The organism is Blautia liquoris, from assembly GCF_015159595.1.
Taxonomy (GTDB): domain Bacteria; phylum Bacillota; class Clostridia; order Lachnospirales; family Lachnospiraceae; genus Novisyntrophococcus; species Novisyntrophococcus liquoris.
Genome location: NZ_CP063304.1, coordinates 1,268,776 through 1,499,461 on the forward strand (window position 1 = coordinate 1,268,776; position 230,686 = coordinate 1,499,461).

Genomic DNA, 230,686 nt, shown 5'->3' on the forward strand with positions numbered 1-230,686 from the left:
ATTCTCAGCCATGGATGCTCATCTAAAAGAGGGTTTAAGACTTCAGATGGCGGAGGTGATCCGGGACTATCAGGGGGTGACGGTTCTTGTCACACACGACAGGGATGAAGCCTATCAGCTCTGCGACAACATTCTTCTTTTGAAGGACGGAACTGCTTTGGAAAAGGGGGAGACACAAGAACTGTTTGAACGCCCGAAAACCGTGCAGGCTGCGAGGCTTACAGGCTGCAAGAATCTCTCGCACTTTAAGAAGATTTCTGATTTCTGTCTCTGGGCATATGACTGGAATCTGAAACTTTTTACCTGTGAGAAAATTACAGACGATATGACCTATGTTGGAATCAGGGCTCATGATTTTATTCCTCTGTCAAAGTCCGAGGCGGATGAGTGGGAGAAAAGAGAGGATGCAAATCTTTTTTCTCCGGGAAAATCGAAAATATCGGAAATGCCCTTTGAGTGGTATGTGACATTTCAGAATCACCTGTGGTGGAAAACGAATAAGAGTCTGCACAATAATGACAGCGAAGATCTTCTGCCGCCATATCTGAGAGTGGATCCCACATCAATTCTACTTTTGAAAGGAGAGCTGTAATATGGATGAACTAACACCCATTCGAACCGGAGCGATTGTCATTGCTGATGGACACGGGAACTCGCCTGGCGCCAGGGCAGCACTCCTGCCGTTCGGTGAAACGACCATGATAAGACAGATTCTCAACGTATTGGAACACGCGATGGTAAAACCCATCATTTTGATTACCGGTGAAGATTTTGAACTGCTGGAAAAGCAGATTTCAAAATTTCCCGTTATTCGACTTTATAATCCTAATTATCAGAAAGATAAGATGCTTGACAGTGTACTTATAGGAATGAAGTATGCGGAGGGACTTTGCGATCGTGTCTTGATTCTGCCTGCAAAATATCCGATGCTTTTGTCGGACACAATCGAGAGGATGATCTCCTGCGGACATGATAATGTAGTTCCGGTCTTTGGCGGGAGAAGGGGTCACCCCGTGATGCTGTCCTCTAAACTTTTCACGATGCTTTATATGTATAAGGGAAATGAAGGGCTTCGCGGTGCACTCCGAGAGCCTCAGATCTCCGGTCAGATCTATGAACTTCCTGTGGAGGATGACGGGATTATATTTCCTGTAGAGAGCAAAGAAGACCGCGATGAGATTCCTGATCCGGCAAAACCGCTTCGAGTTTATCCAGAGGTACAATTGTCGTTGAAAAAAGAGTCTGTCTTTTGGAATTATGAGACGAGTGTCTTTCTGGAACTGATCGAGCATAATGGGTCTATGCGAACGGCGTGTATACAGATGCATATGTCTTACAGCAAAGGCTGGAATATTATAAAAGAAGCAGAGCGACAGCTGGGATATGAACTTCTTAACACAAGAAGCGGAGGTGCAGATGGAGGTGCATCCAAATTGACGGAAAAAGGAAAACATCTTTTGGAACGCTATCGAAGGATTCAAGAAAAACTGCAATTTATGGCAAAGCAACTGTTTGAAGAAAAGAGCTAGTCAGGGAGAAGATATATGTTTATAGAAGTGATAAAAAATATAGATAAAAATATAAGGACTGTGATTATTACAGTTATAGAGGGAAAAAACCAGGGCTATCGCTGTATTGTATCAGCCGGGGAATGTGTTTATGAAAACACTGGGATAGACGGTGAAGTCAAAAATCAGATCATAGAAGAGGCGGGTGCAATCAAAAAAACTGCTTTGAAAGAGTATAAAGAGAATAAGGTGTATTTTGAATTGCTCGGAGAGCGGCCGAGACTTGTGATCTGCGGTGGCGGACATGTAGGGATTGCTATCGTAAACCTCGCAAAACTTCTTGGGATCACAGTCACTGTGATTGAGGATCGGCCAATGTTTGCGAATAACGCCAGAGCCGCAAAAGCAGATTTTGTAATCTGTGATGCTTTTGAACATGCTCTGGAGCAGGTTGAAGGGGGATATGACACTTACTTCGTTATTGCCACGAGAGGGCATCGTTACGATAAGATCTGCCTGGAATCTGTTTTGAAGAAGAATTATGCATATGTTGGCATGATGGGAAGCCGCTCTAGAGTTCGCCTGTTAAAGGAGGTACTGATCAATGAGGGCGTTTCAGAGGAAAAGCTTGAGGAACTTCATGCACCGATCGGTCTGTCGATTAACAGTGAAACACCGGAGGAGATCGCCGTTTCTATTCTCGGCGAGATTATACAGGTTAAGAATACTAAGCGAAACTCAGAGGGGTTCACAGATGAAATTCTCGAAGGTCTCGAGCAGCCTGGAAAAAAGATTCTGGCAACCATCATAACGAGAAAGGGTTCCGCGCCGCGCCAGGTTGGAACGAAGATGCTCATCATGCCAGATGGAACAACAGTCGGAACAATAGGCGGAGGCTGTGTGGAATCGGATATGATGCAGCAGGCACTTCGCATGCTGCGTTCGGACGAATCAAAATCAAAACTGGTCCGTGCGAATATGACGAATCAGGATGCCGAAGATGAAGGTATGGTCTGTGGAGGAATTGAAGACATTTTTCTGGAAATTCTGAAATAAAGAGATATTCATAGATGAATTGTAGTTAATTTGGAGCTGTTTTGTATTGCCATCAGGCGTATTTTGAATTATACTGTATAAAAAGGGGAGCAAAGCTCCTAAAACGATTATGGAGGTTGTTACTATGAGTTTTTTGCTTGATGGTTTACGTGCACTTACCTGGCAGCAGGTTGTCATGTATCTGGTGGGAATCGTGCTGATCTGGCTTGCTATTAAGAAGGATTACGAACCATCTCTGCTTCTGCCTATGGGGTTTGGAGCAATTCTGGTGAATCTGCCCTTGTCTGGAGTGCTTGATCAGACACTACAAGGTGGCATTTCTACCAGCGGTATTATCCAGTGGCTGTTCAAGATCGGAATCGATGCATCGGAAGCTATGCCGATTTTGTTGTTTATCGGTATCGGAGCGATGATCGATTTTGGACCATTGTTGTCGAATCCCTTGATGTTCCTTTTTGGAGCCGGTGCTCAGTTCGGTATTTTTGCTGCAATACTTCTGGCATCCTTGTTTGGGTTCAGTTTAAACGATGCTGCTTCGATTGGAATTATAGGAGCGGCGGATGGACCTACGTCAATTCTGGTATCTCAGATTCTGCATTCAAAGTATATTGGAGCGATTGCGGTGGCGGCCTATTCTTACATGGCCCTGGTTCCCATCGTTCAGCCGTTTGCGATCAAACTTGTCACCACGAAAAAAGAGCGGAGAATTCATATGGATTACAATCCCAGCTCCGTCTCTAAAAAGATGAGAATTGTATTCCCGATTGCAGTTACAATTATTGTTGGGTTTGTCGCGCCTCAGTCAGTGGCATTAGTTGGATTTTTAATGTTCGGCAATCTGATCCGTGAATGTGGCGTCCTCGGTACAATGTCTGACACAGCCCAAAACAATCTTTCGAACTTGATTACATTGCTTCTGGGAATCACAATTTCCTTCAGCATGAGAGCGGATCAGTTTGTGACCGTTGACACACTTATTATCATGCTCATCGGTCTGTTTGCCTTTGTCATGGATACGATCGGTGGTGTTCTGCTTGCAAAATTTATGAATCTTTTTCTCAAGAAGAAAATCAACCCTATGGTCGGCGGCGCAGGAATATCAGCATTTCCGATGTCATCACGCGTCATCCAGAAGATGGCCATGGAAGAAGATCCAACCAATATCATCTTGATGCATGCTGCAGGTGCCAATGTGTCCGGCCAGATCGCATCGGTTATAGCGGGCGGCATGGTGATTAACCTGGTAACACAGTTTCTGAAGTAGGAGGGCAGATGATGAACAATATTTTGATATCTCTTGAAATCATGGTGAAGGGCATGGCGGGTATATTCGTCACAATTCTGATCATCATGTTATTTGTATGGCTGATGGGTAAATTCGGAAACAAAGAATAAGCTGACTTTTTTACACTTATAATGTTCGCATATTTTATTCATACATTGACACTGCACTGCTGGTATTTTCCAGTATCTGCGGTGTCTTTTCATCTTCATATATCCCTTGCTTGAAATTGAAATTCGTATGGTTTATAATGAGGAAACAGGATTGAAAGTTTGAAAGATCGAAGGAACAAGAATACCGACAATCTGCAAGCATTATAATTAAGGATAGAAACAGGAGATATTAAGAATGGTTAAAACAAGATTTGCACCCAGTCCCACAGGAAGAATGCATGTGGGGAACTTGAGAACAGCATTGTATGCGTATTTGATTGCCAAACATGCGTGCGGCAGTTTTATGCTTCGTATCGAGGACACGGATCAGGAGCGTTTTATGGAAGGGGCTTTGGATATCATATATGAGACTTTGAGGGAGACGGGACTTGAGCATGACGAAGGACCTGATAAAGATGGGGGTGTCGGCCCTTATGTGCAAAGTGAGAGAAATGCTCAAGGTATCTACATGAAATATGCAAAACAGCTGATTGAGCAGGGAGATGCATATTACTGTTTCTGCGATAAAGAGCGGCTGGAATCTTTATCTGTCAATGTCAATGGAAAAGAAATCCATATGTATGATAAACACTGCATGCATCTGACCAAAGAAGAGACTAGGGAAAACCTGGATGCCGGAAAGCCTTATGTAATTCGTATTAATATGCCAACAGAGGGGACGACCACTTTTCATGATGAAATCTATGGTGATATCACTGTGGACAATGCAGAGTTGGATGATATGATTCTGATAAAATCTGACGGTTTTCCGACTTACAATTTTGCCAACGTAGTGGATGATCATCTGATGGGAATTACTCATGTGGTCCGGGGAAATGAATATTTATCATCAGCACCAAAATATAACCGCTTGTATGAGGCCTTTGGATGGGAAGTTCCGAAATATGTTCACTGTCCGCTGATTACGAATGAACAGCATGAGAAACTCTCGAAGAGAAGTGGACATTCCTCTTATGAAGATCTAATTGATCAGGGATTCTTAAGCGAGGCGGTCGTTAATTTCGTGGCACTCCTTGGATGGAGTCCTGAGGGAGAGCGGGAGATTTTTTCTCTGGACGAGCTTGTCAAGATTTTTGACTACCACAGAATCAACAAATCACCGGCAGTGTTTGATATGACAAAACTGAAGTGGATGAACGGCGAATATATCAGGAAGATGGATGATGAAGTATTTTATAAGAAAGCTCTTCCTTACTTGAAGAGTGTTCTAAAAAGAGATTATGACTTCCGCAAGATTGCATCCATGGTAAAGACAAGGATTGAAGTACTCCCTGAGATACCGGAGATGGTGGACTTTTTTGAAAAAGTGCCGGAATATGATGTGTCCATGTATGAGCACAAGAAGATGAAGACAAATCAGAAGACCTCTCTTGTCGTGCTAAAAGAAGTCTTGCCACTTATACAAGACCAGGAGAATTTTAGCAATGACGCATTATTTGATATACTCAGGGCATATGCCAAGGAACAAGGCTACAAGACGGGATATGTGATGTGGCCAATTCGGACAGCCCTTTCCGGAAAACAGATGACGCCGGCAGGCGCTACTGAGATCCTTGAGATTCTTGGAAAAGATGAATCTGCTGCCAGAATCACAGCTGCTATTGAAAAGCTGGAAAGTTTTTTATGAAATTCAACGATGCACAAAAAGAGGCAGTTGCCCATATGGATGGACCTATGATGGTTCTGGCAGGTCCGGGCTCCGGGAAAACAACCGTGATCACCGGCAGAACCGGCAATCTGATCAAACAGGGGATTTCTGCTTCTTCTATTCTGGTTGTCACCTTTACGAAGGCGGCAGCCAGAGAGATGAGGGAGCGCTATCTTCGTCTTATGAATCTGCATACATCGCAAGTGACTTTCGGCACATTCCATGGTGTCTTCTATGGCATTCTTCGCCATACATATAAACTTTCAGGTCAAAATATATTAAGTGAAGATCAAAAGATGAAGCTGCTTCGGGAGCTTGTAGATGCTTTTTGCCAGGAAACTGAGGATGAAAATGACCTTCTGGAGAATGTATCCAGAGAAATCAGCATTGTGAAAGATGGAAGAATGGATATCTCGTATTACTATTCCAAATGCCTTCCAGAAGAAGCGTTCCGAAAGATTTTTACAGAGTACAAGTCTTGGATGAACAACAGCAGAAAACTTGATTTTGATGATATCATGGTGTGGACCTATGAGCTTTTTCATAAACGGCCTGATATATTAAAACTGTGGCAGAATAAATTTCAATATATTTTAATCGACGAATTTCAGGATATCAATCCAATCCAATATGATATTATCCGCATGTTGGCCGCTCCTTTGAATAATTTATTCATCGTGGGAGATGATGACCAGTCTATCTACCGTTTCCGTGGTGCAAAACCCGAGATTATGCTTAACTTTCCAAAAGATTACCCGGACGCTCGTCAGGTAAATCTGGATATGAACTATCGAAGTACTGGTGAGATCGTGAAAAAATCCCAAATTCTGATCCGGGAAAATGATAAGAGGTTTTCCAAAAGGCTTCAAACATGCAGGGAAGAGGGCGAATCCATAGATATACATATTTTTGAAGATGATCAGTCGGAAGTTGCGTATATGATTGATGATATACGTGAATACTTAAAATCAGGAAAAGAATATCAGGATATCGCTGTTCTCTTTCGAACAAATACTGCCAGCAGAAAGAGTGTGGAGCAGTTGATGGCTTATAATATGCCTTTTCATATAAGAGATGGTTTGCCTAATCTTTATGAACACTGGATTGCGAAAGATATTATCGCTTATCTGAATATTGCCGGCGGAAGCAGGAAGAGAAGTGATTTTCTGAGAATTGCTAACAAACCGAATCGTTATCTTGCCAGAAAAGTATTCTTTGATCCGGAAGTATCTTTCGAATCTCTATATCAGGAATATGAAGAGCGGCAGTGGATGTGGGAACGGATTGAAAAGCTGGAACATGACCTGAAGGTTTTAAAGCCTATGACGCCTTTTGGTGCAATGAACTATATCAGATATGGTATTGGATACGAGGAGTATCTGAAAGAATATGCACAATACCGCAGGATACGGGTTGATGAATTGCATGAGGTGTTAGATGAACTGCAGGATACGACGAGAGGATTCGACCATGTAAAAGACTGGTATCAACATATCAATCTATATACAGAACAATTAAAACGACAAAATCAGGACAAGAAAAATCAGCCTGAGGGGATTACGATTTCCACACTCCACAGTATCAAAGGGCTTGAGTATGACAATGTCTATATTTTAGATGTCAATGAGGGGATGATTCCTTATAAGAAAGCAATACTGCCGGAAGATTTGGAGGAAGAACGCCGCATGTTCTATGTTGGAATGACGAGAGCAAAGAATAAACTCCACCTTTTTGCTGTTCAAAAACGTCGTGAAAAGAAAGAAGAGATGTCCAGATTTCTTCTTGAGATAGCACCTAATCTTTCCTAAAATTGTATGGTTTTATATTGAAAAATATTTAACAATATAGTACAATGAAACCGTAAATAATTGATTGGTTATGTCATGGAGGAGGATGGCCGATGATAAAAATACTATTTTACGATACAAAGAGTTACGACAGAGAGTCTTTCGATCATGTTTTGAGTCAGTATTCTGATATTCAGATTAAATATTTCGATGCAGATCTCGATCCGATTACTGCAGCTCTGGCATCGGGATATGACGCGGTTTGTGCGTTTGTCAGCTCCGATGTGGGTAAAAAAACCATACAGGTACTGCATAAGGCGGGGGTAAAGCTGGTTTTGATGCGTTGTGCAGGATTTAACAATGTAGATCTAAATGCGGCAGAAGAATATAATATTAAGGTGCTGCGTGTACCGGGCTATTCACCTGAGGCAGTTGCGGAGCATGCGATGGCTCTGGCACTTGGTGTGAACCGCAGACTTCACAAAGCCTATGTTAAAGTAAGAGAAAATGACTTCAGCCTGCAAGGACTGATGGGGGTGAATTTTCACGGTAAGACAGCTGGAATCGTGGGAACCGGAAGAATCGGAGCAGCAATGGCTAAAATCTGTCATGGATTTGGCATGAAAGTTATTGCTTATGATGTCTATGAAAATCAGGAACTGAAATCGTTTGTAACTTATACATCCCTCAACGATTTACTTAAGAAAAGTGATTTGATTTCACTCCACTGCCCACTTACGGATAAGACACGTCATATGATAAACCGCAGTGCGATTGCCAAGATGAAAGATGGAGTTATTCTGGTCAACACTTCCAGGGGAGCACTGGTTAAAACAGATGAACTGATCGAGGGAATTCGGGCGAGGAAGTTCTTTGGCGTCGGTCTTGATGTCTATGAAGAAGAGGCAACAAACGTCTTTGAAGATCGTTCCAATGACATATTGCAGCATTCCACAACCGCAAGGCTGCTGTCCTTCCCCAATGTTATGATTACTTCCCATCAGGGGTTCTTTACAAAAGAAGCACTGACGGCCATAGCGAAAACGACTCTGGATAATGCCAGAGCCTTTGAACGAGGATCCGAATCAGGAAATGAAGTTACAGCTTGAGATAAATGAACTTCAAATTTATAAAGATGCGTATCAGGAAAACTTAACTTTCGGATACGCATCTTTTCTATATTCAGAGATTTCTTGCATGCATGCTATTTACCACAGCTTCATTATGGTGTATGATGATACCAGTATCGAAGCAAGAAAGGAGAGTTTATGACCTGTAAAGAGTGTCAGCAGATGATTCCTGACTTTCTGAACAATTATCTGAAACCGAAAGAGTTAAAGCGTTTTATCTTTCACGTCCGTGCATGTTCGCAGTGTTATGAGGAGCTGGAAACTTATGTGATCGTAAGTCTGGCCACACAGGTATTTGACGAAAATGCGGATGTATCTTATGATATTAAGGATCTCCTGGAAAAGGATTTGAACGAAAAAGAAAATCAACTTCGCAGGAGAAAACATAGAATCATCTTCCTTGTGGTATTTATCCTGACATTTTTAATTCTGGATGTAATACTGACGATCCATTGGTTTAACGCATAAAGAAAGGTATCGATTTAATGAGCGAAAAAATTGTATTAATAGATGGACATAGTATTTTGAACCGGGCATTCTATGGCGTGCCGAATCTGTCAAACTCAGAGGGCATTCATACGAATGCGGTATATGGCTTTTTAAACATTTTGTTTAAGATACTTGAGGAGGAGCATCCGCAGTATCTGACTGTGGCATTTGATCTCAATGTTCCTACGTTCCGCCACAATCGCTATGCCGAATATAAAGGGACGAGAAAACCTATGCCGGGTGAGCTTGCAGAGCAGGTACCCCTGATGAAGGAAGTTCTGAAAGCGATGGGAGTGACAATTGTGACAAAAGAGGGGTATGAGGCTGATGATATCTTAGGAACCCTTGCAGCGAAGTGTGAGACAGGCGGGATGGAAGTCACAATTGTGTCAGGAGACCGGGACTTGCTTCAGCTGGCCACAGATCACACGATGATACGAATCCCTAAGACTAGATTTGGTCAGACTACCATAGAAGATTATCATGCGGGTGATGTGGTTGCCAAATATCAGCTGCTGCCATATCAGATTATTGAACTGAAGGCACTGATGGGTGACGCCTCTGATAATATTCCTGGAATTCCGGGAGTAGGTGAAAAAACGGCGACAAAGATCCTACTGGAATATCAGAATATTGAAAATGCTCATGAACATGTGGAGGATATCAGACCGAATAAGGCAAAAAACTCCCTGAAAGAACATTATGATATGGCTAAGCTTTCAAAAGAGCTCGCAACGATCTGTACGGATTGTCCGATTGATTTTGATATCGAAAGTGCCCGAATGACAAATTTTTATACACCTGAGGCATACGAGATTTTTCGCAGGCTTGATTTTAAAAATCTGCTGACGCGGTTTGATGAAGAAACTGCGGTTTCAGAGAAGCCGCTTGAGACAGAAATCATTCGAAATAAAGACAAACTGGGGAAAATTATTCAGAGTGCCTGTGATCACGGTACGGTCGGCATTTCACTGATTATTCAGGAAAAGCTTTGGGGTATTGGTATCTCTTTTGGAAGAGAAGAGGTATATTACGCTCCGGTGGGAGATCTTTTAGAAGAGGAGTACTTAAAAGAGAAGCTGGATCTTCTTTTCTCAAAATGCGATATAGTTTCAGTGCTGGATCTCAAAGAGGCTCTTAAATTTACAAGAGCAGCAAAACAGAAAAATGTATTCGATGCACAGATTGCGGCTTATCTTATTAATCCCCTGAAAGCAAAGTATACGTATGATGATATTGCAAAGGAATTCGCAGGTGAGATGCTTGCGACCGTAGAAGATTTATTCGGCAAGAGTAAACTGCCGAAACTTGGAACGGTGTCGATGGATATTCTTGCTGCTTACGCAGGAAATATGGCCTACAGCGTATACTGTTCCAGGGATCCACTTGAAAAAATGCTGAAAGATCTCAATATGTATGAATTATATACCAGAATTGAGATACCGTTGGCATTTACTTTATATGATATGGAACAGGCGGGCATGCGTGTCGATGCACAATCATTAAAAGAGTATGGGGATAAGCTGAAACTTCGCATTGATGAATTAGAACAGTCGATCTATCAGCAGGCTGGTGAGAAGTTCAATATCAATTCGCCCAAACAATTGGGGGTAGTTCTTTTTGAAAAATTACAACTTCCCGGGGGAAGAAAGACGAAGACCGGATATTCTACGGCTGCTGATATACTGGAAAAGATGGCCCCAAGTGCCCCGATTGTAAACGACATACTGGAATACAGACAGATGACGAAACTGAAATCTACGTATGCGGATGGACTGGCAGGTTATATTGGAGCGGATGATAGAATTCATTCTACATTTAACCAGACAATAACAGCAACCGGCCGTATCAGCAGCACAGAACCCAATCTGCAGAACATACCAATCCGCATGGAGTTGGGTAAGATGATCCGGAAGGTCTTCATACCAAAAGACGGATGTTTGTTTATTGATGCGGACTATTCCCAAATTGAGCTCCGTGTTCTTGCATCCCTCTCAGCGGATGAGAACCTGATTGAAGCTTACCGCGAAGAGAAAGATATTCACAGAATGACGGCTTCAAAGGTTTTTCATGTTCCCTTTGGTGAGGTAACCCCATTGCAGAGAAGAAACGCAAAAGCGGTTAATTTTGGAATTGTGTATGGTATCAGTTCCTTTGGGCTGAGTCAGGATTTGAATATCTCCCGAAAGGAAGCTTCACAGTACATTGAGGATTATTTTAAAAACTATCCCAAGATAAAAGAATTTCTGGATGAGAAGGTAAAAACGGCGAAAGAAGACGGATATGTTACGACCAAGTTCGGACGAAGAAGACCTATTCCAGAGTTAAAATCAAGTAATTTTATGCAGCGGTCTTTTGGCGAACGCGTTGCGATGAACGCTCCGATTCAGGGGACGGCGGCTGATATTATAAAAATTGCAATGATCCGTGTGAATGAACGATTAAAAAACGAGGGATACAAGTCCAAACTACTGCTTCAGGTTCACGATGAACTTCTTATTGAGGCACCGGAAACTGAAGTGAAAGACGTTTCGGCACTTTTGAAAGAGGAGATGACAGGTGCAGCTGATCTTGCAGTGGCGCTTGAGGTTGATATGCATACGGGAAAAGACTGGTATGATGCACATTAGGAGGATGCAAAGAAGATGAAAGTTATAGGCATCACCGGAGGTGTAGGATCCGGAAAAAGCGAAGTTTTAAATTATATTGGCAGACATTATGAAGCTGCTGTTGTCCAGGCAGATGAGGCGGCGCATCTTCTGATGCAGCCGGGTGGAGCATGCTATCCGGCAGTGATGAAACTGCTGGGGCCTGGATTTACGGATCAGTCAGGAGATCTGGACAGGGAAAGAATTGCATCCGTCATTTTCCATGATGATGTCATTCGAACACAGATCAATCAGATAGTGCATCCCGCGGTCAAACAATATGTTCTCGAGTCGATAGAGAGAGAAAGACAGGCCGGGACACCTCTTTTTTTAATCGAGGCTGCACTTTTGATTGAGGATCATTACGACGAAATCTGCGATGAATTGTGGTATATCTATGCGGATGAACCGGTTCGAAGAAAACGGCTGGTTCAGGACAGACTTTATGCGAGTCAGAAGATTGATGAGATCATGAAAAGTCAGCTTTCGGAGGTAGAATTTTCCAGCCACTGCGATTTTGAAATCAACAACAGTGGTGATCTGGCGGACACCATAAAACAGATAGATTCGAGGTTACATACATATGAAACTTTGTAGTATAGCAAGTGGGAGCAGCGGAAACTGTATCTTTGCCGGAAGTGATTCGACAAGTGTCTTAATTGATGCCGGGATCAGCGGAAAACGCGTTGAAAATGGACTTAATACGATTGGGTTTACGGGAAGAGATCTGGATGGAATTTTGATCACACATGAGCATTCAGACCATATCAAAGGTCTGGGTGTGCTTGCAAGAAAACTTCATCTTCCGATTTACGCGACAGTAGGAACAATTGATGCTATTCTTGGATGCAGCAGCCTGGGGAAATTTCCTGACAGTATCTTCAGGGAAGTGAGGGCGGATGAAGCTTTCAAAATTGGAGATCTTAATATCGATCCCTTTACAATTTCTCATGATGCAGTGGAACCGGTTGGATACAGAATCAGTCACAACAACAGTTCTGTCGGCATCGCAACGGACCTTGGAAAATACGATGAATATATTATCCGTCATCTGCAGGGACTGGATGCACTGCTGCTGGAGGCAAATCATGATGTCAATATGCTTCAGGTCGGAAGTTATCCTTATTATCTGAAACAGCGAATTCTGAGTGATAAAGGTCATCTTTCTAACTGCAGTGCAGGACAATTGTTATGTAAGTTACTTCATGACGGGATGAAGGAGATCATGCTTGGGCACCTGAGCAGGGAGAACAACTATGAGGCGCTGGCATTTGAGACGGTCTGCTCAGAAGTGACGATGGGAGACAATCCATACAAATCAAAAGATTTTCATATTCAGGTGGCAAAAAGAGAAGAAGTATCAAAACCAGTTACTGTCTGAGAATCGTATGTATAATTTTATTCGGGAGAACAATAAGATGAAAAGAACAATAATTAGTGTTGTGGGAAAAGATACAGTAGGTATCATAGCAAAGGTGTGTTCCTATCTGGCATCTGTTAACGTAAATATTGAAGATATCACACAGACAATTATACAAGGTTTCTTTAATATGATGATGATTGTCGATACTTCCTCGTCTTCGAAAGATTTTCAGACGATATCCTCAGAGTTAAAAGAGATCGGAGATAATATTGGTGTCACGATTCTGTGCCAACATGAGGAGATCTTCGATATGATGCACAGAATATAGGGGGTTTTTCTATGATTAATATGCTTGAAGTCAATGAGACGAATCACATGATCTCAGAAGAAAATCTGGATGTGAGAACGATCACAATGGGTATCAGCCTTTTGGATTGCATCGATTCTGATCTTACGAAAGTAAACGAAAAGATTTATCATAAAATTATCACATATGCCAGAAAGCTGGTAAGTACTGGAGACGAGATTACCGCACAGTATGGGATTCCTGTTGTGAACAAACGAATATCTGTGACTCCGATCGCCCTTGTCGGGGCAGCCGCGTGCAAAAGGCCTGAGGACTTTGTCACGATTGCAAAAACCCTCGACTGTGCTGCGCACGAGGTCGGTGTCAATTTTATAGGAGGATATTCGGCACTGGTATCGAAAGGAATGACCCCGGCAGAAGAAAACCTTATCCGCTCTATTCCTGAGGCCATGGCAAAGACTGAAAATGTCTGTGCGTCTGTCAATGTAGGATCTACAAAGACAGGCATCAATATGGATGCAGTACGGCTGATGGGTAAAATAATTAAAGAAACAGCCTACGCCACAAAAGATGAAAACTGCATGGGATGTGCCAAATTGGTTGTGTTTTGCAACGCTCCGGACGATAATCCTTTTATGGCCGGTGCCTTTCACGGGGTAACAGAGGCCGATGCTGTGATCAATGTCGGTGTCTCCGGTCCCGGAGTGGTAAAGCATGCGCTGGAAAAGGTAAGAGGTGAAGACTTTGAAGTGCTCTGTGAGACGATTAAGAAGACTGCTTTTAAAGTGACACGTGTCGGACAACTTGTCGCAGGGGAAGCATCCAGACGTCTTGGAGTTCCATTTGGAATTGTGGATCTCTCTCTGGCCCCGACACCGGCAATAGGCGATTCTGTGGCAGAAATTCTTGAGGAGATCGGGCTGGAGGCTGTCGGAGCTCCCGGTACAACAGCGGCACTTGCACTTTTGAATGATCAGGTGAAAAAGGGTGGTGTTATGGCATCCTCTTACGTGGGAGGGTTAAGCGGTGCATTCATCCCGGTCAGTGAGGATCAGGGAATGATTGATGCGGTAAATGCAGGTGCCCTTACGATAGAAAAACTGGAGGCGATGACCTGCGTCTGTTCCGTGGGATTGGATATGATTGCGCTTCCGGGGGATACATCGGCTGCAACACTTTCCGGAATCACAGCAGATGAGATGGCTATCGGAATGATCAATCAGAAAACCACAGCTGTTCGTCTGATCCCTGTGATCGGAAAGGGTATTGGAGATATGGTTGAGTTTGGCGGCCTTTTGGGATATGCTCCTATTATGCCGGTGAATCGTTTTTCATGTGAAAAGTTTATCAGCAGAAAAGGCAGGATACCCGCTCCGGTTCACAGCTTTAAGAATTGATGATGACCAGAGGAATACTTCTCTCATCACAGGTGGCTTGACAGGATTTTATGGCAGCGACAGAATGATAGAGATTACTTGCAAACAAATCTTCGTAATAGGTTTCAAGCGGGGAATCGGCAAGTTTTCCTACAAGAGGACGTCTCGAGGATTTTTTTATTGCTGTGAGCAGAGGGACTGCATCGCGCCGAAACCCTAGCATTCTCAAAAAAGACGGCGTATGCTCTCTTTGATCGATGTTGAGGATGGCGTGCAGCAAAGAGCGGTTAATCCGTGTCCGGGTGATATCTCTAGTTTTTAAAAGGGCGGAAAATTGCGAAAAGCTCTGAAAATCCGAAAGAGATCCCACGGCCCTGTTTGCGAGACTTTTCGGAAAATCAAGATATGAGGTCAGCTGATCTGCCGTGTGCTGCAGCAAAGAGTATTTTAAAAGCAGGGAATAGTCATCTTCAGTCATGAAACTATTGTTTTTCAGGCAGTCCATGAGATCTGTCAGTGTGTTATGAGGGACCAGATCTTTTAGGTGTTTCGATTTTTTTTCCAGAAGCAGCCTGCGGATAGCAGTTGCAGAGGCATACTTAGAGTCTGTTTCAATGGAATGGTAATTATTTGATGTTCGATGGACTGTACAAGGGATGATGGAGCTGTTCAGCTCCTTTAATGCTCGGATATATTCAATGCCAAGTATATTATTTGGCGCACAGAGAAACTCTGTGGATAAGTCTGACTCTCTGTTTGGATAAGTAAAAGCGTAAGCTCTCTGTAGGGCTTTTTGATGGGCTGCGGGATAGGAACAACCTTTTTTCTGCTCTTCTTTTAGTATCGTCTTGTAACAGTTTGGCTCTTTGTTTACAATATCGGCGATCTCAAGAAAAGGACTAATGCTTCCGTGCTCACTTCCGAAACAGAGATAATCGACAACTCCAAGGTCATTCAGTATAGATACTGCTCCTTTTGCAAAATCTCTGGCACTGGATGTAGCATAGCGGACAGGAAGTTCAAGGACGAGATCGGCACCGCAATTCAGAGCCATTTTTGCCCTCAGATGTTTTTCTATGATAGCAGGAGTACCTCTTTGTACATAATCTCCGCTCATGACGATGACGAGGTAGTCCGCACCCGTCATCTTGCGGGCCTGTTCCATCTGATATGCATGTCCATTGTGAAAAGGGTTATATTCTGCTATGATTCCTGTAACTGTCAACTGGTACCTCCTGAGTAAGTGTATGCAAAAAAGAACAAAGTTACTTAACTGATATTATAACAGAAATACCGTAAACACAAGGCTTTTTCGACATTTTCATATTTTTATAAAAAAGGCGAAAAGACCTTGAGGTCTATAGCTTTAAGTAATATAATAGAAACAATGGATAAAAAAACCCCTTCGGGGCGGAAAGGATACATGAAACATGGAATTTATTGATACAATTAAAGAAAAAGCAAGAGAGGACAAGAAGACCATTGTGCTGCCTGAGACAGAAGACAGAAGAACTCTGGAAGCGGCAGATCAGATCTTAAAGGAGGATCTTGCCAATATTATTCTTATCGGATCTAAAGACGAGATTGAGAAGGGGAGCACAGGACTTGATCTGTCCAAGGCTGAATTTGTCGATCCTGAAACTTATGAAAAGACACAGTCTTATATTGACAAGGTTGTAGAACTTCGTTCAAAGAAGGGAATGACCCCGGAAAAAGCAAAAGAGACAATTTTAAATGACTACACCTATTACGGCGTAATGATGGTTAAGATGGGTGATGCAGACGGACTGGTGTCTGGAGCTTGTCATTCAACTGCGAACACATTGCGTCCCTGTCTTCAGATTCTGAAGACTAAACCAGGCACAAAGCTGGTTTCTGCTTTTTTCCTGATGGATGTGCCTGATTGTGAGTACGGAGAAGATGGTCTGTTTGTATTCTCGGACTGTGGCCTGAATCAGAACCCGAACTCGGAAGAGTTGGCAGCTATTGCGGGTGCATCTGCCGATTCTTTCAGACTGCTGACCGGAAAGGACCCAAAAGTTGCCATGCTTTCTTATTCGACAATGGGAAGTGCAAAACATGCGGATGTGGATAAAGTTGCCGAGGCGACTAAGCGTGCGAAAGAATCTTATCCAGATCTCACACTTGATGGGGAACTTCAGCTTGATGCGGCTATTGTTCCCGAAGTTGGGAAGTCAAAAGCACCGAAAAGTAAGGTCGCAGGAAATGCGAATGTCTTGATATTCCCGAATCTCGATGCAGGAAATATTGGTTACAAGTTGGTTCAAAGACTTGGAAATGCAGAAGCTTATGGTCCTCTGACACAGGGAATAGCTGCACCGGTTAACGATCTTTCACGTGGGTGTTCTGCACAGGATATCGTGGGTGTTGTTGCGATCACAGCTGTACAGGCTCAGAATCAGTAAAAAGCGGAGGATTGATTACAAATGAATGTATTAGTAGTAAACTGTGGAAGTTCATCTTTGAAATTCCAGCTGATTAATAATGATAAACAGGATGTTCTCGCAAAAGGAATTTGCGAGCGTATTGGTATTGACGGACGTCTGGTATATGAACCGAAAAATGGAGAAAAAGAAGTGACAGATGCTCCCATGCCGACTCATGTAGAAGCTATTTCCATGGTGCTCGATGCACTCGTCAATAACAAAACTGGTGTTATTGAGTCTTTAAAAGAAGTGGATGCGGTCGGACATCGTGTCCTTCATGGAGGAATGAAGATTACTCAGCCTGTTATCATCAATGATGAGGTGATCAAAGTTATCGAAGAATGTGCGGATCTGGGACCACTCCATAATCCGGCAAACCTTATGGGAATTAGTGCATGCATGAAGCTGATGCCTGGTGTGCCGGAAGTGGCCGTTTTCGATACGGCTTTCCATCAGACAATGCCTCCAAAGGCTTATATGTATGGGATACCAAAGGAGTATTATGAGAAGTATGCGATTCGAAAATATGGTTTCCACGGAACCTCCCATAAATATGTTTCCCAAAGAACAGCTGAGTTTCTCGGGAAGGATGTCAAAGATCTGAAGACCATCGTATGCCATCTGGGCAATGGCGCTTCGCTTTCAGCGGTAAACGGCGGTGTCTGCGTAGATACATCTATGGGGCTGACCCCTCTGGAAGGTCTGATCATGGGTACAAGATCCGGTGATATTGATCCCACCGTGGTAGAATATCTCTGTAACAAAGAGCATCTGACTCCTTCGGAAACACTTACGATACTAAATAAAAAATCCGGTATGCTTGGTATGACCGGAATCTCCAGTGATTATCGTGATGTGTCTGAAGCTGCGGAAATGGGAAATAAGGAGGCGATTAACTGCCTTGAAGCATATTATTACAGGGTTATCAAGTACATTGGTTCCTATATTGCAGCTATGGGAGGCGTAGATGTTATCACGTTTACAGCAGGACTTGGCGAACATGGTATACCGCTTCGCCGGGAGATCTGCAAAGCCTTTGAGTTTATGGGACTTATGTTCGATGATGAGGCGAATGAACATGCCAATGCGAAAGAGACAGTTATTACAAAACCGGAATCCAGAATTACAGTTTGTGTGATTCCTACAAATGAAGAAATTCAGATCTGCAAAGAGACAGTTAAACTGGTAGAGCAGCAGAAAAATGCTTGACAAGCTATCTGTGAATAGGTATAATCTATAAAGTATGATTAGGAGAGAGTTATGCTGGTTGAATTATCTAAGGTGATCTTCCATGAGGGATACACCATGCAACAGGATACAAAACTGGATTTAACAGAGATTACTGTTCAGGGAGAACAGTTTCCCGTTCTGGCAGCTGATCCGGTGGAGCTTACGGTAACGAATTCCGGAGACAGTGTTTTATTGATTCAGCTTCAGGGGAAAGTATCTGCAGTGCTTCCATGTGCGAGATGCCTGGAAGATGTGAAATATGATTTCCCTCTTTCTATAGAACGTAGTGTTGATATGAAACTTTCTGCCGAAGAGATGGAAGAGTCGGAGGAAGAGTATAACTTTATTGAAAAGGGTCATCTGAATGTTGACCAACTGGTGGCGAATGAACTCTTAATCAACTGGCCGATTCGTGTTCTATGTAAAAAGGACTGCAAGGGAATCTGCAGCCGCTGCGGCGCCAACTTAAATCTTGGCGATTGTGGTTGTGACAGAGAAGAGTTAGACCCGCGAATGGCTGCATTAAAAGATATATTCAGCAAGTTTAAGGAGGTGTAATTATGTCCATCTGTCCAAAGAATAAATCATCAAAAGCAAGAAGAGACAAGAGAAGAGCAAACTGGAAAATGTCTGCTCCGAACCTTGTAAAATGCAGTAAATGTGGAGAGCTTATGATGCCTCACAGAGTATGCAAAGCTTGTGGAACATATAATAAAAAAGAAATCATCTCTGTGGACTAGTGAGAAGTTTGAGGGCTTTCCGGAAGCGGGAAGTCCTTTTTACTATACAACGTGATACACAGATTGTTATGCACTTCTAAACATTGCAAGGAGACAAGACGATGAAAGAAGATTATATTACATTTACCATTGGAAAGAAGAAAAATATTGCTCTTATTGCTCACGATAATGAAAAGGTCAAGCTTATTGACTGGTGCCAGAAGAATAAGGAACTGCTAAAGCAGCATAACCTGTGCGGGACCGGTACAACAGCCAGGATGATCACGGATCAGACAGGGCTTACGGTCAGAGCATATAACAGTGGACCTCTTGGCGGTGATCAGCAGGTTGGAGCTAAAATCGTTGAAGGAAGGATTGATTTTGTTGTGTTTTTTTCAGATCCGCTTACGGCACAACCACATGATCCCGATGTAAAAGCATTGATGCGTATCGCGCAGGTTTACGATATTCCGATGGCTGTAAACAAGGCGACTGCTGATTTTATGATACAGTCTAAGTTCATGAAAACAACGTATGACCATGAGGTGATTAACTTTAAAAAGAATGTATCAGATCGAGCCAAAAGTTTATAAAAGTAAGGGGCGTTTGAATGATGAAAAAAAGATACAAAAGTACACTGACGGCACTATGCCTGGCTGTAGTATTCACTTTGTCGGGCTGTTCATCGAAATTAACGGATAAGGTGACTGGGGATACAGACAAGATAATAGAAGAGTCTGACAGTACAGAAAAAAAAGATATAAAGCAAGTAGATGATTCTCTGGAGAAACCGAATTTTACTACGAATCTTGAAGGACAGGTTCAATACGTCATTGGCACACAGGCCGAACCATTAACGGTGGAGGCTTCGGTAAGTGACGGAGGTACCGTGTCATATCAGTGGTATTCTAATAATGTGAATTCGAACGGCGGCGGAGAACAGATTCAAGGACAAACTCAGAACACTTATGTTCCGGACACTTCCGAGGAAGGAATAAAGTATTATTTTGCTGTGGCTGCCAACACTAAGAATGATACCATTTCAAGGGCAACAAGCACTACTGTTGAGGTGCAGGTTCTCCCGGAAGGCAATTGGGTTGAGGACGGAGGACTTAAGAAATATCAGCTTCATGATGGATCATTTGTCACGAATGCATGGAAAGATATCGAGGGGAAACACTATTTCTTCGATGAAAATGGAAACATGAAGGTCGGATGGTATGAGGATCCTGAAGGATCCTGGTTCTACATGAATCCCGATGGGAATCTGGCTAAAGATACTGAGGTTGATGGATTTAAGATCGGGTCGGACGGAAAATCAGAAGATAAAAAGCAGGCAGAGGAACAGGATCCTGCACAATAATAGAAGAAAAGCAGGTACGATTATGGGTGAAAAAGTAAAGGTTGCAGTTGACGCTATGGGCGGGGACTATGCACCGGCAGAACCGGTAAAAGGGGCTGTGGATGCTGTTAATCAAAATGAGGATATCTATATTTTCCTGATTGGCCCACACAAAACAGTTAAACAGGAACTGGACAAGTTTAGCTATCCAAAGGACAGAATTGAAATTGTAGATGCAACAGAAGTCATCGAGACGGGAGAGGCACCTGTAAAGGCAATCCGTTTAAAAAAGGATTCCTCTCTTGTCAAGTCCATGAATATGGTGAGACATCAGGAGGCAGATGCTCTGGTATCAGCGGGAAGCAGCGGTGCGATTCTTGTGGGGGGTCAAGTGATTATCGGCAGAATTAAAGGCGTAAAACGTCCGCCCCTGGCGCCGCTGATTCCAACTGAGAACGGTGTTTCTCTGCTCATCGACTGTGGAGCGAATGTCGATGCACGACCGGAACATCTGTGTCAGTTTGCATCCATGGGTTCTATCTATATGGAAAATGTTATTGGTGTGAAGAATCCGAAGGTTGCAATTGTCAATATCGGAGCAGAAGAAGAAAAAGGAAATGCACTCGTGAAAGAGACTTTTCCGATGTTAAAAGCCAACCGAAATATTAACTTTATTGGAAGCATAGAAGCAAGAGATATCCCAAAAGGAACAGCTGATGTGATTGTGTGTGAAGCATTTGTCGGAAATGTGATCTTGAAACTTTATGAGGGAGTCGGTTCAACCTTGATCAAAAAGGTAAAAGAAGGGATGATGACGACTCTTCGGGGTAAGGCAGGCGGACTTCTCGTAAAGCCTGCACTGAAGGAGACACTTAAGACTTTTGATGCCAGCAGATATGGCGGGGCACCGCTTCTCGGCCTGAAGGGTCTGGTAGTCAAGACTCATGGAAGCTCGAAAGCAATGGAATTTAAGAATTCAATCTTACAATGCATCCAGTTTAAGAATGAACATATCAACGAGAAAATTGAGGAGCACATTACCGATGGTGCTGCTGGTGGAAAGGATTAGTAATGGAATTTGAAAAGTTAGTTAAAATCATAGCGGATGTCCTGAATGTGGATACGGAGGAGATTACTATGAGTACCACATTCGTCAACGATCTGGGAGCAGATTCACTGGATATCTTCCAGATTATTATGGGGATAGAGGAAGAATTCGATATTGAGATATCCAATGACGACGCAGAAAAGATTGTAACTGTCGGCGATGCCGCCTCACAGATAAAAAAAGCAATTAGCTGAAAGCAATGGGCAGGCTGTTTCAAGAGCATCATGTTGGAACAGCCTGTTACGTGGTGTCAGGGTCTGACAGCATGATATTATCACAGGAGGTTGTATGAATAAAACAGACCGTTTAAAAGAATTAGAAAAAAGAATTGAATATCGTTTTTTGGACTTTAGTCTTCTCGAAATGGCGATGAGACATAGTTCCTATACAAATGAACATAAGATGAGCAGATTAGAATGCAATGAGAGACTGGAGTTTTTGGGAGATGCTGTTTTAGAGGTTGTGTCTTCAGAATTTTTGTATAATATGTATCCGGATAAGCCAGAAGGTGAGTTGACAAAGATGCGGGCCAGTCTGGTCTGTGAACCGACATTAGCATACGATGCCAGAGAGATTGACCTCGGAAGTTTTCTCCTTTTGGGAAAAGGTGAGGAGGCCACAGGGGGAAGAAACAGAGATTCCGTGACATCAGATGCTTTTGAATCTATTATCGGAGCTATCTTTTTGGATGGTGGTTTTGCTAATGCAAAAGAGTTCATTCTGGCTCATGTTTTGGATGATGTTGAACACAAACAGCTCTTTTATGATAGCAAAACTATCCTTCAGGAAATTATTCAAGGTGAAAAAGAAGGTGATGTCACCTACGTGATTACAGGGGAAAAAGGACCAGATCATAACAAAAGCTTTGATGCGGCAGTTCTGATAGAAACAGAAAAAATTGGCGAGGGATCCGGAAAAACAAAGAAAGCGGCAGAACAACAGGCGGCTTATGATGCAATCTGTAAAATTAAAAAAAGTAGGTGACTTATGTATTTAAAATCGATTGAAATGCAGGGCTTTAAGTCTTTTGCCAATAAAATTGTACTTGAATTTCATGAAGGAATTACGGGCATTGTAGGGCCTAATGGAAGTGGAAAGAGTAATGTTGGTGATGCGGTCAGATGGGTTCTCGGTGAGCAAAGTGCAAAACAACTGAGAGGCGGGAATATGCAGGACGTTATTTTCTCGGGAACGGAAGCAAGAAGACCTCTGGGATATGCTTCTGTTGCTATCACCCTTGATAACTCCGATCATAAACTAAATATCGATTTTGAAGAAGTCACGGTAACCCGGCGTCTGTATAGGTCGGGAGAGAGTGAATATTTGTTGAATGGCTCAACCTGCCGCTTGAAGGACATTTATGAATTGTTTTATGACACCGGTATTGGCAAAGAGGGGTATTCTATCATCGGACAGGGGCAGATTGATAAGATACTCTCAGGAAAACCGGAAGAAAGAAGAGAACTGTTCGATGAAGCGGCAGGTATCGTTAAATTCAAAAAGAGAAAGGCCACCACGCTTAAAAAGCTGGAAGAAGAACAACAGAATCTCGTGCGTGTAACCGATATCCTGTCAGAGCTGTCCAGACAGCTTGAACCACTTGAGAAGCAGTCGGAATCGGCTAGAATTTATCTGAAAAAGAAGGAAGAACTTAAACAGCAGGAAGTGAATCTGTTTCTGATTGAGATGAAAAATATAGAAACGCAGATTCTTGAAATTACATCAAAATATGAGGCTGCTTCCAGCCAGTTAGATAAGTCAAAACATAATTTTGAGAAAACAAAGCAGGAATACGAAAAGTTAGAACATGAGCTAGAGGATCTTGATGAAAGGATTTCTTCTGCCAGAGATCAGTCCAGTCAGGATGCATTGACGAAACAGCATCTGGAAAATCAGATTGAACTTTTAAAAGAGCAGATACATAACTCCCAGGTAAATGTTGAACATGATAAAGAAAGAATGGAGACTATTCTTGAGGAGATAAAAAAGAGAAATCAATCGAAAGAAGAACATCAAAAGGATCAGGGACAGTTGAATGCTTCGTTAGAAAATGTGCATCAGAGAAAGGAAACAGAGGAAGGAATCTTAAGGAGTCTTCGCACAAGGATGGAGGAGTGCCGGTGTGAGATAGAAAATGAAAAGGCTGAGATCATCGGCATTTTGAATCAAAGAGGGTCCATCAAAGGAAAAATTCAAAGATTTGATGCCATGCTGGAACAGACTTCTATCCGAAAGGCACAGTTGAATCAGAGACTTTTTCGCCTGAAGAGTGATGAAGGCCAGCAGGTTTCGACCTTAGATGCCCTGAATTCGGATTATGAAAATCTCGAAGTACAAGTAAAACAGAAGAAAAAAGAATATGAGGAGATTGAACATAAGATTTCTGCCATTCAAAAAGAACTGACAGAACAAAACCGACAGTTGGAGATCGGACAGATGACTTTTCACAGAGAAGCGTCTCGGCTGGAATCGCTGCGAAACATCACCGAGAGATACGACGGATATGGAAACAGCATAAAAAAAATCATGGAATTGAAGGAAAAAAATCCTGGAATCCATGGTGTTGTGGCGGATCTGTTCCGAACACGGAAAAAATATGAGACAGCACTTGAGACAGCACTTGGAGGAAGCATTCAAAATATTGTTACAGATAATGAAAATACTGCAAAATATCTGATTGAATATCTAAAAAGGGGACGTTTCGGACGTGCTACATTCCTGCCGCTTACCAGTATGAATAAAAACCAGAGATTTCAGGGGGAATCTGCACTGCATGAGTCTGGAGTCATAGGAGTTGCCAAAGACTTGGTAGAATATGATCCTGTCTATGAAGGCTTGTGCAGTCATTTGCTCGGGCGGACCCTGATTGTGGATCATATTGATCATGCGATTGCTCTAGGGAGAAAGTATCATCATTCTTTTCGAATGGTAACTCTGGAAGGAGAACTACTTAGTCCGGGGGGATCTATGTCTGGTGGTGCATTTCGAAATAACAGCAATCTCCTCGGAAGAAGGCGTGAGATTGAGGAACTTGATTCCAGCGTGAAAGCGCTTAAGGAGGAGCTGGATAGTAGCCTAAAATCTGTCAGTGACAATAAAAATGAGAGAAATCGCCTGAGAGATTTGCGGACAGAAAAAAACGAAGAATTGCAGCACCTGTATCTTAGGCAAAATACTATTAAGATGAGTATTAGTCAGGCCAGAGAAAAAACACTTGATATTCGAAATGGATTTGACGGCATTTCAAAAGAATCCATGGAGATTGAATCCCAGATAGAGGAAATTGGAAGAAATAAGCGTGCAATTGAGGAAGAACTGGATGCATCGAAACATAGAGAGAGTGAGCTGAATGCCTCGATTTTGACACTTCAGGATAAACTTGATGCCGATTCCAAGATAGAAAGGGACAAGAGTCATTCTCTTGAATCGATCAGACTCGAATATGCGAATCTGAAGCAAAAAGATGAATTCCTTTCGGAGAATCTAAAACGACTGGATGAAGAGATACGACGTTTTCTGGATGAAGAATCTCAGGTAAAGAAAACGATTGAAGAAGAATCAAATGATGCCCTCAGAAAAGAGACCGATATACAAAAAATTCGAGAGACAATCGAATTCGCGGTACAGACGGATGTAGAGAACCGTGAAAAGATTCAGAAATTCCTGAAGAAAAAAGAAACTCTGAATGCCACACATAAAACCTTTTTTAAACAAAGGGAGGAATTATCCTCGGATATCAGCAGGATGGATAAAGAGTGTTATCGTTTGAATACACAAAAGGAGAAACTGGAAGAGGCCAAAGATGGTCGGATCAATTATATGTGGGAGGAATATGAGATTACTCCCGTCCATGCCGAGAAATTGCGTTCAGACAAGGATCAGGAACCGGTAAAGATTAAGAAATTAGTTTCTGAGATAAAGGAAGCGATCAAAAAACTGGGATCTGTCAATGTGAATGCAATTGAAGATTTTAAAGAAGTGAAACAAAGACACGAATTTCTTGAAAATCAACATACGGATCTCGTAAAGGCTGCGGAAACACTTAGGGGAATTGTCGAAGAACTGGATACAGGAATGCGTAAACAATTCAGTGAAAAGTTTCAGGAGATCAGGGTTGAATTCGATAAGGCGTTCAAAGAATTGTTTGGCGGCGGGAAGGGAATTCTTGAACTGACTGAAGAGGAAGATGTCTTGGAATCAGGAATACGGATTATCAGTCAGCCACCCGGGAAAAAACTTCAGAATATGATGCAGCTATCCGGCGGTGAAAAGGCTTTGACGGCCATCGCCCTTTTATTTGCAATTCAGAATCTGAAACCATCCCCCTTCTGCCTTCTTGACGAGATTGAGGCTGCGCTTGATGATTCGAATGTCACGAGGTTTGCAAAGTATCTTCACAAGTTGACAAAAAACACACAATTTATTATTATAACACACAGGAGAGGAACCATGAATGCAGCGGATCGACTTTATGGGATTACGATGCAGGAGAAGGGCGTATCAACCCTGGTTTCTGTCAATCTGATTGAAAATGAATTGGATGAGTAATAGCGGGAGGAGTAACATATGCCTGAAGAAAGAGTAGGCTTTTTTAAACGACTGGTTAATGGACTATCAAAGACCAGGGACAGTATTGTATCTGGAATAGATTCTATATTCCTTGGATTTTCCAGTATTGATGACGATTTCTATGACGAAATAGAGGAAATTCTGGTCATGGGAGATATTGGAATTAACACTACAACGGCAATTATTGATAACCTAAAAAAAGAGGTGCATGAGCAGCACATTAAAGAACCATCAAAGTGTAAACAACTTTTGATTGACAGCATCAAAAAACAGATGGCAGTGGGAGACACTGCCTATGAATTCGAAAACAGAAAATCTGTTGTTCTCGTGATCGGTGTGAATGGTGTTGGAAAAACCACATCTGTGGGGAAATTGGCTGGAAAATTAAAAGATCAGGGCAAGAAGGTGGTTCTCGCTGCTGCGGATACTTACCGGGCAGCAGCGGGTGAGCAGCTCAGTCAGTGGGCAAAACGGGCCGAGGTTGAGATGATCGGCGGACAAAGTGGTGCGGATCCTGCCTCGGTTGTATATGATGCGGTTGCAGCTGCGAAGGCGAGAAATGCAGATATTCTGCTCTGTGATACAGCAGGCCGCCTGCACAATAAAAAAAATTTGATGGAAGAGTTAAACAAGATTTACCGTATTATTGGAAAAGAATATCCGGAGGCATATCTGGAGACTCTTGTCGTTCTGGATGGCACAACCGGGCAGAATGCGTTGGTACAGGCACGCCAGTTTAATGAAGTTGCAAACATAAACGGTATCATCCTGACAAAACTAGACGGAACGGCAAAAGGTGGAATCGCTGTGGCAATTGAATCCGAGCTTGATATTCCCGTGAAATATATCGGGGTCGGTGAGGAAATCGAAGATCTGCAGAAATTCGATTCCGATGAGTTTGTAAATGCATTATTTGACGTACCAACAGAAAATTAACAGGAGTGTCAAGAGAAAACACTTGACAAGGTTTGATATCTGATGTATTATGCTAAAGGTGATGTTTCATGAATAAGTTGATTGAACAGGCATTGTTATATGATTTTTACGGTGAGTTGCTGACGAAACATCAGCGTCAGGTCTATGAGGAAGTAGTTCTGAATGATTATTCCATCAGCGAAGTCGCCCAGGCATCTGGTATCAGCCGGCAGGGCGTATCTGACATGGTTCGGCGGTGCAATAAGATTCTAGAGGGATATGAAGACAAATTACATCTGGTTGAAAAATTTGTTCATATTAAGGAACATGTGAATCAAATCCGAGAACTGACACATAGTGGTGCGCAGACCGAAGTGATGCGCCAAATTGAAGAGATATCTACTGATATTCTGGAGGAATTGTAATAGATGGCATTTGAAAGCTTAACGGATAAACTGCAGAATGTATTCAGAAACCTTAGAGGAAAAGGCAGACTGACTGAGTCCGATGTAAAGACAGCCATGAAGGAAGTCAAGATGGCACTGCTTGAGGCCGACGTAAACTTTAAAGTGGTGAAGCAATTTATTAAAGCGGTACAGGAGCGTGCAATTGGTGCCGATGTCATGAATGGATTGAATCCCGGACAGATGGTCATCAAGATTGTAAATGATGAATTAATTAAACTCATGGGAAGTGAGACAACAGAAATTGCACTCCGCCCGGGAAATGAAGTTACTGTCATTATGATGGTGGGTCTTCAAGGTGCCGGAAAGACGACAACCACGGCCAAGATTGCCGGAAAGCTGAAAGAAAAAGGCAGAAAGCCGCTGCTTGCCGCCTGTGATGTATACAGGCCCGCGGCGATCACACAGCTTCAGCTTAATGGCGAGAAACAAGGTGTGGAGGTTTTCTCCATGGGGGATAAACAAAAACCTGTGGACATCGCAAAGGCCGCAATAGAGCATGCAAAGAAGAATAACTTTAATGTTGTAATTTTAGATACAGCCGGACGTCTTCATATCGATGAAGATATGATGCAGGAGTTGACAGATATCAAGGATGCAATTCAGGTTGATCAGACAATATTGGTAGTGGATGCCATGACTGGTCAGGATGCTGTAAACGTATCTGAGTCGTTTCATGAAAAAGTTGGAATCGACGGGGTTGTATTGACGAAACTGGATGGCGATACTAGAGGTGGTGCCGCATTATCCATTAAGGCGATCAGCGGGAAACCCATTCTTTATGTTGGTATGGGTGAAAAACTCTCGGATCTGGAGCAATTCTATCCGGATCGAATGGCTTCCCGTATTCTTGGTATGGGTGATGTTATGAGCCTGATTGAAAAGGCTGAAAGCAGCATAGACCAGGAAAAAGCCAAAGAAATGGAGCAGAAATTTAAGAAAGCTCAGTTCGGTTTTGATGATTATCTGGAAAGTATGAATCAGATGAAAAAGATGGGCGGGATAGGTAATGTTTTAAGCATGTTTCCGGGTATGAGCGGTAAGATGCAGGATATTGAAGGAGCTATCGATGAGAAAGATCTTGCGAGAAAAGAAGCGATTATCTATTCAATGACACCAAAGGAAAGAACCAATCCTGATTTGATTAACCCATCGAGAAAAGCCAGAATTGCGAAAGGTGCAGGCCTTCCGATTATAGAGGTAAATCGTTTTATCAAACAGTTTGATCAGGCCAGAAAGATGATGAAACAAGTGCCTGGCATGATGGGAAAGAAAAGCAGAAAACACGGAGGTTTCAAACTGCCGTTTTAAAGGTTGTTTGTTCTCAATATATATTTTTCACAGGGAGGTGAATAAGATGGCAGTAAAGATTCGTTTGAAAAGAATGGGACAGAAAAAGGCTCCTTTCTATAGAATTGTTGTAGCGGATTCCAGATCTCCGAGAGACGGTAGATTTATCGAAGAAATCGGAACATATGATCCAAGTGCAGATCCCAGCGTATACAACGTGAATGAAGAAGCAGCTAAGAAATGGCTTGCGAATGGCGCACAGCCTACCGAGGTGGTTGGAAAGCTCTTTAAAATTGCTGGTATTGAGAAATAAAATACGGTTCGGAGGTAACTTTGTAATGAAAGAATTAGTAGAAGTAATTGCAAAATCTCTGGTTGAGAATCCGGACGAAGTGGTCGTTACCGAGACCGAAAGCGGGGATTCCGTATTGGTAGAATTGAAGGTAGCATCTTCTGATATGGGTAAAGTAATCGGAAGGCAGGGTCGGATCGCGAAAGCAATCCGTTCAGTAGTGAAGGCTGCTTCTTCCAAAAGCGATAAGAAAGTCGTAGTAGAAATAGTAGAGTAATTGGGTATGATTATGATATAGTCAATACCCCCAAAAGAACAGGTAGTTGATCTTTTCTTTTGGGGGTATTGTGTTATCCGGAGGTAAATAAAATAAATGGAAGATTTTTTAAGAGTCGGGATTATCACCTCTACACACGGGGTAAAGGGTGAGGCAAAAGTATTTCCGACAACTGATGACAAGGGGCGTTTTAAAAGCCTTAAAGAAGTATTCCTTCTTAATGACGGGGAGAAATTGCCGCTTAAAATCAATGGTGTAAAGTTTTTTAAACAGTTTGTCATACTGAAGTTCCAGGGAATTGATACCTTAAATGACGTTGAAAAATATAAGGGCGGTGAGCTTTACGTTTTACGGGAGGAGGCCGTCCCGCTGGGACAAGATGAATATTATATCGGAGATCTGATCGGGACTCGGGTATTTACAGACGATGGGAAATTATTTGGCATCTTAAAGGACGTAATGCAGACAGGTGCCAATGATGTATATATAGTAAGAGTAAACAGCGAAGAGAACCAGGAAGTGCTGATTCCGGCCATCCATGACTGTATTTTAGATGTGGATGTAGCTCACAACAAGATGGTGGTCCGTCTGATGGAGGGACTCACATGAATTATCATGTTCTGACTCTATTTCCGGAAATGATAGAACAGGCAGCACATACGAGTATATTAGGACGTGCGCTTAAAAATGGCTGTATCTCGCTGGAGACATGGAACATCAGAGATTATTCAACAAATAAGCATATGAGAGTTGACGATTATCCCTATGGAGGAGGTGCGGGAATGGTGATAGAGGCAGAGCCTGTTTATCGTGCCTATTCAGCTGTTAAGGATAAGATTGGACGGAAACCAAGGACAATCTATCTGACGCCCCAGGCCAAAGTGTTAAATCAGACAATGGTGGAAGAATTGGCACTGGAGAAAGATCTGGTTATGATCTGCGGACATTATGAGGGAATTGATGAGCGTGTGTTGGATGAGAGTGTGACGGATTATGTTTCAATTGGCGATTATGTGCTGACTGGCGGAGAACTTGGTGCTATGGTTCTTATCGATGCAGTTTCCAGATTTGTTCCGGGAGTGTTGTCTAATGAGGAATCTGCCCAATTTGAGTCTCTCCAGGATAACCTTCTAGAGTATCCGCACTACACCAGACCTGAAGTCTGGCATGAAAAAGAGGTACCTGCAATTCTTCTGTCAGGAGATCATAACAGAATTGAACAGTGGAGATATGAACGATCAATTGAAAGGACGAAAGAGAGGCGCCCCGATCTTTTGCAGCAAAGTCTACAGGTTCATTGTGCATGTTATGGAAACGAGATGATTCAGGAAATGGCTGACAGACTATGCCAGACATTGTCCAGATATGGTCAAGTCCTCAATTTCAACAGGAAGAAACTGAGAAAGCAGAAGTACTATTTTGACTCTCATGATTTGGTTGTGCTTTTAGCGGGTAAAGAGTATGAAGATGATGCGGGTATTCCGGAGGCATTCACAAATCTATATGGGAAAGATACCCCCTGTTTTCTTTTTGTCCCTGAAACCTCGATTCATGATGTCGGGACTGACCAGGCAAAAAGAACAGACAAGCTTCAAAGACTACTTGAAAGAAGGGGCTTTCTTATGAAAAGAATTTATCCTCTTTTTTCGATAGAAAATCATTGCAAAGAGACAGTACTGAAAATCAGAAAAATACTCGAATAAGACAAAGTTCTTGCATTTACCAAATACTTATAGTATAATGTTCGTTGTTGATTGTACAAGATGGTCCGCTGTCACGCTGATCGGTGATAAGAACATCCAAAGATATGATAAGGAGAGTTAGCATGAACGATATTATTAAGCAGATCGAAGCTGAGCAGCTGAAAAAAGAAGTGCCGGAATTTGGTGTCGGTGATACAGTAAGAGTACACGGCAGAATCAAAGAGGGTAATCGTGAGAGAATCCAGATATTTGAAGGCGTTGTTATGAAGAAACAAGGTGGCGGAAACAGAGCAACATTCACGGTTCGCAAGAAATCCAGTGGAATTGGTGTCGAAAAGACTTGGCCCTTACATTCTCCTAATGTAGAGAAGGTAGAAGTTGTAAGACATGGTAAAGTAAGACGTGCAAAACTGAACTACTTGAGAGGCCGTATCGGTAAAGCTGCTAAGGTAAAAGAGCTTGTAAAATAATTAGATCACAGGGACTTATACATTGGTATATGGTCCCTGTTTTCGAATGAGGATTAGTGTATGAGATTCAGTCCAGGCTATGTGAAAGACTATTTCGCGAAAACTAAATATAAGACTATTTTTATATGGATTGTGGAGATTGTTCTGGTTATCGTGCTGGCAGCCGGAGTGTCTTACTTTTTTGGTAAAAGTGTTGTTGTACAGGAAGGTTCCATGGAGCCGACATTGAAAGCAGGGGATCGTGTTTTGATAAATTCAGCGGTTTACAAATTGTCCTCCCCAAAACGTGGTGACGTCATCGTACACCGTACATCAAGGAACGATAAATCGAGCCTTCATATCAAGAGAATTATCGGATTACCAGGTGAGACGGTACAAATTAAAAACGGAAAGATACTTGTTGACGGCAAACGATATAAAGAGGCCAGAGAATATCCAAAGATAAAAAATCCAGGCATGGCGGAGAGCTCTGTCAAGCTTAAAAGTGGAGAATATTTTGTGCTGGGAGACAACAGAAACAACAGTGAAGACAGTCGATATACTGATGTGGGAAATATAAAGAAGAAGAACATCATAGGAAGACTCTGGTTTGTTATTTCCCCGAAGAACCGAATCGGTATCTTAAAAAATTGATTCGATTGTCAAAAGCCCACCCCGAATGTTGAGAACCGGGATGGGTTTTTGACAATCGAATAGATCAGGAGGAATATAGATGAATTATCAATGGTATCCGGGACATATGACGAAAGCGAAACGTCAGATGATGGAAGATATAAAATTAATCGATTTGGTGATAGAACTGGTGGATGCAAGAGTGCCTTACGCTTCACGCAATCCGGAAATAAATGATCTTGCGAGAAATAAAGCGAGAATAATTTTACTCAACAAAGTGGATTTGGCGGATGAAAGCAAAACCGTTAAGTGGCAGAAATATTTTGAAGAAGAAGGATTTACTGTAGTGAAGGTAAATTCAAAAAGCGGTGCCGGTCTGAAATTAATTCAGGGAGCAATTCAAGAATCATGCAAGGCGAAGATTGAACGGGATAAACGAAGGGGAATCAAAAATCGTCCTGTAAGGGCGATGGTAGTTGGAATTCCAAATGTCGGTAAGTCTACATTTATTAATTCCTATGCAGGAAAAGCAGCCACAAAGACCGGCAATAAACCCGGCGTTACAAAAGGTAAACAGTGGATACGCCTGAATAGGTCTTTGGAACTTCTGGACACACCGGGCATTTTATGGCCAAAGTTCGAGGATCAGAAGGTGGGACTGCATCTTGCTATGATTGGATCTATAAAAGATGATATTTTAAATACAGAGGAACTAGCACTTGAAGTACTCATGTTCTTTCAATCTGAATATCCTGGTAACCTGAAAAAACGTTATGGGATCGAGGAATCAAAAAAATGGGTGGATATGTTAAGCCAAATCGCCCGTGTGCGCCAGTGCCTGAAAAAGGGTGAGGAGCTTGATTATGTAAAGGCAGCGGATATTGTTCTTGATGACTTCAGAAATGGAAATCTGGGAAGGCTTACCCTGGAAGAACCATGAGGAGGAGACAAATGAAGAAGACAATTGCCGAAATCAGTCTGGAATTTGATCTGACAGAGGAGTCCCGTATGGATGATCTCTGCCATACATATAAAGATGATGCTCGTGTGGGTGTGCAAAATCTGATAAAAAAAGCGATTAAAAAGCAGAATGAATTGAGAACTGAGCGGGAACGAATAAAAAAACTAGAGATCTATGAGCGTAAGTATGAACATCTGGGATATGTCTGTGGCATTGATGAGGTAGGAAGAGGACCGCTTGCGGGACCGGTAGTTGCCGGAGCCGTTATTCTTCCGAAAGACTGTCAGATCTTGTACCTAAATGATTCCAAACAGTTATCAGCTTCCAGAAGAGAAGAATTGTATGATGTTATCATGAAGGAAGCAGTGGCTGTTGGAATTGGATATCGAAGTCCTGCCCGAATTGATGAGATTAATATCCTTCAGGCGACATACGAAGCGATGAAAGAAGCAGTCAGCAAACTAAAACCGCAGCCACAGGTACTGCTCAACGATGCTGTAACGATTCCAGATGTGTTAATACAGCAAGTTCCTCTGATCAAAGGGGACTGCAGGAGTGTTTCCATTGCGGCGGCAAGCATTGTGGCAAAAGTGACTAGAGACAGACTCATGGTTGAATATGACAAGATTATACCGGGGTATCACCTGGCATCGAATAAAGGCTACGGATCGGCAGAGCATATTGAGGCACTGAAAAAATTCGGGCCCAGTCCGATCCACAGAAGATCTTTTATTAAACATTTCTGCTGATGGAGGCGGCTTGCGTGAATAATACACAAAAAGGTAGAGCACAGGAGGAGCGAGCCTGCAATTATCTGAGAGGGAAGGGATATGAAATTCTGAACCGAAACTTTTACAGTCGTTTTGGCGAGATTGATATCATTGCAAGGCAGCAGGAAACGATTGTATTTATAGAAGTAAAATATCGTGAGAATACAAGTGCTATCATCCCGGAGGAGGCAGTTGACTATAAGAAACGGAAAAGAATCATCAAAACAGCAGATTATTACCGCTTGAAGAATCGAATATGGGATGATATCCCTTGCCGATTTGATGTTATATCCATGGCACAAGAGAAAATCATTCACCATGCAAATGCTTTCGGATATGACGGTAAAAATCTGGACTGAAAGATATGAGGCAAAAAAGATGATAATTAACTGGAAAGATGAAAAGGAACCTAAAATGGAAGTGATGCGGAAAAATGGTGTAACATGGCTTGAATTCTCGACTCTGTCAAATGTGGATTTTGTTACACATGCTTTCTCCACTCGCCTTGGAGGGGTGAGCAGCGGTATCTTCTCATCTATGAACCTTGGTTTTACCAGAGGAGATGATGAAAAGAATGTCAGAGAAAACTTTCAAAGACTGTCGGATGCCATTGGTATAGCAGTTGATAGCATTGTGACTTCAGATCAGACTCATACGACGAACATCAGACGAGTGACTCGAGACGATTGCGGCAATGGGGTGACAAGACCTAGGGGATTTCATGATATTGATGGTTTGATTACAGATGAACCAGGTGTAACTCTGGCAACATTTTATGCGGACTGTGTTCCTCTTTACTTTGTGGATCCGGTGCATAAGGCGATTGGCCTGTCACATTCCGGATGGAGAGGAACCGTACATAAGATGGGGAAGGTGACAGTGGAAGCCATGGGTGAGGCCTTTGGAACGGACCCGCAAGATCTTGTGACGGCCATCGGCCCTTCCATCTGTCAGGACTGTTACGAAGTCAGTGAGGATGTTATTAATGAATTTTCGACTGCCTTTGATGTGTCTTTATATGAAAAATTATACTACAAGAAAAATAATGGAAAGTATCAGCTGAATTTATGGGAGGCAAACCGTCAGATTCTGCTTGAAGCGGGAGTAGGGGAGCATCACATACAGACATCAAATCTATGTACCTGCTGCAACTCAAAATTCTTGTTTTCACACAGGGCCTCACAGGGAAAAAGAGGAAATTTGGGAGCATTTTTGATGATAAAAAATTGAAAAGATAAAAGTAAAGAAGATTGCATGACTGTTTCAAGCCTTGCAATCTTTCTTACTTTTGTTTGGGAACTCAGTTCCTATTTGCACTTATTCAGCAAATTTGTGATCTTAGTTGTGGTGTCGCGAACTTTTTCTACCGAGACATCGTGGTTTAATATGTCGATGATACTGGCGATGTATTTTCCCATCGAAGCCGGTTCGTACCAGGGACGGCCGAGCAGATTCGGTGAGCGGTAAGTCAGATCTGTTGTGATGATTTTTTCGAAATAACCCTTTGCATAGAAATCGTCAAACTTTTCCAACCCATCTGTAAAAAGTCCAAAAGTGGTACAAACAAATACACGTGCAGCACCTCTGTCTTTGACTTGCCTGGCTACATCAAGCATACTTTCTCCTGAGGATATCATATCATCAATGATGATTACATCTTTTCCTTTTACGGAATCTCCGAGAAACTCATGGGCTACAATCGGATTCTTACCATTTACAACGGTAGAGTAATCTCTGCGTTTATAGAACATACCCATGTCAACACCAAGTATGTTTGCAAAGTATACGGCTCTTGGCATAGCTCCCTCGTCAGGGCTGATGACCATTAGATGATCGTTGTCCAGATGCAGATCCGGCACAGATTTGATCAGCGCCTTTAAAAACTGATATGTTGGCATGAAGTTATCGAATCCCGACAGTGGAATTGAATTCATAACACGCGGATCATGTGCGTCAAATGTGATAATATTTTTTACTCCCATGCCGGTCAGTTCCCGAAGTGCCAATGCACAGTCCAGCGATTCACGACTGGTGCGTTTGTGCTGTCTGCTTTCATACATAAAAGGCATAATTACGTTGATTCGATGCGCCTTTCCATTTGCTGCTGCGATGATTCTCTTCAGATCCTGAAAATGATCATCGGGCGACATATGATTGGTATGTCCGAAAGCCTGATAAGTGATACTCCAGTTGCAGACATCAACTAAAAGGAATAAATCCACACCACGCACAGACTCCGTCAGTTTTCCCTTTGCCTCACCTGTTCCAAAACGAGGGCAGTCACAGCCTATTAGGAAGGAATCTTCGAAATAGCCGGATAGATTTCTGCGGTCGTTATGGTGAAGGACAAGGTCCTTACGAAATTGTACAAGGTATTGATCAATGGTTCGGGCCATCTCTTCACAACCTTTTAAAGCCGCCAGCTTCAGCGGGGCGACAGGAATCGAGTTCTCCAGTGGGACTAAGTTTGCCATAGCATCCTCCAATAATGCGAATCTTTTGTGAACGATTTTGATTCATACGAATAACCATTCCTATAAATTTATATCACTAAATTACACCTTTCGTCAAGGTGAAACTGAATTTGCAAAACAGCACACTTGCTTTTTGAGCCTAAAATTGGTATGATACTAGGGTTAAAAGGTTATGCTTTTCATGCTTGCATGAAAAGCAATAACCTTGGAACCCGAACAAACATGAGAATGTAGCCCGATAGGGTGGAATTCGAATGTTTGCAGGATTGCGGGAGCACGAAGTGCGCAGCAATCCGTGGTATCATATAAGGTGCGTGAGGACATTAGGTTATGCTTTTCATGCTTGCATGAAAAGCAATAACCTTGGAACCCGAACAAACATGAGAATGTAGCCCGATAGGGTGGAATTCGAATGTTTGCAGGATTGCGGGAGCACGAAGTGCGCAGCAATCCGTGGTATCATATAAGGTGCGTGAGGACACTAGGTTATGCTTTTCATGCTTGCATGAAAAGCAATAACCTTGGAACCCGAACAAACATGAGATAAGTAGAAGGCAGGTTGCTAAGAATTATAAAAATGAAGAATAAAGGACATATTATAAAGAGTATCGAACCCGGCAGTATCGCCGAGGAAATGGGACTCGACTGCGGGGATGAAGTGCTTTCAATCAATGGAAAAATCATTGAGGATGTCTTTGATTATCATTATCTTATGGATGATGATTATATTGAATTGGGCATCAAAAAAGCAGACGGTGAAGAATGGGTTCTTGAGATTGACAAAGAACATGATGAAGATCTGGGGATTACGTTTGAGAATGGTCTGATGGATAGCTACCGGTCCTGCAGCAATCAATGTATGTTTTGCTTTATTGATCAGATGCCTCGTGGAATGCGAGACACATTGTACTTTAAAGATGATGATTCCAGATTGTCATTTTTACAGGGGAATTATGTCACTTTGACAAATATGAGTGATCACGATATAGACAGAATTATTCAGTATCATCTCGCACCAATTAACATATCATTTCACACGACAAATCCGATCCTCAGGTGCAAGATGCTTCACAACCGATTCGCCGGGGACATCTTCATGAAAGTCAAAAGACTTTATGATGCCGGGATTGAGATGAATGGACAGATTGTGCTTTGCAAAGGTGTTAATGACAAGGAGGAACTTGAGAAGAGTATTCAAGACTTAAGTGGTTTCCTGCCTCATCTTCGGAGCATATCTGTAGTTCCGGTAGGACTCACTCGTTACAGAGATGGTCTTTATCCTCTGGAAGCATTTACAAGGGATGATGCAGAGCAAGTTTTAAATACAATCCATAAATGGCAGGAGAAACTATATCCCAAATATGGAATCCATTTCGTGTATGCCTCGGATGAATGGTATATTCTGGCCGGGAGGGAACTACCCAGTGAGGAGACCTATGATGGATATCTGCAGTATGAGAATGGAGTTGGTATGCTTCGCCTTTTAGAGACAGAGATCGAGGAGGAAATGAGTCAAAGGGTCGCTGATGCAAGAACCAGAGACATTTCTATCGCCACAGGAGCTTTGGCGGCGCCATTTATCAAAGAATACACGGAGAACATCAGAAAAATATATCCCGGTATCCATGTGAAGGTTTTTTCTGTGGCCAATATTTTTTTTGGGGAGAGTATTACAGTGTCGGGACTGCTTACAGGGCAAGATATTAAAAATCAGCTAAAGGGTCAAAGTTTGGGTGAAAAGCTTTTAATTCCCTGCAATATGCTGAGACAGGGAGAAAATGTTTTCCTCGATGATATGACTGTTGAGGAGCTGGAAGAAGCTCTTGGCGTGCCGATTCTCGTGGTAGACGAACCAGGTAAGGATTTTGTGAGAGCCGTTGCTGATAAAGATGCGGTCATAACACATAGAAGGAGAATAATGTATGAGCAAACCGATTGTAGCGATAGTGGGTCGGCCAAATGTAGGTAAATCCACGCTTTTTAATGCCCTGGCGGGTGAGAAGATTTCCATTGTCAAAGACACTCCGGGGGTGACGCGTGACCGGATCTATGCAGACGTCAGTTGGCTGGATTATAATTTTACATTGATTGATACGGGAGGAATTGAACCGGACAGCAGTGATATGATATTAAAGAGTATGCGCGAGCAGGCCCAGATTGCCATTGATACTGCTGATGTCATAATCTTTCTTACCGATGTCAGACAGGGTCTTTTGGATGCGGACGCTAAAGTATGTGATATGCTTCGGCGCAGCGGCAAGCCAGTTCTTCTGGTTGTAAATAAGGTGGATAATTTTGATAAGTTTCTGATGGACACTTATGAATTCTATAATCTGGGCATTGGTGATCCCATACCGGTATCAGCTGCATCAAAACTGGGTCTGGGTGATATGCTGGATGAGGTAGTGAAACATTTTAATGATACTGCTTTGGGGGAAGAAGAGGACGAAATTCCCGGCATTGCCATTATTGGAAAGCCTAATGTGGGGAAGTCTTCCATTATCAATAAACTTCTCGGGGAGAATCGTGTGATTGTATCTGACATAGCCGGAACAACGAGGGATGCAATTGATACAGTAATCAGACACAATGGCAATGATTACAACTTCATTGATACAGCAGGTCTACGAAGAAAAAACAAGGTAAAGGAAGAACTGGAACGATATAGCATCATCCGAACAGTATCGGCAGTAGAACGTGCGGATATCGCAGTTCTCGTTATAGATGCAAAGGAAGGGGTATCGGAACAGGATGCCAAAATTGTTGGAATCGCACATGACCGGGGAAAGGGAATCATTGTCGCAGTGAATAAATGGGACGATGTGGAGAAAAATAATAAGACAGTTTCCGAATATACCAATAAGGTGAGACAAATTCTCTCTTTTATTCCTTATGCGGAGATCTTATTTATTTCGGCAAAGACAGGGCAAAGACTGGCAAAACTCTTTGATATTATTGATATGGTACTTGAAAACCAGACTATGAGGGTGCAGACTGGTGTCTTGAATGAGATTATGACTGAAGCAGTGGCGCTGCAGCAGCCGCCTTCGGACCGTGGAAGACGTCTGAAATTATATTATATGACGCAGGTTTCGGTAAAGCCGCCGACATTTGTTATCTTTGTAAATGATAAAGAACTGATGCATTTTTCTTATACCAGATATCTGGAGAATCGTATCAGAGATGCTTTCGGATTCAAGGGCACGGCTTTACGATTTATTATCAGGGAACGGAAGGAAAAATAAGATGGAACGAATTATTTGCTTAATCATAGGATATTGCTGTGGTTTATTTCAGACTTCTTATTATTATGGAAAGATGCATGGTATTGATATAAGACAACATGGGAGTGGCAATGCAGGTACAACGAACGCTCTTCGCACGCTGGGCAAAAGAGCTGGTATTATCACTTTAGTAGGGGACTGCCTAAAATGTATGCTTGCAGTATGGATTGTTCGTCTGATCTATGGAAGAACCTATCCTGATATGATTCGGCTACTGGGCTTGTATGCGTCAGCAGGAACGATACTCGGACACAATTTTCCTTTTTACCTGAAGTTTAAAGGAGGTAAGGGAATTGCTGCTACTGCCGGTATGATAATTTCTTTTGACTGGAGAATTACTCTTATAGAAATCGTAGTATTTTTCGGTACCTTTTTTATCACACATTATGTTTCGCTGGGATCACTTCTGGTATATGTATTCTTTATTATACTGGTAGTCATCATGGGACAGACGGGAACTCTTATGATTCCACGCCAGTACATAATGGAAACTTATGTGTTGGTGATTTTACTGGCACTATTGGCTTTCTGGCAGCACAGGAAAAATATCGTAAAGCTTCATAATGGCACAGAGAATAAAACATATCTAAAAAAAGAAAAGACGGGTGATGACTCTAATATAGAAGAGTCAGATTCCTGAGAAAGCAGGGTGAAAGAATGGCAAAAATTAGTGTTTTAGGGGCAGGAAGCTGGGGAACCGCTCTTGCGTGGCTTCTGCATAATAATGGCCATGATGTGATGATCTGGTCTGTCATGAAGGATGAGGTGGAAGCCCTTGACAGAGATCATGAAAACAAGAAAAAACTTCCCGGAGTGATTCTTCCACAAGATATGATACTCACAAGCGATCTGGAAGCTGCCTGCAGCGGGCAGGATCTCCTGGTAACTGCGGTGGCTTCTCCGTATATTCGATCAACGGCACATTCAATGAAGCCTTATGTAAAGAAAGGTCAGTTGATTGTAAACGTGGCCAAGGGGATCGAAGAACATTCATTGAAGACGCTGAGTGATATTATTGAAGAGGAGATACCTCAGGCAGTGGTGACGGTACTTTCCGGACCAAGTCACGCGGAAGAAGTGGGAAAAGGAATTCCGACCACAATTGTCGCAGGTGCAAAGAAAGAAGAAGTAGCTGAATACATTCAGGAACTGTTCATGAGCCCTGTCTTTCGTGTCTATACCAGCCCGGATGTGCTGGGGATTGAGATTGGAGCGGCGCTTAAGAATGTCATCGCTTTAGCAGCTGGAATTGCCGATGGTCTCGGATATGGTGATAACACAAAAGCAGCACTGATAACCAGAGGAATTGCCGAGATTTCAAGACTTGCAGAAGCGATGGGTGCCAGAAGCGAGACACTATTTGGATTGTCTGGTATTGGTGATCTTGTAGTCACATGTTCCAGCAGACATAGCCGAAACAGAAAAGCTGGTTATCTGATTGGTCAGGGAAGAACGATGAAACAGGCAATGGATGAAGTCTCAATGATTGTCGAGGGAGTTTACTCCGCAAAGGCGGGACTTGAATTATCCGAGAAGTATAAGATCGATATGCCAATTACATTGGCAGTAAATGAAGTACTCTTCAACAATAAACCTGCAGCAGAGGCAGTGAATGATCTGATGCTGCGGGATAAAAAAATGGAAATTGAAGCCGATCTCTGGGAGAAATAATCATTTCCTTAGATCCTATGAATGATAAAATTCCCCCACTGGCAGTGAGGTAGATGCTGCTTATGGGGGAGTCTTTTATTCTACATCCGTTCCGATCATATCACTTGGAATGCTGGCGGTTCTCAGATGTTCATCCAGTGCATCTATGGCTGTCATCTCACTTTCTGTCAGTTCAAAATCATAAATATCAATATTATCTCGGATACGATCTTCGTGAACTGATTTTGGCAAAATGCCAATGTCTTGTTGAATCAGCCAATGCAAGCCTACCTGAACAGCGCTTTTGTTGTATTTAGCACCAATCTGTTTTAGAAGCTTGTTGTCTGAATAGGCACCTCTTGCCAGTGGGGCGTATGCCTGGACCACAATTCCCCTGCTTTGACAGTATTTTACTAATTCTTTTCTGCTCCAGAGAGGATGATATTCAATCTGATTGACAGCGGGTATAACCCCTGTGCTTTCGAACAGATGTTCGAGATGATGGATTCCAAAGTTACTGACACCGATGGATTTTATGTCACCGGACTGCCGAAGTTTCTCAAGTGCTTTCCAGGTTTCAGTATAACAGCCGGGAACCGGCCAGTGAATCATATAGAGATCGAAATAGTTGATTTTCATCCTGTCAAGTGAGCGACGAAAAGCACCTTCTATATCGCCCATCCTCTGGGCCGTATTCCAAACCTTTGATGTTATAAATAAATCTTGCCTGGGCAGACCGCAGTTATTAATTGCCCTGCCTATGATTTCTTCATTCTTATATACTGAGGCCGTGTCAATTAAACGGTAACCTGCCTCTACAGCAGCAGTAACCGCCCGCATCGCATCGTCATCCTTTTGAATTTTGTAGACCCCAAGACCAGTTTTCGGCATGGTATGATTATCATTTAATATAAAGTCTGATGCTTCCGATGACATCGTATACACCTCCTGAATGTTTTCTGCTTTTTAATATGGTATAATACATGCAGATTACTCCATATTTTTATATCCTAACACAGAAATGTAAACAAACAATGAAATAATTTGTTAAAAAAGTAATACATAATTGTTAAGAGCTTGTAGTATATGAAGATATCCTGTTTGGAGATCTTAAAGGTATGCTTTTACATGCAAACATGAAACACATAATCCTTTGTCTCTGGCAATAACATGATGTTGGAGTCAAAAGTAATTTGACCCCCTATGATACACGGATTACTTCGCACTTTGTGCTCACGTATCTTCGCTCCGCTCCGGTCGGTGCTAAACGAACATATGAATAGTGTACAAAAATAGTACATGTTAAAAAATAGACAAATAATTATATTGGATACATTGTATAAAATTTAACATTGTACCCTGAAAAGAACATGAAAAGTCACGGATACTTTTCGATCCCCTATTGATTTCACGCAATGGAAGGGTTATAATATTAACAATATAACTTGAAAAATTCTGCCGGGCGGCAGCCTGGAGATAGAAAGGGAGCCTTTTATGCATATATTAAATGATGAGAATGGGAATCCGATTGCTCACGGAGGACAAGACAAGGAACACCCATCTCGTACAAAAAAAGAGGAGAACATTGCTTTGCTTCAGTTTATGCTTTCACATAATGAGCATCATGCCGAGGAACTTGAAGAGATGGCTCATCAGCTGAAAGAGCAGGGAATGGGTGATGCTGCTAAGAAGATTTCAGAGGCGGTAGAGAATTTCAATGAAGGAAATAAACGACTGAGCCTTGCACTGACACTGGTGAAAAGATAAAGGAGGTCTGTATAGTATGTGCCTTGCTACAGTATATAAGGATAATGATGATACAACAGCAATCTGTAAAAACGTGTCCAGAATCGATGTCGATGGAGATTTTGTGCGAATTAGGGATATTCTGGGTGACGAGATGAGACTTCAGGGAAAGATTCTCATGGTCGACTTGGCAAACAGTATTGTAAAACTGCAATGCGATTAAAACAGGTAAATACTTATGATAATAAGTTTTACATAGTAACTATCAATAAATGGAAGCGGAGGTAAAGTAACTATGAAGCTTACGGATATTATGAAGAAGAGGACGATGTTCTCTTTTGAAGTATTTCCGCCGAAGACAGATGAGGCCATGGTTAAGCTTGGCAAGACCCTGGAACACCTCTATGAATTCAAACCTGACTATATTTCGTGTACCTATGGGGCAGGTGGAAGCAATGTGGGAAGAAACCTGGAAGTCTGTAAGAAAATTAAAGAGGCTGATAATGATACAATTCCTGTCACTCACTTTACATGTGTGGGAAACACAAAAGAAGGTGTGAAAGAGCAGCTCCAGAATTATCTGGACAATGGTATTAATCATATGCTGGCTCTTCGAGGGGATCTCCCTTATGGATGGACGGGAACGAATGGAGATTTTGCATATGCGACAGATTTACTCGCATATGTGAGAAAAGAATTTGGCGATCAATTCGAGATTGCGGTATCGGGATCTCCGGAAGGACATATCACATGCGGAACACTTGAGGCCGATATTGCACATTTAAAACAGAAACAAGATGAAGGAGCTGACTATATCATGACACAGCTCACTTATGATATGGAACAATTTAAGTACTGGTTTGATACGATTCGAAAGGCGGGAATTACACTTCCGGTCGATGTAGGTGTGATGCCTGTAGTGAATAAAGATTCTGTTATCAATATGTGTCTATCCCGCAACGGATCAGCAATACCGAGAAAACTTGCGGAGATCATCTCACATCACTGGTTTGATAAAGATCCAGATGGAAATCCACTTCCGGAAGTAAAAGAGGCCTTTCGGGAAGAAGGAATTAATTACACTGTAAACCAGCTTCATGAATATATGGCGATCGGTGTCGATGGAATCCATCTGTATGCAATGAACACATGGAAGAACAGTACTGAAATTTTGAACCGTGCGGGGATTCGCACATTGGTAAATTAAAGTAACAGATTATGTTTATTCTGGTAAAGATTTGACAATAAATGGATGTGAAGGCTGAGAAAAACATACTAAGCTTTCTTAATAATGGCGGAAATTAAGGAGTATCATATGAGTGAATTCAAAATGACGACAGTTGAAGAACTTGAGGCTGCAACCGATCGCCTGCTGGAGACAGGTGCAAAAGTTGGTGCAGATGCATGGCAGTTTCGAGTTAAAAATCAGACACCGCACTGTAAGTTTGGCGAGACAGGTGTCTGCTGCAAAATCTGTACAATGGGGCCGTGTCGTGTTACAAAAAAATCGCCCAGAGGCGTCTGCGGGTGTGATGTGCACGGAATCGTGGCAAGAAATTTTCTGAGGTTTACGGCAGCCGGATCGGCAACACATTCTGATCATGGACGTGAAATCTGCAACACACTGTATCAGACGGCAGAGGATGGAAACTACAAAGTTAAGGATCCGGAGAAACTGCTTCGGATTGCAAAAGAGTGGGAAATTGACACCGAGGGCAGAGATATCTATGATGTGGCTCACGATGTTGCGTATACAGCGCTTACCGAGTATGGGAAACCTTTTGGTACCCAGAGATTTTTAAAAAGAGCTCCAAAACATACACAGGAACTTTGGGAGAAGAATGAACTTGCACCACACGCAATTGATCGTGAGGTTTCCAGATCCTTACATATGACCCATATGGGCTGCTCTTCGAAACCGGCGCCTCTTATTAAGCAGTCGATTCGAAGTGGACTTGCCGATGGATGGGGCGGTTCTATGATGGGAACCGAATTCTCGGATGTCATGTTCGGAACACCAAAGCCAATAGATACAGAGGCAAACTTAGGTGTTATGTCAGAGGAAAATGTCAACATCGTAGTACACGGTCACGATCCCTCACTTTCTGAGATGATCTGTGAATATGCGGATGATCCCAAAATGATTGCTTATGCAAAAGAAAAGGGAGCAAAAGGGATCACTGTTTCTGGGATATGTTGTACCTCCAATGAAGTGGCGATGCGGCGGGGAGTGCCGATGGCAGGCAATTTCCTTCAGCAGGAAAATATCGTACTGACAGGTGCCTGTGAGGCGATCGTTGTGGATGTTCAGTGTATATTCCCGGCACTGGGGCCATTGAGTAAATGCTTCCATACGAAGTTTGTGACAACCTCACCAGTTGCACAGATGCCGGATTCAGATTTCATCCGTTTTGATGCGAAAACAGCGGCTGAAAATGCAAAAGAGATCATCAAGATGGCCATTGATAATTTTGAGAATCGAAAACCAGAACTTGTTCATATCCCTAAACTGAAACAGAAAGCTACCGTGGGATATTCAACCGAGGCAATCGTCAAAGTACTTGACGGCGTAGCCAACACACAGGTAGACGAGATGGGAACAACCAAACCGTTGATTGAATGTATCACATCCGGTGTGATTCGCGGTGCAGTGGCTATGGTTGGATGTAATAATCCAAAAATACGCCCGGATTATGCACATGTCGAACTGATGAAAAAGCTGATTGCAAACGATATAATTATTATTTCATCTGGTTGTTCTGCTCAGGCGGCTGCAAAAGTCGGACTGATGGATAAAAGAGCTAAAGATCTCTGCGGTGCCGGACTTAAAAGGGTCTGTGAACTTGCAGATATCCCCCCGGTACTGCATATGGGTTCCTGTGTGGACATCAGTCGTATGGTGATTCTTGCATCGTCACTGGCTAAAGATTCAGGTCTTAATATTTCACAGCTTCCTGTTGTCGGCTGTGCACCAGAATGGATGTCCGAAAAAGCGGTCTCTATCGGAAACTATGTAGTAGGAACCGGAATAGACACTTTCCTTGGAATTGACCCCTGTGTCAGTGGGTCGGATGAGGTAGTAGATCTTTTGACTGGCGGAACGAAAGACTGGGTGGAAGCATCATTTACAGTGGAAAAAGATATAGACAAATTGGGTGACAAGATGATTGAACGTATTGAAGAAAAAAGGAATGCTCTTGGCATCTGACGAAGTTCACGAAAGGTGACATGAAATGAAGATTGCGGTGACAGGTAAAGGCGGAGTGGGTAAGACCACATTCGCCGCTATATTGGCCAGGTTATATGCAGATGAGGGTAAGGAGGTATTGGCAGCAGATGTAGATCCTGATGCGAATCTCGGATTGGCACTTGGCTTTTCTGATGAGGTGCTTGAATCTATCGTCCCAATCAGCAAGATGAGAAAACTGGTGGAAGAGCGGACAGGTGCCAATTCGGAAAATCGTTTCTATAAGCTGAACCCGCAGGTGAGCGATATTCCGGATACGTATGCAAAAACTGCGAATGGTGTAAAGCTGCTTGTTCTCGGAACGGTTGAAACAGCGGGAAGTGGCTGTGTGTGCCCGGAACATGTGATGTTAAAACGAATTATCAATAATTTGATTTTACATCGTGATGATGTGGTTATTATGGATATGGAGGCCGGTCTTGAACATCTTGGCCGGGGGACAACTGAGAATATGGATCAGTTTATCGTTGTGATTGAACCAGGTGCCAGAAGTGTTCAGACGTATAAAAATGTAAAACGTCTGGCGCATGAACTGGGGGTAGAACAGGTTCATGTAGTTGCCAATAAAGTGCGTGATGGCAGGGACGAGGCATTTGTCCGGGAAAAAATACCGATTGAGGATCTGCTGGGCGTGATCCATTATAATCCGGAAATCATGGATGCGGACCGGCAGGGATGTTCACCATATGAATTCAGTAAAACGGTAGTGGATGAGATTCGGGTAATGAAGGACAAGATAGATCAGGTATCTTAAGATTCCTGAATCCGTCACAGAAAAGGAGGAAAAATTTTGACTTTATTTGATAGAGTTTTTAGCGGAAATGATGCTGTATATGCTTTGACGGAGAATGCAATAGATGATGCCATAAAGAAATATGGAGAAGACAAAGCGGTAAAGTTTCCAGATACTGCCTATTCTCTTCCCTGTTATTATGCAGTGACAGGAACAAAAGTGGCAGATCTGAAAGGATTGAAAGAAGCTCACGGTGTCGTTAAAACATTGATGACGAGGGAACCGCGATTGAATGATGCTTTTATGTCAGGAGTTGCCACAGCACTCTGTGCGGAATTTATTGAGGTTCTGAAATATATTGACGGGGCAGTTCCTTACGAAGAGCCGCTGTATGGTCATCTTCCGGATGCTGTCATCCGAGAACTTGGTGTGCCGCTTGTTACGGGTGACATTCCCGGTGTTGCTGTTATTATAGGGGGAGCACCAACCACGGAAGAAGGCGTTGCACTGGTCAAGAGTTATCAGGCACAGGGCATTCTTGTTACTCTTGTAGGTGAAATTATCGATCAGTGTGCAGAAGCCGGATATAAGACAGGAGCTAATGTACGCGTGATACCGCTTGGAAAAGATATCACCTCCGTGATTCATGTTGTCTCTGTTGCCATTCGAGCGGCTCTTATTTTCGGAAATATTAAACCGGGGGATGCGAATGCTCTGATGGAATATACGATGAAACGTGTTCCGGCATTCGTAAATGCCTTTGCACCTCTGGATGATGTTATCGTTGCATGCGGAGCTGGTGCGATTGCACTTGGATTCCCTGTTGTCACAAATGAGACAGAGAATATCTTCAAAGTTCCGAAGAGCTTGATTGTTCAGCCGGACGTGAGCAAATTTAATGCCACTTCTCTGGAGGCACGTGATATAAAGATTAAGATCACTAATATTGATATTCCGGTCGCATTTGCTTCCGCATTCGAAGGCGAGATTATCAGAAGAAAAGATATGCAGGTGGAATTTGACGGATCACGCGTAGACTGCTGTGAGCTTGTCAAAGCCAAAGATATGAATGAAGTGGAAGATCACAAGATTGAATTGATTGGGCCGGATCTCGATGAATTCGAAGTTGGAAGCAAACATAGTATTGCATATATCGTAGAAGTTGCCGGTAAGAATATGCAGCCGGATTTCGAACCGGTTTTTGAGCGCAAATTCCACAGTTACATTAACTGTATGGAGGGAGTAATGCATACCGGGCAGCGTGATATGATTCGTCTTCGCATCAGCAAAGATGCCTTTGATGCGGGACTTCGTGCAAAGCATATCGGAGAAGTACTGTATGCGCAGGTTAAAAACGAATTCGAGGCTGTTGTTGATAAATGTCAGGTGAAGATTTATACAAATGAAGCAGACTGCACACGAATTCGTCATGAAGTTGCCATCCCTGCATTTGATCATCGAGATGAGAGGCTTTCGACGATGACAGATGAGTCAGTACCTGTTTATTACAGCTGTATTCTCTGCCAGGCATTTTCACCATCTCATGTGTGCGTGGTGACTCCAGAAAGGCTGGGACTTTGCGGAGCTGTTTCCTGGCTTGATGCAAAAGCGACACATGAACTGGATCCGAATGGTCCCTGTCAGGTGATAACAAAGGAAAAAATGATCGATGAGAGAATTGGAGAGTATGAGGATGTAGATGAATCTGTCAAACGCCTTTCTCAGGGAGCATTGGAAGAAGTATCATTGTATTCAATTATGGAAAAACCGATGACATCCTGTGGATGTTTTGAATGTATCTGTGGCATTGAGCCATTCTCTAATGGTGTATGTATCACTAACCGTGAGTATGCCGGACAGACACCGCTTGGAATGACATTCCCAGAACTGGCATCTATGACAGGGGGCGGTGTCCAGACACCGGGATTTATGGGACATGGAAAACACTTTATTGCATCCAAAAAATTCATGAAAGCAGAAGGCGGAATTGAGAGAATCGTCTGGATGCCGAAAGACTTGAAGGATCAGGTTGCAGATCGTGTAAATGAGACTGCGAAAGAACTTTACGGGATAGATAACTTCTGTGACAGGATTGCAGATGAAACCATTACCACCGATCCGGAGGAATTGGTGGCATGGCTGACCGAAAAGAATCATCCGGCACTCAGCATGGAACCAATGATCTAGATACAATTACTGTTTAGTCTCTGTCCCGGCGGGGCAGAGCGAAGCGAAATCTCGCCGGCGAGCTAAACGTTTCAAAGAAAAACAGAATTAATTTTAAGGAGGCTTATTAACATGCCGTTTCAATGCAAACCACAAAAGTTTAATGCATCTATCAACAAAGTTGATATTGGATGTGATGAACATGCAATATCATTAGGAGGAGAGAATACGTTCCCTTTTTACAGTTTTGACGGTTCCGTAGGTGATGGCCCCAAGGTAGGGGTAGAGATTACAGATATGGAGATGGATAACGAACCACAGGGGGTCAAGGACTATTATGAAGGATGTCAGACTCTGGCGGAGATCGCTAAAAAAGCTGAGGAAATGCAAGGAGCAGATTTCGTCTGCCTGCGTCTGGAAGGCGGAGATCCAAACGGTGCAGATAAACCGGTCGAGGATCTGGTTGCCGTGGCAAAAGAGGTTTCAGATGCCATTACGGCTCCTCTTGTAATTGAAGGATGTAAAAATGTAGAAAAAGATGGTCAGCTGCTTCCGAAAGTGGCGGAAGCACTGCAGGGCAAAAATGTACTGTTTTTGTCGGCAAGAGAAGAGGATTATAAAACAATCGGCGCCGCTGTAGGTCTGGCTTATAACCAAAAAGTCGGAGCAGAGTCGGCAGTCGATATTAATCTCGCAAAACAACTGAATGTTGTGCTTACACAGTTAAATGTAAAACCTGAAAGTATCGTGATGAATGTCGGAACAGCGGCATCCGGATATGGATATGATTATGTGATATCTACCATGGATCGTATTCGGGCGGCAGCTCTTTCGCAGGACGATAAGATGCTTCAGATGCCAATTATTACTCCTATCGCTTCAGAAACCTGGGTTGTAAAAGAATCCATAGCTTCGGAAGAAGAGGTTCCGGAATGGGGTTCAAAGGATGCACGTGGAGTCTCCATGGAAGTGCAGACGGCTGCAGCTTCTCTGGTATCCGGTTCCGATGCCGTAATCTTAAAGCATCCGAAATCTGTTGCAGCAATTTCGAAAATGATAAAAGAATTAGTTTAATTCGAAAACAGGAGGATAAAAATGGCATTAACAGGTATTCAAATATTTAAGATGACACCAAAGAAAAACTGTAAGGAGTGCGGGTGCCCTACATGTATGGCTTTTTCCATGAAAGTCGCTCAGGGGGCTATGGACATATCGGCATGTCCGTATATGTCTGAGGATGCTCTTTCGCAGCTGTCAGAAGCGACAGCTCCACCTATGAAGACAATAAAAGTCGGAACCGGTGACAGCGAATATTCACTTGGCGGTGAGACTGTGCTATATAGGCATGAAAAGACATTTGTCAGCAAAACAAGATATGCAGCATCTCTGGATACACAGATGGATGATGTGACAGCCGATGAGAGAATTAAATCAATTGCAAAAGTTGACTACGTACGTATCGGTGAACGTATGCACACAGAGATGGTTAATGTAAACTATCTTGATGGTGATGCATCAGAAAAGTACATGGAATTGGTAAAAAAAGCTGCGGAGACAGGAAGATGTCTGATTCTTTCCTGCAAGGATGTAAAGACGGCAGAGGCAGCTCTTGAAATCTGTAAAGAAGCAAAACCAATATTAAATGGTGCAGATGTTTCTAACTACAAGGAAATGAATGATGTGGCACAGGCGGCCGGCGTTGTTCTGGGAGTCTCCGGATCAAATATTAGTGAATTATATGATACGACGGCAGCCCTTGAAAAACTGGGAAATAAGAATCTGGTTCTTGATGTGACAGCTGATACAGTAAAAGAGACTTTCTCTAATGCCGTACAAGTACGTCGTTCAGCAATCAAAGATACAAACCGCACCTTTGGTTATCCCTCAATTGTAAATGCTGCAAAACTTGCAAGAGGAGATAAAGCGTTTGAACAGACTCTTGCCTCTGTATTCACCATGAAATACGGTTCAATTGTGATTGTAGATGAGATGGACTATGCTTTGGCTCTACCACTTTACGGATTGAGACAGAATCTGTTCACTGATCCTCAAAAGCCGATGAAAGTAGATCCGGGTATCTATCAGATCAATGGCGGTGATGAGAATTCAATCTGTCTGACAACTGTTGATTTTGCACTTACTTATTTTCTGGTTTCCGGAGAACTGGAACGTTCCGGAGTACCGGTAAATCTTGTAATCTCCGATGCGGGCGGACTTTCCGTGTTAACTTCCTGGGCTGCAGGAAAGTTCTCAGCGACTTCAATCTCCAAATATATCCTTGAAAATGTAGAGGATAAGGTGAAATCCAGAAAGCTTGTGATTCCAGGCAAAGTTGCGGTGTTAAAAGGTGATCTGGAATCAAAACTTCCGGGATGGGAAGTGATTGTGGCACCTCTTGAAGCAGTACAGCTTGTAAAATTCCTGAAAGATATGCAGGCGAACAGTCAGTTATAAGGATTAATTATTGAATATTAAGGAGAAAAGACATGGCAAAATTTATTACGATTGGTGAAAGAATTCATTGTATTTCCCCGGCAATCCGTGATGCTTTTAATACACGTAATCCGGAAGCTATTCTAAAGCGGGCAAAGGAACAGTTAGATGCGGGTGCAACATATCTTGATGTCAATATCGGCCCGGCTGAAAGCGATGGACCGGACCTTATGAAATGGGCAGTTCAGTTAATCCAGCAAAACTTCGATAATGTTCCGCTGGCATTGGACACATCAAATAAAGCAGCTATAGAAGCTGGCATATCCGTATATAATCGTTCAAAGGGGAAACCAATTGTCAACTCTGCTGACGCAGGAGATCGTATCAGCTACATTGATCTTGCAGCGGCGAATGATGCGATTGTTATCGCCCTTTGTTCCAACGGTCCTATTGCAGCGGACAATGATGAACGTATGGTACACTGCCAGACGATGCTTGAGCACGGCATGGAACTTGGCATGGAAGAAACGGACCTTTGGTTTGATCCTCTGTTTGTCGTGGTAAAGGGAATGCAGGACAAACAGATGGAAGTTTTGGAAGCTATTAAGATGTTCTCCGATATGGGACTGAACTCAACAGGTGGTCTGTCCAATAACTCAAATGGTATGCCAAAAAATATACGTCCAATCATGGATTCTGCTATGGTTGCCATGGCGATGATGCAGGGGCTGACATCGGCAATTGTCAATCCTTGTGATCAGAGACTGATGGAGACAGTAAAATCCTGTGACGTATTAAAAGGGAATACGCTGTACGCGGACTCCTATCTGGATCTGTAAGTTTAAAAGGAGACACAAGAGAGGTCGAACACTGATAAATAAGTGGAGATATATCGCATGTGTCTCCCTTTTTACAGGTATGTTCGTGAAAATATAAACGATCATGTCAAAAAATAGACATATGCCTGTAACAGTGTAAAAGCATTGTAAGTGACAATACAATATGATATAGTTGACGCAAAGACCGAAAGGAAAAGGGGGCATAAAGATACATGTATGAAGTTACTTTTCAGTTTGATAATGGGGAGAGCGTGACTAGTTTTGCCACTTCTGGTGAAAATCTCCTGGAAGTGGCGAGAAAGGCGAATGTTCCGATCGACGCCCCGTGTTCTGGAAACGGATCCTGTGGGAAATGCCGTGTTCGCCTTCTTGCAGGCGGCTTAAACTCCACAAAGACCAGGCACATTACCGATGCAGAGTATGAAGAGGGAATACGACTCGCCTGCCGAAGTACGATCTGCGATGAAGTGACGATTGGGGTTCCCGATATTGCGTCGGCATATAAAAGCAGGATGAAAGTAGCGGATCTTAGTTCAAAAGATGAGATCAAAATTTTCGAGGAGGCAAAACATAAGGTGATTGATGCGGACATACCTCTTTCGAATACGATGAGGGTTGTGGAAGTTCTTATGAATTCCCCGACGCTTGATGACACCATGCCAGATAACGAACGATTTGAGAGGGCATTAAAACACGAGGTGAATTCAAACATTGCTCGAATTCCTTACTCGGTTTTAAAGAAAATGCCAGATGTATTGCGTTCAAACGATTTTAAGGTGAAGGCCGTAATACGCCAGACAGAGAAAGATGTCTTTGTCTATGACATCTATGGTATTGATGAGAAAGTTATTATCGGAGGTTTGGTGGTTGATATCGGCACCACAACAGTCTCAGCCCTCATCATTAATATGGAAAACGGGCAGGTGCTTGCAAAAGGATCGACAGGAAATGGACAGATTCGTTATGGAGCGGACGTGATCAACCGAATTATTGAGTCTCAGAAACCAGGAGGACAGGAAAAACTCCAAAGAGCAATTGTAGATGAGACATTAAATCCTTTGATTGCAAAGATGTGCAGTGAAACGGGATTTGATCCGGACCATATCTATCGGATGGCGGTCGCTTCTAATACGACCATGAATCATCTTCTGATGGGGATCAATGCGGATCCCTTAAGAAAAGAACCTTATATACCAACTTTTTTTAAGACGAATTCGTTGTATGCTTCGGATATTTCCATTCATATACACCCGGATGCACATATCATCGTATCACCAAACATCGGCAGTTACGTAGGAGGAGACATTACAGCGGGAACATTTGTCAGCATGATCTGGAATCAGCCGACATTTTCTCTTTTCATAGATTTAGGTACCAACGGGGAACTTGTATTTGGGAACTCAGATTTTTTGATGAGCTGTGCTTGTTCTGCGGGGCCTGCCTTTGAGGGAGGTGATATCAGCTGCGGCATGAGGGCAACAGATGGTGCGATAGAATCCTGTAGGATTGATTCAGACACTATGACGCCGCAGTTTAAAGTTATCGGCGAAAAAGATACGAAACCAGTCGGTATCTGCGGGTCAGGTATTATTGATCTGATCTTTGAGCTATTCAGCTGTAAGATCATTTCACCGAAGGGTAAATTTGTTCGCGAGGGAGAACGCATCAGACATGACCATTATGGCATGGGAAGCTATGTTCTGGTTTTTCGGGAAGATGCCGGAGGAGAAAAGGATATTGAAATCACGGAGGTTGATATTGATAACTTTATCCGTGCGAAGGGAGCAATTTTCTCGGCTATTCGAACGATGCTGGCAACATTGGGTTTTGATGTTTCAATGATCGATGACGTTTATGTGGCAGGCGGAATCGGGAGTGGAATCAATATGAAAAAAGCAGTGGGCATTGGTATGTTTCCTGATATCTCTATTGAGCGGTTTCACTATATCGGAAATTCATCTCTGACAGGGGCGTACACGATGCTTCTTTCCACACAGGCTGAGAAAAAGACCTACGAGGTAGCCCGTAATATGACGTATTTGGAATTATCTACAGTATCCGGATATATGGATGAGTTTGTCGCAGCATGTTTCCTGCCGCATACAGATTCCAGACTTTTTCCTTCACTTGAGATCGCTGATCAGAAAGGGGAGGTATAAGATGGATCCGGGATATAGAAAAGACAGCAAAGAAATGCTTCCATATGAATATTATCTGAAGTTGTATCAGGAGACGGATCCTTATGATATCTTAAAAAGAACGGATATTGTATATGATACAATGACAGCATCCTTTCGATTGCATATGATGGGAGTCACGTATCAGATAACCTATCCTGACTTTAATGTCCGGCATATAGACGGCGAGAAGATAGGATGGTATCCGCTCGAGGGAAAAGCGAATGCAAGGATTCTGGTACTTCGTTACCTAAACGAGGGCGTTCGTGCACCTGCATCCGGAAAATTCCTGACCTATCGGGAAATACCCTGGGGTGAGGTATATTATAAACAATTTAATGGCAGATGTATCAGCCGGCTGGCATTCGGATTCGGAAACAAACTTGAAAAGTTTGAGGAGATTATGAACAAAATCGGTGCAGTAAAGCTAAAAGCAGGAGATGTTTCATACGAATTCGAATTTATAGATGATTTGAAGCTTCGTATGATTCTATGGGAGGGGGATGAAGAATTCCCGCCTTCTGCTCAGATACTTTTTTCTGATAATTTTCCAATTGCTTTTCATCAGGGAGAAGATATGGCTGTTGTCGGTGATGTTGCAATTGACATGTTAAAAGCATTGGACAAATAAGAAACACTTATAATAGTTAACTTGTAGAGTAGGCATTGCGCGTAAAGTGTCTTATGGATGGGAAGTTGCCTGAGAACGAAGGAGCAAGATAAGCTCCACGATGTAATGCCGCATCCGCTACTACATGTAAGGAGATATAGTTCCCTTAATGTAGTAACATATGATACCGCTATGTATGGAGCAATCTGCGGTATTAACTTTGGGACCCGAAAAATTGAAAGGGGATTATATCATGAATGAAAACCATTTAATAAAATGGAATTTAAGGACTGTTGTATTTTTAGGAGTTCTCGTTGCGATGCAGTTGGTGCTTACCAGAGTTTTCGTAATAGAACTTGGATTTGTCAGAATATCTCTTGGAAGTATCTGCACGATTCTGTCTGGTCTTTGGTTTGGACCGGCAGCAGGTGCTTTAGTCGGGTTTTCTGCCGATGTAATGGGATGTCTTATGAAAGGGTATGTATTAAATCCGCTCATCACAATTGCTGCAATGCTCTGGGGAGTGATTCCGGCTCTGTTTCGACCATTATTTTCAAGGGGCAGTAAAATAAAAAAACATGTCTGGCTCAGTGTGGGAATTGCGTTGAGCGCGGTTTTCTGCACATTGGGTTTTGGAACTGCCGGATTAGTACTGATGAATGGATATAATTTTTATGCGATTATGCCTGCTCGTCTGATACAGTTTTGTGTCATGACAGTTATCTATTGTCTGATTACGAATCTTCTTTATTTCAGTTCACTCACTTCTGTGGTAAAAGGTGTGAGTAGCCGCAAGCTTTGAGCGATACGAGGAACAAAAAAAGGAATATTTTGAGTCAATTATGTGAAGAAAGCAAGTTTCGACAGTATGAAAATGGAGGAAAAATATTATGGGATTTAAGACGGATATTGAAATTGCACAAGAATCTGAGATGCAGTCAATCAAAGAAATTGCCAAAAAAGCAGGTATCGATGAAGAATATCTGGAACAATATGGGAACTATAAGGCGAAGATAGACTATAAACTGCTGAAAGAATCAGATGCGGAAAACGGAAAACTAGTGTTGGTTACAGCCATTAATCCAACCCCTGCCGGAGAGGGGAAGACGACGACTACCATTGGTCTTGCTGATGCGCTGCAAAGACTTGATAAAAACACAATGGTTGCACTGAGAGAACCATCTCTGGGACCGGTCTTCGGAGTCAAAGGAGGTGCCGCAGGAGGCGGTTATGCACAGGTTGTTCCGATGGAGGATATTAATCTGCACTTTACCGGTGATTTTCACGCAATCGGTGCGGCGAATAACCTGCTGGCAGCCATGATTGACAATCACGTCTTCCATGGAAATGAGCTGAATATTGATACGAAGAATATCACATGGAAGAGATGTGTGGACATGAATGACCGTCAGCTTAGAAACATTGTCGACGGGCTGGGCGGAAAATCAAATGGAGAACCAAGAGAGGATGGCTATGATATCACAGTTGCATCCGAGATAATGGCTGCACTTTGTCTTGCCGAAGATCTCACTGACCTGAAAGAACGTCTTTCCAGACTGGTGATCGGATATACATACGGAAAAAGAACAGAACAAAAACAGGTGACAGCAGGGGATCTACATGCTGAAGGTGCCATGTGTGCTCTTTTAAAGGATGCCTTGAAACCCAACCTTGTTCAGACACTGGAGCATGTGCCTGCGATCGTACATGGAGGACCTTTTGCCAATATCGCACATGGCTGCAACTCCGTGATCGCGACAAGAATGGCATTAAAATTAGGTGATTACTGCATTACGGAAGCCGGATTCGGTGCAGATCTGGGTGCCGAAAAATTCCTGGACATCAAATGTCGTCAAACCGGGCTGAAACCGAATGCAGTTGTTCTTGTGGCAACGGTTCGTGCTTTGAAATATAATGGCGGAGTATCAAAAGATGATCTGGGAATTGAAAATCTGGAAGCATTGAAAAAAGGTCTCCCGAATCTGATGAAACATGTAAACAACATCAAAAATGTATACCATCTGCCTTGTGTTGTGGCTATCAACGCATTTCCGACCGATACCAGAGCTGAATTATCACTGATCGAAGAAGAATGTAAGAAGGTTGGTGCGAATGCTGTATTGTCAGAAGTCTGGGCAAAAGGAGGCGAGGGTGGTATTCGTTTGGCAGAAGAAGTGATCAAACTTTGTGAAGAAGATAACAGTGGATTCACATATTCCTATGATCTGGATGGCAGCATTGAGGATAGACTGAATCAGATTGTACAGAATATATATGGTGGAAAACGTGCAGTACTTACGGCGGCTGCACAAAAACAGGCTGAACAGCTTGAGAGACTAGGATATGGAAAATATCCGGTATGCGTGGCAAAGACACAATATTCATTGACCGATGATGAGACAAAGCTTGGTGCGCCAAAGGATTTTGATGTCACCGTTCGTGAATTGAAGATTTCAGCAGGGGCTGGTTTTATTGTGGCACTGACTGGTAAGATTATGACGATGCCGGGACTTCCAAAACGCCCCGCTGCAGAGAAGATTGACGTAGATGAGAATGGAAAAATAGTAGGACTGTTTTAATTCTAGTGAAAAGATGCGGAGGATGATGAAAAATGGTTTTTTCTGAGGTTTCCTGCAGAGAATTTGTAGATGTTCTGGGGTCGAAAGCCCCAGTTCCGGGCGGCGGCGGTGCATCCGCCCTCGTCGGAGCCGTGGGCTGTGCCCTCGGCAATATGGTTGGAAGTTTGACTGTGGGAAAGAAGAAATATAAAGATGTAGAAGCGGATATGTATGGACTGATAGAACGGGCGGAGAATCTTCAAAGGGATCTGCTCGGACTGATACAGCGTGATGCAGAGGTTTTTGAACCTTTGTCTAAAGTTTATGCTATGAAGCATGACACAAAAGAACAGAAGCAAGAAAAAGCTGAAGCGATGGAGAAGGCACTTCGGGAGGCCTGCACAGTTCCTGTAAAGATTATGGAAAAGACCTGTGAGACGATAGAACTGTTGGGCCAATTTGCCTCAAAGGGATCCGTTATGGCGATCAGTGATGCCGGTGCGGGAGCTGCATGTTGCCAAGGGGCACTGAAAGCGGCCAGTTTGAACGTTTATATCAATACGAAGTCTATGCAAGACAGATCCTATGCAGAGCAGCTAAATAAGAATTGTGATCAGATGATAGAAAAATATACGAAAATTGCCGGAGATATCTTTGATGATGTCTTATTGCGGCTGAAATAAGAGGATGAGGAGAGCAAAATGGCAAAAAGACTGCTTGGAAAAGAGGTAAATCAGGCCTTAAATAAGCGCATAACAGAAAATGTAAACTTACTTCAGAATCAGGGAATTACACCAAAACTTGCAATCATCCGCGTAGGTGAGAATCCAGGGGATATCTCATATGAAAAGGGAGCCACCAAGCGTTGTCAAACACTTGGTGTGGCTTGTGAAAAAATTTTATTGTCGTCTGATTCCACACAAGAGGAACTTTTGAAGGTTATCGATCGTTTAAACAAGGATGATGAGATTCATGGCGTGTTACTGCTTCGTCCTCTTCCAAAGCATCTAAATCAGGAACAGATTGAAAATGCCCTTGTTCCTGAAAAAGATGTAGATTGTATGACGGACTCCTCGATGACCGGTGTATTTACAGGAAAATCTATTGGATTTCCACCCTGTACAGCACAGGCATGTATGGAAATTCTGGATCATTATAAGATAGACTGTACTGGCAAGAGGGCAGTGATCGTGGGGAGAAGTCTGGTAGTCGGCAAACCAACTGCCATGATGTTGCTGTCAAAAAATGCGACGGTTACAATCTGTCATACAAAGACAAAAGATATGGCATCCGTGATTCGTGAGGCAGACATCGTGATTGTTGCAGCCGGTCGTCCGGGGGTAGTAGATGCCGAATGTCTGCGCCCGGGGCAGATTGTCATTGACGTCGGAATTAATGTTGATCAAGACGGAAAACTCTGCGGAGATGTGGATTTCTCTCAAGCAGAGACAATCGTGGATGCGATTACTCCGGTGCCGGGCGGTGTTGGAAGTGTTACCACTTCTGTATCAGTGAGTCATGTTGTAGAGGCGGCTGTGAAAAAAGCAGGATTACAGTAGTCCGAGATAATATATAATCTTTTTACCTTTATAATCTAGTCATATTTCTATTCTTTCTATCATATAGTGTAGCAGTATCAGGCTATAGAAATATATGGGAAAGGACAGGAACAAAAGTGTATGGATACATTTGCTGTTTACAAAGATATACAAGCCCGTACTAACGGACAGTTTCTGGTGGGGGTTGTCGGACCGGTAAGAACAGGTAAATCTACATTTATCCGCAGATTTCTGGAGGTATTGGCACTTCCAAACCTGAAAGAACAGGATCAGAATGAAATTAGGGATCAACTTCCTCAAAGTGGTTCCGGGAAACTGATTACGACTGTTGAGCCAAAGTTTATCCCGAAAGATTCCATGGAAATTGATCTGGGTTCGGATACCAAGGTAAACTTAAGGCTAATTGACTGTGTTGGGTTTATGGTTCCCGATGCACTTGGAAATATGGAAAATGAAAAAGAACGGATGGTAAAAACTCCATGGTTTGAGGATGCAGTTCCCTTTGCCCAGGCAGCGGAGATTGGAACAAAGAAGGTGATTTCAGACCATTCTACGATCGGACTTTTGGTTACTACGGATGGTTCATTCGGTGAGATACCGAGAGAAAACTATGTCGGTGCAGAGGAAAAGACGGTACAGGAACTGAAGAAACAGGGGAAGCCTTTTGTTATAATTCTAAATACCGTGCGGCCGTACAGTGAAGATGCACAGAATCTGGCGAATGAAATTAGCCAAAAATACCAGGCAGACTGTATTCCGGTCAACTGCGACCAGCTTCGAAGGGATGACATTGTCAAGATTCTGGAACATATTCTCTATGAATTTCCTGTACGTCAGGTAGAGTTTTACATACCTAAATGGGTGGAACTATTATCCCTTACAAGTCCTTTAAAGAAGCAGCTAGTTGAAAAAATTAAAGAAATGTCGTCAAAGATACGATACGTGAGGGATGTAAAGAGCCAGGCTGTAACGCTGGATTGTGACTACGTAAAGGAAACAAACCTGATGAATCTGGATCTTTCTACGGGCATCGTTAAAATCCGCATTGATATGAAAGAGAAGTATTACTACGAGATGATGAGCCAGATGACAGGGGTAGACATCGAAGGAGAATATGATTTGATGCATACACTACAGGAATTGTCTCTGATGAAGCAGGAATATGTCAAAGTTAAAAACGCACTTGAATCCGTGCGCGGGTGCGGTTATGGTGTTGTGATACCGGAAAAAGGGGAAATCACCATGGATGACCCAGTATTGATTAAACAAGGAAATAAGTTTGGTGTAAAGATGAAGTCGACCAGTCCTTCTATTCATATGATTAAAGCTAATATTGAGACTGAGATTGCTCCTATTGTAGGTACGGAGGATCAGGCTAACGATCTGATTGCCTATATCAAAGAAAGCTCAAAAAAAGAAGACGGAATCTGGAATACGAATATATTTGGAAAGTCTGTGGAACAATTAGTAGAAGACGGCATAAAAACAAAGGTTGCACAGATTACCGAAGAAAGCCAAGTGAAACTTCAGGACTCTATGCAAAAGATCGTAAATGACAGCAAGGGTGGGATGGTATGTATTATTATTTAATTTCCCCTTGAAATAAAATGTTGACGGCGTTATAATTAACATTAACAAAAGAAGTATTTTGAAAGAAAAAATCGAGTATTGTCGTAATTTCCTGGAATGTTCGATGCTCCTATTATTTTGAACCTACAATTACTTTAAACGGGATGCTTATTATTGTTCTGTGGATGTCAGGCCACCCTGGAAACAGATGTCAGTGGAAGACAAAAGCATTAACTGCGGCGGCCCACCTAGCTGTAGCTAGGAGTCAAAAAATAGGAAACGGCATTTCGGGGTTACCAATGAAAAAAAGGAGCCACTGTATCGTTACAGCAGCTCCTTTTAGTTGTATGCTTGATTGTGTGGGCATGAAGCAAGCAATACATGGTATCATGAAGGCGCTGAAGAATCAAAAGATATAAAAGGAGAACTATATGTTAAAAGAAAGTTTTGGAATATTACCGGATGGAAGTAAAGCGTGTCTTTATACATTGAAGAATAAAAGTGGTGCAAGTATCAGCGTATCTGATTTTGGATCACTTTTAGTCAAGGTTTATATGCCAGACCAAAAGGGGATGTTAAGAGACATCGTACTGGGATATGATAATGTCAATGACTATAGAACAGGCAGCGGCTGCTTTGGTGCTGTGGTTGGAAGATGTGGAAATCGTACAGCTCATGCAAGATTTCAGCTGAATGGAATTACCTATCGTCTGACGCCAAATGAAAATAATAATAATTTGCACAGCGGTCCGAATACCTATGACAAAAGAATGTGGACAGTATCAAATGTTACGGATCAGGAAATAACACTTTTTTTAGTTAGCCCAGACAAAGACCAGGGATTTCCCGGATGTCTGAAAATTTATGTTACATATTCACTTACAGACGACAATTGCGTCATAATACATTATCAGGGGACTTGTGACCAGGATACAGTTTTGAATATGACCAATCACAGCTATTTCAACCTGAACGGCGCAGATAGCCAAACGACCGTGGAAGATCATTTGCTTAAGATCTATGCGGATATGTATACACCTGTGGCCGATTCTGCGTCCATTCCCACTGGAGAGATTACTGCAGTTCGAGGGACCCCCTTTGATTTCACAGAAGAAAAGAGAATTGGACAAGATCTCCATGTGGATTTCGATCAGTTAAGATACACCGGTGGTTATGATCATAACTTTGTTTTGAGAAAGGGAGAGGGCATTCGCGAGATGGCTGTGGCAGTCAGCAAAGAAAGTGGTATTCGTATGCGCGCTTATACAGACTGCCCTGCAGTACAATTCTATACTGGAAACTCGATCGGAAATAAGAAAGGAAAAAGAGGTGCAATCTATAAAGATCTTGGTGGATTTTGTCTGGAGTCACAGTATTGTCCGAATGCTGTTAACACACCGAATTTTCTATCTCCGGTTCTAAGGGCAAATGACAGTTATGACTCCGTGACCACATATAAGTTTGAAGTGATTTAACAACCTTTTGACCTTTGTATCATATAATATAGGTATGAGAATGAAATGGGAAAATATCTTATTACTATTATTATGCGTTGGCGGTCTGATCTACTCAGGTCAAATTCATGAGAACAATGAACCGGCTTTTGAAAAACCGATCAAGACGGTGTCTCCTTCCAGGAAGCCAGACAAGACAAAAGAAGCTGTTTCAGGAGAAAAAGAAAGAAAAACTGTGTCTGAGGAGGGCGGTATAAGTGATCCGTCGTTGAAACAGCCTGCGGAAAAAACAATCCGTGTATTGATTAAAACACAGGATTTTGAAGGGGATTACCATTCCGGCTTAACACTTGTCTGCAACAGCAATACGAAGACAGAGGACGGCAGCAGGACATTTACGGCTGGTGATACCATCTCGTTGGATATGGGAAGTGACCTCTTTGATCAGGAAGGAGCTCTTAAGCTGTTTCCTGAGGATGAAAAAGCAGGATTTACGGTGACCTCTGTAAAAAGAGAACAGGGAACACCAACCTATGAAGGTAAATTTGAAATATACAGATCAAAAGAAGGTATGCTTCTGATCAATGTATTAAATCTTGAAACTTATCTGAAGTATGTGGTTCCAAGTGAGATGCCTTCAACCTATGAGGCAGAGGCATTGAAGGCACAGTCTGTCTGTGCCCGTACATATGCATATAAACATATGCGGGATACTTCTTTGGCCAATAAGCATGCAGACGTGGATGACAGCGTGTCATACCAGGTCTATAATAATGTTTCGCGCCAGGCTGTCACAGATCAGGCAGTCGATGAAACAGCAGATCAGGTAATGATGTGTGACGGAGAACCAATCACAGCTTATTTTTTTTCCACCTCTTCGGGGTCGACGAGTACGAATGAAGTCTGGTCGGAAACACCCGAGAAATATCTTCAGTGTGTAAACAGCGGCGGACTGGAAAGCTCAGAACCCTGGTTTCGGTGGAATGTTACCCTTCCCCTTGATTATCTGAATCATCAGATTGAAAAATTCAATATCGGTACACTCCAGGCAATCATCATTTTAAAAAAGAGCTCCGGGGGTGCAGTAGATGAATTAAAGCTGGTGGGAAGTAATGGAGAAAAGATATTAGACAGTGAATATACCATTCGGCAAGTATTGTCTACGAAGGGAATACCTGTAAACAGACAGGATGGAACTATGACTACAAAGATGAGCCTGATGCCGAGTGCTTATTTTACATGCACACCGGTTTATGAACAGGATCAGGTGACGGGATACTATTTTGAAGGCGGGGGATATGGGCATGGAGTGGGGATGAGCCAGAATGGAGCAAATCATCTTGCCGCTTCGGGGAAGAAATGGCAGGAGATATTAAATTATTTCTACAAGGAAATTGACCTGTGCCCAATTGTATGATATGCTTGCCAAGATATCACTTGATGAAAGGCTAAGGAAACAGTAATGCAGAATTTTATGAAGGAAGCCCGGGAGTTTACGAAGAGACTCAGCCATGATAATGTAGGAGCGTTTGCAGCGCAGGCGGCCTACTTTATTTTGCTGTCTCTTATTCCCATGCTTTTACTTTTTATGACTCTTATACAATTTACCAGCGTCTCGAAGGATATGGCCAGCAATATGTTGATGCAGGTAGTTCCAGCGGAGTTTCAAAGTCTGGTTGAGAGAATTATTGGGGAAGTCTATGCAAAATCCACTTCCGTCGTGCCGGTGTCTCTTGTCGTTACCCTCTGGTCTGCGGGGAAGGGTGTCAATGCACTTACGGCCGGATTTAACAGTATCTATCATGTTCCGGAGACACGGGGGTATATTATAGGGAGAGTCCGCTCTGCCTTTTATACTCTGATGTTTATTCTGGCCGTGATAGCCTCACTGGTGTTGATGGTATTTGGAAACACAATCCAGAAGTCTCTGGAAAAGTACGTGCCGGTACTTGCCAGAGTTACTTCCTTTATTTTAAGTATGCGGACACTTATTATGGTTGTCGCTTTGACGGTCCTCTTTCTCTTTTTGTATAAGTTTATACCGAACCGGAAAACTGCATTTCGCAGTCAGCTTCCGGGGGCCATGTTCTCTTCAGTTGCCTGGGCAGTTTTTTCACTTGGATTTTCCTTTTATCTAGATAATTTCCCGGGGTTTTCTAATATGTATGGCAGCCTCACAACCCTTGTAATTGTGATGTTGTGGATGTACTTTTGCATGTACATCATACTGATCGGCGCGGAGATAAATTTTAATTATGAGGACAAGTTGAAAGGCCTGCAAAATTCCACCAAAAGGAGAATTCGAGAGGAGTATCAAAATCTCATCGACAATCCAAGAAAAGATGACTAGAAAAATAAAATAATCGAAGAGTAGTTGCGTATCTGAACCGGGTGTGGTAAAGTATAGATAAATTTCTATATTTGTCATGCCCGACATTTCTTTTATGCGAAACGCTTCCCGGCGTTTACGCAGATCATCTAAGAATTCACGGCTGTTTCGGCCGTATTTCAAATCTTACAACAATTTCATATAAGGAGAATGTCACATGAAAAGACAAACTTTATTTCAGAGAAGAATGAATTTTGTTATGGCTCTTATTCTGCCAATTCTAATATTATCGACAATGCTTTCACATCCTCTCAAGATCTACGGAGATTCTGAAAATGCTGTTGTGACAAGGGGGAAGAGAATACCTTATCCGAAAGAGATCGGAGGCGGGTGGTCTACGTTTTATTATTATCTTGACGGAAATCTTGTCTATTGTCTGGAACCCCCAAAAGATAGTCCGAAAAACGGTACCGTTGTAGAGACGAACCCCCTTTTGGGAAATGAATCGCTCGAGAAAGTACTGTACTATGGATATGGCGGTCCGGAAGACTGCACGGATATTTTTATGGGCTGGGCTGATGATGACCTCAGATATTTATTTACGCATATTGCGGCATCTTTTGCCTATTGCGGTTTCGATGGTCTGAAAGGTTGTAATCAGGAGCTGCTTGAGGAAGCCGGAGTATGGGCATACATTGAGTATATTGAGAATCTTCCTGCCGTGCCTGACACGCAGCTGTCATTTACAAGTTCAGAGATTGAAAGCCACATGGAGGATACCATTCAAAGGACCGGGGAGATCACCCTGCAAGGAGATGCACGAAACGAGATACAGATTCCACTTTCGCCAGACATCACCCTTCACAACGACACACAGAAAACAGAGATTACGGGGAAGACAGCCACAGTTCACGGTGGGGACACTTTTTACTTTTCTGCACCGCTTATCGATTTAGAAGACTATGAAAGTGGAGAACTCTATGGAAGTCTGGATAAAAGCTGGAGATCTATCATAACGAAGACGGAGGGAAGCTATCAGGTGCTAGGCGGAATTAAGCCATATAAGGAGAAGTCGGTACCTGTAAAACTACGGATCAAATGGGCAAGGATTCCTTTTGAGGCATATCTGAGGATAAGGAAAGTTGACAAGAATACACAAAAACCAGTTCTTCTTGCGGGCGCATCTTTTAAGATACGAAATCTCGACACAAAGGAAGACATGATTTTAGATTATCAAGGACAGAAAATCAGTGAATTTACCACGGATGATACCGGAGTAATCACAACTCCTCTGAAATTAAGTGAGGGAAAGTATGAGGTAAGAGAAGTACATGCTCCGGCTGGATATCTTCTTTCCGATGAAAAAGCGGTCTTTACTGTTGAAAAATCAGATTCACTTTCTGGGGATGATCAGAACGCTGTGATTGACGTGGTGATGACTGATGAACAACAAAAAGGCAGAATCGAGATACAGAAGCACGGACAAAAACTTCATGGGTATGAGGATGATTTTCTTTATAACGACGATGTTCTGGAAGGTGTAAAGTTTTCGGTTTCAGCCGCAGAGGATATCTATACCCCAGATCATCAGACCGATGAGAACGGTAACAGAATTCTGGACAGTTATCAAGGAACTGAGCTTCGCAAAGGGGCCAAATTAATTGAAATAACAACAGATTTGGCAGGCATAGCCTCTCTTTATGATATTCCGCTCGGAAGATATGAGATACGGGAGATTGAGACACAAGACGGTTTTTTAATCTCGGACGAGCCTTTCATATTGGAAGTGCCTGTAGAGCCTGAGACGGAGAATGAATGTGTGGTGTCCTATGATTGTGAAAATATCAGGCAGAGGACAAGATTATCGCTTACCAAAACAGATGAAGGCACCAATAAGCCGCTTATGGGGGTTGTTTACGGAGTTTATGCAAATCAGGATTTTTTTGCAGCAGACCAGGTTGTTGTAAGCAAAGATACCCTGCTTCAGGAAAAGACCACAGATCAGGATGGAAATCTTACCTTCGATTTGGACCTGCCTCCGGGGCTTTACTATGTAAAAGAGCTTAAAGCACCGGAGGGATACATCAGAGATGAAACCAAATATGAGGTAGATCTTACCGGTAAAGAAGATGCTGAGAAAAAAAATCCAGAAATCATAGAGAAACATCTGGAATTGACGAATAAAAAAGAAGTACCACCTGCACCGCCTACTCCTACGCCTCCCACACCGCAGGAAGAGATACCACAATTGCCAAAGAAAGAAGCAAAGAAACTTGTACAGAGCACACCCGTGAAAACGGGAGACGAATCGGAAATCAGTGAGGCAGCAGCTATCACGGCTGCAAGTGGCTTATTAGTCACTGTGCTCTTGGTACTCAAAAAAAAGAGAATAAAAACCCATTCCAAGTGTAAGTGATTTATGTTACAATTATAATTAAAATGTGAAGAAATCCGTGAGTTTAGGTCAGAATTTTGGACTGAGGATATTTCAAAGGAAGAGACTGATGAAGGAAGAAGATATTATAATAATTGGCACAATAGTATGTTTGCTTATCGTTATGATACTGGTAATGATAAAAAATAACTTTGCCAGGAAAAAACGTCTGCTTGAACGAATTCGAGAAGGGTGGGGGAAAGTTTCGGACCGGGAATACAGTGAGAATGAACTTGCCGGCATTAAGAAATATAGCGAGCGCATGCGTGGTGAACAGTTTTATCTGGACGATATCACCTGGAATGATCTGGGCATGGATGATATCTTCTTTCTAATCAATAACACCATGTCTTCTTGTGGAGAAGATTATCTCTATGCAATGCTCAGATTACCCTTATCTGATGAGAAAACATTAGATGAGAGGGAACGGCTGATTACTTATTTTAGTGAACATGAGAATGAACGAATTGCCTTACAGAGAATCTTCGCCTCGATTGGAAAAATTAAAGATATTTCCCTTACCGATTATGTATATCGGATTAATAATGCGGACAGAAAGAAAAAGGGAAAGTACATTTTTTTGTGTTTTTTATCATTCATCTCAATTGTCACACTGTTTCTGATGCCTTTAGCAGGTGTGTTGTTCTTTCTGGCTATTGCTGTTGTCAATATTTCTGTGCATCTAAAGGATAGTAGTTCTATGGAGCCTTATTTTAAGAGCTTGTCATGTATTCTTCGTGTTTTATATGCAGCGGATGAATTGAAAAAGCTTCATATTCCAGAGATTAAGAACTATACAGGGCGGATTGCAGAGGATGCACAGAAGATGAAAACTATTAAAAGAAAAGCCCGAATGCTTACTAATTCGAAGGGAATGGAGGATTTCTGGGCGCTTCTTGCATCGTATATTAATAGCTTCTTTCTACTGGATTTCATAATGTTTTATGGAGTTTTGGACGAATATGACGGACATATAAAAGAAATAGAGGAACTAATTGAGTTAATTGGCATTCTGGACAGTGCACTTGCTGTCTCTTCTTTCAGAGAATATCTTCCTTTTTATTCAAGTCCAGAGTTTATCGATGAAGATCCTGTCTCATTGGAGGTGCATGATCTTTACCATCCGCTGATTAGTGATCCGGTGGCAAACAGCATTTGTGTATCTGGAGGGGTACTGATCACTGGGTCAAATGCATCCGGGAAGTCCACATTTTTGAAAATGATTGCGGTAAATGCTATTTTGGCTCAGTCGATGCATACTTGTATTGCATCACAATATCGTGCGTGCAAATTTAAAGTGATGACATCTATGGCACTTCATGATAACCTTCTGGGCGGTGAGAGCTATTTCATTGTGGAGATCAAATCTCTGAAAAGAATTATGGATGAAGCAGAAAAAGGAGAGCCGCTGCTTTGTATTATTGATGAAGTGCTCAGGGGAACCAACACGATCGAACGAATTGCGGCATCTTCTGAAATTTTAAATGCACTTAGTTTGTCTCATGTTGTGTGCTTTGCGGCAACTCATGATATTGAGCTGTCACAGATATTGAAAGATGTCTATGAGAATTATCATTTTGAGGAAGAAGTAACAGGACAAGATGTGCGATTCAATTATATGTTAAAACCAGGAAACGCTTCAAGCCGCAATGCGATCACACTGCTTGAGATGTTGGGTTATGACAAAAGTATTGTGAAAGATGCGAGAGCTGAAGCTGGAGTTTTCGAAACTGAAGGCATCTGGAAACCGTTAAAAGGAGAAGATAAGAATGAAGGTTGATATCTATACAGATGGAGCAGCAAGAGGGAATCCGGACGGACCGGGTGGTTACGGCTGCGTACTGCGATATGTAGACACGAAAGGTGGTGTTCATGAAAGAGAGTTTTCACAGGGATATAAGAAGACAACAAATAACCGCATGGAGCTTATGGCTGTTATCATAGGCCTCGAGGCATTAAAGAAGCCCTGCGATGTGGATGTCTATTCTGATTCCAAGTATGTCGTTGACTCCTTTAACAAACATTGGATTGATAACTGGATCAGCAAGGGTTGGACGAGAGGAAAGAATGAAAAGGTAAAGAATGTCGAACTCTGGAAGAGACTTTTGAAAGCGATGAAACCTCATAACGTAAGATTTTGCTGGGTCAAAGGTCATGCCGGAAATCATTTTAATGAACGTTGTGACAAACTGGCTACAGCTGCAGCCGATGGTGCTGATCTGATTGAAGATAACATAATGTGAGGGCTTGACAAGAAGGAAATCCTTTTGTATACTTGCTAATATAGAAAAAGCTGTGACAGGAACAAGTAACCGAGAAGAAAAACGGACAGAAAGCTGCCGGGTGATGAGAGGCACACGTGGAATTTTCGGTGAATACATCCTCAAGCTGCGCACTGAAATCCGAATGCTGCTGAAGGAATCAGAAAGTAGGATGCGACGTGTTGATGGACGTTATAATCATCAGAGTATACCGATGAAATGCTCATTGAAGTACTCACAGAGGTGGCTGCCCCGAGGCAGTCATGAATTTAGGTGGTAACACGGAAGGTAAGGCTTTCGTCCTATTTGCGGGGACGAAAGCCTTTGTTTTCGTTCCTGAATATGATGCGGGGTCAAAAGGTTATACATTTCGTGTTCGCATGAAAAAGCATAACTTTGGAATCCGTGCATTATAGGGGTCAAAATACAGTTTGACTCCCCATCTTAATATGTGAAATTACAGGAGGAATGTTTTATGAAAATCTATGAAGAATTACAGGAACGTGGGCTGATTGCACAGGTGACGGACGAGAAGGAAATCAGGGAACTGGTAAACAATGGAAAGGCGACATTTTATATTGGGTTTGACCCGACAGCGGACAGCCTGCATGTAGGTCACTTTATGGCTTTATGTCTGATGAAACGGCTGCAGATGGCCGGTAATAAACCTATTGCTCTTTTGGGAGGCGGCACCGGAATGGTCGGGGACCCTTCTGGGAGAAGTGATATGCGCCAGATGATGACTGTGGAGACAATTCAGCACAACTGTGACCGATTCAAAGAACAGATCAGCCGTTTTATCGATTTCTCGAATGACAAAGCTTTGATTGTCAATAATGCCGAGTGGCTTAATAACTTGAATTATATTGAGTTTTTGAGAGATGTAGGTCCTCATTTTTCCGTGAACCGTATGCTGACTGCTGAGTGTTATAAGCAGAGAATGGAGAAAGGGCTAAGTTTTCTGGAATTCAATTACATGATTATGCAAAGCTATGATTTCTTTGAGCTCTTTACCAGATATGGCTGTAATATGCAGTTTGGTGGTGATGATCAGTGGAGCAATATGCTGGGCGGAACAGAACTGATTCGACGCAAACTCGGAAAAGATGCTTATGCCATGACAATTACTCTGCTTTTGAATTCTGAGGGTAAAAAGATGGGAAAGACTCAGTCAGGAGCTGTGTGGCTTGATCCTGATAAAACTTCTCCTTTCGATTTTTATCAGTACTGGAGGAATGTATCGGATTCGGACGTCTTGAAATGCCTCCGTATGCTGACATTCCTTCCGCTGGAGCAGATCGACGAGATGGACCACTGGGAGGGTTCCAGACTAAACCAGGCTAAAGAAATACTGGCTTATGAACTGACAAATCTTGTTCACGGTGAGGATGAAGCAAAAAAAGCACAGAGCAGTGCGAAGGAAATTTTTGCAGGCAGTGGTTCTTCTGAAAACATGCCAACAGAGGAGATTGCAAATGAAGATTTCGAGAATGATCAGATTGACTTGATCAGCCTTCTTCAAAAAGCAGGCCTTGTGGACACAAGAAGTGAGGGAAGACGTGCTATTTTACAGGGAGGGGTTCAGATTAACGGCGAAAAAATACAGGACGTGAAATATCTTGTTTTAAAAGAGAAATTCGCTCCAGACGGACTCATCCTGCGAAAGGGAAAGAAGAACTATAAAAAAGTTTGCGTCAAATAAAAACTTGTGATAATATAATTGCGTGAGAACGAAGAACATGTTATTTATTTAGGAGGAACGATATTGGAGAAATATGGTGTGAATGAACTCCGAAGAATGTTTCTGGAATTCTTTGAGAGTAAGGGACATCTGGCAATGGAGAGTTTTTCTTTGGTGCCACATAATGATAACAGCCTGTTGTTAATTAACTCGGGTATGGCACCACTGAAACCATACTTTACAGGTGCGGAGATTCCGCCAAAAACCCGTGTTACTACCTGCCAGAAATGTATCCGAACCGGAGATATTGAAAATGTAGGAAAGACCGCACGCCATGGCACCTTTTTTGAAATGCTCGGTAATTTCTCATTCGGAGATTATTTTAAACATGAGGCGATTAGATGGTCCTGGGAATTCTTGACAGAAGTTGTTGGCCTTGATGCGGACAGGTTATACCCTTCTGTATATGAAAAGGATGATGAAGCCTTTGATATATGGCAAAATGAGATTGGAATTTCATCTGAGAGGATCTTCCGTTTTGGAAAGGAAGATAACTTCTGGGAGCATGGAAGTGGCCCCTGCGGTCCCTGTTCTGAGATCTATTATGATCGAGGAGAGGAATATGGCTGTAAAAAACCGGGCTGCACGGTAGGCTGTGACTGTGATCGCTACATGGAGGTCTGGAATAACGTGTTTTCTCAGTTTAACAACGACGGACATGGCCATTATACAGATCTGATCCAGAAGAACATTGATACCGGGATGGGGCTTGAACGCCTTGCAGTTGCAGTTCAGGATGTAGATTCTATTTTCGACATAGATACGATCCGCGCACTGCGCGATAAGGTGTGTGAAATTGCAGGAGTAAGATATGGTGAGAATCATGCGACAGACGTTTCCATACGTCTGATCACAGATCACATACGTTCTGCAACATTCATGATTTCGGATGGAATTATGCCGACGAATGAAGGACGCGGATATGTACTTAGACGACTGATTCGACGTGCATCCAGACATGGCAGACTCTTAAACATTCATGGTCTGTTCCTTGCAAAATTATGCGATACAGTGATAGAAGGAAGCAAAGATGGGTATCCCGAGCTTGAAGAAAAGAAAAATTTTATTTTCAATGTCCTGAATAATGAGGAAAAGCAGTTCCATAAAACTATCGATCAGGGACTCACAATTTTAAATGAAATGGAAGAAAAACTTTCCAGTATGGGACTTAAGATTTTAGACGGTGAAGATGCTTTCAAGCTATATGACACTTATGGATTTCCGCTCGATCTGACCCGTGAGATCCTTGGAGAGAAAGGCTATGACATCGACGAAGAGGGTTTTAAAAAATCGATGGAGGAACAGCGTAACAGAGCGAGAAGTGCTCGTGCGGCAACGAACTATATGGGGAAAGAATCTACTGTATACGATTTGATTCCAGCATCTTTGTCTACTAAATTTGTAGGATACGATCATCTTGCATGTGAATCGAAAGTGACGGCTCTGACGACCGATGCCAGTGACAAAAATGCGGAACTTACAGATTCCCTGATGGAAGGGCAGAAAGGCACAATCGTTGTGGAAGAGACTCCGTTTTATGCTACCATGGGCGGGCAGGTCGGAGACTGTGGTACCATCAGCACAGAAAACGGCGTATTTCAAGTCGATGAGACGATTCATCTTGGCGGGGAAAAGTACGGTCATGTAGGCGTGATGAAAAGTGGTATGATCTTGGGGGGCGATGTAGTAACCCTTGCAGTAGATGGACCCGCAAGAAGGGCGACTGCCAGAAATCACAGTGCAACACACCTGCTTCAGAAAGCACTCAAGAATGTTCTGGGAAGTCATGTTGAACAAAAGGGATCACTCGTTACGCCAACCAGACTTAGGTTTGACTTTGCTCATTTTGCTCCTATGACGGAAGATGAGATTAGCCAGGTGGAGAACCTGGTGAATGAAGAAATTCAGGCACAGCTTATGGTTAAAACAGAAGTCATGAATATCGAAGAGGCGAAAAAAACTGGTGCAATGGCATTATTCGGTGAAAAATATGGTGATAAAGTCCGCATTGTTTCGATGGGTGATTTCTCGAAAGAATTCTGCGGGGGAACTCATGTCCACAATACTGGAGATATTATGCTCTTTAAGATTCTGTCTGAATCAGGGATCGCAGCCGGGGTCCGCAGGATTGAGGCTTTGACAGGTGAAGAGGTAATAGCATATTATAAAAAACAAGAGCTCATTCTTTCGAATGTAGCTGAAAAGTTAAAATGCAGTCCGCAGGAAACGGTGGAAAAGGTTACTCATCTTCAGGCGGAAAACAGAGAGCTTCATAGTGATAATGAATCCTTGAAGAGTAAAGCTGCAAGGAATGCACTTGGAGACGTCATGGAAAAGGTTCAGGAAATAAACGGTGTAAAACTACTTGCAGCGTCTGTGCCTGATCAGGATATGAACGCTCTTCGCGACCTTGGTGATCAGTTGAAATCTAAAATTGGGGAGGGCGTTGTGGTCCTGGCATCCTCCAAGAACAAGAAAGTAAGTCTGCTTGCCATGGCAACTGATACCGCTATGAAAAAGGGCGCTCATGCAGGAAAGCTTGTGAAGGAACTTGCCGCACTTGTCGGCGGAGGCGGAGGTGGCCGTCCGAATATGGCACAGGCTGGTGGTAAAAATGCCGATCAGATACCTGCTGCGATATCAAAAGCATCACAGGTACTGGAAGGACAGATTCAATAAGAATTTTCCTGAAAAGTGTTGACGTTTTTTGAATATCTGGTATAATTAACCTAGTGCAAAAAAATACCCAGACAGTTGTATTTAAGCACAATCTACAACTGGAGGGAGGTTAGGTGTGAGTCTATGTCAAATGTAATCGTTAAAGAAAACGAGACGTTGGATAGTGCTTTACGCAGATTTAAACGCAGCTGCGCAAAAGCAGGTATTCAGCAGGAAATTCGCAAGAGGGAGCATTACGAAAAACCAAGTGTTCGTCGTAAGAAGAAATCTGAAGCTGCTAGAAAGCGTAAATATAATTAATGTGCTGATTGAGAGGCTGCCGCAATTTTTTGTGGCGGTCTTTTATCGTCAGGGGCGGTTTTACGAAGCTAAACAGTAGGAGATTAGGGTGATGAAAAAGATCTTTAAAATCATGTCAAACAGAGTTTTCGTGGTCGCCGTTGCACTGGTTTTGCAGTTGTTCTGGTTTGTCGGTCTCGGAGTTTTTCTGACAGATCGCTACATCTATTTTAATATTGTTATTACGGCTATTGCCATTGTAACTTCTCTTTGGCTTGTGAATCAGAGAATTAATCCCTCTTATAAACTGACCTGGGCAATTGTAATTCTTGGTATGCCGATTCTTGGAATTGTTCTCTATTTTATTATGGGAAAATCAAGAATTGCAAAGAAGTTTTGCGTGAAATACGAAGACGTACTGGCAGAACAGGGGGAAATACTAAGGGAAGATGAAGAATATAGAACAGCTCTTGCTAAGATAGATCGTCTGGTCAGCGGACAATCTGTATATCTTCGGGATTACGCGGATTCTCCTGTCTATCAGAATACGAAAACCGAATATTTTCCGGTCGGAGAAGACTGGTTTGCAAAATACTTAGAAGAACTTGATAAGGCCGAACACTATATTTTTATGGAATATTTTATTCTTGGGGAGGGATATATGTGGAACGCAGTCCTCGAGATTCTGACAAGAAAGGCCGCTGAAGGAGTGGACGTTCGTCTGATCTATGATGATTTTGGTTGTATCATATCCATGCCTCCAAGATTCTACAAGAGTCTTCAGGCAAAGGGAATTAAGTGTGCTTCCTTCAATCCGGTGCGTCCGTTATTAAATATTGTGTTAAACAACAGAGATCACAGAAAAATCACGGTCATTGATGGGCATACAGCATTTACGGGAGGTGTCAATCTTTCCGATGAATATATCAATCAGAAAGTACGCTTTGGACATTGGAAAGACTCAGGCATCTATCTGCATGGTGAGGCCGTGTGGAACTTTACGGTTATGTTCCTGCGAATGTGGTCTGTGATCACGGGAATGAGAGAGAACTTTGAGAATTTTAAACCGAAGAAACACCATCTTGAAACGTTTGAGACGGATGGTTTTGTCCAGCCTTATGGAGATAACCCAATGGATAATGAAACTGTTGGGGAAAATGTATATCTGAATATTATCTCCAGAGCAAAAGACTATGTCTATATATTTACTCCTTATCTCGTTGTGGATCACGAGACTATGCAGGCACTATGCACCTGTGCAAAGCGCGGTGTAGATGTCAGGATAGTCACACCGGGAATCCCGGACAAAAAAATTGTATTTCTGACAACGCAGTCCTATTATGAGGAACTCATTGAATCCGGGGTCAGAATTTACCAATATACTCCTGGCTTTATACATTCGAAAAGCTTTGTCAGCGATGATGATATTTCAGTTGTCGGAACGATTAACCTTGATTATCGCAGCTTGTATCTTCATTTTGAATGTGGTGTCTGGATGTATCAAACTGAGTCCATAGCGGATGTAAAAGATGATTTCCTTAAAACTCTCGACTACTCGGAAGAGATGACACTTGATTTCTGCAGAAACAGAAACCTGATCATAAGGGGATTTCAGAGTATACTTCGCCTGATTGCTCCCATGTTATAAAACATTATAAGTCAGTCCCCAACTTTTATCATCATCCTACCTGTCCTCACATAAGATGAGATAGAACGAATAAAAATGGAGATGACATGAAGAAGTTCCTGATTGTGTTACTTACACTGGTAATGATAACGCCATCACTTTGTATTACGGCGAGGGCAGATCTAGAACTGGCGTCGCCCAGTACAATTTTGATGGAAAGCAGTACGGGAAAGATTCTATATGAACAAAATGCAGACGAGCAGAGGAGTCCGGCAAGTATCACAAAGATCATGACATTGATTCTGATCTTTGACGAGCTTTCTAAGGAAAACATTCATCTTACAGATGAGGTGACAACCAGTGCTTATGCAAAAAGCATGGGAGGTTCACAGGTCTTTCTGGAGGAAGGTGAGCAGCAGAGTGTGGAAACCATGATAAAATGTATTGTGATTGCATCTGGAAATGATGCCTCGGTTGCCATGGCTGAGCACATTGCAGGAAGCGAAGCAGAATTTGTCTCTCGGATGAATGCACGTGCCAAGGGATTAGGAATGGAAAATACAAACTTTGAGGATTGCTGTGGACTTACTGAATCAACGAATCACTATACAACGGCACATGATGTCGCATTGATGTCTAAAGAATTGATCACCCATTATCCACAGGTCCTTGATTATTCTTCCATTTGGATGGAGGACATTACACATGTGACGAAACAGGAGACGAAACCCTTTACTCTTTCAAACACAAATAAACTCGTGCATAGTTATGACGGTTGCGTGGGATTAAAAACAGGCAGCACAAGCATCGCTAAGTATTGTGTGTCTGCTGTCGCCGAAAGGGACAAAATTCGTCTAATTGCTGTTGTCATGGGAGCACCAGATTATAAGGTGAGATTCTCAGATGCAGCTTCAATGCTGAATTATGGTTTTGGTATCTGTAAACTATATGTGGATGAGAATAAGAAAAACCCGGGGAAGATTGATGTAAAAGGCGGAACCAAAAAACAAGTGGGCTGTACTTATGAGGGAGAATTCCGCTATCTTGATACGGAGGGAAAACCTCTGGATCAGATAAAGAAAGTGGTTAAATTACATAAAAATGTAAAGGCTCCGCTGAGGAAGGGCGATATAGCGGGCAAAGCGGTATATACGCTGGAAGGCAGTGAAATCGGCCACGTAAATCTTGTATATGACAAAAACGTGCCAAGGGCCGGATATTCACACTGCCTGAAAGAAGTATGGAGTTGTTTTTTAATGGCTGCTTAACTGATATTTCGTGCAGCTTTTTACACTGAGACAGCAGGTACAATATGAAAAATTTTAAGACCAAAACTTATCAGATAAAAAAAAGTTGGCAAAACGAACCTCAGGCAGAAAGCCTGCGGTTCGTTTTCGTGAGTGATCTCCATAATCATGAATTTGGTTTTGAAAATCAGATTCTTTTAAAGGAAATTGAAAAGATCAATCCGGACGCTGTGCTGATCGGAGGAGATACAATAGTGGGAAAACCAAGATTCCCAATTGATGTGGCATGTGACTTTATCACTGCAGTTGCAGAAAAATTTCCGGTATATTATGCCAATGGCAATCATGAATATCGTCTTCGCCTCTATCCCGAACAATATGGAGACATGTATCAGCAATTTGTTGATGTAATTCATCGTGCTGGAGTCTGCCATCTTGTCAATCAAAGTGCTTATACGAAATTTAGGGGAACTCCCGTTGCAATTCACGGATTTGAAGCGGATCGAAAGTATTACCAACGTTTCAGAAATGTAAAAATGCCCGTGTCCGAACTAAACGATATCTTTGGACAGCCTGACCCGCATTACTATCATATTCTGCTGGCACATAATCCTGATTATATTGATACTTATCTGAAGTGGGGGGCTGATCTTACGTTGTCGGGGCACTGTCATGGCGGTATGATACGGATTGGCGAACATTATGGACTGGTCAGTCCAAATATGACACTGTTTTATCCTTATGCACATGGCCTGTTTTCTGGTGAGAAAAAAAACAATATGATTGTAAGTGCCGGTCTTGGAGAACATACGATTCCGGTTCGGATTTTTAATCCGAGAGAGCTCGTAGTCATATCTATAGACTTGTGTCCTGATAAGTCATGACAGCATGAAAGGTTAATGACTTGATCATCTGATTAAAAAGTTAAAATTTGATTAGGATTTGTTTTAGAAAGGAACATAGGCATTATGGGAATTCCTGTTAAACTTCCGGTTTTCGAGGGACCGCTGGATCTGCTTTTACATTTAATAGAGAAAAATAAAATAGATATTTATGATATACCAATTGTTGAGATTACGGATCAGTATCTTGAGTATATTCGGCAGATGAATCATGAAGATTTGAATGTAGTAAGTGAATTCATGGTGATGGCGGCAACTCTGATTGATATAAAATGCCGGATGCTGCTTCCCAAAGAGGTAAATGAGGAAGGCGAAGAGGAAGACCCAAGGGAAGAACTTGTTCATCAGCTCTTGGAGTACAAGACGTATAAATACATGTCATATCAGCTGCGGGAACAGATGGAGGAAGCCTCAAAAAATGTATATAAAAAACCAACAATTCCGGCTGAAGTGAAAAAGTATCAGGTCTCTATAGATCCACATGAGCTGTTAAAAGGTGTGTCCATCAACAAACTTCACATGATTTTCCAGTCGGTCTTAAAACGGCAGGAAGACAAAATTGATCCAATCCGAAGTAAATTTGGGCAGATTGAACCGGAAGAAGTATCACTGCCGGATAAAATGACTTTTGTTGAAAAATATGCGGTAAAAAAACGAAGCTTCAGCTTTAAAGATCTGCTGGAAAGTCAATGTTCTAAATTCCAGGTAATTGTCACCTTTCTGGCAATGTTGGAGTTGATAAAAACCGGCAGAATCAGAATATCTCAAAAAGAAATTTTTGGAGATATCCTGATTGAATCGCTGGAAGATGAGAATACCATGGTAGAAGCGTATGCACAAGATCGTGAGGTGGAATATCAATGAAAGATAGAAAACATCTGGAAGCGGCCGTTGAGGCAATCTTATTCTCAATGGGGAATTCTGTTTCTGTGGAGATGGTTGCAAAAGCAATAGATTGTACTGTGAAGGAAACGCATGAATTGATCTGCCAAATGATGAAGAAATACGAGACAGAAGACAGGGGAATTATGATTGTAGAACTCGAGAACGCCTTTCAAATGTGTACAAAAAGAGAATACTACGACTATCTGATCAATGTTGCGATTCAGCCAAAGGAGCCAGAACTTAGTGATGTGCTGATGGAAACGCTGTCAATTATTGCATATAAACAGCCCGTGACAAAGGCAGAGATTGAAAAAATCCGAGGAGTCAAATCAGATCACGCGGTGAACAAATTGGTGGAATATAAATTGGTTCAGGAGCTCGGACGTTTAGATGCCCCCGGACGGCCGATTTTATTTGGAACTACAGAAGAATTTTTGAGGAGTTTTGGGGTGGATTCTACGGATAACCTTCCGGAAATCAATCCTGTGAAGCTGGAAGATTTTAAGGCAGAGGCTGAAGAGGAAGTTAAAGTAGAAATTTAAGTTTTCCCGGTGAAGTGATAAGATTTGCAAGGTTTTCATGAACAAAAGACATGAAACCTTTTCGAATTTGTGTTATAGTAAAGACAGACAATAAAGCCATTGGCTTTAAACTTAAAGTACATGAATCATTAAGGAGGATTTGACTTATGAAAATCGCACTTATTAACGAGAACAGTCAGGCAGCAAAGAATAAAGAAATCTGTGCAGCATTGAAAAAGGTTGTAGAGCCTATGGGACATGAGGTATACAATTATGGAATGTATACTGCCGATGATGCTGCACAGCTTACTTATGTACAGGAGGGAATTCTTGCAGCTGTACTTTTGAATTCTAAGGCAGTTGATTATGTGATTACAGGGTGCGGAACCGGCGAGGGTGCCATGCTTGCTTTAAACTCTTTTCCAGGTGTTATCTGTGGTCATGTAGAGGATCCGCTGGATGCTTATACCTTTGCACAGATCAATAATGGAAATGCAATTGCGATTCCATTTGCAAAAGGATATGGATGGGGCGGAGACCTGAACCTGGAATATATCTTTGAAAAACTGTTTGTCGAAGAAGGCGGCCAGGGATATCCGAGAGAACGTGCTGTTCCGGAGAGACGTAACAAAACTATTCTGGATGGAGTAAGAGGAGTTTCTTTCCGAAAATTACCGGAAATCTTAAAAGAGTTAGATCAGGATCTTGTCAAGGGAGCACTGGCCGGCGAAAAATTCCAGGAATTATTCAATGCAAACTGCCAAGATGATGAGATCAAATCATTGGTAAAAGAAATTTTAGGATGAAAAAAAACGAGATTTTTATGATCCATGGAACGGATTATAAAGACATGACAAAGCAAATTCTGAACCAGTCGGATCTTGTGTCACAGATTGGAGACAAAGAACGAAAGATCGGAATCAAACCAAATTTGGTATCTCCGTCAGAGGCTTCTTACGGAGCCACTACGCACCCGGAGATTGTTGCTGGCATTATAGAGTATCTTCAGGGAAATGGATATCACCATATCACTGTAATGGAAGGGTCCTGGGTTGGGGATAAGACAAAGGATGCCTTCTCGGTCTGCGGATATGATCGTTTGTGTGAGAAGTATCAGGTGCCTTTTGTGGATACCCAGAAGGAAAAGTCTTATATCTGTGACTGCATGGGAATGCAGCTTTCGATTTGTGACTGTGTAAAAAATGTGGATTATCTGATTAATGTTCCGGTCTTAAAGGGACATTGTCAGACGCGTATTACCTGTGCACTGAAAAATATGAAAGGGTTAATACCGAACAAAGAAAAACGACGTTTTCACTCTATGGGTCTGCATAAGCCGATTGCTCATCTGAACTGTGGTATCCATCAGGATTTTGTTGTGGTTGACAATATCTGTGGAGATCTGGACTTTGAAGACGGTGGAAATCCGGTAACGATGAATCGTATCTGGGCAGCGATAGATCCAGTCTTATGTGACTCTTATGTATGTCATTTGATGAATTATGAAAAAGAAGATGTCCCATACATTGGGATTGCGGAAAAACTAAAGGTTGGATGTGGAGATTGGAGACAGGCCAGGATAGTCAGATATAACGACGAACCCCAAAATATTGAGATTCCAAAGGAAAGAAAGATTGTTGAGCTTGAGGATGCGGTGGAGGAAGTTGACTCTTGTTCTGCCTGCTATGGGTATCTGATACCTGCACTTGACAAACTGAAACAGGAAGGACTTCTGGATAATCTTAGAACAAAGATCAGCATTGGTCAGGGCTATCGTGGAAAAAAAGGAAAACTTGGCATCGGACACTGTACAAAAAGATTCGATCACCATCTGGAAGGCTGTCCGCCCACGGAGAATCAGATCTATGATTTTTTGAAAGATTATATCCTGAATCACCAGTAATAATTGGCGAGGCTCTCATGCAGAAAAGCGTGAGGGCCTTTTAAAGGCAGAGAAGATTTTTCAGAGAAAGCGATTTTTAGTTGACGAAATCTTCGGGTACTTTTATAATAAATAGAGCAGAAAGGAAGTAGGAAATGGAACAGTTGACGGAACAGGATGTCAAAAAAATCCAGGATGAAATTGACTATCGCAGACTTGTCTATCGCAAGCAGGCTCTGGAAGCTGTAAAAGAGGCAAGAGCTCAGGGAGATCTGAGTGAAAACTTTGAATACCATGCGGCAAAAAAAGACAAAAATCAAAATGAGAGCAGAATCCGATATCTGGAAAGACTCCTGAAAAACTCTAAAATTGTAAAAGACCGGTCGAAGCTGGATGAGGTAGGACTTGACAATAAAGTGACTGTATATCTCCCGGAAGATGACGAGGAGGAGATCTATAAACTGGTGACATCTATCCGTGGAAATTCACTGAAAGGATATATCAGCACTGAATCTCCATTGGGTAAGGCATTGATGGGGCAAAAAACGGGAGACTGCGTGACGGTAAGGGTGAGTGATTCCTATAGTTATGACGTTGTCATAAAGAACATTGATAAATCAACGGATGAAAAAGATGATACCATACGAAAGTTTTAATGCCTGCACAATGATAAAAGAACAAAGAGTAAAGTATTTTGAGGTATCATGATACAAAAGACAGGAGGGATATGTATGTATTTAAATACGTTTTTGGGATTGCTTATTCCATTTGCGGGAACGACTTTAGGTGCCGCAATGGTATTTTTGATGAAGAAAAATCTTAGTGAGAAGACAGAAAAGGTTTTGCTGGGCTTTGCGTCGGGGGTCATGATAGCGGCATCTGTATGGTCACTTTTAATACCATCTATTGATATGGCTGCTGAGAAATATCGATTTACATGGGTTCCTGCTGCAGTTGGCTTTATGGTAGGAATCTTTTTCCTGCTGCTGCTTGATAATATTATTCCGCATTTGCATCTGAATACAGATAAGCCAGAGGGCGTCATCTCAAAAAGTGAAAAATTGAAGAAGACGACCATGCTTGTCCTGGCAGTGACTTTACACAACATTCCGGAGGGAATGGCTGTAGGTGTAGTTTTTGCAGGCGTGCTTACCAGTAATACACTGATTACAACGGCTGGAGCATTCTCGCTTTCTATTGGAATTGCCATTCAGAATTTTCCGGAGGGGGCGATTATCTCCATGCCTCTTAGAAGTGAGGGAATGTCGAAATCGAAATCCTTCCTATACGGAACCTTATCGGGAATTGTCGAACCTATTGCTGCAGTGCTGACGATACTTTTGACTAGCGTGATTGAGTCAGCACTCCCATATCTGCTTTCTTTTGCGGCCGGAGCAATGATCTATGTAGTGATAGAGGAACTGATTCCGGAAGCCCAGACAGGCGAACACAGCAATATAGGAACGATAGGTGCGGCTTTTGGATTTGTAATCATGATGATTCTGGATGTCGCTTTAGGTTAAATACTAGTTAAAATTAGATCATATATATAGAAAGTTGGAACAAATGAAACATAGAGATGGTAATTTCAGGAAGTTATTATCGTATTATAAGGACTATAAGGGCCTTTTTATATCAGATATGATATTTGCAACGATTGGGTCTGCGGTCACACTGGCAATCCCTCTTCTGGTTCGATATATTACAGGAAATGTGGTAAACAATCCTCTAAATGAAGCAACTTCCATGATCCTCAAACTGGGTCTTGTCATGGTGATTATGGTTTTGATCGAGATGGGATGTAATTATTATATTACCTATTATGGACATATGATGGGAGCCCAGATGGAGCGGGATATGAGAAACGAGATCTATTCTCACTATCAGAAATTGTCGTTTACTTTCTATGATAACCAGAAAGTAGGACATCTGCTCTCAAGAATTACGACAGACCTCAATGACATCAGTGAACTTTTACATCATGGGCCAGAGGATATCGTGATATCCATTATCAAACTGGTTGGGGCATTCATCATATTACTTGTAATAAATGCTCCCCTTGCTCTGATATCCATGGTAATTGTGGTTTTTATGCTTGTCTATGCTATTTACATGAATCAAAAGATGAAGGAGGCATTTAAGGAAAACAGAAGGAGAATCGCCGACATCAATAGCCAGATTGAAGACAGTCTCTCAGGAATCCGTGTTGTAAAGTCATTTGGAAATGAAAACGTCGAGATGAACAAATTTAAGAATGGAAACGAGCGTTTTATGGATTCTAAGGGCCGAACATACAAGTATATGGCGGTCTATAATTCGGGAATGGGTGCATGTACGACACTGATTACAGTAGCCGCTCTCGTGATGGGCGCAATTTTTATGACAAAAGATACACTTACCGCTGCAGACCTTGTGACTTTCCTTCTCTACATCAGTAATTTCACAGAACCAGTAAAAAAACTGGTTAATTTTACGGAGATGTTTCAGAATGGCTATTCTGGTTTTGAGAGATTTCAGGAGATAATAAACATTGCACCTGATATCAAAGATAAGCCGGATGCAATTCATCTGGGAAAACCTGCAAAGGGTGAAGTGAAATTTGAAGATGTGTCATTTCATTATGAAGATTCCAATGAAAGAGTATTCTCGCATGTGAATCTGAAAGTGGATCCGGGAGAGTATGTTGCTCTAGTTGGAAGCTCCGGAGCCGGTAAGACGACATTGTGCAGTCTGATTCCCAGATTTTATGATGTGACTTCAGGTGCTGTGTATCTGGATGGAACGGATATTCGTTCCATATGTCTGAAAGATCTAAGAGAGCAGATTGGAATTGTTCAGCAGGATGTTTATTTGTTTGCGGGTACCATAATGGATAATATTCGCTATGGAAACCCAGATGCTACAGATGAAGATGTGATTCGTGCAGCGAGGGCGGCGAATGCTCATGACTTTATTATGGAAATGCCTGATGGCTATGACACTGATATCGGACAGCGTGGAGTCAAAATATCCGGCGGCCAAAAGCAAAGACTTTCCATCGCCAGGGTATTCCTAAAAAATCCACCGATTCTGATCTTTGATGAGGCTACTTCAGCACTTGACAATAAAAGTGAACATATCGTTCAGCAGTCGTTAGAGGAGCTTGCGAAGGACAGAACAACCTTTGTTATTGCACACAGGCTTTCCACTATAAGAAATGCAGGGAGAATTCTCGTTTTGAATGAGAACGGAATTGTTGAAGAAGGAACGCACCATGAATTATTAGAGTTGCACGGAGAATATGCCAAACTATATCAGATACAATTTTAAAAATAAGAAAGAGACACTTTTCACGGTTTGAAACTGTAAAGGGGTCTCTTCTTATTTTTTGAAAAAAAGAAATAGAATCTTCTCATTATTGTAAAACTTTCTAGATATATTTGTGGTATAATGTACCATATTTCGCAGAGAATTGACATAAGATAATATAAGAAAGCAAGGGTGTGGGTATGACAAAGAAAAAAAAGATTATGATCACGATTGTGAGTGTGATCCTGGGAATTATGGTGGCAGCATACATCGTGACCGCAGTGTTTTTTCATAATCATTTCTACTCTGGTACAAATATTAACGGTATTAACTGTACCAATATGAAAGTGAACGAAGTCAAAAAGGAACTTGCCAATCAGGTGCAAAATTATTCACTGAACATACAAAAAATTGATGGTTCTGCCGAGACATTTACAGCCGGACAGCTGCAGCTTTCCTTTGCTGATAATGGAGAGATAGATAAGATCATGGAAAATCAAAATTCCTGGAAGTGGATTGTTAAAGCTTTTCAGAAAAAGACGTATACTCTGAAAATTCCGATCAATCTCTCGGATGAAATATTATCTTCCACTGTAGATGGACTTGATTTCATGCAGGAAGAGAATATTACACTGCCTCAGGATGCGGCCGTCGGTGATACTGACACGGGATACACAGTGACTGCGGAAGTGATCGGAAATCAGCCTGACAGAGATAAACTTTTATCTGCACTGAAAGATACAATTCTCTCAGGTAAATCGGAACTAAATCTTGATAAGGCTGGATGCTATGTGAAACCGGCAGTCTATCAAAATGATGAGAATTTGATTAATCGTGTGAACCATCTGAATCAGTTGGTATCTGCTAATGTTACAATGAATTTTGGAAGTGGACGAGTAGAAACTGTTGGACCGCAGCTTTTGAAAACATGGGTTGCTCAGGATGAATCTGGAAATGACCTGATTGACCCAAATCAAATATCTGCCTATGTAGGACAGCTGGCATCTAAGTACAATACTGTAAAAGCCAGCCGTTCCTTTACGACAAGTAATGGCTCTACAGTACAGCTCAAAGGTGGAGATTACGGATGGAAGTTAGACCAAGAAAAAACGGCCCAGAATCTCACAGATGCGATAAACTCTGGCACACAAGGTGAAGTAGAAGTGGTTTATGCCAATACTGCAAGAAGCAGAGAGAGCAATGATATAGGAAATACATACATAGAATTATCAATTGATCAGCAAACTTTGTGGTGTTATGTAGATGGAAAACTTTTGGTGTCCACTCCAGTGGTGACAGGAAATATATCAAAAGGAAATGATACACCCAGAGGGGGCGTCTGGAAGATTAAAGGGAAAAGGACGGATTATATTATGACAGGGAAGATCAATCCTGCTACAGGTCAGCCATCCTATCGTACCCATTGTGATTACTGGATCCCTTATAGCGAGGATTTTACAATTGGAATTCATGATCTTGCAAGCCGGGCAGAATATGGCGGGGATATTTATAAGACAAATGGTTCCCATGGATGTGTCAATACTCCCTTGTCTGCAGTGAGCCAGATCTTTAATGTAGTATCAGCAGGATTTCCTGTAATTGTGTATTGATAAACAAGAAGATATTTCGTTGATAAATGTTTGCTTTAAAATATGACTCAAGAAATCCGAGTGTAATAACAGTCATTAGTGTCTGTTTATCTCACCCGGATTTTAAAATACTACGATTATTTTATTTGTCTCCGGCCTCTATGCTCTTTACCTGATCATCTGTCAGGTCATAATCATAAAAGTCTTTATAGAACTCTTTTATCTTATCATTAAGATTGAGATCCGAGAACGTATCAGGATACATGATCTTGGCTAAGAAGAGTGGCATCAGAGCACCTTCTGCGGAGCGTACAGACCATGGGTAAGTTCCGGATGGTTCTGTATACACCTTATCATTTTGTACAGCAGAAACAGATGCAAGTGTGGGATCTTTTTTGATTTGGTCTCTTGCACCTTGCCCCATAGTAAAGATAACATCAGGATTCCATTTGAGGATCTGTTCCGTGCTGACGACCATAGCTGTTCCCTGATCTGCTCCGGTATAGTCGGAGGATGAAACAATTCCGCCTGCGCACTCAACATAGAAAGAAGAGATATCTGCGTTGTTTACTGTTGTGTAATTATCACCACTATAGCGAAGATTTAACACCTTAACTTTTTCATCATCTTTCAGATCCCTTGTCATATCCTGGACATAGTTAATTGTGTTGTCAAAAAAATTGTTAAATGCTTTTGCCTTCTCAGGTGAGTCGTCTCCAAGAATTTCGGCGATTAAAGTAATGCTTTTTTTTAACTCATCCGCATTGGAAAAGCTGTCAACAGTGACAACTGCTATACCCGCATCCTTCAGCTGCTGAGCTTGCTGATCATCGATGTTGGGACCATAGACCACCTGTGCTCCGGAATCAATAATGGATTCCACATTGGAGGCATCATTGTTATTGGGATTGGCATTCGGCCATATTGTGTGATACATGTCAGACAGTTTTGAGATACTTGCAACAAGTTTATCGGTTCCTCCTACCATGTTTGTAATCTGTGCAAATGCACCAATCGTTGTGGCAACTTTATCTATCTTTTCGGGTATCTGAACTTCATTGCCCTTGGTGTCTGTGATTGTTCTTACTCCATCTTTTGTGTCTGAATTTGTTGAACTTTTGGCTGATGAAGATTTTCCTGACGATGTATCAGTACTTGAGGGTTTACTTGTACTTTCTGATTGCTTTTTGGCAGAGGAGGAAGATGAGCTTCCTGCATTATTTCCACATCCTGTCACCAGGAATGTGGCACTTACAAATACTGCTAACATTTGATAAATTTTTTTTCTTTGCATAATATCTCCTTTTTTTTCGATAGGTTAGATCACAGGAGTACAGTGTATCATCTTGCGATTATGCCATCGGTCTTCAATTACTGCCACCGGAAGGCCATATGCCTTTTCCAGATTTTTTTCCGTTAAAATCTCTTTTACCGGACCTGAAAGGGCATGACCTCCTGGGGTGAATAATACTGCCTTTCCTCCACACAAAAAGGCATGTTCAGGTACATGAGTTGTCATGGCAATTCCAATGCCTTGATTTGATAATGTTTTGAGTTCTTTTAGCACTTTTGCCTGATTTCCAAAGTCCAGGCTGGCTGTCGGTTCATCGAGCATGATAAAAGCCGGTTCCTGCATCAAGGCACGAGCAATCATAACCATCTGTCTTTCACCACCGGACAATTCAGTAAATATTTTATCAGCAAAACGCTCGATGCTTAATTGCTCCATCACTTCATGTGCCTTTATGTAGTCTGACTTCGAAGGATTGGAAAAGGCGTTCAGTCTGGCTGTGCTTCCCATCAAAACGACATCAAGAGCCTGAAAGGCAAAAGGCGTACTGTGTGTCTGTGGAACGTATCCAATCAGGCTTGCGAATTTTTTACGCGAAATCTTTTTGAGATCTGTCCCATCAATCAGTACCTGCCCATCAAGCAGCGGCAGCAGCCCCATGATGGATTTAAACAGTGTTGTCTTGCCGACACCATTTGGTCCGAGAAAACATAAAATATCCCCCTGATTGATGGTGGTGCTGAAATTGTTTACAACCGAATGTTTTCCATAACCGCAGGCGATGCATTTAATCTCAATTTCCATTAAGACCACCCCTTCTTTCCCTTAAACAGTAGGTAGATAAACAGTGGAGCACCAATGATAGATGTAATAACTCCAATTGGGATTTCTCCGGATGACAGGGTTCTGGCCACAGTGTCCACAATCAGCATAAAACTGGAACCTGCCAGCATGGAACAAGGTAGGAGTGTCATGTAGTTTGGTCCGACCAGAGAACGACAGATATGGGGAATTACAAGACCGACCCATCCGATAGATCCGCTCATGGCAACCGAAGATGCTGTAAGGAGTGTAGAGCTTAATATAACAAGAACTTTGGTTCTTGTAGTATTTATGCCCAGCGTCTTGGCGTCCTCTTCCCCGAAGGAGAGTACATTAATATTCCAGCGCAGCATAAGAAGTATCGTGGCACCGATGACAAAGCATAGTGCCATATTTTTTACATTTTTCCAACCACCTGTTTTTGCAAAACTGCCCATCAGCCAATAAGTGATTTCCGGAAGCTTTGTATCTGTATCCGCAACATATTTGATGAGAGAAGTGACTCCGTTACACAAAGATGATACAACGGTTCCTGCAAGAACCATGATTAGAAGGCTTCCCCCTTGGTCCTTTGCTACGGCATAACTAATTCCTATAACAAAGAATACCGCAATCAGACCAAAGGCGAAAGAAAGCATCTGAACCTTAACTCCACTCATGTCAAAGAGAATGGCGATACAGGCACCGATGCTCGCACCGGATGAAACTCCCAGGATATCTGGGGAGACCATTGGGTTTTTAAACAACCCCTGATAGGATACTCCTGACATTGCAAGGGCACTTCCAACGAGAATCGACATGATAATTCGCGGAAGACGGATGGAGAAAAGTACTGCGACTTGCCTGTCCCCAGTTTTAAGCCCCTCCTTAAAAAACCTTTTTATGGTCTCAAAAATTTCTTTTCCGGTCATACCGAAGCGCCCCACTCGAAGTGAGATAAAGATAGAAAAAAGCAGTAAAATGGCTAGAGCGATGAAAACTAAAGTTGTGACTGGTTTCTTTTGCTTGTTATTCATCATATATCGACCTTATCTAACACTTGAAAACAAACGATCCGCCAAGATAGGGCTTCCCGCAAGATAACTCTGATCAGAATGGAGGATTGTATAACCATTGCAGTACTGATTAACTTCGGCATTACTATCCTTCATGGAAAAAGGTTTTCCATAAATCTGTCCATCTTTTTTATATAGAAACAATCTTTGATATAAATCAAAAGGCCCGGCTCCGGATACAGTTTCTGTAAGTATCACTTCCTGGTAACTGTGAGGAGCATCACTTCCCATTGCGTGATAATAAAGATCTTTAATCCCCCAGGAAAGTACAGCGAGTGCAGCTGCAGGTGGTCCAGGAAGGTTAATAACAGGTTTATCTTGTATCAGGCTGAATACAGCCGGCCTTCCTGGGACGCAACGCACACCATGTGTAAAAAAACTCGACTCTTTCTCTAGAAGATGAACGGTGAAATCTTCATTACCCTTGGATGAACCACCATTTACAATTAAAATATCTGCTGAATCCAATGCAGTAAAAATTGCATTTCTAAGACTGTCATGATTGTCATAACAGATGGGGAGACAGGTTACATCTGCTCCCCATTTAGACATAATCATCTTGATCAGACTTCCGTTTGTTTCTATATTTTTTCCACGTGTCAGAGGAGTTCCAGGTTTGATCAGTTCGCTTCCTGTGGGAAGAAAGACAACTCGTGGACGTGCTTTTACCTCCACAGTGGTGTATCCTCCGGCAAGGAGACTTGTCAGTGAAAGCGGGGTCAGAATATCGCCTTCCTTTACTAGTTCATCGTTCTTTGACATAAAACTTCCGGATGTACGCACACCCTCACCGGGAACAGGTTCTTTTGAAAGATCCAACTTAACTCCACTTTCCGGAAGAAAAGTGACGGCTTCTATTCTTATCACCGTGTCAAATTCATCAGGAAAATCATCTCCGGTATCAGCACGGCAGAAGTCCTGATCTTTAATCCAGACGGAAGTGTCTGGCATTCCATCTGAAAAAGAGGCTGATTTTACTGCTATTCCGTCAAAGGCAGAACTTCTGACAAGAGGAATTTGGTTACCAGATTGATACGATTTGGCACAGATACGTCCCTCAGCCTCGTCGATTGGAATGGTTTCTGTGCCAAGTTGTGGACGCCAGTGTTCGTAGAAATGATGAAGAAGTTTATTACGTGTTGGTAATTTATCCATAGTAAACAGATATCCTTTCTCATTCGAATTTTTTAAAAAGCTACTTTGAATTGAAAAAGCGTTATGTATTTAAAAGTACAACCCTTATTATACAGATTTTTTTTGAAGAATCAAGCTCAATGGAAGATTTTTTTATTTGTTTGACGCCATTGGTTTTAAGTGTTATAATTTTCAAAGTTATAATTGAATATGAAAAAGTTTAGGTTATTTAGTATTAATAGGGAATCAAGTGCAAATCTTGAACAGCCGCCGCTACTGTGAGATGGGGACGGATATTTGGATACCACTGGACATAGATGAAAGGACTGGTCCGGGAAGGTGAATATTCGGCTGAACCAAAGTCAGGAGACCTGCCTTAACTTATAAAACAGATTTCGGTGGAGATTTTTGTGAAGTTTCTGATACATATAGAGATATTGTATAGATATTATATAGATCAGATATTTAATCTGCCTTCAAAGGCAGATTTTTCTATTTTTATGCCTGCTTTTATTATTCATTTATAAGCTATATCTGACAACCAAATTTATTATGGAGGCTTCAAATGAAGAAAAAAGTATCAGCAGTATTGATTATGTGTCTGACTCTTGCACTGGCGCTTAGTGCATGTGGTAAGACTACATCGACAACATCTAAAAGCAAAAGCACATCAGCACCCACTGAAATTTCGGCAAGTTCAAAACCAGACGCTTCTCAGGCAACATCAGAAAACGTTACCACTTATCCACTTACAATTGAAAATTATGATGGTGATGGAAACAAGGCAGAACAGATATTTGAAAAAGCTCCCGAGAGGATTGTATCCAATCAGCCGCAGGCGGTTCAGTTATTGCTCGCATTAGGCCTTGATGATAAAATCGTTGGAGCCAGCAAGAGCGTCGGCGATGTAGGAGAAACTTACCGCGACAAATTCAATGCTTTGAATATTATTAGTGACACAGATAGTCCTTCCAAGGAGGTTGTTATTGCTCAGAAGCCAGATATTATCATTGGATGGGGTTCTACATTCAATGAAAAGGCACTTGGAAACATCAGCGAGTGGAATGATAAGGGAATTAATACATATATCATGGACAATACTGCATCTGATGAAAACAATCGTACAGTTGAAAGAATTTATACAGATATAGAAAAACTGGGAAAGATTTTCGATGTGCAGGAAAGGGCTTCTGAGATGATTGATGATATGAAACAGAAGCAGGAATCCATCGAAAAGAAAACATCCACACTTTCAGATGATGAAAAAGTTAAGGTGCTGACCGTTCAAATTGTAAAGGAGAATGAGTTCTTTGGACGTGCAAAAAAAGATCTTACAACTGATCTTATCACAAAAGCCGGTGGAATCTCGCTGGATGAGACATTTGGCTCTCAAAGTGTCGAAAATCTGATCAATCTAAATCCGGATGTTATCCTGATCATTAATAGGACAGACTCTACAGCTGACGATAAAATCAAGGCTTTGAAAGAGAATCCCTCTCTGGAAAAGGTGAATGCAATAAAAGATGATCGCTTTGTATCGGTAGATTATGTAGATTTCTATGGTGGAAACTATGAGACAACGGATACTGTCACAGACATGGCGAAAGCATTCTACCCGGACCTTTTTAAATAGTCCGGAGGAGAAACTTATGGATGACATGAGGAAATAACTGAGGTGTGATTTTGAAAAAGAAGAAAAACTTCCCATTAAGTATCGTTTTGATTGTCATGTCTGTTCTATTGATTCTTTCATTGATTTCAGCTATTACATTTGGGCCGGTGCCAATTAAGACTATGGATGTGGCAAAAGTGATTTGTTATAAAATTTTTGGGATTCAGACAGCGCAAGCCAGTGAACTTTTAAATGGTCCGACGATGGAGATTATCTGGAATATCAGGCTTCCCAGAGTGCTTATGGCAGTCGTAGTGGGAGCAGGACTTTCACTGTCTGGTGTTGTCATGCAGGCCGTTGTGAGAAATCCACTTGCGAATCCATACGTTCTTGGAATATCTTCTGGTGCGTCACTTGGTGCAACAGCAGGGATTCTTCTGGGGATGTTTTCCTGGTTTGGGGCACTTGGGATTTCTGTTGGAGCGTTTGCAGGAGCCCTTTTGACTTCAATGTTTGTCTTTGCTATTGCGTTTTCGGGAAAAGGACGCGGAAATACGATTAAACTTCTTTTGGCTGGCATGGCGGTCAATGCAATCTGTTCCGCTTTTACAAACTTTATCATTTATATTGCAAAAGACGCGGAGGGAATTCGATCAGTTTCTTTTTGGACCATGGGGGGACTTACCAGTTCCTCCTGGAACCTGCTGCCAATACTATTCGTTGTGACAACTGTGATGATAGTGTTCTTTCTGACACAGTTTCGTGTGTTAAATGTACTTCTGGTAGGAGAAGAGTCTGCCATGACACTGGGGATTAATGTTGCAAAAGTCAGAAAATTTTATCTTGTCCTTACCTCTTGTGTAACCGCAGTAGTAGTCGCCGCATCAGGAACGATTGGTTTTGTCGGTTTGATTGTTCCCCATATTGTGAGAATGATCGTGGGTTCTGATCATAAAAGAGTGCTGCCGATTTCGTTACTGGGTGGTTCAATCTTTTTAATCTGGTGTGATGTTCTTGCAAGAATGATTATGTACAATAGTGAGATACCGATAGGCATCATTACATCCATGATTGGCGGTCCATTTTTCATTTATCTGATGCTCACGAAAAGTTACGGATTCGGAGGTGAATGAAATGAATATTAAAACGAAGAATCTCTCCGTTGATATCGGCAGGAAGAATATTATACATGATGTGAGTATAGACGTAGAAAAACATGAGTTTGTTGGGATTGTTGGCCCTAATGGGAGCGGCAAATCCACACTTTTAAAATCTGTTTATCGAGTGTTAAGACCGTCAGCGGGAATGATTGAAATTGATGGAAAATTGCAAAATGAAATATCACTTAAAGAGTCGGCGAAAAAGCTTGGGGTATTGACACAGAGTAGTGATCTAAGTTTCGACTTTACAGTGGAAGAGGTTGTCATGATGGGGCGTACCCCTCACAAGAAATTAATGGAGCCGGATAGCGATGAGGATTATGAGATTGCCCGTGATTCTCTTAAAAAAGTTGGAATGGAAGATCTGACTGACAGAGAATTCAATACTCTCTCCGGAGGAGAACGGCAAAGAGTGCTGATTGCCAGAGCTTTGACGGGTCAGCCAAAAGCATTGATTTTGGATGAGCCGACAAATCATCTGGATATTCATTATCAGATCAGCCTATTGGAGATTGTAAGTTCCCTCGGAATTGAGGTGTTTTCTGCTATGCATGACTTAAATCTGGCAGCCACCTATTGTACAAAAATTTATATGATGAAAAAGGGACAGATTGTAAGCTGTGGAACACCAAAGGAAGTTTTTGTACCCGAAATGCTCAGGGATGTATTCGGTGTCAACGCAGAAATCAGTGAGAATCGCGAAAACGGGCGTATCAATATTATCTACACGGGAATTTAAGCAAAACTTTAGTGCTGCTACAAAAGGCGGCGGAATGGAGTAGTTATGAAACAATATTATTTTGAGGATCTACTCATCTCTATGTATCCCTCCGACTTGCTGCATTCCTTTGGCATAAACGGAAAGATATCAGGCAGTATCTATGCGGTGGGGGAGATGCAGGGAGTTCTGCCAGTGATTCATGGACCCAGAGGCTGTGGCTATCATTATCGTTTTTCAGCAAGAAGAAGACATTACCCTTATTTTAATGTTATTTCCAGTGATCTCTCAGAGAAAGAGATCATCTACGGAGGTGAAGAAAAATTATATCAGACAGTTTGTGACGCTTATCAGAGATATCATCCAAAACTGATTCTTGTAATCCCAACACCGGCAAGTGATATTATTCATGATGATCTAGAGATCGTTGCGGCAAAAGCAAGAAAAAAGGGAATTCCGACAGTTGCTGCAAAGTCTGAAACTTTTTCTCACAGAGACAAGAATTTCAGTCGGAAGAGATTGGCAGAAGTTTCAAAGCAAAAACCTGAGCAGCAGAAGAACATTCCTTTTGACACGAAGGGCTGTGGATATACAGAGGCTCTCCTGGCAATTATAGAAAACATAATGGAGAAACAGGACGTACAGCCAAGAACGGTTAATATAGAGACAATTGCCTGGGGGAAGCATGGAAGACAAGTGATCGAGGAGATAAAAAAGACGCTTCGGGAAGTAAATGTACAAGTAATATCATATTTTCCGTCAGACAGCTATGAGAACATAGTTCAAATGCCGGCAGCTTCGTTAAACATTGTCAGGAGGATCAAGTGGGCAAAAAAAATGGAGGAAAAGTTTGGCACACCATTTCTTGCGGTTAACACTGCAGGAAAATATCAGGGACTGGATGGAATCTGCCATTTTTACCATGATATTGGAGAATTTCTTGGTATATCAGAAGAGATGGATGCATTAATTGCGGATAAAAAGAAAAAAACTTCAGCAGCAGTTTGCAGTTTCAAAAAAACGTTTGCAAAGTATCATGTTATCTTGATATCAAGGAATCTGCAGTCTCTGCCTCTGATGATAAAGAAGTATCAAGATGAATTTGGATTCAAGATTCGGTGTTGCTGCGGTATTTACACGCCGAAACACAGGGAATATCTGCAAATTGATGATCGCGTTTATGAGAATCTGGTACTCAGGGTTCGTGATACGATCAATCAGTATACACCACAGACCAAATTTATAATGAATCCTTCTGATGAGGAGCTGATGAATGAAGTGCTCTATTGTCAAGTAGCTTTCGGCACGGATGATCCTTATTATGAGAAATTAGGGATTCCTTTGATTCATTCTGCTGAAGAGAGTATGCCGCTTTCTTTTGAGGCCTATGTTCGTTCCATGGGTGAGGTATATGAAAAAGTATCGTGTTCAAAGAATAAACCGGATCTTTTAATAAATGCTCTTGGTTTCGACAGAGAAGATCCTCTGATCTTAGATGAGAAGAATATACAGGCGGCGAGAAAGATGTGGGTTGAGACTTGGTTTCAGAAAGGAAAATAGTATGAAATGTGCAGATTCATGCAGGCTGTTTGGGGCATATCAGGCAGTTTCAGGCATAGATGGCAATGTGGTATTGCTACATTCTGTGGAGGGGTGTAATTTTGGAACGATGAGTCTTCACCTTGCGGGAAATATGCAGAACATGCGTCAGGCGGGAACAATCATGGGAGATCAGGATATTATATTTGGCGGGGAGGAGACATTAAGAGAATCAGTAGACCGTGTACTGAAGTTATACCATCCAGATGTTATCACGGTGATTACCGGGTGTGCTCCTGAGATTATCGGAGATGATGTAAGAACGGTCACGTCACAATATGACTCAATTCTTCCAGTTGTCTATATTAATGGTGCAGGATTTAAAGGACATTTTGAAACTGGATATGAAGATGCACTGATAACGATCGCCAAGAGACTTACGGTTGATTCAAAAAAAACATCTATCCCAGTTATCAATATCCTGGGGATGAATTATGATGATTTCAAGATCGATGCCGATATCAAAGAGTTTAAGAGAATCCTTGGGAATAAAGTAAAACTTAACTGTGTAACGGCCAGATGCAATCTGGAAGAATTTATGCATATGAGCAGGGCGGGGCTGAATATTGTCTTTTCTAGAGGAAGGAAATTGGCTGAGTTTCTAAAAAATGCGTATGGAACTGAGTTTATTGAGATGGACTATCCTTATGGAATCACAGGAAGCTGTCATTTTCTTGATAGTGTCGGAAAATTTTTTGATATTGATTTTTCTGAAGAAAAAGAGAGACTAAAACGAGAATTGGAAGAAAGGTTAAAAAAATGCTATAGCTATTTAAAAGCTTTCTATGGTCTTCCGGTTTCTGTATTCGGAGAAAGTGGAAGGGCATCTGGAATGCGTAGATTTCTGGAAGAGGAACTGGGAATGGATGTCGTATCTTTGGGAATATCATCTGATGAGTTTAACATGGATGATTTCATTACCCAAGCATGTAAAAGTGATGCTGCTCTCATCTTCGGAAGTTCTTTCGAGGCAGATATTGCCGATCAAATGGAGATTCCTCTTATTCGATATCTCTATCCCGTATTTGACTGGATTTCCATCTCAGACAGCCCCTATATTGGTGGAAAAGGTGTGATTTACATTATAGAAGATATCTTACATACAGTGATTAACTGCCGGAAAAACAAAGGAGGCTTATATTTTGAAAAAAATATGTGTTTACGGTAAAGGCGGAATAGGAAAATCAACAATTGTATCCAATCTTGCAGCCGCATTTGCTTATCAGGGATTAAAGACTGCAGTAATCGGCTGTGATCCAAAGGCGGATTCGACCAGAAATCTGACCGGAAGAAGGATTCCAGCTGTTTTAGATCTCATGCGCAGGGAAGAAGATTCGCTGTATACGTTGGGCTATAAAGAGATTATATGTGTCGAGGCGGGAGGACCAAGTCCCGGAACAGGATGTGCTGGAAGGGGGATCGTAGTTGCATTGGATCGGATCAATGAGACACATATGCTTGATGATCGTGATATTGTGATTTATGATGTGTTAGGAGATGTTGTATGCGGGGGATTTTCGGCACCATTAAGAGAGAATGTAGCCGATGAAGTCTATCTTGTTACAACAAGCGATTTTATGGCTCTATATGCCGCTAATAATATCTGCATTGGAATAGAAAAATATGCAAAGGAAGGATCTGTGCGCCTTGCTGGGATAATTTACAACGGAAGAAGTTGTTTAGATTCCTGTGAAATGGCAGAGGAGTTTGCCACTGAGGTGGGAAGTCAGATAATAGGGAAAATACCTATGAGTGATAAGATCAGTATGGCGGAACTTCACAAAAAAACCGTTGTTGAGATGTATCCGGCCTCCGATATTTGTAGATCGTTTATGAAGCTTTCCACTGCTGTGCTAAATAATACGAAGACTGTGATACCATCACATCTAAGCTATGAGGAGGTGGAAAAAACATGTCTGGCTTACCAGCGGGGATAGAGAAACACCCCTGCTTTAATCATGATATTCATCATAAATATGGACGGATTCATCTTCCGGTTGCAAAAAAATGTAATATCAATTGTAATTATTGCGATCGAAAATATCATTGTGTCAATCAGTGCCGCCCGGGGGTTACGGCAAAACTTATGACTCCGTCTGAGAGCATTTCTTTTGTGAGAGAAAATGATACCTCGCAAAACAATTTGACTATAGTTGGAATTGCCGGTCCGGGTGAACCTCTTTATAATGATGAAACCTTCATCACTTTTGAATTGATGAAAGAGAAATATCCAAAACTTATAAGATGTGTCAGCACAAACGGGATGTTACTGCCGCAGCGTTTGGATGAATTGTTAAACTGTGGTGTTTCGACGATTACGCTCACTTTGAATACATTGCGTCTGGATACAGCTATGAAAATTTATTCGGGAAGTTCAAAGAGGGAAATAGAGGAGCTTTTAGAAAAACAAAAAGAAGGATTAGATGCTGCAATAGATGCCGGAATGATCTTAAAGATTAATACTGTACTGATCCCGGGAATCAATGATACGGAAATGGAAGAAATATCTTGCTTTTCAAAAGAACACAAAGTGGAAATCATGAACATCATGCCCTTGATTCCTCAGGGGAAATTTTCAAATCTTCCTGCTCCAAGTCATGGAGAGATCATAAAAGCAAGAGTGTTGGCCGGTCAACATATACCTCAATTTCATGACTGCAGAAGATGCAGGGCAGATGCTGTGGGAAGACTTTAATAGAATCTGTAATGAAAGAGAGACGGCATCATGCAGGTATGATGAGCTGTCTTTTGACTGACATAAACATATCTGTAATATTTTTATTGTTTACAAGTGAAAGAAAATAATTTATCGAATTATTAAAAAAAACCGAAAAAGTAGTTGACATTTATCTCCGAAGAGAGTATATTCATATTCAACATAACAAATCGCCGCTTATTAAACTCGGTCACAAGATCGAAAAGCGGAAAAGGTAAAGGAGCTATTCACATGTTTAACACAATGCTTAACCTACTAGTCATCGTCATTATTAGTTAGCAAGACTGAAACGCGGAAAGAAAATTCATCCGATTGTTTGAGTCTTATTTGTGTTAGTGAATGGGATTCTTACAAAAAGGGCATCTCATTCTATCAAGTTAGAAGAGATGCCCTTTTTGCTGTCAATTATAATAACAGGAGGAAAAAACATGAGAAGTGATCAGATAAAAAAGGGGTTGGACCAGGCACCGGCGAGAAGTCTTCTATACGCTACCGGATTGGTTAAAAGCGAAGAAGATATGAAGAAGCCGTTTATCGGGGTTTGTAACTCCTACATAGACATCATACCGGGGCATGTACATCTTCGAGAGCTTGCTGACGTTGCTAAGGATGCAATCCGAAAAGCAGGAGGAATTCCCTTTGAGTTCAATACCATCGGTGTCGACGACGGAATTGCCATGGGTCATATTGGGATGAGGTATTCTCTTCCGAGCCGCGATCTGATTTGTGATTCGGCTGAAACTGTGATCAATGCTCATTGGCTGGACGGGGTTCTCTTCATGCCGAACTGCGATAAGATCACTCCTGGGATGGTTATGGCGGCGATGAGAACGAATGTGCCGTCCATCTTTTGTACGGGAGGTCCCATGAAAGCAGGTGTTGATAAATGCGGAAACAATATGACATTTTCAACACTTTTTGAAGGAGTCGGCTCCTTCAAATCCGGTAAGATATCTTCGGAGGAACTGCTTTTTATGGAGCAGAATGCATGTCCGGGCTGTGGGTCCTGTGCAGGAATGTTTACTGCAAATTCGATGAATTGTCTGCTTGAAATGCTGGGGCTTGCACTTCCAGGTAATGGAACAATCCTGGCGGAATCCGAAGAGAGACACAAACTTGTAAGGCAGGCAGCGCGTTGTCTGATGGATTTGGTTGAGAAACAGATCAGGCCCCGCGATATCGTGACAAAAGAGACATTAGATGACGCCTTTGCACTGGATATGGCGATGGGAGGTTCGACAAACACCGTTCTTCATACACTGGCTATTGCGAATGAAGCAGGTATTGATTATGACTTGAAAGAGATTAATGAGATTGCAAAACGTGTTCCATATCTCGCCAAGATTGCACCTTCCTCACAGTATTCCATCTATGATGTCCATAAAGCCGGCGGAGTCTCAGCGATCATTCACGAGCTGGCTGAAATGGGAGATGTCATTCATCCGGACAGAATCACGGTGACAGGAAAGACACTCCGGGAAAACGTTGAGAATGCTAGAATTAAAAATCCGGAAGTGATCCATCCAAGAGAGCATGCGTATAGTCCGGTAGGAGGCCTGTCAATCCTTTACGGAAATCTTGCACCCGATGGCAGTGTCATCAAAGTTGGAGGCGTAGATTCAGATATCAAAGTCTTTCGGGGAAAAGCAATTTGTTTTGATTCCCACGATGAGGCAGTGGCGGCTATTGACGATGGCAGAGTACAGAAAGGTCACGTGGTAGTCATCCGATATGAGGGACCCAAAGGAGGCCCCGGAATGCCGGAGATGCTGGCACCGACTTCGAGCATTGTAGGACGGGGACTTGGACGGGATGTAGCCCTGATTACAGATGGGAGGTTCTCCGGAGCTACCCGAGGTATTGCGGTGGGGCACGTCTCACCTGAGGCTGCAAAGGGAGGTCCGCTTGCACTGGTAAAAGATGGTGATGAGATTGAGATTGATCTGATAAATCGAACTTTGAATATCGAGCTTTCAGAAGAAGAACTGCAAAGAAGAGAGCAGGAACGTCCCAAATTTGAATTCAAAGTAAAGAGCGGCTGGCTGGCAAGATATACCGCATTGGTTACATCTGCAAATACAGGTGCAGTTTTAAAAATCCCAAATGAATAGGAGGCAGACATATGGAGAGCATGCAGGAATGTAAAGATTCAGCCCAAAAAGAAGCCGGTACTTTGCTGTCCGGGGCACAGATAGTGATAGAAACTCTGAAAAAACATGGCGTCGAGTTAGTTTTTGGTTATCCGGGGGGTTCTGTCTTACCCCTGTACGATGTCTTGTACGATGAGGAGATACCAAATATTCTGACCCGGCATGAGCAGGGAGCTGTCCATGCGGCGGAGGGATATGCGAAGGCGACCGGAAGACCAGGCATCGTTATCGTCACAAGCGGGCCGGGTGCGACAAATGCAATTACAGGTATTGCCGATGCGATGGCAGATTCCGTTCCTCTGATTGTGTTCACCGGACAAGTGACAACTCCCGGTATCGGAAAAGATGCTTTTCAGGAAGCCGATGTGCTCGGAATCACACTTCCGATCACGAAACATAATTATCAGGTGCGCGACACGAAGGAGATTGAAAAAACAATTGATGAAGCATTCCATCTGGCAACGACTGGCAGAAGAGGTCCCGTCGTAATTGACCTGCCCAAGGATGTCACGGTGACAGAGGGGACCTATAAACATAGCGAAGAATCCGTGCATCTGGTAAGTTATCAGCCAAATACAAATCCCTCGGATCTGCAGATTGCCCGCTTGATGAGACAACTCAAAAAGGCAAAAAAACCAGTTGTACTTGCAGGGGCAGGCGTGTCAGCAGCCGATGCATCTGAGGAACTTCAGGCATTCGTCAAAAAATATCATCTTCCGGCTGTCACAACATTACTTGGGCTTGGAACATTGCCTGCGGATTTAGATGACTTTTTGGGAATGGGAGGAATGCACGGAAGCTATGCTGCAAACATGGCATTATCCGGATGTGATTTTCTGATCAATATCGGAAGTCGTTTTGATGACAGGCTTGCCACATGTCCGGAACATTTTGCCGAAGGAGCAGTGATTGCACATATTGATATAGATCCGGCGGAAATCGGAAAGATTATCCGAACCGATCTTCCAATTGTCGGCGATGCAAAAAAAGCTCTTCAGAAAATGTTGGATTTTGATGAAATAAAAACCGATCATTCCAAATGGGAAGAGCAATGCCTTGCACGAAAAAAGAAATATCCCCTCGACTATGACCGAGATAATATGGAAGAGATCAAACCGCAAAGAGTAATTGAAAAAGTGGGAGAGATCACGAAGGGAAAGGCATTTGTGGCAACAGACGTCGGACAGAATCAGATGTGGGCGGCACAGTTTTATCCATTCTATTATCCCAATCAGTTGATTACAAGCGGAGGTCTTGGGACAATGGGGTATGGAATACCGGCCGGAATTGGTGCCCAGTTTGCCTACCCGGACAGGGAGGTTGTCGTTTTCGTCGGAGATGGGGGCTTTCAGATGACAAATCAGGAATTTGCAATTTTAAATGAAAATCATCTGAACGTGAAATTTATTCTGATCAACAATCGGTCACTCGGTATGGTTCGCCAGTGGCAGGAAAGTTTCTATAACGAGCGACGTTCTGCTTCCGTATTTAAAAATCAACCCGATTTTGTAAAACTTTCAGAAGCCTATGGCATTAAAGCAGTACGTATATCGGATCCACTGACATTGGATGCACAACTGGAAGAGGCGTTCTCCTATGAAGGTCCGATACTCATCGAGGTTATGACATCTTCTACGGAACAGGTTATGCCAATGGTTCCGGCTGGAATGCCGAATGATCAGATGATTGGAGGTGGCAAAGAATGAGACGTACCATCACCGCACTCGTATATAACCGTTCCGGTGTGCTCAGCATGATCACCAGTGTTTTAAACCGCAGACAGGTGAACATCGAGAGTATTTCCGTGGGAGTGGTCGATCAGGATAATATTTCGCGTATGACAATTGTGGCCAATGTAGAATCGCTTCAGGAAGCTGAGCAGGTAACAAAACAGCTGAATAAACAGATTGACGTAATCAAAGTTTCCGATATCACAGAGGATCCTCATGTCGAAAGGGAACTGGCACTGGTCAAGGTCAATGCCCCTTCTGCGTCCCGCTCCGAGATTCAGGCGGTCATAGCACCGTTTCGGGCAGATACTGTAGATGTGGCTCAAAAAACCATCATCGTTCAGGTTGTGGGAACACATGAAAAGATTAATGCATTTATAGAAGTTTTAAGGCCCTATGGTATTGTACAGATGGCCAGAACCGGGATTACCGGACTTACAAGAGGTTAATCGCATTTACAAAATGCTTTTAATAATTACTAAATATTATATTTTTGGAGGAAAAGTATTATGGTAAAGGTTTATTATGATGATTCAGTAAAGGAAAATGCTTTAGAAGGAAAGACAATCGCAGTCGTAGGATATGGTTCTCAAGGGCATGCGCATGCACAGAATTTAAGAGATAACAAGAATCAAGTCATCATCGGAATTCGCGAGGGAAAATCAGCAGAGGCCGCAAGAAAGGATGGATTCGAGGTATACCCGGTTGGCGAAGCAGCAAAAAGAGCGGATGTAGTTATGATCCTCGCTCCGGATGAGATCCAGGGAAAACTTTATGACAATGAAATTGCACCAAATCTTAAAGAGGGAAATGCACTGGCATTCGCCCACGGTTTCAATATACACTTTGATGTAATCAAACCGCCGAAGAATGTGGATGTATTTATGGTTGCACCAAAAGGACCGGGACATCTGGTTCGCCGGACATTTGCCCAGGGATTTGCAGTTCCCTCTCTGTTCGCAGTATATCAGGACGCGACCGGAAAAGCTAGAGACCTGGCGCTTTCCTATGCGAAAGGAATCGGATCTACACGAGTAGGCGTTCTTGAGACTACATTCAAGGAAGAAACAGAGACAGATCTCTTCGGTGAACAGGCGGTTCTCTGCGGCGGACTTACCAGCATGATCATGGCTGGATTTGAGACACTGGTAGAAGCCGGATATCAGCCGGAACTGGCTTATTTTGAAGTGTGTCACGAGATGAAACTCATTGTAGATCTGATCTATGAGGGCGGATTTGCCAAGATGAGAGATTCTGTATCAAATACAGCTGAATATGGCGACTATGTGTCCGGACCACGTGTAGTCACTTCGGATGTAAAAGCAAATATGAAAAAAGTTCTCGACGATATTCAAAATGGAAACTTTGCCAAAGACTTTGTCGATGATAACGCCAAGGGATTCCCAAAATTCAAAGAACTCCGTGCAAAGAATGCAGGTCACCAGATCGAGACGGTCGGAGCAGAACTTCGCAAGATGATGCCCTTCGTAAGAGAAAACGACTGATACCAGGGTTATAGCAAAATTCTCTGACCCAAACATAAGAATGAAAGTATATAATATCCAGAGGTGAAAAAGAAATGGGACTTGTGACGAAAGAAGATATCGATCAGGCACTTAAAGTTTTAGAACCGGTGGTTACTCATACGCCACTGCAGTATGACCGCTATCTGTCTGAGAAGTATCAGGCGACGGTACTTTTGAAAAGGGAAGACCTGCAGAGGGTGCGCTCATTTAAACTGAGAGGCGCATATTACGCGATTAAACAGAAAAGCAGAGAAGAATTATCACACGGTGTGGTTTGTGCAAGTGCCGGAAACCATGCACAGGGTGTCGCTTATACCTGCCGTGAGATCAAGGTTCATACAGTGATCTTTATGCCTACGACGACACCCCAGCAGAAAATATCACAGGTCACGTTTTTTGGAGGAGATTATGCCGAAATACGATTAGTAGGAGACACCTTCGATGCGTCTTGTCAATCGGCAAAAGACTATGCAGCGGAAAATAAGATGGCTTTCATTGATCCCTTTGATGACCCGGATATCATTGCCGGACAAGGAACACTCGCAGCAGAGATGATTCAGGATATAACTGCGGGCGGATATGATCTGGATTATGTGTTATGTGCCATCGGTGGGGGCGGACTGATCAGCGGTGTGAGTACTTATATAAAAAATACAAGCGCGGATACAAAAGTAATTGGGGTGGAACCAGCGGGGGCCTCTTCGATGAAGAAAGCTTTCGATTGCGGATGTCCCTCGCCCCTTGCGTGGCTGGATAAATTTGTCGACGGGGCTGCTGTGCGGGAAGTTGGACAGCTGACCTATGAACATGCAAAAGAGTATGTGGATGCTCTGATATCCCTAGACGAAGGCCAAGTCTGCACTGCAATTCTCGAATTATACAGTAAACAGGCAATTGTGGCTGAACCGGCAGGTGCTTTAAGCGTTGCGGCTCTTGAGACCATGAAGGATGAGGTAAAGGGGAAAACTGTTGCCTGTGTGATCAGCGGCGGAAACAATGATATCAACCGTATGGCTGAGATTGAAGAGCGTTCGCTCATTTATCAGGGATTGAAGAATTACTATGTCGTTAATTTTCCGCAGCGTCCCGGCGCACTGAAAGAGTTTGTGAATGAGGTGCTGGGGACGAATGATGATATTACACGTTTTGAGTATACGAAGAAGATTAATCGCGGAACAGGACCGGTAATACTTGGAATTCAGTCAAAATCAAAAGACGATGTACCAAACCTTGTAAGGCGGATAGCAGCATTTGATCAGTGTTACATCGATCTGAAAGAAAACCAGACGCTGTACTCACTGTTGGTGTAAGATAAGTAAAATAATTCAGTAACTACAAAAGAGGATTCCCGCACTGTTAGATAGTTGTCAGTGAGGGAATCCTCTTTTGTGGTTAAAAGCAATTACAGAATATTATGATACCAGGGTCAAAAGGTCCTGCGTTTCATGCTTGCATGAAAAAGCATGACCTTGGGACCCGTAAAAACATGAGAACGCAACCCGATTAGGGTGGAATTCGAATGTTTTTAGGGTGCTGAACATCCAGTGGATGTTCGTTTAGCACGGACCGAAGCGGAGCGGAGACTTGTGAGAGCTCGAAGAGCGTAACAATCCGTGTATCATAAGGGGTCAAATTACTTTTGACCCCAACCTCATATTATATTTGAGCTAAATACTTACCTATTACATATCCCTGGGTATAGTTATGTCCCAGATTTAGGCCATATACGTCCAAAGGATAGTCGATGCCTCCATAGAAGTTTCCGGCGAGGTTTCCGATTGCATAGACACCCTCAATTGGATTACCATTTGTATCAAGAGGCTGAAGTTTTTCGTTCACTTCAACGCCTGAGCAAGCCATAGTCAGGCGGATGTGACGATGAATTCCGTAATATGGTGGTTTATCGATTGTCTTCAAGTATTTCGCCGGCACACCGAATTCAGTGTCTTTTCCAGATTTTGCGATTTCATTATACGTATTCACGGTCTCAACAAAAGTGTCTGAATCATTGATTTCAAGCTTTTTGGCCAATTCTTCGAGAGTGTCTGCTCTATAGGTTGCAAGCAGAGGCTCGATGACATTTGTGTGTGCTACTTTTTCCTCCGGCATAAAGTTCTTCATGCCTTCCGGGTCAACCAGTCTTCCTGGGAAATTGGCTGCCTTGTTCATGTAATCGGAATCAAAGATCTGGCAGTAATGACCCTCATCTTCTTTGCCAAGCAGATAGCAGTTCATAATTGCCATATCCGTTGTCTCATCACAGAAACGTTTTCCGTTTTTCCTGACACGTAAGAACGGCATGTCACACATAGAAGCTGGCCCAGAATCAAAATCGTGGGCCATCTTTGTATGCCCAATATTCTCCATTTTCCCGCCGGCCCAGATGATCATCTTCTGACCGTCACCGGTTCTGCCAAATTTCTTAATGCCAAGGTTTACGACATCGGGCATATAATAGCTAAGCATATCTTTGTCACTTTGGTAATCACCGGTTCCAAGAACAACACCTTTTCTTGCGTTGAATTGAACATACCCCTCTTTAGTTTTTGCAATAACTCCGACAACTTTTCCATCTTTCTTTACAAGCTGTTGTGCCGGCGTATCGAGGAAAAGCTCTACGCCTGCTTTCACGGCTGTCTTCGCAAGGGCTTTCATTCCATCACCGGTATCATACGGCTTTGGACCGAAGAAAGTAGTAATAAAATCAATCTTATATCCACCACTTTCCAAAAGGGCCTTGTGAGGGTCATTTCCCTGATCAATGATCTGTGCACCGCCTTCCAGAGCTTTGTCCATCATCCAGTGAACGGCTTCTCCGGAATGTCTGGCCCACATCTCGATCAATCCACGTTTTGGACGGTGATCAGAAGCTGACATCAATTGTGATACAAGCCTTTCGACATCGGACGGATCACTTTTATCCAGATTAATTCCGGCACCGGAATTTCCACGTGCATCGATGAATGTGCCTTTCTGCAAAAGAGCAACAGATGCTCCGCCTTCACGTGCAGCCAGTGCGCAGGGAACACCGGGGGAACCTGCCCCGACTACAACAACATCATATTCTTTTGTCTCTTTGATATTGATGATGGGAGCCTGTTTTTTGAAAAATTCTGGTGTCGATGATGTTACATGGCCATAAGGTGTTTCCATAGATTTGTTGTTTCCCATAATAAATTCACTCCTTTATGTATTTTAGTATTCTATTTATCACTCACTTAAACGATAGCACTTATAGAGCGAATATTCAAGATATAGAATAAATAAAAGGAATATTGGTGAGAATAAAAAGGATAAACGAGGAATTGGACCTGAAAAAATAATAATATTTTAAATATATAGAATTATAAAATGTTTATACTAAGAAGAAAGAATTTAAAGTATATGAGTTAAAAAAAGTCAATAGACCCCTGAAGTATTGCCAGAAGGTCTTATTGACTGTATTTCTAAGCTTTAAGAGGAACCCCTTATACAGGACGGAACAAATGTCTGGGAATTCCATCCACCATTATAGGGGAAACATCTCCCTGAATCAATGGACGAACATAATTTATGAATTCTTCTGCCACGTAATCACCCTCTTCATTCATCCACTTTCTTGGAACCAGTTTCTCATCATTTGCAATTTTATGCACATCTTTTACCTTGGTTCCGCACTGGTATGGATCATCTGATATACGGTTTAAAACTACCATTTTACCGGAATCTCCCTCATCAGCTGCTTTTACTGCAGCGCCGCCAACCTGATAAGCTTCGAGAATATCCACACGAGAGGCTAGATGAGATCCCGAACGCTGAAGAGTGCTAAGTTCAATAGATCTGGTTTTGCAGCCGATTTCCCCGGCAACATAACTTGCGAGATAATTGGCAGTTCCGGAAAGCTGCTTATGACCAAAGGCATCCACAAAATCGAGACTCTGTCCGAGCTCACATACGTAGCGGCCGTCTGAAAGCCTTAATCCTTCTGAAACTGCGATCACAACAGAAGATTTTGACGACAATAGATTTTTGACCTTTTCACCGAATTTTTTCAGATCAAAAGGGAGTTCCGGTAGGTAGATCAAATCAGGTCCGCAGCAATCCTCACCTCTTGAAAGAGAAGCAGAGCCTGTCAGCCATCCTGCATTTCTGCCCATGATTTCTACGATAGTAACGACCCCTTTTTCATATTCGAGACAAAAGCTGTCTCTTATGATTTCTTTGATAGAAGTCCCGATATATTTCGCAGCACTTCCATATCCAGGTGTATGGTCTGTCAGTGCCAGATCGTTGTCGATCGTCTTTGGACATCCGATGAATCGTGTCGGATGTCCAGTGACAATTGCGTAATCTGAAAGCTTTTTTATAGTATCCATGGAATCATTTCCACCGATGTAAATAAAGGCTTCAATGTCTAATTTATCCAGAATTCCAAAGATTTTTTCATATACTTCTCTGTCTTCGTGAATCTCGGGAAGCTTAAAACGACAGGAGCCGAGAAATGCTGCCGGAGTCCTTTTCAGCAGCTCTGTATCCAGATCGTTTTTAATATAGTCGGACAGGTCTATGTAGCGTTCCTGCAGCAGTCCCTGTATTCCGTGCAGCATCCCAAATACTTTTCTGGCACCACGGTCTTTTGCAGTACGGTATACACCTGCAAGACTTGAATTGATAGCGGCAGTAGGGCCACCGGATTGGCCAACAATGATATTACCATTCATAAATGATACCCCCTTTTTGGTATTGTTTAAAATCTGAAAATATTATATAAATACAGTTTAGTTTATTCTGAATAAAATGTAAACAGATATAGAAGATAAAAGTAAAGGTTATGTTGTTCTGAAATTGATCTTTTCGGAGTATTACGTATGGTCTGTAGATTTGTTTTGACAATGATCGATGTATATGCTAAATTTATTACAGTATTATACGGGAAGGGGAAGAAAAGATGGAAGAATTAATGCCGCATCTAAAAACTAAAGAAAAGTGATTCTGCTGTATATGCCATTTTACCAGGTGATCCGGCAAGAGTTGACCGGATTGCGGAAGTTCTGGACGATACCAAAGAGCTTGCCTTCAACAGAGAGTTTCGAAGTGTCAAGGGAACTTATAAAGGCATTCAAGTTCTGGCAGTTTCCACTGGTATTGGAGGAGCCTCTACGGCTATTGCAGTAGAAGAACTGGCCAGAATTGGTGTAAAAGTTATGATTCGTATCGGAAGCTGCGGGGCTCTCCAGCCGGACATCAGACTGGGAGACCTAATACTTGCAAGCGGAACGGTAAGAGATGACGGTGCGTCGGCATCCTATGCAAAACCGATTTATCCTGCAGTACCGGACACAAAACTGCTTTTTGAATGTATCCGGGCGGCCGAGAATGAAAAAGCGGCCTGTCACGTTGGGATTACAAGGAGCCATGACAGCTTCTATATTGATGAAGAGGAAGAAGTCAGTAAGTATTGGAGTGAAAGAGGAGTTCTGGGTGCCGATATGGAGACAGCTGCTCTTTTCGTGATTGGAGGACTGCGTGGAGTAAAAACAGCTTCTATATTGAATACAGTTGTGGAATCCGAGGATAAGCTGGAAGATCATATTAATGACTATACATCCGGAGATCAGAAGATGATGCATGGTGAAAAGTTGGAAATATTGACTGCACTGAATGCTTTTGTCTCATATGATCAACTTTAAATTTGTAGGGAGGGAAAAAATGAAGAGAATATTTAAAACAAAGTTTAATGCAGCCTGTTTTGTACTGATTCCGGTATGTATTGGAATCAACTATGTTGGAAAGCTATTTGCATCGCTGCTCAAACTTCCGCTTTGGCTGGATTCCATTGGAACCTGTATTGGCGGAGTACTGGGAGGCCCTGTTATTGGCGGAATCTGTGGTGCTGCAAACAATCTGATTTATGGACTGACAACAGGTGATTCGATTACGCTGATCTATGCACTTACCAGTTTTGGAATTGGTGTCGCGGTCGGGATAATGGCGCGGCTTGGCCGTATGAAGACATTTCCCGGTGCACTCCTCACAGCAGTTGCTGCGGGACTTACAGCAGTTGTGATATCAACGCCTCTGAATATCATTTTCTGGGGAGGTATGACGGGGAATGTATGGGGGGATGCAGTGTTTGCATGGTCACAGGCAGGAAAACTCCCCGTGTTTTTCGGATCATTTCTCGATGAAGTCATTGTAGATGTTCCAGATAAACTTATCACTTTACTTCTTGTCTTTGCGATTGTAAAGAATCTTCCGAAGAAACTGACGTCACTCTATGATGTTGATGATGAAGTTGAAAGTCTGGATTAAGGAGAAGTACAATGAACAACAGTATCAGCTTATACGTCGATAAAGACACGTATTTGACAAGACTACATCCATTCACAAAACTGGTATTTATTCTGGCAGCAATCAGTATCCCCTTGCTTTGGGGTACTTTGTGGATGTATATAGTTATGATAGCACTGAGTCTGTGCCTGCTGATCAGTGGAAGAATCATCAGGAAAGCCTATCCCCTGATTGCATTTTCCTTTACAATCATCATTATGATTTTTCTGATTCAGGGATTGTTTAATCAGGAGAATAAAAATGTACTTTTTTCTGTCGGACCGCTTCGCTTTTATAAGGAAGGAATTCTCTATGCGTTGAAAATTGGCCTTAATATCCTGAATATGCTTCTATGTTTCGCAGTTTTTGTTCTTACGACGAAACCTGCAACATTAGTGGAATCCTTGGAGCAAAGGGGTGTTTCGCCAAGATTCGGCTATATTGTTAGTTCTGTATTTCAGATCATTCCTCAGATGATCGGAACTATGCACACGATTCAAGATGCTCAGGCAAGCAGGGGAATGGAGACAAAAGGCAATTTATTAGTACGGGCAAAGGCATTCATTCCGTTGATCTCACCTATAGTGAGCAGTTCGCTGATCAATACGAGGGAAAGGGCAATTGCTCTTGAAGTACGGGGTTTTGATTCAAAAGTAAAAAAGACGTATATGGAAGATCACAATCTAAAAAAAAATGATCGGACGTTTATGTCATTGATGACCATACTCATCGCAATCTCAATGATCTGGAGGATTTTTCAATGGCTTTCATAGAGGTTTCGAATTTGAAATATCGCTATCCGCATACGAAAACTCTTGCACTCGACGGAATAAATCTCTCGATTGAAAAGGGAGAGTTTATCGGTATAGCAGGAGAAAACAAAGCGGGAAAAAGTACATTATGTCAGTCATTTGCGGGTCTGATTCCCACGATGTTCAAAGGTGCTTACGGCGGAAAGATTTTAATTGGCAAAAAAAATGCAGCGGAAACACCGATTGCGGAGCTCTGCCAGAGTGTTGGACTTGTCTTTCAGAATCCTTTTAACCAGCTATCTGGCGCTAAGGAGACGGTCTTCGATGAGATCGCATTCGGCCTTCAGAATCTTGGTGTACCACGGGAAGAAATGATCAAAAGAGTCAGGGATAATCTGAAGCTTCTGGATATAGAGAAATACGCTTATCGGAATCCCTTCGATCTTTCCGGAGGACAGATTCAAAGAGTGGCAATCGCCAGCATCCTTGCCATGAATCCCGAGCTGATCGTGCTGGATGAACCCACATCCCAGCTTGATCCCCAGGGCAGTGAAGAGGTCTTCAAGGCTGTCGAAAAACTTACAAAGTCAGGGATCACGATTATCATGGCAGAGCACAAGATGGAAAAACTAGCTTCTTACTGCGATAAAATACTGCTTCTGCATAAGGGAAAACAGATAGCATTCGATACACCTGAATACATTTTTTCCAGAGATGATCTGGATTCAATTGGCGTGCTGCCGCCTGTATATACACAGGTGTGCAAAACGCTCTCTATTTCAAAGAAAAGTGAAAAAGACAAGATCATTTATCCGGTGACATTTCAGGATGTTGAGAAACTAAAAGGTTTTTTTCCCGAGCATCTTGTGGGGAGAATAACAAGTTCAGAAGATGATTCCATAGTTAAAAATCCCGTTTTTCAAATTGAACATTTAAGCTTTTCCTATAACCCAATGGTTTCTGTAATTGAAGATGTGAATCTGACATTTAGAAATGAACCAACAGCAATTATTGGTCAGAATGGTGCCGGGAAGACAACATTGGTTAAGCTGCTGAAAGGGCTAATAAAGCCCGCATCCGGAAGTATTTTGTTTGAAAGAAATGACACGAAGAATCAGACGGTTGCTCAGCTGTCTGCACAAATTGGATACGTCTTTCAGAATCCGGATGACCAGATATTTAAAAATAAAGTGATGGATGAGATCATGGTTGGTCCTTTGAATCTTGGCTGGAGTAAGACAAAGGCGAAGGAGAGTGCCAGGGATGCTCTGGAGATGGTCGGATTGATCGATAAGGCAGAACAAAATCCATATGATCTTGACCTGTCAGAGCGAAAGTTAATTGCCGTTGCATCTGTAATTGCAATGAATCCGAAGGTTTTGATTCTGGATGAGCCGACTATTGCACAGGATGTAAAAGGAAAAGAGATCATCGGGAAACTGATTACTTCTCTTTTTGCACGGGGGAAACTTATTATAACAATTCTTCATGATATGGATTTTGCTGCAAAATATTTTAATAGAATCATTGTAATGGCGCATGGAAAGATCCTGGCGGATGGTCCAAAAGAAGAAGTTTTTTATCGCACAAATACTCTGAAACAGGCGCATCTTGAACAGCCGCATGTCACATCTCTGTGCAGAGAACTGGGATATGAGGGCGTGTTTTTGGACACAGACGATCTCAACGCCTAATTACTATATCTGGCAGAGGGTATCATGGAAGGAGGGAGTATGAAAAAGGTAAAGTTCTTTATTTTTTCCCGGAGTTTCCTATGAATCCTATGAAGAATAATAAAGAAGTCGATGAGATAGGTGTAAAAACTTATAGCATCGGCTCCTTTTCATTATCCTTCGGGTATGATACAATGATACACAGATTACTCGGTGCGAAAGTGCGCCTGTACTTTAACTTGAATACTACTAATGAAAGGAAGAATGTGATACACAAATTTTATGTTGAGATTAACAGATATACGAAAAGCATATAAAACCAATGATTTTACCCAGACGGCGTTGGACGGAGTCTCAATGGCATTCAGAGATAACGAGTTTGCTGCGATTCTGGGGCCTTCCGGTTCCGGAAAGACGACACTGCTCAATATTATCGGGGGATTAGACCATTATGATTCCGGGGATCTGGAAATTGATGGGATATCGACAAAGAAATATAAATCAAGTGACTGGGATACGTATCGCAACAATCGAATTGGTTTTGTCTTCCAAAGTTATAACTTGATTCCACATCAGACGATACTTGCGAATGTAGAACTTGCACTTACACTTAGTGGTGTTTCACCGACAGAACGCAGGGAACGGGCAATTAAGGCGCTGGAGGAAGTGGGACTAGGTGAGCATATCCGGAAACTTCCGAGCCAACTCTCAGGAGGGCAGATGCAGCGTGTCGCAATTGCAAGGGCACTGATTAATAACCCGGAGATTCTGCTGGCTGATGAACCGACCGGTGCACTGGATACGAAAACAAGCAGGCAAGTGATGGATCTTCTTCAGAAGATTGCAAAAGACCGTCTTGTCATCATGGTGACGCATAACCCGGAATTGGCGGACGAATATTCTAATCGAATTATCCGTCTGCAGGATGGAAAACTGATTGATGACACCAATCCCCTCGATCCTGACAAAGAGGAACAACGGCCGGCTGAAGAACCGCATAAAGTTGGAATGTCTCTTTTTACGGCAATTTCACTTTCACTTAGCAATTTGATGACAAAAAAGGGCCGTACCTTTATGGTTGCCCTGGCAAGTTCTATCGGTATTATAGGAATTGCCGCTATCTTGGCTCTGGCAAATGGAATTGATGAGTATATAGAAACTACGGAAGAAGAGACCATGAGTATCTATCCTCTGACTATTCAGGAAAAGGGATTTGATTTTGAGAGCCTGCTGGCCAGTGCGGGACAGAGGGCAAATGATTCAGATGATAAATCTGGATCAGAAGCTGAGAAATCAAAGGAAGATTCTTCGAAAAAATCTAAAACAGAAAAAGTAAAAGAACAAAAGATTGTCGAGAGTATCTTTCAAAACCAGAATAAAAACGATTTGAAATCATTTAAAGCTTATATCGAAAAAAACAAATCGAAGATAGACCCAAATGTAAAAACGATTCAGTATGTATATGATGTTACTCCACAGATTTACCTGGATAATACGGACAAAAGTATTGATCAGGTGAATCCGGATGCACTGCTTACTAGTTATGGATTTGGTGCAAATGCAGCAATATTCGGTTCATCGGGTTCAATGGGAATGGATGCTTTTCATCCATTGCCAGGTCCAAGTACGATGTATGACAATCAGTATAAGATCAAGGCCGGGCGATGGCCGAAAAAGTATGATGAGACAGTTCTTGTTCTGATGCCCGATGGAAGTATCTCCGATTATGTGCTCTACGCAATGGGACTGCGGCAGAGAAGCGAACTAAAAGATATGTTGAATGCTCTGCTTGACAATCCGGATACAAAGGTAAAACTCGATAAAAACAATATTGATCTGACCTATGATAAACTTATGTCGGCAAAGTTCAAGGTAATCAGCCCGGCGAGCCGTTATCAGTATGATGACAACTATAAAGTATGGGTTGACCGCTCCGATAACAATGAATATATGAAAAAGGTTCTTTCGAATGGAATGGATCTGAAAGTAGTCGGTGTTGTACAGCCGGATCCGGATGCAAAGGCTACTTCATTGTCACCCGGAATTAATTATACGCCGGAGCTTATTACTAAATTAATGAAAGAAGCGGAAGATTCAAAGGTTGTAAAACAACAGATTCAAAACCCGGAGGTGAATGTACTGACCGGCAAGACTTTTGCAGAGGAAAAAGACAAGGATGCACAGAAGGACTTTGATTTTGCCGATCTTTTTACCATCGATGAGAATAAGATGAAAGAAGCATTCAAGATCGATGAATCGAAAATCAACTTGGATTTCTCAAACCTCGGCGATATGTCTGAACTCGACTTGTCAGGGTTCGACCTTTCCGGGATTGACGTGTCGGGACTTGATATGTCAAAGATGGACTTATCCAATATCGATCTTTCGGGGATTGATATGTCTGGATTTGAAATCGACCCTGGAAGCATAAAGCCGCCAAAAATCGATTTAGAAGGATTGAATGGAGCACTGGAGGAGAAGATTCGGATTCCGGAAGAAGCACTAAATAAAATCATGGGAGATATACTGAAAGATTTTTTGAGTGATCCAATAAATAGTGGTGTTACCGATCCCGCTGAAATCATTGCCAATTTTCAGGAATATATTAGCAGACCGAAAGTCCAGGAAACGATTGCCAGAGAAATTAATAAAGTGGTAAAAACTTCAGGTATTGAAGAGATAGTAAAAAAAGCTGTTTCGGATTATATACAGACGGCTCTTGCATCCTATGTACAGGAGGTATCGGCTTCTATACAGGGTCAAATGAAAAGCCAGATGGCCAACATCCAAGAGCAATTGGCCGCTCAGCTTCAGTCACAGATTCAAAGTGCACTGCAAAGCCAAATGAAACAGGTTATGGGGCAGTTGGAAAACCAGATTAAAGACCAGATGAGCAGCCAGATGACGAAAGTTGGAAAACAGCTGCAGACTCAGATTGAGAGTAAGATGAAGCAATCTATGAAACAGCTTCCCGGGCAGCTGCAAAATGCAATCAGTATCGATCAAAATGCATTTACCTCTGCATTTAAAATAAACAGGACAGAAGATGAAATCATGGATCTGATGACAACCATGCTTAGGCAGGCGGACAGCTCTTACGACAATAATATGAAAAAGCTCGGATATGCGACAGTGGATAAACCCCAGCAGATCAATTTTTATCCAAAGAATTTTGACTCAAAGGGGAAAATTGTGAATTTCCTGGATGGGTATAACAAAAAGATGGAGAAATCGAAAGACAAAGAAAAGAAGATCAGCTATACCGATCTCGTAGGAACGATGATGTCATCCGTGACTGATATTGTCGACACCGTTAGCTATGCACTGATTGCATTCGTCGGAATTTCACTGATTGTCTCTTCGATTATGATTGGAGTCATCACCTATATTTCTGTTCTTGAACGAAAGAAGGAAATCGGAATTTTACGTGCTCTTGGAGCCAGCAAGAAAGATGTTCGAAGGGTTTTCAATGCCGAGACACTGATCATTGGCTTCTCCGCAGGAATGCTGGGTGTTGTGGTGACCTATGTGTTAACTATCATCGCCAATATCATCGGCTATAACAAACTTGGAATTAAAAATATCGCCCAGCTGCCTTTTAATGCAGCCCTGGTTCTAATAATAATCAGTATGCTGCTGGCATTTATATCCGGACTGTTTCCGGCATCGGCGGCAGCGAGAAAAGATCCGGTTGAAGCGCTGAGAAGCGAGTAGTGCGTTTGTCGTGTTTCTAGGTCAGGCTTTTTCATGCAAGTATGAAAAGCCTGACCTTTTGAACTTCGGTATCATTACATGTTGTTTTCCATTATTTCTCCGCAGGCAATTTTTGATCCGGAATCACCGGAAGGTTGTGTCTTGAAGTCATCGGGCATATCGTGGATTACTACGGTACGGCCAACTACTTCCTGTGGGATAAAACGATCGGTAAAGAAGATTAAGAGTGCATATCCTCTGTCTGCCTGAAGTGGAGGCATATCTCCGACATGATTCGGATGATCACATCCATGGGGATTATAATGCTCTCCAGCATCGGCAAAAGGATCATCTTCGTTTCCGGAACATTTTCCGCCTTCGTGTATATGAAATCCGAAGAAATGTCCGTCACAGTAATTTTCACCTTCCGGAAGGCCAGTCACTTCGGCTGCTACCAATGTACCACCCCAGAGTGGGAAGAAGTACACAGAGCCTTGAATTTCATAATATTCTTCGCTCCCATAAACCAGTGCATATGCTTCAGGTTCGGCTTCACAGATGGAATACAGAGCGCTGATTAGATTTTTTCTCATATCATTTACCCAACTTTCCTATATATTTTATTCCTAATTTTCACAGGAACCATCACAGGGAGGGCAGGTTGTCGGAGCGTCGTAGCTTGGATTATAGGCGTAGAAGTTCTTGGAATCAAGCTGTTCCTGAACAGAACGCAGAGCTTCGCCGAATCTTTGAAAATGTACGATTTCACGAGCTCTTAAGAATCTGATCGGGTCTGCGACTTCCGGATCCTTTACAAGGCGCAGAATATTGTCATAGGTCTTTCTGGCTTTTTGCTCTGCAGCGAGATCCTCGAATAAATCTGCAAGCGGGTCACCGACCGATGAGAATTCATTTGCATTAAAGGGAACTCCTCCTGCAGACTGCGGCCATATGCCAACAGTATGATCCACATAATAATTGGCAAATCCACCTTTTTCAATTTCTTCTGGGGTTAGATCGCAGGTCAGTTGATGTACGATCGTAGAAACCATCTCAAGATGTGCCAGTTCCTCAGTACCTACATCATTTAAAACACCCATTGTAATACGGTTCGGAGCTGCAAAACGCTGCGAGAGATAACGCATAGAAGCACCCATCTCACCGTCAGGTCCACCGTATTGTAATAACCTATAATTTTATATCAAAAAATAAAAGACACTTCTTACGATCAAAAACAATCTTATCGACAATACTCCGGATAAAGTTCCCCTTTACCTCATAGGATGCTGTCGGGTCCTTTAATATTTCATAGACATTCCTTATTTCTTTAAGAGCTTCTTCTTTGGGCACCGGATTATCAACATTTCTTTCCTTTATCACTTTGATCTTATCTTTGATTTCATCACGCTGCCTATTCAATCGTTCCTTATTCTCTTTATATTCCTCCAGGGAATCAATTTCGTTTTCATAAGCATCTTTCACGCGGGATTCTTTCGTATCAAGTTTATCGAGTTCGTGTTTCAGGAAGGTCAGCTCATCATTGTTTATTGCTGCTTTATTTGATCTGCTCTTATATGTAAAATCCTTCCCATTTAGGATGTCTTCAAAATACTGCAGTACCATCCGTTCCAGTTTTTGTTCTGAGATGTAGCAGGAACTATCATGATATCCTTTGGCATATTTCCAACACTGAAAAAATGGAGTTTTTGCATTGTTGTGCCCCAGGGAGGCACCACAGATAGAACATGTTACTAGGCCTGAAAGCCAGTGCCTGCAAGTTGAGACATCGTGACTCTGTGTTTTCTTTCTGGCATCCATTAATTTTACCCGATTATTATATTGTTCTTTCGATATAATTGTTTCGTGATCTCCCTCGAATTCCACACCATTCCAAGCTACAGTACCGGAATAAAAAGGATTTCGCAGAATACGTTCAATCGTCCTTCGTTCAAAGAGATTCCCACGTCTGGTATGGTATCCCATAGCATTGCACCTTCTGGCAATTCCGCTTGGATCCAGATTCTTGTTATCATAGGAATCCATAATAAATTTCACAATGTCTATTTCATCGTTATTGATAACAAATGCTTTCCCCTTTCCGACAGCCTGGTATCCCAAGCTGGGAACGGACTGATATCCATTTCGCAGGGCTTTTTCTTTCATGCCACGTAATACCTCGCCTGAGAGTCGGATAGAGTAGTACTCATCCATCCATTCAATGATACGTTCAATCAGGGAGCCGAAAGGACCGTCGATCAGGGGTTCAGAGATGCTGATCACGTCCACATTGTCTCGTTTCAGCATACTTTTGTACACGATTGATTCTTCCTGGTTACGTGCAAAACGAGAGTATTTCCATACAAGTATGACATCGATCGGATGCGCCAGGGACTTGGCCATGGCAATCATTTCCTGAAATTTGGGCCTTTTCTGTGCATGCCGGCCGGAAACACTTTCTTCGTAAATAAAATCCTCACCAATTATGATATGATTCTTTTTCGCATATTCAAGCAGCAGTCGTTTCTGTGCATCGGGTGACAGTTCGGCCTGATCAGCGGTGCTGACACGGATATATAGTGCACCGGTTCTTAATTTTTCCATCTAAATTAACTCCTTATCTTAATTTTAAATAATTATCAGATAGAAAATGGAATAAATATAACAAAAAGCCCTCTTTTTTTGTAAGGACTTAATAGTTAATATTTCTCATCAGTCTGATAATAATCAATTAAGGTTTTCATGAAGCAAGCAAGTCTATGTTTTCTTTATTTTCTCGTTCACTCCATCTAATTGAATTTACATCATAATTTGAAAATCCTTCTTCAACACCAGAACTAATTGTATTAGTAGTATCATTAAGAAATACAATAAGTTGACTTCCCTGTTTTCGTGAAGGACGTGTGTCACTCCATGCAAATAGAGCATTGCTTGCTGATGTTTTTGTTGGATTATTTATTGCCAAACAAAGTCTTTCTGGCATAACTCTTGAACGCTGAATTGCAAAGTCATAGTTATGTGAGAAACCAGATTTTCCAGTAAACTGAACATTTTCCATACAAAAAATATCATTATCTGCAAAAAACGATTGTATATCATCCAAAAAGAAGGAAGTAGTTTTGCTCCTAGCGGTCATATACATATCTGTTACATGGATGAGACATTGTACAAAAGCGTGCTTTTTTTGTGGAAAATTTTCAGCCGGCGCCTTGAGTGTTAATTCCTTTTGTGATAAATTAACTCCATATTGTTCTAAAATTCCCATCAACTGTTTTTTGCGATTTTGAGTAAAATTAAATCCAGTCATCTCAAGTTTATTTATGGTATTTCCGTCATCTGTAAAGAAAATTTCATCTTTATCAATTTTTACATAAAATTGGAGATAATCATTATCTGTATCTAAAAAAGGAGTGTTTATTTCATAATATTCGCCTATTTTGGTGACAGAAATTTCTTTTCTCAACCAATTAATATATTCATCTATATATTTTTGGATATCCATGTGCTCCTCCTTTTACAAAAATTCTTCTTGACAATAAACCTTTGGTCCTTCTATTATATTAAACTTTTTAAAGAACTTCAATGTATTCTCTACAAAATTTTCAGACGTAATATCCTCTGCTAAGAAAGCAAGCTTTCTCCCATATTTCTCTGAATAGATATGCCAATGTGAGCCAATGATCTTCTTACCATCTGGGTTCAAATGAGCTGAGCTTGGATTTATGTGTAGTTCTAGTAGAAGAATCCCATCTTTTTTTATTCTTGCCCCAAAATCGTATTTTAAGTGATTGATTTTCCCACGATATATTTTAGCTGTAAAGATATCCTTTTTAGTATCACCGATAACATCAAATTCAATTGATTTACCTTTTGAAGGAAATTCTATTTCTTCAAGAAGTGTTTTCTTCAGCATATTAAGCATTTTATCAGCTTCAGCCTGCGTCAATTTTCGATCGTTGCTCATTTTACTATAACTCCTTATTTATCAATCGTATGAGTGCTTATTTTATAATTACCCAGTGTTTTTTGCACTGGGTAACTATTATTACATTTTCAATTGTATTTTAACGGATCGTCCACGATTTACCACAGTCCTGGCATAGGCAGACTTTCTCATTTTTAAAAGAGGTTTTTTCTTTCCCTTTGGATTTTTTCCAAACAAGGTTTGACATTCCAAGTGTGCTTATAGCAGCTAAACCTCTTGCAGTATTATTCATGTGACCACCAAAGCCATTTCCATGTTTTTTTGTTTTCCCCTCGGTCTGCATCATTTCAATTGAAACATTTTCACTGCCACATTTTTGGCATTTTATCTTTATTTTCTTCTATATTTTAAAATTACTCACCTACAGGTACAAGCTGTACGGATGTGCCGGAAATTGAAAGCGTTGTTCCTTCTGGAAACATTGCATTATTATATTGTGTTATAGTCATGCCGTCATTGCCTTCGGTTCCCATTACTTCATTAAGGCCACCTTCATAGAGATTGCTTGAACTCACATTTCCACTTCCACCCGTTGCTACTACATTATAATTCCCTGCTGGAAAATCCGTGCCTGATGTGTAGTTTCCGGCAGTTAGATCAATAGGGGTAGCGTCAGAAACTGTTCTCGCTTTTACAGATCCAGTATCTGCATCTTCTGCCACAACATGTAATATTACATCTCCTCCCAGGGTAAGTTGAATATCCTTATCTAACTTTAAGCCATTAAAGGATTCTGTAGTCATATCATCTGCAGGTGTTCCCATTACTTCATTAAGGCCCCCAGTATACATATTGGATGATGAGACATTACCCTGCCCCGATGTGGCTGTAAGATTATATGTTCCCGATGGTAGATCAATACCGGCAATATAATTCCCAGCTGACAGATCAGCCTCAAAGTGCTCTTTGGTCGGCTCAGCTTTTGTCTCCGGTTCTGCAGTGGATGTTGATGCAGTAGAAGTTGATGTACTACTGGTAGTATTCGCAGATACAGAAGTGCTTGTTGATGCAGGCTGCTTGTTCGTTGCTGTGGGTGCCGTGCTACCGCACGCTGCAAAAGTTAATGTTGTGATCAGAGTAATAGTTGCAATAAGAGTTTTCTTTTTCATTACCTTTTTCTCCTTGTAGTAGAATATATTTTTAATCGCACCATTGCGGTTAAATCAGTTTAAGACATTTTAAAACACCTTATCAATTCTTGCAACAGCCAATGCGGGCTCAAAATAAATAACATAGCAGTCCAATGTTGTACAGATACCATATTTACTATGATAGCATTTTATAGCATCTGAAAGATATTCCTGCGAAACATCGAGAAACTCGGCTGTTTCTTCCCATGACTGGCAGCCATGTTCAAAAGCGTGAATTATACCTTGAAGTCCAATCTTTTTGTTATATCCCCAGAGTCGGGCCTTATATTCTTGCTTCCGATTGTTCAGTGCTTCCTGATCAATAATATTTCCTGCGTTTGTAAAGTAGTGTCCTAATTCTTCGGCCAAAACGCAGGACTTTTCTGCCAGTGACGGAATGTTTTTTCTGATAGCCACATATTTTCCATAGATTCTTCCATCATTATCACTTAGGGGTTTTTCCCTTACGATAAGTCTTTCTGTTTCCGCTTCAATAAGCAGATCATCATAAGTCAAACTATCACCCTCCCATATTAGATTACTCCCATTCTTTTGGATCCATCATGATTGCATCATCATGTGCCTTGCCTTCCGGTGTCTGCTTTATATCAGTTCTTGCATGTGCAGCATTAAGAATGGGCGTACTGTCTTCTACGTAGTCAGGGTTTCCGACAAGAATTTCAGAATAATCTAGTAATTTTTTCTGTCCATTATTATTAAGCTTCTCAATATTATCATTTATAAGTCTGATAGTTTGATTGCTTAGATCAGTAATTTTATTCTGGCTAGGTTCATCGCATTCCCACCCCATTAGAAAAGCAGGCGTTGTATTCAATGCTTTTGCCAATGTGGACATCAGAGTAATGGGCAAGTTTTCAATGTCATTACTTTCATATCTATATACAGTGGCTCTGTTCTTCCCTAGCCTGCCTGCAAGGTCATCTACACTTAAATCAAGCTCTAATCTTCTCTGCTTTATTCTGTCTCCAATTGTCATTTCGTTCCACCTTTCTAAGATATTAACATAGTAGCATAGTATTCGCATGGTTGCAACTATATTTTGCATATTATGCGAAAAAAGTATTGACTTATTCTATGTGATAAGTTATCATGTAGGTAGTCGCATGATATGCGAATTAATCAAAGGAGGTGAGACCATGGTAAATACAAATAAATTACGTGGAAAGATGATAGAACATGGTATGAATGTAGAAGAACTATCACTTGCCCTTGGCATGAATAGAGCCACATTTTATAGAAGATTAAATTCTGATGGGGAAGAGTTTTCTATTAGAGAAGCGGATATGATTGTCAATATTTTGAAACTCAAAAAGGAAGAAGCAAACGCAATTTTTTTTAGTCAATTTGTCGCATGATATGCGAATAATAAGAATCAAGATAAAGAAGCGGTATAAATCCACTTGCTGGATCTTGAGAGGAGGTGAAAGAATGTATCTTACGATCATACAAATTATGACTTTGATGATGCAAGCGTTCATATTGATTTCAATAATTCAGATGACAGCAGGGAATTTCAAAGAAGATAGAGCCCGAAAAAAAAGGTACAAGACTCACAGATCAGTAATGGCGGTTTGCCCTAAATGCAACTATGGACATTTTCAAAGGTACATAATTATAAAACCCAAAACTGGAAAATGCCCATATTGCGGGGCTGACGTCAAGTATAAAAAGAAGAAATACAACGTGGGTTACAATTACCGGTAATTGTCTGGGATGGAAGTTTCTTGATGGCTTTTACCGCCAACTGCAAGTCCAAATATATCACCATTATCTTGATAGGAGATGTCGTAAAAATTGCCCCAACTAAGGTGCATTTCGATTTTATACATTTTCCGCGAGGTGGTTACAAAGAGCTCTACTTCTTTATTTCCAATAATAAAGGAGTCATCCCCGCCTTCCCAGAAGGCAAAGTAACCACCGATGGCGCTATAGGGTCCTATGACGAAAGGAGTAGTAACAGAAAGAGTCTTGTAGTCTTTTATATATTGATGTGACATTCTTAAGGTTGATTTTACATCGACCGCATCAATGGTGAGAAATCCATCGTTAAACCCCTCAGGATGATACGTAGAGGAATAATCACCAGACTCGTAAAGTCTTAAATTCAAGATTGATATGGGAAGAGCTGATTCGTTTGAAAAGGTTAGATGCAAGTAAAAAAAATTATCCAAATTATTTGAAACTTTTTTCTGTGGAGTGATGATTAATTTCATTTTTTCATTTTTATATCGGGTTACCTCGTTCTTGACAAGTATAGTCACGGATATTGCAGATAGTAGACAGGAAGCAAAAGCAAGAAATTCATTCATAAAAGCACCTCCAAGTGTGTATTGAAAGAATTCTACCATATTGCAAGATAAAGTTCAATTTAAAGGAACACATATTTGGAAAGTCGTACAAACAGTAATTCATATCAATAGAAGAAGGAGGTGAGTACATTGAACGATATCAAGATTGTTCCAAGATTTATCATTGATGGAAAATATTACACTATCGATGAAATCGGAAGAGATAAGGCACAGGAGATTGTTGTGGGACGTATGGATGCAGCGTTTGACCGCTTAGGATATGAACGGATCAAGGAGCCAGAAGATACATCCGACAGAGAGGAGAAACATGCAGGAGATCATGATATACATACGGGCGTCGATTCTGTCAGTGGAGCTTAGCTTTGTAGTGTTCTGCGGGATGTTTGCTTCAGGGATGGAGATGATCGAGGCAATATGTAACAGCCTGTGGGTTTATTTAATGATTTACCTTATGACCCTGTCAGGCATTGAGGAAGGGAGAAAGATGTATGACAAGAGAAGAAAAAATCGCAGTCATCATGCAGCACATCGCAGATGAAGTACACGAAATACCTCGATATGAAGAACAACGATGGAAACTTACAATCGCAAATGCGTTGAAAGACATAGAAAGAGGTCCTGAGAGCAGCCACCCTCAGGACCAAAAAACTAAAACCATCACTTCTATTATAGGATACAATGAAGCATTTTACAATGGAGAATAGGGCCATATGGAAGAAATCTACACCATAATCGATACAAAAGATCATGATGCCTGGCTGAAAGCCCGTACCTTTGGAATTGGTGGATCCGATGCCGCGGCTGTGTTGGGGCTGAATCCATACAAGACCAACACAGAACTGTATGAGGAGAAGACAGGGCAGTGGACTCCGGAAGATATTTCGGACAAACCCTATGTCAAGTATGGCACTATGGCAGAACCGCTGATCCGGGAACTGTTTTCATTGGATTATCCGGAATATAAAGTTGAGTATCATGAGAACAGAATATTGAGAAGTAACAAATATCCCTTTATGCAAGCTTCACTGGACGGAGAACTTACTGATCAGGATGGCCGCCGGGGTATTTTGGAGATTAAAACCAGCAACATCAGGAACGGAAGAATGTTTGACAAATGGAAAGAGCGAATACCGGATAACTACTACATACAGGTTTTACATTACTTACTTGTTACTGGTTATCAATTTGTAGTCCTGCGAGCCCACTTGAGAACAGACTGGGGCGGCGCAGGTCGGCAGACATCGGTCCGGCATTATTTTATCGAACGTTCAGAGGTTACGGACGATCTGGACATGCTCCTGGAAGTGGAGCAGAGGTTTTGGAACTGTGTGGAGAGCGGTAGGAAACCGCCACTGATATTACCAGAAATTTAGGAGGATTATATGGAACTGAGAATTATGAGTCCACAGGAAAATGACTTTATAAAAGAAATCCAGTGGAATAATGAGGAACTGAAGCAGGAAATTACCGCAACAATGCAGGAATACAAGAGCCTGGCTTTTACAGAGGAGAATATTAAGGACGCAAAAGCAGACCGAGCAAAGCTGAACAAGCTGCGAACAGCCTTTGAGGATGAGCGTAAGAAGATCAAGAAACAGTGCATGGAACCATACACCAAGTTCGAAAAACAGGTAAAAGAAATCGTTTCATTGATAGATGAACCCATTGCTTTAATTGATTCACAGATCAAAGAAGTTGACGACCAGAAGAAAGCTCAAAAGCAGAAAGATATTGAAGAGTTGTTTGGATCCCTTGGTTTTCAAAACTTTGTTACTCTGGATAAAATATTTGACTCGAAATGGCTAAATGCATCAGTGGCGATGTCAAAGATTGAGGAGCAGATGAAGAGCCAGATGTTTCAGATCGGACATGAGCTTGAAACAATCCGGAAGCTTCCGGAATTTGCTTTTGAAGCAAAGGAGCTATATAAGAAAACACTGGACATGAATCAGGCAATCCAGGAAGGCCAGAGGCTGGCAGAGATACAGAAACGGAAGCTTGCTTACGAGGCAGAGCAGAAAGCCAAGGAGGAAGAGCTCAAGCGTCAAACGGAACTGAGACAGAAAGAGACAGCAACACAGAAAGCTCAGGAAAAATCGAAATCGGTTACAGAATCAAAGAAAGAAGACAATTCAGAGAATTCTCCGGAGTCTCAGCAGGATCAGAAGACAGATCCAATCATGAGCATTGATTTCAGAGCATGGGGCACAAGAGAACAGCTGATGGGGATCCGTCAGTACATGTTAGATAACAACATCAAATTTGGGAAGGCGGAATAAGACATGGCAGTACAGAACAGTTTAGCAAAGAAGAAGCAGCAGAAGACAGGAATGGCAACATACCTAACACAGGATGCGGTCAAAAGACAGATAAATAGCATCGTAGGTGGAAAAAATGGAGCACGTTTCATCTCCAGTATTGTATCAGCAGTACAGACGACACCAACGTTGCAGGAGTGTACGAACCCCAGTATCTTATCGGCGGCGCTTCTGGGAGAGGCATTAAATCTTTCCCCTTCCCCACAGCTGGGGCAATTCTACATGGTGCCATACAATAACCGCAAAACCGGGCAGAAGGAAGCACAGTTTCAACTTGGATATAAAGGGTATCTGCAATTGGCCGAGAGATCCGGATACTACAAGAAGCTGAATGTTCTGGAAATCAAAGATGGAGAGCTGATCCGGTATGATCCCCTGGAAGAAGAAATTGAGGTGGATCTGATCGAGGATGATGTGGTTCGTGAGGAAATGCCAACTATCGGATACTATGCGATGTTCGAGTATGCGAACGGGTTTCGAAAGACGATGTACTGGTCAAAGAAAAAGATGCTGGCACATGCGGACCGCTACAGCCAGGCATTCCACCTAAACGCCGTAGAGAACAGCAATCCAAAGCGCAGCAGGGTTTCCTTTGAAGATTTCGAGAACGGGAATTTTCCAAAAGGTGATGAATGGAAGTATTCATCGTTCTGGTACCAGGACTTTGATGGAATGGCAAAGAAAACGATGTTGAGACAATTGATCAGTAAATGGGGCATTATGAGTATTGATCTCCAGAACGCATTTGAAAAGGACATGGCAGTGATCAAAGATGATGGACAACCTGATTACGTCGATAACGAACCACAGGATGATGATGTGGTAGAAGATCAGGAATACAAAGAATCACAGCCACAGGAAGCACAGAAACAGCCCGAACAGACACCTCAGGAAAAAGATCAGGGGCAGCAGATGAGCATGGAAGACGCATTCTTTAATTGATTCAGACTCGTAATTGATCTATTAAGATCATTCTTTATATATCATGGAAAATAAACTTATGTCTGCCGGATCACGAGTGCCGGCAGACGGAAAGGACAAGACAATGGGAAGCATTATATTTAAAGTCCCGGGAAAGCCTCAGGGCAAGGCCAGGGCAAGAACTGGATACAATCCAAAGGTTGGTAAGGTAACATCGTATACACCTGGTAAGACGGTTTTGTATGAGAATTACATAAAGGCCTGCTATATGCAGACAACAGATGTAATGTTTGATCACGAGGAACCTCTTTCAGTATGTATCAATGCATGCTTTGAGCCTACCAAGAGTACATCAAAAAAGCAGCGTAAAAGAATGTTGAATGGAGAAGTCCTTCCTACGAAGAAACCGGATGTCGATAATATTGTAAAAGCAGTGTTGGATGCACTAAATGGATTGGCTTATAAAGATGATACTCAGGTTATAAATGTTACAGCAAATAAAATTTATGGAGAAAGGGCCTTTACAGAGGTAACGATTGTAAGCATAGAAAAGTAGGTGATTGTATGGCAAGACCCAGGCAAAAGGGTAACCAGTACTTTTGTTTGGACGTGGACTTTTTCTCAGATAAAAAGATCAAGATATTGAAAGCACGGTATGGCGCAGATGGAATTACTCTCTACATGTACCTGCTGTGTGAGATTTATAAAAGTGGATATTATTTAGAAATAGATCAGGATTATACGTTCATTATTTCAGACGATCTGAATATGAACTGCGATAAGGTGAAGCAGGTTTTGACATTCTTATTGGAACGGTCGATGTTTGATAAACAGCTTTTTCAGTCGGACGCTGTCTTAACCTCAGCCGGAATACAAAGACGGTATCAGCTCATGGTTAAAAGCAGGGCCATTAAAAATCCCGTCAAAATTGAAAGGTACTGGCTTCTTTCAAAAGAAGAAACGGAAACCTTTATTAAAGTGAACTCTTCTATAAATAATTCCATGAATAATGATAATTATTCTAAGAATAACGATTCAAGTTCCGAGAATAATGCCACAAAGGAAAGTAAAGGAAAAGAAAGGAAAGTAAAAGAAAAGAAACATATAGAGACAGCTGCGCCGACCAACTTATTTAATAATCAGTCGCTCGAAGATGCCTTTCAGTTATTTATCACTTGTAGGAAGCAACATAGTCAAAAGTTGTCAGCAGAACAGATTAAGTTATTACGACAAGAATTATCATCTATGGGTGCTGATGACAAGGAAAGAATAGAAATAGCAAACAAAGCTACTGTAAGCGGATGGAAAAGCTTTTATCCTTTGAAAAATTCATCCGGAAAAAACCAGCCATCAAAAAATAATAAATTCAATAACTTTCATCAGCGAGACTATGACTATGAAAAATTGGAGTCTCAGTTGTTGAACAAATAGGGGATGCAGATAATGAAAAAAAAAGACGAGAGAAAAGAACTCGAAATGAAATGCATCAATGAGTACGAACATTGGAGAAATCTATATAGATATGGTGGGCAAGACCCCTTTTATGAAGATGGTATCAATTTAGATCTCACTCGGAATCATATTATCAGTTATAAAAGGGACATGGAAAAACTTGATTATTTTCCTGAGATCTATAACAAGGAACTTCCGCCTGAGATTGATAGCAAATATATGGCAAGGGCAGATGAGATTAGAGCGCATGCAAAAAAGTCTTTTGAGATCTATAAGGCAGATGAAAATTACCAGTTTCTTGTTAAGCACCGTAATGATATTTCAAGTGACGATGCCCGTGATATAAGATTGACAAATGTAATTAACTATGTGGATGGACTGTTGATGTTTATCCTTAGCGATGACCTGGTGGGGATGCGTAGGCATGAACGTCCACAGATTTATCAGGAGTCATTTATAAAATGCCGTGAAAAGTTAGAGAAACTGCTGACAGAAGAAAAGCCGGATGAACCTGAGAAACTAGGACAGCTTAGTATTTTTGATTTCATTTAGGAGGAAAAGATTATGGTTAAGAGATTAGAGAGCAAATATATTGACAGCCGAGAAGTGGCTGAAATGGTAGGAAAAGAACATAGCAAACTGATGCGGGATATAAGGAATTACACTGATCAATTTAACCAGTCCAATATTGGATTCGTTGATTTCTTCGCTGCTTCGTCGTATACAGATGGAAAAGGTGAAGAGCGTCCGTGCTACAGGATCACGAAGAAAGGTTGTGAATTTATAGCACATAAATTGACCGGAATCAAAGGTACAGAGTTCACGGCTAAGTACATCGATCGTTTCCATGAGATGGAGGATACAATATCGCACGGATTTGACCTCTCACAGCTATCTCCGGAGCTTCAGGCTATATTTGCCCATGACAAGAAGATTCAGCTGGTTATGGGCCACATGGAGACACATGAGCGGCGGATTGATCACCTGGAAAATACAATGACCATTGATTATGGTCAACAGAAGGCTATCAACGACAAACATCACTGTGTAGGCATTGAGGCAATGGGAGGCAAACGTTCCGCAGCATATAAGAACAGAAAGCTCAGAGACAGGGTATTCCGTACGATCTGGAGGGATTACAAGGATTACTTTGAGATCGCGTCGTATAAAGATACTCCTACAACTCAGTTTGATGAAGCTATTGAGTACCTGGGAACATGGGCCCCTGATACAAATCTGAAAATGGAGATATGGAAGAATAACAGGGAGGTGGCGTAAATGGGACGATTGATAGAATGTGATGATCAGGGCAACTGGAGATTAAAGGGCTTGCAGTGGAAAGATCTGCATGTGGGGGAAGCACTATCCGAGCACACAAGACAGAGGATATATGGTGCGTTGTGCAAGCTAAAGGATTATGAGGATACGGATCTTAGCCCGGAAGAGGTAGAACGGTTAAATGAATGGGACGGGAGCCAGGCGGTGCAGGCAACAGTGAAATTACAGGCGGAGAAACGGAAGCATAGGTGGACTCCAGTGTCGGAGATGCTTCCACCTGAGGACAAGATAATGCTTGTGTCTTGCAAGACGAAAAAGGGGCTCAAATCTGTTAATCGCGCTTATTATAGTGCCGGGTGTTGGCATGGGTCCGGAAGCATGAGTGGGGTTGTAGCGTGGATGCAACTACCAGATCCATATAGACCAGAGGAGGAAGAGCAATGAAATGGATATCAACAGACGAGCGGATCCCGAACACTGGAGAAAGAGTACTTGCAAAGATCAGGCACCATGCGTGGGTATCGGATTTTGATTCGCTTTTACCCGATGACCAAAAGGGATACCATGAGGAGTATGTAGAAATCTGCGAGGCAGTCTTCTTAGATGGAGAATGGACCTACAGGGATGGGGATTGCGAGTATGAAGTTGTAAGTTGTACATGGAACGGCGTGGAGATCCTGTCAGAACCAAGAGATGAAGTAATTGCATGGGTGCCTATGTGGCGTGCAACATATAACATATAAGGGGGATGAGCAGATGACGAGTGAAGAGTTGACAGGGATTACAAGAGAAGATGCGAAGGCATGGGTTACTAAACGATTGAATACAGGGAAGACTTATATGATCCGATCTGGATGTGCGGACACAAATGATGACAGTAAAAGACCTATGCAGCCGCTGACATTTTATCCTAACTATGTTTTCTTTCGAGATTGCAAGAGAGGTGGGTATGAAAGCTTTACATACGGGGAGTTACTCGGAATATTGTCAGGGACATCAGGAGGCGACTATGGAAGCAATAAAAATGGAAAATGACAGGAAAAAGGAGTATTTGAAATCTTATCAGAAATCAGTTAGGGAAGAACAGAGAATCAAAAATGAAATAGAGCAGTTGCGGTTAGATAAAATGTGCCCATCAGTCATCCTGGACGATATGCCGCACAGTCATAACCAGACAGATCTTTCAGCGTATGCAGCGCACCTTGATGATCTGCTGTGGGACCTGCAGTGCAAGTTAGAGGACAAGGCGAGCATCAGGAGAGAGATCAACTCAAAGATTAGTTCAATGGGTTGCGAGGCAGAGAAGAGTGTTTTGTGGTGGAGGTATATCAAAGGACTAAAATGGGGAGAGATCGCAAAGGAAATGCACTACAGAGAGAAATCAGTGCTTAAAATACACGGGAAAGCTCTGATTAACTTTCCATTAAACAAAGTGGATACTAAATGATACTATGAGATGTGCTATAGTATAAGCTGAGAACAATTAAAAGAAGAGTTCTCAAACTGATTCACATATATGAAATCTCTTAAACATTTTATCTCGGCTGCCAGGGGTCAGATCTTGGTAGCTGATTGCTCCGCTTATATGCGGAGGTACCTCCCCATTTTTTTATCTTTAGCATCTGGCAGACATTACGCGCTGCTGGGTGCTTTTTAATGTTGATTATTGGTAGATTGTGGGATATAATCAAAGAAAAAGTGGGAGGAAGATTATGAGTAAAGATAAGGATACAATAAAAAATAATGAGAATGGTAAGGACGATCAGACGGATGATAGGCCACAGTGTTTTGTTATAATGCCAATTAGTGATCCAACCGAATATAATTCGGGACATTTTAAATGCGTCTATGAAGATTTGTTTATTCCCGCCATAGAAAATGCGGGTTTCAGACCTAAGAGAGCTGATGATGATAAATCTAGTAGCATGATTCATGAAAACATTATAAGGGATATTATAAACTCAGAAATGGAAATTTGTGATTTAAGCTCCAGAAATCCTAATGTTTTATTTGAGTTAGGAATACGACAAGCATTTGACCTGCCAGTAGTTTTAGTTCAAGAAGAAAATACTAAAAAGATATTTGACATCGGCACCATTAAGACTTTAGACTATAGAAAAAATCTAATATACAGAGAGGTAATTAATGACCGCGAAGAAATTACAGAAGCTATAAATAAAACAAAAGATAATAAAGAAGGGATTAATTCCATAATAAGATTATTAAATATTAAAAAGGCAGAGTTTCCAGATAAAGGACAAACATCCCCTACTGATGATATAAAAATGATGATGTATACGATTATAAATAGCATAGATAAAATGGAGGATACTTTAAATAATTATAGCGCTATTGAAAAAAGTAATAGATATATTAATACTAAAAAGTACCCGTGGGAATTTATAACAGGAGATAATGAAAACCTAGAAGCATTATTGAGGGACGATTTGTCTGATAAAAATATACTTGAGTCCAATGAATATATTCGTGATTTTAAAAAAATGGTAAAGAATAATACCAATCTTTCTGCAAACGAAAAAAGCAAGTTGATGAATACAATCGGTCAGATACAAAATGGGGGATCGCATGGGCATTTTGAGGACTACTAATTATTAAAACATAGATATTTTAAAGTAAATAACATAGCGCCCTCCGGGGTGCTTTTTCTATACGTAAAATTGGCCCAGATAGGAAGGTGAGGTGATGAGCAGTGGACATGAAAACTTAATACCGTTTGATAAACGAAGCGAGGAGGAAGTGAGAGAGCTTGCCAGAAAAGGCGGAAAAGCTTCGGGCAAGACAAGACGTGAAAAAGCCAATCTAAGAAAGAAAATGAATTGGGTTCTAACTATTGAAGCAGATGCAGGAAACCTATCCGATATGTTAAAAGCAAATGGCGGTGAGAGTACATATGAAGAGATTATAGCCATGGCAATGGTTAAAGAAGCTGGAATGGGCAATGTACAGGCGTATAATGCTATTAAAGATACTATTGGGCAGAGTGATAAGGATGATCTTGATATAGCCGAACAGAAGAGCAAGATAGAACTGAATCGGGCGAAGAAAGAAGCAATGACCGGTGAGAATGAAGAAGATGAGGCTCTTAATAAGCTGGATCAGATATTGAAAGAGGTGCATGACGATGCAGTTAAGCAGCAAGCAAAATGAATATATTCTAGGTGCATCGCATCGCTGGAACATTAAATCCGGTGCTGTAAGGTCCGGTAAATCGTTTGTAGATACCGCTTACATGATCCCCTCACGGATCCGCAAAAGAGCCGGTGAGCCTGGCCTGAATGTGATCCTTGGAGTGTCCAGAGAGACCGTAGAACGAAATGTGCTGCAGCCTATGCGGGAGATCTACACGGACCGCTTGATCGGTACAATCAACAATCGAAACATTGCCAGAGTCTGCGGAGAAGATGTCTATTGCCTGGGTGCTGAAAAGGTCAATCAGGTCGCAAAAATACAAGGATCCTCAATCAAGTATGCTTATGGTGATGAGGTCGCAAAGTGGAATCAGGAAGTATTCCAGATGCTGAAATCAAGGCTTGATAAGCAGTACAGTTGCTTTGATGGATCGTGTAACCCTGAGAACCCGACACACTGGCTGAAACAGTTTATTGATTCGGATGCTGATATTTACCTGCAAAAGTACCGGATCTTTGATAATCCATTTCTGCCGTCAGAATATGTCTACAATCTATGCAAAGAGTATGAGGATACCGTTTACTATGATCGACTGATAGAGGGGCTGTGGAAGCGTGCAGAAGGTGCTATCTACCGGAAGTTCGCAGACAAGCCAGAATCATTCATACAAAAGGCAGATAAGGAGCATATCACGAGAATAGAAATCGGAGTTGACTTCGGTGGCAATGGTTCAGGACATTCCTTTGTAGCTACAGCAAAGTACAAGAGTGGAAGTGTACAGCCGGTTATGAGCGAGCGGTGCATGAATGCTGATTATCAAGAAGGAATCGATGCAAACATATTATCCGACCTGATTATAAAGTTCGTTGAGAAGGTAGTTAAGAAGTACGGAAAGCCCAAAGCTCTGTACTGGGATAATGCAGAAACAGTACTCGGTCAGAGCATCACAAAGGCTTGCAGAAAGCCATTTCCATTTATGGTGGTGCTTCCGGCATGGAAGGAACGAATTAAAGATAGAATCGACTATACAGTCCGACTCATGGGAGCCGGGCTCTTTTCGATTACAGAAGACTGTGAGACGCTCTCACAAGCACTGCAGGATGCAGTATGGGACAGCAAGAGTAATGAGGATGTCCGGTTAGATGATGGCAGCACAGATATTGATTCATTGGATGCCTTTGAGTATTCCATTGAGAGAGACATGAACAATCTAGAATTGAACCCGGTGAGAGGAGGAATATAAAACATGTTTAAACTGGAAAACAATGAAGAACTGACAGACATAAAGCTGAATGAGTTCCTATCACAGCACGCTACAGAATGCACGAACCGATATTCAGAACTGGAAAAAGCATACAGAACAGACTATCCGATCTTTCACCAGAAGAAAAAACCGGACTGGAAACCTGACAATCGGATCGCAGTAAACTTTGCAAAGTACATCGTTGATACTATGAATGGATTCTTTATTGGGAACCCGATCAAGGTCACCGCGGATGAGGAGAACATCGGAAAGTACATTGAAATGTTGGACCAGTACAATGATCAGGACGACAACAACTCGGAGCTGGCAAAGACCTGTAAGATCTACGGTAAAGGCTACGAGATGTACTATGTGGATGATCAGGCAAACATTGGTATCACATACCTGACTCCGATGGAAGCTTTCATGATCTACGATGATTCAATTCTCTGCCGGTCCCGCTATTTCGTGAGACTGTATAAGGATGCAGACGGTGTACTACATGGAAGCATATCGGATGACACACGAGTCAGATACTTTACACAGAGGGGTAAACTTACCTGGGATCCAGACGATAAGATACATGGATTTGACGGTGTTCCTGCTGTTGAGTACGTTGAGAATGAGGAACACATGGGAATCTTTGAACCGGTTCTCAACATGATCAATGCGTACAACAAGGCGATTAGCGAGAAGTCAAATGATGTGGATTATTTTGCCGACGCTTATTTGAAAGTGCTTGGAGCGATATTAGATGAGGATTCAATCAAGCAGATCAGAGATAACCGGATCATTAATTTCCCAGGAGCACTAAAAGATATCCTTCCGGAAGTTGACTTTTTGCAGAAGCCTGATGGAGATGCTACACAGGAGCACTTGATTGACCGCCTTGAAAAGCTGATCTTTCAGATCTCAATGGTAGCGAATATCTCTGATCAGAACTTTGGCCAGACCACCGGCATCGCATTAAAGTATAAGCTGCAGGCAATGAGCAATCTGGAAAAGACAGAGGAGCGAAAGTTTACAAGCGGCATGAACCGGAGATACAAACTGATCTTCAGCAATCCGGTGTCAGGCATGAAGAAAGACGACTGGCTGAAACTCCATTATTATTTCACTCCGAACTTCCCTGCGAATGTTCTGGAAGAATCTGAGATTGCACAGAATCTGGACGGTATTGTCTCACAAGAGACTCAGTTATCAACTTTGTCAATTGTGGACAGTGCGCAGAATGAGATTAAGAAGATTGATCAGGAGAAGGAGAAACAACAGAGCAGCGTGGTGGATCAACAGTTAATGGAGAGGTTGAATAATGGACAGCAAAACGTATTGGAGCCAGAGGGAAGCAGCACAGCTTCGGAAGAACATCATAGATGAACTGGGATATAATAAGAAAATCCAAGGGATCTATAGTTACATGATGGATAATGTCCAGAAAGAGATCAATGGCTTCTACGCTCGTTATGCCACCAAAGAAGGTATATCCTTAAGCGAGGCGAAGAAACGTATCTCACAGCTTGACATTGACGCCTACGGTCGCAAAGCGAAGAGGTACGTAGAGAACAAGACCTTTACAAGAGAAGCCAATGAGGAGATGCGACTGTATAACGCCACGATGAAGATTAACCGCCTAGAGCTTTTAAAAGCAAACATTGGGCTTGAGCTGGTGGATGGCTTCGATGAATTACAGAAATATTTTGACACTACCCTGACGGACCGGTCGCTGTCGGAGTTCAAACGGCAGGCAGGGATTCTAGGTGAGTCGGTTCTGAACAATGAGAAGGCAGCGCATTCTATTGTGAATGCTTCTTTCCGCAATGCGAAATTCTCTGACCGAATCTGGATGTATCAGGATATGCTGAAAGCGGAATTGTCCAGTCAATTAAAAATCGGTCTAATACAAGGGAGAAATCCCCGGCAGTTGGCAAGGCATATTTCCAAAGTTTTTGGGGTTAGCCGGAACAATGCAGAGCGGCTGATGCAGACGGAGCTTGCACGGGTGCAGACAGAAGCACAGAAACAGTCCTATGAGCGTAACGGATATGATAAGTATGTTTTTATTGCTGAACCGACCGCTTGTCCTGTATGCCAAGCCCTGGATGATAAAGTCTTTGAAGTAGGAAAGATGATGCCTGGGACAAATGCCAGCCCCATGCATCCGAACTGCCGATGCAGCACTGCTGCCTACGCTGACCGAGAAGTCCTGGAGGCAAGACTTGCCGAAATCGAAGCACAGGAGCACAAAATCCAATCGAAAGGTATTGTAAAATCCGGTAAAGATGATACAATAAAACTAAAGGACATAATTATACACAGGAGTGTCGGAGCAAAGGCTAGAAATTATAAAGTTGTTGATAAGACAACCGGCATTGAGTATGAATTTGCGCCGGGTACCCACATACAGAACGCAGAGGTTTTTGCCGGCAAGGGAACAAAGCACCCACTTCATGACGGTGTCCCAGAAGGGCTTACAGAGGAATACGGTGGCGATGTTTCAAAGTGGCAACATGTTAAAGGCGAGGGCGTATTAGTGGGCGAAGACACGGAAGAAGAATATCCTGCTGAAGTGCATTGGTTCCAGGAAGAATCTGTCGGCAAAGTAAAATTTAAGGTAAAGAGGTGGTTGGATGAAAGTTAAATATTTGGGGAAAACTGAATTCTTGGTATTAACTCATGACAAAGTCTATGAAGTTCTGGCCACTGAAAAGGGCTGGTACCGCATCGTGGATGATTCCGGGGAGGACTATTTATATCCCCCAAAGTATTTCGAGGTAATTGACCAATAGATAGCATCAGTCAGTAATGGCCGGTGCTATTTTTGTACGCAATTTTAAGGAGGTGCAAGAAAATGGAAAAGAAAGAAATAGTAGACTTGGGATGCAAAATCCTAAAAAGTGTAAAAATCGATGATACCGAAAGCATACAGGTTAATGTAACTAACTATGATGATGGCTCAAGGTCAGTATCCATTGAAATCAGCTATCCACCGAATAAGGACGATTGAAAGGCGGTGATCCAAATATCTGCCACCGGACGGGCAATGTCTGGAGAATAGGAGGTAACTGTAATGGACTATACAATTGATCTCAGGGTTGACACCAAGGAAATAGATGATGCTATAGAAAAAGCGAAGAGACTTGTTGAGCTTTTGCATGAAGCCCAGCAAGCCATTACATCGCTTTCAGGATCATCTGAATTAGAAGCCTAATTTCTTTGCGGCATACTGTTGACTTGCTTTGCCTAGCATATCCTTCCAGGTGCTAAAATTAGTGCTTGTAGCAATATGCTTGTCAAATTCATCTTCGGGAATATTTTTAAAATCTTCCTGAGATTCAACTTTAAAGCCGCCCGCATTTAACAACTCGTCCATAGAAGAAAAGGATGTGTATTTTTTCATGAAAGATGGTGTAAATAACTCACCAAACGGTACACTGTGAGTCCCATCTAATTCTTTTGCACCCTTTTCCATTTGCTTGAGCTGTTTTTCAAGTTCGTCAAGCCCTTTTATCTTCATTTTCACAGAGAGGCCTCCTTTCGTATGTACTCGGCTTTAGCAAGCCTGTAAGTACATTATGGTGGAATCGGAAGAAAATAGCAAGATGAAAGAGAATAGGAGGTAACATGATTAATGTAAGCGTCCAAAAGGACGAAATCAGAGTGCTTGGTCACTCAGGATATGCCCCACCAGGACAAGATATCGTGTGTGCCGCAGTATCCACGTTAACGCAGGGCTTAATCGCATCCATAGAGGGGCTGACAGGTGATAGGCCAGATTACACAATTGCGCCGGGCGTATTCATTTTAAAAATTAAGGATTTGTCAGAAAAGTCAAAACTTCTGGTAGATTCTTTTTTTCTGGGCATTTGCGGTGTTGCAAGTACCCATCCAGATTATGTGCGACTTGTTTAAAACTTGTCCGAAATTGACATTAAACTACAGTGAACGCTCTGGGCACTAAGTGAATGGAGCGGGCACGGAAAGGATTTTATGAGAAATAGAATTTATTTAGAGATGAGAGAAACAAAGAAGCCTTTTGATCTGCAGCTATTCGCAGAGGGAGACGGAGCTGGGGCCGGTGACGGTAATGGCGACGGAGACGGGGCAGGTGCAAGTGGCGGAACAGAAGAGGAAGGTGGTGCAGGGACCAGAAGTGGTAACGGCAACGGCCCGGTATCATTTGACAATTTCCTGAAAGGTGAAGGCAATCAGGCGGAGTTTGATCGCCGGGTGCAGAAAGCAATTAACACAGCGGTCACAACCGCACAGGAGAAGTGGCAGGCATTGACGGATGATAAGCTGTCCGAGGCTGAAAAGCTGGCGAAAATGACAAAGGAAGAGAAGGCCGAGTATAAAGCCAGGAAACTCGAAAAAGAGATCGCAGACTTGAAGCGGGCAAATGCTCTTTCCGATATGTCAAAGACAGCCCGGAAGATGCTTTCCGAAGAGGAGATCACGATTCCTGATGAACTCCTGTCACATCTGGTGTCAGACGATGCAGCGGACACAAAGACAGCAGTGGAATCATTTACGAAGCTGTTTAAAGAATCTGTCCAAGGTGCCGTCAAGGACGCTTTAAAGGGCAATCCCCCGAAAGCCGGAACAGGTGGAAAGGGAACAGTAACCAAAGAACAGATACTTGCAATCAAAGACCGTGCCGAAAGACAGAGAATGATCACAGAACATATTAATTTATTCCAGTAAAGGAGATAAAGAACATGCATACAAAGAAATTTGATTTACAGTTATTTGCAGCGCCGGCGGGGATGACCGGCAAAGCGCAGATCACGGTGGCAGCCAGAGAAATTGATTTTGTTACATCCTTCTCCAAAAATCTGCAAGCCCTGACGGATATCATGGGCATTTCCAGATTTATCAAAAAAGGGAACGGAACCACCTTAAAGACAAAGAAAGCAACCGGCACTTTAAAGAGTGGGACGGTAGCCGAGGGCGAGGAAATCCCGCTTTCCCAGTTTGAAGTAAAAGAGACACCTTACGATTCTATTGATATTGAGAAATATCGAAAAGGTGTGTCTGCCGAGGCTATTGCAGAGCATGGCTATGATGTAGCTGTTGCCATGACAGACGAAGAGTTCAAGACAGAGCTGCAGGATATCGTACTGAACCGGTTCTACGACTTCCTCAAAACGGGAACTCTGACATCTACCGAAACGACTTGGCAGATGGGAATCGCAATGGTGATTGGAAAAGTAAAGGACAAGTTTAAGAAGATACACAGAACGGCCACAGGCGTTGCTGTGTGGGTGAATACTCTTGACCTGTACAAGTATGTCGGTGCCGCACAGATCACGATCCAGACCGCTTTCGGTATGGATTACGTGAAAAACTTCCTAGGGGCAGATGTCGTATTCATTTCGTCCGAATTGGAAGAAGGACAGATCATCGCAACGCCTATTAATAACATCATTGGTTATTATGTAGATCCAGGTGATTCCGAGTTTGCGCAGGCAGGACTGCCGTACACCACGGATTCTGAAACTGGACTGATTGGATTCCATACCGAGGGCAATTACAGCCGTGCACTGTCTGAATCCTATGCAATTATGGGCTTAAGGCTCTTTGCAGAATATCAGGATGCAATTGCGGTGATTACGGTGGAAGAACCAGAAGCACCAGTAACCCCGTAAGCGAGGTGATTAGATGGCAGCACTTGACGATGTAAAACTCCTGTTGGGTATTACTGATACCGACATGGACAGCAAGCTAAACCTGATCATTGCTAATGCAGGGAGACAGGTGCTTGCTTATCTGCCAGCCGATGTAACGACTGTTCCGGATCCATTGCAGTACATCGTGACCGAGCTTGCGATTGTGCGCTTCAACCGGATCGGCAACGAGGGCATGTCCAGCTACAGCCAAGAGGGCGAGAGTATTACATACGGGGATGATATTGCCCCGTATCTCTCTGCTATACAGGCATGGTGTGAAGAACAGGAGAACAATAATCGAGGGGTGGTGCGTTTCATATGAGATATGATACCCCTATTTCCTTTGTTAAAGAGGCTGAGAAACATTATGATCCGGAAGCAGGAGAATGGATTCAGGAAGAGCCAGTAAGAACAAAGAAATATGCGAATGTAACACACATGGGTGCAGACCGACAGCAGGCCGTGTTTGGTGATGTGAAAGCCAACCGGCTTGTTGTACGTTTACAGCGTGTTTATGGCGAAGCTTATGACCTTATCGAAATAGGCGGAAAAGCCTACCATACGGACACTGAGAGGCTTCCCAGTGTCGCACAGAGCTTGGTGGTGATGCAGAACAATGGCTGAGGTAAAAATTGAAGGCGTTGGTGAGCTCATAAAAGCCCTGAAAAAGAATGTAAAGCTTGATGATGTAAAGAGGGTTGTAAAGCAAAACGGGTCTGAACTGCAGACTGCTGCTGAGCGTGTTGTACCAGTAGACACTGGCACCCTGAAGCGTAGCATCGGACTTGAAATTAAGGACAGTGGTTTAACTGCAGAAGTTGAGCCAACCGCTGAATATGCGCCGTATGTGGAATATGGAACCCGATACATGCGGGCCCAGCCTTATATACGCCCGTCTCTGGAAAAGCAGGAAGGGCAGTTTAAGGCGGACATGAAGAAACTGGTAAAGTAGGAGGTGCATATGGAAAAGACAGTAGAACAGGCCATACACGATAAACTATGGCAGATCGTATCTCCTCTGGTTAATGAACACGTATATGAAAGTCGCCCTATGGCGGAAGTCATATATCCCTTTGCGGATTTTGAAGACTTTCTTTCCAACTTTGTAGGTACAAAGAATGGGACGCTTGCACGGATTGCGGTTGATCTAAACCTCTGGGAATCTGAGGACAAGCGGAAGCACGTCTCCGATGCAGGAGAAGCTCTTTTCAGGCAGGCAATGCAGCTGACAGATGTATTTGGATATCAAATATCCATGAGAGTCAGCGATTCCACAATCAGAGTAATGCAAGACAGAACCGTGACGCCTCCAATTTGGCGATGCATGGTCCATTTAGAATTTGACGTATAGGAGGTAAAAAATATGTCAGTTATACAAGGCAAGCGAATTGTATATTTATATCGCCTTTTGGATGAGGCGAAGACGAATGACGCGACAGCAATTGCATTCACAACAGAAAACAGTACATCTATTTCGAGCGATTCGGACACGGTTTCCACGAAGAGCGGAAGTATCAGGGTCCCGAAAGATCCTGAGACGGAGATTAAAGCGACAGCGATTTTTTCCAGCGAGAATGATGAGATTGCTAAAAAGATAAAATCAGCGGTAATGAATGGTGAAATGCTGGAGATCTGGGAGGCAAACCTCGATGCTCCCGGCGATGACACAAATGAAGGCAAGTTCGCCGCTACTTACTATCATGGATATGGTACAAGTTACGAATTGACTTCAAACAGTGAGGACCATGCAGAGGTTGCACTTGAGTTTGCCATTGACGGTAAAGGTGTTGATGGATATGCGACTATAAGCGACGAACAGCAGGCTATCGCTGATCTGGTATTTAAGGACACAAAAAAAGACACGTCGGGGGAATAACATCCCCTGCCATGTCAGCCATAGTAGGCCAGGGGATCGTTGATATGGCGATATTAAGTGAGTAGATAGTAGATGGAGGAAAAATAGATGCAGGAATTAACAATTAACGGTCAGGTGTATCAGTTCAACTTTGGGATGGGCTTTCTTCGAGATATGAACGCGAAAGTTTCCATTACAGATAGCGACGCGCCTGGTGTAAGGCGAAATGTTGGGGCGCGCTATAACATAGCGAGGATTATTGATGGTGATGTGGAAGCCTTGGAGGATGTGCTTGATACAGCGAATAAAGGGCAGAACCCTCGTCTGACAAAAGCGGCGATTGACGCCTTTATTGACGATGAAAACACCAATATCGATGAGGTGTTTGATGAAGTTATGGGTTTTTTAAAGACAGCAAACTCTACCAGAAAAGTGACAAACCAGATTCTGGAAGCAGTGGAGAATCAAAAAGCGAGAGCAAATCAGTAAGCATTGAAGAAATGTACCATGAGATAGCTGTCAATTGCTTCCGCTATTTCGGATTTAAGAGACTATCAGAGGTGGATCAGCTTACGATACCTGAATATGAACTGCTGATCGAAGCGCATAACCTGCATATGGTGGATGAAGAATATAGACGCCATGAGCAGGCATTTTTAAATTATCAGGTTCAGGCACAAAAGCCTGCCGGAAGAAATAAGACAAGACCGGTATATAACACATTCAACAAGTTCTTTGACTATGAGAAAGCAATTGCCAGTGTAAAAAAGAAGAAACCAGATAATCCGCAGGAGAGATTTAAAGGTATCGGAAGATTATTAAGGAAAGGAGGGAAAATACATGGGTGATTTTTCAGTAAGAGCAGTTCTTTCTGCAGTTGATCATGGGTTTTCATCTACTCTAAAAACTGCAATGGGTTCTGCGAATAGTTTGAAGACCACTCTTACTGGCGGTCTTGGATTCGGCATTATGGCCGGCATCGGGCACAAGGCCTTTTCCATAGTCTCCAGTGGTCTAACTGGGCTTACTAAGGAGACTATAGGGACCTCCGATTCTATGCAGAAACTGCAGACAGCAATGCGGTTTGGCGGTACCCCGGAAGCAGAAATACAGAGGATTGCCGGCGCTACTGGATCGCTGAAAACCTATGCTGACGATACCGTGTTTTCTCTCAATGATGTTCTGAGTACATTTGGAGCATTGTCGGCGAATGGAATTAAGGACGCTGATAAGATGACCGAGGCTGTTGGCAACGCAGTTGCTGTATTCGGTGGCGGTGCACAGGAATTCAGTGCTGTTGGATTGGCATATAGCCAGGCAATGGCTGCCGGTGCTCTCCATGCACAGGATTGGAATCAGATCTTGAATGCCAGCCCACAGTTGGCCGGGGGACTCAGAAAAGAGTTGTCAAAGCTCAATCCGGTTATCGGTAAAGATTTTAAAGGCGCAATGGAAGACGGCAAGATCACAGCAGAGCTCTTAGGTCAGGCCATGAACAACATAGGTATGACTGATATGGCCAAAGATGCGGCTACGTCCGTAACGACTTTTGAAGGAGCTATGGGTAACATGGAAGCAACAGCGTCCAGTGGAATACAGAAACTGTATGATTCCTTTGCGAAAACAAAAGTGATTGACGCTATCAACGGGATGAATGACAAGATTGGATCCGCATTCGACTGGATGGCAGAGAAGATCCCTGGTGTTTTAGATAAAATATCGCCATACTGGGACGTTATCAAAGAAGATGCTGGCCAGGTTAAAGAAGCATTCGGTGAAGCAGTCAGCGCTATTGGTGATAGCTTAAGTGAACTCACTGGATCGTTCGGGTCCACAGAAAGCGTAAGTAACTTTTCAGATATCATGGGAACCGCTACGGATGCCATTAAAAAGTTTGCTGGTTTCCTGACAGAACATTCCGATCAGATTGCAGATCTGATCACGAAGCTGCCTCAATTACTCCTTGCGTATAAAGGATTTAAAATAGTAAGTTCGGTAGCTCCAGCATTGGGCCTTTTCTCGAAGGGTATCATGGGCCTCGCAGGAAAAGGTGTAGGAGCGATTGCCGGCAAACTGACGGGTGTATCTTCTGCCACACAAACCTTGGGGAGTGCTAGTGCATCAAGCTCAGGCAGCCTTTTACAGATGTCAGTGGCTTTTATTGCTCTTGGCGCAGGAATAGCACTTGCCAGTCTGGGACTTGCGTTGATTGTAAATTCTGCGATTCAACTGGCGCAGGCTGGACCAATGGCCGCAGTGGCAGTGGCTGGTCTTGTAGTTGTCATGGCATTACTTGCGGTAGGGGCTGCAGTTTTAGGCCCAGCACTTACCGCCGGTGCAGTCGGGTTTGTTGCTTTCGGTGCTGCAATTGCGCTGGTCGGTGTTGGTGCTCTTGCGGCAAGCGCAGCATTGTCTATTGTTGCTGGTGTATTGCCTACGGTTGCTCAATATGGATTACAAGGTGCTGTAGCGATTGCGGCTCTCGGAGCAGGAATGCTTGCGTTTTCTGCCGGTGCTGCAGCTGCTGGTGTGGCCAGCGTTGTACTTGGCGCGGGACTTGCGGTTGTAGCTGTTGGCCTTGGCCTTGTTGCCGCAGTAGTTATGATTGCTGCAGTCGGCGTTCTTGCCCTTGGGGCCGGAGCGGTTGTACTTGGAGCAGGACTTACCGTCGCGGGAGCGGCATTAACAGTTGTTGGCGCTGCCCTTTCTCTTGTTGGATCCGGAGCCATAGCAGCCACAGCGGGACTTGCAGGAATGCTTGCGATTACTGTAGGACTGGCGGCAGGCTTGCTCGTGCTGAATGCTCCCTTATTACTACTGGGACCAACATTTTTAGTCGCTACAGCCGGAGCATTAGCTTTTGGCCTAGCAATGACAGGATCAGCGGTCGGATGCACTTTAATGGCTGCAGCGCTGAAGCTGGTAAATTCAAGTATGAAATCCATAGCAAATAATGCCAAATCCGCACAGAAATCAATTAGCAGCATGAAGAGTTCAGTCAGCATTGTCAGCGATGGTCTGGATGCATTGGGGAACAAAGCAAAGGATGCCGTAAAGAAATTCACGAGTGCATTTTCTTCCGGGGCAAGTACCGCGCAGAGCGCCGGAAGAAAAATGGCTGATGGAGTGAAAAGCGGTGTTCAGTCCGGGCTACAACCTGTGCCTGGAATCGCAGGTAAGAGCATGAATACTTTTAATTCAGCTCTTGCGAGTGGCGGAAGAGCGGCAGTATCCACCATGAGGAGTACTGCAAATCAAATTGTTTCAGCCGCTAACTCGGCGACCGGAAGGATGCGAGGTGTTGGAGCTAATATCGGAGCAGGGCTTGCAAACGGTATGGCGTCAAGTTTGGGACGAGTGAGGTCAATCGCCGCTCAAATGGCTTCAGCCGCTGAGCAGGCAGTACGGGCAAAAGCGCAGATTCACAGTCCGTCAAGAGTATTTAGCAAACTTGGTGCGTTTGTTGGAGAAGGTTTCGCTGACGGCATTGAATCCATGAGCGATACAGTTCAACGAGTAAGTGACCGTATGGTGCAGATACCTGACATGCCTGAGCTTGCCGGCGCAGGTGGCGGAACGTTCTCCATGAATCGAACGCTGAGTGCTGAATATGAGTACAGCCCTGTGATCTATGTAAATGCAGAAGTGACAAGCGTAATGGATGGCAGAGAAGTAGGCTATGGATCCGCGCAGTATGTGCAGGAAAAGAACAAGAAAACTGAGAAATTTAAGAACAGATTACAAGGGAATCAGTAGGGAGGGAATATGAGATTTATTGATACAATTGAGCATGGCAGTAATGAAGAGTCTCTCCCTGCAGAGGCTCTTTCGATTAATGGTGTATATATCGAGGATGTTATTGATGGATACCGCACACTGACTGTTTCAGGGCGAGAAAACCACAGTATGGATTATGATGAGAAGCGGATCGGCAATCACTTGTATATGCAGAACTACTATCAGGACAGTCGGATTATTGAAGTGGAGTATCAGTTGCTTGCAGATAGTCCGGAAGAATTAATGAAGAAGTACAATGTTCTAAACGGCCTTCTGAATTTTAAGGAAGCACAGTTGATTTTTGCCGATGAATCTGACAAGTATTATATAGGAAGCAAGGCAGAATCTGAAGCTCCGCCTAAGGGAAGATTGAACGTAACATCCACATTCACGATCTATTGTCCTGATCCACATAAGTACAGCGTTGTTACAGAACAGTTTACAGCTGCTAAGAATTCCAACGGCGTATTGGAACTTACCATTGACAACGAAGGATCCGCAGACGTACCGATTAATTACACGGTTGTCCACAATCATGATAATGGCTTTCTGGGATTTGTCTCTGATCGCGGGGTACTGCAGACCGGGAAGATTCAGGAAGTAGATTTAACCCCATATAAACAGAGTGAAACACTTATTAATACGAATGATTTCTCTGGATGGGATAGAGATACGTCGGTACACCCCGAAAACTCGGCAAAAAAAACAAATGGAAAGCTGCAGGTAAACACCTACAGTGGTCAGAACATCCTACAGTTAGTTGATAAGGGAGGGACAGTAGGCGTGAATGGTGGAATGATCAGTATAGACATACCGCCTGATAGCGAGGGAGAAGTTGGAGCAAGTAATTTTTGGTGCTATTTTAACGAATGGTTCGAAACAGGAGCTGTCCGCCAAGTAGCGACCACTAGTATTAATTTTTTGGATGAAAATGGAAAGCTAATATACTGTTACATGGTAGAAAAAAATGACTTGGGCAGTAATAGAGCCCACGTCATGATGAGGGCCGGTGGCAGTCAAAAACATTTGTATAAAGATATATATTTTACACCGGCTGGGGCCGGATATACACAGTACAATATGTTTGACTGGCCCAGAGGACATTGTGACATTTTGAAAGAAGGCGATAAGCTCAGCGGGTACTATTACGGGACGCGATATTCAACAATCGTACCCGATCTAAAAAACACAAAATGCTGCAAAATTCAGATTTATATTGGAGGCTATGATAATTTGCCAGTAGTTACAGGGTCCTGCCTAAGGAGTCTTGTCTTTCAGAAGTCAAATGTAGAAAAGTGGAGTGATAACCCTAACCGGTATCCAAAAGGAAGCAAAGTTGAAATCGATGGAAAAGAAGGAAAGATTTATACAGATGGTCTATTGAGAATGGATGACGAAATTAAGGGATCCCAATATTTTTTAGCACCGCCGGGGAAATCCAAAGTACAGATCTATCACAGTGATTTCAGCGTACCGGTCCCAACGGTGACAGCGGAGATAAGGGAGGCATGGATATAAAATGGAAAATGTAAGAATGGCAGTACTGAGTGCAGATGAAACTGTCTGTACTTTTTTTGACAATCAAATACCGGATGCCATGCACTACTCGGAAGCCTGCCTACACACCTATCTACAGGGAGCCGCGTATACCCTCGAGATTGAGACAGGAACCGCACACGAGGATACACAGTACCTTGTGGACGGCAATAAGGTTTCTTTTGTATATAAGAACCATGATTATATGTGCAACATCGTCGGCGTGGAACGTACGGAGGCCGACATCACAGTAACCTGCTGGGGGCTGTTATTGGAACTCACGAACGAGACCAGGGACGCCTATAAAAGCAATGGGGCGATGTCACTTGTGCAGTATATCAACTATATTGACGCAGAGCACACGCTCACTCTAGGAACAAATGAAGTCAGCGATAAAAAGGTAGCCAACGAGTGGGAAGGCAGTCAAACGATACTTGCCAGGCTGTATTCGATTGCCACGCTCTTTTCTGCTGAGATGGAGTTTGTGACCGAGCTTAACGACGACTATTCGTTAAAGCAGATTACCCTGAACGTATACAGGGCACATGATGATCAGTATCAGGGGATCGGAGAAAACCGAACGGATCAGGTATTGAGGTATGGAAAGACGATCAGCGCAATACGGAAAACCTCGGATATCACAGAACTTTACACAGCGATTCGAATCATTGGAAAAGATGGTGCGAATATATCCGGTATTGAGCGAAAAGAATATGACAGCGAAGGCAGATTAGAGTACTACACGAATGCAAGCGATGATATCATCTGGGCACCTCTTGCGAGAGACCGTTTTCCGTCAAATGTCAATAAATCCAATGACCGATATATCACCATGGACTGGATCTACGACAGCGATGACAAAAATACTCTGTACGGGCAGGGGCTGGGGCAACTCAAACGACACTGTGTCCCGCAGGTTACCTATGAGATACAAGGCTACTATGATGCGAGTATTGGGGACACCTTTACGATCCAAGACGAAGCTTATAACCCCATGCTCATTCTCGAGGCCAGGGTGACAGAACAAGAAGAATATTTTGTCGATGTTACCAAGAATAAAACCACTTACAGCAATGTGAAAGAACTGGAATCTGAAATAGATCCGGGGTTGCTGGCGGCGATGCAGAAATTAATCGCAGACAAGAAACTGTATGTCTGCAATATCACAACAGATAACGGTATCGCATTTAAAAACGGTGAAGGCACAACGTCCTTGACGGCACAAGTCAAAGACGGTGGAAAAGATATTACAGATAAGTATGTTATTCAGTGGTATAAGGATTCGGATGCCTTGAGTGCATCCAAAAGTGTTACGGTGAATGCACTTGATATAGTTGGTAAATCTGTATATAGGTTTATCGCCTACGATGCAGATGGAAAAGAAATTGGGCGCTACGAAGTTACAGTCACCAATGTAACTGATGGCAAAAATGGTAAAGATGGAAAAGACGGACAGGACGGACAAAATGGACGAGACGGCACGCCGGGAGCAGATGGTGCACCAGGAAAGCCGGGAGCTAATGGAGATACCTCTTACACACACATTTCATACAGCAACAGTTCAGACGGTAAGACGGATTTTTCCACAACAAACAGCGACCGGAAATACGTTGGCATGTACGTCGATTTTACGCAGGCAGACAGTACCGACCCGACTAAGTATGCTTGGAGCCTAATCAAGGGGGCCGATGGAACACAAGGCACACCGGGAAAAGCAGGTGCAGACGGCAAAACGCCATATTTTCATGTCGCTTATGCCAATAGTGCCGACGGAAAAACAGGATTCTCCACAACGGACAGCACAGACAAGCTATACATCGGGCAATATACGGACTTTGTACAGGCAGACAGCAATGACCCTGCCAAATATGCATGGACAAAGATCAAGGGAGAAAAAGGAGACAAGGGAGACCGTGGAGAACAGGGAGTAAGAGGATTACAGGGCGATAAGGGAGACCAAGGCATACAAGGAGCCAAAGGAGCAGATGGCAAACCAAGCTATACCCATATTGCGTACAGTAACAGTAATGATGGCAAGGTAGCTTTCTCTGTATCCGATAGTAACAGGGCCTATGTCGGCATGTATGTTGATAATGTATCCGCAGATAGCACAGATCCTACAAAATACCACTGGTCTAAGATACTGGGGGCAGATGGAGCGCAGGGTACACCCGGCAAGGCAGGTGCAGATGGTAAGACACCGTATCTGCACATTGCCTATGCTACTAATGCAACCGGGACAACCGGATTTAGCACCACAGATAGCAATAACAAAACTTATATTGGCCAATATACCGACTTTACAAGTGCCGATAGCACGGATCCCACAAAGTATAGCTGGACTAAGATACAAGGCCCCACAGGTCCTACAGGAGCCAAGGGCGATAAGGGCGCAACCGGTCCACAGGGTCCACAAGGGACGCAAGGACCTCAGGGCCCCAAGGGAAATAATGGGGCAAATGGTTCCAATGGTCAAAATGCTCTACTAGGGGACTTGTCTTTAAGCCCGATCATACTTCCGGCAAACGCATCCGGAGCAGTTACAAGTTACTCTGGTGCGAATGGTACATTCAAGGTTATAAATGGCACCACAACTGTAAGTAGTGGTGTGGCGTATTCTCTTATTTCCTCTTCTGGGGTTACTGCATCCATCAATAGCAGTACCGGTACCTATACAGTATCATCTATGCCTAATGGCACAGACTATGGCACAGCAATGTTCCAGGCAACATATAGCGGTAAGACCATACAGCGGACGTTGGCGGTCATCAAGGCCAAGCAAGGACCGCAGGGGACACAAGGAGCTACTGGATCTACAGGACCACAGGGACCTCAAGGGGCTAAAGGAGCAACAGGTAACGCCGGAGATAAAGGAGCAACAGGACCCCAAGGTCCTACCGGCGCAAAAGGTGATAAAGGTCCTACCGGCGCAAAAGGTGACAAAGGTGCTAAAGGAGATAGTGGCATAATAATACAAGCCACAGACCCCGGTAACCATTATGTAGGCCAGCTCTGGCAAACGGCATCTGGTGCACCGATAAAGCGCTGGGATGGCAGCAAATGGGTAATCTGGTATTTAGACGTATCGAATCTGAATGTGCAAAATTTGAGTGCGATCTCATCTACCCTTGGTTCCGTAATTAATCCATATGATACAACCTATGAAGGCGAGCATATAAAAGGACAGGTCACGATTTCTAATGCACTTGTAAAAAATGAATACACGGTCGTTGATACGGGGCAGAAAGGATATTGGGAATTATCGCCACTACATTATACTATGCACCTGGATGATGGCAAAGGAAAAAAGGTTGCAGGAATAGAGTTGTCCGCGGGCGCATTCATGATGTACACTAACAGATACAATAAATGGCTTAATCTGTCGGATGAAATGTTATACGACACCGGATGGGTTGAATTTCCGAAGCTGAAAGGAACCGATGGTAAGATATATGCAAGACGGTATATGGGGCGTAGAATGTTGCGATTTAACTATTTTGTGCTCAATGGAACAGGTGATATAGCAAAACTTACAGGGGATTTTCTTCCACAGAATGATGGTATGTATACAATATCTCCGTGGACAGCCACCGGCAGCATCGAAAAAATACAACTTAATGCTACAGGTACGGTAGCTAAAGTAACCAATGTTACGTCCGGGAATCCAATAACTGGATTCTTGGAATATTTTTAAGGGAGGGGGAGATGGAAAAGTATGTTAAAAATACAGGATATCATGTTTGAGTATGATGACGATGGAGAACTTAAGGACTATCATTGATACGGTTCAGAGTAAACTTAAAGCATTAGTCCAGTCCTAACCGGCTGGGCTATTTTAATGCAAAAAGAAAGAGAGTGAGGTATATGAAGAAAATGAATGCTAGTAAAGTAGTAGATACTTATAACATTGCAGTAGGAGGGGTAATAACAGTGCTGACTGCAATCTTTGGGCCACATTGGTATGTGTTCGCAGCCTTCCTGATCCTGAATGTGTTCGACTACATAACAGGATGGTACAAGGCAAGACGGCTTAAAAAAGAGAGCAGCTCTGTAGGATTGGTAGGCATTGTAAAAAAGGTGTTCTACTGGCTAATTATTGCTATTGCTTTTATAATGTCCTACGTTTTCACAATGATGGGGAAAGATTTACTACATGTGGATTTAAGTTTTTTAACCCTTATCGGATGGTTTACAGTAGCATGCCTGCTCATAAACGAGATTCGTAGTATATTTGAAAATCTTGTAGAGTGTGGAGTAAATGTGCCTAAGATATTAGTCAACGGTCTTGCAGTAACTGAAAAGATTATAAATAAGGAAGATAATGATTCAGAGGGCAAATAAGCCCTCTATACATATTTTAGATTAATAGGAGGAAGTCAGTAGTTATGGGAAGAAATTTAACTGAATTACATCCACGCCTGCAAGAAAAGGTTGCGCAGCTACAGATACTGTGTGCAAAGGAAAACCTATTGCTTGGCATCGGCGAATGCTTTCGGACAGCTGCGGAGCAAAATGAATTATATGCTCAAGGCAGAACTAAAGCGGGTGCAATCATTACCAACGCACCGGGATCGAGTTACAGCTCACAACATCAATGGGGGATCGCGTTCGATTTTTTCAAAAATGTGCGCGGTCATGAGTACGATGACAATGCATTTTTTACCCGTGTTTCGCAATTGGGTAGGACAATTGGCCTGGCTTGGGGCGGAGACTGGCACAGCATCGTGGATAAACCGCATTTGTACCTCCCGGACTGGGGATCCAATACGGGTATCCTGAAAAGTACGTATGGAACCTTTGAGAGTTTCAAGAAAACCTGGGGGAAAGCATCAATTACTCCGATTAAACCGGCTCAGCCAGTCGTGGACCCCCCCTGGAAAGCGACCGGAACTGCGACCTGTGGCGGAGATGGGGTCAGAGTGCGTATGATTCCGAATGGCAATGTGATCTTACAGTTAAACAAGGGTCAGCGATTTGAGGTCAATGGAGAAATATCTGGAAAATGGGTAAAAATTAAGGTGCAGAACACGATCGGATGGATGCACAGCAATTACGTAAAATATGACAAACCGGTACCGGCGGCAGAACCTGCAGCACAGACAGTGCCTAAACCTAATAAGATTATCCTTAAAGAGGACGGCAAGTGGGGTGCAGATACGACCAGACGAGCACAGCAGATCTTTGGTTTGCCACAGGACGGTGTGATCAGTAACCAATTAAACTTCTATAAACCCATATGTCCCGGTATTGTATCCGCGCAGTGGAGTGATGTAAAAAAGGGCGGATCACAGTTGATTCGTAAGATGCAGGCATGGATGGGGATTCCTCAAGATGGATACATTGGTCCGCAATTTATCAAGGCTTTACAAAGAAAAATGGGAAAGAGCCAGGACGGGATACTATCCAATCCGAGCCAATGTATTACTGCTCTACAAAAATATCTTAACCAACATTAAAAATAAAGCCCCTGGCTATTAAGCTTGGGGCTTTATAAAAATTACAGCAAACAATATTATATACCAAGTATTTGCTTTTTCTTCTTTTGAAATTCATCAGGGGTGATTATTCCTTCATCCATAAGTTCTTTTAGTTTCTTCAGATCATTTAAATCAGAAGAATTTTGAATTTCTTTTTTATTTGGATTAGCAATTCTGTGTTCAACATATGCTTTTAGTTCCTGCATGAGAATATCATTATTTTCATTAGCAAATGTTATCGTGTTTTCATCTGACATTGCGCCGGTAAGGCCTCTTTTACTTTCGCCACTACCAATAAGTATAAATTGAAGATATCCAACAAAGAAACCTGACTTTTTATATTGGACACCGCTAAGTTTATCAATGCTGATAGTTTTTGATCCCGAAAATCCTCTTCTTGAAAAGTTTGCAAATCCTTTGCTGGAAATTTTAATGGACTCTTTTGTCACTTCTATAATGAAATGCCCTTTGGAATGAAGATTAAGAATCACTTTATTTCCATTATCTAATATTTGCTTGTTTTTCTCTTCTCTTTTAAATAGATCTTTTTCAGATATTATTTTACTTTTTTTCATATGTAAATCCTCCTTTAATTAAGGTAATCATATTCCATTATTAATATAAAAGCAATTGCCAAAATTTGAAATTCTAATGTTATTGATTATTAAACTGGTTCTATCAATTAGATTTATACTTTATTAGAACATAATACCATATGTATTTGACATCAGGTCCACCATATTGGCTCATTATAATCTGTGCCATTTTTGCGTTTGGTGTTGTTATATTTACAGGATACTGTAATCTTTTTTCATAATTCCACATACTAACGGCGTCCTCCTTTCCTTACTTCCCAGGGCCATGGCTGTGTAACCCAGTCCCAGTTTCCAGAGGCTCTGTCATCAGCTGCCTCGATGGTAAGAGGTCCACACATTGTAGTATATCTGTCAACAGCTTTTTTGCGAAGCACTGATTTTTCATGAAAATAGTCCAGTGCATCCTGATCGTCGGGATGAGTATCCAGATAGAGACTGACATCAACAATAGCAAAGCTGAGTTCATTAATCGTGCAGAGTAATTGCTGTTGATTCATGCGATTGTCATTCATTTACAGCCGCCTCCTCCCTTTCCACAGAACGGTTTACAAAGATCTGGGAAGATCGTTCCGTTTTGAAGACCAGCTGCCGGATCGAAGGTTTTTCCAAAACGAGTCATCGGGACATATCCCATAGCGACAGGAAGTCCAAGGTCATCCAGCTGTTCATACATAGATTTTACATCAGTGTCACAGGGAGGAACAGTTGGTCTGGGCGGCTTTGGCGTATAGTGATTAGGCCGTGGATAGTTTCCAGGCCTTTTGCCATATCCAGGGCGATTTGTGCGATAGTTATCCATTACAATTCCTTTCTTTGAAGTTTCCTTCAATATTACAATATGAAGGAATAATTAAAGTGTCATAGATAGTTTTGAAGAAAATGGAAGTTTATACTTGAAAAACTATCCGGGTGACTTATAATGATAGGTATAGTTTTTGATAGGCACTGCTGCTGCAATACAATATATGCAGCAGTGTACAGAGGCCACAACTGGACAAATTGAAACAGAAATTGGAGGAATGTATTTTGCGGAAATTTTTAAAAGAGTACCTCGGAAATATCGCACCCGTGTTCTTTAAACAGAGTTCTTTCACTATAGAATGCATATGAAATCTTTCATTAAAGATTTAAATCGAATTTTAAAGTTAAACTGGAAAAGCCTTCTGGTTTTCGAACTGGTCTATCGGATTTTTGCGACAATGGTACTGGCAAAATATGTGAATTTTGTTATGAAACTGTCGCTTAAAAGGCTCGGTCACAGTTATCTCACGGCAGAAACATTCGTTCAGTTTATTTGTTATCCGCTCACTATATTTTTTGTTGTGATCGGAATACTGGTTATGACATTTGCAATGCTTTATGAAATTCATGTATTGTTCGTCTGCTATGAAGACTCATTAGATGGTCAAAAAACGTCAGTTCCAGTGATGATTGTAAGAGGGGCGGTAAAGGCGATACAATTTGTGAAAAAGTATCCGTTTCGATGGTTCCTCTATATGATTTTAGGTGGTCCCTTTTTGGGGATCCATTTTCTGATATCGGAGATAGTTCAGACGAGAATTCTGCAGTTTATCATTACCTTGATTGGAAACGTTGTACAGGATTACCCCCTGCTGATTATGATTATAGCTGTTGTCTATTGTGTCTCTTTACTATTTTCCCTGAGTTTGCCGGAACGGATTCGGATGGAAAAGTCTCCGGAGCAGATACGTAGAAAATATTTTGGAAGAGATAGGACAAGGTGGATTAAGAAAGTTTTAATTATATTATTTCTTCAGTTTGCTTCGGCTCTTTTTATTGTCATTTTATATGTGACAGCCATGATGCTCATGGTCGGGATTGTAAGAGTGACGAGAGTTTCGAATACGATGGTAAGTGCCGTCCTCTTCTACGGGAGAGTGGTAAAATACATTACTTCAATTGTTGCCGGCGGGCTTGGATTTACAACTACTCTTCTTGGACTTTATATTCTGCATGTGGGATATGAATGTGGAGATTTAGCAAATAAGAAAGGTGTTTTGGAAAGGGAGGATTCTCCCATAGATGGAAGACAGTATGATATTGCTAAAGTGCAAGGTTCCAGGATTGTGACTTGTGTTGTAACTTTTTTTCTTCTGGTTTCACAGATCGGATACTTGACGGTGGAAATTCGAAGAGATCTTCCGAATCTTGCCGAACCACAGGCTGATGTAGCAGTCACGGCTCACAGAGGAGGTGCGAAGATGGCACCGGAAAACACGCTCAGTTCGATGAAATACGCGGTGGATGCCCTGGCGGATGTGGCTGAAATAGATGTTCAGGAGACAAAAGACGGAAAGATTGTTTTACTCCATGACACTAACTTGAAGAGAACTACTGGTTTTAATGCGAATATCTGGGATGTGACATATGAGCAGGTGAGCCAGCTGGATGCCGGCATCAAATTCAACAAGAAGTATGTGGGAGAGCGGATTCCGACGTTGGAGGAGGTCATTCGTTACTGCAAGGGGAAAATTAAGCTTAACATCGAAGTGAAATACAATGGGCACAATAAAGGAATTGTGAAAAAAGTTGTCGACGTGATTGAAAACAATCACTTTGAGAATGACTGTGTGGTCACCTCAATGAATTATAAGTTTCTACAGCAGGTAAAACAGGAAAATCCGGATATCAAGACCGGTTATACTCTCAAGATGACCTATGGTGATCTTGCGGATCTGTCAGATGCGGATTTTTTCAGTGTAAAACATACGTATGTCAATGAACGGTTTGTAGAACAGGTTCATAAGCTTGGAAAAGAAGTACATGCATGGACGCTGAATTACCAGGGAGATATGCAGCGCATGGTGAGCGTACATGTGAATAATATTATCACAGATGAGCCTGAGCTCGTGCGCAGAGTCATCTTAGGGGAGACGGACCGCAATCCTTCCTTTTTAACGCTTCTAAAATATGCATTACATTAAAGACAGGAGGTATACGATATATGGCAGACAGGCAGAAAATGACGGCCGGACGTAGAAAGAATTCTGCCGTCATCAAAACGAATAAGCATTCGACAGGTGCAAAGATAGTAAAACGAAAAAAACGAACAGAAAGAAAGGCCGTATATTTTGATTATAATCTTTTAGCTTCAGTCATACTCTTGATTTGTTTTGGCCTGATTATGCTTTATAGTGCTAGCTACTATGACGCTTTTCGTCATCATAAAGGGAATTATATGTTTTTCTTTCGGAAACAGGCATTGATCAGCCTGGCATCGATTATTATGGCGGTTATGATTTCGATATTGTTGGATTACCATTTACTTGCAAAGCTTTCCGGCGTAATCTATGTGTTTTCGCTGATTCTTATGGCTATGGTGCGTTTCTCGCCTTTAGGGGTAGAGTCTCACGGATCCAAAAGATGGCTGAATCTGGGAATTCAGTTTCAGCCGTCAGAGCTTGCCAAGATTGCAGTGATTGTATTTATTCCAACAGTAATTATTAAGATGGGAAAACAGATGAAATCATTGAAAGCAGTCGTTATTTTGCTGATTATAGGAGGGATTCAGGCCTTTGGGGCGAAGTTTCTGACAGATAATTTAAGTACGGCGTTGATTATTATGGCAATTGCCTGTGTGTTGGTCTATTTGGGACATCCGAAAAACGCTCCTTTTGTCATCGCACTTGTATCAGCTGCTATTCTGATCGGAGTCGGTGTGATAATTCTGAAGACAAATGTACATGCGATTTCTGGATTCCGTGCCCAACGTGTCGTCACATGGCTGGATCCGGAGGAAAGCCTGGCGGATGGTGGCTTTCAGGTAATTCAAGGTTTATATGCCATAGGATCAGGCGGCTTTTTTGGTAAAGGACTGGGGAACAGTGAGCAGAAGCTGAGTACGATACCGGAAGCTCAAAATGATATGATTTTTTCTATCATATGTGAAGAACTGGGGGTTTTCGGTGCACTTCTCGTGCTTTTGATGTTTGGCTATCTGCTCTATCGTCTGTTCTTTATTGCCCAGAATGCACCGGATCTTTATGGAACTCTGATTGTAAGCGGGATCTTTGTTCATATGGCACTCCAGGTGATTTTAAATATCTGTGTCGTGTTAAATATTATTCCGACGACCGGCATTACTCTTCCTTTTATTAGTTACGGGGGAACTTCCGTTGTTTTTTTGATGGCTGAGATTGGGATTGCATTGTCTGTATCGAGAAAGATTAAGTTTGAAAAATAAAATTTTGATTTTCGATTCGAAAGATGTTGACAAAATCTAAATCAGCATTTACACTGGCATTGTATAGAAATTGATTTAAGGAGTAAAAATGATGTTAGAGAAGATGAAGACCATCCTGGCAGAACAGCTGAACTGTGATGAGGATATGATTACGGAAGATACTTCTTTCAAAGATGATTTAGGGGCCGATTCACTCGATCTGTTTGAATTGATCATGGCACTGGAAGAGGAATACGAGATAGAGATACCGGCAGATGATCTGACAGATCTCGATACAGTGGGGTCTGTGATTGAGTACTTAAAGTCAAAAGGTATTGATGCGTAAAGTTTAGCAGACGACCGGCCGAATAGGCTGGTTGTCCCTTTTTAAGTGAGGAATTTTTATGAAGGTTTCAATTTCACGCTATCAGCAAATCGCGGCAGATGTTGCCTCTAAGATTGCTGATGGATATTATAAAGAAGGAGAGAAAATCTATGCCCGCTCGTCTCTTGCGAGCCGTTATGGAGTATCCTCTGAGACAGCAAGGAGAGCCATCAACACACTGGCAGATATGAAGATCGTCGATGTGACTCGGGGCAGCGGTGTAATTATTGCCTCAAAACAGAGGGCAAAAGAATTCGTGAGCCGATTCCACTCAATCAATCAGATGGGGGAGCTGAAGGAGCATATACTGGATGGAATATCCAGACAGAATGCACTCAATGTTGAGATGAAAGAGATGGTAAATGAGCTCTTATATAAGACAGAGCGTTTTCAAAGTGTCAATCCGTTCACTCCCTTTGAAATCGAAATCACAAAAGATGCAGTTTATATAGGAGAAAGTCTCTCGAGTATTCAGTTCTGGCATAATACGGCAGCTACAATCATTGCGATCAAGCGAAATGATGAATTAATTCTTTCACCTGGACCTTACGCAGAGTTTCGTATCGAAGATATTGTCTATTATATAGGAGACAAGGACTGTGAGGAACGTGTCCAAAATTTCTTTTATTCAGAAAAATAATTTTATCATAATTATAGTACTTATAACTAATACCATGCAATAACCGTTGGGGATTGATGAATATATCAATTTTCAGCGGTATTTTTATATTATATTATAAATAATTGCTGAAAATCCATCATTCTCGCCAGGTTGACAAAAATAAGAGAAACTAATATAATTAACAAGCAACACATAAAATATTATAAGTTGTTACTTTAAGTGCCGGTTCAAACCACAAAACACAAGATCGACATTACAATATTTCATTGGATTGCGGCTTATATAGATGAGAAGGAGATTTCATGGATAAATTAGAGGTTAAGAATGTTTATAAGATATACGGTTCTTCCCCGAAACAGATGATTCCTTATCTGGAAAAGGGTGAAAACAAAAAAAGTATACTAAAAAAACACAAGCATAGCGTTGGCGTGAACAACGCTTCATTTCACGTAGGGGAGGGTGAGATTTTCGTGATTATGGGACTGTCTGGAAGTGGAAAATCCACACTGGTTCGATGTCTGAACAGACTGATCGAACCTACCAGTGGTGAAATCTACATAGACGGTGAAGATGTTGTCCATGCAGCGCCGGCGAAATTAAGAGAAATTCGGCGAAATAAAATAGCAATGGTATTTCAGAACTTTGCCCTCCTTCCGCACCGAAATGTTTTGGATAACGTGGCTTTTGGACTGGAAATACAAAATGTGGATGTGGAAGAACGCAGGAACAAAGCGATGGAAATGCTTGAAGTTGTCGGTCTGAAAGGCTATCAGGATTCTATGCCAAAAGAACTCTCAGGTGGTATGCAGCAGAGGGTCGGCCTTGCCAGAGCACTGGCGATTAATGCCGATATCTTGCTGATGGATGAGGCGTTTAGTGCACTGGATCCCCTGATTCGAAATGAAATGCAAAATGAGCTGTTAAATATACAGGCAAAGATTCAAAAAACGATTGTGTTTATCACGCATGATCTCGACGAGGCATTAAAATTGGGAGATCGAATAGCGATCATGAAAGATGGAGATATTGTTCAGATTGGTACGCCGGAGGATATCCTTCACCACCCGGCCAATGACTACGTAAAAGAATTTACACATGGTGTTAATCGAAGCAAGGTGGTCACGGCGGAATCCATTATGCGCAATTCCGAATCCGCAATACTTGAAAAGGCGGGTCTTCGAACCGCTGCGAAAGTGATGAACAATCTAGGTATATCCAGTATCTTCGTCACAGACAAAAAGCATAAACTGTTGGGAATAGTGACCATAGACAAAGTATCAGAGTTGATGAAAAACAAAGAAACAAACCTAGAATCTGCTATTGACAGAGATATTCAGACTGTGCATTTGGATACTCTTGTAGATGATATTATACCTCTGTTTTTTGAGTCGAAATATCCGATTGGCGTGGTGGATGATGATGGTATACTAAAAGGAATCATATTTAAGTCTACTGTACTTGCGGGTATTTCAGGAAGGGAGGATGATTAATATGCCTATCGCTATGAAGATTCCAATTGGAGAAGGTGTTGAAAGAGGCGTTAACTGGCTGACGATTCACTGGGAAGGATTCTTTGATGGTCTGAAAAACGGATTAAACGCTATGATTGGCGGAATCAATAGTTTCCTGATCTGGATCCCATTCATTGTCTTTGTCCTGCTGATTCTGTTTCTTGCGTGGTGGGTCTCGGGGAAAGGTCTCGCCATCTTTGCAGGAATTGGTTTAGTTTTGGTTGAAAACCTGGGATTATGGTCTCAGACGATGGAGACATTAAGCCTTGTGCTGACTGCAACATTAATTTCTCTGATCATCGGACTGCCGCTCGGCATATTAATGGCAAAAAGTAATATTGCAGACAAGATCCTGCGGCCGGTTCTGGATTTTATGCAGACAATGCCGGCATTTGTTTATCTGATACCGGCTGTATATTTCTTTGATCTTGGATCTGTTCCCGGTGTTTTTGCGACGATCATATTTGCGATGCCCCCCGTCGTAAGACTTACCAATCTGGGAGTTCGCGGAGTTCCAAGAGATGTAGTGGAGGCCGCAAAATCTTTTGGGGCTACACCCTCGCAGCTTTTATTTAAAGTACAGATTCCCCTCGCGATACCAACTGTCATGGCAGGACTTAACCAGACAATCATGCTTTCCTTATCCATGGTCGTAATATCTGCAATGATCGGTGCGGAAGGACTGGGAAAGATTGTGTTAAAAGGTATTACACAGATGAAGATTGGACAGGGATTCGAGGGAGGGCTTGCCGTGGTAATCGTTGCCATGATTCTCGACAGAATCACACAGTGCTTTGGAAATATGAATAAAAAGTCTGGAAGTGTATTCGTAAAAGAGTACCGGAAAAAGAAAGCGAGGAGGAGTTAGATGTATAAAAAAGCAATTGTGGCTATTTTGTCATGTTCGTTACTCCTGACTGGCTTATCGGGATGCGGTTCGAATCAAGAATCGGAGAATCAGAAAGATACAATTAAACTTGGATATGTCAACTGGACAGATACGGCCGCCATCACGAACCTGGCAGCGGCCGTATTACAGGAAAAAATGGGATATGATGTGGATATGGTAATGGCAGATATCGCACCTGTCTTAACATCTGTGTCAAGAGGAGGCACGGATGCCTATTTGAATGTGTGGCTTCCGGATACACATAAAGCTTATGTAGATAAATTCGGGGACGACATGATCGATCTGGGGACTCTTCATGAGAGTGCAAGAAATGGTTTTGTAGTTCCATCTTATGTTGAAGTTGACAGTATTGAGGAATTAAATGAAAATAAAGATGTATTTGGCGATCAGATCGTGGGTGTCGATGCCGGTGCTGGGATTATGACCGTTGCTGAACAGGTGGTTAAAGATTATGATCTTGATCTGCAGCTGATCACCGGAAGTGATGCGACGATGACGGCAGCTCTTAGCAAGGCAATTCAAAAAAAAGAGCCAATCGTTGTTACCGGATGGGCTCCGCATTGGATGATGGCCAGATGGGATCTCAAATTTTTGGATGATCCAAAGGGAGCCTTTGGAGAGGCAGAATCAGCTCATAAGTATGTGAGAAAAGGTTTCGAGGAGGATCAGCCGGAAGCAGCCCGTTTTATGAAGAAGTTTACGCTTTCCATTGATGATCTATCGGATATAATGGAGAAAATTGACAGCAGCAGCGAAGACGAGTACGAAGTGGTAAAAGACTGGATGAATGACCACGAAGAACTCGTGGATTCATGGATAAAGTAGTTAAGATAACATGAAGTGAGGTATAGCCTGATATATGGGAATACCTCACTTTTAATCTCAGGAAAAATAAGTGCATGTTCCTAGATAAACTTTTTGTCAGAAGATATCTATTTTTTTAGATATACTTCCTTTCCCTGTATGTATTTTGCGTGAATTGTATCTTCGTTATGCCGCCACAAAACCCGCTGAAATCTGTCGGATACGCTGCGCAAGATGAAATCGGCGAGAGGTGCATCATCTAGGACTACCGCATCAAACTCATAATCCTTTTCGAAACTTCCGACATTTCCAAAGAATGTCCCGCCTCCTTTTGTTGCGAGATAGAAAGCGTTTGCGACGGTAAGAAACTGTTTCTTTGCGAAGGGATCCCCGTTTCTCTTGGTGTAAACCCAGCGGAGTTTGCTCGCCTGTATGGCGTCTGTCATAGCGCGCATGAGACTCAAGTTACATCCGCCGGCCATATCCGTTCCCAATCCCACCTTGATTCCGGCACCGACCATGTCAAGGATCGGTGCAACGCCGCCTGCTGCGTTCATATTCGACTGCGGACAGTGAGCCACCATAACATTGCGTCGTGTCAGCAGTTCGAATTCGACATCAGTCGGATGTACGACATGAGCCATCAGCGAGGGTTCGCTGCTTCCAAGAAGGCCATATTGATCGTAAGCTTCACCATAGCAGGATATCTGTGGTTTCAGCTTTTTGACCCATTCAATTTCATCTAATCCTTCGGACAAATGTGACTGTACGGGAAGATGGTACCAAACTGAAAGTTTTCCCAGTCCTTCCATACATTCATCCGTGCAAGTGGGAGTGTAGCGCGGTGTCAGGATTGGCTTTATCGCTCCATATCCGTTCATGGTTTCTTCAATCCAGCGTTTTGTTTCAGTGAGTGATTCTTTGGTTGTTTCCTGAAGTCCATATCTGGAATTTCGATCCATATTCAGCTTTCCGACGTAGGCGGAGAAACCGGCATCTGCCATCTTTCTCATCAGAAGTTCTGTTGCCGGTCTGTGGATTGTTGCAAATACACATGCTCTTGTCGTTGTTGTGTTGGTGAGAAGATCGTCCACAAAACGTCCGTATGCCTTATCGGCATAAGTAAGATCGAAGTAACGACTTTCTTCGGGAAATGAATAGGTGTCAAACCAGGTTTCCCATTCGGAATCGGAATCCAAAAGCATCCCTATTCCACGGAAACCATATTGTGGCGCATGCAGGTGCATATCGCACATGCCGGGGATGATGAACTTGTCTTTGTAATCTATGACAGGAATACCTTCATATTCTTTTGGGAGTTCTTTAAAAACTCCCCTTGATTTTCGATTCTCACAAATCACATACTCATTTTCATGATATTCAATCGTATTAAAGTCTGGTGTGCAGACGATAATTCCTTTCAATGCATATGCATCGTTTCCCATATTTTTCCTTTCCTTTGTATATAAGATTATTTTACAGGTTCAGAAGATCTATCATTTCGCTTAATGTGAGGGGATCCTGCTGGTTTGGCCATAAGCCATAGTCCTCCCTGGCAGATTCAGATACTTGCGTCATCTGGGGAACATGGATTCCAATCTGATGAAAGATATCTATTTTAGAGAAAACTTCTCGAGGGGTACCGTCGAGAAGTTTTTTTCCCTGATTTAAAACTATGATTCTGGTGGCATACTCTGCCAGCAGCTCGATTTCATGTTCAACCAAAAGAACCGTGATACCCTCGTTCTGATTCAGATCTTTCATCGTCTGAAAGATCTTCTTCGTTCCGTCAGGGTCCAGATTCGAGGTGGGTTCATCTAAGACAAGCAAAGCTGGATTCATAGCAAGAACAGAAGCGATGGCAACTCTTTGCTGTTCGCCTCCCGAGAGCGTATAAGGAGAACGGCTTTTCATGGAATCAAGGTCCATAAGATGGAGTACTTTGTTTACTGTTTCGATGATTTCTTCCTTTGGGAGTCCCAGATTTGCCGGGCCAAAAGCAAGTTCGTCAAATACTGTAAGCTGACTAAGCTGTGCTTCGGGATCGGGAAAGACCAGACCGGATCTTTTTGCCAGACGGGCTGTCTGTGTGTTCCTGACATCTTCCCCCTCAATTCGTACATTCCCGGACAACTCACCGGTGAACGAATGTGGAATCAGTCCGTTACAAAGTCTGCATAAGGAGGTTTTACCGGAGTCATTGACACCGATAATGCCTATAAATTCTCCTCGATTTACTTTGAAGTCAATCTCTCTTAAGGCCGGAATTTCTGTATCCGCATATTTCCAGTTTACGTGGTCGAATTCGATCACAGTCTCGGATTCTTCCCTTTTTGCAGTAATGGTATCATTCATAAGATTTTAGTTTCCTCCTCTTTTCGATTATATCTGTCTTGGAAACCATATATCACTCCAGCTTTTTACTGAATGAATCCAGTTAAGCCCTCCGTAGCGAACGCGAATCGTGATACATAAGATTAAAAGTATAGTTCCTGTGATGAGAATTGCCCAGTCTGCTTTTCTTATTTTAATATTGGATAAATCAGTCGGATTATTACTGTAGCCAAAAGCCCTGCTTTCGAGAGCCATCGACAACGTCTCCATGCGGTCCAGAGAACTGACAACAAGGGGAACGAACATTGGAAGAAGCCCTTTGAATTTGTCAGTGACAGTTTTTTCGGAAAGCCCCCTTGCTCTTTGCGCGGAGACTATGATAGATGCCTCTCTGGTGCTGATGGGAATCAGCTGAAGTGACATGGAGAGCATGAAACAGAACTTAAAGGGAATTCCAAGTTTTTGAAGACCACTCATCATCTCTGAGGGGGAAGTAGTGGTGATATAGAGCATGGCAGCTAGAATAACAGTAGACATTCGAAACCAGAAGACAAGCCCCAGATAAAAACCTTCTATTGTATAAGCACCAAAATAGGGAATGTGAAGTTCATGTCCGAAAAACAGTGCAGGTGTTTTGCCGCCCGGATTAACAAATCCGTGTAAAACAATGAGAAAAATCATCATTACCAAAATCATTTTAAACATAAAGTTTTTAACGGTATAGCTTCCCGTAGATAGAAGATTTAGAGAAAGGGTCAAAAGAAAAAGGAGCATTGGTATCATCGGGTTATAGAATAAAAAGGATAAAACCGAGATGACAGCCAGGATAAATAGTTTTATCCTGCTGTCACACCTGTGAAAGAATGAGTTCCCTGGTTTGTAAAGTGTCATAGCATCCATCAATTACCGCACTCCTTTCTGAAATCAATTGTGCCAGATGTTTGATATTTATTTCATTGTTTTGAATATTCATGCCTGACTTTTTTAAGGAGTTGGCAATCGCATAAATCTGTGGCGGTTGTATATGAGCCTTGTTCATGACAGATTCATCCGTAAAAATCTGATCCGGGGTTCCTTCCTTGATAATTTCTCCATTTGCCATGACGATGACACGTTTTGCATATTCGGAAACGAAATTCATATCATGTGTTACGACTAAGACTGATTTTCCCTGCGATGCCATTTCCAGCATTAGTTCACCGAGGCTGCTTTTGCCGGGCTGATCCTGTCCGGTAGTCGGCTCATCCAGAATCAAAAGAGATGGATTCATGACGTAAACACTGGCGAGCGCGACAATTTTTTTCATTCCACTTCCAAGTGTCATCGGCTGTGATTTAGCGTATTCTGTGAGATGGAAACGCTCCATCACTTCTCTGGCTTTTAGAGCGATTTCTCTGTCATCTAGTTTCAGATTTTTAAGGCCGAACTTGATTTCGTCTTTTACATTGGAACAAAACAGCTGGTAACTTGGATTCTGAAAGACATATCCGACATCTTTGGCCATTTCGCTGACTTTTTTTCTCGCTATGTTGTGATCATTCACCAGTACGTTACCTTTTGTTGCTTTTAGCAGACCATTAAAATGCTTGGAAAGGGTAGTCTTACCGCTTCCATTTTGTCCTATGATGGCTGTGATATCGTGTTTGTAAAGGGTAAGATTAATATTGTTTAAAGCTTTTATTCCTCCGGGATAACTATGACTGAGATGTTCTGTTTTCGCGATTATTTCCATGTGGTCGGTCCTTTCCGGGCGATGTCATATTGTTTTAGATCATCTTTGTCCACTTTGCCCTTGAAAGGAGTACAGATTCGGAATTTTTCCGGAAGAGCTCGGAAGATGAACATCAATATGATGACAAGAACTGTTTTGTCTAGAAATCCGGTGATAAGTTCACTGATGAAAGAAGCCGCAAAGACACTGTCCGATGCCTTCATGACGACGGCATGCATGATATCAAGACCATTTCCGGCGAAACCGCCATATATATAGGTATATATGAAAGCACTTGCCAGACATGCCGGCGGCTGGATGATAACAAGAGTGGCAAGTAATCCGGGCCAGCTTCTGGTAATACCATATCTGGCGGAGTATCCGAGAATGAGTGCGATGATGGAAGTTGGAAGAAATGTCACGATCTGAATTGGACCCATTGTAAGTGCGGTTACACAAGCGTTTAGAATGGAACATAGAACACCGAGCCAGGGACCTCCTATGAAAGTGACAAGCATTGTACCGCCGGAATCCAGAAACAGCGGAACTCCGAGGAGTTGCCGCAGCAAAGAGCCGGCAAAGTTAATGGCAACCCCTGTCGGAAGCAGTGCGGCGATGTAAGCAGGCTTTAATACAGGCATAGATACTTTCTCAATTTTCATGTAATAATCCTCCTTGTAATGGAAAAGTGGGAGCGCGATACCTCGCTATTTGAAAGAAATGTTTGATTCATCTATAGTATAGGACCTGCTGCTTGGAATTTCTTCGCAATTATTGACCGGTTTTTGTACAATTTGTGACTTCCCATGGTTTTTGAGTTGTTTTCTGTATTCGCTTGGAGAGCAGTTATACCTGCCTCGAAAACATCTTACAAATGCCCGCTGGTCTGGAAAACCGGATTCCATGGCAATATCAAGAATTGAATTTTTAGATGATACAAGAGAGCGAAATGCAAAGGACAAACGAAGAGTATTTAGATATTCACAGAATGTCGTTCCTGTATATTTTTTAAAGCTGCGGGAGAAGTACTCACGTGATACACCTGTCCGCTCAGCCATCTCACCGGCATTTAGATTCTCACAGTAGTGTTCCTCCATATAGCGGATACAAAGTTTGATTCTCTGATTCTGACCTGTGATCTGTGCTCGAGTCTGCTGTGTCTGCTTATTGTTTGTAACAAAATCATTCATCATAAGATATAAAATCCGCTGTATATAACTACTTTCCAGAAGAAAAGTATAGGTATCTTGATCAGAGGTTTTGTCTGTATTTGTCTCAGACTGTTCTTTGTGAATATAAAAAAGCTCCTCTATGGTTTCATAGAAGAGCCTTTTCTTCTCGGGACTGTGTCCCAGATCAAAAGATATATTTTCAAAATCGGGACAGATGCCCTTTAAATATTCATTAGAAAAGATTAAACTGATGCCTTCCGCGTGTTCATCAGGAGCAGTTCGCAGTTTGTGTACACTGCCGCTGTCTATAATGATACATTCTCCGGCACTAATCCATCTGGCTTTGCCGTTTTTGGTGATTTGTACCTTGCCATGGATGACGTATTCTAATTCAATGTTTGTGTGCCAATGTGCCGGTATCTTAAAGTCTTCATTAGAATAGTAATTGATTTTTGCCGGAATATGCGTATAGTCAATATTTTCATTCATGCAGAGAATTTCCATAGTCTTTCACCCTCGCTTATAAGATCACTTCATCAGGTTCTGCCTCTTTGCTGTCTCTACAACAAATTAATAAATACATGCGTTATTATAAGATTGAATGAAACGATTGTCAAGGAAAAATTAAAAAAACTGAAAATAAAAATACACTTGCCAATTATGTGCTTTTTTGATATAATTAATTCGTTGTCGATCGGGGTATAGCGAAGTTTGGTTATCGCGCATGACTGGGGGTCATGAGATCGCTGGTTCGAATCCAGTTACTCCGATTATTTATCTGATATTCTCTAAAAAGGTACTGTTTTTGCAGTACCTTTTTCGCGTACAGGAAAGAGAGCACGTGTTTTCATATGGTGTACCGCATTTATAGGATCCCGTGGATTGTAAACTCCTGTATTCCTCCCACGTATGGTGCTATATCATATTGTTGATAGTAGACCACAACCCCTTCTGGTGTAAGAAAGAAATTCTCAGAATGAAAATTTTCTCTCAGAAGATCTGTATAGTTTTCAAAGTAGTTCCCTGGATTTTTTTTCTCCCGCTCGGAAATCTGCCGTTCTATTTCTTTTAGTATCAGTTCTTTGAAATCTTCCTGTTTGGGGAAGAAGTCCTGCAGCATCAGTTGTTCTGCGTTTTTAAAATTCCAGGTGTCGGAACTGCGGATGGTATCACCGTGAGCTCCTCCCATATAGGTGTATTGATCAAAGTACAGGCTTGTAATGCACATGGAGTTATAGGTGATCTTATAATCGCAGGTGAAGGTATAACTTGGAAAAGGCGAGGGGTACAAAGGGCGATTCCCAAGCCCGCTTACAGCCTGAGGGAAGAGTTCGTTTCGACAGCGGAATTCCAGATCATTCGCTTGTTTCAGATAATAGCGATTGATCTTCTGTGCAGTGTCATCAGCACAAGTGGTAGAAAATATAGGATAATTGATTTCGTAGATAAATACGGGTCTGCCCTGGAAGTACAAACGATTCTTCAGAGAACGATTTGATATTGTCTGCATAACTTATCAGGCGCCTTTCTCATGTTTGTTTCGGGTCTTAAGCCGTGTGCTTTACTCATGAGGACATGAACGACACATACTTTTTGACCATTGGTATTGTTATATGTATAGTTGTCAGAGAGGTTATCCTATGCTATAATTTGTAAAAAGTGTTTAAAAATTTTTAATAACAGGAGCCGGTGGATATGATGGATGTTCTATACAAAAGTACACGGGGAAATGGCAGTGCAGTGAGTGCTTCACAGGCAATTCTAAAGGGTATGCCCGACGATGGCGGTCTTTTTGTCCCTTTTGAGATACCGAAACTGGATGTTAATGTCAGTGACCTGGCGAAGATGGATTACAGGGAAGTTGCGTTCGAGGTAATGAGACGGTTTTTATCGGATTTTACTGAAGCTGAGTTGAAATCTTGCATTGCAAAAGCATATGATGAAAAGTTTGATACAGAAGAAATCGTCTCTTTAAAAGAAAGAGATGGAGCATTTTATCTGGAACTATTTCACGGTCCTACAATTGCATTCAAGGATATGGCTCTTTCAATTTTGCCGCACCTTATGACAACGGCAGCCAGAAAAAATCATGTGAAAAATGAAATTGTGATTTTGACAGCGACATCCGGAGACACCGGAAAAGCCGCTCTTGCAGGCTTTGCCGATGTGCCGGGCACAAAGGTTATCGTATTCTATCCCAAAGACGGGGTCAGTCCTGTTCAGGAGAGGCAGATGGTAACACAGAAAGGTGGTAATACATATGTGGTGGCAATAAGAGGTAACTTTGATGATGCTCAGACTGGTGTAAAGAAGATTCTGGAAGATGAGAAACTTTCGAGGGAACTGGCTGAAAAAGGCTTTCAGTTTAGCTCAGCAAATTCTATTAACATCGGACGTCTGGTTCCTCAGATCGTTTATTACGTCTATGCTTACGCTTTATTAGTGAGAAGAAATAAAATAAAAAACGGCGATAAGATGAATGTTGTTGTTCCGACAGGAAACTTTGGAAATATCCTGGCTGCATTTTATGCAAAGAATATGGGACTTCCGATTGGAAAGCTGATCTGCGCGTCAAATGAAAACAAAGTTCTCAGCGACTTCTTTCATACGGGATGTTATGATAGGAACAGGGAGTTTTTTCTCACTTCATCCCCGTCCATGGATATTCTCATATCCAGCAACCTGGAACGATTGATATACATGGTTTCTGGCTCTGAGGATGAGAATAAAAAGCTAATGGAACAGCTGTCACAAAAGGGAATCTATAAAATCTCAGATGAGATGAGAGGGAGATTGCATAACTTTTATGGCAATTATGCTTCTGAGAAAGAAACACAGGCTGTGATAAAAAAGATGTTTGAGGATACCGGTTATGTCTTAGATCCACATACGGCTGTGGCATCGGCAGTTTATGATGAATATCAGTCAGAAACGAAGGATGATACACCTACAGTGATTGCATCGACGGCAAGTCCATATAAATTTATGGGAAGTGTTCTTCATTCCATAAGTACGGAAAAGTCTGAAAATCTGACAGACGTAGAACAGATCAGTGCACTTCATAAAATCTGTAACGTTGCAGTTCCGAATGCAGTAAAAGAGATCTTTGATGCTCCTGTGCTTCACGACACAGTGACTGATGTAAAAAATATGGAACAAACGGTCAAAAATATCATTTTCAGATAAAATGGGGGGATAACAATTGGAGTTACAGAAGCTGTGTGAGAAAATTGAAAGATTAGACTTGAAATCGATGAAACGGGCGGTCGTCCACTGGGACAGTATCGCAAAACCACTTCATAGTCTGGGAAAGCTGGAAGATGTGATCGTGCAGATCGCAGGAATTCAGGGAACGGAAAAAGTACATATTGCAAGAAAAGCACTGGTTATCCTCTGTGCGGATAACGGTGTGGTCGAAGAGGGTGTCACGCAGACCGGGCAGGAAGTCACAGCAATTGTCTCCGAGAATTTTCTGACGGATAAAGCAACAGCCGCCATATTATGTCAAAGAGCCGGAGCAGATCTTCTTCCGGTCGACATGGGAATTGCTAGAGACACGAATCTTCGAAACTGTAAGATCGCCTATGGAACTAAAAATATGGCAAAAGGGCCAGCGATGACCCGTGCACAGGCAATACAGGGAATTGAAACAGGGATCTTACTGGTGAAAGAATTAAAGAATAAAGGTTATGATATTTTGGCAACCGGTGAGATGGGAATTGGTAATACGACCTCTAGCAGTGCTGTTGTTTCCGTCTTGCTTGACAAATCTGTGGAGGAGGTGACAGGCAGAGGCGCTGGGCTATCCGGTGAGGGATTGAACAGGAAGATTATCACAATTAAAAAGGCAATTGAACTAAATAATCCAGATCGAGAGGATACCATTGACGTACTTGCAAAAGTCGGAGGATTTGATCTTGCAGGAATGACAGGAGTATTTTTGGGAGGAGCCTGTTATCATATTCCAGTTGTCATTGATGGATTTATCTCTCTTGCTGCGGCACTTTGTGCGTCGAGAATCTCTCCGATTACACGAGATTATATGATTGCCTCGCATGTCTCAAAAGAGCCTGCAACGAAAATGCTGCTTGAGGCACTGCATAAAGATGCATTTCTCACCTGTGATATGTGCCTGGGAGAGGGGACCGGTGCGGTGACACTCTTTCCAATTCTCGATATGGCATGTGAAGTATACGATAAAATGAGCACCTTTAAAGACAATTCTATTGAAGCATATCAGCCGCTTGAGTAAAGGAGGAGCAGGATGTTTTATGTGGTAACAGGCGGTTCCGGCAGCGGAAAATCGGCATATGCGGAGGAACTTATTATAAGATCGGGATCTGGTCCGCGTATCTACATTGCCACGATGTATCCGTATGATGAGGAAAGCCATAAAAGAATTGCCAGACATCGTCAGATGCGTGCAAAAAAGGAATTCGAAACGGTGGAGTGCTATACAGATCTTGCTTCGGCACAGATTCCCGAGGGCGCGAATGTTCTGCTGGAATGTATGTCAAACCTCACTGCAAATGAGCTGTTTCGTCCTGAGGGAGCTAGAAAAGATGTTTCACTTTCCATTATGAAAGGAATTCGCCATCTCTTAGATTCCTGTAAGAATCTGATTGTTGTGACAAACGAGATCTTCTCTGACGGAATCCGGTACGATGATGAAACGAGGAATTATCAGCGAATTCTGGGAGATATTAATGTTTGGATGGCCTCCATATCCGATCATGTGACAGAAATTGTATATGGGATTCCGTTGATATTCAAATAGAGACACGAAGGAAGTATGATGAAGAATATATGGAGTAGTTTTATTGTGGCATTTGCAATGTATTCAAAGATTCCAATGCCAAAGACTGAATGGACGAAAGATCACATGAAGTATTCGATGTGTTTTTTTCCGTTTGTGGGTGTGGCTGTCGGACTTATCGAATATGGATGGTTTTTGTTGGCCTCGTATCTGCGATTTGGAGCGGTATTTCGGGCAGCCGGAATGACACTGATACCCGTTTTGGTGACCGGTGGGATTCACATGGATGGATACCTGGACACGATGGATGCATTAAGTTCGTGGAGAGAGAAAAATCAAAGACTGGTAATCTTAAAAGATCCACATGCGGGTGCATTTGCCATCATTACGGGGGTTGTCTGGTTTTTAATCTCTTTTGCTGCTGCAACAGAGATCACAGGAAAAATGATGCCCTTTTATTGCGCAATATTTGTCGTCTCGAGATGTTTTAGTGGTTTGTCCGTAATCTGCTTTCATAATGCAAATCCAAAGGGCAGTGCGGCTGCATTCTCTGACCAGGCTCAGAAGAAAGCGACTGGATGTGTGTTAATCATCTATCTTGCAATTTTGCTGGTTGTGATGTGTAGTTTAAACCCTGTGCAGGGTATCACTTGTTTTGGTACAGGACTGGCTGTTTTTTTCTATTACAGATGGAAAAGCTACAAGTATTTTGGCGGAATTACAGGAGATCTGGCGGGGTACTTCTTAAGTTTGGCAGAACTTTTGATGCAGCTTGCTGTTATCTTTGCAGCCACTATAATGGGAAAGCTGTAAGATGTTGTGAAGCATCGAGTAATTATATCAAATAGATATTTCGAATTAGGTATGAGAATGGAGCAAAAGAATGATACTGATTGTAGGAGGGGCTTTTCAAGGTAAAAGAGCATATGCTAATAACTATTTAAAAAAAGAGATTCATTGGATTGACGGAAAGGAATGTGAATACGATGATATTTTTTCGTCTGAGGGTATTTTCAATTTCCATCTATTTGTGAAACGAATTTTACGCACAGGCGAGCCTGACCAGTTTCCGGAGCAATTGATGAGAGAAAATCCGGATATTGTAATTGTCACGGACGAGCTTGGATATGGTGTTGTGCCGGTAGAGGCTTCTGATCGGGCTTGGAGAGAAAAAACAGGACGCATCTGTACAGAACTTGCAGAGCAGGCAGATGAGGTGCACCGTGTAGTATGTGGGGTTGGGATGGTGATAAAAAATGCTTAAAATACAGATGATACGACATGGCAAAACATATGGCAATACACAGGGGCGCTATATAGGAACGACGGATGAACACCTTCTGGAATCGGAATCCCAGGCACTTTTGAAACCTTTCTTTTCCCCGGTGGAGTGCGTATTTTTAAGCCCCATGATCCGATGTCGCGAGACGGCACTGCTGTTGTTTCCCGAACAAGAATATATGATCATCGATGGGTTCCGCGAATGTGATTTCGGTGAATTTGAGAATAAAAATTATCAGGAGCTGTCAGATCGTAAATCTTATCAGCAGTGGATCGACAGCGAGGGAACTCTCGGATTTCCCGGCGGAGAGACTATGCAGGAATTTAAAGAACGCACATTGGATGCATTTGAGCATATGATCGCTTACTGTATACAAAAAAAATATGAAAATGTGGCTATGGTGGTTCATGGCGGCACAATTATGAGTATCCTGGATACCTATGGGTTTCCACAGGCGGATTATTTTGACTGGCATGTAGAAAACGCAGAAGGGTATAAGATCCGTACCTACCTGGAACATTGGAAATTTGGCAGAAAAGAGCTGGTGGTCGATAGTAAGATTACGAGAGATATTGAGGAATAGAAGATAGACAACAGTAAAAAATAGAAAAATAAAAGAAAAAGCTGTACAATGCAGGGATTAACTGCAGGGAACAGCTTTTATTTTTTTGCTATGGGAAGAGTGAGTGAAAAGGTTGCCCTTGGTAGAACTCTCTTTTCCGTTATGTACGATGAAATTATCGAGAAAGACGGCTCGGTAAATGAGAAAAAGTTATCAGAACTTCTTTCCGACTGGATACAGATCTGTAAAACATCCAAAGCCAGTGAGATGGAGCAGGAGATGAAGAAAAAATAGACTTGAAACAGGCTGGCATAGACTTCCAGTCAGGATTTAGCCTTTTTGGTGACAGATTTGCAAGTATTGAAGAAGGCAGAGGACTTAACTCTATTCGGGAACCATTCTCAAGGATGGAACAGAAAGGTGTCGGCTATGATAGCATCAAACAACTATATATACCAAAAGTGATTATCGGTGTCAATGCCGCTTCAAAGAACCAGGAACTTGCCAAAGAATTTATCCAGAGTATGTATTCAGATTCCGTTCAGAATATTGATACCTCAGAGGGATTTCCGGTAACGGAGAATGCTCTTCAATATCTTGCGGATTATGTGGAAACAGCTGCAGCAAAGAATGATATTGTCGGGACATCTGCTGTCAATCCGTTCACAGGAACAGAAGAAAAATTCGATGCTCATTATCCGGATAAGGTGGCGGTAGAACAGATCAATACGAAGATTAAGGGGCTGAAAAAACCGTTCCGACCGGATGATATTCTGACAGATACAGTGATGAAGGAGATGGAGAATTGCTATGCGGGGACGAAGACTCCGGAAGAGACAGCTCAAGGGATCAGCCAGAAAGTGGATACATACCTCCAAGAGTAAAACAGCCTATTTGTTTCTGGCACCGAGCCTGCTGGGAACTTTACTGTTCTGGCTGATTCCTTTTGCAGATGTGATCCGGCGGTCGTTCTTTCAGGCAGTGGGGAACACGTTTGTGGGACTGACTAATTACAGAAATGTACTGAGAAACGAAGCATTTGTACAGGCGGTATCACATACAGTCAGGTTCCTGGCTATATGTCTTCCCCTGTTGATGGTGATTTCCTTTTTACTGGCGATTCTGCTCTATGAACTTCCCAGGTGGCGTTCCTTTTATGAGGCCTTATATCTGATTCCGATGGCCATTCCGGTGGCTTCTGTCGTGGTTTTCTGGAAACTTACTTTCGACCGGAAGGGACTGTTGAATGAACTCCTCCACCTATTCAATCTTTCCGGACAAGACTGGATGAACACAGGATATGCTTTTGGCGTGCTGGTATTCTCCTATATTTGGAGAAACGTCGGGTATGACGTCATACTCTGGGTGGCCGGGTTATCCGGGATCCCAAAAGAACAGTATGAAGCAGCAAAAGTCAGCGGTGCCGGGAAAATACAGTGTTTTTGGTATATTACGCTTCCACAGATGAAAGACAGTGTGGCAATGATTGGTGTACTGTCATTTGTCAATGCTTTTCGAGTGTTTCGCGAAGCATATCTGATCGCGGGAGATTATCCGCATCACAGTATCTATATGCTGCAACATGTGTTCAACAACTGGTTTACAAAACTTGATATTCAAAAGATGAGCGCAGGTGCGGTTATGATGTCTGTAGTAGTGAGCATCCTGATGATACTTGTGGAAGTCTGGAATGACAGACAGGGGAGGGATCGATGAATTGAAAAACAGAGATATATCGTATGGGATTTTAACTCTCACGGGTTTCATCATGATATTCCCGCTGATTATGATGGTAACCGGATCCTTTCTGGGTCCGGAAGAGCTGAGGGAATCTTATGGAGTGGTATTAGAAGAGACTTCAGGTCCTATCACCTTAAAGCTAATACCGGATTTTCCGACATTCCGATCATATGTAGAGCTTCTGCTGGATTCTCCTGATTTTTTTGTCATGTTCTGGAATTCCTGCAGACAGGTATTTCCGATCTTAATCGGTCAAATGGCGGTAGGAATACCGGCTGCATGGGCATTTGCCAAGTATGATTTTCCGGGCAGAAAGATATTGCTTCTGGTTTATATGATTCTGATGGTGATGCCCTTTCAGGTGACGATGGTGTCGAATTACCTGGTATTATCGAAGTTATCGCTGATGGATACGCATTGGGGAATCATATTGCCGGGGATCTTTTCTACATTTCCGGTCTTTATCATGGAGAAGTTTTTTAACTCGATTCCGGATGCACTGATAGAAGCAGCCAAAATAGACGGAGCAAATTCATTTCAGATATTTTTAAAAGTGGGAATTCCGCTGGCTTCCTCTGGAATTATCTCCTCACTGATTTTGAATTTTCTCGAATACTGGAATGCGATTGAGGCACCCATGACATTTTTAAAGACGAAATCAAAGCTTCCGCTGTCCCTATATCTGCCCCAGATAACTACAGATCAGGTCAGCGTATCTTTTGTCGCTTCTGTTGTGATGATGATCCCGGCGATACTGGGATTTTTGTGGGGCCAGGAATATCTGCAGCAGGGAATTGTGGCGTCGGGATTGAAAGAGTAGGGTAATAGGTGGAAAACAATGAAAGAAAAAATATTAAAGATGATCCTTGCCTTTTTTGTTGTCATGGCAGGCTGTACCTTCGCTGCAAGGAGTGCAGATTCTCTGACAGTTCCCAAAGTCAAAACCACACGCCTGAAAAAGGGAGAACTGACGGAGAAATTTGAGGGAAACGGAGAAGTTGTATCTCGCGATCAGAAGGCAGTTTCCGTACCGGAAAATCAGAAAATATCAAATATCCTGGTACAGCCGGGCACAGAGGTTGAAGCCGGCACTCCTCTGGTATCACTGGATGTTTCTTATCTCGATGATCAGATTCAAAAAAAGCAGAGAGAGGTCCGGAAAGCGGAGCTCCAGATGGAACAAAAAAAGCTGGAGGGAAAAGGCGAGCCGCGGACACCGCTTACGGCTCAGCCTGAGATTGATATGAACACTGCGAAAGATGCCTTTGTACAGACACAGAAAAATTATCAAAAGGCAGTGGATGCGTTCAATAACTATGCCAATGCACATCCAGGTGGAACAGAAGAAGAGCAGCAGGAGGCAGAGCAGAAAAAAGAGGAACTGCAGGATCAGATTCAGGCACAGGAAGAGACCATGAATACTGCAAATTCCACATATCAGCAGTCCATAAAAAGTTATCATCTTGCCGAACAGCAGGAGGCTGAGGTGAAGAAGGATGAAAAAAATAAAAAACAGGGGAACTATCTGGCAGTTCAGGAAGCACAGGTGGATGTCGATGAACAAAAGGAAGAACTGATAAAACTTACGGCCATTAAAGATGGAGGGGCCATGATTAAGGCAGAGATGAAGGGGACTATGGCTTCCACCGATCTAACGGAAGGACTCATCACTACCGGAAGCGAGCAGCTGGCCCTCTATACAGAGGATTTGGAAGTTTATGGCGTGATACCGGATGACAAAATCGGAAAGATTGAGAAGGGTGATGAGATTGAAACACGAATATCCGGAACTGCGGATTCTGTGTCTTTGAACGTGGACCGTATCGCCCGGAAAAAGGAAGAAGATAGCATCCGGACGGTATGGTATGCGCCTCTTGATCAGGGGACCTATCAAATTGGAACCACCGTAACTTATGATTATAAGAAGAAGCTGGATATCAGCTATGACAGTATGGTTCCGATTACCGCGCTAAGAGAATCTGAAGGAAACGCCTATGTTCTAACAGCCGGGAAAAAGTCTGGAATTCTTGGAAATTCTTATACGGCAGTCAAGGTATCGGCAGTGCTGGTGGATAAAGATGATAAAAATGCGGCACTGCAGATCAACCTACCCGAGGATGCCAGGATCATCACAGAAAGTAATAAATATGTAAAGGAAGGTGACCGCGTACGACTGACCGAGTAAAAGCAGCAGGCAAAAAGGGACTTTTTTTGTTCCTATTTGGATTGATTCTGGGTTTTGGAATTCGTTGTTATGAAAATTTGAAGGAGTTTTCGGCCATGGCAGGATTCTATAACCAGAAGCCTGTTTACACGCGGGAACAAATCCAGGACTTCTGGAACGATACTTCTTTGGAGGCAAAACGTGAAATCCGGGATTTTGCATTTTTTCAGCCGAAGGAACATACAAAGATCGAGAATCCGACATTGAACCGAAGGGTAAAAGTAAATCTTATTCTGACAGCCGGCAATATGAATCTGGTTGTTCCACAGAGTCTGTTGAACGGATCATTCGCCGAAAGTCAGGATGAGTATGGTTGTGTATTGAGTAAAAAAACGGCAGACGCCCTTTTTTCAACCCACGAGGTTCTGGGAGAAGAAGTCTTATTGAACAAAAAGACATATCAGGTGCGTGGAATCCTGGATAGCAAGGATGAACTTGGTCTGATCCAGGGACCCGGAAACAGTAAATATTCTAATATGAGGGTATCTGCTCCCGGAATTCCACTCTCAGTGGTGAAGCAGCAGTTAAGCGCACTTTTCATGGAAGAACCCGATTCTGTGTCAGAAGGTCAGCTCTATGCAGGCGTGGGAGGAATATTCTTATGGATTCCGGCCTGGATCTGCCTGGTTTGTCTTCTGAAATACACCTGGAAAGAAGTAAAGGTTCTAAGTGCGAAAGAGTGGGAGCATCCCTGGCAGGATATAGCAGCTTATCTGCTCCGCTATGGTGTTATCGTGTTAGGTTTTCTTGGTGTGTGCGCAATTTTACTGCTGAGTCTGCATTTCTCTGATGATTACATTCCATCCGCATGGTCTGATTTTTCGTTCTGGACGGAATTAATCCGTGAAAAGTGGAGAGATTTTATGACACTTATGACTGAAAGCGTTACATATGCTGATCGAAAAATGCTTAAAAATTTAATTGGATTAGTGAGCACTTCATTGGCAGAATCTGTGATGCTTGTATTGAGTATTGGACTTCAAAAGAATCTTTAAAAAATATTGATTCCTTTTAAAGGCGGATCAGATTATTGTACTCGATCAGGGGCACATTCAGGAAAGCGGAACACATGAGGAACTGTTGAAAAAGGAAGGAATCTATTATAGATTATGGCACATACAAAACAGCGAAAGCGGAGAAGAAGAAAACATATTGTAATCATTCTAATTGTTCTATTATTGACTGTCGGGGCAGGAGCAGGGATCTTGCTGAAAGAGGGACTATCTTCAGACGTTGTTGCAAAAGATGGACAGGAAGCAACTGCCAGTGTGGATGGCACCCCCTGGAATCTGATTCTGGTCAATAAGTGGAATCGCCTGCCTTCCAACTATAAGATCGAACTTACGACGCTCTCCAATGGACAGTCAGTCGATCAGCGGATCTATCCGGCACTTCAACAGATGTTTGATGATGCGAGACAAGCGGGTATCTATCCGATTGTCGGCTCTGGGTTTCGGACAGAGAAAAAGCAGAAATCACTGATGAAGGAAAAGATCGCAGACTACAAGGCAAAGGGTCTTTCGGATCAAGAGGCGAAAGAGAAAGCGGAGGCATGGGTTGCTCTTCCCGGAACGAGTGAACATCAGCTGGGGCTTGGCGTGGATATCAATGCAGACGGCGTTTACTCGACCGGAGATCAGGTCTACCAGTGGATGGAACAAAATAGCTACAAATATGGATTTATCCGCCGCTATCCTCCTGATAAGACAGACATCACGGGAGTGATCAATGAACCCTGGCATTTTCGATACGTTGGAACAGATGCTGCCGCACAGATTCATAATCGAGGCATCACTCTGGAGGAATATCTAGATCAGGTTCATAGCTAATGTAGCAGTATCCACAAGATTGTCTGCGTATTTTTGGGCATGTTTTTGATTGACTTTTTGATGCGGAAACAGTAATCTGTAAATATCTGGAATCTTAATTTCATAGGCATTTCAGCCTGAATTCCCGATACTTACAACTGAACATATTCCATGGGAAGCTGAAAAAAGTCAATTGAAATTTTGATCGTTTCTTGCTATACTTATCAAACATCATGACTGTCCGGCCTCCCGGGAGAGAGGAGACTGTATGGCAGAGAAAAAGCTTGAAAAACACTTTATTGAACATTTCGCAGACAAGGAGGAGCTGTTATCCATGGAGGCAAAGGATGTAGAGGTGCTGAGAACGCTGTTTAAAGAGTTCAGCAGTGAATTGCACACGGAACTGGACCAGAGATTTGATAAGGTAGATCAGAGATTTGATCAGATGGATCAGAAATTTGAATCGAAGTTTGAACAGATGGATCAGAAATTTGAATCGAAGTTTGAACAGATGGATCAGAAATTTGAATCCAGGTTTGAACAGATGGATCAGAAATTTGAATCCAGGTTTGAACAGATGGATCAAAAATTTGAATCCAAGTTTGAACAAATGGAACGAAAATATGATAAACGTTTTAATAAGATGGACCAAAAGATGAAAGAGATGGATCGCAAATTTGACAAGAGATTCCAGTCGATGGATCGCAAATCTGATCAGAGATTCCAGTCGATGGATCAAAAAATCGATAGACGAAGCGAACTGTTACTTGATGAAATTGTAAGAACAAGGACCGGTCTTGAGTCAAGAATAAATGGGCTGGATCAGAAGATGGATGACATGGACTCCTATTATAGAATCCACAGAATAGAAGATTCAACGCAGAGCGATATGTTAAAACTTTATAACCGATTGGATTCAAGGATGGATGACTTTAGTAAATTTAAGGATCAGACGACAAAAGTTCTTGCCGAGAATCATTTAGTGCTTGACAAGTGAGAAATTTCTAGTAAAATAAGATACATATGAAAAAGCGTTGAAGGTGTCTGTAGATTTATGTTTTCTTAACAGAGAATGGGAGTCATGGGCTGGAAGCTCCTTAAGTTCAGACCTGAATTGAGATTCGCACTGAAGCTTTCCGGGTGAAGCGTTTGAGTAGCCATGGGACGTGACCGCACGTTACAGCGGCGAATGAGAGCCAGACGATTGTCTGAAATCAGGGTGGTACCGCGGAACCGATTATGATGGCTTCGTCCCTTTATGGGATGGAGCTTTTTCTATGTCCTGAAACAATAAAAAAGGAGATTATTACATGAGTGATACAAAGATCAGTGAGAAGCTGGATTCGATCTTAAAAGAAGCATTAGAGAGAATCGATTCCTCCGATACAACGGAAAAGCTGAATGAAGTGCGAGTTGATGTACTCGGAAAAAAAGGAAAATTAAAGACTGTCCTCAAGGGTATGAAGGATGTGGATCCAAAAGACCGTCCGGCCGTCGGACAGATGGTCAATGATGCGCGCGAAAAGATCGAGGGAGAGCTTGATTTCATAAAGCAGAAAATTGAAAGAGAAGCACTTGACAAAAGGTTGAAGGATGAAGTTATTGATGTTACACTCCCAGCCAGGAGAAATAAGATTGGTCACCGTCATCCAAATACGATTGTTCTCGGCGAACTGGAGAGAATCTTCATCGGCATGGGTTATGAGGTTGTGGAAGGACCGGATATTGAGCTTGATTTATATAATTTTGAAAAACTGAATATTCCGGCCAATCATCCGGCAAAAGATGAGCAGGATACCTTCTACATTAACAAGGATATAGTCCTTCGCACTCAAACATCTCCGGTACAGGCACGTGTGATGGAAAAAGGGAAACTCCCAATTCGCATGATCGCACCGGGGCGTGTGTTCCGTGCGGATGAGGTTGATGCGACGCATTCACCTTCCTTTCATCAGGTCGAAGGATTAGTCATCGACAAGCATATTACATTTTCCGACTTAAAAGGAACTTTGGCGGAATTCGCGAAAGAACTATTCGGGCCGGATACAAAGACAAAATTCCGTCCGCATCATTTTCCATTTACGGAACCCAGTGCGGAGATGGATGTCAGCTGTTTTAAATGTGGTGGAAAAGGCTGCAGATTCTGCAAGGGGGAAGGCTGGATTGAGATTTTAGGCTGTGGTATGGTACACCCACATGTGCTTGAAATGAGCGGCATCGATCCGGATGAATACACAGGATTTGCATTCGGTGTAGGACTAGAACGAATCGCTCTGCTAAAATATGAAATTGATGACATGAGACTGTTGTATGAGAATGACCAGCGGTTCTTAAATCAGTTCTGATACATGAAACTGCAAAAAGGTGAGCAATAGGAGGAAATATCGTGAACACTTCATTATCATGGATTAAAAGGTATGTGCCGGATCTTTCTGTCACGGCGCAGGAATATATGGATGCGATGACGTTGTCCGGAACGAAGGTAGAAGGGTATGAAACTCTCGACGAAGATCTTGATAAGATTGTTGTCGGGGAAATCTTGAGTGTTGAGAAACATCCGGATTCTGACCATCTGGTTATCTGTCAGGTAAATGTCAAAGACAATACATTACAGATCGTGACCGGTGCCCCGAATGTCAAAGAAGGTATATCTGGACAGAAAGTGGCAGTCGTTCTGGATGGGGGAAAGGTTGCTGGCGGTCATGACGGCAAAAAAGTACCGGGAGGGACAACGATTAAGACCGGAGAACTTCGAGGTGTTAAAAGTGAGGGCATGATGTGCTCGATCGAGGAGATGGGAAGCAGCCGGGAGATGTATCCGGAAGCTCCGGAATACGGGATCTATATCTTTCCAGAAGATTCAGATGTAGAACCAGGAGATGACGCTATCGAGGCTTTGGGACTACATGACTCGGTGATTGAATATGAGATCACGTCCAACCGCGTGGACTGCTATAGTGTCATTGGGATTGCAAGAGAAGCTGCTGCAACCTTCGACAAAGAATTCAAATCTCCGGTAATAACACCTACGGGGAATGATGAGAATATCAGTGATTATATCAGTGTTGATGTGCAGGATAAGGAACTTTGCCCGCGTTATACGGCCCGTGTGGTCAAAAACGTGAAGATCGGCCCTTCTCCGAAGTGGATGCGAAGATGTCTGGCTTCGAATGGAATTCGTCCGATCAACAACCTGGTAGATATTACAAATTATGTGATGGAGGAATATGGACAGCCAATGCATGCTTATGACCTGGATACAATTTCCGGCGGCAAGATCATCGTCAGACGTGCAAAAAATGGCGAAATCTACACGACACTGGACGGGCAGGAGAGAAAACTGGATGAAAATATACTGATGATCTGTGATGACAGGGAGCCTGTCGGAATTGCTGGGATCATGGGAGGAGAAAACTCCATGATTACGGACCACGTACACACAATCCTGTTTGAAGCAGCTAATTTCGATGGCACGAATATCCGCCTTTCTTCGAAACGACTGGGACTTCGTACCGATGCATCCGGAAAGTTCGAGAAAGGCTTGGATCCAAATAATGCGAGCGAGGCCATAAATCGTGCCTGCCAGCTCATGGAAGAGATGGGGGCAGGGGAAGTTGTAGGAGGTATGATTGATGTATGTAATGAGATCAGAGAACCGATGAGGGTAACTTTCGAGCCAGAACGAATCAACAGTCTGCTCGGAACTAGTCTCTCACCTCAGGAAATGCTTGATTACATGGCAAAAGTGGAACTTACCTATGATAAAAGGAAAAATGAAGTGATTGCTCCTACGTTTCGTCAGGATATCTTCCGCACAGCTGATCTGGCTGAGGAGGTGGCAAGATTTTTCGGATATGACAATATTCCGACGACTCTTCCGAGTGGTCAGGCGACAACAGGAAAACTGCCATTTAAACTTCAGGTTGAGGACAGGGCCAGAGATGTTGCGGAATACTGCGGATTTTCACAGGGGATGAGCTATTCCTTCGAAAGCCCGAAAGTATTCGACAAGTTACTGCTAGATGTAGATGATCCTCTTCGGAAAGCAATTCCGATCATGAACCCACTGGGCGAGGATTTTTCAATTATGAGGACGATTACACTGAATGGTTTGCTTACCTCGCTTGCCATTAATTATAATCGCAGGAATAAAAATGTCAGACTTTATGAGATGGGAAATGTTTATCTGGCAAAAAGTCTTCCACTTACAGAACTGCCTACAGAAAAGATGATGTTTACTCTTGCCATGTATGGAGAGGGTGATTTCTATGATATGAAGGGCGTCGCCGAAGAATTCTTTACAAAGGTTGGCTTGAATAAACGACCGGAATATAAAAGCAATGCCGGAAGAAATTATCTTCATCCCGGCCGTCAGGCTGATGTTTATTATGAGGGGACCAAGCTTGGTTTTCTGGGTGAGGTACATCCGCTTGTATGTGATAACTATGGAATTGGTGAGAGAACTTATATAGCTGTGATCGATATTCCGGCTGTTCTGGAATATGCCACCTTTGACCATAAATATGAAGGGATTGCCAGATTCCCGGCTGTTACAAGAGATATCAGCATGGTAGTTCAAAAAGAGATTCAGGCAGGTCAGATTGAAGATCTGCTGATTCAGAGGGGCGGAAATATTCTGGAAAGTTTTGAACTGTTTGACGTCTACGAAGGACATCAGATTAAAGAAGGATACAAGTCTATGGCATATTCCCTTCTGTTCCGCTCAAAGGAAAAGACGTTGGAAGAATCAGAGATTACATCGGCGATGAGAAAGATTATGAACGGGCTGGAAAGCCTTGGAATAGAACTTAGGAAATAGAGAGGTTTACATGCGATTATATATTATAAGGCACGGAGAAACAGACTGGAATGTACAGGGACGGCTGCAGGGTCAGTCTGATACACAATTGAATGAGAACGGGATTCGTCTTGCAAAAATCACTGCAAAGGCACTTAAAGATATTCCTTTTGATCTTGGATTTTCCAGTCCCTCTTCACGTGCACTAAAAACGGCAAAGATCATCCTTGGGGATAGAAATGTTCCTATTCTGACAGATAACCGCCTTCTGGAGTTATCCTTTGGCGCATGGGAGGGTCTGGGCTGTCACAAGGATAATTTCGAGATTCCATCGGATCATTTCGATGATTTTTACCTGAGACCTATGCAGTTTATACCTGGTAATGGAGGTGAGACGATTCCTGAACTTTGTGAGAGAACCAGCAAATTTTATACAGAACTGATCCATAATCCTGACTATCAGGATAAGACGATCCTGATTGCGACTCATGGATGTACAGTGCGTGCACTGCTTCAGAATGTAAAGGAAGATCGGGAACATTTCTGGGGAAATGGTGTTCCGATGAACTGCGCAGTTAACATTGTGAGTGTAGAGAATGGGGTGTCGACGCTTCGGGCTGCGGATCAGGTGTATTATGGAGAAGATGACATGACGAATTACTATACTTTGGAAAGTTGAGACGGGTACGATGGGACTTGCCAGTAACTATAATCACACAATACACGCCTGTTATGTAGGATATATCTCACAGGCAATTGTCAATAATTTTGTCCCCCTGTTGTTTCTGACATTTCAGAAGACGTATAAGATTCCACTTTCACAGATCACCATGCTGGTATCACTGAATTTTATCATCCAGCTTCTTGTCGACCTGCTGTCGGTGAAACTAGTGGACAAAATTGGTTACCGAATTTCTGCAGTCTGCGCGCATCTATTTTGTGCGGTTGGTTTGATCGGACTGGGCATACTGCCGGATCTTGCGGATACCCCATTCGTCGGTCTTGTTTTGGCGGTAGTCTGCTACGCAGTCGGGGGAGGTATGATTGAGGTTTTGATCAGTCCGATTGTGGAAGCATGCCCAACCGAGAAAAAAGAGGCTGCGATGAGCCTGCTTCATTCTTTTTACTGTTGGGGATCAGTGGGGGTTGTCCTGTTTTCAACTTTATATTTTGCAATTTTTGGAATTGACAATTGGAGAGTGCTGTCGATACTGTGGGCTGTTATACCTGCTGTGAATGCAGTGGCTTTTACGAAAGTGCCTATCCGTGCACTTGTGGAGGACGGGAAGGGCCTTGTCCCATCGCAGCTGTTTGGCATGAAGATTTTTTGGATCTTTGCTCTGTTGATGGTATGTGCCGGGGCCTCTGAACAGGCTATGAGTCAGTGGGCATCGGCCTTTGCTGAAAGCGGGCTGAAAGTCTCAAAAACAGTTGGAGATCTTGCCGGTCCCTGCTTTTTTGCCGCATTAATGGGCACATCGAGGGCTTTATATGCAAAACTCAGTGAAAAGATTGATCTGATGAATTTCATGAAGCTAAGTGCCGTTTTCTGTGTGATCAGTTATCTGCTTGCCAGTTTTTCACCAATTCCGTTTCTGGCACTTCTGGGATGTGGTCTGTGTGGTCTTTCTGTCGGTATCATGTGGCCCGGGACTTTCAGTCTGGCCGCAAAAGCATGCCCGAAGGGCGGAACAGCGATGTTTGCGATGTTTGCCCTTTTCGGAGATTTGGGCTGCACACTGGGTCCGACATTGGTCGGGACGATATCCGGGCAGATGAATGGAAACTTAAAAGCGGGCTTGCTTTTCGCCATTGTCTTTCCACTGCTTCTTATCAGTGGTATTATTCTCTGCAAAAAGATGACAAAAGAGCAGAATGAAACTGAGAATGTGAAAACGGAATACACTGGCGGGTTGTAAAATCTGGGTATTGGATGTAAAATAAAAAACTGGCATAACAATCACAATAAGAGGAGATGTTGCTTGCATGAAAACATCAGATTTTAATTATGAGCTACCGAAGGAGCTAATCGCTCAAGACCCTTTAAAGGATCGCAGTGCATCGAGACTGATGCATCTGGATCCCTTGTCTGGTGCTGTGGAACACCGTCATTTCACGGATATTCTAGAGTACTTACATCCGGGAGACTGTCTCGTGATCAATGATACAAAAGTGATACCGGCACGTCTTTACGGACGAAAAGAAGGAACAGATGCTTCGATCGAGATTTTGCTCTTAAAGAGAAAAGAAAATGATGTCTGGGAGACACTTGTGAAACCTGGGAAAAGGTGTAAGATCGGAACGGTCATTGATTTCGGAGAGGGAATTTTGACCGGAACGGTCATTGATATTGTTGAAGATGGAAACCGTCTGATTCAGTTTACCTATGATGGGATCTTTGAGGAAATCTTAGATCAGCTGGGCGAGATGCCGCTTCCTCCTTACATCACACATAAACTAAAAGATAAGAATCGCTATCAGACGGTCTATGCAAAACATGAGGGTTCAGCCGCAGCACCTACTGCAGGGCTTCATTTTACAAAGGAGCTTTTGGGGCAGGTGGAAGATATGGGTGTGAAGATTGCCCATGTGACACTGCATGTGGGACTTGGAACTTTTCGTCCTGTCAAGGTAGATGATGTAAAAGAGCATCATATGCACTCAGAGTTTTTCGTGGTAGAAGAAGATCAGGCAAAGCTGATTAACGATACAAAGGCGTCTGGGCATCGAGTAATTTCCGTTGGAACAACAAGCTGTAGGACTCTTGAGTCTGCAGTTTCAGATGATGGAATATTGAGGGCAAAGAGTGGCTGGACCGATATCTTTATCTACCCGGGCTTTACGTTCAAGATGGTTGACGGATTAATTACCAATTTTCATCTGCCAGAGTCCACACTTTTGATGTTAGTGTCAGCACTGGCAGGAAAGGATCACATTCTGGCAGCTTACGAAGAGGCAGTTCGGCAAGGATACCGCTTCTTCTCATTCGGAGATGCAATGTTAATCCTGTGATAATTCTGCGAGATCTTTGTAAAATCCGGGATAAGAGATATCGATACAATTGCTGTGCTTAATCGTGGTTTCACCCTCGCAGACGAGTCCTGCAATTGAAAATGCCATGGCAATGCGATGGTCAAGATAGCTTTCGATTTCGGTTCCATTCATTGGATTCCCCCCCTGGATGATCATGCCGTCATCGGTACCTTCGACATTGACACCCATAGCCTGTAATTCTTTCACCATAATATCAAGCCGATTGGATTCCTTAACTTTCAGCTCCTGGGCGTCTTTTATCATTGTGATGCCTGAGGCAAAGGAAGCCAGGACGGCTATGATTGGAATTTCATCTATTAAGGTGGGAATCATCCCTCCCCCTATCACGCATCCGTGAAGATCTGATGATTGTATCAGCAGATCAGCGGTCGGTTCATATCCATCATTTCTCTGACTTATGAGTTCAATCTTTCCCCCCATAGATTTACAGACCGTTATGATACCGCTTCTTGTTGGATTGATACCGACATTTTTGAGCAGGATTTTTGATCCTGGTATCATAAGAGCTGCGGCAATAAAATATGCAGCGGAGGAGATATCTCCCGGGACGTCTACCTTTTGTCCTTTCAGATGAGGTTCTGGCTGTATCATGGCGGTAGTTTCCAAGGTTTTGACATCTCCTTCGAAATAAGACAGCATCAGCTCTGTGTGATTTCTCGATACATAAGGTTCTGTCACAGATGTCGGTGAATCTGCGTAGAGACCTGCCAGAAGAATGCAGGATTTTACCTGCGCAGATGCAAGAGGAGAGTGATATTCGATGCCGTTAAGCTGTTTTCCCACAATTGAAAGAGGAGCACAGTCGTTGGAATTGATACTTTTAATATCGGCTCCCATCATTTTCAGGGGGCGTATAATCCGATTCATAGGACGTTTTTTGATAGACGGATCTCCGGTAAGCGTACTTTCAAAAGACTGTCCCGAAAGAATTCCGGAGATGAGACGCATGGTGGTTCCACTGTTTCCACAGTCGAGGATCCCATATGGCTTTTTTAGCCCATGCAGTCCTTTTCCGTGAATGATGATTTTATGATCAGTTTTTTCGATGTCGATTCCCATCTTTCGAAAACAGTCAATCGTGGAGAGACAGTCCGCTCCTTCAAGAAAATCCGACACCTCGGTATCACCTTGTGCGAGAGATCCCAGCATAACAGCCCGATGAGAGATGGACTTATCACCCGGAACTTTCAATTCACCGCGAAGCGGATGTGTAAGTTTTGATATTTTCATAAAGTATCTTCTTCCTTTTTGGTTTTTTATAGTCTGTCGAATATAATGATTTTCGATATCCCTATGTTCTCCTGTGAATCAGATAGGAGTTTTGCTTTAGGATGGCAGCACCCTTTTTGCAGGCATCTTCCTGATAGAACTCAATCTTAAGAACCCCTTCCTCGAATTCGCGGTTATGTATGATTCCAATGTTTTTGATACTGATGTTGTGTTGTGCCAGCACACTTGTGACTGCAGCGATCCCGCCTGTCTCATCATAAATATCACAGTATAATACATGACTTTTATTGGAGGCAGATGTGATATCCGTGATGGAGTCGCGGTAATAGCGCGAGGATTCGAACATGGAATAGAGCCCGTCCTTATCGGCGTCTGCAATGCAGGCTCTGGCCGTCATCAGGAGTTCATCAAACTTGTCGATCGTTTTCAGTATCATATCTTTATTAGAGAGACAGATATGCTGCCACATCTCAGGCGAGGATGATGCGATCCGTGTGATGTCTTTAAAACCGCCGGCAGCAATCATTTTCATATATTCAGATGGTCCGTCGAGTTGTTTTACTTCATTTACAAGGATCGAGGCAATAATATGAGGGAGATGGCTCACACCGGCAGTGATGTAATCATGTTCCGATGGGGACATGATCAGAGGGAGGGCTCCCAAAGAACGTATAAATTTTTGAAATTCCAAAGCTTTTTCCGGTTTAACAGTCTCACAGGGTGTTAGGATATAGTATGCGTTTTCAATCAGATAGTCTGCAGAATTCTCATATCCTGTTTTTTCCGAGCCGGCCATCGGGTGACCCCCGATAAAATTAGCATCCAAATGTAAACTTACTGCTTCCTGATGGATGGTGCCCTTTACACTTCCTACGTCTGTGAGGATGATGTCAGATGAGATGATATCTTTTAATGTTTTAAGGTAGGAGATATTTGCGTTCACGGGTGCGCACAGGAAGATCACATCACATTCCTGAAAACGTATGTCTGTTTTATCGCAGGGGATATCAACGACATGCTCTGATACTGCAGTTATAAGGGTATCCTTATTGGGATTGTATGCAAGAATTTTGTAATCCGGGTGGTGTTTTCTGATTGCTCTGGCAATGGATCCACCGATCAGTCCGAGGCCGATAAAGCCGATAGTTGTCAATGCTGTGTTTCCTCCTTTTGCCTCTTTTTCTTTGATAAGTTTACTAAATATAGGAGAAAAAGTCAATAACAGTACTGGTAAAGTGTCAGAGTACAATTCGAAAGCGAAATGTTGCGAATATTCTGAATGTTTTAAAATTAAAATGGTTAAAATGAATAAAAAGCTTGAATTACCATTGTATATTTAGTAAAATGTATACATACAACAATTAGGAGGTATTACATATGGACGTTTTTCGAACTGACAGGATCAGAAATGTGGTGCTGCTTGGACATGGTAGTGCGGGAAAGACAACACTTACCGAGGCTATGGCTTATCTTTCCGGTATTACGAATCGTCTTGGAAAGATTACGGATGGTAATACAGTCAGCGATTATGATAAGGAAGAGATCAAACGGAAATTTTCAATATCAACAACGCTGGTTCCGGTTATTTGGGGAAAATATAAAATCAACATTCTTGATACGCCTGGATTTTTCGATTTTGTGGGTGAGGTAGAAGAGGCTGTGGCGGCAGCCGATGCTGCAGTGATTGTAGTATCGGGAAAATCAGGGGTCGAGGTCGGTACACAGAAGGCCTGGGATCTCTGTGAAAAATATCATCTTCCTCGCATGATCTTTGTCACAGAGATGGATATTGACAATGTCAGCTACCGGGAAGTGGTCGAGCAGCTGAAAGAATTATATGGCAGAAGGATTGCACCGCTTCACATGCCAATCAGGGAAGATGAGAAATTTGTCGGTTATATCAATATCGTGAAGAATAAAGGACGCCGTTACCTTGACAAAGGTCAAAAAAAAGAGTGCGAAATCCCTGATTATTCAAAAGAATATCTGGAAAAATATCGGGAAACGCTGATGGAGTCTGTGGCCGAGACAAGTGATGAATTTATGGACCGCTATTTCGAGGGGGATGAGTTTTCTGTTGCTGAGATTTCTGCAGCACTGTCTAAGAATGTAAAGGAAGGCAGCCTGATACCTGTGTGCATGGGGGCTCCAGTCTGCCTTTATGGAGTTTCCAATCTGTTGGACGATATCTGCGGATACTTTCCAAGTCCGGATGAAAGAGAATGCAGGGGAGAAAATATCCAGACTAACGAAGAATTCAATGCTGATTATGATTTTCAGAAGCCAAAGTCATCATTTGTATTCAAAACAATTGCAGATCCTTTCCTGGGGAAATACTCACTGATTAAGGTGTGCTCAGGGGTAATCAAGAATGATGATGTTCTCTATAATGTCAGTCAGGACAGCGAAGAAAAATTGAATAAGCTCTATGTGCTGGAAGGTTCAAAACCCATTGAGGTTGAGGAAATTCACGCAGGCGATATTGGTGCGATTGCAAAACTAGGTGATGCGAAAACCGGTGATACCCTGGCAACGAAATCTGTTCCGGTTCGCTATCCGGATATCGAGATCTCAAAACCGTACACGGCAAAGAGATTCAAACCGAAAAACAAAGAAGATGTCGATAAGATATCTCAGGCATTTGCAAGGTTGATGCAGGAGGATCAGACACTTAAAGTTGTCAACGATTCAGCCAATCATCAAACTTTGATTTTCTGTATCGGAGATCAGCAGATTGATGTAACAGCAAGCAAACTGCTGGAACGTTATAATGTGGAAGTGGTCTTAAGCGAACCAAAAGTGGCTTTCCGTGAGACGATTCGTGGAAAATCCGATGTAGAGTCAAAATATAAGAAACAGACAGGCGGTCACGGCCAGTATGGGCATGTCAAGATGCGTTTTGAACCTTGGGATGATCTGAATACACCCTATATCTTTGAACAAGAAGTTGTAGGAGGAGCAGTTCCCAAGAATTATTTCCCTGCTGTGGAAAAGGGTATCGCCGAGGCAGTTCAGTCTGGTCCCCTCGCTGCTTATCCTGTGGTCGGTGTGAAAGCAATACTCTACGATGGATCCTATCATCCGGTTGATTCCTCAGAGATGGCCTTTAAGACAGCGTCTGTGATGGCCTTTAAGAAAGGATTTATGGAGGCAAAACCTGTGCTTTTGGAGCCAATTGTGAATATGAAGATTTCAGTGCCTGAAAAGTTCACCGGTGATGTCATGGGAGATCTGAACAAACGCCGCGGTCGTGTTCTTGGCATGAATCCCGATTCAAACGGAAATACAGTTGTTGAGGCAGATGTCCCGGAACTTTCTGTTTATGGATACGGAACAGTTCTCCGTTCCATGACCGGAGGCAGCGGGACTTTCGAATACGAATTCGCAAGATATGAGCAGGCTCCATCTGATATCCAAAAAGAACAGATTGAAGCCAGGGCTAATAAGATTAAAAATGATGAAGAGTAAGATGCTTGTACTTGACATATTCCTTTCATGTGTTATTATTGTTTTAGATGTGGGACAAAGATGTTTTTTGCCCTATAATATGTAAAGACATGGAAGAGGATTATTAAGAGTGATTTCCGATGCAGAGAGCTGTCGTATGGTGCAAGACAGTGAGGAATAACTTCTAACTGGCCCCGGAGTTCTTTTGCTGAACACTTCGATGATAAAAACCATTAACGAGTTTTTGAAAGTAAGCGAAAGCGTATGATCCCGTTATCGATCGGTATAAGTGCATCTGCAGTATATGCAGATGAATTGGAGTGGTACCACGGAATGTAAGCCCTTTTCGTCTCTGAAGTTGACAGACGAGAAGGGCTTCATATATTTTAGGAGGAATTTTAAAAATGGCAGTACCTTATAATCATAAAGCCATTGAGGCAAAATGGCGTGTGAACTGGGAGAAGAATCCCGTGAATCCAAAAGTGGATGAAAAAGGAAAAGAAAAGCCCAAATATTATTGTTTGGATATGTTTCCGTATCCTTCGGGAAATGGTCTTCATGTGGGACATTGGAGAGGCTATGTCATCTCGGATGTGTGGAGCCGTTATAAATTACTGAAAGGCTATTATGTGATCCATCCGATGGGGTGGGATGCATTCGGCCTTCCGGCAGAAAATTATGCGATTAAGATGGGGGAACATCCGGCGATCTCAACCGCAAGGAATGTAGAGAATATCAAAAGGCAGATACAGGATATCGCCGCAATCTATGACTGGGATATGGAAGTCAATACTACAGATCCCGAATTCTACAAGTGGACACAGTGGATTTTTATTCAGATGTTCAAGCAGGGCCTGGCTTATGAGAAAGAGTTTCCGATTAACTGGTGTCCTTCGTGTAAGACAGGTCTTGCAAATGAAGAAGTGGTTAACGGCAGGTGTGAACGCTGTGGATCTGAGGTAACCAAAAAGAATCTTCGCCAGTGGAATCTTAAAATTACAAAATATGCTGATCGTCTGTTAAATGATCTGGATAAGCTTGATTGGCCGGAAAAGGTCAAAAAGATGCAGTCTGACTGGATTGGAAAGTCCTATGGTGCCGAGGTCAAATTCCCGGTGGATGGCATGAATGAGGAGATCACAGTCTATACAACAAGGCCTGACACACTTCACGGGGCAACATTTATGGTTCTTGCACCGGAACATGAAATGGCAAAAAAGTTAGCTGTAGACGAGACAAAAGAAGCAGTCGAAAAGTATATCTATGATTCTTCTATGAAGTCGAATGTTGATCGTCTGCAGGGAAAAGAAAAGACAGGTGTATTTACCGGAAGTTACTGCATCAATCCTCTAAATGGAAAAAAAGTGCCGATTTGGCTTTCTGATTATGTTCTCGCCGATTATGGTACTGGGGCAATCATGTGTGTTCCTGCGCATGATGACCGTGACTTTGAATTCGCAAAAAAATTTGATCTTCCAATCGTGCAGGTTATTGCGAAAGATGGAAAAGAAATTGAAAACATGACGGAAGCTTACACGAAAGCGGAGGGGACAATGATTAACTCCGGTGTGTGGAATGGCATGGAGTCCGCAGTGCTGAAAAAAGAAGCCCCTCATATGATAGAGAAGATGGGAATCGGTAAAGCAACCGTAAACTTCAAGCTTCGCGACTGGGTTTTCTCCCGTCAGCGCTACTGGGGGGAACCGATACCGATTATTCACTGCCCTCACTGCGGCAATGTTCCTGTTCCGGAAGACGAGCTTCCGCTTCGCCTGCCTGAGGTCAAAAGTTATCAGCCGACAGGAACTGGGGAATCTCCACTTGCTGCAATTGATGAATGGGTGAATTGCAAGTGTCCTGTCTGTGGTGCAGATGCCAAAAGAGAGACGAACACGATGCCGCAGTGGGCCGGTTCCTCCTGGTATTTTCTGCGCTATGTGGATAACAAGAATGCCGAAGAATTGGTGTCAAAAGAGAATGCATCGAAATATCTGCCGGTTGATATGTATATCGGCGGAGTGGAACATGCGGTTCTGCATTTGCTATATTCTAGGTTCTACACAAAGTTTTTATATGACATCGGCGTGATAGACTTTGATGAGCCATTTTTGAAGCTCTTTAATCAGGGTATGATCACCGGTAAGAATGGTATCAAGATGAGTAAATCAAAGGGAAATGTGGTTTCTCCCGATGAACTGGTGGATGATTACGGATGCGACTCGCTTCGTATGTATGAACTTTTTGTCGGACCGCCAGAATTGGACGCTGAATGGGATGACAGGGGAATTGACGGTGTCAACCGTTTCTTAAAACGTTTCTGGAAACTGTCTTTAGACAGCTTGGAGGGTGATGTAAAGCCAACGGATGAGATGATACGATACCGCCATAAGATGGTTTATGAGATTACTTCACGTCTGCAATCATTCAGCTTGAATACGGTTATCTCAGGGTTTATGGAATATACGAACAAATTTGTAGATATAGCAAAAAAAACCGGCGGAATAGACTGCGAGACGATCGAGACGATAACAATCCTTCTGGCACCATTTGCGCCGCATATGGCGGAGGAAGTTTGGGAACGATATGGTCACAAGGATACGATTTTTGCGGAGACATGGCCAAAGTATGACGAGGAAGCTATGAAAGATGATCAGATTGAGATTCCGGTTCAGATCAACGGAAAGACCAGAGCCGTGATCAAGGTATCCGCTTTAGTAAGCAAAGACGATGCAATCGCCGCTGGAAAAGAAGCAGTGAAAGAGAAACTGACCAAAACTGTGATCAAAGAGATCTTCGTACCGGGTAAGATCATAAATATTGTGCAAAAGTAAAGAGGTAATGATGAAGAAATTAAAATTAGCCCTTCTCGGATGTGGCAAATTAAATGAGATTGTGGCAAATGCTCTGGAAGAGGGTTTGCTTCCGGAATATGAACTGGTGGCAGTTCTGGGACGTGATGAGAAAAGAGCAAAGGATTTTGCAGAGCGTCATCACTGCAGCATGTGTAAAAATATCGAAGAAATGATAGAGATGAAACCAGATTTCACTGCTGAAGCTGCTTCTGTTTCGGCAGTGAGAGACTATAGTGAGACAATTATAAGGGGTGGATCAAACCTTGTTTTGCTCTCAATTGGAGCATTGGCTGATAAAGAGTTCTATGATTGCATAAAACAGACAGCTATGACAGCCAAAAAGCGAGTATATATCGCGAGTGGTGCAGTAGGAGGATTCGATATCCTGCGCACCGCTTCTCTGATGAGTGATGTAAATGTTTCAATGTTGTCGGAGAAAGATCCCGATGTCGCTGCCCGCATGCCGCTTAAGACCAAAGTCAGTCCAGATGTGAAAGAACGGGAAACTGTATTTTCCGGTACTACGAAAGAAGCGATTGAGCTTCTCCCGACCCAGGTAAATGTTGCAGTTGCAACAGCCCTGGCAAGTGCGGGTCCAAAGGACACGGATATGAAGATTCAGGCGGTTCCCGGATTTAAGGGCGATCAGTACAAGATTGAACTTGATGGAGAAGAAGTGAAAACAGAACTGAACATCTATTCACGGACGAGTGCCATAGCTGGTTGGAGCGTTGTGGCCGTTTTACAGAATGCCGTAAGTCCGATCGTATTTTAAAAAAGGAGATAATCATGTTTAAAAAACTTGTTGTGATAGAACCGATTGGCATGGTTCCCTCAGCGGAGAAACAGTTATACGATTTTGCCCATGAGGTCGTGATGTATCCGGATATACCAGAGGGAGACGACGAGATTATAAGAAGAATTGGCGATGCGGATGGTGTTCTGCTCAGCTATACTTCAAGTATAGATCAAACGGTGATTGAAGCATGCCAAAACCTTCGATATATTGGAATGTGCTGTAGCCTCTATTCCCCGGAAAGTGCCAACGTGGATATTCGTTTTGCTGAAGAAAAGGGAATTACAGTTCGCGGTATTCGGGACTATGGGGATCAGGGCGTAGTTGAATTTGTCCTCAGCGAATTAATTCGTTATCTCCATGGATTCGGAGAAAAACAGTGGAAAGAGAAACCTATGGAACTGACCGATCTGAAAGTCGGCGTTGTAGGGCTGGGCACAACAGGAAAGATGATTGCCGCGGGTCTTCAGGGACTGGGGGCAGATCTTTATTACTATAGTCGGACCCGCAAACACGACGAAGAATTGAAAGGGGTTAAATACAAGGAACTAGACGATCTCCTTGAGACTGTTGATGTCGTGTGCACATGTTTGAACAAGAATGTCATCCTGCTCCATGAAGAACAGTTTGAAAAGCTTGGAAACCATAAGATGTTTTTTAACACATCAATTGCACCCTCACATGATATTGCTCCGCTTGAGAAGTGGCTGGAACACGGAGATAATGAATTCTTCTGTGATACGGATGGTGCACTAGGGGATCCAACAGGAAGACTTCTTGCAAATCCCCATGTAAACTGTATCCATCAGTCAGCTGGAAGGACTGGACAGGCTGATGTGCGTCTGGGAGAAAAAGTTCTTGATAATATGAAAAAATTCTTAAAAGCTATGGCTTAGGGGGAAATACAGATGATAGACTATCTATGGAACAGTCAGTCACCGCTTTTTGCATTTGCAGGTATTCTATTTGCATTCATATGTACCTGTGCAGCGATTACAAAGTTTGGCGGAAAACTGCCCAGAGACATGGGAAGAGATTATGCCGTCGATGGAAAGCTTTCAGCCGGAAAGCCGCGTGGGGCAGGGCTTATCTTTATTATGGCATTCACTGTATCAGCGATTCTTTTTGCACAGGTGAATTTGGAACTTATGATTTATCTGGCTATGGTTGTAGTTGAAATGCTGACCGGATATCTGGATGATGCCTCGGACCAGCCATGGGGAGATTATAAGAAGGGGTTTCTCGACCTGATTGTTTCAATCATTACTGCCGTTACTTTCATCATGTTCAACGGCAGTACGATTGAATTTGCTACACTGGGAGTATGTGTGACCCTTCCTTCTGCGCTTTATTGTATTCTGGCAGTGATCTTGATCTGGTTCTCGATCAATGTGACAAACTGTTCTGATGGAGTAGACGGACTTTCCGGGACACTGACAATTATTACCTTGATCACAATCTATATTATCGGACAGATGCGTAAGATGGATCCAGTTTTTGCATACATGATCCTTCTGTTTGTCGTCTGCATTCTGGGATATCTCTGGTACAATGCTACACCGAGTGTACTAATGATGGGCGATGCAGGTTCAAGAGCTATGGGTATCTTTATTGCAGTCGCCGCCATGAAAACAGGAAGCCCTGTAATTTATATACTCGCCGCAATTGTGCTGATATTCGATGGCGGGGCCGGCCTTGTGAAAGTGTTCCTTCTTCGGTTCTTTAAGATACATATTTTAAAAAATGTGAGAACCCCGCTGCATGACCATGTAAGGAAGGTATCTGGCTGGTCGAATACACAGACGGTGTTTCGATTCGCAATCATACAGGTCGTCGTTTCAGCGGCAGCGATATATCTTGTAATGATGCATTGATTTTATATAAAAACGGGACGAAACCTGACTGGTCGATGACCAGTAATTGGCGGCTTCGCCCCGTTTTTCCACGAAAATGAGCTTATGAAAATACATAGTTTTAATTTGAAAATGATATATTGATGATTGCAATTTCGCTGTCTGTTCCAATCCGCATATTCGGCCCCCAGGTTCCGATACCAGAGGTGACGATAGAAGTGAGATTGTTTTTTTGATATTTCCCATAAGAATTTTTCCAGAATAGTTTTACGATTAGATTTCCTGGAAAGATTTGTCCCTTGTGTGTGTGCCCTGCCAGAGAGAGATCTACCCCTGCATTGGACTCTTCAGAAAGATCCTTTGGCTGATGTTCCATAACGAGAATTGGTTTTGTGGGATCAAGGGTCTTGGATATTTCAGTGATTGTATTCGATTTCAGATTTGAAACACCAGTTTCACTGGCATCAAGACGGCCAATTAGATAAAAATCGTGGTTGACGTATATAGTTTCATCCATCAAAACCTTCACCTTTCCATCTTTTAACATTTTATCGAGTCGTGGATCGCGCAGCGCCTTTTTCTTTTTGTTTATAGGGAAGCCTCCAAGTACTCTCTGATCTACGTCATGATTTCCATAGCAGGCATACGTGCCATAAGTTGTCTTGATTTTGGCGAGTAGTTGACTGACCTTTTTTGGATGATCGACGGAATCAAAATCGTTGCTGTAGAAATCGCCCGTCAGACATACAAGATCAAGATCTTCACGGTTTAGTTTTGCTACCATTTCACTTATCTGTTTTGGGCCTGTATGACAGCCAAGATGGATGTCTGATATAAGTCCGATACGAAGTCCTGAGAGATTTTCTGCTCTTTTATTGATTTTTACATGATATTCTTTTGATTTTACGTGTTCTGCATGAACCGTTCCATATGCACAGATGCAGACAGATGCAAGAACGATGACAGTTCCACTGATCCGACAAAGTTTTTTATACTCGTCAGTCCATATATGCGGCATTTTTTTGAGCTTTCTTAAAACTTTTCCTACAATGTCCACGATAACAATTCCCAGAAGAATGTACAAGAAGAAACCCAGCCAGAAATCTCCGAACCTAACAAGTGAAGATTTTATCGGGATAGTAGGTAGCAGCACCGCAGCGGGTGAGAGTGCAAACAATGCGTAAAAAAGTGTATAGATCAGACGGATTCTTTGACTTTTGAAGGTGGGATGGAAACAGTTCATCCAGGTTTTCATAGCTCTTTGTACGAACAAAACAAATATCAAATAGATGATCAACACTAAATACAACATGTTTTTACTCCCCCCTATCCATCTTCTGTTTGAATGTTATCTATGATTTCGCTCTCAGTTTTTGAAACGGATTTTTTCCCTTTACTGTTTTTCTGACTTCGGAAAACTTTTTTTGTATATAATCAACTGCTAGAATGCTGTAACGTAGAATTGGCTCTGTAGCAACAGAGAAGAGGACAAACAGCATGATACATTTCGATGACATCTTGTTGATGCCGAATAAATCGCCAAGGTAGAAGCTGCATGCCAGCAAACCGATGATGCATCCCCACCAGATGATCCAGCGCAGCTTATTCATGGGCCTGCTGATCTTGTAAAGTATCATGAAACCAACAATTGCAAGAAGCATCGTACAGGCTGTAGAGATGTCAACAGCGCTCACAGAAAACTCTTGTCCAAAGAGAACCAGTGTGGCGACCACCAGAAAGTCAGTGAGTCCGGCGGGCAGTGCCTTGATCATGACATTTGTCAGAAAATGTCCCTCGATTTTATTTGTATTTGGCTGCAGCGCCAAAAAGAAACCTGGCAGACCAATGGTGAACGTACTGATCAGGGAAATCTGTGAAGGTTCCAATGGGTAATGTACCATAAAGATCATGGAAAACATCGACATCAAAAACGAAAAAATATTCTTCACCAGAAACAGGCTCGCAGATCGTTGAATATTATTGACAACTCTGCGGCCTTCCGCAACCACAGATGGCATACAGGAAAAGTTTGAATCTAACAGAACGAGTTGAGATACCTGCGCCGCAGCATCACTTCCGGATGCCATAGCCACTGAGCAGTCGGCTTCTTTTAAGGCCAGTACATCGTTGACACCATCACCGGTCATAGCTACCGTTTTCCCCTCGGATTTTAAAGCCCGTACCAGTTCCCTTTTCTGATCAGGAGTGACACGTCCAAAGACCGTGTATTTTGATACAGCATCCTGAATATCCGATTTTTCATTTAAGGTGGATGCATCCACATAATTTTCTGCGTTTGCAATATTGGCTTGTTTTGCGATCTCTGAAACAGCAACGGGATTATCACCTGAGATTACCTTTATGTCCACGCCCTGCTCTGAAAAGTACTGAAATGTTTCCGGTGCGTCTTCGCGGATCGGGTTGGTGAGCGTGATCATCCCCAGCGGATTGAATTCTCCGTGCAATTCTCCGCTGTCTGGGACACCGTCAAAAGACCCGAAAACAAGTACACGGCGGCCTTTTGCCGCCTCAGCTTCAATTTCATCACGGTAAGTGTTATAATCTTCTTTCAGTACGAATTCAGGAGCCCCGAGTACGTAGCATACATCTGAGAATGTGGCACTGCTGTATTTGAAAGCAGAAGAAAAAGAAGTAATACATTCGGCTTTTCTTCCGCTTGCAGCAGTAAAGTAACTCTTTATTGCTTCCATGGTGATGTTATCAGGAGGCATGGCTGCTGCAAAGTCACTGAGCATTTCCATCAATGAGGGCATGTGATCACAGTCAAATCCTCCGAGAGGAATGACGTCACATACCTGCATACAGTTGTCGGTGATTGTTCCAGTTTTATCGACGCAAAGAACATCTACACGGGCGAGAGTCTCAATACATTTCATGTCGTGAACCAGGACCTTTTTCCCTGCGAGCCTCATGACGCTTACTGCAAGAGCCACACTTGCCAGCAGATAAAGGCCCTCAGGTATCATGCCTATAATTGCTGCCATTGTAGATGTTACACTTGTTCGAAGCGGAGCATGCGACAGAAAAAACTGTTGGTAGAAGAGTAAAAAACCAATGGGAATAATGATGATTCCGACAGCCTCGACTAATCGATTCAAAGAACGAATCATTTCTGACTGTTCACCGTCTTTTGAGATTTTAGCCTCTAGAGTAAGTTTGGATATATAAGAATCAGCTCCAACCTTATCCAGCTTGGCACGACATGTACCTGAAACGATGAAACTGCCGGACATCAGGGTATCTCCGTTTCTTTTTGTGATTTCGTCGGCTTCTCCGGTGAGAAGGGATTCATTTACGGAAACTTCTCCGTCTAGAACGATAGCATCCGCGCAGATTTGGTTTCCTGCGGAAAATATCACAATATCATCTAGGACAAGCATTTCCGCCGGGATTTCCTGTTCTTCGCCATCGCGTACTACTTTGGCTTTCGGAGCATTCAACACAGATAATTTATCCAATGTATTCTTTGCACGGATTTCTTGAATGATCCCAATCAGTGTGTTTGCGATGATAATCGGCAGAAAAGTGAGGTTTTTAAATGAACCCACAATCATCAAAAGAACAGCAATGATGGCAAATATCAAGTTGAAATAAGTAAAGACATTGCTTTTTATAATTTCTGATGTTGTTTTGGAGGGAGGCTCTATGGCCTCATTCGTCCATCCATTTCTCATGTATTCATCCGCCAACTGGGATGAAAGTCCTTCATTTGCATTAACTGCATGGCGGGTAATGGGAATCCTTCCGGTGGTTTTTTTGGGGAATTCCCCTGTTTTTTGTATGTCTTTTTTCATGTAAGCAGACACTCCTCATGTGTTTTGTCATCTTATCTGGTGGATATCTCTAATATCGGGTTCTATGTTCAGAGAATAGTTTGTATAATACACTACGAAACCGGGTTTTGAACCATTTGGTTTTCGAAGATTCTTTTTTTGCGTATAGTCAACTTCTACTTTTGGTGCATTTTTACCGCTGGAGTAGTAACCAGCCAGTCTGCCGGCTTCCTCAAAAGTTCGATCAGGCATCTTCCCATCCGGTTTGCATTTTACGATGACATGGGAGCCAGGTCGTCCCTTAGCGTGAAACCACCAGTCATTTCCAGTGGCAAATTTGAAAGATAACTCATCATTTTGCAGATTGTTTTTGCCGACATAGATATCGAAACCATCAAAAGAAACGTAGTGGAATGGTTCAGAAGTGATTCTGACCCGTTTCTTGTTCGAGCGTTTTCTCCGGATATAGCCACTTGAGATTAATTCCTCTTTGATCTGAATCAGGTCTTCTTCGTCCAGTGCAATATCGAGAGAATGACATACAGATTCAAGATGTTCAATTTCTTCTCTTGTGTCTTTTAACTGTGTCGTCAGAGCCTCCTGTGTTCTTTTGAGTTTGTTATAGCGTTCAAAATAGTGGTTGGCATTCTCCTTGGCAGTTTTTGTCTGATCAAGGGGAATCGTAATCATTTCGTCCGTATAATAATTCAGGGCATCTAAGGATTTGGCACCTGGATTTATTCCATAGCCGTAAGTATTCAGAAGTTCTCCATAAATTCGGTATTTATCCTTTTTTTCAGTATCTTTCATCTGCTTTTCCTGAATGTTTAATTTCTTTATATTGCGCTCCAGAATGGTGGAGACTACCTTTCTCAGTTCAGAGGACTTCTGATGGATACGGCTGAGACGGTTTTTCGTCTCATAATACTGTTCAAGAACCCGGCTAATACTGTCATAGTTTTGGCACTCATAATTCTGATATTGAGTTAGAGAAAGTGCAGAAAATTCAAGTGGCTCATGTCCCTTATATATGATGTTTGGGGTAAAATCACTACTCATAACATCGTTCATCATAAGCTTGAATGTGCGAAACAGATGCAGCTTATCTGTGAGATTCATGGACATTGGAGGACGTCCTCCGTCGATTCCGGCACGGAAGCATATCTCTTCACTCATGAGAGGACTCAAACCAGTCAGAGAAGAGTAGATCGCCTTCGAAGTTTCCATAGGTTTTTCCAGAACAAAACCCATGAATTCTTCTTCTTGAATTATATGAGGATCTTTTTTTGTCATCGTCTGCGGTATAAAGTACGGTCTTCCGGGAAGAACTTCTCTGACCGAGCTCATATTGGCAGAGATATGCTTAATACTGTCTATAATGATATTGTCCTCATTACAGAAAATAATATTACTGTGTTTCCCCATTATTTCAATGATTAATTTTTTTTGACTAAGATCACCAAGTTCGTCCAGATGTTCAATATGAAAAACTAGTACCCGCTCAAGTGACGGCTGAGTAACAGATACTATTTTACCGCTGCCGATATGCTTTCTTAACAGCATGCAGAAGTTAGGTGCTGTCAAAGGACTTGTCTTGTTATGATCTGTGAGATAAACAAGAGGCAGGGAAGCGTTTGCTGAAAGCAGAAGTCTGTATTGTGTGCGGTTGTTCTTAACTGTGATTATCAGTTCGTCTGCCTCCGGCTGTGTGATTTTGTTGATTTTTCCGCCTGTGATTTTATTTTCTAATTCAGCGGCAAGAGCCGCAATTGTGATTCCATCAAATGCCATAATTGCTCCATTCTCATGTTTGTGCGGGTTTCAAAGTCATGCTTATTCATGCCAGCATGAAACACATGACTTTTCTGTTCTTGTGTGATACCACGGATTGTTACGCACTTTGTGCTCCCACAATCCTGCAAACATTCGAATTCCGCCCTGTCAGGCTCCATTCTCATGTTTGTGCGGGTTTCAAAGTCATGCTTATTCATGCCAGCATGAAACATATGACTTTTCTACCCTTGGTATCATTTTATTCTACTTAATAATGGGGGTGGTGTCAACATGCGATAGAGAAAACATTTGACGTGCCAGGGGCAATCAAGTATAATGAATTAGAATGTACAAAAAGACAGGTGTAATTGGTGATTGCAGGCAGGAGGAATTTATGGTTAACAGTATGACTGGCTTTGGACGGTCGGAAATTCAGTTTTCGGATATAAGGTTTACGGTGGAGATGAAATCGGTAAATCACAGATATCTGGACTTTAATATTAAGCTGCCCAAGAAGCTTAGTTCTTTTGAAAATGCAATACGGAATACACTGAAGGAATATGTTCAGCGTGGCAAGGTGGACGTCTTCATTACGTATGAAGATTTTACTCAGTCGAATATTTCTCTGAAATACAACAAAGAGCTGGCATCGCAGTATCTGAATTGTGCGCACAAGATACAGGAGGATTTCGATCTGAAGAATGATATAACTGTATCAAAACTGGCGGGATTTCCTGAGGTGCTCGTGATGGAGGAGACACCAGTTGATGAGGAAAGGCTCTGGTCTGTTTTGGAGAGGGCACTTAAGGAGGCGGGAGAGCAGTTTCAAAGACAAAGAAACCGCGAAGGTGAGAATCTCAAAGATAATTTGCTTGATAAATTGAACCAAATGCTTGTAGATATTCGAGAGGTTGAGATACGTTCTCCACAGATTATAGAGGAGTATAAGTCAAAACTTGAGCAGAAAACGAGGGAATTGTTGGAGGATACTTCAGTTGAGGACAGCAGAATCGCCGCGGAGGTGATTCTTTTTGCCGATAAGATTTGTACGGATGAGGAAACAGTACGACTGCGCAGTCATATCGAGAATATGATGTCAGTATTAAAACAAGGCGGCACGGTCGGAAGAAAGCTGGACTTTATCGCACAAGAGATGAATCGCGAGGCAAACACCATTCTTTCAAAAGCAAATGATCTTAAGACCTCCAACATTGCGATTGAACTGAAGACGGAGATTGAAAAGACCCGTGAACAGATTCAAAATATTGAATGATACCAGAAAGTGACATTAGATCTATAGTATCATAGAGTACCACATGCGAAACAGTCGTGGTATCAATAAAAAAAGAATAAGGTGAGAAACATTGGTAAAACTTGTAAATATAGGCTTTGGGAATGTTGTGAATTCCGATAAGATCGTGGCGGTGGTAAGTCCGGAGGCTGCCCCGATTAAGCGAATGGTGTCCCATGCAAAAGAAGATGGAAGTGTGATTGATGCTACACAGGGAAGAAGAACAAAATCAGTGATTGTGACCAGTGAGAATTTGATTATCTTATCTGCTCTTCAGGCCGATACAATTAGCAGACGTTTTAACCATGATATGACTGCACCGGAGGAGAAGGCTGAAACAGATGAGTAAGAAAGGGATTTTAGTAGTGATTTCTGGTTTCTCGGGAGCCGGAAAAGGAACTGTTATGAAAGGTCTTATGGAGAGGTACCCGGATTACGCACTTTCCATATCTGCGACAACGCGAAGTCCGAGAAAGGGCGAACAAGAGGGAATACATTATTTTTTCAAGACAGAGCCTGAATTTGAGCAGATGATTGAAAATCGTGAATTTATAGAGTATGCCAGATATGTGGATCACTTTTATGGCACTCCAAAAAGATATGTTGAGGAACAGCTGGAAACTGGCAAAGATGTGATTCTGGAGATTGAACTTCAAGGTGCTCTCGAAGTGAAGAGAAAACATCCGGAAACGTTATTGCTATTTGTGACACCGCCGGATGCAAAGGAACTGGTGAAGAGACTAAAGGGTAGGGGAACAGAAAGTGATGAGCAGATCCGACATCGTCTTGCCAGAGCAGTCGAAGAATCGAAATGTATGGAACAGTATGATTACATTGTAGTCAATGATGATATCGATACCTGTGTCACACATATTCATGAGATGATACAAGTTCAGCATGACGCCAGCATCCATCAAAAGGAGTTTATATCCGGGATCCGAGAAGAATTAAAGGAGGAATTTTAGCGTGATACATCCATCATATAAAGAATTAATAGAAGTTATCAATAAAGGGCAGGACATCGATGAGGCACCGCTGGTGACATCCAGATATTCAATTGTTCTGGCTGCAAGTAAGCGCGCAAGACAGATTATATCCGGTGCGGAACCATATGTAGAAGGCGAGATTGAGAAACCTTTATCTATTGCTGTAAAAGAGCTCTATGAGGGAGATATTCATATTCTAAAGGATGAAGATGGGATGGAGGACTCGATGAGAAGCGATGAAATCCAGCAGGAAAAGGACAGACAGGATGAGGAAACAATCTGAATTTGGTCTTGATATCTGATGTAAATTGGGCTGTTACAGAATTATATAAAGCTGTAACAGCCGTTCTCATCAGAAAAAGTAGTTTAGGGAGTTTATATGAAGATACTTTTTATTTCACTGGGATGTGATAAAAACCTAGTGGATTCAGAACATATGCTTGGACTTTTGACCAGGCATGGGTATACAATAACAGATAGTGAGGAAAATGCGGATATCATAGTCGTCAATACCTGCTGTTTTATTCAGCAGGCAAAAGAGGAAAGTATTCAGAATATTTTGGAAATGGCTGAGTATAAGATTCATGGTGTCCTCAAGGCACTGATTGTAACAGGGTGTATGGCTGAGAGGTACAAAAAAGAGATTTATCAGGAATTACCAGAGGTTGATGCGGTGCTGGGGACGAATAGTTATGATATGATAGTCCCTGCCATAGATGAGGTACTGAGTAAAAAAGGGTATGAGAATTTTTATTCAGACGATGAGATACCTGCTGCCGGGGACAGACGTTTAATTACGACAGGTGGGAGCTATGAATATCTGAAGATTGCAGAAGGCTGTGATAAGCACTGCACATATTGTATTATTCCGTCGCTGCGTGGTCATTATCGCAGTGTCTCCATGGAACAGTTGGTATCTGAGGCGAAAGAACTGGCCGATTCTGGTGTAAAGGAGTTAATTTTAGTTGCTCAGGAGACGACTCTTTACGGTGTGGATCTTTATGGTGCGAAGAGCCTACATGTTCTATTAAAAGAGTTGTGTAAGATTCCCCAGATTCGCTGGATTCGGGTTCTCTACTGCTATCCGGAAGAAATCTACCCGGAACTTATACAGACTATGAAGGAAGAAGCCAAGATTTGTCACTATCTTGATCTGCCAATTCAGCATGCAAACGATGAAATTTTAAGGCGTATGGGTCGAAAGACCACGAAAAAAGAGATCGTCCAAATTGTCTCAAATCTGAGAAAAGAGATACCGGACGTTGCCCTTCGTACAACTCTGATCACGGGATTTCCCGGAGAAACACAGGAACACCATGAGGAACTCATGGAATTTGTACGTGAGATGCATTTTGATCGTCTGGGAGTTTTTACATATTCACAGGAAGAAGGTACTCCCGCCGCCTTGATGGATAACCAGATGGATGAGGAGGTAAAGAAAGATCGCCAGGCAGATCTTATGGAGCTACAGCAGAGTATTTCTGAAGAAAACGGAAAGAAACGGGCAGGGCAGACTGTGTGGGCCATGATTGAGGGAAAAGTGGCAGATGAGAATGCTTACATTGCCCGAACATATGCCGATGCTCCTGATGTTGATGGATATTTGTTTTTGAATACTTCCAGACAGCTTGTCACGGGAGACTTTGTAAAGGCGAAAGTTACCGGTTCACTGGAATATGATTTGATAGGAGAGTTAGAGGAAGATGAATACACCGAATAAGCTGACAATACTTCGAATTATCATGATACCATTCTTTGTGCTGTTTATGCTGGTTCCGATTGGCGGAATTGCTCATAAATGGATTGCACTTGCGATCTTTATTATAGCGAGTCTCACAGACACTCTGGACGGATATCTGGCCAGAAAAAATAATCTCATAACGGATTTTGGAAAGTTCATGGACCCTCTGGCAGATAAACTGTTGGTATGTGCGGCCATGATCTGTCTGATTGATCTGGGAAAACTTCCATCATGGGTTGTCATAATCATTATTTCCCGTGAATTCATCATCAGCGGATCTCGATTGGTGGCGTCTGATAACGGTATCGTAATCGCTGCAAGCTGGTGGGGAAAAGCAAAAACCGTAAGTCAGATGCTTATGGTAATTGTCCTCATAGCGGATCTTGGCGGGGTCTTTCATGCGATTGAGATCATTTTGATTGTGGTGGCTACTGTGCTCACCGTGATTTCTTTAATTGACTATCTTCTGAAAAACAAACAAGTATTATCCATGCAGGATTAATTCTCATATAAGAGAGGCGAAAAAATATGACAGTAGAAATTATATCCGTTGGAACTGAAATTTTGCTGGGAAATATTGTGAACACGAATGCCGCATACCTGTCGAGACAGTGTGCTGCTCTCGGGCTTTCCTGTTATTATCAGGTTGTTGTCGGGGACAATGAGGCGCGCATGGCAGAGACTATGAAGACGGCCATTGACCGATCAGATGTTGTGATCTGCTCAGGGGGTCTAGGACCCACAGAGGACGATATGACAAAAGAAGTCGCATGCAGCGTTATGGGGGAAAGGCTTGTGGAAGATGCCGAAACACATCGCCTGATCGAAATGTATATGGGGCGTTTCGTACGATCCCATCGCGGATACCAGATTACCGAGAATAATTGGAAGCAGGCTATGGTGCCGGAACACGGAATTGTGCTAAAGAATGACAATGGCACGGCACCGGGTCTTATCATAGATAAAAATCAGAAAATTATCGTTCTGCTTCCTGGTCCGCCATCGGAGATGAAACCGCTGTTCGATCAGCAGGTGTTTCCTTATCTGCAGAGAAAACAGTCGGAAGTTATATATTCTACAACTCTGAAAATTGTTGGAAGCGGCGAAAGCTATGTGGAAATGTCCATTCGTGATCTGATTGACACACAGACAAATCCGACAATTGCTACCTATGCAAAAACCGGAGAGGTACATCTTAGACTGACGGCAAAGGCGGAAAATGAAAAAAAAGCCAAAGAACTCATAACACCAGTAAGGCTTGAGCTGGAAAAAAGATTCGAAACCCAGATTTATACAGAAGATGAAGAGGAGACGCTTGAGATGGCGCTTGTCAGACTTCTTTACGATCATAATCTGACTGTTACGACGGCAGAGTCTTGTACAGGAGGAGCAATTGCCGCGAGAATTGTAAATGTTTCCGGTGCTTCCAGTGTGTTTAGACAGGGATATATCACCTATGCGAATGAAGCAAAGCAAAATATGATCGGTGTAAAAGGTGAAACACTGACCAGATATGGAGCTGTCAGTGAACAGACAGCACGTGAAATGTCAGAAGGTGCTGCATGTACTGCAGGTTGTGATTGTGCTCTTTCGGTAACAGGCATTGCAGGGCCAACAGGCGGCACAAAAGAAAAACCTGTGGGCCTTGTCTATATAGGTTGTACCTGCAGGGGAAAAACAAGTGTAAAGGAACTGCACTTTTCCGGAAATCGAGGGAAAATTCGAGAGCAGACTGTTGTCACGGCGCTGGCATTTTTAAGAGAGTGTATTCTGAATTCTCTGTAACAGTCTATTCGAATTCCCTTCTGTCGGACTGTATTCTCGTGTTTGTTTGGATTTCAAAGTGTATACTTTATTCATGCAGGCATGAAAGGCATACACTTTTCGACCCTGATATTATCATTTTTTCATCATTCGCATAACATTTATCATCTGATCAATTTTAGCAGCTTCTTCCGGGGAGCTGCTTTCTTTAATGACATCGAAGATTACGGACATTTCTTCGGGAGTGAATTGCACTCCTTTCTTCTTCGAACTGTTGGCGACAGCCATCAGAAAAGGTAACATCTCACTTTGTGATTTCTGTCCTCCCTGGCTTGCTAAAGCCTGAAGCATCGCAAGCTTTGAACTGTCGATGCCGGAAAGTTTCGGATTATTTGTCCAGTCGCTCATAATTCATATCCTGCCTTTCTTATATTTTGATGTTTGAATCTCAAAGTTATGCCTTATGCCTCCGAAGGATTATTGTCTGTTTTTTCTTCTTTGGGATGATTGATTAGTGAATCTATGAGATCATCTACCTCTTGTTCCTGTTGTTTTATATCAGATTCATTTACCGGCGGAGGATTTATGGGTTTGTCACTGTTTTCCTCAGTGCTTTTTTCATCGTCTTCTTCATCAGATCCATGAAACATATTTTTAAACCCCATGTTTGACATATCCATATTAGAAAAGTCCATATTAGAAAAGTCCATATTAGAAAAATCCATGTTAGAAAAGTCCATATCCTGAAAACTCTGGAACATTTCAAACATTGTCATTGCCTGCGAGATTTTGTCGAATATTTCTTTCATGGTTCCACTTGTATAGCGGCCGATATCTGAAAGCATATCTGTTAAGGAAAAATCTGGTCCTTCTTTCGACATCATCTGTATGGAGGACTTTTTTCTTGTGAGGGAAATAACGGTTTCAAGTTCTTTCATCTTAACAAGAACCGAAAGAAAACCCTGTATTTTCGCGGGAGCATAGGGAATAGATGCTTTCAGAAGCTGCAGAGTATCGTCACTGATTGTCTGGTCGAAAGGTGTCATTTTCTGTTCTTGTGGTTCGTCCATATCACGCATCCCTCACTGGTTTTCAGTCTATCATATGAGAATAGGACGGTAAGTATGTATGATACAAAGCTCCCAAACTTATGATTTTCCATGCAGGCGCGAAACACATAACCTTTTGACTTTGGCATCATAATATAATTATATAAAGAAAAAAAGGATTATTTGCTCATGAAAGAACAAAAAACAAGACTTATTGTCGATCATAATGCAATTTATGAAATAGATTTGGAGTGTATGAGAAAGAAAGAGGAGAAGAAAAGGAAGAAAGAGAATAGACAAAAGATGAATAAAAAGCAAGGATTTAATAAATAAAAAACAAGGCCGCCTAAGCCTTTTGGCAGGCGGCCTTTTGTGGGCTCAGAAAAAGTAGTTAGCAGCCCCATCCACCACAGCAGCACAGAAGAAGGATGATCCACAGGCAGCTATCATTTCCGAAGCCATTGCCGCCGCATCCGCCGCCGCATCCATTGTTTCCGCCGAAACCGCCGCAGCAGCACAGAAGAATGATGATCCACAGGCAGTTATTGCCGCCAAATCCCGATGCATTGCCATATCTGTTGTCGCAGCCACAATCCGTGTCACATCCACAACCAGTAGCACTTAAATCACTCATGTTAAATCCTCCAGAGAAACTTTTATTTACACTTTAGGTTATGTAGATGGTGAACTTATGGTTACAAAAAGTTTGAAAAATTTCTTGATCTTTTATAAAAAACAGGTTTATAATGTTTTTTTATGATAGTAGGAACATTTTTTGAACTGAAGGCAAGCTGATAATAGGATTAGGAGAAAACCATGAGTGTAAAGTATGTATTTGTGACAGGAGGCGTGGTATCCGGACTGGGAAAAGGGATAACCGCAGCTTCTCTTGGAAGATTATTAAAAGCCAGAGGATACCAGGTGACTATGCAGAAATTTGATCCCTATATCAACATTGATCCGGGAACGATGAATCCGATCCAGCACGGAGAGGTTTTTGTGACCGATGACGGTACAGAGACAGACCTTGACTTGGGGCATTATGAGCGCTTTATCGATGAAAGTCTGGATAAAAACTCTAATGTGACAACCGGAAAAATATACTGGAGTGTTCTTCAAAAGGAACGCAGAGGGGATTACGGCGGCGGGACTGTTCAGGTAATTCCTCATATTACGAATGAGATTAAGAGTCGATTTTACCGTGGCAGGGATGTGGATGAAGACCGCATAGCAATTATAGAAGTAGGAGGAACGGTCGGCGATATAGAAAGTCAGCCATTTTTGGAGGCAATCCGTCAGTTTCAACATGATGTGGGCAAAGAAAATGCAATCATGATTCATGTGACGCTGATTCCGTATCTTAAAGCATCCGGTGAAATGAAGACGAAACCAACGCAGGCCAGTGTGAAAGAGCTGCAGGCACTTGGAATTCGCCCGGACATTTTGGTATGTCGCTCAGAATATCCGCTGACACAGGAACTAAAAGATAAGATTGCGCTATTTTGTAATGTTATGAGTGAACATGTTCTGCAGAATCTGGATCTAGATTACCTCTATGAAGTTCCGCTGGCGATGGAAAAAGAAAATCTTGCTCAGGTTGTTCTGGAATGCCTGAATCTGCCATGCCCAAGGCCTGATCTTTCAGATTGGTGTCAGATGGTAGATGCATTGCGTCATCCGGACAAAGAGGTAACTATAGCGTTAGTTGGAAAATATGTTCAGCTGCATGATGCATATTTGTCAGTTGCAGAAGCTCTGAAACATGGAGGGATTGCTTCCCGTGCCAATGTGAATATTAATTGGGTAGATTCGGAACATCTGGATGATGAAAACGTCTCACAAGTACTCAAGGATACCGATGGAATTCTGGTGCCCGGCGGATTTGGGGATCGTGGAATTGAGGGGAAAATTGTAGCAGTCAAGTATGCCAGAACACAGAAGATTCCATTTCTGGGTATTTGTCTGGGTATGCAGCTTTCAATTGTTGAATTCGCCAGAGATGTATTGGGATATCATGATGCTCATAGTATAGAACTCAATCCTGACACCATGCATCCGGTGATCTCTCTTATGCCGGAGCAAAATGGTGTTGTAGATCTCGGTGGAACTCTAAGACTGGGCGCATATCCGTGTGTGTTAAAAGAAGGTACAAAGGCTTACGAACTGTATCAGACTAGGGAAATACAGGAGAGACACAGACATAGATACGAAGTGAATAATGATTATAGAAGATCGCTGGAAGAAAATGGGATGGTCTTATCCGGTCTGTCTCCGGATGGCAGAATTGTTGAGATGATGGAACTTACCGATCACCCATTTTTTGTAGGAACACAGGGCCATCCCGAGCTGAAAAGCCGACCAAACAGACCACACCCGCTCTTTAAAGGATTTATCGAGGCAGCTGTTTTACATCACAAAGAATAAAAAAAATCTTTACAAGACTTCTGCTTTGGTATATGATAATAAAAATGTTTTTAATGATATTTTTGGATTGTCTCACACAATAGTGATGCCGCAATCCAAAGTATCAAGACATCAACCACAGAAAGAAGGTTAATCTATGACACATAGCTCTATATGTGCAAAGGACCCGAAACTGCCCGGTTTATATAATCCAAAGTTTGAACATGATAACTGCGGAATTGGTGCAGTTGTGAATATTAAAGGGCGTGCAACTCATGAGACAGTTGAAAATGCTTTAAAAATAGTTGAAAATCTGGAACACAGAGCCGGCAAGGACGCCGAGGGAAAAACAGGTGATGGAGTAGGAATTTTGCTGCAGATCTCGCACAAATTCTTTACGAAAACCTGTAGGACCCTCGGCATTTTTTTGGGAAAAGAGCGGGAATATGGCGTGGGAATGTTCTTTCTTCCCGAGCAGGAGCCAAAAAGGAATCAGGCGAAAAAGATGTTTGAGATTATTCTGAAAAAGGAAGGCCTGGAACTTTTAGGATGGCGAAAAGTACCGATTGTACCCGATGTACTGGGATCAAAAGCCAGAGACTGTATGCCTTATATTGAACAGGTATTTGTCAAAAAACCGGAAGATGTAAGAAAAGGTCTTGACTTTGACAGGAAATTATATATTGTTCGCCGTGAATTTGAACAGAGCAATGAAAATACATATGTTGTCTCTTTTTCCAGCCGTACAATCGTATATAAAGGGATGTTTTTAGTTGGACAGCTTCGGACATTCTTCAAAGACTTGCAAGATCTAGATTTTGAATCTGCAATCGCCATTGTACATTCCAGATTCTCTACAAACACAACCCCCAGCTGGGAACGTGCACACCCAAATCGTCTGATTATACATAACGGTGAGATCAACACGATAAGAGGCAACGTGGATAAGATGCTTGCAAGGGAAGAGACGATGGAATCAGATCAACTGAAAGATTCTATGAGGAAAGTTTTGCCAGTGGTTCGTGCAAATGGATCCGATTCAGCCATGCTTGACAATACTCTGGAATTTCTGATGATGAGTGGCATGGATCTGCCGCTTGCAGTGATGGTCACGATACCGGAGCCATGGGAGGAAAACGATACATTACCTGCCAAGGTGAGAGAATTCTATCAGTATTATGCGACGATGATGGAACCATGGGATGGCCCCGCCTCGATTGTTTTCTCGGACGGAGATCTGGCAGGCGCTGTACTCGACCGTAATGGCCTTCGGCCCTCTCGGTATTATATTACAGATGACGATAATCTGATTCTGGCTTCGGAAGTCGGAGTACTTGACATACCTCCGGAGAAAATTGTATTAAAGGAGCGTCTACATCCAGGAAAGATGCTTCTGATTGACACCAGAGAAAAACGAATCATTCAGAATGATCAACTGAAAGAATATTATGCAAAACGATGTGCGTATGGAGAATGGACAGATCAAAATCTCGTTTACCTAAAAGACTTGAAAATTCCGAATCAGGAATCTGTGACTTACAAGAAAGAGGATAGACGAAAGTTGTTTACTGCTTTTGGCTACAGCTACGAAGAATATCGCTCATCAATTAAACCCATGGCTTTGAATGGATCCGAGGGAATTGCTGCGATGGGCATCGATACTCCTCTTGCGGCATTGTCAAAAGAACATCAGCCATTGTTTAATTATTTTAAGCAGATGTTCGCACAGGTAACCAACCCGCCGATTGATGCGATTCGTGAGAAAATTGTGACCTCGACTACGGTATATCTTGGAAAAGACGGAAATCTGTTAAGGGAAAAGCCTGAAAATTGCAGAGTACTCGCAATCAAAAATCCGATTTTGACAAATACGGATCTGCAAAAGATCAAAACAATGAAAAAAGAGGGTTTCAAAGTAAGTGAGGTGTCCATCTTATACTATAAAAGCACTTCTCTTTCAACAGCCTTGGATCATCTGTTCATCGAAGTGGATAAAGCAGTTCAGATAGGAGCAGGAATACTGGTTCTCACAGATCGGGGAGTGGATGAAAATCATGTTGCAATTCCATCTCTGCTTGCGGTCTCAGCTGTGCACCAACATCTGGTGAGAACAAAAAAGAGAACCAGTCTTGGAATCATACTGGAATCTGCGGAGCCCAGAGAGGTTCATCATTTTGCCACACTGCTCGGATACGGGGCAAGTGCTGTCAATCCTTATCTTGCCTATGAAGCGATTCATGATCTGATTGAGAACAAGATGGTGCATAAAGACTTTTATGCAGCAATGAATGATTATAATGAAGCCGTTCGGGCTGGTATCGTCAAGATTGCTTCCAAGATGGGTATTTCAACGATACAGTCCTATCAGGGTTCTCAGATCTTTGAGGCAGTTGGAATATCAAATAAAGTGATTGATCAATATTTTACAAATACCGTAAGCCGTGTGGGAGGTATCACTTTGGAAGATATTGCACGTGATGTCAACGAACGTCATTCAAAGGCGTTTGATCCATTGGGACTGGACAGTAATCTTGCACTGGAAACAATCGGAAGACATAATAGCATCCGCCCCGGAGAGGAACATCGCTACAATCCAGAGACGATTCATCTTCTGCAGGAATCAGTCAGACGCGGTGATTATCAGATGTTCAAAGAATATACCCGAAAAGTTGACTGTGAGGAATGCGGCAATCTGAGAAGCCTGATGGATTTTCAATATGCCGATAAGCCGCTGCCGCTTGAAACGGTCGAAAGTGTTGACTCGATTGTGAAACGTTTTAAGACTGGTGCTATGTCCTATGGGTCCATCTCAAAAGAAGCCCATGAGACGTTGGCCATTGCCATGAATCAGATTCACGGAAAATCAAATACAGGAGAGGGCGGTGAGAGTCCAAATCGTCTGGATGATCCAAAGCGATGCTCGGCAATCAAACAGGTTGCATCTGGAAGGTTTGGTGTGACGAGCCAATACCTTGTGAGTGCAAAAGAGATTCAGATTAAGATGGCGCAGGGAGCGAAACCCGGTGAGGGAGGACATCTCCCTGCCCGGAAAGTGTATCCTTGGATTGCGAAAACCAGGTATTCCACGCCAGGCGTTACATTGATATCGCCTCCGCCTCATCATGACATTTATTCGATCGAGGATCTGGCGCAGCTCATTTATGATCTTAAAAATGCCAATAAGGATGCGAGGATATCCGTGAAACTGGTGTCGGAAGCGGGTGTCGGGACAGTTGCAGCTGGAGTAGCGAAGGCCGGTGCACAAGTGATCCTGATCTCCGGGTATGACGGGGGAACAGGCGCAGCACCAAAAAGTTCTATTCAAAATGCAGGACTTCCCTGGGAGCTGGGTCTTGCGGAGACGCATCAGAATTTAATCGCTAACGGACTTAGAAACCGTGTGCGGATAGAGACAGATGGTAAGCTGATGAGTGGCCGTGACGTTGCAATTGCAGCGCTTCTTGGGGCAGAGGAATTTGGCTTCGCAACGGCTCCGCTCGTCACAATGGGTTGTATCATGATGCGTGTCTGCAATCTGGATACCTGCCCGGTCGGCGTGGCAACACAGAATCCAAAATTACGAGAACGCTTTCGTGGAAAACCAGAATACGTGGTCAATTTTATGCGATTTATTGCAGAAGAGCTGCGTGAGTATATGGCTAAGCTGGGATTTCATACAGTTGATGAAATTGTGGGACGCACAGACAGATTAAAAAGACGTGAGGATAGCACAGAAGATGGGATTTCCCGCATAGATCTGACACAGATTCTCAACAATCCATATTCCAAAGAAGAGCACCTGATATTTGAGCCGAGAAGAAAATATAAATTTGAATTGGAAAAAACAATAGATGAAAGAGTTCTCCTTCCTGGATTTTGGCCTTCTTTTGATCAGAAGTTATCGGCCACGATTAATACGGAAGTGCATAATACTGACCGTGCACTAGGTACACTCACAGGAGCTGAGATCACCAGACGTTTTGGTGAAACGCTTCCCGATGACACCTACCTGGTAAGATGCACAGGTGCCGGCGGACAAAGCTTCGGCGCATTTATTCCGAAAGGGCTGACTTTAAAACTGGAAGGAGATTCGAATGACTATTTTGGAAAGGGTCTTTCCGGAGGCAAACTGATTATTATGCCGCCCAAAGGTGCCCGCTACAAGGCAGATGAAAATATTATTATCGGAAATGTAGCGTTATATGGTGCTACCGGAGGAGAAGCTTATATCTGCGGTGTTGCAGGTGAGCGTTTCTGTGTGAGAAATTCAGGAGTTAGGGCAGTTACAGAAGGAGTTGGAGATCATGGATGTGAATACATGACTGGCGGATGTGTCGTGGTACTTGGGCAGACAGGAAGGAATTTTGCTGCCGGTATGAGTGGCGGGGTGGCCTATGTTCTGGATGAGGATAATACGCTTTATAAAAAGCTGAACAAGGAGCTGGTTACGATGAATCCCTTAGATAATAAGCACGATGAAAAGGAATTAAAACAGATGATTAGAGCACATGTAGATGCCACCGGATCCGAAAAGGGAGCCGTCATTTTAAAAGAGTTTGACTTTTATCTTTCAAAATTTAAAAAGGTGATTCCGGATGATTATAAAAGGATGCTGATGCTCACAGCAAAATATGAGGCTAAAGGCATGGACACTGAGTATGCTCAGGTCGAAGCGTTTAATGAAAGCTTAAGGGAGGTGTAAATATAATATGGGAAAACCGATGGGGTTTCTGGAATATGATCGTGCTGACGGCGTGTCAGTTCCACCGCTTGAGAGAATAAAAAGCTTTCACGAATTTCACATACCTCTTTCCGAGAAAAAGCAGAGAATACAAGGTGCCCGCTGTATGGACTGCGGAGTCCCATTTTGTCAGTCAGCAAGGATGATTGCGGGTATGGCGAGTGGTTGTCCGCTTAACAATCTCTGTCCGGAGTGGAACGAGTTGATTATGAGTGGCAACTGGAAACTGGCCTATGAGAGACTGGATAAGACGAACTGTTTTCCTGAGTTTACTGCCCGGGTGTGTCCGGCTCTCTGTGAGGAGGCTTGCACCTGCGATTTGTATGGAGAGGCAGTGACTTCGAAAGCCAATGAGAGGGCGATCATAGAACACGCCTGGAGGGCAGGATATATAAAAGCCACGCCGCCAAAGACGCGTACCGAAAAAAAGGTGGCAGTTGTTGGAAGCGGACCATCCGGACTTGCGGCAGCGATGTGTCTCAACAGACGAGGTCACAAGGTCACAGTCTTTGAACGAAATGACCGTATTGGCGGACTGATGCGTTACGGAATTCCGAATATGAAACTTGAAAAATGGGTGATAGACCGCAGAATTAACCTCATGAAAGAGGAAGGCATCGAATTCGTAACGAGTGTCGATGTGGGTGTGGATGTTTACGCGGAGCAGCTTCTGAAAGATTTCAACCGAGTTCTGCTCTGCTGCGGGGCATCCAATCCAAGAGATATCAAAGTAAAGGGGAGGCAGCTAGCGGGAATCTATTTTGCCTTGGATTTCTTAAGGTCCGTTACAAAAAGTCTTCTGGATTCCAATTTTGCTGATCACCATTATATTGATCCGAGGGGAAAACATGTTGTGGTGATCGGTGGCGGTGATACTGGCAATGACTGTGTCGGAACATCAATTCGCCTGGGTGCCAAAAGTGTCACGCAGTTAGAGATGATGCCCCGTCCGCCGTTACAAAGAGCTGAGACAAATCCGTGGCCACAGTGGCCGAAAATTGAGAAGACAGACTATGGACAAGAGGAGGCGATTGCTGTATTCGGACATGATCCGAGAATCTACCAGACTACAGTAACAGAATATATTGGTGATAACAGAGGAAAACTAAAACAGATTGAAATTGTAGATCTTAAGCAAAAAAAGGATGAGAAAACCGGAAGAATGATTATGGCGCCGGTGGAAGGATCCGGAAGGAAGATTCCTGCAGACCTTGTACTGATTGCAGCAGGATTCTTAGGTTCTCAGAACTATGTGACCGATGCTTTTAACATTAAGGTGAACTCACGCACAAATGTTCTGACAAGTGATAATAAATATGAAACCAGTCTTCCCCGCGTTTTTACAGCAGGAGACATGCATCGGGGACAGTCTCTGGTCGTATGGGCTATATGGGAAGGCCAACAAGCGGCAAAGGCCGTGGATGAATCTCTGATGGGGTACACAAATCTGTAATACACGGCTACAGGAAAAACGCAGAGCAATCTGTGTATCATAGGGGGGCAAATTACTTTTGCCCCCAGCATCATGATAAGGAGGCAATGATGGAACACCGAACTAGGGAAATGATATTAAAGACTGCCAGGGAGGAAGACGTAGAATTTATCCGGCTACAGTTTACGGATATGCTCGGGAATTTGCGCAACATGGCTGTCACAAAAAGCCAGCTTAAGAAGGCTCTTGACAATGATTGCATCTTTGATGCATCCACGTTGGATGGATTTTCAGGACAGGAAGAAACCGAACTCTGTCTTCATCCCGATCCGGATTCTTTTGTGATTCTGCCATGGAGACCACAGCAGGGAAAGGTGGCACGTATGATCTGCGATATCTATCAGACGGATCAAAAGGCCTATTCTTTGTGTTCCAGGGGGATTTTAAAGCGAGTGATGAATGAGGCGCATGTGATGGGTTATGACTTTATTGCCGGTCCTGAATGTGAATTCTTTCTTTTCCATACCGATGATGATGGAAGACCGACACGTCTGACGCATGACCGGGCAGGATATTTTGATCTGGGTCCGCTGGATCTGGGTGAAAATGCCAGAAGAGATATGGTTCTGACACTTGAAGACATGGGATTTCAGGTAGAGTCATCCTATCATGAGGCCGCGCCCGGCCAGCATGAAATTGATTTTCATCATTTTAGTGGCTTAGAAGCAGCTGACAGTCTGATGACATTCAAGTTTGCTGTCCGTACGATTGCAAAACGTCATGGATTACATGCAACGTTTATGCCAAAACCAACTGCCGGGGAAAATGGTTCCGGAATGCATATCAATTGTATCTTAAGAGATGCAAACGGGAACAATGTATTTTACGACGAAAAGAATGATCTTGGATTAAGTCAGACAGCATATTATTTTATCGGGGGAATCTTAAAACATATCCGGGGAATGTCTTTAATTACGAACCCTCTGGTCAATTCTTATAAACGCCTTGTTTCAGGGTTTGAAGCTCCGGTTTTCATCGGATGGGCGTTAAAAAGCAAGAGCCAGATCCTCCGAATCCCTTCTTCCCGCGGTGAGAAGACTAAGATTGAACTGCGCTCACCTGATTCTTCGGCTAATCCCTATCTCGTTCTGGCATCAATACTTGCAGCTGGACTCGATGGAATTAAGAATGAGGTTCATCCTCCAAAAAACATGGAGGAGAATCTGAATAACCTGTCGAAGAAAGAATTGGAAAACAGAGAAATATCACTTTTGCCCGGAAATTTAGATGAAGCGATACAGGCATTTGAGGAGGATACTTTTCTGTCACAAGTGCTAGGGGCCGACTTTGCAGGGCGTCTGATTGAGATGAAGAGGGCCGAGTGGGAAGATTATATTCAACAAGTTACCGACTGGGAAATTGACAGATATATGTATCATATATAAAATAAAGGATGTGATGGATGAACAGCTTGATAATTGCTTTTCCTAAGATTGAAGATGCAAAACGTATCAGAGATGTTCTGTCACGGCATGATTTTTATGTGGATGCAGTATGTACCACTGCTTCACAGGCACTCGGTGAGATAAATGATCAAGACAGCGGTGTTCTGATCTGCGGCTATAAACTTCCGGATATGTTTTTTACCGAACTTCACGAATTGCTCCCGGACGGATTTGAGATGTTGCTGATCGCATCCGAGCGGGTATTGAGTTCCTATGAGGACAGCGGTATTATGTCTCTTTCGCAGCCGCTGTCAGTAAATGATCTCGTTGCCACTGTGCGGATGATGAATCGTCGGATTAAAATGGTCAGAAAAAACAAAAAGACACACAGCAAAAAGGACCAGTCCATCATCGATGAGGCAAAAAGTCTTCTCATGGAACGAAATCACCTGACAGAGTCCGAGGCACATCGTTATCTTCAGAAACGAAGTATGGAAAACGGAACCAATCTTATTGAAACAGCAGAAATGGTAATAACACTAATGAATTATTAGAAAGGATGTCATTTGCGGATGATCAAAGTAAATGAGAATTATCTGAAACTTCAGGGAAGCTATTTGTTTTCCCAAATTGGAAAAAAAGTGAAAGAATATGAGGAGGAAAATCCGAACAGACAAGTAATTCGATTAGGGATAGGAGATGTGACGCAGCCAATTGCGCCTGCAATCATCGAAGCTCTTCACAAATCCGTAGATGAGATGGGAAACAAAGAGACCTTTCACGGTTATGCCCCGGATCTTGGTTATGAGTTTTTAAGGAATACAATTGTAGAGAATGATTTTCAAAAGAGAGGATGCGACATATATGCAGATGAGATCTTCGTATCCGACGGTGCAAAGTGTGACTGCTCAAATATACAGGAAATTTTCAGTCAGGACAATAAAATCGCTGTATGCGATCCGGTTTATCCTGTGTATGTGGATTCTAATGTCATGGCAGGGAGAACCGGTGAATATAATGCATTGACAGGAACGTTTTCTGGTGTTGTCTATATGCCATGCACGCTGGAGAATGATTTCTGTCCCGAATTGCCAAAAGAGGCTCTGGACATCATCTATCTGTGCTATCCGAACAATCCTACAGGTTCGACTCTTACCAGAGAGCAGCTGCAGGTATGGGTAGATTATGCAAACCGCGTCGGAGCCGTTATCATATATGATGCCGCCTATGAGGCCTATATATCAGAGAATCATGTGCCGCATTCGATCTATGAGTGTAAGGGTGCGAGAACTTGTGCTATCGAGATGCACAGTTTTTCTAAAAATGCAGGCTTTACCGGTATGCGGCTGGGCTATACGGTTGTTCCAAAAGATTTAAAATCCGAGGAGGGGGTCGCTCTTCACAGTCTCTGGGCAAGACGTCACGGAACAAAATATAATGGTGCTCCCTATATTGTTCAAAGAGCAGGTGAGGCTGTCTATTCACCGGCGGGACAAAGTCAAATCAAATCTCAGGTAGCCTATTACATGAAAAATGCCAGAGTGATCTCTGAAGGGCTTAAATCTGCCGGATATACGGTAACCGGAGGCGTCAACGCTCCCTACATCTGGATGAAAACACCGAATGGTATGACCTCATGGAAATTTTTCGATGCATTACTGGAGAGGGCAAATGTTGTCGGAACGCCAGGTGCCGGATTCGGCCCTTCCGGCGAGGAATATTTCCGGCTGACCGCGTTTGGAACGTATGAGAGTACTGTAGAAGCACTGGACAGAATAAAAAAATTATAATACCCTTTACAAATATATGATTTTTGTGTATACTACACAGAAATGTTAATAATATGAAAAGGCAATGAAGGAAACTCTGTACATGGAACTTGACAGGAAGCGGGTGTCACCGACTGAGAGCATCTGCATGAGAAGAAATGTACAACAGGGAACATTCCGGAGCCGTTCTGTCGAAATAGCAGTAGGCAGTTCCGAGGGGAGCACGTTATGCTCTTAAAGAGATACAACATAGGTTGTATAATGCGGGTGGTACCGCGGAATAAGATAATCCGTCCCGAAGTGTCGTTTGATACGATGCTTCGGGACATTTTTATATTCAGAAAGGAGTTATATATGAAATATATATATGGAACGATGGATCATGAGGATTTGACGATTTCTAAGTTACAAGATAAAGTCTATATAGGAACCAAGGTAACAGTAAAAGGCGCGATACACGCTGTCCGAAACATGGGTGAAATCGCTTTTGTGATACTCAGGAGATGGGATGGACTACTTCAGACGGTATATGAGGACAGTTCCTTGGACGTCTCTGTTAATGAGCTAAAAGAGGGTGAAACAGTCTGTGTCAGAGGAATCTTAAGAGAAGAGAAGCGTGCCCCGGGTGGGATTGAGATCCTTCTTACATCCATTCTGGTATTGTCAAAACCAAAGGAGACACTCCCGCTTGATATCTCAAAGTGGAAGCTTTCCGCTTCACTTGAAGCCAGGCTTGACCAGAGAGCAATTGCCCTTCGAAATATTCGTGAGAGATCGAAATTTAAACTTCAGGAAGGAATTGTCAGAGGGTTCCGTGAGTTTCTTTACGAGCAGGGATTTACAGAGATACACACGCCGAAAATCGGTGCAAAGAGTGCAGAGGGAGGGGCAAACTTGTTTCGACTGGAGTATTTTCACAGACCGGCAGTGCTTCAGCAGAGTCCTCAGTTCTACAAACAGATGATGGTAGGTGTCTTTGACCGAGTATTCGAGACCGGGCCCGTTTTTCGGGCGGAAAAGCACAATACGAAACGTCATCTAAACGAATATACGTCTCTTGATTTAGAGATGGGGTATGTAGAGAATTTCACAGATATTATGGAGATGGAGACGGGATTTCTACAGTACATGGTAAACTTGCTCGACAAAGATTATAAAAAAGAGTTAGATCTTCTTGACATTAAACTTCCAAAAGTTGATGAAATTCCATATGTGACATTTACGAACGCAAAAGAACTGGTATCTGAAAAATATCATCGGAAAATTAAAAACCCCTACGATCTGGAACCCGAGGAAGAATTGCTGATCGGACAGTACTTTAAAGAAGAGGACAATGCTGATTTTGTTTTTGTCACGCACTATCCATCAAAGAAACGTCCGTTTTACGCTATGGACGATCCGAAAGATCCGACTTTCACTTTGAGTTTTGATCTTCTCTTTCATGGAATGGAGATCACAACCGGCGGTCAGCGCATTCACGATTATTGCGAATTGTGCCAAAAGATGAAAGCGAGAAAAATTGAAGTAGATGGGATGCAGAAGTACCTGGATGTCTTTCGGTACGGTATGCCTCCACACGGCGGTCTTGGAATTGGACTTGAACGCCTTACCATGCAGCTTATCGGTGATGATAATGTCCGCGAAACGACGCTTTTCCCTCGCGATCAGGGGAGACTTGTTCCGTAATCTAAGTAAAAAAGTAGGAGAATATGACAATGGCTGAAAAAATAACAGATGAAATGATTAATTATGTATCTATTCTTGCCAAACTGGACCTGGATGGAGATGAGAGAAATAAGGCAAAGGAAGAGATGCAAAAAATGCTGAATTATGTCGACAAGTTGAAAGAACTTGACACGGATGGGATTGAACCAATGTCTCATATCTTGCCGGTTGACAATGTGTTTCGTGAAGACGTGGTGACAAATGATGATGACCGGGACAACATGCTTGCAAATGCTCCTAAGAAAAAAGACGGCCAGTATCTGGTTCCCAAGACGGTAGAATAGGAGGTGAAAAAGATGGATCTTGGAAAAATTACAGCTGTTCAGCTGTCAAAAATGATACAGTCCGGTGAGATTACGGCAGTGGAGGCTGCTCAAGTGTCACTGAAAGAAATACAACAAAAGGAAAAAGATCTGAATGCATTTATCACAGTGGATGAAGAAAAGGTTTTAAATACAGCCAGGGAAGTACAAAAAGGGATAGAAAATGGAGAGCTTACAGGATCGCTGGCCGGAGTTCCGGTTGCAGTGAAAGACAATATATGTACAAAAGGAATCAAGACGACCTGTGCCTCTAAGATGCTTTCTGATTTTACACCTCCTTATGATGCATGGGTAGTGGACAGGCTAAAAAAAGCCGGCGCGGTGATCATCGGAAAGACAAATATGGATGAATTTGCCATGGGAAGTACGACTGAGACCTCAGCATACGGCATGACTCGAAATCCTATAAATCCTGAGTATGTACCAGGTGGATCATCAGGAGGATCCTGCGCGGCAGTGAAGGCCGGTGAGGTCAGTATTGCATTGGGTTCGGATACCGGCGGCTCTATACGGCAGCCGAGTGCTTTTTGCGGGGTTACAGGATTAAAACCGACTTATGGAACAGTTTCTCGCTATGGTCTGATTGCCTACGCGTCCTCATTAGACCAGATTGGACCGATTGCGAAGGACGTGGGTGACTGTGCGGCACTATTATCTGTCATTGCCTCGCATGACCTTAGAGATTCCACTTCGGTGAATTTAAAAGATTATGATTTCACTTCTGCTCTTTGTCAGGATATTCACGGATTGAGGATAGGGATTCCCATAGATTATTTCAAAGAAGGTTTAGATTTCGAAGTGAGAGAGAGCATTCTGGAAGCGACAAAAGTATTAAAGGAAAATGGTGCAATTGTGGAGTCTTTTGAGCTGGGAATGACAGAATACGCCATACCGGCCTACTACATGATAGCCTCTGCCGAGGCCAGCTCGAATCTGGAACGCTTTGATGGTGTAAAATATGGATACAGGGCGCTAGAATACGAAGGCCTTCACGATATGTATAAGAAAAGTCGTACACAGGGATTTGGAAGTGAAGTCAAACATCGTATCATGCTGGGAAGTTTTATATTAAGCTCGGGGTACTACGATGCTTACTATATCAAGGCATTAAAAGCAAAAAATATGATCAAACAATCCTTTGACTATGCATTTCAAAAATACGACGTTTTGTTGACACCCGTATCTCCCGGGACTCCTCCGAAACTTGGAACATCTTTAAGAGATCCTCTTAAGATGTATTTGGATGATATTTATACGGTTTCGGTGAACCTGGCCGGGCTGCCTGCCATATCTTTGCCTTGCGGCCTGAACCAAGAAGGGCTTCCGATTGGGATGCAGCTAATTGGCAATTGTTTTTCAGAGAAGACACTGCTTGGTGCTGCTTATAGCTTTGAAAAGGGGGTATCATGCAGATGACAAAACAATATGAAACAGTAATTGGACTGGAAGTCCATGTAGAACTTGCCACAGAAACAAAGATTTTCTGTGGGTGTTCGACGGAATTTGGAGGCGAACCAAATACACATACCTGCCCGGTATGTACTGGAATGCCGGGGACTCTTCCGGTTTTAAACAGACAGGTGGTGGAATATGCTATGGCCGTTGGACTAGCTTCTAACTGCGGGATTAATCAGTATTGTAAGTTTGACCGCAAGAATTATTTTTATCCGGACAATCCACAAAACTACCAGATCTCTCAACTATATGTTCCAATCTGTCATGATGGATTTATAGAGATCCTGACTTTGGGCGGGAATAAGAAGATTCGGATTCATGAGATTCATATGGAGGAGGATGCCGGAAAACTGATTCATGATGAATGGGAAGATTGCTCGCTTGTTGATTATAACAGAAGCGGAGTCCCTCTGATTGAAATTGTGTCGGAAGCGGACATGAGAGATGCGGATGAGGTTGTGGCTTATCTGGAGAAGCTTCGTTTGATTTTGCAATATCTGGGCGTCTCTGACTGCAAGCTGCAGGAGGGATCCATGCGTGCAGATGTGAACTTGTCAGTTCGAGAATGTGGGAGCCGACAGATGGGAACGCGAACAGAGATGAAGAATCTGAATTCCTTTAAGGCTATCCGGCATGCAATTGAGGGTGAACGCAGACGTCAGATTGAATTAATTGAATCAGGGGAACTGGTGATACAGGAGACGCGCCGATGGGACGATAACAAAGAGTATTCCTATGCCATGCGGTCCAAAGAAGATGCCCGGGATTATCGGTATTTCCCCGATCCGGATCTTCCTCCGATTCGAATCAGTGATGAATGGATGGAACGGGTGAAAAGATCTTTGCCGGAGCTTCAGCCTGAGAAACAAAAACGTTATGAAACAGAGTATGGACTGCCAACGTATGACGCTCAGATTCTGACCGGTTCACGCCAACTGGCTGATCTCTTTGAAGCCACTACTGCAATCTGCAAAAAGCCTAAAAAGGTTTCAAACTGGCTGATGGGAGAGACATTACGGCTCTTAAAAGTGTATGAATATGAGCCGGATGATTTGTCATTTTCACCGGAGAACCTCGCAAAGCTGGTTCGGCTTTCCGATGAAGGTGCAGTGAGCAATACAGTTGCGAAAGAGGTCTTCGAAAAGATTTTTCTGGAGAACGTAGATCCAGAGTGTTATGTGGAGGAACATGGTCTTAAGACCGTAAAAGATACACAATTACTGACAGCGGTGGTTCACAAAGTTATTAAAGAGAATCCAAATCCTGTAGAAGAATATAAAGCCGGAAAAGAAAAAATTCTGGGATTTCTTGTCGGGCAGGTCATGAAAGAAATGAAGGGAAAGGCGAATCCTTCCGAGGCAAAAGAACTGATCAAAAAAACAATATGATAAGATTGTGAGAGCTCGAAGAGCGTAACAATCTGTGTATCATTACATTCTTTCGCCTGATTGCGTCAGATCTCTTCCTGGCATATAGTATAAGGAAGATAAGTATGAGGCGGATAGATGGAAGATGATTTGACAGGAAAGGGGATTGGCATTGCCTTTCTCGATACGGGTATTTTCCCTCATATAGATTTTGACGATCGAATTCTGATTTTCAGGGATTTTGTTAATCATATAGATGTACCTTATGATAACAATGGACACGGCACTCACACAGCAGGAATAGCGGCTGGAAATGGAAATTGTTCCTATGGGAGATACCGGGGTGTGGCACCGGGAGCTAATATTATTTCTCTAAAAGTCCTGGATCAGTATGGGAATGGGGATAAGGATCTAGTTCTGGAAGCACTCAACTGGGTACTTGTATATTATAAGAAGTATGGGATACGAATCGTCAACATATCTGTTGGTACGACAGAAAAAGATTATCATATTCACAAAAAGCTTATTGATGCGGTCGAACGAGTGTGGGATGCCGGTCTTATAGTGGTTGCAGCTGCCGGCAATATGGGGCCAAAACCGGGAAGCGTGACGGCACCGGGAAGCAGCAGGAAGGTGATCACCGTGGGTTCTTCGGATATGATCACTTCTGCTCTGCCAATCTCAGGAAGGGGTCCCACGAGGGAGTGTATCAGCAAACCGGATATTGTTGCTCCTGGGGATTCGGTGGTCAGCTGTGCGATCAGACAGGGGAGATACACTGCCAAAAGCGGAACTTCGATGTCCACGCCTAAGGTATCAGGCGGGATAGCTCTCCTGCTCGAGAAATATCCATGGCTTACCAATCTTGAAGTCAAGGCCCGACTGCTTGATACTGCAAAAGATCTGGGACTTCCACATAACCTGCAGGGACGGGGATTATTTCAGCTGGATGAATTTCTTACTTGAGAAGAAATAGAAAATACTTTATACTGTAATTATTGCAGGATTGGAAAGCACGAAGTGCAATGTAATTCAGGAGCATCACTACTGATAACCGATGATTAAGTTTTATCAAGGAGACATTATGAAAAAAATAAGCATGCAGACACCCCTGGTTGAAATGGATGGAGATGAGATGACACGCATCTTATGGCAGATGATCAAAGATGAATTGCTGTTACCATTTATTGATTTGAATACAGAATATTATGATCTGAGTCTGGTTCACCGCAACGAAACTGATGACCAGGTGACCATAGACAGTGCAAATGCGGCAAAGAAATACAAAGTAGCGGTAAAATGTGCAACTATCACTCCTAATGCCGACCGTATGAAAGAATATGACTTGAAAAAGATGTGGAAAAGTCCGAACGGAACCATCCGTGCAATGCTGGATGGCACAGTATTTCGCTCTCCAATCGTGGTAAAAGGAATACAGCCTTGCGTTAAAAACTGGAAGAAACCGATCACAATTGCAAGGCATGCTTATGGAGATGTTTATAAAAATGCTGAGATGGTGATACCTGGACCGGGAAAGGTAGAATTACTCTATGTACCGGAAGATGGAGAGGAGCAGACACTTCTGATTCACGATTTTAAGTCCGCCGGTGTTGTACAGGGACAGCATAACCTAGATTGTTCGATTTCAAGCTTTGCAAAAAGTTGTTTTGAGTATGCGCTTGATACGAAGCAGGATCTATGGTTCTCAACGAAAGATACAATTTCGAAAAAATATGATCACAGATTTAAGGATGTTTTTGCTGATTTATATGAAAATGAATATATGGATAAGTTTAAAAAAGCCGGGATTACTTATTTCTATACGCTGATTGATGACGCTGTAGCACGTATTATGAAATCTGAGGGCGGATTTATCTGGGCATGCAAGAATTATGACGGCGATGTGATGAGTGATATGGTGTCCTCTGCTTTCGGCTCTCTTGCCATGATGACATCCGTTCTTGTCTCTCCCGATGGCTGCTATGAATATGAAGCGGCTCATGGAACCGTGCAGCGGCATTATTACAGACATCTGAAAGGAGAGGAGACTTCCACGAACTCTGTGGCTACGATCTTTGCATGGAGCGGAGCACTTAAAAAACGCGGAGAACTGGATGGGAATCGTGAAATGGTGGAATTCGCCGATCGTTTGGAAAAGGCTACACTTGCCACAATTGAGGGCGGAAGAATGACAAAGGACCTGGCTTTGATAACCACGATAAAAGGACCTGAAATCTTAAACAGCCGGGATTTTATCCTCGCTATACGAGAGATGTTAGAATCAAGGATTTAATAACTAGGTGTTTCATTCAGATATGAGAAGAAAAACAAAGGCTTCTTATGAGGCCATTGTTTCTTCTCTTTATATTGTCTCCTTTTTTTCAGAAAGCTTTTCCCATCTGTCATAAAGTTTTTCCAGCTCTTTTGCAATCATGTCTTTTTCTTTCGAAAGTTCAATGCAGCGTGTCACATTCGTTGAGACTTCAGGACGACTCATCTCTTTGTCCAGTTTGTCATTTTTTATTTCCAGCTCTTCAACTTGTGATTCGCATTTTTTAATTTCATTTTCTAATTTTCTCTGCTCTGCCTGTTCCTGTTTTTGCTTTTTCCAGTCTGTTTTTGAGTCGGCTGCTGTTGAAGATGCTGTAGTTTCATCCTCTGATTTTGGGGCATATGCTTTTGTAAGCAGCTCTCTTTTTTCTCGATAATAATCATAATTTCCAATGTAGTTTACAAGTTGTCCATTTGTAAGTTCTATAATTCTTGTGGCTGTCTGGTTGATAAAATAGCGGTCATGGGAAACATACAAAACTGTTCCGGTATAGTTTGACAGAGCATTTTCCAGGATCTCTTTTGATACAATATCCAGATGATTTGTGGGCTCATCGAGGATCAGAAAATTTGCCTTTGAAAGCATCAGTTTGGCGAGGGAAACCCTCCCGCGCTCGCCGCCGCTCAAACTTTTGATCGGTTTGAATACATCTTCACCGGTGAATAAAAATGCCGCCAGGACATTTCTGATCATTGTATTGTTCAGATCCGGATAGGTGTCGGAAATTTCCTCGAATACGGTCTTTTCCATATGAAGAACATGATGTTCCTGATCGTAATATCCAATCTGTACCTTGCTTCCAAGTGCGAATTTTCCTTCGTCAGGCAAAACAATCTGGTTTAATATTTTAAGAATGGTTGTTTTCCCGGTTCCGTTGTTTCCAATCAGAGCAACGCGCTCCTGACGTTTAATATCGAAATTTATGTCAGAGAATAATCTCTCACAGCCAAAACTTTTTGAAAGATGTTCGACATGCAGAACATCATTTCCGCTGGTGATTTGAGGAGTAAGCTCAATGTGCATATCATCCCGGACTTGTGAGGGTTTATCCAGACGATCGATCTTGTCAAGCATTTTCTCACGGCTTTCGGCCCGTTTAATTGATTTTTCACGGTTGAATGATTTTAACTTTTCGATTACCTCCTCCTGGTGTTTTATTTCCTGCTGCTGGTTCAGATAGGCATTCATAGCAGCATGCCGGATGAGGGCCTTTTTTTCACTGTATGAATGATAATTTCCTTCAAAGCTTAACACTTTTCCACCGTCAATTTCTATTACCTTTGTCACAACACGATCGAGAAAATAGCGGTCATGTGAGACAATCAGCACTGCTCCTGGATAATTGATCAGATAAGTTTCAAGCCAGTTGATCGAGGCCATGTCAAGATGATTCGTTGGCTCATCCAGTAGAATGATATCCGGTTTTGTGATCAATAGTTTTCCAAGAGCAACCCTGGTTTTCTGACCGCCGGAAAGTGTGGATACCAGCTTTGTAAATTCCGATTCTTCGAATCCCAGACCTTTTAAAACACCGGTTACTTCACTTCGATAGGCGTAACCATTGTGCATTTCAAAAGACTGATTTAGACGGGTATAATCTGCCATCAGTTTCTCCAGCTTCCTTTGTGAAGCATTCTTCATCTGCGTCTCAAGAGAGCGGATCTTAGCTTCCATCTCGATGAGGTTTTGCCTGGCACTCAATACCTCTTCGTAGATGGAGCGGGCACCCTTGATATCCTGATGCTGAGAAAGGTATCCGATTGATGTGTCTTTTGCCAGTACGACCTCACCTTCATCGGCTGACATATCGCGCATGATAATCTTTAACATGGTTGACTTGCCGGCTCCATTAATTCCAATCAATGCAGCCTTCTCATGGGCCTCTATATGAAAAGAGGCATTCTTTAATACCTCAGTAGTTCCAAAACTTTTGCTTATATTTTGACATGATAAAATCATTTGAAAATCTCCTTAGTATCCTTTGTACCTGCATATAGTTCTCTGCCAAGAGTCATCAGACTGCTTATAAGTATAACTCATAACTGAGCACTTAGGCAAGGATATTGCCATTTTCCTTTGACAAAGTTATACCATACCACTATAATTAATAATAGCAATTTATGGATGAACTCGGCTATGACAGGCTGATTATAGAAGTTTTATGGAGTTTTTGAGAATATATCCATTTGGAGGGAAAATAGTTGGATGAGAAATTGATTTCAAAAGCTGTGATTCGAAGGCTTCCGCGATATTACCGTTATCTGGGGGACTTACTGGATGATGGGGTAGAACGGATATCTTCGGGTGAACTCAGCAATCGGATGAAGGTAACTGCTTCACAGATCAGACAGGATCTGAATAATTTTGGCGGTTTTGGCCAGCAGGGGTACGGATACAATGTAAGATATTTATATGCTGAAATTGGTAAGATTCTCGGTTTAAATCATACACATAATATGATTATTGTGGGAGCAGGTAATCTGGGACAGGCACTTGCTAATTATAAGTCTTT

At 42.5% G+C, this 230,686-nt stretch carries 221 protein-coding genes, 1 tRNA gene, 1 other RNA gene, 2 pseudogenes, 2 riboswitches and 2 other annotated features (2 of these 229 running past the window's edge); of the genes and pseudogenes, 186 read left to right on the forward strand and 39 right to left on the reverse strand.

Annotation, left to right across the window (positions count from 1 at the left end; translation table 11 throughout):
• The 14 genes from INP51_RS05715 to INP51_RS05775 all read left to right on the forward strand — a co-directional run.
• Positions 1 to 592, forward strand: partial view of a sulfate/molybdate ABC transporter ATP-binding protein gene (locus INP51_RS05715; protein WP_193736762.1) — the 3' portion only. The gene continues 470 nt to the left of window position 1, outside the view; only the last 592 of its 1,062 coding nucleotides appear in the window; its start codon lies off the left edge, out of view; the stop codon is at positions 590 to 592.
• A 1-nt stretch (position 593) separates the two neighbouring features.
• Positions 594 to 1,529: an NTP transferase domain-containing protein gene (locus tag INP51_RS05720; RefSeq protein ID WP_193736763.1), complete on the forward strand. Its 936-nt coding sequence runs from the start codon at positions 594 to 596 to the stop codon at positions 1,527 to 1,529.
• A gap of 15 nt (positions 1,530 to 1,544) precedes the next feature.
• Positions 1,545 to 2,564 (forward strand): XdhC family protein, encoded by a 1,020-nt coding sequence (locus INP51_RS05725; RefSeq protein ID WP_193736764.1) that lies wholly within the window; start codon positions 1,545 to 1,547, stop codon positions 2,562 to 2,564.
• 124 nt (positions 2,565 to 2,688) lie between these two features.
• The gene (locus INP51_RS05730; RefSeq protein ID WP_193736765.1) at positions 2,689 to 3,828 is read left to right on the forward strand and encodes a sodium ion-translocating decarboxylase subunit beta; all 1,140 of its coding nucleotides are present in this window, start codon (positions 2,689 to 2,691) and stop codon (positions 3,826 to 3,828) included.
• 8 nt (positions 3,829 to 3,836) lie between these two features.
• Positions 3,837 to 3,959 carry a hypothetical protein gene (locus INP51_RS16300; RefSeq protein WP_268885820.1) on the forward strand — a complete coding sequence of 41 codons (123 nt, stop codon included), beginning with the start codon at positions 3,837 to 3,839 and terminating at the stop codon, positions 3,957 to 3,959.
• Between the two features lie 235 nt (positions 3,960 to 4,194).
• Complete coding sequence (gene gltX, locus INP51_RS05735; protein WP_193736766.1) at positions 4,195 to 5,646, forward strand: glutamate--tRNA ligase; 1,452 nt, start codon at positions 4,195 to 4,197, stop codon at positions 5,644 to 5,646.
• Positions 5,643 to 7,475: an ATP-dependent helicase gene (locus tag INP51_RS05740; protein ID WP_193736767.1), complete on the forward strand. Its 1,833-nt coding sequence runs from the start codon at positions 5,643 to 5,645 to the stop codon at positions 7,473 to 7,475. Before gltX ends, INP51_RS05740 begins: the two co-directional genes overlap by 4 nt.
• 95 nt (positions 7,476 to 7,570) lie before the next feature.
• Entirely contained in the window at positions 7,571 to 8,563 is a 993-nt protein-coding gene (locus INP51_RS05745; protein ID WP_193737256.1) for a 2-hydroxyacid dehydrogenase, read from the forward strand.
• Positions 8,564 to 8,722: 159 nt separating this feature from the next.
• Positions 8,723 to 9,052 carry a zf-HC2 domain-containing protein gene (locus INP51_RS05750; protein ID WP_193736768.1) on the forward strand — a complete coding sequence of 110 codons (330 nt, stop codon included), beginning with the start codon at positions 8,723 to 8,725 and terminating at the stop codon, positions 9,050 to 9,052.
• Between the two features lie 17 nt (positions 9,053 to 9,069).
• A complete protein-coding gene (gene polA, locus INP51_RS05755) occupies positions 9,070 to 11,703 on the forward strand; it encodes a DNA polymerase I (protein ID WP_193736769.1) in 2,634 nt (877 codons plus the stop codon).
• A 15-nt stretch (positions 11,704 to 11,718) separates the two neighbouring features.
• The gene (gene coaE / locus INP51_RS05760) at positions 11,719 to 12,318 is read left to right on the forward strand and encodes a dephospho-CoA kinase (protein ID WP_193736770.1); all 600 of its coding nucleotides are present in this window, start codon (positions 11,719 to 11,721) and stop codon (positions 12,316 to 12,318) included.
• The gene (locus tag INP51_RS05765; protein ID WP_193736771.1) at positions 12,305 to 13,102 is read left to right on the forward strand and encodes an MBL fold metallo-hydrolase; all 798 of its coding nucleotides are present in this window, start codon (positions 12,305 to 12,307) and stop codon (positions 13,100 to 13,102) included. The genes coaE and INP51_RS05765 overlap by 14 nt, the downstream gene beginning before the upstream one ends.
• A 37-nt stretch (positions 13,103 to 13,139) precedes the next feature.
• Positions 13,140 to 13,412 carry an ACT domain-containing protein gene (locus tag INP51_RS05770; protein ID WP_193736772.1) on the forward strand — a complete coding sequence of 91 codons (273 nt, stop codon included), beginning with the start codon at positions 13,140 to 13,142 and terminating at the stop codon, positions 13,410 to 13,412.
• Between the two features lie 11 nt (positions 13,413 to 13,423).
• Positions 13,424 to 14,788 (forward strand): PFL family protein, encoded by a 1,365-nt coding sequence (locus INP51_RS05775; RefSeq protein ID WP_193736773.1) that lies wholly within the window; start codon positions 13,424 to 13,426, stop codon positions 14,786 to 14,788.
• Here INP51_RS05775 and INP51_RS05780 read toward each other — a convergent pair.
• Positions 14,778 to 15,992 (reverse strand): nucleotidyltransferase, encoded by a 1,215-nt coding sequence (locus INP51_RS05780; RefSeq protein WP_193736774.1) that lies wholly within the window; start codon positions 15,990 to 15,992, stop codon positions 14,778 to 14,780. The genes INP51_RS05775 and INP51_RS05780 overlap by 11 nt on opposite strands.
• A gap of 205 nt (positions 15,993 to 16,197) precedes the next feature.
• Here INP51_RS05780 and pta point away from each other — a divergent pair, with 205 nt between their 5' ends.
• From pta to pgeF, 23 genes are all read left to right on the forward strand, one after another.
• Complete coding sequence (gene pta, locus INP51_RS05785) at positions 16,198 to 17,193, forward strand: phosphate acetyltransferase (protein ID WP_193736775.1); 996 nt, start codon at positions 16,198 to 16,200, stop codon at positions 17,191 to 17,193.
• 21 nt (positions 17,194 to 17,214) lie between these two features.
• On the forward strand, positions 17,215 to 18,423 hold the full coding sequence (locus INP51_RS05790; protein WP_193736776.1) for an acetate/propionate family kinase: 1,209 nt from the start codon (positions 17,215 to 17,217) through the stop codon (positions 18,421 to 18,423).
• 51 nt (positions 18,424 to 18,474) lie between these two features.
• Positions 18,475 to 19,002, forward strand: a complete 528-nt coding sequence (locus tag INP51_RS05795; RefSeq protein ID WP_193736777.1) for a YceD family protein — start codon at positions 18,475 to 18,477, stop codon at positions 19,000 to 19,002.
• A 2-nt stretch (positions 19,003 to 19,004) separates the two neighbouring features.
• Positions 19,005 to 19,184 (forward strand): 50S ribosomal protein L32, encoded by a 180-nt coding sequence (gene rpmF, locus INP51_RS05800; protein WP_193736778.1) that lies wholly within the window; start codon positions 19,005 to 19,007, stop codon positions 19,182 to 19,184.
• A gap of 101 nt (positions 19,185 to 19,285) precedes the next feature.
• The gene (locus INP51_RS05805) at positions 19,286 to 19,756 is read left to right on the forward strand and encodes a methylglyoxal synthase (protein ID WP_193736779.1); all 471 of its coding nucleotides are present in this window, start codon (positions 19,286 to 19,288) and stop codon (positions 19,754 to 19,756) included.
• 17 nt (positions 19,757 to 19,773) lie between these two features.
• A complete protein-coding gene (locus INP51_RS05810) occupies positions 19,774 to 20,526 on the forward strand; it encodes a hypothetical protein (RefSeq protein ID WP_193736780.1) in 753 nt (250 codons plus the stop codon).
• A gap of 22 nt (positions 20,527 to 20,548) precedes the next feature.
• Positions 20,549 to 21,574, forward strand: a complete 1,026-nt coding sequence (gene plsX / locus INP51_RS05815; protein ID WP_193736781.1) for a phosphate acyltransferase PlsX — start codon at positions 20,549 to 20,551, stop codon at positions 21,572 to 21,574.
• A 2-nt stretch (positions 21,575 to 21,576) separates the two neighbouring features.
• Positions 21,577 to 21,807, forward strand: coding sequence for an acyl carrier protein (gene acpP / locus INP51_RS05820; RefSeq protein WP_193736782.1), 231 nt, complete (start codon positions 21,577 to 21,579; stop codon positions 21,805 to 21,807).
• A 94-nt stretch (positions 21,808 to 21,901) separates the two neighbouring features.
• Complete coding sequence (gene rnc, locus INP51_RS05825) at positions 21,902 to 22,597, forward strand: ribonuclease III (protein WP_193736783.1); 696 nt, start codon at positions 21,902 to 21,904, stop codon at positions 22,595 to 22,597.
• Positions 22,598 to 22,600: 3 nt separating this feature from the next.
• A complete protein-coding gene (gene smc / locus INP51_RS05830) occupies positions 22,601 to 26,161 on the forward strand; it encodes a chromosome segregation protein SMC (RefSeq protein ID WP_193736784.1) in 3,561 nt (1,186 codons plus the stop codon).
• Positions 26,162 to 26,179: 18 nt separating this feature from the next.
• A complete protein-coding gene (ftsY, locus tag INP51_RS05835) occupies positions 26,180 to 27,118 on the forward strand; it encodes a signal recognition particle-docking protein FtsY (protein ID WP_193736785.1) in 939 nt (312 codons plus the stop codon).
• A gap of 68 nt (positions 27,119 to 27,186) precedes the next feature.
• A complete protein-coding gene (gene ylxM, locus INP51_RS05840; protein WP_193736786.1) occupies positions 27,187 to 27,522 on the forward strand; it encodes a YlxM family DNA-binding protein in 336 nt (111 codons plus the stop codon).
• A 3-nt stretch (positions 27,523 to 27,525) separates the two neighbouring features.
• Entirely contained in the window at positions 27,526 to 28,872 is a 1,347-nt protein-coding gene (ffh, locus tag INP51_RS05845; protein ID WP_193736787.1) for a signal recognition particle protein, read from the forward strand.
• Between the two features lie 46 nt (positions 28,873 to 28,918).
• Positions 28,919 to 29,164 (forward strand): 30S ribosomal protein S16, encoded by a 246-nt coding sequence (gene rpsP / locus INP51_RS05850; RefSeq protein ID WP_193736788.1) that lies wholly within the window; start codon positions 28,919 to 28,921, stop codon positions 29,162 to 29,164.
• Positions 29,165 to 29,189: 25 nt separating this feature from the next.
• The gene (locus INP51_RS05855) at positions 29,190 to 29,420 is read left to right on the forward strand and encodes a KH domain-containing protein (RefSeq protein ID WP_193736789.1); all 231 of its coding nucleotides are present in this window, start codon (positions 29,190 to 29,192) and stop codon (positions 29,418 to 29,420) included.
• 96 nt (positions 29,421 to 29,516) lie between these two features.
• Positions 29,517 to 30,029 carry a ribosome maturation factor RimM gene (gene rimM, locus INP51_RS05860; protein ID WP_193736790.1) on the forward strand — a complete coding sequence of 171 codons (513 nt, stop codon included), beginning with the start codon at positions 29,517 to 29,519 and terminating at the stop codon, positions 30,027 to 30,029.
• Entirely contained in the window at positions 30,026 to 31,123 is a 1,098-nt protein-coding gene (gene trmD / locus INP51_RS05865) for a tRNA (guanosine(37)-N1)-methyltransferase TrmD (RefSeq protein WP_193736791.1), read from the forward strand. Before rimM ends, trmD begins: the two co-directional genes overlap by 4 nt.
• 122 nt (positions 31,124 to 31,245) lie before the next feature.
• Positions 31,246 to 31,593 carry a 50S ribosomal protein L19 gene (gene rplS / locus INP51_RS05870; RefSeq protein ID WP_193736792.1) on the forward strand — a complete coding sequence of 116 codons (348 nt, stop codon included), beginning with the start codon at positions 31,246 to 31,248 and terminating at the stop codon, positions 31,591 to 31,593.
• A 60-nt stretch (positions 31,594 to 31,653) separates the two neighbouring features.
• Entirely contained in the window at positions 31,654 to 32,226 is a 573-nt protein-coding gene (lepB, locus tag INP51_RS05875; protein WP_193736793.1) for a signal peptidase I, read from the forward strand.
• A gap of 79 nt (positions 32,227 to 32,305) precedes the next feature.
• Complete coding sequence (ylqF, locus tag INP51_RS05880) at positions 32,306 to 33,145, forward strand: ribosome biogenesis GTPase YlqF (protein ID WP_193736794.1); 840 nt, start codon at positions 32,306 to 32,308, stop codon at positions 33,143 to 33,145.
• A gap of 11 nt (positions 33,146 to 33,156) precedes the next feature.
• Positions 33,157 to 33,915, forward strand: a complete 759-nt coding sequence (locus tag INP51_RS05885) for a ribonuclease HII (protein ID WP_193736795.1) — start codon at positions 33,157 to 33,159, stop codon at positions 33,913 to 33,915.
• A gap of 14 nt (positions 33,916 to 33,929) precedes the next feature.
• Positions 33,930 to 34,295: a YraN family protein gene (locus INP51_RS05890; protein WP_230406887.1), complete on the forward strand. Its 366-nt coding sequence runs from the start codon at positions 33,930 to 33,932 to the stop codon at positions 34,293 to 34,295.
• Complete coding sequence (gene pgeF / locus INP51_RS05895; protein WP_331463516.1) at positions 34,273 to 35,166, forward strand: peptidoglycan editing factor PgeF; 894 nt, start codon at positions 34,273 to 34,275, stop codon at positions 35,164 to 35,166. The genes INP51_RS05890 and pgeF overlap by 23 nt, the downstream gene beginning before the upstream one ends.
• Before the next feature lie 77 nt (positions 35,167 to 35,243).
• Here pgeF and INP51_RS05900 read toward each other — a convergent pair whose 3' ends face one another.
• Positions 35,244 to 36,410: a ribose-phosphate pyrophosphokinase gene (locus tag INP51_RS05900; RefSeq protein ID WP_193736797.1), complete on the reverse strand. Its 1,167-nt coding sequence runs from the start codon at positions 36,408 to 36,410 to the stop codon at positions 35,244 to 35,246.
• Between the two features lie 577 nt (positions 36,411 to 36,987).
• Here INP51_RS05900 and INP51_RS05905 point away from each other — a divergent pair.
• Genes INP51_RS05905 through INP51_RS05920 form a run of 4 tightly spaced genes read left to right on the forward strand, consistent with a single transcriptional unit; the run spans position 36,988 to position 41,365 of the window.
• Entirely contained in the window at positions 36,988 to 38,379 is a 1,392-nt protein-coding gene (locus INP51_RS05905) for a DUF512 domain-containing protein (RefSeq protein WP_193736798.1), read from the forward strand.
• Complete coding sequence (gene der / locus INP51_RS05910; RefSeq protein WP_193736799.1) at positions 38,333 to 39,655, forward strand: ribosome biogenesis GTPase Der; 1,323 nt, start codon at positions 38,333 to 38,335, stop codon at positions 39,653 to 39,655. Before INP51_RS05905 ends, der begins: the two co-directional genes overlap by 47 nt.
• Before the next feature lies 1 nt (position 39,656).
• The gene (gene plsY, locus INP51_RS05915; RefSeq protein WP_193736800.1) at positions 39,657 to 40,334 is read left to right on the forward strand and encodes a glycerol-3-phosphate 1-O-acyltransferase PlsY; all 678 of its coding nucleotides are present in this window, start codon (positions 39,657 to 39,659) and stop codon (positions 40,332 to 40,334) included.
• 17 nt (positions 40,335 to 40,351) lie between these two features.
• Positions 40,352 to 41,365 carry an NAD(P)H-dependent glycerol-3-phosphate dehydrogenase gene (locus tag INP51_RS05920; protein ID WP_193736801.1) on the forward strand — a complete coding sequence of 338 codons (1,014 nt, stop codon included), beginning with the start codon at positions 40,352 to 40,354 and terminating at the stop codon, positions 41,363 to 41,365.
• A gap of 75 nt (positions 41,366 to 41,440) precedes the next feature.
• Here INP51_RS05920 and INP51_RS05925 read toward each other — a convergent pair whose 3' ends face one another.
• Entirely contained in the window at positions 41,441 to 42,280 is an 840-nt protein-coding gene (locus INP51_RS05925) for an aldo/keto reductase (protein ID WP_230406888.1), read from the reverse strand.
• 558 nt (positions 42,281 to 42,838) lie between these two features.
• On the opposite strand from INP51_RS05925, the gene INP51_RS05930 reads away from it, so the two are divergent.
• The 37 genes from INP51_RS05930 to INP51_RS06110 all read left to right on the forward strand — a co-directional run bounded on the left by INP51_RS05930 (position 42,839) and on the right by INP51_RS06110 (position 86,120).
• Entirely contained in the window at positions 42,839 to 43,111 is a 273-nt protein-coding gene (locus tag INP51_RS05930; RefSeq protein ID WP_193736802.1) for a cobalt transporter, read from the forward strand.
• A gap of 16 nt (positions 43,112 to 43,127) precedes the next feature.
• Complete coding sequence (locus tag INP51_RS05935) at positions 43,128 to 43,313, forward strand: CooT family nickel-binding protein (RefSeq protein WP_193736803.1); 186 nt, start codon at positions 43,128 to 43,130, stop codon at positions 43,311 to 43,313.
• 72 nt (positions 43,314 to 43,385) lie between these two features.
• Positions 43,386 to 44,297, forward strand: a complete 912-nt coding sequence (locus INP51_RS05940) for a methylenetetrahydrofolate reductase (RefSeq protein ID WP_193736804.1) — start codon at positions 43,386 to 43,388, stop codon at positions 44,295 to 44,297.
• 108 nt (positions 44,298 to 44,405) lie between these two features.
• Entirely contained in the window at positions 44,406 to 46,298 is a 1,893-nt protein-coding gene (gene cooS, locus INP51_RS05945; RefSeq protein WP_193736805.1) for an anaerobic carbon-monoxide dehydrogenase catalytic subunit, read from the forward strand.
• Between the two features lie 25 nt (positions 46,299 to 46,323).
• The gene (locus INP51_RS05950; RefSeq protein WP_193736806.1) at positions 46,324 to 47,091 is read left to right on the forward strand and encodes an ATP-binding protein; all 768 of its coding nucleotides are present in this window, start codon (positions 46,324 to 46,326) and stop codon (positions 47,089 to 47,091) included.
• Between the two features lie 36 nt (positions 47,092 to 47,127).
• Complete coding sequence (gene acsB, locus INP51_RS05955; protein WP_193736807.1) at positions 47,128 to 49,257, forward strand: acetyl-CoA decarbonylase/synthase complex subunit alpha/beta; 2,130 nt, start codon at positions 47,128 to 47,130, stop codon at positions 49,255 to 49,257.
• Between the two features lie 111 nt (positions 49,258 to 49,368).
• Positions 49,369 to 50,310 (forward strand): acetyl-CoA decarbonylase/synthase complex subunit delta, encoded by a 942-nt coding sequence (gene acsD, locus INP51_RS05960; RefSeq protein ID WP_193736808.1) that lies wholly within the window; start codon positions 49,369 to 49,371, stop codon positions 50,308 to 50,310.
• Between the two features lie 21 nt (positions 50,311 to 50,331).
• Positions 50,332 to 51,690, forward strand: a complete 1,359-nt coding sequence (gene acsC, locus INP51_RS05965) for an acetyl-CoA decarbonylase/synthase complex subunit gamma (protein WP_193736809.1) — start codon at positions 50,332 to 50,334, stop codon at positions 51,688 to 51,690.
• A gap of 32 nt (positions 51,691 to 51,722) precedes the next feature.
• A complete protein-coding gene (acsE, locus tag INP51_RS05970) occupies positions 51,723 to 52,508 on the forward strand; it encodes a carbon monoxide dehydrogenase/acetyl-CoA synthase methytransferase subunit (RefSeq protein ID WP_193736810.1) in 786 nt (261 codons plus the stop codon).
• Positions 52,509 to 52,720: 212 nt separating this feature from the next.
• Positions 52,721 to 54,667, forward strand: a complete 1,947-nt coding sequence (gene acsV / locus INP51_RS05975; protein ID WP_193736811.1) for a corrinoid activation/regeneration protein AcsV — start codon at positions 52,721 to 52,723, stop codon at positions 54,665 to 54,667.
• 1 nt (position 54,668) lies between these two features.
• Positions 54,669 to 55,316 carry a DUF3786 domain-containing protein gene (locus tag INP51_RS05980; RefSeq protein ID WP_193736812.1) on the forward strand — a complete coding sequence of 216 codons (648 nt, stop codon included), beginning with the start codon at positions 54,669 to 54,671 and terminating at the stop codon, positions 55,314 to 55,316.
• Between the two features lie 22 nt (positions 55,317 to 55,338).
• Positions 55,339 to 55,438, forward strand: a riboswitch (THF riboswitch).
• A 110-nt stretch (positions 55,439 to 55,548) separates the two neighbouring features.
• Positions 55,549 to 56,097 (forward strand): folate family ECF transporter S component, encoded by a 549-nt coding sequence (locus tag INP51_RS05985; RefSeq protein ID WP_193736813.1) that lies wholly within the window; start codon positions 55,549 to 55,551, stop codon positions 56,095 to 56,097.
• A gap of 88 nt (positions 56,098 to 56,185) precedes the next feature.
• Entirely contained in the window at positions 56,186 to 57,874 is a 1,689-nt protein-coding gene (locus INP51_RS05990; protein WP_193736814.1) for a formate--tetrahydrofolate ligase, read from the forward strand.
• Positions 57,875 to 57,906: 32 nt separating this feature from the next.
• Positions 57,907 to 58,536 (forward strand): cyclodeaminase/cyclohydrolase family protein, encoded by a 630-nt coding sequence (locus INP51_RS05995; RefSeq protein WP_193736815.1) that lies wholly within the window; start codon positions 57,907 to 57,909, stop codon positions 58,534 to 58,536.
• A gap of 18 nt (positions 58,537 to 58,554) precedes the next feature.
• On the forward strand, positions 58,555 to 59,412 hold the full coding sequence (locus INP51_RS06000) for a bifunctional 5,10-methylenetetrahydrofolate dehydrogenase/5,10-methenyltetrahydrofolate cyclohydrolase (RefSeq protein WP_193736816.1): 858 nt from the start codon (positions 58,555 to 58,557) through the stop codon (positions 59,410 to 59,412).
• Positions 59,413 to 59,532: 120 nt separating this feature from the next.
• Positions 59,533 to 61,002 carry a stage IV sporulation protein A gene (gene spoIVA, locus INP51_RS06005; RefSeq protein WP_193736817.1) on the forward strand — a complete coding sequence of 490 codons (1,470 nt, stop codon included), beginning with the start codon at positions 59,533 to 59,535 and terminating at the stop codon, positions 61,000 to 61,002.
• Between the two features lie 85 nt (positions 61,003 to 61,087).
• A non-coding RNA gene (ssrS, locus tag INP51_RS06010) (6S RNA) lies at positions 61,088 to 61,279 on the forward strand.
• Between the two features lie 133 nt (positions 61,280 to 61,412).
• Positions 61,413 to 62,456: an aldose epimerase family protein gene (locus INP51_RS06015; RefSeq protein ID WP_193736818.1), complete on the forward strand. Its 1,044-nt coding sequence runs from the start codon at positions 61,413 to 61,415 to the stop codon at positions 62,454 to 62,456.
• 40 nt (positions 62,457 to 62,496) lie between these two features.
• The gene (locus INP51_RS06020) at positions 62,497 to 63,852 is read left to right on the forward strand and encodes a SpoIID/LytB domain-containing protein (protein WP_193736819.1); all 1,356 of its coding nucleotides are present in this window, start codon (positions 62,497 to 62,499) and stop codon (positions 63,850 to 63,852) included.
• Between the two features lie 57 nt (positions 63,853 to 63,909).
• Positions 63,910 to 64,785: a YihY/virulence factor BrkB family protein gene (locus INP51_RS06025; RefSeq protein ID WP_193736820.1), complete on the forward strand. Its 876-nt coding sequence runs from the start codon at positions 63,910 to 63,912 to the stop codon at positions 64,783 to 64,785.
• A 196-nt stretch (positions 64,786 to 64,981) separates the two neighbouring features.
• Positions 64,982 to 67,180 (forward strand): SpaA isopeptide-forming pilin-related protein, encoded by a 2,199-nt coding sequence (locus INP51_RS06030; RefSeq protein ID WP_193736821.1) that lies wholly within the window; start codon positions 64,982 to 64,984, stop codon positions 67,178 to 67,180.
• An 88-nt stretch (positions 67,181 to 67,268) separates the two neighbouring features.
• Positions 67,269 to 68,978, forward strand: a complete 1,710-nt coding sequence (locus tag INP51_RS06035) for a MutS-related protein (protein ID WP_193736822.1) — start codon at positions 67,269 to 67,271, stop codon at positions 68,976 to 68,978.
• Positions 68,968 to 69,441: a ribonuclease HI gene (gene rnhA, locus INP51_RS06040; RefSeq protein ID WP_193736823.1), complete on the forward strand. Its 474-nt coding sequence runs from the start codon at positions 68,968 to 68,970 to the stop codon at positions 69,439 to 69,441. The genes INP51_RS06035 and rnhA overlap by 11 nt, the downstream gene beginning before the upstream one ends.
• Before the next feature lie 43 nt (positions 69,442 to 69,484).
• Positions 69,485 to 69,767 (forward strand) — a binding site (T-box leader).
• 167 nt (positions 69,768 to 69,934) lie between these two features.
• A complete protein-coding gene (gene tyrS / locus INP51_RS06045) occupies positions 69,935 to 71,161 on the forward strand; it encodes a tyrosine--tRNA ligase (RefSeq protein WP_193736824.1) in 1,227 nt (408 codons plus the stop codon).
• 63 nt (positions 71,162 to 71,224) lie between these two features.
• Entirely contained in the window at positions 71,225 to 73,879 is a 2,655-nt protein-coding gene (gene alaS, locus INP51_RS06050; protein ID WP_193736825.1) for an alanine--tRNA ligase, read from the forward strand.
• 123 nt (positions 73,880 to 74,002) lie between these two features.
• The gene (rpsU, locus tag INP51_RS06055; RefSeq protein ID WP_004222305.1) at positions 74,003 to 74,179 is read left to right on the forward strand and encodes a 30S ribosomal protein S21; all 177 of its coding nucleotides are present in this window, start codon (positions 74,003 to 74,005) and stop codon (positions 74,177 to 74,179) included.
• Positions 74,180 to 74,270: 91 nt separating this feature from the next.
• A complete protein-coding gene (gene cls, locus INP51_RS06060) occupies positions 74,271 to 75,806 on the forward strand; it encodes a cardiolipin synthase (protein WP_193736826.1) in 1,536 nt (511 codons plus the stop codon).
• 86 nt (positions 75,807 to 75,892) lie between these two features.
• Complete coding sequence (locus INP51_RS06065; protein WP_193736827.1) at positions 75,893 to 77,053, forward strand: D-alanyl-D-alanine carboxypeptidase family protein; 1,161 nt, start codon at positions 75,893 to 75,895, stop codon at positions 77,051 to 77,053.
• Positions 77,054 to 77,097: 44 nt separating this feature from the next.
• Complete coding sequence (locus INP51_RS06070; protein ID WP_193736828.1) at positions 77,098 to 77,916, forward strand: metallophosphoesterase; 819 nt, start codon at positions 77,098 to 77,100, stop codon at positions 77,914 to 77,916.
• An 84-nt stretch (positions 77,917 to 78,000) separates the two neighbouring features.
• Complete coding sequence (locus INP51_RS06075) at positions 78,001 to 78,798, forward strand: segregation and condensation protein A (protein WP_193736829.1); 798 nt, start codon at positions 78,001 to 78,003, stop codon at positions 78,796 to 78,798.
• On the forward strand, positions 78,795 to 79,361 hold the full coding sequence (gene scpB, locus INP51_RS06080; protein ID WP_193736830.1) for an SMC-Scp complex subunit ScpB: 567 nt from the start codon (positions 78,795 to 78,797) through the stop codon (positions 79,359 to 79,361). The genes INP51_RS06075 and scpB overlap by 4 nt, the downstream gene beginning before the upstream one ends.
• Before the next feature lie 146 nt (positions 79,362 to 79,507).
• Positions 79,508 to 80,146, forward strand: coding sequence for an RpiB/LacA/LacB family sugar-phosphate isomerase (locus INP51_RS06085; RefSeq protein WP_193736831.1), 639 nt, complete (start codon positions 79,508 to 79,510; stop codon positions 80,144 to 80,146).
• Positions 80,143 to 81,243 carry a DUF362 domain-containing protein gene (locus tag INP51_RS06090; protein ID WP_193736832.1) on the forward strand — a complete coding sequence of 367 codons (1,101 nt, stop codon included), beginning with the start codon at positions 80,143 to 80,145 and terminating at the stop codon, positions 81,241 to 81,243. Before INP51_RS06085 ends, INP51_RS06090 begins: the two co-directional genes overlap by 4 nt.
• 134 nt (positions 81,244 to 81,377) lie before the next feature.
• Positions 81,378 to 81,878, forward strand: coding sequence for a GreA/GreB family elongation factor (locus INP51_RS06095; RefSeq protein WP_193736833.1), 501 nt, complete (start codon positions 81,378 to 81,380; stop codon positions 81,876 to 81,878).
• A 75-nt stretch (positions 81,879 to 81,953) separates the two neighbouring features.
• Entirely contained in the window at positions 81,954 to 82,745 is a 792-nt protein-coding gene (locus INP51_RS06100) for a ZIP family metal transporter (RefSeq protein WP_193736834.1), read from the forward strand.
• 43 nt (positions 82,746 to 82,788) lie between these two features.
• The gene (locus INP51_RS06105; protein WP_193736835.1) at positions 82,789 to 84,531 is read left to right on the forward strand and encodes an ABC transporter ATP-binding protein; all 1,743 of its coding nucleotides are present in this window, start codon (positions 82,789 to 82,791) and stop codon (positions 84,529 to 84,531) included.
• A 179-nt stretch (positions 84,532 to 84,710) separates the two neighbouring features.
• Positions 84,711 to 86,120, forward strand: a complete 1,410-nt coding sequence (locus tag INP51_RS06110; protein WP_193736836.1) for a L,D-transpeptidase family protein — start codon at positions 84,711 to 84,713, stop codon at positions 86,118 to 86,120.
• A gap of 121 nt (positions 86,121 to 86,241) precedes the next feature.
• Here the strand turns inward: INP51_RS06110 and INP51_RS06115 are convergent, their stop codons facing one another.
• Genes INP51_RS06115 through INP51_RS06130 form a run of 4 tightly spaced genes read right to left on the reverse strand, consistent with a single transcriptional unit; the run spans position 86,242 to position 90,422 of the window.
• On the reverse strand, positions 86,242 to 87,393 hold the full coding sequence (locus tag INP51_RS06115) for an ABC transporter substrate-binding protein (RefSeq protein WP_193736837.1): 1,152 nt from the start codon (positions 87,391 to 87,393) through the stop codon (positions 86,242 to 86,244).
• 24 nt (positions 87,394 to 87,417) lie between these two features.
• The gene (locus INP51_RS06120; RefSeq protein WP_193736838.1) at positions 87,418 to 88,194 is read right to left on the reverse strand and encodes an ABC transporter ATP-binding protein; all 777 of its coding nucleotides are present in this window, start codon (positions 88,192 to 88,194) and stop codon (positions 87,418 to 87,420) included.
• On the reverse strand, positions 88,194 to 89,231 hold the full coding sequence (locus INP51_RS06125; protein ID WP_207736901.1) for a FecCD family ABC transporter permease: 1,038 nt from the start codon (positions 89,229 to 89,231) through the stop codon (positions 88,194 to 88,196). The genes INP51_RS06120 and INP51_RS06125 overlap by 1 nt, the downstream gene beginning before the upstream one ends.
• A gap of 9 nt (positions 89,232 to 89,240) precedes the next feature.
• Positions 89,241 to 90,422 (reverse strand): molybdopterin molybdotransferase MoeA, encoded by a 1,182-nt coding sequence (locus tag INP51_RS06130; protein ID WP_193736839.1) that lies wholly within the window; start codon positions 90,420 to 90,422, stop codon positions 89,241 to 89,243.
• 184 nt (positions 90,423 to 90,606) lie between these two features.
• Positions 90,607 to 90,794, forward strand: a riboswitch (cobalamin riboswitch).
• Positions 90,795 to 90,966: 172 nt separating this feature from the next.
• On the opposite strand from INP51_RS06130, the gene INP51_RS06135 reads away from it, so the two are divergent.
• The 12 genes from INP51_RS06135 to ilvA all read left to right on the forward strand — a co-directional run bounded on the left by INP51_RS06135 (position 90,967) and on the right by ilvA (position 104,922).
• Complete coding sequence (locus tag INP51_RS06135) at positions 90,967 to 92,034, forward strand: ABC transporter substrate-binding protein (RefSeq protein WP_193736840.1); 1,068 nt, start codon at positions 90,967 to 90,969, stop codon at positions 92,032 to 92,034.
• A 50-nt stretch (positions 92,035 to 92,084) separates the two neighbouring features.
• The gene (locus INP51_RS06140; protein WP_230406889.1) at positions 92,085 to 93,146 is read left to right on the forward strand and encodes a FecCD family ABC transporter permease; all 1,062 of its coding nucleotides are present in this window, start codon (positions 92,085 to 92,087) and stop codon (positions 93,144 to 93,146) included.
• Between the two features lies 1 nt (position 93,147).
• Positions 93,148 to 93,912: an ABC transporter ATP-binding protein gene (locus INP51_RS06145; RefSeq protein ID WP_193736841.1), complete on the forward strand. Its 765-nt coding sequence runs from the start codon at positions 93,148 to 93,150 to the stop codon at positions 93,910 to 93,912.
• Between the two features lie 45 nt (positions 93,913 to 93,957).
• Positions 93,958 to 95,451, forward strand: coding sequence for a nitrogenase component 1 (locus INP51_RS06150; RefSeq protein ID WP_193736842.1), 1,494 nt, complete (start codon positions 93,958 to 93,960; stop codon positions 95,449 to 95,451).
• Position 95,452: 1 nt separating this feature from the next.
• Positions 95,453 to 96,658: a nitrogenase component 1 gene (locus INP51_RS06155; RefSeq protein ID WP_193736843.1), complete on the forward strand. Its 1,206-nt coding sequence runs from the start codon at positions 95,453 to 95,455 to the stop codon at positions 96,656 to 96,658.
• The gene (locus INP51_RS06160; protein WP_193736844.1) at positions 96,633 to 97,427 is read left to right on the forward strand and encodes a nucleotide-binding protein; all 795 of its coding nucleotides are present in this window, start codon (positions 96,633 to 96,635) and stop codon (positions 97,425 to 97,427) included. The genes INP51_RS06155 and INP51_RS06160 overlap by 26 nt, the downstream gene beginning before the upstream one ends.
• Positions 97,403 to 98,185, forward strand: a complete 783-nt coding sequence (locus tag INP51_RS06165; protein WP_193736845.1) for a radical SAM protein — start codon at positions 97,403 to 97,405, stop codon at positions 98,183 to 98,185. The genes INP51_RS06160 and INP51_RS06165 overlap by 25 nt, the downstream gene beginning before the upstream one ends.
• 449 nt (positions 98,186 to 98,634) lie before the next feature.
• Positions 98,635 to 100,317 (forward strand): dihydroxy-acid dehydratase, encoded by a 1,683-nt coding sequence (ilvD, locus tag INP51_RS06170; protein ID WP_193736846.1) that lies wholly within the window; start codon positions 98,635 to 98,637, stop codon positions 100,315 to 100,317.
• A gap of 11 nt (positions 100,318 to 100,328) precedes the next feature.
• Positions 100,329 to 102,062 (forward strand): biosynthetic-type acetolactate synthase large subunit, encoded by a 1,734-nt coding sequence (gene ilvB / locus INP51_RS06175; RefSeq protein WP_230406890.1) that lies wholly within the window; start codon positions 100,329 to 100,331, stop codon positions 102,060 to 102,062.
• Complete coding sequence (gene ilvN, locus INP51_RS06180; RefSeq protein WP_193736847.1) at positions 102,059 to 102,535, forward strand: acetolactate synthase small subunit; 477 nt, start codon at positions 102,059 to 102,061, stop codon at positions 102,533 to 102,535. Before ilvB ends, ilvN begins: the two co-directional genes overlap by 4 nt.
• A 60-nt stretch (positions 102,536 to 102,595) precedes the next feature.
• A complete protein-coding gene (gene ilvC, locus INP51_RS06185) occupies positions 102,596 to 103,591 on the forward strand; it encodes a ketol-acid reductoisomerase (protein ID WP_193736848.1) in 996 nt (331 codons plus the stop codon).
• Between the two features lie 74 nt (positions 103,592 to 103,665).
• Positions 103,666 to 104,922 carry a threonine ammonia-lyase IlvA gene (ilvA, locus tag INP51_RS06190; protein ID WP_193736849.1) on the forward strand — a complete coding sequence of 419 codons (1,257 nt, stop codon included), beginning with the start codon at positions 103,666 to 103,668 and terminating at the stop codon, positions 104,920 to 104,922.
• A 346-nt stretch (positions 104,923 to 105,268) separates the two neighbouring features.
• Here the strand turns inward: ilvA and INP51_RS06195 are convergent, their stop codons facing one another.
• A complete protein-coding gene (locus INP51_RS06195; protein WP_193736850.1) occupies positions 105,269 to 106,783 on the reverse strand; it encodes an FAD-dependent oxidoreductase in 1,515 nt (504 codons plus the stop codon).
• 296 nt (positions 106,784 to 107,079) lie between these two features.
• Entirely contained in the window at positions 107,080 to 108,312 is a 1,233-nt protein-coding gene (locus INP51_RS06200; RefSeq protein WP_193736851.1) for a 6-phosphofructokinase, read from the reverse strand.
• Positions 108,313 to 108,642: 330 nt separating this feature from the next.
• Here INP51_RS06200 and INP51_RS06205 point away from each other — a divergent pair, with 330 nt between their 5' ends.
• The 5 genes from INP51_RS06205 (at position 108,643) to INP51_RS06225 (ending at position 116,060) form a co-directional block, all read left to right on the forward strand.
• Entirely contained in the window at positions 108,643 to 109,281 is a 639-nt protein-coding gene (locus tag INP51_RS06205) for a nucleoside phosphorylase (protein WP_329602335.1), read from the forward strand.
• A 19-nt stretch (positions 109,282 to 109,300) separates the two neighbouring features.
• Positions 109,301 to 109,903 carry an ECF transporter S component gene (locus INP51_RS06210; RefSeq protein ID WP_193736852.1) on the forward strand — a complete coding sequence of 201 codons (603 nt, stop codon included), beginning with the start codon at positions 109,301 to 109,303 and terminating at the stop codon, positions 109,901 to 109,903.
• An 11-nt stretch (positions 109,904 to 109,914) separates the two neighbouring features.
• Positions 109,915 to 110,694: an energy-coupling factor transporter transmembrane component T family protein gene (locus INP51_RS06215; protein WP_193736853.1), complete on the forward strand. Its 780-nt coding sequence runs from the start codon at positions 109,915 to 109,917 to the stop codon at positions 110,692 to 110,694.
• Positions 110,682 to 112,367: an ABC transporter ATP-binding protein gene (locus tag INP51_RS06220; protein WP_193736854.1), complete on the forward strand. Its 1,686-nt coding sequence runs from the start codon at positions 110,682 to 110,684 to the stop codon at positions 112,365 to 112,367. The genes INP51_RS06215 and INP51_RS06220 overlap by 13 nt, the downstream gene beginning before the upstream one ends.
• 261 nt (positions 112,368 to 112,628) lie before the next feature.
• Positions 112,629 to 116,060 (forward strand): ATP-binding cassette domain-containing protein, encoded by a 3,432-nt coding sequence (locus INP51_RS06225; protein WP_193736855.1) that lies wholly within the window; start codon positions 112,629 to 112,631, stop codon positions 116,058 to 116,060.
• Between the two features lie 74 nt (positions 116,061 to 116,134).
• On the opposite strand, the gene INP51_RS06230 is transcribed toward INP51_RS06225, so the two are convergent.
• From INP51_RS06230 to INP51_RS06265, 8 genes and pseudogenes are all read right to left on the reverse strand, one after another.
• Positions 116,135 to 116,632, reverse strand: coding sequence for a superoxide dismutase family protein (locus INP51_RS06230; RefSeq protein ID WP_193736856.1), 498 nt, complete (start codon positions 116,630 to 116,632; stop codon positions 116,135 to 116,137).
• Between the two features lie 33 nt (positions 116,633 to 116,665).
• Positions 116,666 to 117,220, reverse strand: a pseudogene (locus tag INP51_RS06235) (manganese catalase family protein); the annotation flags it as partial.
• A 7-nt stretch (positions 117,221 to 117,227) separates the two neighbouring features.
• Complete coding sequence (locus INP51_RS06240) at positions 117,228 to 118,640, reverse strand: recombinase family protein (RefSeq protein WP_193736858.1); 1,413 nt, start codon at positions 118,638 to 118,640, stop codon at positions 117,228 to 117,230.
• 136 nt (positions 118,641 to 118,776) lie between these two features.
• A complete protein-coding gene (locus tag INP51_RS06245) occupies positions 118,777 to 119,538 on the reverse strand; it encodes a DUF1829 domain-containing protein (protein WP_193736859.1) in 762 nt (253 codons plus the stop codon).
• Positions 119,539 to 119,550: 12 nt separating this feature from the next.
• Positions 119,551 to 120,000, reverse strand: a complete 450-nt coding sequence (locus INP51_RS06250) for a DUF6978 family protein (RefSeq protein WP_193736860.1) — start codon at positions 119,998 to 120,000, stop codon at positions 119,551 to 119,553.
• A 374-nt stretch (positions 120,001 to 120,374) separates the two neighbouring features.
• Positions 120,375 to 121,130 (reverse strand): hypothetical protein, encoded by a 756-nt coding sequence (locus INP51_RS06255; protein ID WP_193736861.1) that lies wholly within the window; start codon positions 121,128 to 121,130, stop codon positions 120,375 to 120,377.
• 69 nt (positions 121,131 to 121,199) lie between these two features.
• The gene (locus INP51_RS06260; protein WP_193736862.1) at positions 121,200 to 121,667 is read right to left on the reverse strand and encodes an ImmA/IrrE family metallo-endopeptidase; all 468 of its coding nucleotides are present in this window, start codon (positions 121,665 to 121,667) and stop codon (positions 121,200 to 121,202) included.
• Between the two features lie 22 nt (positions 121,668 to 121,689).
• The gene (locus INP51_RS06265; RefSeq protein WP_193736863.1) at positions 121,690 to 122,148 is read right to left on the reverse strand and encodes a helix-turn-helix domain-containing protein; all 459 of its coding nucleotides are present in this window, start codon (positions 122,146 to 122,148) and stop codon (positions 121,690 to 121,692) included.
• A gap of 160 nt (positions 122,149 to 122,308) precedes the next feature.
• Here INP51_RS06265 and INP51_RS06270 point away from each other — a divergent pair, with 160 nt between their 5' ends.
• Complete coding sequence (locus tag INP51_RS06270) at positions 122,309 to 122,527, forward strand: helix-turn-helix domain-containing protein (protein WP_193736864.1); 219 nt, start codon at positions 122,309 to 122,311, stop codon at positions 122,525 to 122,527.
• A gap of 73 nt (positions 122,528 to 122,600) precedes the next feature.
• Positions 122,601 to 122,876 (forward strand): hypothetical protein, encoded by a 276-nt coding sequence (locus INP51_RS06275; RefSeq protein ID WP_193736865.1) that lies wholly within the window; start codon positions 122,601 to 122,603, stop codon positions 122,874 to 122,876.
• Here the strand turns inward: INP51_RS06275 and INP51_RS06280 are convergent.
• Positions 122,867 to 123,481 (reverse strand): hypothetical protein, encoded by a 615-nt coding sequence (locus tag INP51_RS06280; protein ID WP_193736866.1) that lies wholly within the window; start codon positions 123,479 to 123,481, stop codon positions 122,867 to 122,869. The genes INP51_RS06275 and INP51_RS06280 overlap by 10 nt on opposite strands.
• A gap of 129 nt (positions 123,482 to 123,610) precedes the next feature.
• On the opposite strand from INP51_RS06280, the gene INP51_RS06285 reads away from it, so the two are divergent.
• The 21 genes from INP51_RS06285 (at position 123,611) to INP51_RS06385 (ending at position 137,051) form a co-directional block, all read left to right on the forward strand.
• Complete coding sequence (locus INP51_RS06285; protein WP_193736867.1) at positions 123,611 to 123,841, forward strand: hypothetical protein; 231 nt, start codon at positions 123,611 to 123,613, stop codon at positions 123,839 to 123,841.
• A 128-nt stretch (positions 123,842 to 123,969) separates the two neighbouring features.
• Positions 123,970 to 124,185: a hypothetical protein gene (locus INP51_RS06290; protein ID WP_193736868.1), complete on the forward strand. Its 216-nt coding sequence runs from the start codon at positions 123,970 to 123,972 to the stop codon at positions 124,183 to 124,185.
• A gap of 6 nt (positions 124,186 to 124,191) precedes the next feature.
• Positions 124,192 to 124,854: a YqaJ viral recombinase family nuclease gene (locus tag INP51_RS06295; protein ID WP_193736869.1), complete on the forward strand. Its 663-nt coding sequence runs from the start codon at positions 124,192 to 124,194 to the stop codon at positions 124,852 to 124,854.
• A 9-nt stretch (positions 124,855 to 124,863) separates the two neighbouring features.
• The gene (locus INP51_RS06300; protein WP_193736870.1) at positions 124,864 to 125,760 is read left to right on the forward strand and encodes a DUF1351 domain-containing protein; all 897 of its coding nucleotides are present in this window, start codon (positions 124,864 to 124,866) and stop codon (positions 125,758 to 125,760) included.
• 3 nt (positions 125,761 to 125,763) lie between these two features.
• Positions 125,764 to 126,741: a recombinase RecT gene (locus tag INP51_RS06305; protein ID WP_193736871.1), complete on the forward strand. Its 978-nt coding sequence runs from the start codon at positions 125,764 to 125,766 to the stop codon at positions 126,739 to 126,741.
• Between the two features lie 43 nt (positions 126,742 to 126,784).
• Positions 126,785 to 127,276 carry a RusA family crossover junction endodeoxyribonuclease gene (locus INP51_RS06310; RefSeq protein ID WP_230406891.1) on the forward strand — a complete coding sequence of 164 codons (492 nt, stop codon included), beginning with the start codon at positions 126,785 to 126,787 and terminating at the stop codon, positions 127,274 to 127,276.
• Between the two features lie 8 nt (positions 127,277 to 127,284).
• Positions 127,285 to 128,151, forward strand: coding sequence for a DUF4373 domain-containing protein (locus INP51_RS06315; protein WP_193736872.1), 867 nt, complete (start codon positions 127,285 to 127,287; stop codon positions 128,149 to 128,151).
• A gap of 12 nt (positions 128,152 to 128,163) precedes the next feature.
• Positions 128,164 to 128,724, forward strand: a complete 561-nt coding sequence (locus tag INP51_RS06320; protein WP_193736873.1) for a hypothetical protein — start codon at positions 128,164 to 128,166, stop codon at positions 128,722 to 128,724.
• 12 nt (positions 128,725 to 128,736) lie between these two features.
• Positions 128,737 to 129,450 carry a Rha family transcriptional regulator gene (locus INP51_RS06325; RefSeq protein ID WP_193735290.1) on the forward strand — a complete coding sequence of 238 codons (714 nt, stop codon included), beginning with the start codon at positions 128,737 to 128,739 and terminating at the stop codon, positions 129,448 to 129,450.
• Positions 129,451 to 129,894 carry a hypothetical protein gene (locus tag INP51_RS06330; protein WP_193735289.1) on the forward strand — a complete coding sequence of 148 codons (444 nt, stop codon included), beginning with the start codon at positions 129,451 to 129,453 and terminating at the stop codon, positions 129,892 to 129,894.
• On the forward strand, positions 129,891 to 130,193 hold the full coding sequence (locus INP51_RS06335; protein WP_193735288.1) for a hypothetical protein: 303 nt from the start codon (positions 129,891 to 129,893) through the stop codon (positions 130,191 to 130,193). The genes INP51_RS06330 and INP51_RS06335 overlap by 4 nt, the downstream gene beginning before the upstream one ends.
• Before the next feature lie 13 nt (positions 130,194 to 130,206).
• Positions 130,207 to 130,485 (forward strand): hypothetical protein, encoded by a 279-nt coding sequence (locus INP51_RS06340; RefSeq protein WP_193736874.1) that lies wholly within the window; start codon positions 130,207 to 130,209, stop codon positions 130,483 to 130,485.
• The gene (locus INP51_RS06345) at positions 130,460 to 130,897 is read left to right on the forward strand and encodes a hypothetical protein (protein ID WP_193736875.1); all 438 of its coding nucleotides are present in this window, start codon (positions 130,460 to 130,462) and stop codon (positions 130,895 to 130,897) included. Before INP51_RS06340 ends, INP51_RS06345 begins: the two co-directional genes overlap by 26 nt.
• Positions 130,898 to 131,162: 265 nt before the next feature.
• Positions 131,163 to 132,059 carry a hypothetical protein gene (locus tag INP51_RS06350; RefSeq protein WP_193736876.1) on the forward strand — a complete coding sequence of 299 codons (897 nt, stop codon included), beginning with the start codon at positions 131,163 to 131,165 and terminating at the stop codon, positions 132,057 to 132,059.
• 94 nt (positions 132,060 to 132,153) lie between these two features.
• Positions 132,154 to 132,618 carry a KGG domain-containing protein gene (locus INP51_RS06355; protein WP_193736877.1) on the forward strand — a complete coding sequence of 155 codons (465 nt, stop codon included), beginning with the start codon at positions 132,154 to 132,156 and terminating at the stop codon, positions 132,616 to 132,618.
• Positions 132,593 to 133,843: a terminase large subunit domain-containing protein gene (locus INP51_RS06360; RefSeq protein WP_193736878.1), complete on the forward strand. Its 1,251-nt coding sequence runs from the start codon at positions 132,593 to 132,595 to the stop codon at positions 133,841 to 133,843. Before INP51_RS06355 ends, INP51_RS06360 begins: the two co-directional genes overlap by 26 nt.
• Before the next feature lie 3 nt (positions 133,844 to 133,846).
• Positions 133,847 to 135,220: a phage portal protein gene (locus tag INP51_RS06365; protein WP_193736879.1), complete on the forward strand. Its 1,374-nt coding sequence runs from the start codon at positions 133,847 to 133,849 to the stop codon at positions 135,218 to 135,220.
• The gene (locus INP51_RS06370; protein ID WP_193736880.1) at positions 135,156 to 136,481 is read left to right on the forward strand and encodes a minor capsid protein; all 1,326 of its coding nucleotides are present in this window, start codon (positions 135,156 to 135,158) and stop codon (positions 136,479 to 136,481) included. The genes INP51_RS06365 and INP51_RS06370 overlap by 65 nt, the downstream gene beginning before the upstream one ends.
• Complete coding sequence (locus tag INP51_RS06375) at positions 136,471 to 136,629, forward strand: hypothetical protein (RefSeq protein ID WP_193736881.1); 159 nt, start codon at positions 136,471 to 136,473, stop codon at positions 136,627 to 136,629. Before INP51_RS06370 ends, INP51_RS06375 begins: the two co-directional genes overlap by 11 nt.
• Before the next feature lie 62 nt (positions 136,630 to 136,691).
• Complete coding sequence (locus tag INP51_RS06380) at positions 136,692 to 136,847, forward strand: hypothetical protein (RefSeq protein ID WP_193736882.1); 156 nt, start codon at positions 136,692 to 136,694, stop codon at positions 136,845 to 136,847.
• Between the two features lie 63 nt (positions 136,848 to 136,910).
• Positions 136,911 to 137,051, forward strand: a complete 141-nt coding sequence (locus tag INP51_RS06385) for a hypothetical protein (RefSeq protein WP_193735398.1) — start codon at positions 136,911 to 136,913, stop codon at positions 137,049 to 137,051.
• Here INP51_RS06385 and INP51_RS06390 read toward each other — a convergent pair.
• Entirely contained in the window at positions 137,040 to 137,363 is a 324-nt protein-coding gene (locus INP51_RS06390; protein WP_331463459.1) for a hypothetical protein, read from the reverse strand. The two genes, INP51_RS06385 and INP51_RS06390, sit on opposite strands and share 12 nt — an antisense overlap.
• Before the next feature lie 101 nt (positions 137,364 to 137,464).
• Between INP51_RS06390 and INP51_RS06395 the strand changes: the two genes are divergently transcribed.
• The 15 genes from INP51_RS06395 to INP51_RS06465 all read left to right on the forward strand — a co-directional run bounded on the left by INP51_RS06395 (position 137,465) and on the right by INP51_RS06465 (position 152,133).
• Complete coding sequence (locus INP51_RS06395; RefSeq protein WP_193735397.1) at positions 137,465 to 137,752, forward strand: ribosomal-processing cysteine protease Prp; 288 nt, start codon at positions 137,465 to 137,467, stop codon at positions 137,750 to 137,752.
• A 78-nt stretch (positions 137,753 to 137,830) separates the two neighbouring features.
• Positions 137,831 to 138,544: a DUF4355 domain-containing protein gene (locus tag INP51_RS06400; RefSeq protein WP_230406816.1), complete on the forward strand. Its 714-nt coding sequence runs from the start codon at positions 137,831 to 137,833 to the stop codon at positions 138,542 to 138,544.
• Positions 138,545 to 138,558: 14 nt separating this feature from the next.
• A complete protein-coding gene (locus INP51_RS06405) occupies positions 138,559 to 139,488 on the forward strand; it encodes a hypothetical protein (protein WP_230406815.1) in 930 nt (309 codons plus the stop codon).
• Between the two features lie 13 nt (positions 139,489 to 139,501).
• Positions 139,502 to 139,831, forward strand: coding sequence for a phage head-tail connector protein (locus INP51_RS06410; protein WP_193736883.1), 330 nt, complete (start codon positions 139,502 to 139,504; stop codon positions 139,829 to 139,831).
• Entirely contained in the window at positions 139,828 to 140,133 is a 306-nt protein-coding gene (locus tag INP51_RS06415) for a hypothetical protein (RefSeq protein ID WP_193736884.1), read from the forward strand. Before INP51_RS06410 ends, INP51_RS06415 begins: the two co-directional genes overlap by 4 nt.
• Positions 140,126 to 140,461 (forward strand): HK97-gp10 family putative phage morphogenesis protein, encoded by a 336-nt coding sequence (locus INP51_RS06420; RefSeq protein ID WP_193736885.1) that lies wholly within the window; start codon positions 140,126 to 140,128, stop codon positions 140,459 to 140,461. The genes INP51_RS06415 and INP51_RS06420 overlap by 8 nt, the downstream gene beginning before the upstream one ends.
• A 9-nt stretch (positions 140,462 to 140,470) precedes the next feature.
• Entirely contained in the window at positions 140,471 to 140,860 is a 390-nt protein-coding gene (locus INP51_RS06425) for a hypothetical protein (protein WP_193736886.1), read from the forward strand.
• Positions 140,861 to 140,872: 12 nt separating this feature from the next.
• Positions 140,873 to 141,385 carry a phage major tail protein, TP901-1 family gene (locus tag INP51_RS06430; RefSeq protein ID WP_193736887.1) on the forward strand — a complete coding sequence of 171 codons (513 nt, stop codon included), beginning with the start codon at positions 140,873 to 140,875 and terminating at the stop codon, positions 141,383 to 141,385.
• 87 nt (positions 141,386 to 141,472) lie between these two features.
• Complete coding sequence (locus INP51_RS06435) at positions 141,473 to 141,853, forward strand: tail assembly chaperone (RefSeq protein ID WP_193736888.1); 381 nt, start codon at positions 141,473 to 141,475, stop codon at positions 141,851 to 141,853.
• 11 nt (positions 141,854 to 141,864) lie between these two features.
• Complete coding sequence (locus INP51_RS06440) at positions 141,865 to 142,212, forward strand: hypothetical protein (protein ID WP_193736889.1); 348 nt, start codon at positions 141,865 to 141,867, stop codon at positions 142,210 to 142,212.
• Positions 142,205 to 145,120 (forward strand): tape measure protein, encoded by a 2,916-nt coding sequence (locus INP51_RS06445; RefSeq protein WP_193736890.1) that lies wholly within the window; start codon positions 142,205 to 142,207, stop codon positions 145,118 to 145,120. The genes INP51_RS06440 and INP51_RS06445 overlap by 8 nt, the downstream gene beginning before the upstream one ends.
• A 9-nt stretch (positions 145,121 to 145,129) precedes the next feature.
• On the forward strand, positions 145,130 to 146,659 hold the full coding sequence (locus INP51_RS06450; protein WP_193736891.1) for a distal tail protein Dit: 1,530 nt from the start codon (positions 145,130 to 145,132) through the stop codon (positions 146,657 to 146,659).
• A gap of 1 nt (position 146,660) precedes the next feature.
• Positions 146,661 to 150,371: a phage tail protein gene (locus INP51_RS06455; RefSeq protein WP_193736892.1), complete on the forward strand. Its 3,711-nt coding sequence runs from the start codon at positions 146,661 to 146,663 to the stop codon at positions 150,369 to 150,371.
• Between the two features lie 170 nt (positions 150,372 to 150,541).
• The gene (locus INP51_RS06460) at positions 150,542 to 151,018 is read left to right on the forward strand and encodes a phage holin family protein (RefSeq protein WP_193736893.1); all 477 of its coding nucleotides are present in this window, start codon (positions 150,542 to 150,544) and stop codon (positions 151,016 to 151,018) included.
• A gap of 44 nt (positions 151,019 to 151,062) precedes the next feature.
• Positions 151,063 to 152,133 (forward strand): M15 family metallopeptidase, encoded by a 1,071-nt coding sequence (locus tag INP51_RS06465; RefSeq protein WP_193736894.1) that lies wholly within the window; start codon positions 151,063 to 151,065, stop codon positions 152,131 to 152,133.
• Positions 152,134 to 152,189: 56 nt separating this feature from the next.
• On the opposite strand, the gene INP51_RS06470 is transcribed toward INP51_RS06465, so the two are convergent.
• The 4 genes and pseudogenes from INP51_RS06470 to INP51_RS16110 form a co-directional block, all read right to left on the reverse strand.
• Positions 152,190 to 152,729 (reverse strand): SHOCT domain-containing protein, encoded by a 540-nt coding sequence (locus tag INP51_RS06470; RefSeq protein ID WP_193736895.1) that lies wholly within the window; start codon positions 152,727 to 152,729, stop codon positions 152,190 to 152,192.
• 151 nt (positions 152,730 to 152,880) lie between these two features.
• A pseudogene (locus INP51_RS06475) lies at positions 152,881 to 152,979 on the reverse strand (manganese catalase family protein); the annotation flags it as partial.
• 1 nt (position 152,980) lies between these two features.
• A complete protein-coding gene (locus INP51_RS06480) occupies positions 152,981 to 153,262 on the reverse strand; it encodes a spore coat protein CotJB (protein ID WP_193736896.1) in 282 nt (93 codons plus the stop codon).
• A complete protein-coding gene (locus INP51_RS16110) occupies positions 153,259 to 153,549 on the reverse strand; it encodes a spore coat associated protein CotJA (protein WP_230406893.1) in 291 nt (96 codons plus the stop codon). The genes INP51_RS06480 and INP51_RS16110 overlap by 4 nt, the downstream gene beginning before the upstream one ends.
• 307 nt (positions 153,550 to 153,856) lie before the next feature.
• Between INP51_RS16110 and INP51_RS06490 the strand changes: the two genes are divergently transcribed.
• From INP51_RS06490 to INP51_RS06520, 7 genes are all read left to right on the forward strand, one after another.
• Entirely contained in the window at positions 153,857 to 155,695 is a 1,839-nt protein-coding gene (locus tag INP51_RS06490) for a glycerophosphodiester phosphodiesterase (protein ID WP_193736897.1), read from the forward strand.
• Between the two features lie 20 nt (positions 155,696 to 155,715).
• Positions 155,716 to 156,954 (forward strand): FtsW/RodA/SpoVE family cell cycle protein, encoded by a 1,239-nt coding sequence (locus INP51_RS06495; RefSeq protein WP_230406894.1) that lies wholly within the window; start codon positions 155,716 to 155,718, stop codon positions 156,952 to 156,954.
• Positions 156,955 to 157,045: 91 nt separating this feature from the next.
• A complete protein-coding gene (gene acpP, locus INP51_RS06500) occupies positions 157,046 to 157,279 on the forward strand; it encodes an acyl carrier protein (RefSeq protein WP_193737269.1) in 234 nt (77 codons plus the stop codon).
• Positions 157,280 to 157,337: 58 nt separating this feature from the next.
• Positions 157,338 to 157,958 (forward strand): GntR family transcriptional regulator, encoded by a 621-nt coding sequence (locus tag INP51_RS06505; protein ID WP_193736898.1) that lies wholly within the window; start codon positions 157,338 to 157,340, stop codon positions 157,956 to 157,958.
• Between the two features lie 284 nt (positions 157,959 to 158,242).
• Positions 158,243 to 159,430, forward strand: coding sequence for a quaternary amine ABC transporter ATP-binding protein (locus INP51_RS06510; RefSeq protein WP_193736899.1), 1,188 nt, complete (start codon positions 158,243 to 158,245; stop codon positions 159,428 to 159,430).
• Position 159,431: 1 nt separating this feature from the next.
• A complete protein-coding gene (locus INP51_RS06515; protein WP_230406895.1) occupies positions 159,432 to 160,319 on the forward strand; it encodes an ABC transporter permease in 888 nt (295 codons plus the stop codon).
• A complete protein-coding gene (locus INP51_RS06520; RefSeq protein WP_193736900.1) occupies positions 160,320 to 161,186 on the forward strand; it encodes a glycine betaine ABC transporter substrate-binding protein in 867 nt (288 codons plus the stop codon).
• Between the two features lie 107 nt (positions 161,187 to 161,293).
• Here INP51_RS06520 and INP51_RS06525 read toward each other — a convergent pair whose 3' ends face one another.
• Genes INP51_RS06525 through INP51_RS06550 form a run of 6 tightly spaced genes read right to left on the reverse strand, consistent with a single transcriptional unit; the run spans position 161,294 to position 166,871 of the window.
• Positions 161,294 to 162,610: an amidohydrolase family protein gene (locus tag INP51_RS06525; RefSeq protein ID WP_193736901.1), complete on the reverse strand. Its 1,317-nt coding sequence runs from the start codon at positions 162,608 to 162,610 to the stop codon at positions 161,294 to 161,296.
• Between the two features lie 31 nt (positions 162,611 to 162,641).
• Positions 162,642 to 163,520: an energy-coupling factor ABC transporter ATP-binding protein gene (locus tag INP51_RS06530; protein WP_193736902.1), complete on the reverse strand. Its 879-nt coding sequence runs from the start codon at positions 163,518 to 163,520 to the stop codon at positions 162,642 to 162,644.
• Positions 163,521 to 163,547: 27 nt separating this feature from the next.
• On the reverse strand, positions 163,548 to 164,399 hold the full coding sequence (locus INP51_RS06535; protein ID WP_193736903.1) for an energy-coupling factor transporter transmembrane component T family protein: 852 nt from the start codon (positions 164,397 to 164,399) through the stop codon (positions 163,548 to 163,550).
• Entirely contained in the window at positions 164,347 to 165,231 is an 885-nt protein-coding gene (locus INP51_RS06540) for an energy-coupling factor ABC transporter ATP-binding protein (protein WP_193736904.1), read from the reverse strand. The genes INP51_RS06535 and INP51_RS06540 overlap by 53 nt, the downstream gene beginning before the upstream one ends.
• On the reverse strand, positions 165,222 to 165,872 hold the full coding sequence (locus INP51_RS06545; protein ID WP_193736905.1) for a hypothetical protein: 651 nt from the start codon (positions 165,870 to 165,872) through the stop codon (positions 165,222 to 165,224). The genes INP51_RS06540 and INP51_RS06545 overlap by 10 nt, the downstream gene beginning before the upstream one ends.
• 45 nt (positions 165,873 to 165,917) lie before the next feature.
• On the reverse strand, positions 165,918 to 166,871 hold the full coding sequence (locus tag INP51_RS06550; RefSeq protein ID WP_193736906.1) for an AraC family transcriptional regulator: 954 nt from the start codon (positions 166,869 to 166,871) through the stop codon (positions 165,918 to 165,920).
• Between the two features lie 206 nt (positions 166,872 to 167,077).
• Between INP51_RS06550 and INP51_RS06555 the strand changes: the two genes are divergently transcribed.
• A tRNA-Pro gene (locus INP51_RS06555) sits at positions 167,078 to 167,152 on the forward strand.
• A gap of 95 nt (positions 167,153 to 167,247) precedes the next feature.
• Here INP51_RS06555 and INP51_RS06560 read toward each other — a convergent pair.
• Positions 167,248 to 167,892, reverse strand: coding sequence for a DUF3298 and DUF4163 domain-containing protein (locus tag INP51_RS06560; RefSeq protein WP_193736907.1), 645 nt, complete (start codon positions 167,890 to 167,892; stop codon positions 167,248 to 167,250).
• A 188-nt stretch (positions 167,893 to 168,080) separates the two neighbouring features.
• Between INP51_RS06560 and thrC the strand changes: the two genes are divergently transcribed.
• The 19 genes from thrC (at position 168,081) to queA (ending at position 186,564) form a co-directional block, all read left to right on the forward strand.
• On the forward strand, positions 168,081 to 169,568 hold the full coding sequence (thrC, locus tag INP51_RS06565; protein WP_193737271.1) for a threonine synthase: 1,488 nt from the start codon (positions 168,081 to 168,083) through the stop codon (positions 169,566 to 169,568).
• Positions 169,569 to 169,584: 16 nt separating this feature from the next.
• Positions 169,585 to 170,634 (forward strand): nicotinate-nucleotide--dimethylbenzimidazole phosphoribosyltransferase, encoded by a 1,050-nt coding sequence (gene cobT, locus INP51_RS06570; RefSeq protein WP_193736908.1) that lies wholly within the window; start codon positions 169,585 to 169,587, stop codon positions 170,632 to 170,634.
• Positions 170,635 to 170,646: 12 nt separating this feature from the next.
• Positions 170,647 to 171,159: a bifunctional adenosylcobinamide kinase/adenosylcobinamide-phosphate guanylyltransferase gene (locus tag INP51_RS06575; protein ID WP_193736909.1), complete on the forward strand. Its 513-nt coding sequence runs from the start codon at positions 170,647 to 170,649 to the stop codon at positions 171,157 to 171,159.
• A gap of 15 nt (positions 171,160 to 171,174) precedes the next feature.
• The gene (locus INP51_RS06580; protein WP_230406896.1) at positions 171,175 to 171,951 is read left to right on the forward strand and encodes an adenosylcobinamide-GDP ribazoletransferase; all 777 of its coding nucleotides are present in this window, start codon (positions 171,175 to 171,177) and stop codon (positions 171,949 to 171,951) included.
• A gap of 70 nt (positions 171,952 to 172,021) precedes the next feature.
• Positions 172,022 to 172,402: a bifunctional adenosylcobinamide kinase/adenosylcobinamide-phosphate guanylyltransferase gene (locus INP51_RS06585; RefSeq protein WP_193736910.1), complete on the forward strand. Its 381-nt coding sequence runs from the start codon at positions 172,022 to 172,024 to the stop codon at positions 172,400 to 172,402.
• Entirely contained in the window at positions 172,395 to 173,003 is a 609-nt protein-coding gene (locus INP51_RS06590; RefSeq protein ID WP_193736911.1) for a histidine phosphatase family protein, read from the forward strand. The genes INP51_RS06585 and INP51_RS06590 overlap by 8 nt, the downstream gene beginning before the upstream one ends.
• 90 nt (positions 173,004 to 173,093) lie before the next feature.
• Positions 173,094 to 173,276, forward strand: coding sequence for a hypothetical protein (locus INP51_RS06595; RefSeq protein WP_193736912.1), 183 nt, complete (start codon positions 173,094 to 173,096; stop codon positions 173,274 to 173,276).
• Between the two features lie 113 nt (positions 173,277 to 173,389).
• Positions 173,390 to 173,866 carry a type 2 periplasmic-binding domain-containing protein gene (locus tag INP51_RS06600; protein WP_193736913.1) on the forward strand — a complete coding sequence of 159 codons (477 nt, stop codon included), beginning with the start codon at positions 173,390 to 173,392 and terminating at the stop codon, positions 173,864 to 173,866.
• A complete protein-coding gene (locus INP51_RS06605) occupies positions 173,793 to 174,698 on the forward strand; it encodes a carbohydrate ABC transporter permease (RefSeq protein WP_193736914.1) in 906 nt (301 codons plus the stop codon). Before INP51_RS06600 ends, INP51_RS06605 begins: the two co-directional genes overlap by 74 nt.
• Positions 174,673 to 175,542, forward strand: coding sequence for a carbohydrate ABC transporter permease (locus INP51_RS06610; RefSeq protein ID WP_193736915.1), 870 nt, complete (start codon positions 174,673 to 174,675; stop codon positions 175,540 to 175,542). The genes INP51_RS06605 and INP51_RS06610 overlap by 26 nt, the downstream gene beginning before the upstream one ends.
• 18 nt (positions 175,543 to 175,560) lie before the next feature.
• Positions 175,561 to 176,907: an HlyD family secretion protein gene (locus INP51_RS06615; RefSeq protein WP_193736916.1), complete on the forward strand. Its 1,347-nt coding sequence runs from the start codon at positions 175,561 to 175,563 to the stop codon at positions 176,905 to 176,907.
• A gap of 95 nt (positions 176,908 to 177,002) precedes the next feature.
• On the forward strand, positions 177,003 to 177,941 hold the full coding sequence (locus tag INP51_RS06620; protein WP_193736917.1) for an ABC transporter permease: 939 nt from the start codon (positions 177,003 to 177,005) through the stop codon (positions 177,939 to 177,941).
• A gap of 114 nt (positions 177,942 to 178,055) precedes the next feature.
• Positions 178,056 to 178,775 (forward strand): M15 family metallopeptidase, encoded by a 720-nt coding sequence (locus INP51_RS06625; protein ID WP_193736918.1) that lies wholly within the window; start codon positions 178,056 to 178,058, stop codon positions 178,773 to 178,775.
• A 247-nt stretch (positions 178,776 to 179,022) separates the two neighbouring features.
• Positions 179,023 to 179,751 carry a hypothetical protein gene (locus tag INP51_RS06630; RefSeq protein ID WP_193736919.1) on the forward strand — a complete coding sequence of 243 codons (729 nt, stop codon included), beginning with the start codon at positions 179,023 to 179,025 and terminating at the stop codon, positions 179,749 to 179,751.
• Positions 179,752 to 180,079: 328 nt separating this feature from the next.
• A complete protein-coding gene (gene pheS, locus INP51_RS06635; RefSeq protein WP_193737273.1) occupies positions 180,080 to 181,099 on the forward strand; it encodes a phenylalanine--tRNA ligase subunit alpha in 1,020 nt (339 codons plus the stop codon).
• A gap of 41 nt (positions 181,100 to 181,140) precedes the next feature.
• Positions 181,141 to 183,573, forward strand: a complete 2,433-nt coding sequence (pheT, locus tag INP51_RS06640) for a phenylalanine--tRNA ligase subunit beta (protein ID WP_193736920.1) — start codon at positions 181,141 to 181,143, stop codon at positions 183,571 to 183,573.
• Positions 183,574 to 183,583: 10 nt separating this feature from the next.
• Positions 183,584 to 184,231 (forward strand): histidine phosphatase family protein, encoded by a 648-nt coding sequence (locus INP51_RS06645; RefSeq protein WP_193736921.1) that lies wholly within the window; start codon positions 183,584 to 183,586, stop codon positions 184,229 to 184,231.
• Positions 184,232 to 184,241: 10 nt separating this feature from the next.
• Positions 184,242 to 185,471, forward strand: coding sequence for an MFS transporter (locus INP51_RS06650; protein ID WP_193736922.1), 1,230 nt, complete (start codon positions 184,242 to 184,244; stop codon positions 185,469 to 185,471).
• Between the two features lie 67 nt (positions 185,472 to 185,538).
• Entirely contained in the window at positions 185,539 to 186,564 is a 1,026-nt protein-coding gene (queA, locus tag INP51_RS06655; protein ID WP_193736923.1) for a tRNA preQ1(34) S-adenosylmethionine ribosyltransferase-isomerase QueA, read from the forward strand.
• On the opposite strand, the gene aroA is transcribed toward queA, so the two are convergent.
• Together aroA and INP51_RS06665 are read right to left on the reverse strand one after the other, a co-directional pair.
• Positions 186,553 to 187,836 (reverse strand): 3-phosphoshikimate 1-carboxyvinyltransferase, encoded by a 1,284-nt coding sequence (gene aroA, locus INP51_RS06660; RefSeq protein ID WP_193736924.1) that lies wholly within the window; start codon positions 187,834 to 187,836, stop codon positions 186,553 to 186,555. The genes queA and aroA overlap by 12 nt on opposite strands.
• A gap of 61 nt (positions 187,837 to 187,897) precedes the next feature.
• Positions 187,898 to 188,989 (reverse strand): prephenate dehydrogenase, encoded by a 1,092-nt coding sequence (locus INP51_RS06665; RefSeq protein ID WP_193736925.1) that lies wholly within the window; start codon positions 188,987 to 188,989, stop codon positions 187,898 to 187,900.
• A 224-nt stretch (positions 188,990 to 189,213) separates the two neighbouring features.
• Between INP51_RS06665 and INP51_RS06670 the strand changes: the two genes are divergently transcribed.
• The 5 genes from INP51_RS06670 (at position 189,214) to INP51_RS06690 (ending at position 196,805) form a co-directional block, all read left to right on the forward strand.
• Positions 189,214 to 191,304 (forward strand): elongation factor G, encoded by a 2,091-nt coding sequence (locus INP51_RS06670; RefSeq protein WP_193736926.1) that lies wholly within the window; start codon positions 189,214 to 189,216, stop codon positions 191,302 to 191,304.
• An 81-nt stretch (positions 191,305 to 191,385) separates the two neighbouring features.
• Positions 191,386 to 191,640: a binding site (T-box leader), on the forward strand.
• A gap of 47 nt (positions 191,641 to 191,687) precedes the next feature.
• Positions 191,688 to 194,114 carry a leucine--tRNA ligase gene (leuS, locus tag INP51_RS06675; protein ID WP_193736927.1) on the forward strand — a complete coding sequence of 809 codons (2,427 nt, stop codon included), beginning with the start codon at positions 191,688 to 191,690 and terminating at the stop codon, positions 194,112 to 194,114.
• Between the two features lie 7 nt (positions 194,115 to 194,121).
• The gene (locus INP51_RS06680) at positions 194,122 to 194,910 is read left to right on the forward strand and encodes an aspartate dehydrogenase domain-containing protein (RefSeq protein WP_230406897.1); all 789 of its coding nucleotides are present in this window, start codon (positions 194,122 to 194,124) and stop codon (positions 194,908 to 194,910) included.
• A gap of 14 nt (positions 194,911 to 194,924) precedes the next feature.
• Positions 194,925 to 195,827, forward strand: coding sequence for a D-isomer specific 2-hydroxyacid dehydrogenase family protein (locus INP51_RS06685; protein ID WP_193736928.1), 903 nt, complete (start codon positions 194,925 to 194,927; stop codon positions 195,825 to 195,827).
• Between the two features lie 12 nt (positions 195,828 to 195,839).
• Positions 195,840 to 196,805: an MraY family glycosyltransferase gene (locus INP51_RS06690; RefSeq protein ID WP_193736929.1), complete on the forward strand. Its 966-nt coding sequence runs from the start codon at positions 195,840 to 195,842 to the stop codon at positions 196,803 to 196,805.
• Positions 196,806 to 196,905: 100 nt separating this feature from the next.
• Here INP51_RS06690 and INP51_RS06695 read toward each other — a convergent pair whose 3' ends face one another.
• Genes INP51_RS06695 through INP51_RS06705 form a run of 3 tightly spaced genes read right to left on the reverse strand, consistent with a single transcriptional unit; the run spans position 196,906 to position 202,369 of the window.
• Complete coding sequence (locus INP51_RS06695; RefSeq protein ID WP_193736930.1) at positions 196,906 to 198,096, reverse strand: metallophosphoesterase; 1,191 nt, start codon at positions 198,094 to 198,096, stop codon at positions 196,906 to 196,908.
• Positions 198,097 to 198,136: 40 nt separating this feature from the next.
• A complete protein-coding gene (locus tag INP51_RS06700; RefSeq protein ID WP_193736931.1) occupies positions 198,137 to 200,599 on the reverse strand; it encodes a cation-translocating P-type ATPase in 2,463 nt (820 codons plus the stop codon).
• A 27-nt stretch (positions 200,600 to 200,626) separates the two neighbouring features.
• Positions 200,627 to 202,369, reverse strand: coding sequence for an Rqc2 family fibronectin-binding protein (locus tag INP51_RS06705; RefSeq protein WP_193736932.1), 1,743 nt, complete (start codon positions 202,367 to 202,369; stop codon positions 200,627 to 200,629).
• Between the two features lie 376 nt (positions 202,370 to 202,745).
• Between INP51_RS06705 and INP51_RS06710 the strand changes: the two genes are divergently transcribed.
• From INP51_RS06710 to INP51_RS06740, 7 genes are all read left to right on the forward strand, one after another.
• A complete protein-coding gene (locus tag INP51_RS06710; RefSeq protein WP_193736933.1) occupies positions 202,746 to 203,624 on the forward strand; it encodes a YicC/YloC family endoribonuclease in 879 nt (292 codons plus the stop codon).
• Between the two features lie 91 nt (positions 203,625 to 203,715).
• Positions 203,716 to 203,991, forward strand: a complete 276-nt coding sequence (locus INP51_RS06715) for a DUF370 domain-containing protein (RefSeq protein WP_193736934.1) — start codon at positions 203,716 to 203,718, stop codon at positions 203,989 to 203,991.
• A complete protein-coding gene (gene gmk, locus INP51_RS06720; RefSeq protein ID WP_193736935.1) occupies positions 203,984 to 204,607 on the forward strand; it encodes a guanylate kinase in 624 nt (207 codons plus the stop codon). Before INP51_RS06715 ends, gmk begins: the two co-directional genes overlap by 8 nt.
• 1 nt (position 204,608) lies before the next feature.
• Positions 204,609 to 204,911 (forward strand): DNA-directed RNA polymerase subunit omega, encoded by a 303-nt coding sequence (gene rpoZ / locus INP51_RS06725; RefSeq protein WP_193736936.1) that lies wholly within the window; start codon positions 204,609 to 204,611, stop codon positions 204,909 to 204,911.
• Between the two features lie 96 nt (positions 204,912 to 205,007).
• On the forward strand, positions 205,008 to 206,348 hold the full coding sequence (gene rimO, locus INP51_RS06730) for a 30S ribosomal protein S12 methylthiotransferase RimO (RefSeq protein ID WP_193736937.1): 1,341 nt from the start codon (positions 205,008 to 205,010) through the stop codon (positions 206,346 to 206,348).
• Positions 206,332 to 206,871: a CDP-diacylglycerol--glycerol-3-phosphate 3-phosphatidyltransferase gene (pgsA, locus tag INP51_RS06735; protein WP_193736938.1), complete on the forward strand. Its 540-nt coding sequence runs from the start codon at positions 206,332 to 206,334 to the stop codon at positions 206,869 to 206,871. The genes rimO and pgsA overlap by 17 nt, the downstream gene beginning before the upstream one ends.
• A gap of 26 nt (positions 206,872 to 206,897) precedes the next feature.
• Positions 206,898 to 208,154, forward strand: coding sequence for a competence/damage-inducible protein A (locus INP51_RS06740; protein WP_193736939.1), 1,257 nt, complete (start codon positions 206,898 to 206,900; stop codon positions 208,152 to 208,154).
• 114 nt (positions 208,155 to 208,268) lie between these two features.
• Here INP51_RS06740 and INP51_RS06745 read toward each other — a convergent pair whose 3' ends face one another.
• Together INP51_RS06745 and INP51_RS06750 are read right to left on the reverse strand one after the other, a co-directional pair.
• The gene (locus INP51_RS06745) at positions 208,269 to 208,541 is read right to left on the reverse strand and encodes a hypothetical protein (RefSeq protein WP_193736940.1); all 273 of its coding nucleotides are present in this window, start codon (positions 208,539 to 208,541) and stop codon (positions 208,269 to 208,271) included.
• A 53-nt stretch (positions 208,542 to 208,594) separates the two neighbouring features.
• Positions 208,595 to 209,203 carry a pentapeptide repeat-containing protein gene (locus INP51_RS06750; RefSeq protein ID WP_193736941.1) on the reverse strand — a complete coding sequence of 203 codons (609 nt, stop codon included), beginning with the start codon at positions 209,201 to 209,203 and terminating at the stop codon, positions 208,595 to 208,597.
• A 168-nt stretch (positions 209,204 to 209,371) separates the two neighbouring features.
• Here INP51_RS06750 and INP51_RS06755 point away from each other — a divergent pair, with 168 nt between their 5' ends.
• Entirely contained in the window at positions 209,372 to 209,515 is a 144-nt protein-coding gene (locus tag INP51_RS06755) for a hypothetical protein (RefSeq protein ID WP_193736942.1), read from the forward strand.
• 58 nt (positions 209,516 to 209,573) lie between these two features.
• On the opposite strand, the gene INP51_RS06760 is transcribed toward INP51_RS06755, so the two are convergent.
• Positions 209,574 to 209,816 (reverse strand): chorion class high-cysteine HCB protein 13, encoded by a 243-nt coding sequence (locus tag INP51_RS06760; protein WP_193736943.1) that lies wholly within the window; start codon positions 209,814 to 209,816, stop codon positions 209,574 to 209,576.
• A 182-nt stretch (positions 209,817 to 209,998) separates the two neighbouring features.
• On the opposite strand from INP51_RS06760, the gene INP51_RS06765 reads away from it, so the two are divergent.
• The 12 genes from INP51_RS06765 (at position 209,999) to INP51_RS06820 (ending at position 228,135) form a co-directional block, all read left to right on the forward strand.
• A complete protein-coding gene (locus tag INP51_RS06765) occupies positions 209,999 to 211,606 on the forward strand; it encodes a CTP synthase (protein ID WP_193736944.1) in 1,608 nt (535 codons plus the stop codon).
• A gap of 136 nt (positions 211,607 to 211,742) precedes the next feature.
• On the forward strand, positions 211,743 to 216,287 hold the full coding sequence (gltB, locus tag INP51_RS06770) for a glutamate synthase large subunit (RefSeq protein WP_193736945.1): 4,545 nt from the start codon (positions 211,743 to 211,745) through the stop codon (positions 216,285 to 216,287).
• 7 nt (positions 216,288 to 216,294) lie between these two features.
• Positions 216,295 to 217,779: a glutamate synthase subunit beta gene (locus INP51_RS06775; protein ID WP_193736946.1), complete on the forward strand. Its 1,485-nt coding sequence runs from the start codon at positions 216,295 to 216,297 to the stop codon at positions 217,777 to 217,779.
• 86 nt (positions 217,780 to 217,865) lie between these two features.
• On the forward strand, positions 217,866 to 219,203 hold the full coding sequence (gene glnA / locus INP51_RS06780; RefSeq protein ID WP_329602328.1) for a type I glutamate--ammonia ligase: 1,338 nt from the start codon (positions 217,866 to 217,868) through the stop codon (positions 219,201 to 219,203).
• 17 nt (positions 219,204 to 219,220) lie between these two features.
• Positions 219,221 to 219,757, forward strand: a complete 537-nt coding sequence (locus INP51_RS06785; protein ID WP_193736947.1) for an ANTAR domain-containing response regulator — start codon at positions 219,221 to 219,223, stop codon at positions 219,755 to 219,757.
• Positions 219,758 to 219,775: 18 nt separating this feature from the next.
• Positions 219,776 to 220,993 carry an LL-diaminopimelate aminotransferase gene (locus tag INP51_RS06790; protein WP_193736948.1) on the forward strand — a complete coding sequence of 406 codons (1,218 nt, stop codon included), beginning with the start codon at positions 219,776 to 219,778 and terminating at the stop codon, positions 220,991 to 220,993.
• Positions 220,994 to 221,326: 333 nt separating this feature from the next.
• Positions 221,327 to 222,658: an aspartate--tRNA(Asn) ligase gene (aspS, locus tag INP51_RS06795; RefSeq protein ID WP_193736949.1), complete on the forward strand. Its 1,332-nt coding sequence runs from the start codon at positions 221,327 to 221,329 to the stop codon at positions 222,656 to 222,658.
• A 29-nt stretch (positions 222,659 to 222,687) separates the two neighbouring features.
• Positions 222,688 to 222,981: an Asp-tRNA(Asn)/Glu-tRNA(Gln) amidotransferase subunit GatC gene (gatC, locus tag INP51_RS06800; RefSeq protein ID WP_193736950.1), complete on the forward strand. Its 294-nt coding sequence runs from the start codon at positions 222,688 to 222,690 to the stop codon at positions 222,979 to 222,981.
• 12 nt (positions 222,982 to 222,993) lie between these two features.
• Positions 222,994 to 224,436, forward strand: a complete 1,443-nt coding sequence (gene gatA, locus INP51_RS06805; RefSeq protein WP_193736951.1) for an Asp-tRNA(Asn)/Glu-tRNA(Gln) amidotransferase subunit GatA — start codon at positions 222,994 to 222,996, stop codon at positions 224,434 to 224,436.
• On the forward strand, positions 224,433 to 225,863 hold the full coding sequence (gene gatB, locus INP51_RS06810) for an Asp-tRNA(Asn)/Glu-tRNA(Gln) amidotransferase subunit GatB (protein ID WP_193736952.1): 1,431 nt from the start codon (positions 224,433 to 224,435) through the stop codon (positions 225,861 to 225,863). Before gatA ends, gatB begins: the two co-directional genes overlap by 4 nt.
• A gap of 117 nt (positions 225,864 to 225,980) precedes the next feature.
• The gene (locus tag INP51_RS06815; RefSeq protein WP_193736953.1) at positions 225,981 to 226,808 is read left to right on the forward strand and encodes a S8 family peptidase; all 828 of its coding nucleotides are present in this window, start codon (positions 225,981 to 225,983) and stop codon (positions 226,806 to 226,808) included.
• 118 nt (positions 226,809 to 226,926) lie between these two features.
• Entirely contained in the window at positions 226,927 to 228,135 is a 1,209-nt protein-coding gene (locus INP51_RS06820) for an NADP-dependent isocitrate dehydrogenase (protein ID WP_193736954.1), read from the forward strand.
• A gap of 69 nt (positions 228,136 to 228,204) precedes the next feature.
• On the opposite strand, the gene abc-f is transcribed toward INP51_RS06820, so the two are convergent.
• Positions 228,205 to 230,133, reverse strand: a complete 1,929-nt coding sequence (gene abc-f, locus INP51_RS06825) for a ribosomal protection-like ABC-F family protein (RefSeq protein ID WP_193736955.1) — start codon at positions 230,131 to 230,133, stop codon at positions 228,205 to 228,207.
• A gap of 242 nt (positions 230,134 to 230,375) precedes the next feature.
• Between abc-f and INP51_RS06830 the strand changes: the two genes are divergently transcribed.
• Positions 230,376 to 230,686, forward strand: the beginning of a protein-coding gene (locus INP51_RS06830) for a redox-sensing transcriptional repressor Rex (protein ID WP_193736956.1). Its footprint extends 346 nt past the window's final position; the window shows 311 of its 657 coding nt (coding positions 1-311); the start codon lies at positions 230,376 to 230,378; its stop codon lies beyond the right edge, outside the window.

Excerpts from the sequence above, each read along its gene's own strand:
- INP51_RS05720 (WP_193736763.1), top strand. The coding sequence starts at position 594 with ATGGATGAACTAACACCCATTCGAACCGGAGCGATTGTCATTGCTGAT.
- INP51_RS05725 (WP_193736764.1), top strand. The coding sequence starts at position 1,545 with ATGTTTATAGAAGTGATAAAAAATATAGATAAAAATATAAGGACTGTG.
- INP51_RS05730 (WP_193736765.1), top strand. The coding sequence starts at position 2,689 with ATGAGTTTTTTGCTTGATGGTTTACGTGCACTTACCTGGCAGCAGGTT.
- INP51_RS16300 (WP_268885820.1), top strand. The coding sequence starts at position 3,837 with ATGATGAACAATATTTTGATATCTCTTGAAATCATGGTGAAGGGCATG.
- gltX (WP_193736766.1), top strand. The coding sequence starts at position 4,195 with ATGGTTAAAACAAGATTTGCACCCAGTCCCACAGGAAGAATGCATGTG.
- INP51_RS05740 (WP_193736767.1), top strand. The coding sequence starts at position 5,643 with ATGAAATTCAACGATGCACAAAAAGAGGCAGTTGCCCATATGGATGGA.
- INP51_RS05750 (WP_193736768.1), top strand. The coding sequence starts at position 8,723 with ATGACCTGTAAAGAGTGTCAGCAGATGATTCCTGACTTTCTGAACAAT.
- polA (WP_193736769.1), top strand. The coding sequence starts at position 9,070 with ATGAGCGAAAAAATTGTATTAATAGATGGACATAGTATTTTGAACCGG.
- coaE (WP_193736770.1), top strand. The coding sequence starts at position 11,719 with ATGAAAGTTATAGGCATCACCGGAGGTGTAGGATCCGGAAAAAGCGAA.
- INP51_RS05765 (WP_193736771.1), top strand. The coding sequence starts at position 12,305 with ATGAAACTTTGTAGTATAGCAAGTGGGAGCAGCGGAAACTGTATCTTT.
- INP51_RS05770 (WP_193736772.1), top strand. The coding sequence starts at position 13,140 with ATGAAAAGAACAATAATTAGTGTTGTGGGAAAAGATACAGTAGGTATC.
- INP51_RS05775 (WP_193736773.1), top strand. The coding sequence starts at position 13,424 with ATGATTAATATGCTTGAAGTCAATGAGACGAATCACATGATCTCAGAA.
- pta (WP_193736775.1), top strand. The coding sequence starts at position 16,198 with ATGGAATTTATTGATACAATTAAAGAAAAAGCAAGAGAGGACAAGAAG.
- INP51_RS05790 (WP_193736776.1), top strand. The coding sequence starts at position 17,215 with ATGAATGTATTAGTAGTAAACTGTGGAAGTTCATCTTTGAAATTCCAG.
- INP51_RS05795 (WP_193736777.1), top strand. The coding sequence starts at position 18,475 with ATGCTGGTTGAATTATCTAAGGTGATCTTCCATGAGGGATACACCATG.
- rpmF (WP_193736778.1), top strand. The coding sequence starts at position 19,005 with ATGTCCATCTGTCCAAAGAATAAATCATCAAAAGCAAGAAGAGACAAG.
- INP51_RS05805 (WP_193736779.1), top strand. The coding sequence starts at position 19,286 with ATGAAAGAAGATTATATTACATTTACCATTGGAAAGAAGAAAAATATT.
- INP51_RS05810 (WP_193736780.1), top strand. The coding sequence starts at position 19,774 with ATGATGAAAAAAAGATACAAAAGTACACTGACGGCACTATGCCTGGCT.
- plsX (WP_193736781.1), top strand. The coding sequence starts at position 20,549 with ATGGGTGAAAAAGTAAAGGTTGCAGTTGACGCTATGGGCGGGGACTAT.
- acpP (WP_193736782.1), top strand. The coding sequence starts at position 21,577 with ATGGAATTTGAAAAGTTAGTTAAAATCATAGCGGATGTCCTGAATGTG.
- rnc (WP_193736783.1), top strand. The coding sequence starts at position 21,902 with ATGAATAAAACAGACCGTTTAAAAGAATTAGAAAAAAGAATTGAATAT.
- smc (WP_193736784.1), top strand. The coding sequence starts at position 22,601 with ATGTATTTAAAATCGATTGAAATGCAGGGCTTTAAGTCTTTTGCCAAT.
- ftsY (WP_193736785.1), top strand. The coding sequence starts at position 26,180 with ATGCCTGAAGAAAGAGTAGGCTTTTTTAAACGACTGGTTAATGGACTA.
- ylxM (WP_193736786.1), top strand. The coding sequence starts at position 27,187 with ATGAATAAGTTGATTGAACAGGCATTGTTATATGATTTTTACGGTGAG.
- ffh (WP_193736787.1), top strand. The coding sequence starts at position 27,526 with ATGGCATTTGAAAGCTTAACGGATAAACTGCAGAATGTATTCAGAAAC.
- rpsP (WP_193736788.1), top strand. The coding sequence starts at position 28,919 with ATGGCAGTAAAGATTCGTTTGAAAAGAATGGGACAGAAAAAGGCTCCT.
- INP51_RS05855 (WP_193736789.1), top strand. The coding sequence starts at position 29,190 with ATGAAAGAATTAGTAGAAGTAATTGCAAAATCTCTGGTTGAGAATCCG.
- rimM (WP_193736790.1), top strand. The coding sequence starts at position 29,517 with ATGGAAGATTTTTTAAGAGTCGGGATTATCACCTCTACACACGGGGTA.
- trmD (WP_193736791.1), top strand. The coding sequence starts at position 30,026 with ATGAATTATCATGTTCTGACTCTATTTCCGGAAATGATAGAACAGGCA.
- rplS (WP_193736792.1), top strand. The coding sequence starts at position 31,246 with ATGAACGATATTATTAAGCAGATCGAAGCTGAGCAGCTGAAAAAAGAA.
- lepB (WP_193736793.1), top strand. The coding sequence starts at position 31,654 with ATGAGATTCAGTCCAGGCTATGTGAAAGACTATTTCGCGAAAACTAAA.
- ylqF (WP_193736794.1), top strand. The coding sequence starts at position 32,306 with ATGAATTATCAATGGTATCCGGGACATATGACGAAAGCGAAACGTCAG.
- INP51_RS05885 (WP_193736795.1), top strand. The coding sequence starts at position 33,157 with ATGAAGAAGACAATTGCCGAAATCAGTCTGGAATTTGATCTGACAGAG.
- pgeF (WP_331463516.1), top strand. The coding sequence starts at position 34,273 with ATGACGGTAAAAATCTGGACTGAAAGATATGAGGCAAAAAAGATGATA.
- INP51_RS05900 (WP_193736797.1), bottom strand. The coding sequence starts at position 36,410 with ATGGCAAACTTAGTCCCACTGGAGAACTCGATTCCTGTCGCCCCGCTG.
- INP51_RS05905 (WP_193736798.1), top strand. The coding sequence starts at position 36,988 with ATGAAGAATAAAGGACATATTATAAAGAGTATCGAACCCGGCAGTATC.
- der (WP_193736799.1), top strand. The coding sequence starts at position 38,333 with ATGAGCAAACCGATTGTAGCGATAGTGGGTCGGCCAAATGTAGGTAAA.
- plsY (WP_193736800.1), top strand. The coding sequence starts at position 39,657 with ATGGAACGAATTATTTGCTTAATCATAGGATATTGCTGTGGTTTATTT.
- INP51_RS05920 (WP_193736801.1), top strand. The coding sequence starts at position 40,352 with ATGGCAAAAATTAGTGTTTTAGGGGCAGGAAGCTGGGGAACCGCTCTT.
- INP51_RS05925 (WP_230406888.1), bottom strand. The coding sequence starts at position 42,280 with ATGTCATCGGAAGCATCAGACTTTATATTAAATGATAATCATACCATG.
- INP51_RS05930 (WP_193736802.1), top strand. The coding sequence starts at position 42,839 with ATGCATATATTAAATGATGAGAATGGGAATCCGATTGCTCACGGAGGA.
- INP51_RS05935 (WP_193736803.1), top strand. The coding sequence starts at position 43,128 with ATGTGCCTTGCTACAGTATATAAGGATAATGATGATACAACAGCAATC.
- INP51_RS05940 (WP_193736804.1), top strand. The coding sequence starts at position 43,386 with ATGAAGCTTACGGATATTATGAAGAAGAGGACGATGTTCTCTTTTGAA.
- cooS (WP_193736805.1), top strand. The coding sequence starts at position 44,406 with ATGAGTGAATTCAAAATGACGACAGTTGAAGAACTTGAGGCTGCAACC.
- INP51_RS05950 (WP_193736806.1), top strand. The coding sequence starts at position 46,324 with ATGAAGATTGCGGTGACAGGTAAAGGCGGAGTGGGTAAGACCACATTC.
- acsD (WP_193736808.1), top strand. The coding sequence starts at position 49,369 with ATGCCGTTTCAATGCAAACCACAAAAGTTTAATGCATCTATCAACAAA.
- acsC (WP_193736809.1), top strand. The coding sequence starts at position 50,332 with ATGGCATTAACAGGTATTCAAATATTTAAGATGACACCAAAGAAAAAC.
- acsE (WP_193736810.1), top strand. The coding sequence starts at position 51,723 with ATGGCAAAATTTATTACGATTGGTGAAAGAATTCATTGTATTTCCCCG.
- acsV (WP_193736811.1), top strand. The coding sequence starts at position 52,721 with ATGTATGAAGTTACTTTTCAGTTTGATAATGGGGAGAGCGTGACTAGT.
- INP51_RS05980 (WP_193736812.1), top strand. The coding sequence starts at position 54,669 with ATGGATCCGGGATATAGAAAAGACAGCAAAGAAATGCTTCCATATGAA.
- INP51_RS05985 (WP_193736813.1), top strand. The coding sequence starts at position 55,549 with ATGAATGAAAACCATTTAATAAAATGGAATTTAAGGACTGTTGTATTT.
- INP51_RS05990 (WP_193736814.1), top strand. The coding sequence starts at position 56,186 with ATGGGATTTAAGACGGATATTGAAATTGCACAAGAATCTGAGATGCAG.
- INP51_RS05995 (WP_193736815.1), top strand. The coding sequence starts at position 57,907 with ATGGTTTTTTCTGAGGTTTCCTGCAGAGAATTTGTAGATGTTCTGGGG.
- INP51_RS06000 (WP_193736816.1), top strand. The coding sequence starts at position 58,555 with ATGGCAAAAAGACTGCTTGGAAAAGAGGTAAATCAGGCCTTAAATAAG.
- spoIVA (WP_193736817.1), top strand. The coding sequence starts at position 59,533 with ATGGATACATTTGCTGTTTACAAAGATATACAAGCCCGTACTAACGGA.
- INP51_RS06015 (WP_193736818.1), top strand. The coding sequence starts at position 61,413 with ATGTTAAAAGAAAGTTTTGGAATATTACCGGATGGAAGTAAAGCGTGT.
- INP51_RS06020 (WP_193736819.1), top strand. The coding sequence starts at position 62,497 with ATGAAATGGGAAAATATCTTATTACTATTATTATGCGTTGGCGGTCTG.
- INP51_RS06025 (WP_193736820.1), top strand. The coding sequence starts at position 63,910 with ATGAAGGAAGCCCGGGAGTTTACGAAGAGACTCAGCCATGATAATGTA.
- INP51_RS06030 (WP_193736821.1), top strand. The coding sequence starts at position 64,982 with ATGAAAAGACAAACTTTATTTCAGAGAAGAATGAATTTTGTTATGGCT.
- INP51_RS06035 (WP_193736822.1), top strand. The coding sequence starts at position 67,269 with ATGAAGGAAGAAGATATTATAATAATTGGCACAATAGTATGTTTGCTT.
- rnhA (WP_193736823.1), top strand. The coding sequence starts at position 68,968 with ATGAAGGTTGATATCTATACAGATGGAGCAGCAAGAGGGAATCCGGAC.
- tyrS (WP_193736824.1), top strand. The coding sequence starts at position 69,935 with ATGAAAATCTATGAAGAATTACAGGAACGTGGGCTGATTGCACAGGTG.
- rpsU (WP_004222305.1), top strand. The coding sequence starts at position 74,003 with ATGTCAAATGTAATCGTTAAAGAAAACGAGACGTTGGATAGTGCTTTA.
- cls (WP_193736826.1), top strand. The coding sequence starts at position 74,271 with ATGAAAAAGATCTTTAAAATCATGTCAAACAGAGTTTTCGTGGTCGCC.
- INP51_RS06065 (WP_193736827.1), top strand. The coding sequence starts at position 75,893 with ATGAAGAAGTTCCTGATTGTGTTACTTACACTGGTAATGATAACGCCA.
- INP51_RS06070 (WP_193736828.1), top strand. The coding sequence starts at position 77,098 with ATGAAAAATTTTAAGACCAAAACTTATCAGATAAAAAAAAGTTGGCAA.
- INP51_RS06075 (WP_193736829.1), top strand. The coding sequence starts at position 78,001 with ATGGGAATTCCTGTTAAACTTCCGGTTTTCGAGGGACCGCTGGATCTG.
- scpB (WP_193736830.1), top strand. The coding sequence starts at position 78,795 with ATGAAAGATAGAAAACATCTGGAAGCGGCCGTTGAGGCAATCTTATTC.
- INP51_RS06085 (WP_193736831.1), top strand. The coding sequence starts at position 79,508 with ATGAAAATCGCACTTATTAACGAGAACAGTCAGGCAGCAAAGAATAAA.
- INP51_RS06090 (WP_193736832.1), top strand. The coding sequence starts at position 80,143 with ATGAAAAAAAACGAGATTTTTATGATCCATGGAACGGATTATAAAGAC.
- INP51_RS06095 (WP_193736833.1), top strand. The coding sequence starts at position 81,378 with ATGGAACAGTTGACGGAACAGGATGTCAAAAAAATCCAGGATGAAATT.
- INP51_RS06100 (WP_193736834.1), top strand. The coding sequence starts at position 81,954 with ATGTATTTAAATACGTTTTTGGGATTGCTTATTCCATTTGCGGGAACG.
- INP51_RS06105 (WP_193736835.1), top strand. The coding sequence starts at position 82,789 with ATGAAACATAGAGATGGTAATTTCAGGAAGTTATTATCGTATTATAAG.
- INP51_RS06110 (WP_193736836.1), top strand. The coding sequence starts at position 84,711 with ATGACAAAGAAAAAAAAGATTATGATCACGATTGTGAGTGTGATCCTG.
- INP51_RS06115 (WP_193736837.1), bottom strand. The coding sequence starts at position 87,393 with ATGCAAAGAAAAAAAATTTATCAAATGTTAGCAGTATTTGTAAGTGCC.
- INP51_RS06120 (WP_193736838.1), bottom strand. The coding sequence starts at position 88,194 with ATGGAAATTGAGATTAAATGCATCGCCTGCGGTTATGGAAAACATTCG.
- INP51_RS06125 (WP_207736901.1), bottom strand. The coding sequence starts at position 89,231 with ATGATGAATAACAAGCAAAAGAAACCAGTCACAACTTTAGTTTTCATC.
- INP51_RS06130 (WP_193736839.1), bottom strand. The coding sequence starts at position 90,422 with ATGGATAAATTACCAACACGTAATAAACTTCTTCATCATTTCTACGAA.
- INP51_RS06135 (WP_193736840.1), top strand. The coding sequence starts at position 90,967 with ATGAAGAAAAAAGTATCAGCAGTATTGATTATGTGTCTGACTCTTGCA.
- INP51_RS06145 (WP_193736841.1), top strand. The coding sequence starts at position 93,148 with ATGAATATTAAAACGAAGAATCTCTCCGTTGATATCGGCAGGAAGAAT.
- INP51_RS06150 (WP_193736842.1), top strand. The coding sequence starts at position 93,958 with ATGAAACAATATTATTTTGAGGATCTACTCATCTCTATGTATCCCTCC.
- INP51_RS06155 (WP_193736843.1), top strand. The coding sequence starts at position 95,453 with ATGAAATGTGCAGATTCATGCAGGCTGTTTGGGGCATATCAGGCAGTT.
- INP51_RS06165 (WP_193736845.1), top strand. The coding sequence starts at position 97,403 with ATGTCTGGCTTACCAGCGGGGATAGAGAAACACCCCTGCTTTAATCAT.
- ilvD (WP_193736846.1), top strand. The coding sequence starts at position 98,635 with ATGAGAAGTGATCAGATAAAAAAGGGGTTGGACCAGGCACCGGCGAGA.
- ilvB (WP_230406890.1), top strand. The coding sequence starts at position 100,329 with ATGGAGAGCATGCAGGAATGTAAAGATTCAGCCCAAAAAGAAGCCGGT.
- ilvN (WP_193736847.1), top strand. The coding sequence starts at position 102,059 with ATGAGACGTACCATCACCGCACTCGTATATAACCGTTCCGGTGTGCTC.
- ilvC (WP_193736848.1), top strand. The coding sequence starts at position 102,596 with ATGGTAAAGGTTTATTATGATGATTCAGTAAAGGAAAATGCTTTAGAA.
- ilvA (WP_193736849.1), top strand. The coding sequence starts at position 103,666 with ATGGGACTTGTGACGAAAGAAGATATCGATCAGGCACTTAAAGTTTTA.
- INP51_RS06195 (WP_193736850.1), bottom strand. The coding sequence starts at position 106,783 with ATGGGAAACAACAAATCTATGGAAACACCTTATGGCCATGTAACATCA.
- INP51_RS06200 (WP_193736851.1), bottom strand. The coding sequence starts at position 108,312 with ATGAATGGTAATATCATTGTTGGCCAATCCGGTGGCCCTACTGCCGCT.
- INP51_RS06210 (WP_193736852.1), top strand. The coding sequence starts at position 109,301 with ATGAAGAGAATATTTAAAACAAAGTTTAATGCAGCCTGTTTTGTACTG.
- INP51_RS06215 (WP_193736853.1), top strand. The coding sequence starts at position 109,915 with ATGAACAACAGTATCAGCTTATACGTCGATAAAGACACGTATTTGACA.
- INP51_RS06220 (WP_193736854.1), top strand. The coding sequence starts at position 110,682 with ATGGCTTTCATAGAGGTTTCGAATTTGAAATATCGCTATCCGCATACG.
- INP51_RS06225 (WP_193736855.1), top strand. The coding sequence starts at position 112,629 with ATGTTGAGATTAACAGATATACGAAAAGCATATAAAACCAATGATTTT.
- INP51_RS06230 (WP_193736856.1), bottom strand. The coding sequence starts at position 116,632 with ATGAGAAAAAATCTAATCAGCGCTCTGTATTCCATCTGTGAAGCCGAA.
- INP51_RS06240 (WP_193736858.1), bottom strand. The coding sequence starts at position 118,640 with ATGGAAAAATTAAGAACCGGTGCACTATATATCCGTGTCAGCACCGCT.
- INP51_RS06245 (WP_193736859.1), bottom strand. The coding sequence starts at position 119,538 with ATGGATATCCAAAAATATATAGATGAATATATTAATTGGTTGAGAAAA.
- INP51_RS06250 (WP_193736860.1), bottom strand. The coding sequence starts at position 120,000 with ATGAGCAACGATCGAAAATTGACGCAGGCTGAAGCTGATAAAATGCTT.
- INP51_RS06255 (WP_193736861.1), bottom strand. The coding sequence starts at position 121,130 with ATGAAAAAGAAAACTCTTATTGCAACTATTACTCTGATCACAACATTA.
- INP51_RS06265 (WP_193736863.1), bottom strand. The coding sequence starts at position 122,148 with ATGACAATTGGAGACAGAATAAAGCAGAGAAGATTAGAGCTTGATTTA.
- INP51_RS06270 (WP_193736864.1), top strand. The coding sequence starts at position 122,309 with ATGGTAAATACAAATAAATTACGTGGAAAGATGATAGAACATGGTATG.
- INP51_RS06275 (WP_193736865.1), top strand. The coding sequence starts at position 122,601 with ATGTATCTTACGATCATACAAATTATGACTTTGATGATGCAAGCGTTC.
- INP51_RS06280 (WP_193736866.1), bottom strand. The coding sequence starts at position 123,481 with ATGAATGAATTTCTTGCTTTTGCTTCCTGTCTACTATCTGCAATATCC.
- INP51_RS06290 (WP_193736868.1), top strand. The coding sequence starts at position 123,970 with ATGACAAGAGAAGAAAAAATCGCAGTCATCATGCAGCACATCGCAGAT.
- INP51_RS06295 (WP_193736869.1), top strand. The coding sequence starts at position 124,192 with ATGGAAGAAATCTACACCATAATCGATACAAAAGATCATGATGCCTGG.
- INP51_RS06300 (WP_193736870.1), top strand. The coding sequence starts at position 124,864 with ATGGAACTGAGAATTATGAGTCCACAGGAAAATGACTTTATAAAAGAA.
- INP51_RS06305 (WP_193736871.1), top strand. The coding sequence starts at position 125,764 with ATGGCAGTACAGAACAGTTTAGCAAAGAAGAAGCAGCAGAAGACAGGA.
- INP51_RS06310 (WP_230406891.1), top strand. The coding sequence starts at position 126,785 with ATGGAAAATAAACTTATGTCTGCCGGATCACGAGTGCCGGCAGACGGA.
- INP51_RS06315 (WP_193736872.1), top strand. The coding sequence starts at position 127,285 with ATGGCAAGACCCAGGCAAAAGGGTAACCAGTACTTTTGTTTGGACGTG.
- INP51_RS06320 (WP_193736873.1), top strand. The coding sequence starts at position 128,164 with ATGAAAAAAAAAGACGAGAGAAAAGAACTCGAAATGAAATGCATCAAT.
- INP51_RS06325 (WP_193735290.1), top strand. The coding sequence starts at position 128,737 with ATGGTTAAGAGATTAGAGAGCAAATATATTGACAGCCGAGAAGTGGCT.
- INP51_RS06330 (WP_193735289.1), top strand. The coding sequence starts at position 129,451 with ATGGGACGATTGATAGAATGTGATGATCAGGGCAACTGGAGATTAAAG.
- INP51_RS06335 (WP_193735288.1), top strand. The coding sequence starts at position 129,891 with ATGAAATGGATATCAACAGACGAGCGGATCCCGAACACTGGAGAAAGA.
- INP51_RS06340 (WP_193736874.1), top strand. The coding sequence starts at position 130,207 with ATGACGAGTGAAGAGTTGACAGGGATTACAAGAGAAGATGCGAAGGCA.
- INP51_RS06345 (WP_193736875.1), top strand. The coding sequence starts at position 130,460 with ATGGAAGCAATAAAAATGGAAAATGACAGGAAAAAGGAGTATTTGAAA.
- INP51_RS06350 (WP_193736876.1), top strand. The coding sequence starts at position 131,163 with ATGAGTAAAGATAAGGATACAATAAAAAATAATGAGAATGGTAAGGAC.
- INP51_RS06355 (WP_193736877.1), top strand. The coding sequence starts at position 132,154 with ATGAGCAGTGGACATGAAAACTTAATACCGTTTGATAAACGAAGCGAG.
- INP51_RS06360 (WP_193736878.1), top strand. The coding sequence starts at position 132,593 with ATGCAGTTAAGCAGCAAGCAAAATGAATATATTCTAGGTGCATCGCAT.
- INP51_RS06365 (WP_193736879.1), top strand. The coding sequence starts at position 133,847 with ATGTTTAAACTGGAAAACAATGAAGAACTGACAGACATAAAGCTGAAT.
- INP51_RS06370 (WP_193736880.1), top strand. The coding sequence starts at position 135,156 with ATGGACAGCAAAACGTATTGGAGCCAGAGGGAAGCAGCACAGCTTCGG.
- INP51_RS06375 (WP_193736881.1), top strand. The coding sequence starts at position 136,471 with ATGAAAGTTAAATATTTGGGGAAAACTGAATTCTTGGTATTAACTCAT.
- INP51_RS06380 (WP_193736882.1), top strand. The coding sequence starts at position 136,692 with ATGGAAAAGAAAGAAATAGTAGACTTGGGATGCAAAATCCTAAAAAGT.
- INP51_RS06385 (WP_193735398.1), top strand. The coding sequence starts at position 136,911 with ATGGACTATACAATTGATCTCAGGGTTGACACCAAGGAAATAGATGAT.
- INP51_RS06395 (WP_193735397.1), top strand. The coding sequence starts at position 137,465 with ATGATTAATGTAAGCGTCCAAAAGGACGAAATCAGAGTGCTTGGTCAC.
- INP51_RS06400 (WP_230406816.1), top strand. The coding sequence starts at position 137,831 with ATGAGAAATAGAATTTATTTAGAGATGAGAGAAACAAAGAAGCCTTTT.
- INP51_RS06405 (WP_230406815.1), top strand. The coding sequence starts at position 138,559 with ATGCATACAAAGAAATTTGATTTACAGTTATTTGCAGCGCCGGCGGGG.
- INP51_RS06410 (WP_193736883.1), top strand. The coding sequence starts at position 139,502 with ATGGCAGCACTTGACGATGTAAAACTCCTGTTGGGTATTACTGATACC.
- INP51_RS06415 (WP_193736884.1), top strand. The coding sequence starts at position 139,828 with ATGAGATATGATACCCCTATTTCCTTTGTTAAAGAGGCTGAGAAACAT.
- INP51_RS06420 (WP_193736885.1), top strand. The coding sequence starts at position 140,126 with ATGGCTGAGGTAAAAATTGAAGGCGTTGGTGAGCTCATAAAAGCCCTG.
- INP51_RS06425 (WP_193736886.1), top strand. The coding sequence starts at position 140,471 with ATGGAAAAGACAGTAGAACAGGCCATACACGATAAACTATGGCAGATC.
- INP51_RS06430 (WP_193736887.1), top strand. The coding sequence starts at position 140,873 with ATGTCAGTTATACAAGGCAAGCGAATTGTATATTTATATCGCCTTTTG.
- INP51_RS06435 (WP_193736888.1), top strand. The coding sequence starts at position 141,473 with ATGCAGGAATTAACAATTAACGGTCAGGTGTATCAGTTCAACTTTGGG.
- INP51_RS06440 (WP_193736889.1), top strand. The coding sequence starts at position 141,865 with ATGTACCATGAGATAGCTGTCAATTGCTTCCGCTATTTCGGATTTAAG.
- INP51_RS06445 (WP_193736890.1), top strand. The coding sequence starts at position 142,205 with ATGGGTGATTTTTCAGTAAGAGCAGTTCTTTCTGCAGTTGATCATGGG.
- INP51_RS06450 (WP_193736891.1), top strand. The coding sequence starts at position 145,130 with ATGAGATTTATTGATACAATTGAGCATGGCAGTAATGAAGAGTCTCTC.
- INP51_RS06455 (WP_193736892.1), top strand. The coding sequence starts at position 146,661 with ATGGAAAATGTAAGAATGGCAGTACTGAGTGCAGATGAAACTGTCTGT.
- INP51_RS06460 (WP_193736893.1), top strand. The coding sequence starts at position 150,542 with ATGAAGAAAATGAATGCTAGTAAAGTAGTAGATACTTATAACATTGCA.
- INP51_RS06465 (WP_193736894.1), top strand. The coding sequence starts at position 151,063 with ATGGGAAGAAATTTAACTGAATTACATCCACGCCTGCAAGAAAAGGTT.
- INP51_RS06470 (WP_193736895.1), bottom strand. The coding sequence starts at position 152,729 with ATGAAAAAAAGTAAAATAATATCTGAAAAAGATCTATTTAAAAGAGAA.
- INP51_RS06480 (WP_193736896.1), bottom strand. The coding sequence starts at position 153,262 with ATGAATGACAATCGCATGAATCAACAGCAATTACTCTGCACGATTAAT.
- INP51_RS16110 (WP_230406893.1), bottom strand. The coding sequence starts at position 153,549 with ATGGATAACTATCGCACAAATCGCCCTGGATATGGCAAAAGGCCTGGA.
- INP51_RS06490 (WP_193736897.1), top strand. The coding sequence starts at position 153,857 with ATGAAATCTTTCATTAAAGATTTAAATCGAATTTTAAAGTTAAACTGG.
- INP51_RS06495 (WP_230406894.1), top strand. The coding sequence starts at position 155,716 with ATGGCAGACAGGCAGAAAATGACGGCCGGACGTAGAAAGAATTCTGCC.
- acpP (WP_193737269.1), top strand. The coding sequence starts at position 157,046 with ATGTTAGAGAAGATGAAGACCATCCTGGCAGAACAGCTGAACTGTGAT.
- INP51_RS06505 (WP_193736898.1), top strand. The coding sequence starts at position 157,338 with ATGAAGGTTTCAATTTCACGCTATCAGCAAATCGCGGCAGATGTTGCC.
- INP51_RS06510 (WP_193736899.1), top strand. The coding sequence starts at position 158,243 with ATGGATAAATTAGAGGTTAAGAATGTTTATAAGATATACGGTTCTTCC.
- INP51_RS06515 (WP_230406895.1), top strand. The coding sequence starts at position 159,432 with ATGCCTATCGCTATGAAGATTCCAATTGGAGAAGGTGTTGAAAGAGGC.
- INP51_RS06520 (WP_193736900.1), top strand. The coding sequence starts at position 160,320 with ATGTATAAAAAAGCAATTGTGGCTATTTTGTCATGTTCGTTACTCCTG.
- INP51_RS06525 (WP_193736901.1), bottom strand. The coding sequence starts at position 162,610 with ATGGGAAACGATGCATATGCATTGAAAGGAATTATCGTCTGCACACCA.
- INP51_RS06530 (WP_193736902.1), bottom strand. The coding sequence starts at position 163,520 with ATGAATGATACCATTACTGCAAAAAGGGAAGAATCCGAGACTGTGATC.
- INP51_RS06535 (WP_193736903.1), bottom strand. The coding sequence starts at position 164,399 with ATGGATGCTATGACACTTTACAAACCAGGGAACTCATTCTTTCACAGG.
- INP51_RS06540 (WP_193736904.1), bottom strand. The coding sequence starts at position 165,231 with ATGGAAATAATCGCGAAAACAGAACATCTCAGTCATAGTTATCCCGGA.
- INP51_RS06545 (WP_193736905.1), bottom strand. The coding sequence starts at position 165,872 with ATGAAAATTGAGAAAGTATCTATGCCTGTATTAAAGCCTGCTTACATC.
- INP51_RS06550 (WP_193736906.1), bottom strand. The coding sequence starts at position 166,871 with ATGAATGAAAATATTGACTATACGCATATTCCGGCAAAAATCAATTAC.
- INP51_RS06560 (WP_193736907.1), bottom strand. The coding sequence starts at position 167,892 with ATGCAGACAATATCAAATCGTTCTCTGAAGAATCGTTTGTACTTCCAG.
- thrC (WP_193737271.1), top strand. The coding sequence starts at position 168,081 with ATGGATGTTCTATACAAAAGTACACGGGGAAATGGCAGTGCAGTGAGT.
- INP51_RS06575 (WP_193736909.1), top strand. The coding sequence starts at position 170,647 with ATGTTTTATGTGGTAACAGGCGGTTCCGGCAGCGGAAAATCGGCATAT.
- INP51_RS06580 (WP_230406896.1), top strand. The coding sequence starts at position 171,175 with ATGATGAAGAATATATGGAGTAGTTTTATTGTGGCATTTGCAATGTAT.
- INP51_RS06585 (WP_193736910.1), top strand. The coding sequence starts at position 172,022 with ATGATACTGATTGTAGGAGGGGCTTTTCAAGGTAAAAGAGCATATGCT.
- INP51_RS06590 (WP_193736911.1), top strand. The coding sequence starts at position 172,395 with ATGCTTAAAATACAGATGATACGACATGGCAAAACATATGGCAATACA.
- INP51_RS06595 (WP_193736912.1), top strand. The coding sequence starts at position 173,094 with ATGGGAAGAGTGAGTGAAAAGGTTGCCCTTGGTAGAACTCTCTTTTCC.
- INP51_RS06600 (WP_193736913.1), top strand. The coding sequence starts at position 173,390 with ATGGAACAGAAAGGTGTCGGCTATGATAGCATCAAACAACTATATATA.
- INP51_RS06605 (WP_193736914.1), top strand. The coding sequence starts at position 173,793 with ATGCGGGGACGAAGACTCCGGAAGAGACAGCTCAAGGGATCAGCCAGA.
- INP51_RS06610 (WP_193736915.1), top strand. The coding sequence starts at position 174,673 with ATGACAGACAGGGGAGGGATCGATGAATTGAAAAACAGAGATATATCG.
- INP51_RS06615 (WP_193736916.1), top strand. The coding sequence starts at position 175,561 with ATGAAAGAAAAAATATTAAAGATGATCCTTGCCTTTTTTGTTGTCATG.
- INP51_RS06620 (WP_193736917.1), top strand. The coding sequence starts at position 177,003 with ATGGCAGGATTCTATAACCAGAAGCCTGTTTACACGCGGGAACAAATC.
- INP51_RS06625 (WP_193736918.1), top strand. The coding sequence starts at position 178,056 with ATGGCACATACAAAACAGCGAAAGCGGAGAAGAAGAAAACATATTGTA.
- INP51_RS06630 (WP_193736919.1), top strand. The coding sequence starts at position 179,023 with ATGGCAGAGAAAAAGCTTGAAAAACACTTTATTGAACATTTCGCAGAC.
- INP51_RS06645 (WP_193736921.1), top strand. The coding sequence starts at position 183,584 with ATGCGATTATATATTATAAGGCACGGAGAAACAGACTGGAATGTACAG.
- INP51_RS06650 (WP_193736922.1), top strand. The coding sequence starts at position 184,242 with ATGGGACTTGCCAGTAACTATAATCACACAATACACGCCTGTTATGTA.
- queA (WP_193736923.1), top strand. The coding sequence starts at position 185,539 with ATGAAAACATCAGATTTTAATTATGAGCTACCGAAGGAGCTAATCGCT.
- aroA (WP_193736924.1), bottom strand. The coding sequence starts at position 187,836 with ATGAAAATATCAAAACTTACACATCCGCTTCGCGGTGAATTGAAAGTT.
- INP51_RS06670 (WP_193736926.1), top strand. The coding sequence starts at position 189,214 with ATGGACGTTTTTCGAACTGACAGGATCAGAAATGTGGTGCTGCTTGGA.
- leuS (WP_193736927.1), top strand. The coding sequence starts at position 191,688 with ATGGCAGTACCTTATAATCATAAAGCCATTGAGGCAAAATGGCGTGTG.
- INP51_RS06680 (WP_230406897.1), top strand. The coding sequence starts at position 194,122 with ATGATGAAGAAATTAAAATTAGCCCTTCTCGGATGTGGCAAATTAAAT.
- INP51_RS06685 (WP_193736928.1), top strand. The coding sequence starts at position 194,925 with ATGTTTAAAAAACTTGTTGTGATAGAACCGATTGGCATGGTTCCCTCA.
- INP51_RS06690 (WP_193736929.1), top strand. The coding sequence starts at position 195,840 with ATGATAGACTATCTATGGAACAGTCAGTCACCGCTTTTTGCATTTGCA.
- INP51_RS06695 (WP_193736930.1), bottom strand. The coding sequence starts at position 198,096 with ATGTTGTATTTAGTGTTGATCATCTATTTGATATTTGTTTTGTTCGTA.
- INP51_RS06700 (WP_193736931.1), bottom strand. The coding sequence starts at position 200,599 with ATGAAAAAAGACATACAAAAAACAGGGGAATTCCCCAAAAAAACCACC.
- INP51_RS06705 (WP_193736932.1), bottom strand. The coding sequence starts at position 202,369 with ATGGCATTTGATGGAATCACAATTGCGGCTCTTGCCGCTGAATTAGAA.
- INP51_RS06710 (WP_193736933.1), top strand. The coding sequence starts at position 202,746 with ATGGTTAACAGTATGACTGGCTTTGGACGGTCGGAAATTCAGTTTTCG.
- gmk (WP_193736935.1), top strand. The coding sequence starts at position 203,984 with ATGAGTAAGAAAGGGATTTTAGTAGTGATTTCTGGTTTCTCGGGAGCC.
- rimO (WP_193736937.1), top strand. The coding sequence starts at position 205,008 with ATGAAGATACTTTTTATTTCACTGGGATGTGATAAAAACCTAGTGGAT.
- pgsA (WP_193736938.1), top strand. The coding sequence starts at position 206,332 with ATGAATACACCGAATAAGCTGACAATACTTCGAATTATCATGATACCA.
- INP51_RS06740 (WP_193736939.1), top strand. The coding sequence starts at position 206,898 with ATGACAGTAGAAATTATATCCGTTGGAACTGAAATTTTGCTGGGAAAT.
- INP51_RS06745 (WP_193736940.1), bottom strand. The coding sequence starts at position 208,541 with ATGAGCGACTGGACAAATAATCCGAAACTTTCCGGCATCGACAGTTCA.
- INP51_RS06750 (WP_193736941.1), bottom strand. The coding sequence starts at position 209,203 with ATGGACGAACCACAAGAACAGAAAATGACACCTTTCGACCAGACAATC.
- INP51_RS06755 (WP_193736942.1), top strand. The coding sequence starts at position 209,372 with ATGAAAGAACAAAAAACAAGACTTATTGTCGATCATAATGCAATTTAT.
- INP51_RS06760 (WP_193736943.1), bottom strand. The coding sequence starts at position 209,816 with ATGAGTGATTTAAGTGCTACTGGTTGTGGATGTGACACGGATTGTGGC.
- INP51_RS06765 (WP_193736944.1), top strand. The coding sequence starts at position 209,999 with ATGAGTGTAAAGTATGTATTTGTGACAGGAGGCGTGGTATCCGGACTG.
- gltB (WP_193736945.1), top strand. The coding sequence starts at position 211,743 with ATGACACATAGCTCTATATGTGCAAAGGACCCGAAACTGCCCGGTTTA.
- INP51_RS06775 (WP_193736946.1), top strand. The coding sequence starts at position 216,295 with ATGGGAAAACCGATGGGGTTTCTGGAATATGATCGTGCTGACGGCGTG.
- glnA (WP_329602328.1), top strand. The coding sequence starts at position 217,866 with ATGATGGAACACCGAACTAGGGAAATGATATTAAAGACTGCCAGGGAG.
- INP51_RS06785 (WP_193736947.1), top strand. The coding sequence starts at position 219,221 with ATGAACAGCTTGATAATTGCTTTTCCTAAGATTGAAGATGCAAAACGT.
- INP51_RS06790 (WP_193736948.1), top strand. The coding sequence starts at position 219,776 with ATGATCAAAGTAAATGAGAATTATCTGAAACTTCAGGGAAGCTATTTG.
- aspS (WP_193736949.1), top strand. The coding sequence starts at position 221,327 with ATGAAATATATATATGGAACGATGGATCATGAGGATTTGACGATTTCT.
- gatC (WP_193736950.1), top strand. The coding sequence starts at position 222,688 with ATGGCTGAAAAAATAACAGATGAAATGATTAATTATGTATCTATTCTT.
- gatA (WP_193736951.1), top strand. The coding sequence starts at position 222,994 with ATGGATCTTGGAAAAATTACAGCTGTTCAGCTGTCAAAAATGATACAG.
- gatB (WP_193736952.1), top strand. The coding sequence starts at position 224,433 with ATGACAAAACAATATGAAACAGTAATTGGACTGGAAGTCCATGTAGAA.
- INP51_RS06815 (WP_193736953.1), top strand. The coding sequence starts at position 225,981 with ATGGAAGATGATTTGACAGGAAAGGGGATTGGCATTGCCTTTCTCGAT.
- INP51_RS06820 (WP_193736954.1), top strand. The coding sequence starts at position 226,927 with ATGAAAAAAATAAGCATGCAGACACCCCTGGTTGAAATGGATGGAGAT.
- abc-f (WP_193736955.1), bottom strand. The coding sequence starts at position 230,133 with ATGATTTTATCATGTCAAAATATAAGCAAAAGTTTTGGAACTACTGAG.